Raw genomic sequence first — 230,686 nt, forward strand, 5'->3', positions numbered from 1 at the left:
CAATGAAACAGCATCCCTGGCCACAACGGTATGGGTTCCGGCAGTTACAGCAAAAGTTCCAGCAGGCAGTACAGCAAAAGCACCACCGTCTACAGCATACTCAGTCGCTGCATTATAATTGGTAATGGTAAGCGTTCCGGAAACACCGCAAGTTGGCTGGGCAATTGTCAGTGTTGGATCAGCAGGTACTGTAGTAATAGTTACCAGTGCATTTCCATTCATTGGAGCAGTACATGTTGTTGTTGCATTAGTAGCAATAACAGTATATGTTCCTGCAGCTGTTTTGTTTCCAAAACTAATTACAGAACCAGTTCCTGCAACTGCAGCGCCGTCATTAACTCCGTCCAATTGTAATTGATAATTTACGCCTGTTTCCGAGTTGCTTAATTCCACTGCAACTCCAGTTCCCCCTGCGCAATAAGCACCGCCTCCTGTTACATCGTAGGCTGTTGGGTTTGACACGGTTAATACTGCAGTAGTGGAAACAACATTAGCACATACAAAATTAGATTCAGTTACTATAACCCTGTATTGATACCCATTCATAGAACAGGTTATTCCAGTTAAGTTTAATGAAGATGAATTAGTACCTACATTATTCCAAATAGTCCCGTTTGTACTTTGCTGCCATTGAAATTGTGTGACACCAGCCCCCCCAGATGTAGTTACTGAAAAAGTGGCAGTACCATCAAAAGTGGCCGTTTGGTTCGCAGGATTGCTTACAACGCTTGGAGTCCCGAATGTTACAGCATTAGTATATGATCCGGAATAAGAAGCAGCAATTACTTGACCATTTGAGTTTACAGCTGGAACTCCAGTACCATAAACACCACCATCTCCACCATCTGCTGTGGTTGAATTATAATATTCATTGGCATCAGAACAACCATCATTGTCCGAATCTAAATCCAAATAATTTGGAATCCCATCACCATCTGTGTCACATAATTTCTGATCAATATTGATGTCGTCTATGGCTAAATCATTCCCGGTTCCTCCAGCTGCTATATTAATAAATACCACGTCAATATTTACATTTGAAGAAGGTATAAAAATTGTCGGGTTTGTAAAATTTTGCCAGGCAGTAGTACTACCTTTTTCTACCCTTGGAATATTTCCAGTTGTAAAACTGTATAAAACATTAGAAGGATTTCCAGTTTCTTGAAATTCTATTCTTATATTAGGAAAATTTCTTGCACTACTGCTAGGAATATCTATATCTAAATTCATAACCCAAAAAGAAGCATTAATAGGTGCACTGGTTACAACTCCCGTTAAGGTTCTTCTGTAAAATTCTCCTGCTGAAATACCAGCATTAAAAATAGCCATCCTACCAGCTGTAGGTGAAGTCCCTCCATTGGTATGATCCCCTATATTTTGCCAAAGCGAATTTGCCCATGTAGACGTTTCCTGGGCATTATTAAATATTGTATATCGGCCATCCTGAAGCGAAAAATTTGGAGAGGCAGGCCCATCTGCAGAATTAGTAGGGGTTGTTCCTACTGTTGCCTGATAATAATTATAATTAGTATACGGCGAAGAAATACTAAAAGTACCTGCTGTAGTGCTTTGAGTACCAAAATCCTCTACAAACAAAGGATTTATAAACGTCCCTGTCAGGCCACAAGCCGAATTTTCTACGCTATCCAATATCCCATCATTATCATCATCCAAATCAACAGGATTCGAAACATTATCATTATCACTGTCTAAAGGAGGGTCAGTAACAGACATATTCATAGTAATCTGACACCCATTATTATTGGTATAAGTAATTATAAACGATCCTGCCGAAACTCCCGTAACTATTCCTCCACTGGTTACGGTTGCAATTGCCGTGTTACTAGAAACCCAAGGATTACTACTAGCTGGAGATGCACTCCCAGTTAAAGTGATTGAAGCTCCTTGTGCTACTGAACTTGTACCAGTAATGGTTGGTAAAGGATTTACCGTTACTGTAGCAACTGCTGAATTTGTTGCAGGACATGCACCGCTTTGTACCACAGCTCTATAATAAGTAGTAGCGGTTAAGCTTCCTGTTGCTAATGATGTAGTGCTATTGATAATAGTTGTTGCTGCTGTAGCAAAATTATCTAAAGAAGATTCCCATCTTAGGATGCTTCCCGTATTCCCTGAGAGGCTTAATGTAGTTCCAGTACCCGAACAAACTGCTGTACTTCCAGAGATTGTTCCTCCAACCGAAGTTGGATCCACCGTTACTGTTACGCTTCCTGTCATAGTTTGGGAACAGGTAGTAGAATTGTTTGTAGCTATTACAGTATAATTTCCCGCAACTGTTTTATTTCCAAAATTAACTGCCGAACCTGTTGTTCCTGAAACTATAGCACCATTATTAACTCCGTCTAATTGCAATTGATAATTTACGCCTGTCTGTGAGTTGCTCAATCCAACTGGAACACCTGCTCCTCCTGAACAATAGTTTCCACCACCAGTTACATTATAGGCTGTTGGTGGTACTAACATCGTTGCATTACTAAAAGAAGCCGATGCTGTAGAATTACAAGTTCCGTTACCCGCAGTTACAGTATAAGCAGTTCCCACAATCATTCCAGAAATAAGACCAGAAGACGCTATTGTTATTCCTGATGTAGGCGGTGTAAAAGTATAGGTCAGTGCAGAATTATATCCATTTATGGTAGAAGTTCCAGTTGTTGTACAAGTTGCTGCAGATGTACTGATTGTCGGAACTGCCGGGGTAACACACAAATTAGCAACTCTGGAAGTAGGACCGCAAGCAAAATTACTTTGTTTAACTAAATCTCTATACTTATATCCATTCATTCCTGAAGTTGCACTCGTAATAGTCAAAGTTCCCGTTGTAGTTCCTGAATAAACACCTACATTGGTAATATTAGCCCAAGTACTACCATTATCTGTACTCACTTGCCATTGGTGCTGTGTGGTAGCTGAACCTGTGGTTGTAACAGTCGTCGTAAATGTTGCATTTGCACCTGCTGCTGTAGATTGATCGGCAGGTGTAGCTGGATTTAAAATACTTGCAACACCACCACCAATAGTTACGTTTGTATAAGTTCCTGCATAAGAAGCCGCAACCGGTCCGGTTACAAGACCCGATCCATTAACCGTTGGAACTCCTACACCATAAACACCTCCATCATTACCATCGGCAGTAGCTAAATGATAGTATTCGTTAGCATCTGAACAACCATCGTTATCAGAATCTAAATCGAATTTATTTGGAATTCCATCATTATCGGTATCACACTGCCCATTCAAATTGGCATTGTCAAAATTCATAGCATCATCCATCGATACAACATACGAGTAGGTACCTGCAGGCAAACTTACTGTACCTTCAATAAAAGTCCAACTAGTATTATTTGTAACTGTAATATTTCCAGTTGTAGCTCTTACAACTCCTGCTATTCCATTTCCATCTACAATTCTTATAGATCCTGTACCTGTTGATGGAGCAAGACTACCAGGAGCAGCATTTCTGGAAGAGAAAAAACCACTATAAGTTAATATAGTTGTTCCTGATCCAGTTAGCGTAAAAGATTGATAAAAATCATTTGAACCATTTGTTATATCTAAGTACCGCTGTGCAGTATTAATATTTGCAAGTCCTGGATCGGCACTGCTTTGTGGTCCCCATCCAGAAACACCTCCTCCATACACAAATGGCCCAGGTCCATCGACCAGAATCACATTTGATTGATTGAGTCCTACCAGAACCCAAGGAGTAATAATTGCACCTATGTTATTCCCTTGCGCAGGCGTGGTAACATTTTCAAAACTACCTGATAATATTAAATTAGAACACTCATCAGTATCCAAAATTCCATCATTATCATCATCTAAATCTTGGGAATTGACAATACCATCTCCGTCAAAATCATCAGAAGGACCATATTGAGCATTTGCAGAAATAACAAAACATAATAGCATGACTATTAATGTTCCTCTGGACATCAAAAATGATTTTAATCTTTCTATTAAATGAAAAGGTATTAAACCGCAATTACAAAACAGTAATATTATCCTTTTGAATAAAATGAAAAATACACTAAAAGATATTGATTTAGAAAAATTAAGTCCTTTGAAAGTAAAGTTATGCATAGACAGTTTTGGTTTTAATAACACAAATGAAAAAATTGGAAAATCCAAAAGAAAATTCCAGAGTAAAAAATGGTTTTATAAAAAAATTAAAAATGGATAATAGTCCCGAAAAGATTTTTACGAGATCTTTATAACAATAAAGTAATATGTGTCCCATAATTTTAATTAAAGACCCAAAAAAACTTCTTAGCTGATATTCAGTATATTGGGATAAGCGAAAGTATACAAACCATAAAACATTAGCTACATTTTTCGGTGAATGGCTTAATTAGACGATGAAATACGTTTTTTATACTTTGCTATTCACTATTTATAAAAAAATAACTTTATGTTAAACAAAAAGAGTAGTAAATAAAAACCATTTGGTTTGTTTATCTTTTTAGACATAATAACTATTTTTAACTTCTTACTTTTAAATATTTATCGGATTTTTCCTTTTTTTATTATATTAAATTCCTCTCCAGTTTTGGAATTTGTCATTAGTCAAATATTAAAAAGATTAGGTGGAAGTATTATTCTTTAAAACAAATTTGAAAATAATTTTTGCCCGCTTTTTTTTTCAAAACCCAAAACTATATCAGACAGATTCCTGTAAACAAAAAAATGTTACAGGAAAAAGATTTTAAGTCATGAAAGAGGGAAAAGGAGTTATAAGAACTATTTTTACTTATTAATAGTTGCTTATATTTTTAAATCAATTTAGAATTTTATGAAATTTTTCAGAATTATTCTAAAAACTTAACGTTTCTTTTTAAGCCATCAAACTTGGTTCTTTTTATGGGAGAATTTTTAAAAACAACACGAAAAGTTTCTTCTGTAATTTCAATCCAGTCTTTCTTGGAGAAAGAAAGTAAATCCGGATTGGCGTTGAATAAAGGTTCGGAATGTGATTTTGAGAATCTATTCCAGGGACAAACATCCTGACAAGTATCACAACCAAACATCCATTCATCAAATTTCCCTTTCATTTCGTAAGGGATATTTTCTTTAAGCTCGATGGTATAATATGAAATACATTTGCTTCCATCGACAACATACGGAGCCACAATTGCTTGTGTGGGACAAGCGTCAATACAGGCAGTACAGGAACCACAATGATCTGTGGTTGCGTAGTCATATTCTAAATCCAGATCCAAAATAAGTTCTGCAACGAAATAAAAAGAGCCTACCTTTTGAGTCAACAGGTTACTATTTTTTCCTATCCAGCCTAAGCCACTTTTTGCTGCCCAGGCTTTATCGAGAACAGGTGCAGAATCAACAAAGGCACGTCCTGAAACCGCTCCGATATTTTCCTGAATAGAAAAAAGAAATTCATTTAATTTTTCTTTGATCACAAAATGATAATCCTGACCATAGGCGTATTTTGAAATCTTGAAACTATCTTCGTTTTGAGTTTCTCCTGGATAATAGTTAAGTAAAAGAGAAATCACACTTTTAGCGTCATCAACCAAAAGTGTTGGATCTAAACGTTTATCAAAATGGTTTTCCATATAGGCCATTTGACCATGATAGTTTTTGTTGAGCCATTTTTCCAGCCGGGGTGCTTCTTCTTCTAAAAAACCAGCTTTAGAGATACCGCAAGAAAGAAAACCAAGTCTTTTAGCTTCCGATTTTATAAATTTCGAGTATGTCTCTTTAGAATTAATACTCATCTTTTAGAAAATAAAACTTCAACTTCAACAGGCTTTAATGTTATCAACGGATTGAATTTGATATCGTCTGTATTAGAAATGATGGTGTATTTCTTTACAATATGAGCAATAGCCAAACCCATTTCATAAATAGCAAATCCGGCTCCAATACACATTCTTGGTCCGGCTCCAAAAGGATAAAAGAATTGCATTGAAATTTTCTTTTGTTGACCCAAAAAACGCTCGGGATCAAATTTATCCGGATTTTCCCAATATTTGGGATTACGATGTAGTGCATAAAAAGAAATACCAATTAGTGTTTCTTTTTTAATATTATAACCTGCTAGTGTATCATCTTCAATATTTTGCCTGTCAGTAATCCAAGCCGGAGGATATAGACGCATTGCTTCATTTAAAACAGCGTTGGTGTAAATCATTTTTTGAAGCTGCTCGACAATATCATCTGTCTGCGATTCAATTTCCATGATTTCGTCCAGCACTTTTTGTTGAACTTCAGGATGTCTTCCTAAAAGATGCACAGCAAAAGTTAAAGCATTTGCAGTAGTTTCATGTCCTGCAATAAATAAGATTTTAATTTCGTCAATAAGTTGCGTTATTGACATTGGCTCACCTGTATCTTCATACCGTGTTTCAAGAAGCATATTGAGCAAATCATTATATTCATCATTAGAAGAATTTCTTATCTCAATTATTTCTCTTATGATCTTATTGTTTTCTAAAGCCAGCAGCTTATGCTTTTTCACCTGACCATTTAACGAAAACCACCAGGCTTTATGAGGAAGCCTTATTTCCTTGACAAGGAAGTTCTGAACTTCTTCAATAATGAATTTTATTCTGTCTAATTTTTCTTCTGAAATTGAAAATTGAAATAACGATTTAGCCACTACATTAAATGCCAGCTGGCTCATAACAGGAAAAAGAGCAACTTGTTTTTTCTCCACTAAACCATCTAGTTCTAAAACAATAGTCTGATTCATGTTTTCTACTAATTGATTCATTTTTTGCTTATGGAAAGCAGGCTGAATAAGTCTTCTTTGTTTTAACCAAAAGTCACCATCTACAGTCAAAAGTCCTTTCCCTAAATATTTTGAAAGATAGACGGATTGAAACTTCGATTTATAATAATTCTTTTGGTTCTTTAATAATATATACTCTGCAATTTCATTATCTCTTGATAATATTATATACTTTGATAATCCTATTTTGATTGAAAAAGAATCTCCAAATCTGTCAAAATACTTTTTATGATAGGGTATCGGATTTCTTCGTACTCCTTCGGCATCCAATAGAAATCTTCCTAATGAAATTTTATGAGGATAATTATATTTTCTATTCCCGGACATTGATACAATTATTAAAACAATCCGCCTTGAATATTGGTATTGATTTTCCCTAAATGCTTATATGCTTTATCGGTAACCTCACGTCCTCTGGGCGTACGCATAATGAAACCTTCCTGGATTAAAAAAGGTTCATAAACTTCTTCAATAGTTTCACTGCTTTCAGAAACGGCAGTCGCTAAAGTTGACAGTCCAACAGGGCCTCCTTTAAATTTATTAATTATGGTCAATAAAATTTTATTGTCCATCTCGTCAAGCCCGTGTGCATCAACATGTAATGCTTTTAAGGCATAACGTGCAATTTCAAGATCAATAGTTCCATTACCTTTTATTTGTGCAAAATCACGAACCCTACGTAATAAAGCATTAGCAATACGAGGTGTACCACGGCTCCTTCCCGCAATTTCAATCGCAGCATCCAATGAAATCGGCATTTTTAGTATAGAAGCGCTTCTTTCAACAATACTAGTTAAAAGTTCAGTAGTATAATATTGTAAACGGGATGATATTCCAAAACGGGCACGCATTGGAGCTGTTAATAAACCTGAACGTGTTGTAGCTCCAATTAAGGTAAAAGGATTTAAATTGATTTGAACTGTTCTGGCATTTGGTCCGGATTCGATCATAATATCAATCTTAAAATCTTCCATTGCTGAATATAAATATTCCTCAACAATTGGGCTTAAACGATGTATTTCATCAATAAACAGAACATCCCTTTCGTCTAAATTGGTAAGCAAACCTGCTAAATCTCCTGGTTTGTCGAGAACAGGGCCAGAAGTAATTTTTATCCCAACTTCAAGTTCATTAGCCAAAATATTAGCCAAAGTAGTTTTTCCTAATCCTGGAGGACCATGAAACAAAGTGTGATCAAGGGCTTCACCTCGTTGATTTGCTGCAGCAACAAAAACTTTCAAATTCTCCAAAACCTGATCTTGTCCGGCAAAATCATCAAATGACAGCGGGCGCAATCTTTTTTCGACATCAAATTCTTCCGGATTATATCCTTTGGTGGTGGGATCTAGATTTTCATTCATCTTACAAAGATAGACAAAGTAATCAGTTTGTAAAACAGTAAAAATAAGTGAGTAAAATTTTAACTAAAACAAAAAAAGACTGCCACTCAGGAACAGTCTTTTTAAATATTTTTAGTGATGTAAAACTTCTTCACCTTCTTTCATTGGAACATTTTGTGGCACAAAATCTACATCATGATTTGGGTTACTGTAGTCATATGGCCAACGGTACACATGAGGAATTTCACCTGGCCAGTTACCGTGCATATGTTCTACCGGAGTAGTCCACTCTAGAGTTGTAGATCTCCATGGATTTTGTACAGCCTTCTTTCCGTAGAAAATACTACTGAAGAAGTTATACAAGAATACCAACTGAAAAACTCCACCGATCAAAGCAAACATTGTAATTAAAACATTCACATTTTGTAAATCATCAAATAATGGAAAGTTTGTATTTGTATAATAACGTCTTGGTAAACCTGCTAATCCAATAAAGTGCATTGGGAAGAAAACTCCATAAGCACAAACTGCTGTTACCCAAAAGTGAATATAACCTAAGTTTTTATTTAACATTCGTCCGTACATCTTAGGGAACCAGTGGTAAATACCAGCAAACATTCCGTAAAGAGCAGAAATACCCATTACTAAGTGAAAGTGAGCAATTACAAAGTAAGTATCGTGAACGTTAATATCTAAAGTACTATCTCCTAAAATGATTCCTGTTAAACCACCTGTAATGAAGGTAGAAACCATTCCAATTGAGAATAACATTGCCGGATTAAACTGTAAATTACCTTTCCATAAAGTCGTAATCCAGTTAAACGCTTTTACAGCAGATGGAATTGCAATCAATAAAGTTGTAAAAGTAAACACAGACCCTAAGAAAGGGTTCATTCCAGAAAGGAACATATGGTGCCCCCAAACAATTGTTGATAAAAATGCAATTGCAAGAACTGACATAATCATCGCTCTGTATCCAAAAATTGGTTTACGGGAATTCGTAGCCATAATTTCAGAAACAAGACCCATTGCCGGCAAAATTACAATATAAACCTCAGGGTGACCTAGAAACCAAAATAAGTGTTCAAATAATACCGGAGACCCGCCTTGGTAATGTAAAACCTCTCCTGCAATATAGATATCAGATAAGAAAAATGAAGTTCCAAAACTTCTATCAAAAATCAATAATAATGCAGCAGATAATAAAACAGGGAATGAAATAACGCCAATAATAGCTGTTACAAAAAACGTCCAGATCGTAAGCGGAAGTCTGGTCATAGACATTCCTTTAGTTCTTAAATTGATTACCGTAACGATGTAATTTAGAGATCCCATTAAAGAAGACGCAATAAAGATAGCCATAGAAACTAACCATAAAGTCATACCTGTTCCAGAACCTGGAATCGCTTGTGGTAAGGCACTTAATGGAGGGTAAATTGTCCAACCTGCCGAAGCTGGTCCGGCTTCAACAAACAATGAGCATAACATTATAACAGCAGACAGGAAAAATAACCAATATGAAATCATATTCATAAATCCGGAAGCCATGTCCCGCGCACCAATTTGAAGTGGAATAAGCAAGTTACTAAAAGTACCACTTAAGCCTGCCGTTAATACAAAGAATACCATGATGGTACCATGTATTGTAACCAATGCTAAATAAATATCGTTAGCCATTACACCATCTGGTGCAAATTTATCTCCTAATAATACATTAAATATTTTAAAAGACTCTTCCGGCCATGCCAATTGCATTCTAAAAAGCAAGGACATTGCAACACCAATTACACCCATAATAATACCGGTAATTAAATATTGCTTAGCAATCATTTTGTGATCAATACTAAAAATATATTTAGTAATGAAAGTGTCTTTATGATGATGTTCGTGCTCGTGATCGTGTGCGTGATCGTGTGCTTCTGCTGACATATATGTATACTTTAAATTTTCTTAATAAATATTATTTTATAGTAACTTTTGCTACAGCTGCCTTAACAGTATCAACAACTGCATTAACTGTATCTTGTATAGTACTATCCTGACTCGTTCCTGCTCCTTCTGCTGGCTTTTCAGAAGCTGCTGCAGATTTAATATCCTGGGCAAGAGTTGTTTTATCACTTAACCAGCTTTTAAAATCCTCAGGAGAATCTACAACAACTTTCATTTGCATATTGTAGTGTGATGCTCCACAAATTTTATTACATAATAACAGATAATCAAATATGTAAGGATCTAAGCCCGTACCACCATTTGCAATAAGTTCAGCACTTTTTTTAGCTCGAAGCTTATTAATATTAGCTACTTTTTCAACCATAAAAGGTAATTCTCTGTATTCTGCTGTTGTATAGGTAGGAACAAAAGCAAATTCTGTAACCATTCCCGGAACAGTATTCATCTGAGCCCTAAAATGAGGAAAGTAAGCAGAGTGTAATACATCCTGAGAACGCATTTTAAAATGTACTTTTTTACCTTTTGGAAGGTGTAATTCAGAAACTACAATATCATCTTGTGCATAAGGATCAGACATGTCAACACCAAGAGTATTTATCCCTTCTATTAATCTTACATTAGCTTTACCCAGAACATTATCCGGACCGGCATATCTTGCAGTCCATTTAAATTGCTGGGCATATATTTCGATTTCAATTACTTCTTCATCTTTATCAACAAACATAATGTTGTTCCATGCGTACAATCCATAAAGAATTAAAACAGCTAAAACAACTGATGGAATAATACTCCAAATAGCTTCTAATTTATTACTATCTGCAAAAAACAAAGCTTTCTTATCCTTATTACCTTTATATTTAAAAGAGAACCAGTATAATAATCCTTGTGTGATGGCCTGAACTGTAAAAATCAATACCCAGGTAATATTCATTAAGCTGTCTACTAAAATACCATGCTCCGAAGCAGGAGTATGAAGTGCTAAATTACCCCATTTAAGCAAACCATAAATAGTGAATATATAAATGAAAGCTAAAAAGCCAAACATAATATAACCCTGAATATTATTATCATTATCTGATGCAATCTGAGAATCGTCCGAAGATGACCCTACCTGAGTAAGATCAAATATCTTGGTCAATTGCCATAATGCAACTGCTAATAAAACTAAAACTATAATTACCAACAAACTTGTCATCTGTTTATTTCTTTAAATATTAATAATGAAAATGTTTACTTTCTTCAATGAAAGGATTTCTTTTTGCTAATAAAGGAACTTTAGTCAATGCAGAGAAAACTACAAAAATAAATAAACCTAAGAAGAAAAGAATTGATGCAATTTCAGGAACTCCAATAAACCATCTATCTCCAACTGTACCCGGCATAATCATATTAAAGAAATCTATATAGTGACCTAACAATATAACTATTCCAGCCATTACAATTACCCAGCTAATACGTTTAAAATCTGTATTAATTAATATCAGCAATGGGAAAACAAAATTCATAACCACTGCTCCAAAAAACGGTAAATTATATAATTCTATTCTGGTAACAAAATAAGTAACCTCTTCCGGGATATTTGCATACCAGATTAACATAAACTGAGAGAACCATAAGTATGTCCAGAAAATACTAATACCAAACATAAATTTAGCCAAATCATGAATATGACTTGTATTAACAAACTCTAAATATCCTTTTGACTTTAAATAAACTGTAACTAATGCAATTGAAGTAATACCACTAACAAAGAAGGAAGCAAATACATACCATCCAAATAGTGTACTAAACCAGTGCGGGTCAAATGACATAATCCAGTCCCAAGACATAATTGACTCAGAAACAATAAAGAAAACTAAAAATCCAGCTGAAATATTAAAATTCTTTTTATAGAATAAATCATCATTTGCTTCGTCTTGTGCCAAACAATTCTTTCTAGAATAAAATTGATATAAATTCCAACCAATTAAAAATACAGCTGCTCTGATAATCCAGAAAGGAAAATTCAAATATCCTGATTTACCTGCGATAATTGCGTCATAATTTGGGCTTTTTGGATCTGTAACTCCTTCTCCTAACCATACAAAAATATGATTAAAATGCAATCCGCAAAGAACCAATATAATAAAGAAAATAACTGATCCAACTGGTAAATATGATGTAAGACCCTGCATTACCCTAAATAAAACCGGAGACCAACCTGCCTGCGCAACTTGCTGAATAGCATAAAATGCTAAAACTCCCATAGAAAGCAGTAAAAAGAAAATACAAGCGACATACAAAGCAGACCAGGGTTTGTTTTGTAATTGATGAAAAACATGTTTAGCATGTGCTTTATGCTCTTGCTCATGTGAAACTTCAGTGTGCTTTTCTGCTTTTACTTCATGATTTACAACTGCAGTATTATGTTTCTCTTCAGATTTTAGCTCGTGAGCAATTTCTTCTTTTGCGACAGTAGAGTCTTTATTTACAACAACTTCAGAATGTGCATTTGTAGCTTCTTCATGATGCACAGCCTCTGCTGTTGCCACATGATTTGTTGCCTCTGTTTTTTCATGATGTGCTGCAGCTTCACCATGTCCTCCACCGTGCTCTGATGCTTCTTTTGTAAGAAGAGTTTCTACCTCTTCGATATTTTTAGGAGCAGTTAAAAAACCATATCCAATTCCTAATATACCAACGGCCATCAGAATGAAAGAAAAAGTTTTTAATTTACTTGAAAATGTATACATATCTATTACGATCAGTTTGTTCAACAATTATAATTGGCTTTTTAGTTTTAGAACATAGTCAGCAACTAACCAACGTTCGTGGGCACTTAATTGATTTGCATGTGAACCCATCGCATTTAAACCATAAGTTTCAACATGAAAGATACTTCCTTCGGTGATTTCTCTGTCTTTATAACTAGGTACCCCAAGAAATTTTTCCCTCTCAACTAATTTTCCTTTACCGTTCCCTGATGCACCATGGCAGCTGATACAGTAAATTTCATAAAGTTCTTTTCCTTTTTCAGAGTTTCTTTCTGCAGCGTCCAAAGGTGATTTTAAATTAGCTTTAGCCAATTCATAACCAGCAGTTGAGTTCTCATATTCATAAGGTTCAAAACCTCTGTTAATAGTTCCTTTTACAGGAAGTTGTCCTTCTTTTCCATCTTTGAATACAGAAGCTTCAGAATATGTTTCATATCCTACAGATTCATACATATTAGGGAAATACTGATAGTTTGGTGCCGAATTATTGTGGCAAGATGAAACTAAAATAGTTATACCAACTAAAAGTGTTATTTTATATATCCTTTTCATAGCTACAATTAATTCTTTTCAATTACTTTAACTTCAACAGCTCCTGTACCTTCGAAAAAAGAAACTAGTTCTGCTTCGTTATTGTTTACAGCAACTTCCATTAAAAAATGGTCATCTGTTGTTCTTACATCAGGATTTTCAGCTTCTTTGAATGGCCATAATCTACTTCTCATATAAAAAGTGATTACCATTAAGTGAGCTGCAAAAAATACAGTCATCTCAAACATAATTGGTACAAAAGCTGGCATATTCTGAATGTAACTAAAACTTGGTTTTCCACCAATATCCTGAGGCCAGTCATGAATCATAATATAACTCATCATAGTTGTTGCAACAGAAATACCAACACATCCGTATAAGAAAGCACATATTGCTAATCTTGTTGGTGCTAAACCCATAGCTTTATCCAATCCGTGAACTGGGAATGGAGTAAAAACTTCTTCAATATGATGATGTGCAGCTCTTGTTTTCTTTACTGCATCCATCAAAATATCATCGTCATTATAAATGGCGTATATTACTTTATTACTACTCATGGTGTGAATCTTTATTTGCTGCTCTCTCTCTAATATAATTATCTCCTGTTCCTTTCAAAATTGTTTTTACCTCTGCCTGAGCAATTACAGGGAATGTTCTGGAATATAATAAAAACAAAACAAAGAAGAAACCAATCGTCCCGATGAAAATTCCAATATCAACAAATGTTGGTGAGAACATTGTCCAGGAAGATGGAAGATAATCTCTATGTAAAGAAGTAACAATAATTACGAATCTTTCAAACCACATTCCGATGTTTACGACAATCGAAATTACAAATGAAAACATGATACTTGTTCTTAGTTTTTTGAACCACATAAATTGCGGAGAGAAAACATTACAAGTCATCATTGCCCAATATGCCCACCAGTAAGGCCCTGTAGCTCTGTTTAAGAATGCATATTGTTCATACTCTACTCCTGAATACCAAGCGACAAATAACTCAGTAATGTAAGCCACACCAACAATAGAACCTGTAATCATAATTACAATATTCATCAATTCGATATGCTGTAATGTGATATATGCTTCAAGGTTAGAAACTTTTCTCATAACAATCAACAAGGTATTTACCATTGCAAATCCTGAAAACACCGCTCCTGCAACGAAGTACGGAGGGAAAATTGTTGTATGCCATCCCGGAATTACAGAAGTTGCAAAGTCCATAGATACAATTGTATGTACAGAAAGTACAAGTGGCGTAGCTAAACCCGCAAGTACTAAAGAAACTTCTTCAAAACGTTGCCAGTCTTTTGCCCTGCCGCTCCATCCAAAACTTAGGATAGAATAAACTCTTTTTGTAAAAGGGGTTACGGCTCTATCACGTAGCATTGCAAAATCAGGTAATAAACCAGTCCACCAGAAAACTAATGACACTGAAAGATACGTTGAGATTGCGAATACGTCCCAAAGCAATGGTGAGTTAAAGTTCACCCATAAAGATCCAAATTGATTTGGAATAGGTAAAACCCAGTAAGCTAACCATGGACGTCCCATGTGGATAATTGGAAATAAACCTGCCTGAACTACTGAGAATATAGTCATTGCTTCTGCAGAACGGTTAATAGCCATTCTCCAACGTTGACGGAAAAGTAATAATACCGCAGAAATTAATGTTCCGGCGTGACCAATACCAACCCACCAAACGAAGTTCGTGATATCCCAAGCCCAACCAACTGTTTTATTTAATCCCCATGTTCCAATACCGGTAGATACGGTGTAAATTATACAACCTAACCCCCAAAGGAAGGCTATTAATGCGATTGAAAATACAATCCACCAATGTTTATTTGCAGGACCTTCAACAGGCGCAGCTACATCTACAGTTACATCGTGATATGATTTATCACCTATAACTAAAGGTTTTCTAATGGGTGCTTCGTAGTGAGACGACATAATCCTTTATATGTTTCTTAATTAATAATTTTACTAAGTATTTCTAACTTTTACATGATAGAAAACATTTGGTTTTGTACCAACATGCTCTAATAAATGATACATTCTTTCGCTCTCTGCCAACTTAGCAACTTCGCTTTCTTTATCATTTACATCTCCAAAAACCATAGCTCCTGAAGAACAAGCAGCTGAACATGCACAAGCATTATTGAACTCATCTTTCGCTACTTCTCTTCCTTGACGTTTTGCTTCAAGAATAACAGCCTGAGTACTTTGAATACAGAATGAGCATTTTTCCATAACTCCACGAGAACGAACATTTACGTCTGGATTTAATACCATACGACCTAAATCATCATTCATGTGATAATCGAATTCACTGTTTTTGTTATATAAGAACCAGTTGAAACGACGCACTTTATATGGACAGTTGTTTGCACAATAACGAGTTCCAACACATCTGTTGTATGCCATATGGTTTTGGCCCTGACGACCGTGAGATGTTGCAGCTACCGGACAAACTGTTTCACATGGAGCGTGATTACAGTGCTGACACATTACTGGCTGAAATGCAACTTGTGGATTTTCTCCTGGATTTTCCATTTCATTAAACGTAGATAATGAACTGGATAAACCTGCAATATTTTCTTTTCTTTTGTTGTCTCCTTCAAAAGTACTTTCAGAAGAATAATATCTATCGATACGCAACCAGTGCATATCACGACTTCTTCTTACCTCTGCTTTACCCACAACAGGAACGTTGTTTTCAGCATGACAAGCAATAACACATGCCCCACATCCGGTACAAGCATTTAAATCAATCGATAAGTTAAAATGATGTCCTGTAGAACGATCAAATGATTCCCATAAATCAACAGTAGTAGCTTCTACTTCCTGATGATCCAAAGACACCATTGGCTGTTCATTCCAGTGTTTAGCATCTTCACTATTGAAAATTTCCAGAGAAGTTTCTTTAATGATATCTCCTCTACCCATCAATGTTTTCTGTCCCTGAACACAAGCAAACTCATGTTCTCCACTTGCCTTGGCAATAGAAACAGACTGAACACTATTGAAATTTTTATATAAAGCGTAAGCATTTAAACCTACTTGCATTTCTTCTTTTAAAGCCGCTTTACGACCATAACCAACAGCTAAACCAACAGTACCAACAGCTTGTCCTGGCTGAACAATTACCGGAACATTTTCTAACTTAGCTCCATCAACAGTAATTGTTGCATAATTACCATTTAATCCTCCATTTGCAACAATTGGGTTTGAAAAACCAAGTTTTTTAGCATCAGCATTAGAAACTGTTAAGTAGTTATCCCAAGAAACTCTTGTGATAGGATCCGGAAACTCCTGCAACCAGGGATTGTTTGCTTGTTGTCCGTCACCCATACCCGTTTTAGTATATAACACTAATTCAAAATCTCCAGTTGATTTTGATTTAGAAACTGCATTTGCAGCAGCGACATGATCAAAAGCACCAGCAGATAATGCAGCAGAACCAATTACAAAAACACCATCATGTAAAACTTTGTTCCAGGAAGATCCTGCAATAATAGCAGCTGAATTAACTTTAAGATAATCGTAGAAATCACCTGAAACACTATTTAATGACAATAAAACGTCCTGAAATTGTTTGGTATTAAAGATAGGACGAATAGTTGGCTGAGTCAAACTATAAGTTCCTTTTGTAATTTCAACATCCCCCCAAGATTCTAAATAATGAGGAGCAGGTGCAGCGATTGTAGTAATTGACGCTGTTTCATCTTCTTTTAAAGAAAAAGCAACTGAGGTTTTTACTTTTTTTAATCCAGACACAAAAGAAGCTGAATCAGCTAATGTATAAACCGGATTGACACCACTCATAATCAAAGTATGAACAGTTCCAGCATTCATATCTTTTAATAATTGAGCCATAACCTCATCAGATCCTTTTCTGATTTGTCTGGTCCCAACTGTACTAAAAGCTTCACTAGCCAATACCTGATTAATAGCCAAAACTAACAACTGAGCATTTTTATCTTCAATTCCAGATACTAAAACTCCTTTAGATCCGGCAGCTTTTAATTGTTGTGCAGCTTTAACAACTTCTGCTTTAAAAGCAGCATCTAAAGAAACAGCAATATTATTACCTGTAACAATATTATATATTTGAACTAAAGCTTGTTTCTGATTAGAAACAGTCATTGGGACACGCTTATCAGCAGCAGCTCCGGATAATGTCATATTTGATTCAAACTGAAAATGACGGGACATCTTTCCGTTTTGAGGAATACGTCCTCTTGCATAACCAGAATCGTATCCTCCACCTTGCCAGTCTCCTAAGAAATCAGCTCCAACAGAAACAATTAAAGATGCTTTTGAAAAATCATAATCAACCAAAGCTCTTTCACCGTAAACTGTCTCAAATGCATCCAATGCATCTGATGAAGAAACCGCATCGTAAACAACATGTTTAACATTTGGATTCTTAGCAATAAACTCACCAATTAATTTCTCAGTTGATGGGCTTGCTAAAGTATTTGTCAACAACACTACCTGACCTCCTTTAGCTTTTGAGTCAGCAAGACTTGATTTAATTTTCAAATCAACAGCAGACCAGCTACTCTTTTCTCCATCTAATTTAGGTTCTTTCAAACGCATACTGTCATATAAAGACAATATAGACGCATGAATTCTTGCATTAGCCGAAAATTTAGCTCCAGAAATAGTATTGTTCTCAATTTTAATTGGACGACCTTCACGTGTTTTCACTAAAAGATTAGCAAAATCAAAACCATCAAAAACAGTAGTTGCATAGTAATCCGCAACACCTGGAATGATTTGCTCTGGTTGCAACACATAAGGTATAGACTTGTGAACAGGACCTTCGCAAGCAGCAAGTGTAACCGCTGCAGTACTAAACCCTACGTACTTTAAAAAGTCACGACGTGAAGTTCCAGATGAAGCTAAAGCATCTGCATTTCCTAAAAATTCATCAGTAGGAATTTCTTCAACAAATTCGTTATTTCTAAGCGCCTCAACAATAGAACTATTCTCTAGTTCCTCAACACTTTTCCAGTATTTTTTGTTTGATGACATTGTATATAAATATTAAAATCTTAATAATTCGATTAATAGTGGCATTTACCGCATTCTAAACCTCCCATTTGCGCTGCAGTCAATTTCTCTACACCGTATTTTTTAGAAAGCTCAGCATGAATTTTATCATAATATGCATTTCCTTCCATCTTAACATCTGTCTTTCTATGGCAATCAACACACCATCCCATTGTTAATTTAGAGTATTGCTTCATGATTTCAAATTCCTCAACTGGTCCATGACATGTTTGACATTCAACACCAGCAACAGAAACGTGCTGAGAGTGATTGAAATACACAAAATCAGGCAAATTATGAATTCTAACCCATTTTACAGGCTGTGTTTTTCCAGTATAAACTTGCTTGGTCTTATCCCAACCAACAGCATCATACAGCTTTTGAATTTCACCATCATAAAAAGCTTTGCTATATTCAGCAGTAGCAGTAGTTTCAGCAACCTCAGAAATATTTTTATGACAGTTCATACAAACATTCAAAGACGGAATACCTGCATTTTTACTAACACGAGCAGCAGAGTGACAATATTTACAATTGATCTCATTGTCTCCAGCGTGAATTTTATGAGAGTAGTGAATAGGCTGAATAGGCTCATAATTTTGATCTACACCTACCTGCATCAAATATCCATAAACAAAATATCCACTTGCCAAAAGTAAAAATATTGAAGTAACCAGTACTAAAAATTGATTTTTAACAAAAGCTTTCCAAATTGGCGTTCTAGCTTCTCTTGGAGCCACTACAATGCCATTATTACTAGCAACTTTAGTTAAAACCTTGTTCACCATGAACAACATCACAACCAAAATAGCCATCACGAGAGCAAGAGCACCTAAAATAATATTATTAGAAATCCCACCACCATCTTGAACATCACCAGTTGGCAATGGAGAACCAGGAACAGGTTCCTTTTTTACCTCAGAAGTATAAGCTAATATATTATCAATATCACCTTCAGACAATTGAGGAAAAGAAGTCATTACAGACTTATTATTTTCTTCAAAAAGCTTCACGGCAACTGCATCACCAGACTTGATCATTTCAGAACTGTTGTGTATCCACTTATAAAGCCAGGCTTTATCGTGTTTAGCAGCAACCCCGCGTAAAGCAGGACCTGTTGACTTACCATCTAATTTGTGACATGCAGCGCAATTTGCATTAAAAAGTTCTTTCCCTTTTACCGGATCTCCATCAGCGGTCGCAGCAGGAGCAGCAGTAGCTTCAGTTGCCGCAGGAGCAACAGGATCTTGAGCAAATGATGTTAGGGAGAAAATCAATGTTAGCGATAAGCTAAATAATAATTTCCTTGAGATCGAATTATGGTTACCCACCTTTTTCATATAGTATAAAATTATCTACTAATTTTTGGTATGATTTTTTCTGTATAAAATCAGTCCAAATCAAACACCTTTTTTTAAAACTTGCACAAAAATACAATTTAAGAACTATTCTCAAAACCTTAAAATAGTCTTAAATATCAATTTATACTAATTCTAAATAATATTGATATATCACATATAAACTTTAAATACTATTTTTGCATAAAAACAATCACATTATGAGAATTTTAACCCCAAACAAAAGACTTTTCTTGTTCTTTACAATCAGTTTAGCAACACATAACATTAATGCACAAGAACAAAATATTACAGTAAAACAAGACCCTAAATTTGAACAATTACTGAATGACAAACGTAAAATTAACGCGTCGATTAGTACGAACGATACTTATAAAATTCAAATCTACAGTGGGAAAAGTGACGAGGCTAAAAAGACCCTAACATCGTTTAAAAGAGAGTTTAATAATATCGATGGAACTATAATTTTTCAAACACCAAATTACAAAGTCATCGTAGGGAATTTTAAAACAAGAATTGAAGCTGAACGAAATTTAGAAGAAATTAAAAAAAGCTACAAGAGTGTTTTTTTATTAAAACCATCTAAGTAATTCAACAAATTTAATAATTATTAAAGCCTCCTTTCAAGAGGCTTTTTTTACACTTTAAACAACAAAAATCTCAAACTTATTACTGGAACGAAACTCAAGCTGATCAAAGCTTTAATTCATTTAAACCCGTTAAATTATTCAAATAGAAACCATTGAAACAAAAAATCCCAACTTACATTGAGATTTTAAAATATAATTATTGAATTTTAAATCAATTCCCCTGATTACTTCGAAAAACTCAAATTATCATCAAAAGGAAAAATTAAATTGAAAATTTTAAACAAAAACAGTAATACAATTAGTTTACAACTTTTATTCCATCTGCCAAAAATCGTATTTCTTCTTTTGGAGCAGTAATCGCATCCATTTCTGCTTTGGACTTTTTAGCATCTTTAGCATAGTGTTTCAGCTCTTCAACAGAGGTAACTTTTTTCTCAGCTACACCTTCCAAAACAACGGTTTTCCCTTTTAAAGCAGTAGGCACAAAAAAAGCATAATCTTTCATCTTTACAAAGAAAGGAGAACCGTCTTCAGTTTTAATAGTCACCCAACATCCTTTTTTTGGGCAAACATCAGTTACCACACCTTTTACTACAATATTTTTCGCTTTTTTTGTATTCTTTAATTTGTTTCCTAATTTCTCAACCGACATAGCCTTATTTTCAGATACCCTAGAAACATCGGCACCATAAAAATCCCCTACAAAAGCATTGCCTTCTGGTGGAGAGTTTTTTATTTGCTCTCCTTCCTGCGAAAATAACAAGGTAGAAAGGCTCAAAGAAAGCAGTACTGAAAATATTAGCTTTTTCATATTTAAATAATTTTTATCAAAAATAATATTAAAATATGAAATAAGCGAAATATTATTACAACCACAAATAGAAACAACGTCACTTTAGAAAAATGTATCTATAAAAAAAAGTCCCAACTTTTGCCGGGACTTTAGAATATAATTATTTTGCATTTTATTTCAATTTCTTTTTGATTGCCACTTCATGGTAAGCCTCAATAACGTCTCTTTCTTCGATGTCGTTGTAACCTTTAATTTGAATACCACAATCGTAACCTTTAGAAACTTCTTTAACATCATCTTTGAAACGTTTCAGGGCAACAAGTTCACCTGTATGCACCACTACGCCTTCTCTAATAACTCTAATTTTAGATGATCTCATGATCTTACCATCCATAACCATACATCCTGCAATAGAGCCCACTTTAGAAATTTTGAAAATCTCACGAATTTCAGCAGTTCCTAAAATTTCTTCTTTCATTTCAGGAGCTAACATTCCTTCCATTGCATCTTTCAAATCATCAATAGCTGCATAAATAATAGAGTAGTAACGAATATCGATTTCTTCTTTATCAGCTAATTGTCTGGCATTTCCAGCAGGGCGAACGTTAAATCCGATAATGATTGCATCAGAAGCAGAAGCTAACATAACGTCAGTTTCAGTAATTGCTCCAACACCTTTATGGATAATATTAATTTGAATTTCTTCTGTAGAAAGTTTAGAGAACGAATCTGACAATGCTTCAACAGATCCATCAACGTCTCCTTTAAGAATAACGTTTAATTCTTTAAACTGACCAAGAGCAATACGACGGCCAATTTCGTCAAGCGTAATATGTCTTTGTGTACGCACAGATTGTTCACGCATTAATTGAGAACGTTTAGATGCAATTTGTTTCGCTTCTTTTTCATCTTCAAAAACATTGAATTTATCACCTGCAGTTGCAGCACCATCCAAACCTAAAACTGATACTGGAGTCGAAGGTCCCGCTTCTAAAACAATATGCCCTCTTTCGTCATGCATGGCTTTAATTTTACCATGATGTTTACCGGCCAACATATAATCCCCAACTTTTAAAGTTCCGTGTTGTACTAAAATAGTTGACACATATCCTTTTCCTTTATCCAGGAAAGCCTCAACAACTGTTCCTTGAGCTGCTTTATTTGGATTTGATTTTAAATCTAATATTTCAGCTTCTAATAATACTTTTTCCAACAATTCTTTCACACCTGTACCTACTTTTGCAGAAATATCATGTGATTGAATTTTTCCACCCCAATCTTCAACAAGTAAATTCATACCTGCCAATTTCTCTTTTATTTTTTCAACATTAGAGTTTGGCTTGTCAATTTTATTGATAGCAAAAATAATTGGCACACCAGCTGCCTGAGCATGGCTAATTGCTTCTTTTGTTTGTGGCATGATATCATCATCCGCTGCAATTACAATAATTGCAATATCGGTAACTTGAGCTCCACGTGCACGCATCGCAGTAAATGCCTCGTGACCCGGTGTATCTAAAAATGCTATTTTTTGACCATTATCTAAAGTTACTCCGTATGCTCCAATGTGTTGTGTAATTCCTCCAGACTCACCAGCGATAACATTTTCTTTACGAATATAATCCAGCAAAGATGTTTTACCGTGATCGACGTGACCCATTACAGTAACAATTGGCGCCCTGAATACTAAATCTTCTTCTTTGTCTGCAACAACTTCAATAGCTTCTTCGATATCAACCGTGATAAACTCTACTTCATAACCAAATTCATCGGCTACAATAGTTAATGTTTCAGCATCTAAACGTTGGTTCATGGTAACCATGATACCAAGTGACATACAAGTTCCGATAACTTTCGTAATCGGCACATCCATCATAATTGCAATTTCGCCAACTGTAACGAATTCTGTAACTTTAATAGTTTTGCTTCCTTCGTCAATTGCTCTTTGCTCTTCATCCGATTTCTGACGGTGTGTATCTCTTTTATCTCTTCTGTATTTGGCGGCTTTTGATTTCCCCCCTTTACCTTGAAGCTTTTCAAGAGTTTCTCTAATCTGATTTTTAACTTCCTCTTCAGTAGGCTCAACTTTAGCCACTATTGCAGGACGGTTTCCTTTTACAAAACCAGGTCTTGCACTTCTGTTAGCATTAAAACCTCCGCCTCCTGTATTTGGAGTAATCTTATTAGGATTTGGCGCACCAGGAACTCCAGGAGTTGCAGGTGGTCTTGGCGCTCCCGGTTTTGGAGCAATTCTTTTACGCTTATTTTTATTAGCGTTATTATTTGCGGCTCCCGGAGCTCCAGGCTTATTTGGAGTTATTTTCGGATCTTCTTTCTTTTTCTTAGGTTTATTAAATTGAGATAAATCAATTGTTTGACCTGTAAGAGTAGTCCCCGACAATTTTTGATATTGTGTCGTTATAGATTCTTCTGCTGTTTCGGAATCAGTCTTTACGACTGGTTCTTGCGTTACTTTAGGAGTTACAACTTTTGGTTCTTTTTTATCGGTAATAACAGGTTCTTCTGTCTTTTCTTCAGGCACCACAACTTTAGCTTTAGGCTCTATGGTTTCTTTTTGAACAGGTTTTTCTGGTTGAGCAACAGCTTTTTTAGGTTCTTCAGTTTTAACCGGTTCCTCTGAAGTATTTGAAACAACAGCAGGTTTCTTCGGGTTTAAATCAATTTTACCAACCTGAACAGGACCTGTTACAACAGCTTTCGCTTTTATAACCTCTTGTTGTTTCTGGCGTTCCTCGTCTTGTCTGCGTTTGTCTTCCACTTCTTTTTCACGTTCTACACGCAAAGCTTCTTTTTCTTTCCTCTTTTCTTCACCAACTTCCTTAGAAGCTTCTTTATTCCCCTTATCGCCCGCAAATTGGCTTTGTAGGATATTAAATTCGCTATCAGAAATTTTCGCATTTGGATTTGCATCAATAGCAATTCCCTTATCTTTTAGATAATCAACAGCTCTTTCTAACGAAATATTTAATTCCCTTAAAACCTTGTTTATTCTTATTACTCTCTCTTCAGACATATAACCTTTTTATTATTACCTTTTTCGTTGTGTTGTTAGAGCAGATAACTAGCTATCAAACTCTTCTTTTAGTATTCTCATAACATCAAGAATTGTTTCCTCTTCTAAATCTGTTCTTCTTACTAAATCTTCTACTTCTTGTTTTAAAATACTTCTAGCTGTATCTAAACCAATTTTTGCAAATTCTTCAATAACCCAGTCTTCGATTTCATCTGAAAACTCAGTTAACTCAACGTCATCATCTTCTCCGGTAGCAACATCACCTTCTCTGATAACATCCAGCTCATACCCTGTTAGCTGACCCGCCAATTTTATATTATGGCCTCCTCTGCCAATCGCCTTAGAAACTTCTTCCAACTTCAAGAAGACTTCAGCTCTTTTGTTTTCTTCATCAATTTTTATTGAGGAAACTTTTGCAGGACTTAATGCTCTTGTAATAAACAATTGAATATTACTTGTGTAATTGATAACATCAATGTTTTCGTTTCCTAATTCACGAACAATTCCATGAATACGGGAACCTTTCATACCAACACAAGCTCCAACAGGATCAATTCTATCATCATACGAATCTACTGCTACTTTTGCTTTTTCACCAGGAATGCGTACTACATTTTTAACTGTAATCAATCCGTCAAATACTTCGGGTATTTCCTGTTCAAATAATTTCTCCAAAAACTTTTCAGAAGTTCTGGACATAACAATCTGTGGTTTATTTCCTTTTAATTCAACGCTTTCAATGATTCCACGAACATTATCTCCTTTACGGAAAAAATCAGATGGAATTTGTTTTTCTTTCGGAAGTACAATTTCGTTTCCTTCATCATCAACCAAGATAACTACTCTAGGACGCACGTGATGCACTTCTGCTGTATAAATATCACCGATAATATCTTTAAATTGTTTGTAAAGATTTGTATTGTCGTGTTCGTGTATTTTAGATATTAAGTTTTGACGCAAAGCTAAAATAGCCCTTCTTCCTAAATCAATCAATTTTACCTCTTCAGAAACTTCTTCGCCAATTTCAAAATCGGCTTCAATCATTCTTGCTTCTGTTAAAGTAATTTCTTCATTTTCAAAATCAAGATCTTCGTCTGCCACAATTACCCTTCTCCTCCATATCTCCATATCTCCTTTATCAGGATTTATAATGATATCAAAGTTATCATCAGAACCGTATTTTTTCTTCAATGCATTTCTAAACACGTCCTCTAAAATTGCCATAAGCGTTACACGATCAATAAGTTTATTATCTTTAAACTCTGAGAATGAATCGATTAATGCTAAATTTTCCATGCGAATTCTTTAATTAAAATGTTACTGTAACAATTGCCTCTTTAATTTCTGTATAAGGTATTTGTTGCTTTTTTTGAACTGTTTCTTTTCCTTTTCCTACTTTTTTCGGTTCTCTTGCTTCCCAAGACAAAATTATAAAAACATCGTTAGCTTCTACTAATTCTGCTTCAATTTTTTCACTATTTGTAGTAACAATCAATGTTCTACCAATATTTTTTATGTATTGTCTTGTAAATTTCAATGGTGAACCTACTCCAACCGATGCTACTTCAAGAGAAAAATCCTGCTCTTCACGATCCAGATTATTCTCAACTGCACGACTAATGTCGATACAATCCTGAAGTGCCACTCCGTTATCTCCATCTAAACCAACACTAATCTTGAATGAATCTGAAATATTCAAATCAATCAGAAAAATTGATGGCTTTTCTAAAAGGGCCTCAGTGATTAATGTATTTACTTTTTCTTTAAATGTCATAATTTTATAAAAAGAGGGGACACTTAGTCCCCTCATTATTTAGATTTTAATAAATAACGGTGCAAATATAGTGTTTTTTTTATAAATCAAAATAATTAGATTGCTCTAATAATATTTCTTATCTTTATTACAGCATTAAAATAACGGATTATTCATTATTTAACTCAGAAATCATGAAACGAATTTTAGTCCCTACCGACTTCTCCCAACACGCAGAAGACGCTTTAAAAGTTGCGGCACAAATTGCAAAAAAAAACGATTCTGAAATCATTATTTTGCATATGCTCGAATTACCTCACCAAATGAATGATGCAATATTAGGTGGCGCAAGCATTCCTGAAACTATGCTTTTCATGAAAAAAGCAAACGAAACTCTAGACGAAATTTCTGCAAGAACCTATTTAGACGGAATTCCAATAACTGAGATTGTAAAAATGGACAAACCGATTCATGGTATATCGCAAGTAAGCAAAGACTATGAAATCGACTTGATCGTTATGGGATCACATGGCTCATCAGGAATTCAGGAATTATTAATTGGTTCCAATACAGAAAAAGTTGTCCGAAATTCAGAAATTCCTGTTTTGGTCATCAAAAAAGAGATTACAGATTTTAATGCCGCAAATATTGTTTTTGCATCCGATTTTGCTTCGGAAACAAAAAAACCATTCGAAAAATTTTTAGCTTTTACCCGTTTTTTCAAATCAAAAATACATTTAGTTACCATTTGTACACCAAACAGTTTCAAACCAACTCACGTTATCGAAAAAGCAATGAAAGAATTTGTTAGCGAATTCAACCTTACTAATTATTCTACACACATATACAACGACACTAATATTGAAAAAGGAATTATTAATTTCTCAAATAGCCTCAATGCTGATATCATAGGAATGTGCACACACGGAAGAACCGGATTTGCACATTTTTTTAACGGAAGCATTAGCGAAGGCTTAGTAAATCATGCTGTACGGCCTGTTATAACTTTTAAAATTTAAACATTATGCGATGCGTTATAAAACAAAAAAACCATCTGCAGTTGATGGTTTTTTTGTTTTATACTTTTCGGGTAGACTCTCTTTCTTTTAATTTGGTTTTGATGACTATTGTTTCATAATCCGTTGTTTCATCTTCCTTTTCTTCTAATCGTGAAATTAATCTTTTGGCAGCAACTTCTCCAATTTCGATTCCGTGCTGACTTACTGTTGTCAAACTTGGCGATAATCTTCTTGAGGCTAAAATTCCATCCGCAAAACCTATTATAGATATATCCTCCGGGACTTTATACCCCTTTTTTAAACTCACCCTTAAAGCAGCAACCGAATCATTTTCATCCAAAGCAAAAATCGCATCAATTTTATTGTCAAAAACTGCATCAATTTTAGCTTTCATATCTTCTTCAGAATCAGTACGAAGAATGATTTTTTCGTTTACCGGAATATTATTGTCTTTCAATGCTTTCAAATATCCATCTGCCCTCAATTTCCCTACACTTAAATTATCTACCGAAGAAATTAAGGCAATATTTTTACATCCTAAATTAATTAAATGCTGAGTTGAATTTAAGGCCGAATCAAAATCATCTACCACAACCTTATCACATTCTACTCCATCTGCAATTCGATCAAACATTACAATTGGAGTTCCGTCGTTTATAATTTCAGAAAAATGACTGTATTCCTGTAATTTTTGCGCTTCCTCAGAAACAGAGAGAATAAAACCGTCAATGGTTCCGTTGCTCAACATTTCAAGTGTATGAATTTCCTTCTCTAAAGATTCATTTGAAATACACGTAATTACATTATATCCTTTTTTATCAGCTACTTTTTCTATCCCACTAAAAACCTTGGCAAAAAACGAGTTTAATATATTAGGTATAATCACACCTATTGTTTTGGTTTTACGATTCTTTAAATTAAGACCAATAACATTAGGCTTATAATTTTTGAGTTTGGCATACTCCTTAATCTTCACCTTTGTTTGCTCACTAATTTCCGGACTGTCATTTAATGCCTTAGACACAGTCGACACCGAAACACCAAGTTCTTTCGCAATTTGTTTTAGAGTTGCTTTAGCTTTCATTTAAAAGTAATTTTATGTAATTAATACAAATATAGTAGAATTACCTAAAATAAAACAAAAATCACCTACCACTATTTAAAATTATAAGGACTTTTCGAAACAAACCCCAAAGAACAAATAATTTTCTGAAACCTTGAATATCTAAAATTTCATTTTACACCTGACTTACATAATATATACAACCAACTTAAAAGCATCTTGGCAATAAAATCATAGTTGTCTTTTTTATTGTTTTAAATAAAAAACTGAAAGCCTGATTTTCAGCGTATAAAAATTCTTTTCAGGTATTTGGTTTTAAAATAATTAATTGTACTTTTGCATCCCCTTTATTGGGGATGGAATGTTTAATTAAAATAATATTATGGACGCATTAAGCTACAAGACAATTTCAGCTAGCAAAGCCACTGTAACGAAAGAGTGGATCGTTGTAGACGCTGAAGGTCATAACTTAGGTCGTCTTGCTTCAAAGGTTGCAATGATCTTAAGAGGTAAGTACAAACCAAGTTACACACCGCACGTTGACTGTGGAGATAACGTAATTGTTATCAACTCAGAAAAAATTAACCTTACAGGTACAAAAATGAATGACAAAATTTACATGCGTCATACAGGTTACCCAGGAGGACAAAGAACTTTAACTGCTAAAGTATTGCAATCTAAAAACCCTGCATTATTAGTAGAGAAAGCTGTAAAAGGAATGTTACCTAAAAACAAATTAGGAGCTGAACTTTTTAGAAATCTAAATGTTGTTGTAGGATCTGAGCACAAACAAGGCGCTCAAAAACCTAGAACTGTTAACCTAAACGATCTTAAGTAATGGGAGTTATTCACAAAATCGGTAGAAGAAAAACCGCTGTTGCACGTGTATATGTTTCTGAAGGAACAGGAAAAATCACTGTAAACAAAAAAGAATTCGCAACTTACTTTCCAACTGCAACTTTACAATACAAAGTTTTACAACCAATGTCTATGACAGAAAATGTAAACAACTTTGACGTTAAAGTAAACGTTTACGGAGGTGGTTCAACTGGTCAGGCAGAAGCTGTAAGAATGGCATTGGCACGTGTTATGTGTGAAGTAAATGCTGAAAACAGAGCTATCTTAAAACCAGAAGGTTTATTAACAAGAGATCCAAGAATGGTTGAACGTAAGAAATTCGGTCAGAAGAAAGCTCGTAAGAGATTCCAATTCTCTAAACGTTAATATTACCTGTCTTGTGCATATGGTACAAGACATCATCAATTTATTGAAATTAAAAAACACAGTTGTTGTTGCTCTCCTGTCGAGGCAGGAAATAGTTTAGCATCTAAATGTATAAAGCCTGGGAAACCGCCATTTATACATTGCTAATCAACAGAACGTAAACTAGTACAAAAATGGCAAACAAAATAGAAGTAAAAGACTTACTAGAAGCAGGTGTTCACTTTGGACACATGACTAGAAAATGGGATCCAAACATGGCTCCTTACATTTATATGGAGCGTAATGGTATTCACATTATCAATCTATATAAAACTGCAGCAAAAATTGAAGAAGCTAACGAAGCTTTGAAAAAAATCGCTGCATCAGGTAGAAAAATCTTATTCGTAGCTACCAAAAAACAAGCAAAAGACATCGTTGCTGAAAAAGCAAAAGCTGCAAACATGCCTTACATCACTGAAAGATGGCCTGGTGGAATGCTAACTAACTTTGTAACTATCAGAAAGGCAGTTAAAAAAATGTCTTCTATTGATAAAATGAAGAAAGATGGTACTTTCATGACTCTATCTAAAAAAGAGCGTTTGCAAGTTGATCGTCTACGTGCTAAATTAGAGAAAAACTTAGGTTCAATCGCTGACATGTCCAGACTACCAGCTGCATTGTTCGTAGTAGATATCAAAGCTGAACACATCGCAATAAAAGAAGCTCAAAAATTAAACATTCCAGTTTTCGCAATGGTTGATACGAATTCTGACCCAAGAGAGGTTGATTACGTTATTCCTGCAAATGATGATGCTTCTAAATCAATTGACAAAATTTTATCTTTAGTTACTGCTGCTGTAATCGACGGTCTTTCTGACAGAGGCTCTGACAAGGAAGCTGACGTTTTCACAGAAGAAGCTCCAGCTACTGAAGCTGCTGCACCGGCTGTAGAAGCTGCACCGGCTGTTGAAGCTGCTGCTCCTGCAACTGAAGAATAAATAAACAATTTAAATTCCAAATTTTAAATTCCAAAATCCAAACACAAATTAAAAACGTTATGTTGATAATTTAATAAAATTGGAGTTTGGAATTTAAAAGATGGAATTTTTACTTTTAACATTAAAATTCAAAATATTATGGCAACAATTACTGCTGCAGACGTAAATAAATTAAGACAAACTACAGGTGCCGGAATGATGGACTGTAAAAAAGCTTTAGTTGAAGCTGAAGGAGATTTCGATAAAGCTATACAAAACCTTAGAGAAAAAGGACAAAAAGTTGCTGCTAACCGTTCTGACCGTGAGTCTTCTGAAGGAGCTGCTGTTTCTTTTGTTAATGCCGACAAAACTAAAGGAGCTATCATCACTTTAAACTGCGAAACAGATTTCGTAGGTAAAAATGAAGCTTTCGTAACTTTGGCTAAAGAATTAGTTGAAAAAGCGATCAACTTCTCTTCTAAAGAAGAATTTTTAGCTTCAGATTTCAACGGAATTACTGTTGCTGAAAAATTAATTGAGCAAACTGGTGTTATCGGTGAAAAAATCGAAATCGGTGGTTTTGAAATTTTAGAAGGCGCTTTCGTTGGATCTTATGTTCACGTTAACAAAATTGCTGCATTAACTGCAATTTCTGCACCAATTGCTAATGGTGACGTTTTAACTAAAGATATCTCTATGCAAGTTGCTTCTATGGGAGCTGATACATTATCTTACAAAGATTTTGACCCATCTTTCGTTGCTTCTGAACTTGCTGCTCGTATTGCTGTAATCGAAAAAGAAAATGAAGAGGCAAAACGTTTAGGAAAAACTTTAAAAAATGTTCCTAAATATATCTCTTTCTCTCAATTAACTGAAGAAGTTCTAAAACAAGCTGAAGAAGATGCTAAAGCTGAATTAAAAGCTGAAGGTAAACCAGAACAAATCTGGGATAAAATTATTCCGGGAAAAGTACAACGTTTCATCTCTGACAATACTACTTTAGACCAAGAAAAAGCTTTATTAGATCAAAACTTCATCAAGGATGATAGTAAAAAAGTTAGTGATTATGTTAAAGGATTCAATGTTGAAATTACAGGTTTCAAAAGAGTTACTTTAGGTTAATATATTATTTCAATATAAAAAGCCCGAATATTAAGTTATCCGGGCTTTTTTAATTTTAGCAAATCAATTATTTATTTCTTCTTATCTCCAATCGGAAAATTTCTGGCTCTCATCAAAGCATCAGATTTAGGAGCTCTTCCCCTGAAATTTTCATACGCTTTTTCTTGATCTACTGTGTTTCCAACACTAAAAACAGTATCATAAAGCCTTTTAGCAACTTCTTTATCATAAGGTCCTTTACCTTCTGTAAAGGCTTCATAAGCATCTGCATTAATCACATCAGCCCATAAATAACTGTAATAACCTGCTGCGTACCCATCACTCGAAAAAATGTGCCCAAATTGAGGAATACGGTGACGCATTACAATCTCAGATGGCATATGAAGCGCATCTAAAGTTTCTTTTTCAAATTTATGCGGATCGATTGTTGTCGTTGCCAAATGTAGTTTCATATCAATTAATGAGCTTGATATTGTTTCTACAGTAGCAAAACCTTCATTAAAGTTCGCCGCTTTTTCTATCCTGTCTACTAACACCTGAGATAGTGGCTGATTGGTTTTGTAATGCAAAGCAAACTTATTCAACACTTCCGGAGTAGCTAACCAATGCTCTAACAATTGCGAAGGAAACTCAACATAATCTCGTGCTACAGATGTTCCTGCTAAACTCGGATACGTTACATTTGAACATAATCCGTGAAGCGCATGTCCAAATTCATGAAACAAAGTTGATGCATCTTCCCAGGAAATCAAAACAGGCTCATTATCAGCACCTTTTATAAAATTACAGTTATTAGACACAATTGTAAGTACATTTCCTTCTAATTTTTGTTGATCGCGGTAAGCATTCATCCAAGCACCGGAACGTTTTCCTGTGCGGGCGTACGGATCAAAATACCATAAACCAACTACTTTCCCTGTTACTTTGTTGCTAACTTCCCAAACTCGTACATCAGGATGATAAACCGGAACATTTGTAATTTGCTTGAAACTTAAATTAAATAACTCACCAGCAACCCAAAACATTCCTTCACGCAAATTTTCTAATTGCAAATATTGTTTAACTTCATTTTGATCCAAATCATATTTGGCTTTTCTAACTTTTTCAGCATAAAAACGATAATCCCAAGGCTGAATTTTAAAATTACCTCCTTCTGCATCAACTATTTTTTGCATTTCAATAACATCCTGACGAACTTTTTCTATTGCCGGTTCCCAAACTGACTCCATCAATGCCAGCGTCTTCTTTGGATCTTTTGCCATTTTATTTGACAAACTCCAATCTGCAAAAGTTGGAAAACCAAGTAATTTTGCTTTTTGAGTACGTAATTCTAAAATAGAAACTAAACTTGCATTATTGTCATTAGCATTTTCATTATCCCCGCGTTTCACAAAAATATCAAAAGCTTTTTGTCTTAAATCCCTACGGGTTGAGAAAGTTAAAAATGGTTCAATAGATGAACGTGTATTAGCAATACATCCTAAAACATCCAGTTTTCTCTCTTTTGCTTCAGCAATTGCAGCATTTTTTACTTCTGTCGGCAAACCATCAAAATCACTTTCTGTTTTTAAAGCTACATATTGATTGTGCTCTTCTGCTAATAAATTTTGGCTAAAACGAGTAAAAAGCGTTGCCAGTTCCTGATTAATTTTAGCTACTTTTTCTTTATCTTTTTCATCTAATTTTGCTCCTTCACGAACCAAATTGGTGTAATAAAGCCAAATCAAACGCTGTTGCTCACTGTTTAATTTTTTGCTTTCTTTTGAGTTGTATAAAGTTTCAATTCTGGTAAAAAGCTTTTTGTTTTGGTTAATTTTATCTCTGAACTGAGAGAATTTGGGAGACATTTCCCTATCAACAACACTAAATTCCGGACTACTTATATTTGATCTGTAAATTCCGTAAACCGTAAAAATTCTGGTAATTGTTTGACCTGAACGTTCCAGGGCGGCAATTGTGTTATCAAAAGTTGGTGCTTTTGGATTATTGGCAATAGCATCAATTTCACTTAATTTTTCCTGAATAGCAAACTCAATTGCCGGTTTAAAATCTGAAACCTTATACTCATTAAAAGCAGGCACACCTCCATAAGGCCCTGTCCATTTTTTAAGCAAAGGATTATCTCCCTTGTTTTGTGCGTTTATCGCAAAAAAAGTTGTTCCCATGAGAAAAATTGATATTAATTTTTTCATATTATTATTTTGAATTAGTAATACTTCAAAAGTATCCAAATTTCACGAATTGGAAGTAAGTTTAACATTCGTAAAAAAGAACTTGTAAATTCAGCCTTTCACAAATTAAGAAATACTCATCGATTTAAGAAAATTCTCTATAATAAAACTTAGAAAAAAAATACATTCATAAATGGATTGATGTTATTCTATTCTATATTTGTTTATCAGAACCATTAAATCCAGCCCCGTTGAAAAAACTACTTTTTATTTCATTATTATTAATAACTTCATTTGTTCAGGCTCAAAACAAAAGCTTATTTTGGGAAATATCAGGCAATGGCTTAAGCAAAAATTCCTATTTATATGGTACGATGCATGTTAATGACAAAGTTTCTTTTCACTTATCTGATTTATTTTTCAAAAATCTATTAAGTTCTGATATTGTCGCTAATGAGAGTAATCCTGAGACCTGGACTGATCTGAATGACCTGATGAAAAACAATAATAATTATAATCTGTATACCAAATTTTACACAGAATTCTATTTATTTCCAACAACAAAAGAAAACATTAAGACGATTTTCAACAATGACAATGCCCGATTTTTCAAAAGCATGTTGTCTGGTGTAGAAGGTGAACAAGCCGATTTTCAAGAAAATACAGTTTTGGATATGTTTATATTTCAAACCGGAAAAAAATACAAAAAAAGAATTGTTGGTCTGGAGAACGCAAAAGAATCCATACTTTCAATTCTTCAAATAGTCGATGAGGATGCAAAACCAAAAGAAGAGAACAGACTTACTTTAACGAAAATTTTAAAAAACAGAAATCCAAATGAGGTACTAAAAGAATTTTACCGGGAAAAAGATATTGTTATGCTGGATTCCATCTATAAATTGATGTTTTCAAAAAAAGCACACGATGCACTTATTGTAAACCGTAATAAAATAATGGCCAACAGTATAGATTCTATTGCTAAAACCGGAAGTTTGTTTTCAGCTGTGGGCGCAGCACATCTTGCCGGAAATGATGGCATGATTGAACTCTTAAAACGTAAAGGCTATACCGTAAAACCCATAATAGATACTTTTACGGATAATGGAAAAAATCAAAAGAAGACAATTGAAGCTTATTTTCCCAATCCAAATTTTATCACTTCCTATACAAAAGATAAAATGGTACAGCTGCCATTATATAAAAACACCATAGAAGAAAATGAAATTTTAGGCTCTCCGGATTTTACAAATGGCGGTGCTATTACCATAAAAAGGATTCCCCTAAATTATTTCCTGAAAAAAAACAATATCCTATATAATGCCACATCATTGGATAGTTTATTTTTTGAACAAATTGCCGGAGATATTATCGAGAAAAAATATTTTGAACAAGCCTATTTTTCCGGATATGATATCAAAAACATTACCAAAACAGGCAACACACAACATTCAAAATTTTACATAACACCTTTAGAAATTATTTCTGTGTCAATGACAGGACCTGCAAACTATGTTCGTCAATACGAAAATGAAGTCTTTAATAATATAAAAATAAAGGTTCTTAAAAATGAATGGGAGAAAATAAAACCAGTGAAGGGCGGATTTGAAGTAGAAATTCCGTCTTTTAATTTTGTCTTTGGAAATAGTGTCGAAAAAGGCACCAATATTGACATTCAGGGATATGATAATCAGGAAAAAGGTTATTATTTTTTAAGAGAAAAAACTTTAAACGATACTGATTTAATTGAAAATTCCGAATACGAACAAAAACAGATTCATTATCAGTTTTATTTACAGCAGGATCAGGATTCTACAAACACGCATTATAATATAGCCGAAAATTCTTTTGTTTCTTCCTCTAAAATTGGAGAAAGAAATATCAAACTAAAAACAGTTGTACATGGAAATAAATATTATTTACTGGGAACCGTAAACGCTTCAGAAGCATATACAAACCGATTTTTCAATTCATTTTTGGTTACCCCTTTTGACTATAAATCAAAATCAAAAATGCTAATCGATTCAACAGCCAATTTTAGAATAGAAATTCCTGAGAAAGAAAATGAAAATTTGTTTTTAAAACTAAAGAAAAAACAATATGAAAATAAAAATACCTTTAGGGAAGTAAATCAATATCAGGTTTTTAATTCTGAAACTGGCAGAAAAATTAATTTAGATTATCATAAATATCACAAATACGAACGCGATTTACCTATTGACTCCATTCAGAACAAGCTTAAAAAAGTGTTTTTAAAGCAATATGCAAATGACTTTGATGAGGATTATTACTATAATGGTGAAAACGAAGGTTATGGAAATCCTACTTCATTGTTAAATATTGAATTATATGGAAAAAAAGGTTTTTCAAAATCTCTTTGGGATAAAATATTAGCTGGCAAAAAAGACAATTATGAATTGATAAATGAAAGCACCACTTTCAATAAAGAGGAGAACAGCTACACTATCAATGCAACAGTTTCTAAACCCGATGCAGTTCAGGCTATTAAATACAAAGTACTTTATAAAAACAACTCCTATTATTTACTTAGTACTCTTGTAGAAAAAAGCTATAAAAATGATGATTCCTTTATAGAAAAGGCTTTTAATTCACTTGCTTTAGTCGAAAATATAAAAACTGATGCTCCTGAGGATAAAATTAAGCTTTTCATAGAAGATGCCAAAAGTGAAAAAGATACTATCCGATATTCTGCTTTAAAATCTATCAATAATCTGGATGTTACAAAAAATGACTTTGAAAACATTACTAATTTCATAAACACTTTTAATTTTAAAGAAAATGAAACAGATGCTATTTCGGCACTTATAGAGAAATTGGGGAAAATAAATGATGACAGAGTTATTCCTTTTCTTGACAATTATTATAAAAAAGAATCTACTAAAACAGATGTGCAAATTAGTATTCTAAAGAGTATTTCACTTCAAAAATCAAAAGCAGGGTACAAAAAAATCAATAAATTATTAGAATATGATTTGCCCATTTCTGACAATCAATATGAAATAACAAGCCTCTTTGATTCGTTTCAAAATGACCCCGAAAACAGTAAGGAATTGTTTCCGGAAATTTTTCAGTATTACAGTATCAAGGAATACAATAAACCCATCATTGATTTTTGTAATTTGTTATTAGAAAAGAAATTTATCTCGGTCAATAAAATAAAAGCATTTAAGAAAATACTTCTTACCAACACAAAACTTGAATACAAAAGAGTAGCAAGCTGGAATCAAAAAAATAAGACAAATGATGATGTTGAAGATCCCGAAGAAATAACAAGCTCTTATGATGAACCTACGGAATCATTGACCGATTTAATACATTACACTAATTTAATGTATAACTATACTGATGATAAAAACGTAAAGGAGATTATAAAAAAAATAAAAAAGCTTGATATCCCTAAATTGAATATAGAATTGGCCCGTCTGGGAATTATTCACAACAAATTAACCACTTCAGAAATTGAAGCGTTTTTGAATGACCCAAAAACACAATTTGCTACTATCAATTTATTATTGAACCAAGATAAAAAGGAGCTTATACATTTTACCGATGAAGAAATTTCAAAATCTGCCGTTGTAAATTTTCAAAATATTTCCAAAAGAGATTCTATTTCTTTATCTGAAAATAAAATAATCGAGAAGAACGGTCAGGAGGTTTCATTTTATTTTTATAGAATCAAAAGAAAAAGTACAGAAATTGAATCAGCCAAAAATCAATTATTTACAGTAGCTTTTATTTCAGAAAACAAGAAAATAAATCCTCTGGCATTCAAGGCATTCAACATTATATCAGTAAATGAAGAAGATGATCAGGAAGAAAAGTATGATCTGATAATCAATGAATTCTTAAACAATAATCATCCAAGAGCAAGTTTTGAAAAAGAAAAAACGGCTAACGAATTAATTCCTGACGAAGGATATTAAATTAATTTCAGCTTAAAATAATTAACTTTGATAATCTGAATTGATATAGTAAGTTTATGTTTAAAACCAAAAGAGAGATTGTATTTGTAATTCTGGCAGGAATATTTATTACTAATGCCGTTGTAGCTGAGCTCATTGGCGGAAAACTGATTCAGATTGGTCCCTTTGTAATGAGCATAGGAATTTTGCCCTGGCCAATTGTTTTTCTTACTACTGATTTAATTAATGAATACTTTGGGGAGAAAGGAGTTAAAAAACTTTCTTTTATTACAGCCTGCCTGATAGCTTATGCTTTCCTTATATTGTTTATGGCTATAGCAATTCCGGCAGCAAAAGGCATTAGTCCGGTAAATGACGAACAGTTTCAGGCTGTTTTTGGACAAAGTATGTGGATTATAGTGGGAAGTATTATAGCTTTTATGGTTTCTCAGCTTATAGACATTAGTGTTTTTTGGTTTTTTAAAAATCGAACAGGAGACAAAAAAATATGGCTTAGAACAACTGGTTCCACAATAATTTCACAATTATTTGACTCGTTCATTGTGTTGGGAATTGCTTTTTGGTTACCCGGAAAAATTGATTTTGATACTTTCCTATCATCGGCATTGGTTGGGTATACTTTTAAACTTTCAATTGCCATTGTATTGACTCCCTTAATTTATTTAGGGCATCATTTGATTAAAAAATATTTAGAAAAAGATAAAGATTAATTTTTATCTTAAAAAAAGCATTTAAAACCTTAAATCTAAACCATTTGAGGTTCTTTTTATATTTAAAATAAAAAAATGGAACTCACAAGATGTGGCTGGTGCTCAGCAAGCGATTTATACAAAAAATACCATGACGAAGAATGGGGCGTTCCTGTATATGATGATGTCTCATTGTTTGAATTTTTAATACTCGAAACGTTTCAGGCTGGCCTGAGCTGGATTACGATTTTAAACAAAAGAGAAAATTTCAGGAATGCATTTGATCATTTTGATTATAAAAAAGTTGCCCATTATTCTGAAGCCAAAATTGAAGAATTATTACAGGACACCGGAATCATCCGCAACAAACTTAAAATAAGAGCAGCGGTATCCAATGCACAGGCCTTTATGAAAGTACAGGAAGAATTTGGCAGTTTTTCCAATTATATCTGGAAATTCACCAACGGAAAACCTATAGATAACAATCCAAAAACCTCAAAAGACGTTCCCGCTACTACTCCACTTTCGGACGAAATTAGTAAAGATTTAAAAAAAAGAGGTTTCAAATTCGTTGGTTCAACGGTCGTTTACGCACACATGCAGGCCACCGGAATGGTCAATGATCACGTTGAAAATTGCTGGACGAGAAACCAGTAAACAGTCTCAATTCTCACTCTTATTTTTCATTTTTCCAAAACTTGAAACCTGAAACTTGAAATTTATAAACAAAAAATTACTATATTTGTTTCACACTTTAGGGGTGTCTGCATCGCGCAGGCTGAGATTTTACCCTCTGAACCTGATCTAGTTCATACTAGCGTAGGGAAAAGTAAGATGACTTCTGACCGCATTTTCATGCGTAATTGCAGCCATTCCTAAGGTAGAGATTCACCGCAGTGAATCTTAAAAATCTAAAACCAAGAAGGAATGGAACTAAAAATCAACCACCAAATTAAACAATTCAGTGCCGATACGCTAAGCGTTCAATCGTTGCTTGATCTCGAAATTCCCAACAAACAGAACGGAATTGCCGTTGCCATTAACAATACTGTTGTTCCAAAAATAAATTGGAACCACCACCTTGTACACGAAACTGACGAAATTCTAATTATTTCCGCTACACAAGGAGGGTAATTTTGCTGCACAAACGAGCTATCCGTTACAAGTCCGCAGTCGTCAACCACAAAAACATAGTCATAACAAAGCTTCCGTTGGTCGCTTTTCTATTCCTTGTTTTTTTTACGGTTTTCTCCTTTTCGGGCTTTACACTTCTATCCCTGGCAGAAACTGTTTACGAAAAATTCAAATTTTTAAATCAAATAACAATAGCAACTTCAAACTAAATCAGCAATGAACAACGAAGAAAAAATATCCAGAACTCCTTTTCCGAACTCCAAAAAAATATATATCAACGGAGAAATTCATCCTATAAAAGTCGCCATGCGCGAAGTAATTCTTAGCGATACGAAACTTTCAAACGGAGGCATCGAAAAAAATCCGCCAGTCACTGTTTATGATACATCAGGAGCTTATACAGATCCCAATATTGAAATCGACATTAGAAAAGGACTCCCCCGCCTGCGCGAAAATTGGATTTTAGAACGAAGCGATGTCGAAATTTTATCTGAAATAAGTTCCGATTACGGACTGACCCGCTTAAAAGACGAAAGTTTAGATCATCTTCGTTTTGAATATTTACATCAGCCAAAAAGGGCTAAAAAAGGAGCAAACGTAACGCAATTGTATTACGCCAAACAAGGCATCATTACTCCTGAAATGGAATATATAGCGATTCGTGAAAACCAGCGTATTGAACTTTTAAACGAACAAACCCAAGCGATGCGATGCCAGCATGATGGACATAGTTTTGGGGCCAACACGCCAAAAAGCAAAATCACACCCGAATTTGTTCGAAGCGAAGTAGCCTGCGGAAGAGCCATCATCCCCAATAACATCAACCATCCTGAAAGCGAGCCGATGATTGTGGGACGAAACTTTCTAGTCAAAATAAACGCCAATATTGGCAACAGTGCCGTGACTTCCAGCATCGAAGAAGAAGTAGAAAAAGCCGTTTGGGCTTGTCGTTGGGGTGCCGACACCATTATGGATTTATCAACAGGAAAAAATATCCATGAAACCAGAGAATGGATTATTCGAAATTCTCCCGTTCCAATCGGTACTGTTCCGATTTACCAGGCATTGGAGAAAGTCAAAGGAGTTGCCGAAGATTTAACCTGGGAAGTTTTCCGTGATACTTTAATTGAGCAGGCAGAGCAAGGTGTTTCGTATTTTACGATTCATGCCGGAGTTTTATTACGCTACATTCATTTAACTGCTGACCGTGTTACCGGTATCGTTTCGAGAGGCGGATCAATTATGGCAAAATGGTGTTTATTTCATCATAAGGAAAACTTTCTATACACACATTTCGAGGAAATCTGCGAAATCATGAAACAATACGATGTTGCCTTTTCGTTAGGAGACGGCTTACGTCCGGGTTCGATTGCAGATGCTAATGATGCAGCCCAATTTGCTGAACTGGAAACATTGGGCGAACTGACAAAAATTGCATGGAAACACGATGTTCAGGTATTCATTGAAGGTCCTGGCCACGTTCCAATGCACATGATCAAAGAAAACATGGACAAACAACTGGAACATTGCCACGAAGCCCCATTTTACACTCTTGGACCATTAACGACAGATATTGCACCTGGTTACGATCATATCACATCTGCAATTGGAGCAGCTATGATTGGCTGGTACGGTTGTGCCATGTTGTGTTATGTAACTCCAAAAGAACATCTTGGGCTACCCAATAAAAAAGACGTTAAAGATGGTGTTATCACCTATAAAATTTCTGCCCATGCTGCAGATTTGGCCAAAGGTCATCCGGGTGCACAATATCGCGATAATGCTTTGAGCAAGGCCCGTTTCGAATTTCGTTGGGAAGATCAGTTTAATTTATCATTAGATCCTGATACAGCAAGAGAGTTCCACGATGAAACCCTTCCGGCAGATGGCGCAAAAGTGGCTCATTTTTGTTCGATGTGCGGACCAAAATTCTGTTCGATGAAAATATCTCAGGAAATTCGGGATGTGGCTGCTGCCGAAAAAGGCATGCAGGAAAAATCAGAAGAGTTTATTGAGCAGGGAAAAGAGATTTATATCTAAAAAGAGCATAGAAAAAAGAATAAAGAGGAAAAATATGATCGTAATTACAAATCCTTCTGCTATTGCAAATGAAATAATCCTTATTGATTCTTTATTGGAGGAAGGATTATCATTGCTTCATGTTCGGAAACCGGATTTCTCAGAAGTAGAAATAGCCAAATTTATTCATCAGATAAAACATGAATATCGGGGAAATCTGGTTCTGCATAACCATCATGAAATAGCAGCTGATTTTGGAATTAACAGAATTCATTTTTCAGAAACAGAAAGAAAAAAGAATGATTCTTCAATAATTGCAAATATGGTGTTATCAACTTCAACTCATTCAATAGAAGATTTCAATGCTTTGGAAAACATTTTTGATTATGCTTTTTTAAGCCCTGTTTTTACAAGTATTTCGAAAGAAAATTATAGCCCAAAAACTGATCTTTTTGAAGATTTAACGCAAAGAATAAATTTTAATACCAAAATGATTGCTTTAGGCGGAATTCATTCAGCCAATATCGAAAAATCACTTCAAAATGGTTTTGATGATGTCGCTCTTTTAGGTACAATCTGGAATAGTCCCAATGCAATTAAAAACTTTAAACTATGTCAAAAAATCGCCCTTTCGCTCTTAGCATAGCAGGCTTAGATCCTTCAGGAGGTGCCGGAATTCTAGCAGATACTAAAACTTTTGAACAGCATCAGGTACAAGGATTAGCCATAAGTACTGCAAATACTATTCAAACCGATTGTAAATTCTACGAAATTGAATGGACATCGCTTGATTTTGTATTACGCTCCATAAAAAAGTTATTCAAAAACTATCCTGTAAAATCGGTTAAAATTGGTATTGTTCCTTCCTTTTTTTATTTAAATGAAGTTGTTTCCTTAATTAAAAAATTAAATCCAAACACAGTTATTGTTTGGGATACCGTATTAAAATCCTCGACAGAATTTGAATTTTTAACAATTGAAAGCCAAACAGATTTACAAAAAACATTGTCAAAAATTGATTTAATAACGCCAAATTACGATGAAATACTTATGCTTTTCCCTGATTTCATATCTGATAAACTTTGGATAAAAAATGAACTTTCAACAGCTATTTTGCTAAAAGGAGGCCATAATGAAGTTGCCTTGGGCACAGATTATCTATTTCAAAGAAGCGAAATTACAGAATTCTTACCTGCCAACATCAATTTCCAGCCAAAGCATGGATCCGGTTGTGTATTATCATCCGCAATTGCAGCAAATCTGGCTTCAGGTCATGATTTAAAAACGGCTTGCCAGGAAGCTAAATTATATATCGAAAAATACTTAAGCTCTTCATCATCATTAATTGGCTATCATTATGTTTAACAAATTACAATATATTTCACAAGGTGAAACAGTCGAAAAACAACTGTACAATATCCACCAGGCTTTGGATAGTGGATGTAACTGGATACAAATGCGGTTTAAAAATCAAACTCCTGAAAAAAGATTTGTTTTAGCAGAAGCCGTAAAAACTTTATGCGAAGAATACCTGGCAATTTTCATTGTTAATGATGATGTTGTTCTTACTCAGGAAATTGCTGCAGATGGCGTCCATTTGGGTTTAACCGATATGAGTATTCCTGAAGGGCGTGTTATTTTAGGAGACAGGAAAATAATTGGAGCGACTGCAAATACTTTTGAAGATGTTCTTTTTCAGTCTAAAAACGGTTGTGATTATATTGGTTTGGGACCTTTTCAATTTACCGATACCAAGGAAAAACTAAGTCCTGTTTTAGGGATTGAAGGCTATGCATCTATTTTAAATAAAATGAAAATAGCAAATATTTCTACACCTGTTTATGCCATAGGCGGAATCACTTTGAAAAATATTGAAACCCTTATTGAAACAGGCATTCATGGTATTGCCATTTCTGGAATGATTACAAAAAGCCATCAAAAAGAAAAACTGATTCAACAACTTAACGATAAATTATATGCAAACGCCATTATTTAAAATAGGTGATAAAACCCTGACCTCACGCCTGTTTTTAGGAACGGGTAAATTTGGTTCTAACCAGCAAATGAAGGAAGCAATTTTAGCTTCAGAAAGCCAATTGGTGACGGTTGCCTTAAAACGTATTGATCTCGAAACCGATACCGATGCTATTTTATCGCATTTACAACATCCTAATATTAATTTGTTGCCCAATACATCAGGGGCAAGAAATGCAAAAGAAGCCGTTTTTGCAGCTCAATTAGCACGTGAAGCACTTGAAACCAATTGGGTAAAACTCGAAATTCATCCGGATCCAAAATATTTAATGCCGGATCCTATCGAAACTTTAAAAGCTACTGAAGAACTGGCTAAACTCGGTTTTTTTGTTTTGCCTTACATTCACGCTGATCCTGTTTTGTGCAAACATCTGGAAAATGCAGGAACAACTGCTGTTATGCCTTTAGGTTCACCTATTGGCAGTAATAAAGGGTTGAAAACGATTGATTTTTTGGAAATTATTATCGAACAAAGCAATGTTCCTGTAATTATAGATGCCGGAATTGGCGCTCCTTCAGATGCCGCTAAAGCTATGGAAATTGGTGCTGATGCTGTTTTGGTTAACACCGCCATTGCCGTAGCCGGAAATCCGAAATTAATGGCAGAAGCTTTTAAAGAAGCTGTCATTGCAGGCAGAAAAGCTTTTGAAGCTAAAATAGCTCATCAGCAAAATCATGCTGTTGCTTCTAGCCCTTTGACTGCTTTTTTATATGAATAAGTTGATTTTCTCTCGCAGATCTCGCAGATTTAGCAGATAATTATTATACTGCGAATTACTAAAACTATTTATTCATCATTTTTAATTAATTAAAAAGGCAGAATTTTCTTTACTTTGAATAAAAAAATTATGTCTGAAAATGAAATTTCATATAAAGTTAGGGGTTCAATTTTTAAAGTATATAACACTCTTGGGCCTGGTTTATTAGAATCTGTATATGAAAGTGCTCTTTATTATCAATTGAAAAAGGATGGATTAAAAGTAATTAAACAAATTGATCTGCCTGTTAAATATGATGATGTTTATTTAGACATTACATTCAGGCTAGATATTTTAGTAGAAGATAAAGTAATCATAGAATTAAAATCAGTAGATCAAATAAAGTCTATTCACTTTAAACAATTAAATACTTATTTAAAACTAACTAATAAAAAACTCGGGCTATTAGTCAATTTCAACTGTTCTAATATTCTTGAAAACATTCATCGTGTTGCGAATAAAATTTAATCTGCTCTATCTGCAAAATCTGCGGGAAACAAAATAAAAAAAATGAAAACATTCAAATCTGTTTTTGAAAATTATGATTGGGAAACCATCCAATCTAAAATATACAATACAACATCAAAAGATGTTGCATATTCTTTGTCGAAAACCAAACGCAGCCTTGATGATTTTTTAGCCTTGATTTCTCCTGCTGCTCAAAATTATTTAGAGCAAATGGCACAGGAATGTCATGAAATTACCAAAAAACGTTTTGGCAAAACCATTCAAATGTACGCACCGCTTTATTTAAGCAATGAATGCCAAAATATCTGTACCTATTGTGGCTTTAGTTTAGATAATAAAATAAAACGAAAAACACTTTTGGACTCTGAGATACAACTCGAAGTTGAGGCATTGAAAAAACTTGGTTTTGATCATGTTTTACTGGTAACAGGCGAAGCTAATTATACGGTAAACATTAATTATTTTCTAAATGCAATTAATTTAATCAAAGAGCAATTTTCAATTATTTCTGTGGAAGTTCAGCCACTTTCTACCGAGGAATACCAACGTTTGCATGAAGCTGGAGTTTATTCTGTTTTAGTGTATCAGGAAACGTATCATCAGGAAGTTTACAAAAAATATCATACAAAAGGCAAAAAGTCCAATTTTGATTTCAGGCTCGAAACTCCTGACCGAATAGGAATCGCCGGAATTCATAAAATAGGTTTGGGCGTTTTATTAGGCCTGGAAGATTGGCGAACTGATAGTTTTTTTAATGCCTTGCATCTCGATTATCTACAAAAGAAATACTGGCAGACCAAATATTCCGTTTCGTTCCCGAGATTGCGTCCGGCAGAAGGCATTATCGAACCCAATTTTATTATGGACGATAAAGACCTGACTCAATTAATTTGCGCTTATCGTTTATGGAATGAAGATTTGGAAATTTCTATTTCTACCAGGGAAAATGAAAAATTCAGAAATAATATCATCCCAATTGGTGTGACAAGCATGAGTGCAGGTTCTAAAACCAATCCCGGCGGCTATGTTGTTGATCCGCAATCTTTAGAGCAATTTGAAATTAGTGATGATCGTTCAGCAAATGAAATTGCACAAATCATAAAAAAATCCGGCTATGAACCCGTTTGGAAGGATTGGGATAAAAGTTTTAGTCTGAAAGTCGAAAGTCGAAAGTCATAGAGCCTAAAGATATCAAAACGACTATTTTCAGCCATTTTACTGTTCACATTTCATTTATTCTAAATTGACTTTCAACTTTCGACTTTCAAACTTTAAGACTTATAACAATGAGTATCATACAAGAGTTTTTACGTTACAACAGACAAACTATACTTCCGGAAATTGGCGATGAAGGTCAGGAAAAACTCAAAAAAGCAAGGGTTTTAGTCATTGGCGCCGGGGGCTTGGGCTGTCCAATTTTGCAATATATTTCGACTGCCGGTGTGGGTTTTATTGGAATAATGGATTTTGACACTATTGAAATCCACAATTTACATCGGCAGATTTTATATACTGAAAATGAAATTGGCAAGCAAAAAGCAATTGTTGCCAAAAATGTAGTTTCTAAATTAAATCCTTTGATTCAGGTTGAAGCGATTCCTGAAAAACTAACAATTGAAAATACATCCGAGATTATACACCAATATGATATTATAGTGGATGGTTCTGATAATTTTGCTACACGTTATTTGGTAAACGATACTTGTGTTCAATTTAAAAAACCTTTGGTTTACGGAAGTATTTTAAAATTTGAAGGTCAGGTGGCTGTTTTTAATCATAATGGAAGTAAAAACCTGCGTGATTTATTTCCGGAAATGCCTGATCCGAAGGAGGTACCAAATTGTAACTTAAACGGAGTTTTGGGAACATTACCCGGAATTATCGGTACTATGATGGCGCATGAAACGCTTAAATTAATTTTGGAATTACCAACCTTGAAAAATGAGTTGGTCATTTTTAATACCTTGAATTGGAGTTTTACAAAACTGAATTTCTAAAAAACAACAGTATCGCCAACACTAATCATACCTGAATTCAAACTCACAATATTAGTTCCGAATAAAACAGAATTATTGACATTTCTGTAGGCACTTAAAGTTTTCAGAGGTTCTTTTTTTACAGTTCCATTTTGCGGATCATTGTTAATCATGATACATCTTCCACATGGTTTTACATTTTTAAACTGAACCTGTCCAATTTTAAAAGTAGTAAAGTCATCCTCTTCATGAGGATTTTCGGTGCTCACAACGATATTTGGACGAAATCTTTTAATGGTGATATTTTCTTCTAACTTATCATTTAAAAAATCCAGACTTTTTGTTCCGATTAATAAATAGGGATAACCATCAGCTAAACTTACGCTGAAGGTTTCTTTCAATCTGGAACTTTCATGTTTACGATCTCCCGTTTTTAAGATTTTGACTAGTTTACATTCGAAACCTAAATGTTTTGTAAACCATTCTGAAGTTGCTTTATTCACTTCAACTACTTCACTTTTATCATCCCAGACTTTTACTTCTATTGGATTATTTAAATGTTCGTTAATTAAGAATTCATGCTTTTGATCCTGAAAAGCAACACTGATTTTCCCATCTGAAATATGAGGATAAAACTGACTCAAAACCGGATATTTTCGTTGAGTTATAAATTGGTTATCTGCATCAATTAACATCCATCGACGATCGTTTTCGAAACCCATTTCTTCTGCTAAAGCCTTCTCGCAACTAATTCCTGCCAGACTTTTTATCGGATAAATATAAATTTCTTTTATAATGTGAGTTCTGCTCATTCTACTTGCTTTTTAAAATTGATATAAATTCGTCACGATCAATTTCACGACAACCTAAGCTTTCTAAATGCGGATTATAAACCTGACAATCCAAAAGCTTATAATTTTCTTTTTTCAATTTATTTACCAAAGCTATAAAAGCCACTTTTGAAGCATTGGATACTTTGGAAAACATACTTTCACCACAAAAAATATGACCTAAATCAATCCCGTACAAACCTCCAACCAAAACCTCGTCCTGCCAAACCTCAACCGATTTTGCTATTCCCTCTCTGTTTAATTTGCAATAGGCATCGATCATTTCGTTGGAAATCCAGGTTCCGTTTTGACCATCACGTTTTACTTTTTGGCAATTCGAAATTACAGCTGCAAAGTTCTGATTAAAAGTAACTTTAAACTGATTTCGGTTCAAAATATTCCGCATACTTTTAGAAACAGTCAATTCATCCAAAAACAAAACCATTCGAGGATCTGGTGCCCACCACAAAATAGGCTCGCCTTCATTAAACCAAGGGAAAATTCCACTTTTGTATGCTAACTGCAATCTTTCTGAACTTAAATCACCGCCAATCGCCAGAATTCCTTCATCATCAGCTTCTGAAATCGGGGGAAAAAATAAATCTTCGGTTAAATAATACATTTTAATAAATTCCAATATTTTAAATTCCAATTTTCTCAATATTGTCATTTCGACGAAAGGAGAAATCACATCCAGAGAGCAACGCACTGTGTGGATGCAGCACATGTGATTTCTCCTTCGTCGAGAAATGACAAAAAAAATGAGTTGAAAAAAGAAAATTCCAAATTCCAAATACACGCAATGATTTGGAATTTGGAATTTATATCCTGAGATTTACTTTTTAGAAAGGTAAATCGTCCGGTTCGTCTTCGTTTAAATTTGTTGCCGGTGCAAAAGCTTCTGCAGCTGGCATTGGAGGAGTTTGTGCAGGCCCTTCCGGTGCTACTCTTTCGATTCTCCATCCTTGAATACTATTGAAATATCTGGTTTCTCCTTGTGGATTAACCCATTCTCTTCCTCTTAAATTGATAGAAACTTTTACTGCTTCACCTTGTTTGTAGCTACTTAATAAATCGCATTTATCTTGTGTAAATTCGACTAAAATATGTTGCGGATATTGCTCATCTGTAGTAACAACCAATTCTCTTTTTTTGAATGATGCACTAACTTGCTGCTCCGGATTGATCACTTTTACTTTTCCTATAACTTCCATCTTCTTCTATATTAATTATTATTTCTTTTCTTATTTCTTTGCTAAAAGCACTTTCCATGCTGATGTTACATCATCATTATCGAGATATTTTTTGGCTTCTAAATGTATTTTTTGCTGATCATCGGAACTTAAAACTCCTTTAACCGAAAAATTTTCTTTCACAAATATACTAACTTCTTCTGTTGTAGGCAAGGCTTCTATGTTTCCTAATTTCCCAAGATCGTTTCCGTTAAAAATGGGGCTTTCTTTGACAAAATTAGGAATTGCATCTACTCCAACCCCTAATGTTGTCAATGGCTTTTGCACTTCAAAAAGTCCTTGATTGGATCTTGAATACCAGTTATTTCCTAATCTTGAAACCAAATCTATTTTATACTGGTCAATGCTTCCGTTTTCATCCAAAACCGATTCGTGAATGTGAATTTTTACCACTTCACAGAGAATCAGATTTCCTGCCCCGCCTTCTTCTCCTAACGGAATAATCTGCGTGACTTTACACTCAAACTGTACCGGAGATTCTTTTACACGATACGGTTTTACCAAATCTGATGGAATTTGTGTTAATCCGGCTTTTATAAATTCGTTTACATCATCAGCATATTCTGTACTGGCCAGCGAAGTTTGTTGTACCAAATCATAATTAACCACATTAATAACAACTTCACGTGTAGCCTCGGCATTAATCAAGGTATGTTTAGTAGTATTATCACGTACTCTTCTTGAAGGCGAAAAAATCAAAATTGGAGGATTGGCACTAAACACATTAAAGAAACTGAAAGGCGACAAATTCGGAATTCCTTTTGTGCTTATTGTACTCGCAAAAGCAATAGGTCTTGGGCCAATAGCGCTTTGCAGGTAGCCCTGTAATTTTGCCGTTGTAATTTCCTTTGGATTAATGCTAATCATAATTTTTTCTTTTTAACCGAATCACCTTTTCAGTAACTACAAAAGTATTGAAATGGTTTATGCTAAAGAAATAGTTTTAGACTTAAAAACAAAAAAATCTTTAAATCTTTACAAAATATTAACTGTGTTTATTTCGTTATATTTATACCTCAAAAATTAATTTATGTTTTTTTCCGAAAGAAGAAATACAACCCGTTGGATTATTATTTTTATTTCCTTTTTAATCATTTCACTGATTCTTTGGAATACTTATACTTTTTTCCAGATTTTTAAAAATGAGGAACGCCTTAAAATGAACCTTTGGGCAAGCGCACAAAAAACATTGATTAATGCCGATGAAAACACAAATCTGGATCTTCCTCTTGAAATTTTAAACAACAACACTTCGGTTCCGGTAATGTTAACAATGTATGATAAAATTATTAGCTCTGTCAATGTGCCTGAAAAAATTCTTGAGGATAAGCAAAAATCGATATCTTTTTTAAACGGCCTAAAAGGCGAAAATGAACCGATCGTCATTGAATATACTCCCGGAAAATTTCAAAAGTTATATTATGGAAATTCTGAACTTATCAATAAACTCAAATATTATCCCATTGCATTACTGCTGATTATCTTTTTGTTTGGTGCTTTGATTTATAACTTCTACAAAAGTACCAAAATGGCCACTCAGAATAAACTTTGGGCTGGAATGGCGAAAGAAACGGCACATCAGATTGGAACACCGCTTTCTTCCTTAATTGGATGGGTAGAAATATTGAAAACAGAAGAAATCGATCAGTCGATTACATCAGAAATTGAGAAAGACATCGAACGTTTGCAGACTATCACAGATCGTTTTTCAAAAATAGGGTCAGTTCCTGTTTTGGAAGAATATGATATTGTTTCCGAAACCTGGAACACCTATGAATATTTGCAATCCCGTTTTTCAAAACAAGTTGCCTTTTCGTATCATGCGCCAAAAGAGCCTATTTTAGCCATGATAAACCCAACTTTACACAGCTGGACAATAGAAAATCTGGTAAAAAATGCGATTGATGCGATGAAAGGTAAAGGAATTTTAGATCTTCAGATTGAACAGGATGCGCATCATGTAAAAATAAATGTGAAAGATTCCGGCACCGGAATTTCAAAAAAGCAATTCAAAACAATCTTTGAACCCGGTTTTACGACCAAAAAACGCGGTTGGGGATTAGGGCTTTCCCTGACCAAACGAATTGTAGAGGAATACCATGGTGGAAAAATAAAAGTCCTGCATTCAGAAATAGGAAAAGGCACTACTTTTCAAATTCAGTTAAATAAAAAAGTGTAGCAAAATAATCTTTACTACACTTTAAAATATGTTTAAAAAACGAATTATAAATTTTCCTGAATTTTTTTAGCCAAAGCCTTAAATTCTTCTTTAGAAAGTGACACTTTATTTTGAAAACGCATTTCATCCATTTCGTTTAACGGAATCAAATGTACGTGTGCATGAGGAACTTCCAATCCCACAACTGCCATTCCCACCCTTTTGCAGGGAACCGTCTTTTCTAAAGCTATTGCTATCTTTTTGGAAAATTTCATCAATCCCAAATACAATTCATCGTCAAGATCAAAAATCTTATCGATTTCCTGTTTTGGAATACAAAGCGCGTGCCCTTTTGCATTTGGATTCACATCTAAAAAAGCCAGGTAGTTATCATCTTCAGCAATTTTATAGGATGGAATTTCACCGTTTACTATTTTTAAAAATATTGACATGGTTTATTCGTTTATTTGGCCAATCGTTTAACCGATTAAACTGTTAAGCTTAAAAAATTAATCTCTTGAAATTTCAAGAATTTCAAATTTCAAAACACCGTTTGGCACAGTAATTTCAGCTACTTCTCCAACTGATTTCCCCAATAAACCTTTCCCTATAGGAGAAGTCACGGATATTTTTCCTGTTTTAAGATCAGCTTCACTTTCTGCAACTAGTGTATATGTCATTTCCATTCCGTTGGTCTGGTTCTTGATTTTTACATTAGAAAGCACCAATGCTTTTGAAACATCCAATTGTGACTCATCTATTAACCTGGCATTAGAATACACTTCCTCTAGTTTAGAAATTCTCATTTCTAATAAACCCTGTGCTTCTTTTGCGGCATCATATTCTGCATTTTCAGACAAATCACCTTTATCTCTTGCTTCTGCAATATCCTGAGAAGCCTTAGGACGCATTACACTTTTCAAGTGCTCCAATTCCTCTTTTAATTTTTTTAATCCTTCAGCGGTATAATAAGATACATTACTCATAACTTCATCGTTTATATAAATACAAAAAATCCCATCGGGACGGGATTTCTTATTACAAATATACTATTATTTTTAATAGTACATAATTATATGTTAATCATATAGATTTCAAAATCAAATAAATTATTTTTGTTTCACTAATTTCCATCAAAACAATGAAAAAGATCTGGCTTTTAATTTTATTTATTTCTGCACTCTTTTCGTGTAGCGATAACGATACCAACAACAATAATCCTTATATTCCTAACTACACGGTAAATTTTACTATAGATATGAATTTGCCTGCTTATTCTAATTTAAAATATGTAAGCAACGGAGTTATTATATCTTCCTATGGTGCAAAAGGTGTTATTATTTTTAATGCGGGAAACACTTATAATGCTTTTGATGCTGCGTGTCCTAATCAGGAATTAAGTTCTTGTGTTCCTATGACAATTAGCGGTATTAATGCCGTTTGCTCCTGTGATGAAGCAGAGTACAGCTTATTTACCGGACTAGGAGGAAAAAAATATCCACTGAAACAATATCGAGTAGAAGTTAGCGGAACAATAATTCATGTATACAACTAGAGTTATAACTTATAGCTTATCGTAAACAAAATTGTTCTTGGCAAAATATATGTTGACTGTTCGGTTATCATATAATCCGAGAAAGAATAACTATTTTTCTTTTTTAAATCTAGAAGATTATTAACTGTGAGTTCAAACCCTAATGGACTATTTTTCTGTTGATAAAAGAAAGAGGTATTTAACATATGATAAAAATTAGACTGATTTGTTTTATTCGTATTTTTCAAACTTTCATATTCAATATTAAAAGTTAAAAACTTAAATAATGTGGTTTCGAATGCTGATTTTACGGCATCTGTTTGATATTTAGATTTTGTTAAACCTGAAAAATCACTAAATCCTTTTGTATAACCAATACTAAAATCTGGCCATTTTTTATAGGCTGTTTTAAAAACCAAACCTATATTTTGATTATTTCTTTGATTTGCAGTAGCAATATTATTTATGGTTTGAGTATAATTAAACCAAGACAATCTAGTATTTAACTTTAAATTAAATCGATAAATCCTTTTAGAAAAAGAACCGTTAAAACCGATGTTTGTTTCAGGATTATCAGTTAAAACTGGCGAAACAAATTGATTTATCCCATCTAACTCAACCTCATCACGAATTACTTTTACTTTTTTAGAATAATTCAGCATTCCGTTTAAATTAACTCCTCTGTATGAATTCATTTTTGAATATCGCAAATTTGCAGAATGGTATTTTTCGTTTTGCAATAACGCATTTCCTTTATAAACCGAATTATAATATTGTAATGTATATCGATTTGCTAATTGGTTCGCTTCAGGAAATTGATTTTCTAATTTATAAGTAAAACTTAAAGTTTCAGATTTATTAAATTCGTAGTCACTATTCCATTGTGGTTGAAAAAGTGTTTTTGAAACCTCATAATTTACATTGTTTTGAATTGCATTTAAATGATACCAATGCAAGTACAAACCAGATTTATTAATCCATTTTCCTATTCTAAATTTATACTCTAAACCAATATAAGTATCATTTAATTTATATTTGATATCATTACCGAATCCTGCAGAAGCAAAATCATTAATAGAACCATCTGTTAGGATTTGCTTTTCTGAAGTCTTGAAGTCTAATGACTCATAATTATTACCAACATTTGTATATAAATGATTAGAATTATTAATAATCCAGTAGTGCTTAAAAAGTGCATCGATACTATTAACCTCTGATTTTTTTATTTGTTCAATCCGGTAGCTTTTATCATTCTGCAACGGAATTAATCCTTGCAAAAAAGGCTCACTTGTAAACCATTTGTTTTTAGGTGTAATTTTGTCGTAAGCCTGATTGACCACAAAAGTTGTAGTGTGATTTTCATTATAACTTTTATGCCATTCAATATACTGCTTAACAGATGAATTATCAGCCTTATTAATAGTTTCGAAAAGATTAGAACCTAAATTTGTTACAGAGTTTAAGGTACTCATTAAATCATTTGTACTGGATTGATATTGTCCATTATAATACCATTTTTCTTTGTTCGATGGAGAATAATCCAGTTTTACATTTCCAATTCCCAATATAGATGTATTTTCCTCATTTTTGCTTTTATTTTCATAATCAACAGTATTATTACTAAGATATTCAACTTTATTTTCCACCCTTGAAGCTGTAAAAACTTTAGACAAAATACCAAATCCAGATATGGCTAATTTTGATGAAAAATCGTGACTAAAATTGAAAGCACTAAATTGTGATTTATTCTGTATTACATCGGTATTGTCATTAGAGAAAGAATATAGATTAGTTAAAGGTTTTCTGCCCGAAAGAAAACTACTTACTCCTCCACTAAAACGCATTAAATCATCAAATGTAAAGGTACTTTTGCCAACATTATTGATATCTCCAATGAAACTAATGTTTGTTTTTTCCTCATAATAGAATAAAGCAGCATGCGCTAAGTAAAAACCATTATCTGCAGCTCCCACCTCAGAACCCACCTGTATATCGCCAAAAACAAATTTCTTTTTATTCTCTTTTAGTTTCACATTCATAGCAAGATCATCACTATCTGAAACTTGCTTCATAAATCCTATTTCATTAAAATGGTCAATGACCTCAATTTTATCCAATGCATCAGCAGGAATATTTTCGACAGCCAATTTAGATCCGCCGCCAAAAAAAGATTTCCCTTCTACCAGCATTTTGGTGACTTTTTTACCCTGTACGGTAACAATTCCGTTTTTATCAACCTCAACACCTGGAAGTTTTTCGAGGATTTCTTTCATTTTACGTTCGTTACCGTTTGCAAAACTATTGACATCAAAAACTAAAGTGTCTTTTTTGACTACTATAGGTCTGAAATCGTGCTTAATAACTATTTCTTTAAGATTTTCACCTGAAGATTTCAATTTAAAATTATGATTTTCGATAGTGCTTTCGGGTTCCAAAATAAATACCTCTTCTACATACCCAATATATGAAACTGTAATTTCATATTTTACTATTTTTTCAAGCTCTAAACGGTAACGTCCTTTACTATCTGCAATTGCAAATTTAAGACTCGCTTGTTTCTGTAAAGGTTTAGCTATAACATTAGCAGATCCTAATGGCTTGCCAGCATCATCAGAAACTACCCCTACAAATGTTTTTACTTGAGAAAATGAAATACTTGTAAAAAAAAACAAAATAAAAATCTTTAACATTCTAATTAAAATAAATTACTGTTTCTTTTTAAAATTTTCAAGCATAACATTCTCAAGCTCTTTTTGTGTAATATCCTTACCTCCTTTAGGTTTCGCTATCTCTTTAATTTTTTTATAATCAAACTCTATTTTTGAGGCGTAAATAAACTTTTTTCCATTAATAGTTCCCTCTAACACTAATCCAGGTAAGCCATCTAATCCTTTAGGGCCAAAGGAAGCTGGTATATCTGGTGTAAACCAAACAATAGGAGTAAAAACAAGTTTTCGATCTTTAACGGGATTATACATATCTTCAGAAGTTGTTATTGCTTTATAACACTTATAACCATCAATATTTTTAGTTTCCGTTGTTATTTCCCAGTTGTATTGCTCAAAAGGGACAATAACATTATAAAGTTCTGGTCGTTCAGTTTGATATAATTTTATTTTTGTTTTGATATTTTTATAATATTTATTATTATCTATTATTTTATTAAAATTAGTACTTTCAGAAATATCCAATTTTTCAACTTTCTGATACAAGCTCTCACTACCATTATAAAAAAGTTCAAACTCTGTATTAGCATCATTCCTTAGCATCTCTTCTACCAACTCAACTTGTTTTGCTGACAAACCTTTCTTTTTTTCTTCTGGTAATTTTGCTATATTGATATCTCCTCCATATAAGCTATTCTTGTAAACAACTCTAGTTACTTGACTACTCAATGAATTGATAAAGATAAAACTAACAAAAGCAAAATATAATATTCTTTTTATCATCTGACTTAATCTTCTCATAATTATTACTTTATATTTTTTTTTTAAAACAAAACTAGGATAATATCTATCCTAGTTTTTTTAATATTAATTAATTTCAATAATTATGCTTCACAGCTTCCTTTAAAATATTCGTACGCTCCATTATAAGTATCGCTGTCTATACACCCATTCACTTCTTCGTATACATCCAACATAAGAGAAGCATATCTTGCACAATCTGTTATTATTTCAGCTTTATTCATGCTTTTTTTATTTTTTGCTTCGCTTATAAAACTAAATGCCAGCATAAATATAACTGTAAAAATTATTTTTTTCATTTTTTAACTTATTTCATCAAACACTAATTTTAATCTTTTCTTTTGTAATTCTATAGATAACCATGGTCACACAGTCCCTTCCACGTATCATAACCTGCATTATAGTCCCCAGATTCTTGACATCCATTTATTTCTTCACAGATATCCATCATTAAAGAAGCTACGCGTCCACAATCAGTAAATACCAAAATTTCTTTTTCTTCTTCTTTATTTTTAGAAGTATTTGCAAAAGAGACTCCACTAAATACCATTACTGCGAAAGCAGTAAATAATAATTTTTTCATAATTAAAATGTTTTAAATTTATAAAATGTTTTTTGGTTAACCGTTGCAAACATATAAAAAAATAATTTTAATTTTAAAAAAATATCTTACAAATTTAGCAATAAATAACAGTATTGAGTTTACAAACAAAAAGCCTGAAAATTTAAAACTTTCAGGCTTTTTTTATATTTAAAAATCTTTAGAATTTCAAAGTCAGTCCCACTAAAAAATTGGTTCCTGCCTGAGGATAGTATCCTGCTTCTTCGACTGTAGTAATAGCCGGAGGGTTAGAATAATCGTCATCATACGTATAAAAGAATCCGTTGCTCTCGTACTTCAAATTGAAAATATTATTTACCAATCCTGATATCATAATTGATTTGAAAATTTTATCCGTTTTAATTTCATAAGAAACATTCAGATCATTTACAAAATAACTGTCTAGTTTTGATTTATCGGAATCTATATTTCCCATAAATTGTTCCCCTACAAATTTAGAAAGCAATGATAACTGCAAACTCTTAATTGGCATAAACGTTAAACGATTACCGGCAATAATATTAGGCGAAAATGCAATATTGGTTTCACCCAGGTTTTGCAGAACACCATCTCTGGTAAAATAAAAATCTTTGTTTTTGTTTTGACTCAAAGTAATATTCGGCTGTAAAAACCATTTTTCTGAAAGCTGAAGCGTTGCATCTACCTCTATACCTGCCCTGTAACTATCACCGCTATTGGCACGCATAGGTGCTCCAACATCATTTAATTCACCTGTTAATACCAACTGGTCTTTGTAACCCATAAAATAGAAATTGGTATTCAGCTGAAAGTTATCCGAATTGAATCTCCATCCCAGCTCAAAATCATTTAGCTTTTCAGGCTTGACATTTCCTCCTTCATAATCGGTTCTGTTAGGTTCACGATTGGCTCTGGCGTATGAAAAATAGAGTATGTTTTTTTGATTGATTTCAAAATTCAAACCTGCTTTTGGATTAAAGAAATTAAACGTATCATCAACGAGTCCTGTTTCCCAGCTATTGGCTTTATAGGTTACATTTCTATATTGCAAGTCACCATAAAAACTTAATTGTTCTGTTAATTGATAATTTGCTTTTGCGAAAATATTTCCATCTGTTTTGGTTGAAAAATCATCGTAATAATGATCTCCCAATTCTGATTGCGATGCATATCTTGCCCAGATTACTTTTCCGAAATGGTCGCCTTCGTATTTATTCCAACCACCACCCAGAATCACATCTAACCTCTCATCTTTATATTTTACTGAAAAAGTAGTACCATAAAAATCATTGTCCAGCCATTTTTGGCGAATTAGGTCAGTTGTGTTTACTGCGCCAACTGGATTCAAACCATAGTCATCCATATCAGCATCTTCTTTATAATTTTCATAATAGCCTTGGCCTTTCGTATAATGAAATGCTAGATTAGTGCTCCAATTATCAGAAAAAGATTCACTCCAATGCAACTGATAATGATCTTGTTTGTAATTATCCGTTTCATTATCGTAAAAACGGGTAATTCCATTTTCATCAGTAAATTTTCCTGCAAAATTATATTTTCTGTTATCCTTTAAAGTTTCAGCATCAATACCGTTCCAGGATTGATAGGTCTTTTCGGTTCCGCCAAAAGCTAGTGCTTTAATCAAAGTCGTTTTGCCAACATACGTTCCCTGCAAAAAATAAGATTTTAAATCAGAACTTGCTCTGTCTATATAACCGTCTGATTTTATCGCCGATAAACGCCCTGCCAGTTCAAAATGATCATTTAACAAACCAGTACTGAATTTAACGGTATGTTTATGTGAATTGAAACTTCCAAAAGAGTTCGAAATTTCACCATTCGCTTTAGACGCATAATTATCTGTCAGCATATTCAAGCTGGCACCAAAAGCACCTGAGCCATTCGTTGATGTTCCAACACCACGCTGCAGTTGCAGACTTTCTACCGAAGAAGCAAAATCGGGCATATTTACCCAAAAAGTCCCCTGACTTTCAGCATCATTATACGGAATTCCGTTTATGGTAACGTTAACCCTTGTGGCATCGCTACCACGCACACGAATTCCGGTATATCCCATACCGTTTCCGGCATCAGATGTAGTGACAACAGATGGCAGATAATTCATCAAAATTGGAATATCCTGACCGAGATTTCTCGACTTAATATCTTTTTTATCTAAATTACTGAAACTCACAGGTGTTTTTTTAGTAACACGAACTGCTGAAACCAGCACATTATCCAACTGATTAACTTTAGTTGAATCCTGCTCCTGAGCATAAGAAAACAGAGTAAAGAAAACAGAAAACAGAGTAAATAAAATAGACTTGCAATTTGCCGAATTTTGGTTTTTAAAACCTTTGCAACTTTGAGACTTTGCAACTTTAAGACTTAAATAAGTTTTCATCCGTAAAAGAATTACGAATAAAAGGGGGAATTATTCTTTTGTTAAATTAATAAATGTGTTTCACGACAATACATAGTGCAACTAAAAATTGTCGTTTTTTCCCTTAGCAACATTACTCGCTCAGGTTCTTTGGGTATGATCTCAGCTCGTTATTTAGAGCACCCCTTTGAGACATTGCAAAAGTAGTATTAAAAATTGCAAAAATCAAAAGGCAATGGCAAAAATTAATATCAATTACAAAAATGAAATTTGATAATCTAAGAACAGAATTTATGATGTAAAAATGACATTGAAATTATTAGGGCAAATTAAGGAGAGTATTAACTAAGACTGACAGCGCTAATCCAAATTAGGTTTCTTTCTGGATTGCTTAATTTCAGAAATATTCTTCTTGTCTTTGATTCGTTTTTTAATAACTGACTTAGGAATTTTAGTAGCTTTTCGAACTTTCGGAACAAACAATCCTTTTTTAATCAGTTCTAAAAAACGTTTCACAACAATTTCCTTGTTTTTAAGCTGGCTTCTGTCTTCGTCACAATTTAAAATCAGTATATTTTCAGATGTTAAACGTGTAGCCAGATTGGTTTGCAATAGTAGTTTTTGTTCTTCGGATAAAGCCTGAGAAACATTCAGGTCAAAAGTAAGAACTACTTTCGACGAAACTTTGTTTACATTTTGTCCTCCAGCACCACTGCTTCTAACTGCTTTGAAACTTAACTCTGATATGATTTTTTCGACATCCATTATTGTGGCTGATGAGCTGGTTTTAGTAAATCATTTACCGTTTTTACCGGGTTGAAAGTAATTATAGGCACAGCAACAAAAACTGTTAACCAGTTTGCCATTCCGCCATTCCATAAACCTGGTAATTCGTAACTTTTTACAGTTACACCAGCATTACTTTTTTCAACAACAAAACCACTATTCTTATCTACAAATTTTGTCAGATCAAATTTTTGGTTTTTATAATTTTTTATTCCACAAACTAAATCAACAGGATTAAAATAGGTTGCCTCGGCTAAAATAGCTTTTTGTTTTTTATTGGATAAATCAATCTGGGAACTTTCTACAATCTGAAGAGAAACTATTCCTTTATCATCCATAACCCAGAATGGCCCTCCACCGGGTTCTCCTTCATTTTTCACCATTCCGCATACACGAATGGGTCTGTCCAACAGTTCTTTTATCTTGCTTATTTTATTTTCTAAAGTAAATTTATAGAAATCAGAAGACAATTCTATATTGAGATTTTGCTTTAAAAATAAAATGATTTCTTCTAAGTTTTCAGTTTTAATCTGGTTTTCAGCCATCTTCTTTAAATAACCGAAAACCTGCGCTTGCAATTCAATTAAAATCCCTGCCAGTGCTTTTTTATACAACGCAATCTTATCAATATGATTCTGAATTACGTTATCAATGTTTTTAATAAATATGATATCCGAATTTAATGCATTCAGGTTCTCAATCAATGCCCCATGCCCGCCTGGCCTAAAAATCAGTTTTCCGTTTTCATTTCTAACCGGATTATTTTTTAAATCTACAGTAATAGAATCAGTACTTTTGTTTTGATAAGAATAATTGATTTCTATTTTTATTCCGGATTCTTTTTCGATTTTTGTCTTTACCTCCGAAACACATTTTTCAAATTGACTTTGGTGTATTTCTGACACTGTAAAATGTAAATTAGATACAGAATTAGAACTGGCATAATAAACACACTCATGTAAATGTTCCTCAATAGGGTTTGCAATATGATTGTTGTACTGATGAAAAGGCAATACTGCTTTTGGTTTATTAGCAAAATCAAAATAATCTGATGACAATAGAAGTTTTATAAAATAATAGTTTTTATAATCCCTGTTTAAAGAATCAAAATCAGGATACAACTCTTTTAGTTTTTTATATAAGGCTTCAAAAAAAGGAAACTTGTCCATACCAACAATAAAAAGAGACAACTGGCTTTCTTTTTTTCGGTTGATATAGGCGTTAATACTCTCTTTTTCAATATTGAAATCATTTAAAAAAGCAGTTAAGAATTTAAACATTCTACTGGCAGCACCAGAAGCAGGAACAAATTTTTTTAATTTTAATCTGGATTTGTTCTCGTCAAAAAAGGCTGCTTTTTTTTCAAAATCAGTTTCAGGTAAACTCAAAATTCCATTTGAAAGAGTCGCAGGACTTACCAGGTTAATTTTAGCAATTCCTTTTTTTAAAATAGACAATTGTGCCTGGATTTTTTCAAAAGGGATTCCGTGTTCATATATATGAACGAAATCTTTTGAAGAAAATCCCATTTCTTTGGCAATTGTCAAATTATCCACAATTGTCTTTGCTTTTGCCAAACGATTTTCTTCGTTTCCCGAAAGGGTTATGAATGGCTTTTTAGCTTCAATTAAATTTTGCTTAAAAACAGTAAAAACAGTTTCTCTTTCGTTTGGAGTATCACGAATATCATCCTTTTCCCAGGGAACATCAATATCCGTGAGAAAAAACATATCATAGTTGTGCTCTAATGCCGCTTTGTTTAATAGTGGATCACAAAATTTATAATACATTTCAGAAAAAACTTTAGTAACCAATAAATTAGTGTCGCAAAACAAATATTTATTTGCAGTTTCTAACTTTTCATTTTCTAATGCTATCTGACCAAGGGCAATTGGCATCATATCCTCTACAGTGCAAATCTGCTGATTTTCTTCCCATTTTGCCTGCAAATAATTACGTGCAAACTCTGGAACCCATTCTGTATTATAGTATGCAGCCAGTTGTTTTGCTAATGTTGTTTTTCCTGTGCTTTCAGGTCCAAATAAAGCAATTTTTATGATATTTATTTTTTGCTGTCTAAGATTTTTTTCCATTCTAAATAGGCTGAAATAGCCAAAATTGTAAAAATTAAATACTGAAGTGACAACATCCCCAAGCCACGATAAGCGTAAAGAGGCACTACAATAATATCACCTATAATCCAAAGTGTCCAGTTTTCTATCTTTTTCCTGGCCATGTACCACATTCCTGTGAAAAATATTCCTGATGAAATCATATCAACATAATTGTCTGTCTTGATTTCATAATCGAAATATTTATAAATTCCGAAAACTACAAAAATGGTGACAAAAAACAGTAGGATTCCGATTATTTTTTCATTAAAATTTGTTCTGGTAATAGGCAGATTATCTTCTGCCGTTCCTCCTCTTGCCCAATTGTACCAGCCGTATATGCTCATAATTGAAAAATAGGCATTTAAAAGCATATCGCCCAGATAACCTGCAACATATAAAAGATATACCGAAATTACCGTAGCGATTAAGCCCGTTGGATATACCCAGATATTTTCTTTTTTAGCAAACCACACACTCAGTATTCCGAAAACAAAAACTAAAAATTCTAAGGCAATATGCCACAATGGAGCGTTTTTATAACTTTCTAAAAAAAAATCAATCATCTAATTTGGTTTGTTTTTGGTTCTTGTTTTGAATTTTTATGATTCAAAAAAATAGTTGTCATTTTCAAAAGCTGTTCCTATCACTACCAAATCGGCGCCTGCAGCATAGGCTTTTTGAATTCCTGATAAATTTACAATTCCTCCTCCAACAATTACAGGAATATCAATATTTTGACTAATTAAGTGAATCATTTCTAACGGTACCGCCTTTTTGGCTCCACTACCTGCTTCTAAATACATTAACTTATTTCCTAACATTTCTCCCGCTTGGGCTGTTGCCAAAACCAAATCAAGATTTTCACGATTTAAAGGCTTGGTCTTACTAACTCTTGCTACAGCAGTTTCATTACCGCTTTCAATTAAAATATAACCTGTCGAAATGACTTCCAGATTCGTTTTTTTAAGAATTGGTGCGGCCTGAACCTGATATTCTATTAAATAATCTGCATTTCTTCCAGACAATAATGACAGGAACAAAATAGCATCAGCCTGAGGTGAAATCTGTGACGGATCACCAGGAAAAATAACAACCGGCAGATTAGTTTTTTGTTTTAACTGCGTTATTAGATCTTCAATAATAGTACTTTCAACTATACTTCCGCCAACAAAAATATGTGTTGCCGGGGATTGGTTTATTTTACCTAATAAACCATCTAAATTTTCCCAGACAATTTTATCAGGATCAAGAAGAATGGCCAATAGTTTTTGTCCATTTTTCTTAGCATCTAAAATTTGTTGATGGATAACCCGTGTTTTTTGCTCCATAATGGCTGTAAAAGTAAAAAGTTTTTAACGTAGAAGAACTATTTTGAATGAATATATTTGTAAGGTCTCTGTTAACAACCAAAGTAAACAAATTATAATTGTTGCAGAATTATTAGAAAAATACGGTGCATTAAAAAAGGCTTTCAGCAAAAAGGAAATTATATTTTAAAAAAGGAAACCTGCCTTTACATTATCATAAAATCATTTCTGGTGAAGTAAAAATGAACAATTATAAATGATGATGGCCGCGAATTTATTCAGGGAATATTTTACAAACAACAGTCATTAAGTGTTATATTTATTATACTATGAGAAAACAAATAGAAAACAGGGCTGATATTACTTTTTTAGTTGATCAGTTCTATGCAAAAATAAGAGATGATAGAGAAATCGGCTTTTATTTTAATACAATGATAAAAGACTGGGACGCGCATCTTGAAAAACTAACTGATTTTTGGGAAACCAATTTGTTTGCCGTAAAGAAATATAAAGGCAATCCGCATATTGCTCATAATGAAGTTGACGCACAATTTAATGGTCAAATTACATCGAATGAATTCGGAATATGGCTTAACCATTGGTTTCAGACTTTAGACAAACACTTTGAAGGCGAAAATGCAGAAACACTGAAACGTCGCGCCAGAAAAATGGGAACTTTTTTGTTCATGAGTATGTTTGAGCATCGAAAGAAATTGGCAGAAGATTCAAACATTTAGTTTTTTGTCAATGCAATGAACGAAGCAATCACACTATTGAAGCACAAACTGATCTAATAAGTAAAATTGCTCCGTTTCTTGCAAAGACAAAGCCCTTGTTGCGCTTTTTTACTAAAAACTATCACTGAAAACTGCAATTTAAAAATCATTTCTCAAAAGCATAAACCAATGTAAAAGTCCCTTCAAAATTATGCGATTTGATTTCCTGATAATGCACATCAAAATCTTTTATCAAATCATCAAAATGAAGACTGGCTTCTGTTTGTTCTTTATCTAATAAGAAATCGTTAACCCGTATATGATCTTTAAAACTGATTCCTTTTTCGTTTCTGATTTTAAAAATCGCTTCTTTGGCTCCCCAGATTACAGTAAGTTTTTTAATATATTCTTCTAAAATATTTGAGCTTAAATAACCGAATTCGGTATCTACAAATTTATCGGCGATGCGGAGGATCTTTTCACGCTGGAGTTCCATGTCGATTCCAACCGTTTCATGACTAATTATAATTGCCGCAAAATGATGCGAATGTGTTATGGAAATATAATTATGACAATCAAAATAAGGCTTTCCAAATTCGTCATAATGCAAATCGTTATCTGTAAAACCTATCTCCTGAATCAGCATACGAACACTTAAAAAAGCACGCTGGTGCAGCTGTGATTTCATTCCGCCTAATCTCAACTGTGTTTTTTCTTTTAAAACGACTTTTCCTAATAGTTCTTCAAAAGATTCGGTTATTTCCCAAATTAAGATTTTGGTCGTTGGGTTGCATTGTATGGTTTGAAATAAAGGCATTCTTTTCTAATTATGAATTATGAGTTTTAAATTATGAATTATTTTCCTGATTTGAGAACTGAACTTCTAATTTAACTCCTGGTCTTTTAGCCCTGATGGAAACGGCATCCTTTTGTGTCGGTCCCAATATCGGGAGTACAAAAGATATAGCAGACAGCAGAATTAGCTTCTAAAAAACATTAATCGACTAATCTTCTAAAGATTAAGAAATTAAACATTTCACAAATCTTACAGAAATTAGTAAAAATTCTAAAGTTATTGCGTAAATTTGCAAAAATTTTACAATACAAATATACTATAAATGAGTACTACAACTACGCCTTTTGTGGCTTTCAAAGTAAAAGACATTTCTCTAGCGGCTTGGGGAAGAAAAGAAATTGAACTGGCTGAAGCTGAAATGCCAGGTTTAATGGCGCTTCGTGCTGAATATAAAGACGAACAACCTCTTAAAGGTGCTCGTATCGCAGGATGTTTACACATGACAATCCAGACTGCAGTTTTGATCGAAACTTTAATTGCTCTTGGCGCTGAGGTTACCTGGTCTTCATGTAATATTTTCTCTACTCAGGATCAGGCTGCTGCTGCTATTGCTGCTGCCGGAATTCAGGTGTATGCATGGAAAGGTCTTGACGAAGAGTCATTTGACTGGTGTATTGAGCAAACTTTATTCTTTGGTGAAGACAGAAAACCATTGAACATGATTCTAGATGATGGTGGAGATTTAACCAACATGGTTATTGACCGTTTCCCGGAATTGGTTCCCGGAATCAAAGGATTATCTGAAGAAACTACAACTGGTGTTCACAGACTTTACGAAAGAGTAAAAGCCGGAACGTTGCCAATGCCTGCAATCAACATTAACGATTCTGTTACTAAATCGAAATTTGATAACAAATACGGTTGTAAAGAATCTGCTGTAGATGCTGTACGTCGTGCAACTGACTTAATGTTAGCTGGTAAAAGAGTGATTGTTTGCGGATACGGTGATGTTGGAAAAGGAACTGCTGCTTCTTTCAGAGGTGCAGGATCTATTGTAACAGTTACTGAAATTGACCCAATTTGTGCTTTACAAGCTGCAATGGACGGTTATGAAGTTAAAAAATTAAATACTGTAATTGCTAATGCTGATATCATCATTACAACTACAGGAAATAAAGATATTGTTCTTGGAAGTCATTTCGAGCAAATGAAAGACAAAACTGTTGTTTGTAACATCGGGCACTTTGATAATGAAATTGATATGGCCTGGCTGAACAAAAACCACGGTGCATCTAAAATCGAAATCAAACCTCAGGTTGACAAATATACTATCGCTGGAAAAGATATTATCATTCTTGCTGAAGGTCGTTTGGTAAACCTTGGTTGTGCTACAGGTCACCCAAGTTTTGTAATGAGTAACTCATTTACCAACCAAACTTTAGCACAAATTGAATTATGGAAAAACAGTGCTGCTTACAACAATGATGTTTATATGTTACCAAAACATTTAGATGAAAAAGTGGCTGCTTTGCACTTAGCTAAATTAGGTGTTGAATTAGAAACTTTACGTGACGATCAGGCTGCTTATATTGGTGTTCCTGTTGAAGGTCCATTCAAACCAGAGTATTACAGATACTAGATTTAGTGAATAGTCATTAGTAAATAGTGATTAGACCGCTTTCAAAATAATTCAAAACCCTTGCAGTAATGTGAGGGTTTTTTATTTGGGGCGCCACCATTTGTAAATCAAGAACATTAATTTAATCAGATATTTATATATCCTTTTTTAAAATATAAGTTTACTTTTGAAATACAAATCCCCAATATTCAAAACCCAATCATGAGAAAACACCTTATTACAGCTGTCCTAATATTATTGCCAATTCTTGCATCAGCACAATTTAACAATCACCAAATGCAAATGCAGCAAGTTAGAACTATGCATCAGCAAATGAACGCCCAAAATCAGAAATGGGCAAATGAACGTGCAAGATCAAATCAGCAATGGCAAATGAGAACCATGATGTTGCAACAAACCAATAAAATACAAACAGCTGAATATAAATTAGCCAAAGAAGAAAAAAAACAAAAAGAAACTAGAAGATAAAGCCGAAAAACAAAATGCTGATTTAAAAACAAAACAAGAAGAATTAGCAAACCTTCAAAATAACTCAGAAAAAAGCAATGACGCTGATCTTCAAAAAGACATTGAAAGATCTAAGAAAAAAGTAGCAAAATCTGAAGAAAAATTGAGTAAATCAAAATATGATATAGACAAAAGTTCAAAAAAAATTCAGGCTTTTCAAAAACAGATAGAAACTACAAAATCGCAAAAAGAAGAACTCGCTAAAAAACACGAAGCAGAAAAAAAAGCTAAGGAAGAAGAGAAAGAAAAAGAAATGGCAGAGAAAAAAGAAGCAAAAGAATGATCAGCCATAATAAAATAATAAACATCATATAACGACCAAATCTTTGCCTAAAACTAAAATAGATTCAGCGTAACGTGAAGGTTTTTAGTCTTCAAAAAGTTTGTTATATATTTACTAGAAATACTTTTTTATGAAACAAATCACTTTCCTTTACCTATTTCTTATTATTTTAAATTGTTCTGTATTTGCACAAAATAAAGATACCTGGATTTCATTTTGGGATAAAGACACCACTCATGTTGGATTTAAAGATAAAACCGGTACTATTAAAATTGAGCCTAAGTTTATGGGTTTAACTTCTGCCAATAAATTTGATGATATTATAGCCGTGACCGAAGAAGATGGGGAAAGCTGGGAAAGTTACTACCTCACCAAAAACGGAAAAAGAGTTGGCATTGACAGTTTATATACTTTTGACAATGGTCCTGATTGTGAGAATGAAGGTCTAATCAGATTCAGAGACCCTAAAACCGACAAAATGGGAATGTTCAACGGGCAAGGCAAAATTGTAATTCCCGCAGAATATAATAATTTAACAAAAGCCAGAAACGGAATGGTTATAGTATTGCAGGGTGCTGAAAAAATAAAAGACAATCACGAAGGCTGCAATCATTTTAGCTGGACAGGCGGAAAAGAATATCTTATCGACATCAACAATAAAACTTTAGTTAAAAACTTTGCTTACAATGATGATCTGAATTTTTATTCGGTAGAAAAATCAGCAGCCCCAAGTAAGGATCCGACAAGAGAAAATTTCCTTGGAATTGACGGACAATATTACTCCTTCATCAATTTTAATAAGGAGTTTGAATTCTGGCTTCAAAATAATTTGCTTACTGATTTATCAAAAAACAATTTATTGAAATCTTCATTTGATAACTTCACTTATTGGAAAGAACCAAACGGGTGGGTCAGTGAATCAAAAACGAAATTTATCGATAAGAATTATAATTTTATAAAACTAAAACTGAAGGAACTTACTTCTGCAAAAACAGAATATTTTGTTTCATCTAATGGTTTAAATCCATTTATTTTTGATAAAAGTGAATATGAAATATATTTCAACAATTGTAACGAAGCTAAAGAATGGATGTATCCCGTTAGAAATATCATCATCTCACCGAAAAACAAATCGGACTTCGGACAAGATCATTTTGAGTTTTTAAGAACTGAAAGTGGATACAAGTTGATCAGTATTTCTGATCGAAAAAATAATTTGAAATAGGAAATACCTTTATTTTCTTTAATAAAGTAATTATGGAAAAAGAAGATTTTAAACAAAATTTACGAAAAGCACTTGACGGGCTCATAGATTTTACTCAGGAAATGGTAATCAACAAATTACTGATTTTAGTTATGTGACATTAGAATGCTGTGGAAGATATTCTGCTTTTTTAAATCACAAAGAAGGTCCTTTTCGGCCTTTAGGACCCAGTATTCCATATCGATATCTGAATCCGATTACCGAAAAACTTCTCCACAAAATTGATTTAAATAAAATTAAAAAAGTTTAAAAACTTTACGAATCTATGACTTTTCGATAAAAAACTTCGCAAGTTTCGGATTTTATGACCGCAAAATCCTGTCGATATTTGCATTATAAAATTGAGAAAAATGAACACACAGGAAAACATAAATTATAATCGCATTGCTGAAGCGATAGATTATATCAAAACTAACTTTCGGGAACAACCAAATCTTGATGAGGTTGCCGAAAAAGTACATCTAAGTCCTTTTCACTTTCAGCGTCTATTTACAGAATGGGCTGGTACAAGTCCGAAGAAATTTTTGCAATATATTAGTGTCGAACATGCCAAAAAAATTCTGAAAGAAAACAATCATGCTACTTTATTCGATGCCGCTTTTGACACCGGACTTTCAGGCACAAGTCGTCTACACGATTTATTTGTAAATATCGAAGGAATGACACCGGCAGAATACAAAAATGGCGGTAAAAACCTTTTCATTAATTATAGTTTTGTCGAAAGTCCGTTTGGGAATATCATTGTCGCTTCGACTCAAAAAGGTATTTGTTTTATGGCTTTCGCCGAAAGTGAAGAAATAGGATTTGAAGATTTAAAACGCAAATTCCCAAATGCAGAATTCTCACGAAAATTAGATTTAGTACAACAAAATGCTTTATTTATTTTTCAGAATGACTGGAGTAAATTATCCGAAATAAAATTGCATTTAAAAGGAACCGATTTCCAATTGAAAGTCTGGGAAACCTTGCTCAAAATTCCGTTGGGAAAGCTTTCTACTTATGGAAGTATTGCACATCAAATTGAAAAACCAAATGCATCAAGAGCTGTCGGAACTGCTATTGGCAGTAATCCTGTGGCATTTTTGATTCCTTGTCATCGTGTTATCCAATCTTCCGGAACCTTTGGCGGTTATATGTGGGGCAACACACGAAAAACGGCAATTATTGGCTGGGAAAGTGCGCAAATAAATTTATAATCGAGCAAGAAACAGATTTTATCTTCCTTATTTCAAAGGTAATTTTGTCTTAATAAATTATAAATAGTATAACGGATGAAGACATTTATTTTAATTCACGGTTCCTGGCATAGTGCATGGAATTGGCACAAAGTAATTCCAATTTTAGAAAGCAAAGGACATAAAGCAATTGCTATAGATTTACCGGGAATGGGAAGAGACAAAACACCTATTCAGGATGTTACATTAAAAACCGCTGTAGAAAAAATTTGCGCATTAATTGATAGTTTAGCAGAACAGGTAATACTTGTTGGGCATAGTAAAAACGGAATTATGATTTCGCAAGCTGCGGAATATCGTTCTGAAAAAATTGAAAAATTAATTTACTTAGCTGCTTATTTAATTCCAAACGGCAAAACCCAAGCTGAATATTCTGCACAAGATACTAATGGTATACTAAAACCGTATGTAACCCGATATCCCGAGTTAAATGCGCATACTCTACAAAAAGAAATATACAAAAAAGGTCTTTATCATGATTGTGATGATTCTATAACACAATTAGCAAAATTATTATTGAGCCACGAACCCGTAGCATCAGGAATTACACCTTTAGAATTATCAGAAGAAAAATTCGGTAGTGTACCTCGCTTTTATATAGAATGTATTGAAGATAAAGCCGTAACACCTTTTATTCAGAGAAAAATGTATACAGAAACTATTTGCAAAAAAATATACAGTATGCAAACCAGTCATTCTCCTTTTTTCAGTAAACCGAAAGAATTATCAGATATCTTTTGTGAAATAGCAACACTCTAAAAAATGCAAAATATACAATCAAAAATTGCTTCTCTTAATTGGGAAAGCATCACCGAATCTATGCATAAAAATGGGTTTGTTATTATTCCGAATGTGCTGAATAACGAACAATGCGAAGATTTAAAATTCGATTATGATAACCCCAATTTATACCGAAAAACGGTTGTAATGGAACGTTATCGGTTTGGTTTGGGTGAATACAAATATTTCAATTATCCTCTTCCGGATTTAATTCAAAACATTCGCACTTCCATTTATCCAAAATTGGCGCCAATTGCAAATTCCTGGATGAAAGTCCTGAATATCAATACTGTTTTCCCCCAAACACACGAGAAATTATTAGAACAATGCCATGCTAACAACCAATTAAAAGCAACGGTTTTAATTTTGAAATATGGCAAAAGTGGTTTTAATACTTTGCATCAGGATTTATATGGAGATGTTTATTTTCCTATTCAAATAGTACTTTTTCTTAACGAATCTGATGAAGATTTTACCGGAGGCGAATTTGTCCTAACGCAGCAAACGCCAAGAGCGCAATCGAAAGCAATTGTTTTGAAACCTAAAAAAGGTGATGCTTTAGTTTTTACAACAAATTTCAGACCTGTAAAAGGAACAAAAGGATATTATCGGGTAAACATGAAACACGGCGTCAGCGAAATTCATTCCGGTGAACGACATACATTGGGGATTATTTTTCATGATGCATTGTCTTGATTTAGATTCAGAGACGCAAAGCTTTTACAATCGAACCTTTGAACCTTTACACCTCAAAAAGAAATGATTTATCATAACAAAATTTCAGATTCAAATCTCCGAATTAAAATTAAAAATGCGGAAATTTGTTTTGGTGGAAACCGAAAACTAAAAATTTACGGAACACTAAAATGTTCTTCCGGTAAAAGAATGAAACGTGAGAATCGGGTCTTCTTTTATTCTGAAAATGAAGCCAAAAAAATCGGTTTCAGACCTTGCGGACATTGCATGAAAACCGAATATTTAAACTGGAAAAATGGACTTATTTAACCCCGAAATAAACGAAGCAACAAACTTACTTCCAAAAGACGGAACAGTAAATTATTACGGAAAATTATTCTCCGGAAAAGATTCAAATCATTACCTGAATACATTTTTGAACGCCATCGAATGGAAAAATGATGAAGCAGTTATCTTCGGAAAATTAATTATTACGAAGCGAAAAGTGGCTTGGTATGGCGATTCAGGTTTTGAATATACGTATTCGAACACCACCAAAAAAGCACTCCCATGGACTAGGGAATTACTCGAATTAAAAACTATTATTGAAGAAAAAACTGGCGAAACCTTTAATTCCTGTTTACTCAACTTATATCATTCCGGCGATGAAGGAATGGCATGGCACAGCGATGCAGAGAAAGATTTAAAAAAGAACGGTGCAATTGGTTCAATAAGTTTTGGCGCTGAGCGCAAGTTTGCCTTCAAACATAAAGTATCTAAAGAAACCGTTTCTTTAATTTTAGAGCACGGGAGTTTATTAGTTATGAAAGACGAAACCCAGACGCATTGGCTGCATCGTTTACCACCAACTAAAACTACTTTAAAACCTCGGGTAAATTTGACTTTCAGAACGATTGTAAAATAATTTATAAAGTCTTTTTATATAATTTTTGAATATCCAGAATTTTAAATGATTATTAAAAATAATCCAAGCTTCTTTCTAATGCCATACCGCGGGATCCTTTAATCAATATAGTGCTGTTCTGCTTAAATTTATTATTTTCAATAAATTCTGCAAAATCATCAAAAGTTTCAAAAAAATGAAGATTTTCATTAGAAATATTATTTTTAAAAAAAGATTTTCCAATCAGATAACAGGCTGATTCATTCTGATTTATCAAAGAATCTACAACGATTTTATGCTCTTGCATACTTTCTTCTCCAAGTTCAAACATGTCTCCTAATATCATAATTTTATTTTGATTTTCTAATTGCAAAAAATTAGCAATTGCTACAGCCATACTACTTGGATTGGCGTTATAAGCATCTAAAATAATTTGATATGTTCCTTTTTTTAATAATTGTGACCTGTTATTTGTCGGAATATAATTTTCGATTGCCGATTTAATATTCTCTTCATCAACCTTAAAGTAAGTGCCGATAGCCACTGCAGCATTAATATTATTGGCATTATAAAGTCCTATTAAATTAGAATTCACAACGAAGTCATTATAATTAATAACAACAAAAGGGTTGGCTTCTATTTTATAAACATTAATATCTGCCTGATTGTTAAGTAATCCAAATGTGAAAGACTTTATTTCTTTAGACTTTTCAACCTGTATAGGATCATTCAAATTAACAAAGACCGATTTGTTGTTTTCAAGCAAGTATTTATACATCTCGCTTTTTCCTTCAATGACTCCTTCAACGCCACCAAATCCTTCTAAATGTGCTTTACCAAAATTGGTGATATAACCATAATCAGGCTGTGCTATCCCACATAAAAATTTAATTTCTTTTTTATGATTAGCACCCATTTCGACAATTCCAATTTGGGTTTCATGAGTAAAAGATAGCAATGTTAACGGAACGCCAATATGATTATTCAAATTACCAACAGTAGCTTTTGTATTATACTTTTGAGATAAAACTACATTGATGAGTTCTTTGGTAGTTGTTTTTCCATTGCTTCCTGTTAACGCAATAATAGGAATTTTTAAAAATAACCGATGGAATTTTGCCAACTCCTGCAATGTCTCCAAAGTATTATTAACAAGGATCGTTCTATCATCTATTAAATAGGCCGGATTATCAATAACAACAAATAGTGCCCCTCTTTCCAAGGCATCTTTGGCAAATGTATTGGCGTCAAAATTTTCTCCTTTAATAGCAAAAAACATTGAATCCTTTTCGATTTTACGTGTATCAATTGAAAGAGATTTACATTTTAAAAAAAAATTATGAATATCCTGAATAGTCATTAGTAAAACATTTTAAAAAAATAAAAGCCCTAATTAAAGGGCTTTTATTTACAATTAAATATATTGTTAATTTCTTGGTGATTTTCTTTTCTCAGCTTTAGAACCTACTCTCGACATAGCACATCTGAATCCGATGTAATCTGTTGCCATATCCTGAGGAAAATATCTCCTTTGAGCCGGATCTAACCAATATGCTCTATCTCTCCATGAACCACCTTTGTAAACTCTGGCGTTATCATTTACTAAAGTTGTTCTTTTGCTTGAGTTATCATGCTTTCTGATCATGTTTCCTAAACTATCTGTCGTAACATTATGTTTTGGAGAATTATACATGTTGCTTTTAGCATTATCCGAAGAGTCAGAATCCCCAAAATCATAATATCTTGAAGACTGCTTATCGCCATCTCTGTAATTGATATTATCACTGGTACTAAAGTTTTGTCTCAAATATGTTTCATTTTCATCAACCGGAACCTGTGCAATTTCTCCTGGAAGATTTCTCGCTACAATTTTACCATTACTCAGCGTATCATATCTAATATTGTCTTTTGTAACAATTTCGATTTTTCCATCCTTACCGATTTTATTTTTACCATACAGATTACCTCTAAAGTAATTAAAATCATTAGCTTCATTATCAATTACAGGTCTGTAAACATCCGCAACCCATTCTGCTACGTTTCCAGCCATATCGTATAAACCAAAATCATTAGCCGGATAGCTCTTTATAGCATTGGTAATATCTGCACCATCATCTGACCAACCTGCAATTCCGCCATAATCACCATTACCTTGCTTAAAGTTAGCTAATTGATCGCCTCTGTTCTTACGTTTTGTTGAACGGGTATAATCACCTGACCAAGGATATTTCTTTTGTCCTTTATAGATATTATATTCTCTTTGTCCAACATCTGCAGCAGCTGCATACTCCCATTCTGCTTCTGTAGGAAGTCTGTATTCCGGTAATATAACTCCTGAAGAACGTTGTGCATACACATTTTTTTCTTCGGCTACCTGACCGTCTTTTCCTGCTTTTAGTCTTCTGCCGTTAGGGCTTTTCTTTAAAACTAATTCTTCGTTACCTCCGTAAGTTGTAGAAGGGGAAGCCAGGTATGCTTCAGTATTAAATAAGCTTTCTGCACTTACATCATTTGATTTAGCTCCCTTTTTAACATATCCGCTTTTTTCTAAAACAGCTTCATTTACACGGTCTGTTCTCCATTTACTAAACTCAACTGCCTGAATCCAGTTTACACCAACTACCGGATAATTTGCATATGAAGGATGTCTCAAATAATTATTAGTCATCGTCTCGTTGTATCCCAAACGATTTCTCCATACTAAAGTATCAGGAGATGCTCCGGCATAAATATTTTTATAGTTTTCTTCTGTAGGAGGAAAAACTTTTTTCAGCCATTCCAGGTACTCTAGGTACATACCATTGGTTACTTCGGTTTCATCCATATAAAATGACTGAACATGCTGTTGGGTTGGTGTGTTATTCCAATCATGCATAACATCATCTTGTACTTTACCCATAGTAAATGTACCTCCTTCAACAAAAACCAAACCAGGACCAGCCTGTTGTTTTTTTCCTGCATTTCTAGCAGCAGTTCCATTTTGACTATCGACATCCCAACCTGTTGCTCTTGAAGCATGGCCTGAACTCGATTTTTTGCTACAACTAGCCGTGCCTAACATCAATACCATTGACATCATTACTTGCAAGGCTAAAATTTTGTTTACTTTCATACTCATTCTTAGGTGATAAATTTAGGTGCTGCAATATAATAATTAACATTTAATTTGCAACATCTGTTCTAATAATTTTATTTAACTGTTTTTTACCAGAAAATAACCTATAATTCCGAACGCAAAAATATACTTTTTATTATTACTATTGCATTAAATACTATATTTTTACTCACTAAAATATTTTTAAATAAAATTCGTTTTCTTTTACCATGAAACAAACTGTAATCTTATATTTTTTTTTACTCCCAATAATCAGTTTTTCACAGACAAACGGAAGTATTTCTCTTGATTGGCATGATAAAAAAGAAATGAATTATGGAGATTTTAAAATATCAATCCCCTATTTTTCAGGCAATAGTTTCCGTTTTGACAGTACAAAGAAAACAATAGCGTTATTATTTAAAGTAGAAGAATCCAATTTTTTCAATTATAACATTGTTGAGATTACCCATGTGGTTTACGAACCTGTGTCAAAGTTTGAATTAGGTGACCTATCACTGGAAAACATTCCCCAAAAACCAAATGAAGCCCTTACAACAGCAAATTCAAGAGACAAAAAGCAGTCTTTCATCTCGTTGTCCCCTATAATATCAGATGGAAATAACTTTAAACGTATTAAATCTTTTTCCTACACTATTAGCAATTCTATTTCCAATAATAACCCATCACTGTCTTCAAAATCAAACATAATTTCAAATTCGGTACTTTCATCAGGTGACTGGTATCGTTTTTATATTGAGAAATCAGGTGTTTACAAGATTTCAAAATCATTTTTGCAAAGCCTTGGATTTGACACTAATAAAGCAAATCCCAAGAAAATCAAGATTTATGGAAATGGTGGAAAAATGCTCCCTTTAGCCAACAATATTTATTATCCAGATGATTTAACTGAGAATGCCATTCAAGTTTTTGGAGAAGATGATGGCGTTTTCAATAACGAAGATTACATTCTTTTTTATGCCGAAGGAGTCGATAACTGGAATACTGAGAGTCAAACCAACCTTAATATATATGATACCCGGTCATATTATTATATTACCACTCAGGGCGAAGATGGAAAAAGAATTACAACCCTAAATCAGCCCATAGGCAACAGTAATCTTGAATTAAATACTTTTGATGACCGTCAGTTTCACGAAAAAGACCTTACTAATATTGCTCATTTAGGCCGACAGTGGTTTGGAGAATCATTTGACATCAATCAGGAACAGGAATTCGAGTTTGAATTTCCTAATTTAGACCCTTCCATTCCTGTAAAAATTGAAACAGTAGTTGCTTCTGCTGCTTTCACTCCTACTTCATTTTTAATTTCTGCTAATGGTACAAGTATTGGAAATATTGTTTTTAGTTCCTTAACTGCAAATTCTGATACAAAATTCTATACAGGAAAATTACCTGCAAACACTTCATTTACCGGTTCCGATAAAATAAAAGTAAAATTAACCTACAACAACAACGGGGTTCCCGGATCGAAAGGATATCTGGACTACATCAATTTAATTGCCAAAAGAAAACTGATTGGAACAGGAAAGCAATTCCGATTTCAGTATGATCTTGGCGGATCCTCATCCGGAATAGTGAATTATACTATTACAAATGCTTCCGGGATTTCGCAAATATGGGATGTCACAGACATATATAATGTCGCAAAAACAGAAAACATCAATCAACCGACTTTCAGCTTCAAAGCCTCACTAGGGGAAGTACGAAAATACACAACTGTTGACGCTTCTGATTATTATACTCCCTTAAAAGACAACCAATCGAAAATAACGAATCAAAATTTAAAAGGAACACTTCTAAAAAACAATCAAAATACTTTTCAGGATCTGGATTATGTAATTGTGTCTCCAAAAAATTTACTCCCCCAAGCGGAAAAATTAGCTAATTTTCACAGGAATAATTCTAACCTTGCCGTCAAGGTTATTTCGCTGGACAATATCTATCAGGAATTCTCATCAGGAAAACAGGATATAGCGGCCATCAGAAATTGTATCAAGTATATTTATCAAAATGCATCTTCTCCGGAAAAAAGGATAAAATACGTGAATCTTTTCGGGGATGCCTCTTATGATTATAAAAACAGAATTCAAAACAACACTAATATTGTACCCGTTTATCACTCATTAATAAGTAGCACTATTGGAGAATCTTCATTTGCTTCTGATGATTTTTATGGTTTAATGGATCAAAATGAGGGAAATGTGGTTTCTTTTTTTGGAGGAATTGACATAGCTGTTGGACGAATGCTGGTTTCAGATAATGCGCAGGCAGAAGAAATGGTTAACAAAGTCCTGGAATACCACAATCTAAAGTCGTACGGGAATTGGCGAAATAATTTTGTTTTAATTAGTGACGATTCAGACAAAAGTTCAGATGCTTCGCTGCAAGTTCGCCAGAACAATTTAGCAGATGTAATTGCTGTCCAAAAACCTTTCTTAAACGTTAATAAAATTATTTTAGACTCATACTCTCAGGAAGCTTCTGCCGGAGGATCAAGATATCCAAAGGCAAAAGCAGATTTTTTTGATGCATTCGAAAAAGGTGCTTTAGTATTTAATTATCTAGGGCACGGGGGAGAAGATGGCTTAGCATCTGAAAGAATTTGGGGAAAATCAGATGGACAAAATTTAAACAATCAATATAAATACCCTCTTTTTATTACTATTACTTGTGAGTTTTCCCGTTTTGACGATCCAACAAGACCCACGGCAGGCGAATATGTTTTTTGGAATCCAAAAGGGGGAGCAATAGCCATGTTGACCACTATTCGCTCCATTGGACAATTCAATGCTGAGAATTTTAATGACAATTTAACCAAAAACCTCCTTTCATTTGGCTCTAACCAATATACAACTATAGCGGAAGCCCTTAGAATTTCGAAAAATGAAAATCCAAGCTCTTCCAGTAATGTTGTTTTTTATATTGGCGATCCTGCTATTATGTTAGCTATTCCTAAACCAAAAATTAATTTAACAAAAATAAACGATGCCTTAATTACAGGTCCAATTGAAGACCTGAAGTCTCTGGCTAAGATTAAGATTTCTGGAGAAATAACGGATGAAAACAATAATCTCTTAAGTAATTACAATGGGGAACTTTCGACTACTATTTTTGATAAATTAATCACAAATTCGACTCTTAATAACGATGGACAAAGCCCTGCAATGCAATTTAAAACACTTGGCCAGACAATTTTCAGAGGAAATGCCTCGATAACCAATGGCCAGTTTGAGTTTAGCTTTGTTGTTCCAAGGGACATTAGAATTCCTGTCGATAATGGCAGAATCAGTTTCTATTCGAAAAAAAATGATGTTTTAGAAAACCAATCGGGATACAATAGTGCGATCAAAATAGGAGGAATAAACGAAAATGCACTTCAGGACAATATTAACCCCAAAGTAAAGTTATATATGAACGATGAAACTTTTGTTTCTGGTGGAATTACAAATAATTCTCCATTTCTTTTAGCTTTTCTTGAAGACGAAAACGGAATCAATACAGCGAGTGGGATTGGTCATGATATAGTTGCAATTTTGGATGGAGATGTTAGCAATCCTATGATTTTAAATGATTATTATCAAACAGAATTAGACGATTATACTAATGGAAATTTACGTTTCCCTTTGCGTAACTTAAGTACAGGCATGCATACTATAACCTTTACGGCATGGGATGTATATAATAATCCTGTAACAAGCGAAATACAATTCGTAGTTGTTGGAGATGAATCGTTAACCCTGACACACGTTCTTAACTATCCTAATCCATTTTCAACTTATACGCAATTTTGGTTTTCCCATAACAAGCCTTATGAACCATTAGAAGTACAGGTTCAGGTTATGACTATTACAGGAAAAGTCGTTTGGACAAAAAATCAAATTATTACTACAGAAGGCTTTTTATCAAGAGAAATTACATGGGATGGAAAAGATGATTTTGGAGACAGAATCGGAAAAGGGGTTTACATTTACAAACTCACTGTAAAATCCAATTTAACAAATAAAAAAGCAGAGAAGTATGAAAAACTTGTCATTCTATAATATATATTTGCAGAATTAACACCATTAACCTATATAAATGAAAAAAATATCCTTTTTATTATTTTGTTTTACTATATCGTTTGCGAGAGCACAAGACAGACCAATTACAACCGGAGTTCCTTTTTTACAGGTAGCCGCTGATGCCAGGGCAGCAGGTCTTGGTGACCAGGGTGTAGCAACATCGGCAGATGTATTTTCCCAACAATGGAATCCCGCAAAATATGCATTTTCAATAGACAAACAAGGCTTGTCTGTAAGTTACACTCCTTATTTGACAGATTTGGTAAATGATATTTCATTAAGCCAGCTAACCTATTACAATAAAATCAACGAAAGAAGTGCATTTGCAGGAAGCATACGATACTTTAGCGTTGGAGATATTGATCTGATAAACAATCCTGGCGATGTCCCAAATACGGTTAAACCTTCAGAATACGCAATCGATGGGTCCTACTCATTAAAATTAAGCGAAATGTTCTCTATGGCCGTTGGCGCAAGATTTATTAGTTCGAATTTAGGAATTACTACCGAAGGACAAAGTTTATCTGCTGCTACTTCATTTGCCTTTGATGTTGCCGGATTCTATCAATCTGAAGAAATTGCTTATAGTGATTTTAACGGAAGATGGAGAGCCGGTTTTAATTTACAAAATCTTGGACCAAAAATAAACTATGATTTAAGCGACTCTGACAATGGATCAAACTTTCTTCCCGCTAACTTAAGATTAGGTGGGGGTTTTGATTTTATACTGGACGATTATAATAAGGTCGCAGTTAGTCTGGAATTTGCAAAGTTATTAGTTCCGACTTCACAGATTCCTGTTCCTGTTGACTTAAACAATAATGGCAATACAACTGATCCGGGTGAAGATGGTATACAAAAAGCTAATAATGATTATAATTCTATTGGATGGGTTCCCGGAATTTTCAAATCTTTCGGAGATGCTCCTGATGGATTCAGCGAAGAGCTAAAAGAAATAACTTATAGTGTTGGAGCTGAATACATGTATCAGGATTCTTTTGCGATGCGATTAGGATATTTTCATCAAAGTCCTGAAAAAGGAGCTGTGAAATTTTTCTCTTTAGGAGCAGGCTTTAAATACAATGTAGTAAAAGTAGATGTATCTTACTTATTCTCTGCATCAAAAGTTAAAAATCCGTTAGAGAATACACTACGTTTCTCATTAACGTTTAATTTTGGTGATAAATATGATGAGTATTAGTTAAAATAATACATAACAATAATATAAATCCAAATTCCTTCTTTTCAGGAATTTGGATTTTTTTTCCCATAAAAACAATGAAAGAAATAAGCATAACATCATCCTTTCTGGTATTTGACAGCTTAGAAGAATTACCAAATGACGTTCAGGATCTAATGACCCAAGCCGTAGCAATTCGTAAAAAAGCGTATGCTCCGTATTCACAATTCAGGGTAGGCGCTGCATTATTATTGGATAATGGAAAAATTATTTTAGGATCAAATCAGGAAAATGCTGCCTACCCATCAGGGTTATGTGCAGAACGTGTAGCCATTTTTCATGCTGGGAGTGTTCATCCGGAAGCTAAGATTTTAAAAATGGCCATTACTGCAGCATCTGATTTGAATCAGACCCAGGCTCCTATTCCACCATGCGGTTCCTGTCGACAATCAATAGCAGAATATGAAATTAAACAGAACACCCCTATCGAAATCTATTTTATGGGTGAAATTGGTTCAATTTATCAGTCTGCATCCCTTAAAAACCTCCTTCCTTTTATGTTTGATAAAAAGTTCTTATAAAAAAAAACAAAAAGTAGCTTTTAAATTTTAGTTCTTAAATGTAATGTCTTATTTTTGCATCCCGACCCTTCGGGCGCAAATTTGTGGGAGGAAACTATTTTGCGTTATAGGTAACAATTGATAACACAAAAAAACAACTTTAGCAAAAGAAAGAATTCAGATGAAAGAAGTTACAAAAGAGGTTTACTTAAAGTGGTATGAAGACATGCTGCTTTGGAGAAAGTTTGAAGACAAACTTGCAGCATTATACATCCAACAGAAAGTCAGAGGATTTCTTCACCTCTACAACGGTCAGGAAGCAGTATTAGCGGGAGCTTTACATGCAATGGATTTGACCAAAGACAAAATGATCACTGCTTACAGAAATCACGTACAGCCAATTGGTATGGGCGTAGATCCAAGACGCGTAATGGCAGAACTTTTAGGAAAAGTAACAGGAACTTCTAAAGGTATGGGAGGTTCTATGCATATTTTCTCTAAAGAGCACCGTTTTTACGGAGGTCACGGTATTGTTGGAGGTCAAATTCCAATTGGTGCAGGATTAGCTTTTGGAGATAAATACTTCAACACTGGAGGAGTAACAATGACTTATTTTGGTGATGGTGCTGCGAGACAAGGTTCATTACACGAAGCTTTCAATATGGCGATGTTATGGAAATTACCTGTAGTTTTTATCGTTGAAAACAACGGTTATGCAATGGGAACTTCTGTTGAAAGAACTGCCAATCATACTGATATCTGGAAACTTGGTTTAGGATACGAAATGCCTTGCGGGCCCGTTGACGGAATGAATCCTGTTAAAGTTGCAGAAGCAATGACAGAAGCTATAGACAGAGCTCGTCGTGGTGACGGACCAACTTTCCTTGAAATGAAAACGTACCGTTACAGAGGACACTCAATGTCTGACGCGCAATTATACCGTTCAAAAGAAGAGGTAGAAGAATATAGAAAAATTGACCCAATTACTCAGGTTTTAGATGTAATTATGGATCAAAAATACGCTACAGAAGAAGAAATTGAAGTAATTGACCAAAGAGTGAAAGATCTGGTTGAAGAATGTGTGAAATTCGCTGAAGAATCTCCATATCCTGAATTACAACAATTATACGATGTAGTATACGCACAAGAAGACTATCCATTTACACCTCATAAACTATAACATTATTATGGCGATAAAAGTAACAATGCCTCGTTTGAGCGATACTATGACGGAAGGAACGGTAGCGACTTGGTTAAAAAAAGTAGGCGACAAAATTAGCGAAGGAGACATCTTAGCTGAAATTGAAACAGATAAAGCAACAATGGAGTTCGAATCTTTCAATGAAGGAACTCTTTTACATATTGGAATCCAGGCTGGAGAAACTGCTCCTGTAGATTCATTATTAGCTATCATTGGTAACGAAGGAGAAGATATTTCAGCTTTATTAGCTGGTGGTGATACTCCTGCTGAAGCTCCAAAAGCGGATGCTGCTCCTGCCGAATCAAAATCCGAAGAAACTAAAACTGAAGCTCCTGCAGCGAAAGCAGCAACTGAATTACCAAAAGGCGTTGTAGTGGTAACAATGCCACGTTTAAGCGATACCATGACAGAAGGAACTGTTGCCACCTGGTTGAAAAAAGTAGGTGACGCTGTTTCAGAAGGTGATATTTTAGCAGAAATTGAAACAGACAAAGCGACTATGGAGTTTGAGTCTTTCAATGAAGGTACGTTATTATACATCGGAATTCAGGAAGGAAATACAGCTCCTGTTGACAGCTTATTAGCTATTATTGGACCTGCCGGAACTGATATTTCAGGGATTGCTGACAATTATACTGCCGGAGGAACTGCAAGTGCTCCGGCAACTGAAGAAAAAGCTGCTCCTGTTGCTGAAAAAGCTACGGAAACAACTGCTGACACTTCATCAAACGGAGGAAGAATTTTAGCTTCACCATTAGCGAAGAAAATTGCTTCTGATAAAGGAATCCAATTAACTCAGGTTAAAGGATCAGGAGAAAATGGGCGTATCGTAAAAAGCGATATTGAAAACTTTACTCCATCTGCGCAAGCACAACCAACTGCAAAAGCTGACACTAAGCAAGAAACTCCTGCTGCACCAAAAGTATTTGTTCCTGCTGGAGAGGTTTACACAGAAGAGATCAAAAACTCTCAAATGCGTAAAATTATTGCAAAACGTTTGGCTGAATCATTATTTACTGCACCTCACTATAACTTAGTGATCGAAGTAAGCATGGACGAAGCGATGGACGCAAGAGCAACAATCAACACTGTTCCGGACACAAAAGTATCTTTCAACGATATGGTGATCAAAGCCTGTGCTTTAGCCTTAAAAAAACATCCAAAAATCAACTCTCAGTGGAAAGAAGAGTCAATCATCATCAACCACCATGTAAATATTGGTGTTGCTGTAGCAGTTGAAGACGGATTGGTAGTCCCTGTATTGAAATTTACCGATGCTATGAGTTTATCTCAAATTGGCGCTTCAGTAAGAGATCTTGCCGGAAGAGCCAAAAACAAAAAACTGGGACCTGCAGAAATGGAAGGTAGTACTTTTACAGTATCTAACCTTGGAATGTTTGGTATTACTGAATTCAATTCAATTATCAACCAACCCAACTCAGCTATCCTTTCAGTAGGTGCAATTGTTGAGAAACCAGTAGTTAAAAACGGTCAGATTGTAGTTGGAAATACAATGATGTTATCATTGGCTTGCGACCACAGAACAATTGACGGTGCAACCGGAGCTCAATTTTTACAAACTTTAAAACAATACATCGAAAGCCCTGTTACTATGCTGGCATAATCGATTGTTTTTATATCTTTTAAATCCCGTTTTGAAAATTCAAAACGGGATTTTTTTGTTCAAAAATTTTACAGGGAAAATTATCCCTCACATAGCATAGCGTAGATTCTCCATGTTACAAAACCTGACATCATCGCATCTTTGTAATTTTGATTACCTCTTCAAGGCTTAAAAACCAACAAATGAAAGAAACAAAATCAGTTTCGGATTATACAGAGCTTTTCTTCAAAATTTGATTGATGCCATTGGACTTAATTTCAAAACTAAACATTCAGCAGGAAATTACACAGAAATGCTTAATGTTTCGGCATAGAATTTGGAAAAATGGAAGCTTAATTTTTGTTTTTAGCTTCAATCCATTTTGCCATATATTTGGTGCTTTTCAGGGTATGATGCTGCAGTAAACTTCCCATAAAATTATGCAGGCGATGACTTTCTGAATCATTCAAAAGTGAATTAACTGCTGCAATTAATATTTCTGAATAATTACTATTCTTGTAACATTCATTTACAATTGCAATTCCATTTTTTTGAGCTTGTTCCCAAAGATTTTTATCCTGATATAATGAAATGGCATATGTTGCAAACTCCTGAATATCATCTGTAATAAAACCGTTCCAGGATAAATTGGAGTGCATTGCTTCAGAACCAATTGTCGAGGTTATACTTGGCGTTCCGCATTGCATGGCTTCTAATAATTTTCCTTTCAAACCTGCTCCAAAACGAATTGGCGCTAAAACTACTCTCGCCTTTTTTACAACCTCATTCGCATCTGTGGCCCTTCCCATAATAAAAAAGCCGTTTTTAGGCTGATGCAGCTGCAAGACTTTTTGTGATGGATAAGCGCCATAAACTTCCAAAACAGCTTCCGGAAATTGCTTTTTAATTAAAGCCCAAATCGATTCCTTCAAATACTGAACGGTATTCCAATTGGGTTCATGCAGAAAATTTCCGATGAACACAAAATTCTTGCGATTTTCAAATGATGGTGATTTTAAAAGATCTTCCTGAGACATTTCGTCAACCAAAAAAGGCAAATAATGCAATAAACCTGAATCGATTTTAAAAACTTCCTTCAAAATATTCATTTCAAATTCAGAAATAATAAAAGACAAATCGCATCTTAAAATACTGGCAATTTCTCTTTTCGCTACTTCTTCCGATAATAAATCATTCAACTCAAAAGTTCTATTTTCTTTGAACGCTTTTTGTCTGGCAGTTCTTAAGCAATGCAAATCTTCCGTATCCAACAATCGAATCGCTTTAGGGCAATTTTCAGCAACACGCCAGCCAAATTGTTCTTCAATCATGAAACGATCAAACAAAACAACATCTGGATTTAACTCGATTATAAAATCATCGAAACTGGAATTATTCAATTCAATTGATTTTTTCTCTACTTCAAACTCAGACAATTCAACCATAAAATCACTATCTAAAGCCGGACTTGCAAATGTAATTATAAATCCATTTTCCTTAAAAACAGAAATTAATTGCATCATTCTTCCACCGGCAGCAGACGAATTTGGTTCAGGCCAGACAAAACCAATAATTAAGAGTTTTTTTATTTGATTCATTACAATTGTTTGAAGCTACAAAATAATACTTTTTTAAGCGCATTTACACCATATTTCCTGACTTTCGATGTAAAAAACACTAATTTTGCAGAATACTTTTTTCTAATAAAATTATGCTGGGATTAAAATTAGCCACAGACCCTCGCTGGGTAAATATTGTCGAATCAAATATCGAAGAAATTCTGACGGATCATGCCTGGTGCGAACAAAAAGCAGCATCAAATGCCATTAGTTTAGTTACTTACAACTCTGAATTAGAAGAATTAGTAACCGAAATGCTGGTAATTGCCAGAGAAGAACTGGAACATTTGCAGATGGTTCATGATTTAATTAAAAAAAGAGGTTTGACATTGGGGCGTGAAAGAAAGGATAATTATGTAAATGAGCTTTTTAAATTCATGAAGAAAGATGGAAGCCGGAAAGACGCCCTTTGTGATCGTCTATTATTTTCGGCCATGATTGAAGCCAGAAGTTGTGAGCGTTTTAAAGTGCTTTCAGAAAATATAAAAGACGAAGAACTGGCTAAATTTTACCGCGATTTGATGATTTCAGAAGCGGGACATTACACTACTTTTTTAGGATTTGCAAGAAAATATGCAGATAATATTGATATTGATAAGCGCTGGAAAGAATGGATTGAGTACGAAGGTTCCATTATTACCAATTATGGAAAAAACGAAACCGTACACGGATAGTTATACTTTTTGAATTTAACTACTACAATATTTAAAACTTAAAAATTTGTTATGTCAAAAAGCAAATCCAAATCGGTCTTATTCAAAATTGCAAAATACATCGGAATAACCTTTGCTGTTATTTTAGGATTATTATTTTTAACCCCTATTATTTTTGCTGACAAAATTAAGGAGCAAATAAAAAAAACAGCCAATGAAAAATTAAGTGCAGAACTGAATTATTCTGATGTCTCATTATCCTTTTTTCATCACTTCCCTTCCTTAACATTAACCTTAAATGACTTGAGCCTGAATGGCTCTGCTCCTTATAAAAATGAAAAATTCATTACGGCAAAAGAAGTTTCTTTCGGAATTAATGTAGCCAGTTTGATTTTTAGTAAAGATGTAGAAATTGACCAGATTTATTTATTGGATTCTTTTATTAATGTAAAAGTTAACCCAAAAGGGGAAGCGAACTACAATGTCTATAAATCCTCAAAACCATCAAATTCCAAAGATAGTACTGATGCCGATTCATCACTAAAACTGGAAAGAATTGAAATTATAAATAGCAAAATAATTTATGACGATCAATCGACTAAAGTTCATTTTGATGCGTTTGGATTTGATTATCAGGGAAAAGGAGATTTAAACAAAGCTGTTTTCGATTTATATTCGAAAGCTAAAATTAAAAAACTAAATATTGTTTATGACGGTGAACCCTATTTAATGAACAAAAAAATAGATGCTAATTTGATTACAAAGGTAAATGTAAACTCGTTATCATTCTTTTTTCAGCAAAACAACCTAAAGATCAATCAGCTTTTAGTCGATTTCAAAGGGAAATTTGACTTCCTGAAAGACGGTTACAATATGGATTTTGTGATAAAATCTAATAATAGCGACTTATATGATGTTTTTACGGCTTTCCCTCCAAAATATATTACCTGGCTTTCTAAAACAGAAATGAAAGGAAAAACAAATCTACTTTTTACCTTAAAAGGAAACTACATTGCTTCTCAAAAAATTGCCCCTGATTTAAATCTGGATGTTAAAATAGATAATGGTTTTATAAATTATAACAAAAGTGCTTTTCCAGTTTCGAACTTGAATTTTGAAGTTAAAACTACAGTTCCGTCTTTAAACCCCGATCTTTTAACAGTTGATGGAAAAAACTTGTCCTTAAACATAAATAAGGATTATCTAAAATCTAAATTCTATGTAAAAGGTATGAGTGTACCGGAAATCAATGCCGATTTTAAAGCTAAAATTGATCTTGAAAAATTAACTAATGCACTTGGAATCCCTGACATAGTTGTAAAAGGAAGTTTGACAGGAGACCTAAAAGCAACCGGAAAGTTTGATCAAAAAAACAAGCTTTTTCCGGTTACAAAAGGAATTATCGATTTAGAAAATGGATATTTGAAAACAAAATATTATCCTAATGCGATTACCAATATTACAATAAAATCTAAAATTACAGATCAAAAAGGAACTTTTGAAGACTTAAAAGTAACTATGAAACCCGCTCAATTTACTTTTGAAGGAAAGCCTGTTTTTGTAGCGGCAGATTTAAGCAATTTTAATGATTTAGTATACGATATTAAAGCGAAAGGGGAACTTGATGTCAACAAAATCTATAAAGTTTTTTCTCAAAAAGGACTTGATCTGGATGGCTTCATAAAAGCTGACTTAGTTTTGAAAGGTAAACAAAGCGATGCTGAAAAAGGAAATTACAGCAAATTATACAACAAAGGAACCCTCGAGCTTAGAAATATCGGAATTGCATCAGAATATCTGCCAAAGAGATTCATTATTAAAGAAGGTCTTTTTAAAATCAATCAGGATAAAATGTCGTTCAATAATTTTTTGGCTGCTTACGGTGAATCAGATTTTAAAATGAATGGATACTTGCAGAATGTTTTTAATTACGCAACTACAAATACAGGAGTATTAAAAGGCACTTTTAAAGTTACTTCGCAATATATCAATGTTGATGAATTTATGTCAAGCACACCGGCAAACACTTCTGTAACACAAACTAAAACACAAACTCCAGCCATTCCGGAAGAAAAACAAACCGGAGTTATTATAATTCCAACAAATTTAAATTTGCAATTCGTTGCTAATGCCCAAAAAGTATATTTTGACAAATTAATACTTCAAAATGCAACTGGGAATGTAAAGATGAACAAAGGCAAGCTTGCGATGCAAAACACTGGTTTCAATTTAATTGGATGCAATGTTGCCATGAACGCCAACTATCAGGCTATAACTTCTCAAAAAGCAAATTTTGATTATGCGATTAAAGCTTCTGATTTTGACATTAAAAGAGCTTATAACGAAATTGAAGTTTTTAGAAAAATGGCAAGTGCTGCTGAAAAAGCACAAGGAATTGTTTCTGTAGATTATCAATTAAAAGGTCGCCTGAATGGCAATATGGATCCGGTTTATCCATCACTTGTTGGCGGAGGCACGCTTTCTATAAAAGATGTAAAAGTAAGAGGATTAAAAATGTTTAATGCCGTGAGCAAAGAAACAAGCTCTGAAGCCATGAAAAATCCTGATTTATCGAAAGTTGAAATTAAAAGCACCATCAAAAATAATATTATGACGATAGAGCGCTTTAAATTTAAATTTGCAGGCTTTCGCCCAAGAATTGAAGGAACAACAAGTTTAGACGGGAAGCTCAATTTAAAAATGCGTTTAGGCTTACCTCCTCTTGGTATATTCGGAATTCCACTAACCGTGACTGGAACGCAGGATAATCCAAAAATTAAAGCGGGTCGGAAAACCGAAGATCTTGAAGATACTGAAGATACTGAGTAAAGAAAATTTTAAAATTCCAAATCTGGATACTTTATTAAAACAGAAGCTTTCAACGTTTAAATTTTGACAAAGGTTGTCTCTTTTTCATTTCGATGAAAAGAGGAAATCACTAGTAATTCAACAAAGATTGGCGGCTTTCAGCGCGGAGTTTCTTGTATGATTTCCTCCTTTCGTCAGAAATGACAAAAATGAATACACTTAATTCATACACTAAAAATAAGCCACAAAAAACAACAAGCTTAAATTCCCTTATATTACTTTATAGGTTTAAAACAAAAAACCCGCTCTTTTCAGAACGGGTTTTGTAATAAGTAGTCTAATGAATTATGCTTCGAATGGAAGGATAGATACATAAGATTTGTTATCTCTTTTCTTTTGGAACTTAACAACTCCATCTACTCTTGCGTGTAGTGTGTGATCTTTACTGATGTAAACGTTTTCACCTGGATTATGTTTTGAACCTCTTTGTCTAACGATGATGTTCCCAGCAATAGCAGCCTGACCTCCAAAAATCTTAACGCCTAAACGTTTTGATTCTGATTCTCTACCATTCTTCGAACTACCGACACCTTTCTTGTGAGCCATGACGTATGAGTTTAAATATTGTTATTATTCTTTAGTAGCTTCTTTTTTTGCTTTTGGAGCTGCTGCTTTTTTTACTTTTGGAGCTGCTTCAACTTCAGTAGCCGGGGCTTCTTCTGCTACAACTGCTTTTTTAGCTGCTGCTTTTTTAGTTCCACCTGCTGCAGTAATACCTTCAATTACAATTTGAGTAAGATATTGTCTGTGACCATTTCTCTTTTTGTATCCTTTTCTTCTTTTCTTTTTGAAAACGATAACTTTATCTCCTTTTAAGTGTTGTAACACTTTAGCTTCTACTGAAGCACCTTCTATAGCTGGGGCGCCTAAAGTTATGCTTCCGTTATCATCAACTAAAAGAACTTTGTCAAAAGAAACTTTTGAACCTTCTTCGTTAGTCAAACGGTTAACATAAACCTTTAAGTCTTTGCTTACTTTAAATTGTTGCCCTGCTATCTCTACGATTGCATACATACCAAATTGATTTATTGATTTTTAAGGTTGCAAATATACAATTAAAAATTTACTGTGCAATCTCTTGTTCTAAAAATATTTATTACAGTTTACAGCCTGTTTTTCAAGGCGTTTTCAACTATTCAAAAACGTTTAGACGTAAAAGACTGTTAAAATAAATCCTCAGTCTTAAATCATAACGAAAATAACTTATTTTTGATGTAACGATTTAGTGCATCCCGGTACTAATCTAAAATAATCCCAATTTATTAATCCCTTTTTATGAAAAAAACAATAATGGCATTAGGAGCAACACTTATGTTAACAGGAGTTAGTTCAGCTCAAAAGGTAGCTTTTGAAGAATACGATTTGGATAACGGCATGCACGTTATATTACATAATGATCCTTCTGCACCTGTAGTAATTACATCAGTTATGTATCATGTAGGCTCAAAGGATGAAAATCCTGACAGAACCGGATTCGCACACTTTTTTGAGCATTTGTTATTCGAAGGAACCCAAAACATCAAAAGAGGGGAATGGTTTAAAATAGTAACTTCAAACGGAGGGACCAACAACGCCAATACATCAGATGACAGAACTTATTATTTTGAAGTTTTCCCTTCCAATAATTTAGAATTGGGTTTATGGATGGAATCAGAACGTCTTATGCATCCTGTAATTAACAAAATTGGTGTTGACACTCAAAATGAAGTTGTAAAAGAAGAGAAGCGCTTACGGGTTGACAACCAGCCTTACGGAAACTTAATTGCCGAGGTAAAGAAAAACATGTTCTCGGTACATCCTTATCGCTGGACTACAATTGGGTCTATGGACCATTTGGATGCTGCTACATTAGAAGAATTCCAGGCATTTAATAAAAAATTCTATGTCCCAAACAATGCGGTTTTAGTTGTGGCAGGTCAGTTAGACATTCCCCAAACCAAAAATTGGATTAAAAAATATTTTGGAGCAATTCCAAGAGGAGCTGACATCAAAAGAAACACTTACACGGAAGAGCCAATCACACAGCCTAGAAAAGCTACATACGAAGATCCGAACATCCAAAAAGAAATGGTTGTGGCCACCTATAGAACACCATCTATGAAAACACGTGATGCAAGGGTTTTAGACATGATTTCTTCTTATTTAAGTGATGGGAAAAGTTCTAAACTATATAAGAAAATTGTTGACGATAAAAAAATGGCATTACAAATTGGCGCTTTCAATTATTCTCAGGAAGACTACGGAATGTATATTTTATACGGAATGCCACAAGGAAAATTTACGTCTGCTGATTTGATTTCAGAAATTGATGCAGAAATTGTTAAACTTCAAAGCGAATTGATATCGGAAACAGATTTGCAAAAATTAAAAAACAAATTTGAAAATAATTATGTAAACAACAATTCAACAGTTGAGGGTGTTGCAGAAAATTTAGCTTCTTATTATATGCTTTATGGTGATGTGAATCTTATTAATACAGAAATTGAACTTTTTCGTTCTGTAACAAGAGAAGAAATTAGAGACATTGCAAAAAAATATCTGAACCCAAATCAACGATTAATTCTTGATTATGTTCCTGCAAAAGACAAAGCTGAAAATAAACAATAACGGAATTATGAAAAAAATATTAATTATAGCAATAAGCTTGTTTTTAACATTGACTATGCAAGCACAAGACAGACCACAACCTAAACCAGGACCAGCTCCTTCTATAAACATCAAAAAACCAGTATCGTTTGTTTTGCCAAACGGACTCAAAGTACTCGTTGTAGAAGATCATAAATTACCCAGAGTATCTTATAATTTAACGATTGATAACGCTCCATTTGCGGAAGGAAATAAAAAAGGGGTTGACGAATTGACCAGCAGCCTGATTGGGAACGGATCATTAAAAACTCCAAAAAATACTTTTAATGAAGAAATAGATTTTTTAGGGGCTGAAATAAATTTCTATTCTTCAGGAGCCTATGCAAGCGGGTTATCAAAATACTCTAAAAGAATTTTAGAATTAATGGCCGAAGGTGCCTTAAGCCCTAATTTTACTCAGGATGAATTCGAAAAAGAAAAAGAGAAATTAATCGAAGGATTAAAAACCCAGGAAAAAAGCGTTGCCGTTGTAGCCGGAAGAGTTGAGAATGTTTTAGTCTACGGGAAAAATCATCCAAGCGGTGAATATCTTTCAGAAGAAACCATTAATAATGTTACTCTTTCAGATGTAAAAGCAAATTATTCATCTTATTTTGTTCCGGAAAAAGCCTATTTGGTAATAATTGGTGATATTAAGTTTAAAGAAATTAAAAAATCTGTTGAAAGCTTGTTTAATTCCTGGAAGAAAGCAAAAGCACCGCAATCGACTTATCCTGAACCAAAAAATGCAGATAAAACACAAATCAATTTTGTGGATATGCCAAATGCCGTACAGTCTGAAATTGCTTTGGTGAATACGGTAAATCTAAAATTATCAGACCCGGATTATTTTCCTGTTATTGTTGCTAATCAGGTATTAGGAGGCGATTTTAACAGTTATCTGAACATGAATTTACGTGAAGCACACGGATGGACATACGGGGCACGTTCTTCAGTTGGCACAAATAAATATAGTGTGAGTAAGTTTAAAGCTAATTCGCAAGTGCGAAATGCTGTTACTGATAGCGCTGTAGTAGAATTTATTAAAGAAATAAAAAGAATCAGATCTGAAAAAGTAACTGAAGAAGCACTAAGCAATGTAAAAGCAGGATATGTAGGTAAATTTGTTATGCAGGTTGAGAAACCACAAACTATTGCCCGATATGCTTTAAATATTGAAACTGAAGGTTTACCAGCTGATTTTTACGAAAACTATATCAAGAACATTCAGGCAGTAACATCTGACGATGTTTTGAGAGTAATGAAAAAATATGTTCTTGAAGACAATATGAGAATTATTGTTACAGGAAAAGGTTCTGAAGTAATTCCTGGTTTGGAAAAATTAAAAATTCCTATTTCCTATTTTGATAAATTTGGAAATCCTATTGACAAACCTATAGTAAAAAAAGAAATTCCTGCAGGAGTCACTGCAAAAAGTGTTTTCGACAATTATATTAAAACAATTGGAGGAGAAAAAGCAGTTTCAACAGTAAAAACCCTTGCGATGAATGGTTCAACTACAATTCCGCAAGCACCGTCTCCATTAACATTTACGTCTAAATTGGATTCAAAAGGAAAAATGATGGTTTCTCTTTCTATGGGAGGCATGAACCTGATGAAACAAGTCGTAAACGAAAAAGGTGCCTACATCGAGCAACAAGGGCAGAAAAAAAATCTTGAAGGTGATGATTTAATTGAGATGAAAGCCAGTGCAACACCTTTTGAGGAATTACAATTAAGAAAAAATACCAACTTAAAAATAGATGGAATAGAATCAATTAATGCAAGCGATGCTTATGTGATAAAAGATGGGAAAACAACTTATTATTATGATGTAAAATCAGGATTAAAAGTTGCTGAATCTAAAGTAAGGGAACAAGCAGGACAATCTATTACACAGATAACTAATTTTAATGACTATAAAGAGGTAAAGGGAATAAAAGTACCTTTTAACATAATACAAAACGTTGGTTTTGAATTAGATATAAAAATGTCCGATATTAAAATCAATGAAGGGGTTTCCGATTCTGATTTTCAATAAATACAAATTAGAGTTCTTAAAGTGAAGGCTGTCAATGTACGATAGCCTTTCTTTTTATAATTTCATTTAACATAATTTTATTTTTTCGCTGACAAATAAACACCAATCAAAATAACAAAAGCGCCAAAGAACTGAAGTGGTGTCAGCATTTCATTATCCAGCAATCCCCAGAAAAATGCCACTATTGGAATGATATACGTTACCGATGTAGCAAATACGGGCGAAGACATCTGTATCAATTTAAAAAATAAAACATTGGCAATTCCAGTACCTAAAACACCCAGAATTATCACAAACAAAACAGAATGCTGGGTTACTTCCAGATTTACTTTTTGAGTAAAATCAGTAAAGCTTAAAATTAGTAAAGCTGGCACAAGCAAAACGGCGAAGTTTCCGGTTGTAATACTGAGAGAATTTAAATCGGATAAATATTTCTTGATTAAATTTACATTAATAGCATAACAAAGAGTAGCAGTTACTACCAAAATAAGGTAATAATAGTTTTGTCCGGAATGATTTGAAGCACCATTAAAAACCAACAATAAACAACCAATCAGTCCAATAAAAACCCCAAATACTTGTCTCTTATGAAACTGGATTCCAAAAGCAATTATACCTAAAACCAAGGTATTGAGAGGTGTAAGGGAATTAAGAATTGCCACAATCGAACTATCTACCTTAGTTTCGGCAATAGCAAAAAAGAAAGCAGGAATAAAAGTACCAAAAACAGATGTCAAAGCAATAAATTTCCATTGATGACGGGATATTTTTTTTAAACTTGAAAATCCAATAATAAGTAAAAATAAAGCGGCAAAAATAAGTCGGAGTGAACCTACCTGAATGGCAGTTAAACCCACTAATCCTCTTTTAATCAAAATAAAAGAACTTCCCCATATTAGTGAAAGCAGCAGCAAATAAAACCACTTCAATTGTTTTACATCCATAAATACTATTTTATTGCAAATTTGTAATAATTTTATGAACTGACCTCTCGTTTTTTATTAATTTTGCAAAACAACATGCAACATAAATTTAAATATAAACATAATGAAATTCACAAAAATCATAACTTCATTAGCAATAGCGGGTTTAGTATTCGTAAGCTGTAAAAAAGAAGAAGATAAAAGTTTAGCTGTGGCTACTGCTGAGAAAAGTGCTCCTAAAGAACAAAAGGCAATTGCTCCTGAAAACGTGCAAACTGCAAGTTTTACAATCGAAGGAATGACATGTGCAGTTGGATGTGCAAAGACTATTGAACAGGAATTATCAGATCTTGAAGGAGTAGAAAAAGCTACAGTTGATTTTGACAAAAAAATAGCTACAGTTACATTTGACAAAACTGTTCAAAACCCTGAAAACTTAACTAAAGTAGTTCAGGAAACCGGAGACGGAAAAACATACAAGGTTTCAAATATAAAGTCATAATTCAGACTTTTACATTTTACAACTCATATTACTTTTTGAATACTTTATAATCGGCAAAACCAAAAATGCAAAAATCGCAAACAGGAGGTTTGATGCCAAAAAATCGGATAGAAACCTAGGGATTATTTCCCTAGGTGACTTTCCACACCACCCGGCATACGAATCCGTACCAAGGCGGTTCTTATATTTACGATACATTTTAGGTAGATGTCACTTAGGAACGTATATCCTGCTTTGCTTAGAGTTCGCGTTGACAGTGCGGTTTGTAGGATTGGACTGAGCGCAGTTCGACAATAGTCTTTTCGAATATTAGTCTATTGATAAGCTTGATTGTCTTTAACTCCAATCTTTTTTTAAGATTGGAGTATTGTGCTTATCTTCTTCCAACTTTTCCATATTATCATCCGTATTCTAAATCGAAGCCATTCGTCTATACGTTTAATCCTGCCTGACATATCGGCTAGTTTAAAATAGGATACCCAACCAACCCTGCAAGTAATATCGTAAGAGCTCCTTGGTCTTTTGATATCCCATACCATTACTGCGATTAGTAATTTCATTTAACCTGTCCTTAAGTTTACTGTAACTCTTTGAGTGTATACAGAGCCCCATTTTCCTTTACTTTTGTGATAAAAGCTATAGCCAAGGAACTTCTTTCCTCTGACATACCCAACCGGCTCTTAGATATTTATAAATCAGCGATATTACTCGTGGGTCTTTTTTGACTTTCTTTGATAGTAGCTCTATGGGCCTACTGTGACTCACAGCATCAAAGAACTTCTCTAAGTCTAAGCATCTTTGGTTGTTTGAACCATTTGTTGCGCTTTGCAACTATTGTTTAATAAAATGAATAGCAGAGCGAAAATTTTTAGTGTGTTTTTCATCTATTTAATCTCTGGGCGGACTAATTACTTTTATCCTGATTACAGTAAGATTGCCATATTTCTCAGCATCTTCTTTTGTCCATACCATTTCTTTACCATTAGGTCTTTTTTCAAACTGCCAATCTATAGGATCCTTCACATAAACGTATAGAGATACTCGATCTTCCCAACTTCCTTCGTTCGTTTTTTGTTGTTCTGGAGTTCTAAATCTAAAACTAAAAAAAAAGGGGTTATCGTTGATGGCATAAGCCGCTTTTATTTCTGGTTTTAATTCTTTAAGTAAATCTTTTAGAGGTTTGTTAATAAATTGCTGTTCGTTTGTTTTTAATTTGTGAGCGTCATTTGGAGTTTGTACCATTTGTTGTGCTTTGCAGCTATTGCTTGCTAAAAAGATAAGAATTGCAAAAATTTTTAGTGCGTTTTTCATCTATTTAATCTTTAGGTGGACTAATTACTTTTATCCTGATTACAATAAGGTTGCCATATTTTTCAGCATCTTCTTTTGTCCATACCATTTCTTTGCCATTAGGTCTTTTTTCAAGCTGCCAATCTATAGGATCCTTCACATATACATATAGAGATACTCGATCTTCCCAACTTCCTTCTTTCTTTTTCTGTTGCTCATGAGTTGTAAATCGAAAAATAAAGTAGTAGGGATTATCATTGCTTGCATAACCTGTTTTTATCTCTGGTTTTAATTCTTTAAGTAAATCATTTAGAGGTTTGTTAATAAATTGCTGTTCATTTGTTTTTAATTTATAAGCATCTTTGGTGGTTTGAACCATTTTTTGCGCTTTGCAGCTATTGTTTAATAAAATGAATAGCAAAGCGAAAAATTTTAGTGTGTTTTTCATCTATTTAATCTCTGGGCGGACTAATTACTTTTATCCTGATTACAGTAAGGTTGCCATATTTCTCAGCATCTTCTTTTGTCCATACCATTTCTTTGCCATTAGGTCTTTTTTCAAACTGCCAATCTATAGGATCCTTCACATAAACGTATAACGACACTCTGTCTTCCACACTTCCCTCATTTTTTTTTTGTTCTTCCGGAGTTCTAAATCTAAAACTAAAAAAGAAAGGATTATCGTTGATAGCATAAGCTGCTTTTATTTCTGGTTTTAATTCTTTAAGTAAGTCTTTTAGAGGCTTGTTCATAAATTGCTGTTCATTTGTTTTTAATAAAAAAACATCTTTAGTTGTTTGAACCATTTGTGCTTTACAGCCATTGTTAATTAAAATGAATAGCAGAGCGAAAATTTTTAGTGTGTTTTTCATAATTTAATATTTTAGCATTAGTTACTACAAGGTTTTGGAGTATATGTTTTGACGCCATTTTGAACGGTTTCTTCCGTTTTTAGAGGTTTAAAATCCCCTCTAACGTCTTGTTTTAGCAACATTATTCCAGCGTTATATTTGTCCAAAACAAAAGCCATAGCTGTCGTCCTAGCTTCTACACTTGAACCCATTGGAGTGACGAGTACTTGTAATTGGTCGAATATAAAGTCAGGAAATTCAGGACTATAACCAGGTAATACGTCAGCGGGATAAGCGGCCACAAAGGCTTTAGCAGCCGCTAAGTTGGTAACCACTATTGCATAGGTCGAGCCGTCTGGCAAAGCAATAAATTGAGTTGTGAAATTGGCGTGCAATGAATTCAATTTTACACTCGAATATATGTCCCCTGCAGATAGAGGATTGACTGTAGGATGATTGTGTATGGTTGCAAAAGCCCCTGGCCAACTAGTATTTACCAAGACATTAGAAGTTCCGCCATTATTCATAGGCGCTGGGGTTATTTTACCATAAGCATCTTTTCCTAATGTAATACTGTGTTCTTTACCATCAGAACTAGCTGTCTTAATTGCGCTTACTGCAGAAATGTAGCTACTGCTTTTGGAAATAGATGTGGTTGCTGCATCTGTACAGGGATCTACAATTATATAATTACGCACACTTGTTTTATATGGGACATGTATATTATCATTGGTGTATTCAGAATTACAAGGATATGAAACAGCCATTTGTTCATAAGTAACGTCAGTTCTTATATATACTGTTCCAATAAATTTAGTCAAAATTACTTCACCTGAAGCATATGTCCATACTTCATAACGATCCTCATAGATTTCATTAAGAATTTTTACATTGTATATATCATTACATTCTGGCAATTTGCCAGTCAATCCTTTCTTACTTGATTTGCTAAATAAATTGATTGCTATTTCCAGATGCTCTAAATCAATAGTATTCGAAGGGTTCTTTACCACTCCATCATTAACTAACAATTGACCTAATTGTTTACCATTCAAATCAAAAATATTGAGGGTTCCTGAATAATTATCTAAATCTTGAATAGTTCCTGTAAATAAATCATTCTTGACATTAGAAAAAGCTTCTATAAAATACGAATAAATTACGTTGTCCTTTTTGATGGCGATCAGTTCGTATTTTAAGCTTTCTTGAAATAACTTAGAAGTAATTTTAACCGCATTCTTTTCAGCAACTTCAATTTCGTAAATTTCACAACCTTCTTTTTCGATTTTATTTACATCTTGCCAATTTACGGTTAGATTCCCGGCAATGTTTTTGTTTGCGAATTGGTCTAGTTTCAAATCGTTTTTCAATTGTTGAGTGATGGTATCAGTTGGTTTAATCTCCAATTCCTCTTTGGTACAAGAAAAAAAGAAAAGAAGCGTTAAAGCAAATCCAACTTTTAGAGCACAAGAGTTCTTTGTTAATTTCATAAAAAAACATTTTAGTCACAAATAGATGACTAAAATTCATCATCCACAATACCCTTTATTAGTGATATTTTAAAAATCAATAAAAAAAAACATTCGTCGTTGGCGAATGCTTTTTTTTATGTTTTCGATATTCAAGCCACAATTTTCAAATTTCTTTTAAACACAGTCATTTTTTTAACTGAAAACGAAGACTGAAAATCCATTAAATGATATGCTTTTTCACTTCCACTTTATAGTTTCCATCAGGCGCTGCATATCATTTTTGATATAACTTGCGGCAGGCATAATAGAATCAAAATTAGGTTTTGCGTAAAAATAAACCGATCCTGTTATAAAGTGTCTGGTGCTATCTGTCACATAAAATTGTGAATTTGTGGCAGCATTTCCGTTTACCTGATAAAACATTCCATATACCTTTTTTTGCGGGTTTAAATAGGGCTGTTCCAGTATATCATCCGCTTTTATAACATGTTCGTAGGTTAGTTTCTGAGCATCCTTAAGCAATTTTTCGATATTGTTATTTACCGGTTTATAGGTCAGATAAATTGTAGCCTTCATTTTTGGATACGTGATGGCAAATCCGCATTCTTTTTCTCCTTTAATCACCGCTGCATCATTCATCTGAAAAGAAAAAGGACAATTATTCTCAAAATTTAAATATGTAGCTTCCGGATAATCCAATCTCAAAAAACCTGCAGGTTTTGGCAATATATCATCCTTACAGCTTATAAAAGTGAAGGTTAACAAAATGAGTGTTATTGAAATTATTCTTTTAAACATGATTATTCTATTGTTACTTTTATTTGTTTTACACGCTTTTTATCAACTGCTTCTATAGTAAAAATGCAGTTTTCAAAAGTTATTTTTTGGTCTTTTTTAGGAAAATTCCCCAGAACCTCTAAAATAAATCCCGCCAGCGTTTCGGCCTCGCCTTTATGAGATTCAAAAATATCTTCATCAACATCAACAATCCTGTAAAAATCTTTCATGTTGATTTTCCCTTCAAAAAGAAAGTTTTTATCATCAATCTGAGAAAAATTTAAATGTTCATCGTCAAATTCATCGCTAATATCTCCTACAATTTCTTCGATTACATCTTCTAAAGAAACTAATCCCGATGTTCCTCCATATTCATCAACCACAATTGCCATGTGACTTTTGAGGTTTTGAAAATCCTTCAATAAATTATCCAGCTTTTTATTTTCAGGAACAAAAAATGCTTCCCTGATTAAGGAAGTCCAGTCAAACTCTTTTTTATCAATATGAGGCAGTAAATCTTTCACAAACAAAACACCTTCAATCTGATCAATATGGTCGCGATAAACAGGAATTCTTGAAAAACCCTTTTCGATTATTTTTGGATATATCGTCGAAAACGATTCGGATATTTCTAATGCAAAAATATCAATCCTTGGACTCATTACCTGTTTCGTATCGGTATTTCCAAAGGAAACAATTCCTTCTAATATTTTTTGCTCTTCACTTGAAGTTCCTTCCGAATCTGTTAACTCTAAAGCTTGCGAGAGCTGATCGACAGAAAAATTATTTTTTTGTTTTCCTAATTTATCGTGCAAATATAAGGTAATCCTGCGCATAGGTAAACTAACCGGAGAAAGCAGTGTGTCTAAAAATGCAATTGGATATACTACACGTTCTACAAATTTTTTATTGTTTCGGGTGGCGTATACCTTAGGCAAGACCTCTCCAAATAATAAAATCAGAAATGTAACAAGAGTAACTTCCAAAATAAATTTGAAAGCCGGAGAACTAATATCGACAAAAATGTTTCTTCCTACAAACGAAAATAAAATCACAACACCAATGTTAGCTAAATTATTGGTTACTAATAATGTTGCGAGGAGTTTTTTGGGTTTCTCTAAAAGTCTGGAGATTATTTTTCCTTTCTGGATATTCTTCTGTAATGCATCATCTAAATCTTTTTGCGATAATGAAAAAAATGCAACCTCGGCACCGGAAACAATTGCTGCTAAAAAAAGTAAAAAAAGTATTCCGACAAAACCAATAATTAAATCAGTGTCTAATAATGCTGTATTCAAAAATAAACTGGGCTCCGGGTCCAAATCAAAAAGAATTAGTTAAACAATTAAAAAGGCAAATCATTTATAGGTAAGCCTTCATTAGTCGCGTCAAAGTTAGTGTTTTTTAATGATTCTGAATCGTGGTTTTGTTTCTGGTTTCCTGTGTCTTTTTTGGTAGTCAGGAAGGTAAATTCTGTTACCTGAATTTCGGTTGTGTATTTGGTCGTTCCATCTTCAGCCTGCCATTGACGCGACTTTATCCGGCCTTCAATATATATTTTATCTCCTTTTGATAAATATTTCTCGCAAATTTCAGCTGCTTTATTACGTACTACTAAATTATGCCATTCTGTAGAAGTTATTTTTTCATTAGTGGTTTTATTGATATAAACTTCATTAGTTGCTAACTGAAAACGACCAATACAATTTCCGCCATCAAAATAATGCATTTTTATATCATCGCCCAGATGGCCAATCAACATCACTTTATTTAATGTTCCGTTCATATTATATCATTTGTAGTTGTATCAAAGATACATTTTTCTTAACACTTTATTTCTTCCTTTTCGATAAAATTGTAGATCACAACCGGAAAAGGAAATGTTTTTAAATCCTCTTTATTTATACCGTTTTCAATTAATTCATTTATTTTAATTTTCCAAAACTGAATATGCAAATGCTGATGCGAGAGTTTATGTATCAAAGTTGCATCAGAACATTCTTCTATACTATTAATTGTATACTTAGAAAAAATTTCATTTTGAACTGTTTTTGAAACGAGATTGAAATCGGCAATTCCCGGAGCTTCCAGTAATGGAAATTCATATAAATTATGCCAAATCCCTTTTGAAGTACGTTTTTGAATCAAAGTATTCCCTAAAATATCTTCTAAAATCAAATAATTAAAGAACCTGTTTGTTACTTTTAATTTCTTTGATTTTACAGGTAACAAGTTCACTTTCTTTTTTTGCAATGCCAGACAACTGCCATTAAAAACACAAACCGGACAATCGGGATTTTTAGGAACACATTGCAAAGCACCAAATTCCATTATCGCCTGATTGAAAATAGCCGGATTATCCTTTGGTATTAAATCTTGGGCGAGTGCTGTAAATTCCTTTTTGGCAGCCGACACAGAAATATCAGATTCAATATCAAAATAACGAGATAAGACCCTAAAAACATTTCCATCTACAACGGGAACAACTTCATTATACGAAAAAGAAGCGATTGCAGCAGCAGTATATTCACCCACTCCATTCAGCAGTAACAACTCTTTATAAGTAGGCGGAAAAATTCCATTTAATTCATTTGCTACATATTGAGCAGTTTTATGCAGATTTCTGGCCCTTGAATAATATCCTAATCCCTGCCAAAGTTTTAAAACTTTCTCTTCATCGGCATTTGCCAAATCAAACACTGTAGGAAATTCCTTTGTAAATGAGTAAAAATAAGGCATTCCCTGCGCCACACGAGTCTGTTGCAACATAATTTCTGATAGCCAAATCAGGTACGGATTAGTCGTATTTCGCCATGGCAAATCACGTTTGTTTTGTAAATACCAACCTATCAATCTGTTATGAAAATTCATTGAAAAATACTTAGAATACAAAAGTAAATGTTTATGTAATTAAAATTTAACGAATTAGCTTGATTAATTATTTTTTTAATTCCTATATTTGCAAACTCAAAAAAATAGTACATCATTTATAAAATAAAAATAGGAAAGAAAATGACGAAAGCAGATATCGTAGCGAAAATTTCAGAGAAATTAGGTCTTGAAAAAGGAGATGTTCAGGCAACAGTAGAAACTTTTATGGAAGAGGTTAAAACTTCTTTGGAAACTGGAGACAATGTTTACTTAAGAGGTTTTGGAAGTTTCATCGTAAAAACCAGAGCTGAAAAAACAGGAAGAAACATCTCTAAAAATACCACAATCAAAATTCCTGCACACAATATTCCTGCTTTTAAACCTGCAAAAGTTTTTGTAGAGGGGGTAAAAACAAATAACGAAGCAAAATAATACTATTAATTAATCATAAAATCGATACGATATGCCAAGTGGTAAAAAAAGAAAGAGACATAAGGTAGCTACTCACAAAAGAAAGAAAAGAGCGAGAGCTAACCGTCACAAAAAGAAAAAGTAGTTTTAAACTACTTTTTTCTTTTTAAACGTTCATTGAAATTGAAAAAAGATGAAAGAGTGAGAAAAAAGAACAAAGACTTGAAAAGTCTGTTTTCTTTAATCTATTCTCTATTAATCTTCTTTTCCCCGGGTCCAATACCTGTTAAAATATTGTTTAATCCATCCTTGTAGAAGTTGATGGTTTTGGTTTTTGGTTTTTGGTTATTACCAACAACTATCAACAAACAACCCACAACCTATTCACGGATAAAAATTTACAAATGAATAAAGAATTAATCATTCGATCAAGTTCAGATTTCGTAGATTTTGCCTTATTAAAAGATGGAAAACTAATTGAATTACACAAAGAAGAAGAAAAAAGCAACTTTCAGGTTGGTGATATTTTTATTGCCAAGATACGAAAACCAGTTGCCGGACTTAATGCTGCTTTTGTAAACGTAGGCTTCGAAAAAGATGCCTTTTTACATTATCATGATTTAGGACCTAACTTAGCTTCCCAACTGAAATTCATAAAACTTGTAAGCGCAGGTAAAATAAAAGATTTCTCCCTAAAAACCTTTCAGTTTGAAAAAGAGATTGACAAAGATGGCACCATTACTGATATTTTAAGTGCCAATCAATCTGTTTTAGTCCAAGTTGTTAAAGAACCTATATCTACCAAAGGTCCAAGAATAAGCGCTGAGCTTTCATTGGCAGGAAGATTTATTGTTCTCGTTCCGTTTTCTGACCGCGTTTCTATTTCACAAAAAATAGAAGACAAAAAAGAAAAGGATCGTCTAAAAAAACTTGTACTATCTGTCAAACCAAAAGGATTTGGCGTTATTGTTCGCACAGTAGCCGAAGGCAAAAATACAGCCGAATTAGAAAAAGATTTGCAGAACCTGCTAAGCAGATGGACTGCAATGTGTAAAAAATTACCAACTGCTCATCATCCGTCAAAAGTATTAGGAGAGCTCAACAGGGCTTCTTCAATATTAAGAGATGTATTCAATGATACCTTTAGTGGTATCCAAATAGATGATGAAGAGTTGTACCATCAAACGAAGGATTACCTGCAGGAAATTGCACCTTCAAAACAATCAATTGTGAAGTTTTATCAATCAAACGACACTCCGATTTTTGAGAAATACAATATAGAGAGACAAATCAAAACTTCTTTTGGAAGAACGGTTTCTATGAGCAAAGGCGCTTATCTTATCATCGAACACACCGAAGCTCTTCACGTTATCGACGTAAACAGCGGAAATCGTTCGAATAAAGCGACTAATCAGGAAGATACTGCCATGGAAGTCAATATGATTGCTGCTGCTGAAATTGCCAGACAATTGCGTTTGCGAGATATGGGCGGAATAATCGTAATTGATTTTATCGATATGTCTAATCCTGAAAACAGGAAGGTTTTGTTCGACTTCTTGCGAGAAGAAATGAGCGACGATAAAGCAAAGCATAAAATCTTACCGCCTAGTAAATTTGGTTTGGTTCAAATTACCAGACAACGTGTAAGACCAGAAGTAAATATTAAAACCAGAGAAGAAGATCCAAACAATGAAAATGGCGAAATTGAAGCGCCAATTTTAATCATTGATAAAATCGCACTGGATTTAGACAGACTTTTAAAAACCCACAAAAGTGTTGTGCTTAATGTACATCCGTTTGTGGCTGCATACCTCAGCAAAGGTTTTCCATCCTTACGTTCAAAATGGTTTTTTGAACATAAGAAATGGGTGAAAATCATACCTCGTGACGCTTACACGTACTTAGAATATCATTTCTACGATAAAAAAGGAAATGTTATTTCAGAATAAATAAAAACCGCCTCTCGAAAGACTGGCGGTTTTTTTATGCGTTATTGCGAAAAAACAAATTAACAAATTAGATTTTCAGGAGCTATTTCCAGCTATCCGCTTATATCTTTTTATCCGCAAAAATAAGCAGGTAAAAAGGATACCGCTCCTATCTGGGCCAGGGATTTTGTTTTCTAAAAAACATTATATTAAAATCTGACGCTGGCCAGTGATGATAAAAGAGTTTATACTCAAATAAAAATCATGTAACCAATCACAATTACTCCCTTACAATTTCTATTTTCCTTCTGATTTCATTACCAAAAGCATCTACAACCGTGATATAATGTACTCCGGAACCTGGAGTAATAGGCAATTCATGAAACGTTTTGGTTGTTGCTTTAAAAACATTATCCACATACCAGAACAATTCTTTATCCCTTTCAGAATAGGCCACTTTCAAAATTACAGGCTGTACTTCGCTGTTAAAATTTTTCGTTAGATAAATTTTACTATTCGTTTTAGGGTAAATAAAATCCATAGTTTTAGATTGAATTCCTTCGCAGCCTTCTTTAAAAGGTGGCAAAGGCAAATATTCAATATGCTGACTTTTATAATACCACGCCATGACTGGAGGCAGAACAAACCAACTTCTGGTCACGATGTTATCCACGCTTTCACAACTGCTATTCACCTGAAATCGCTCTGTTTTATCTAAATGTACTGTTTTATGATACGGGCAAACCACCGTTGATTTTCCTTTTTTAGGAACCCATTGTTTAATTTTTGGACATTCATCTTTAGCCAGATAACCACTTAAACGGCAAACCTCAACTTCATCCAAATCCTTATATGGTGTTTGAAACCATTTTTTTCTGGGCAACAAATTAAAAACATCAAATAAAATAGGAGCTGCACTTGTAACTCCGGTCAAGGTTGGTCTTCCTTCACCTGTTGCATTTCCAACCCAAATTCCAACAACATATCTTGAATTTGTTCCTATCGCCCATGCATCACGATTTCCAAAACTTGTCCCAGTTTTCCAGGCAATTTTTAATGAACTGTCATAAAATTTCCAGGCTTCATCTCCTTCCGGCCTGTTGACTTGTTCCATCGCATTATAAACAAGCCAAATTGAACCTGCTCCTAGAATATTCTTCTGATTACTTTCATTTCCAAAATCAGCCTCGAAATCATTTTTAAAATTTAATTCTGTGAACTCTTTAGTTCTGTAGTTTCCATTGCTTTTATTAAAATAATTTACTGTCGAAGATAAATTGGCATACGTACGGCATAAATCCCATAAATTACTTTCTGCGCCACCCAAAATAAGGGATAATCCATAATGATCTGGAGCTTTATTAATGTCCTTTAATTTAAATTTTTGCAATTCTTCGTAAAATTTATTCACACCAAAATCCTGCAGCATTAAAACCGCAGGAATATTTAATGAACGCGACAAAGCCCTGTGAGCAGGAACAGCACCATCGAATGTGAGATTAAAATTCTGCGGTGTATATCCTGCAATTTGAGTTGGAGTATCAGCTATTAAAGTATTCGGTAATAATTCCCCATCATCTAACATCCCGGCATATAAAAGTGGTTTTAAAATACTTCCGGTACTTCTTGGTGCACCAATAATATCCACATCTTTTTGATGTTCATTATCCGTTGGCGCATTACCCACGTAGCTCATTACATTCCGATTCGAAACATCAATTACTAAAATGGCCAGATTATGCACTTCATTCTGCCTGTACTGGTTGTAATAATATTTTGCAATTTGATTTACCCGGTTTTGCAGCGTATATTCAACAGTTGTTTTTATACGCATTCCTTCTGCATTTTTAACAACTCGCTGTAATAAATGAGGTGCAATTTGAGGAAGATCATAAGGTTGTTTAGGTAATTGTTCTTCTATAGAAAGCTCATACGTCTGTCGGTCAATAATTCCTTCCTGATTCAATTTCAATAGAAGACGATTTCGTTTTGCTAATAATTTAATCTGATTTTTTCCCGGATAAATTAAACTTGGAGCATTAGGTAAAACAGCCAAAGTAGCATTTTCCGCCCAGGACAATTGGTTCGATTGCACACCAAAATAACGCCAGGAAGCCATTTCTAAACCAACGACATTTCCTCCAAAAGGAGCATGAGCAGCATACAACTCTAAAATTTCATTTTTAGAATAGCTCAACTCAAGCCTTGTAGACAGAATAATTTCTATAATTTTCTCAAAATACGTTCTGTCTTTTCCTTTTCTGGACAATCTGATAACCTGCTGTGTCAACGTACTTCCTCCCCTAACCACTTTTCCGGCCTTTCTATTTTGTTTAAAAGCATTTACCATTGCAACAGGATTAAAACCGGGATGTTTATAGAAATATTCATCTTCAAAATAAACAATACATTTTTTGAATTTTTCCGGCACGCTATCCTGTGCAGGAAAACGCCATTGTCCGTCTCTGGCAATTTTCGCACCAAGCAATTCTCCTTCCTTGCTTTCAATTACCGTTGAATATGGTTCCTGAAATAACGTTCGGGGGATAGAAAAATAATAAATCAGCAAGAGCAGTAATGCAATTGCTGATTTTATTTTATTCTTTTTAATCCAATTTATAATGCGTTGTGAGAACGCTATTAATTTATTTTTCAAAGTAATCGAATTATTTTTTTCATATCCTAACACAGGTTTTTTTAACCTGTTAGGATACATAATTTAAAATACTACTTCACCACCTCAACCCAGAATCCTTTTGTTCTGGCTAAGAACGTATTATCGTACATCGCTTCACATTGTAAGCCCGGAAAATAATAATTCCCTAAATAAGAAGCATTTAGCAGGATTCTGAATACTTTCGTTTCTCCTGCTTTCATTCCAAAGTAGAAATTAGTTCTGTCGTCACGAATATCAATATAATCTGCGATATTGTTTGTTGTGTCCCCATAATCGGTAAAGCGGGTATTCACAATTTCGAATCCTGAAGGCAGAATTTGGGATAATGCCACATTTTGAATACTTTCGTTTCGCTGATTTTTAACCGTAACTTCACCTATAAATTCAGTTCCCTGATTAATTTTTGAAACATTAATAATACTTCCTTTTCTGTTTTTGAAAACAATATTGGCCGAAACATTACTCTGAGTTGCATTTTCCTGACCAATTGGTAAAATTCCTGTATTCAATACACGAACATAAATAGTATTGTTTTTATTGTTTTTTAAAGTAATGCTGTTTGATCCTGCTGTAACAGCTAAATTTCTGTCTGCAATTGTTTTTTGAGTGTTTATTGTTTCGCCTTTTCCATTTTTACCAAACTGAATATTAATTCCTTTAGGACCATTATTGACTGCAAATTTAGACATCGCATATAAGCAATAAGCAGTAGTTTGCGTACTCATCCACTGATTATTTGACATTTCTTTGGCTAATTTTGTTGCCATCACAAATGCTTTTTGCTTTTGTCCTAAAAGCAACATTGTTTCTAATGACATCGCTCTGTTTCTTTCACCTGAACCATAATAGTAATAGCTGTAATTACCAGATTCTTCAATTGTACTGTGCATCAATAAATTTAATCCGGCCGATTTTTGTCCAGCTAAAGCATAAGCTGCAGCTAAACGCAATTTACTTTCATTTGAAATACCTTTTGTTTCCCGTAATCTGTTCATCGAAGATAAATCAGCATTGTTGGATAAGGCTAATGTGTATAATCGATAAGCCTGCGCTAAATCATTACCATATCTTTGTTCAAAACGCCATTGTTTTGCTTCTCTTTGCTGGTAGGAAAGCCATTTTGATTTAAAGTTAATGGGTAAAACATATCCTTTTTTCTCAGCTTCAATCAGGAAATGCCCTGCATAAGAAGTTCCCCAATCATCGGCAATTGTATTTCCCTGCCAATAAGACAATCCGCCATTTGACAATTGAAAACTTCCTAACCTCGTAATTCCGGCAGTAATATTTTTTTGAATGATTCCTTTGCGTGTTACATCTAAATCAACTACATCATTCAAAAACAATTGTGGAAAAACAGATGAAGTAGTCTGTTCAACACAACCGTGCGGATATTGAATCAGATATTGCAATCTTCCATTCAAATTGATTGTCGGCATTGATGAAACTTCCAATCTGGCCTTATTGCTTCCAGAAACCCCAAAAGTTTTCCATGAAATTGTTTTGGTGCTATTTGGAGGTAAAATCACATCGGTAAAAGTATTCGTAACCGGATTTGGATTCGTCATATCAATTTCCACATCATAAACCGATTTTTGATTACCCGAAGTTGCGATAATTTGTACTTTACCAATTCCTGTGACCGAGCCAACCACTAAATTAAAATATGCCATTTTTTCGTCAGGTTGTGCAAAAGTCAGTTTTTGAGTTGCACTCCCCACCACTTTCAATCCATTATTTGTTTTAATCTGAATCGTAACATTTTTAATATTCATTTCAGTTGCAAAAACCGTAACCGGAATGGTCACTTTTTCTGAAGGTGATATTTTTCTCGGCAATGAAGCTAATACCATCAACGGACTACGAACTGGTGTTGCTTTTTCTACACTTCCATAAGCACTTGTTGCAGCGTCACCGGCAACAACCATAGTTCTAACCGAGCCAATGTATTTTGGCAGTTTTAACTGATGCGACTTGGTTTGTCCTTTATCTAGCTTAAACGGCCCATAATACAACACGACTGGTTTAAAACGATTGGCTTTCTTGGCTTTTCCTCCACCTAAGTCCTGATCTCCCCCAATACTGAAAATCTGATTTATCTTTCCGCCGTAAGCACCAATTACATCATCATAAATATCCCATGTTTTTACACCCAAAGCTTCCCGGACGTAAAAACTATCCCAGGCATTTGGTGTTTTAAAACGGGTTAAATCCAACAAACCTTCATCAACAACAGCAATGGTATAGGTCATTTCTTTACCGGTTGTTTCACTAACCTTAACCGTAAATGGTTGTTCTGGTTTTAAAACATCCGGCATAACAAGTTTAGGTGCCAGAATAGTGTTTTTATCAACGACTTCAATCGGAACGATACCATACATACGAATTGGAGAATCATTTTTGGTTGAAGCGTGTGGCTGTAATAATGTAATATTGAAATATACATTTGGTGCCATTGCCGAAGTTATCGGAACTTCTACTTTTGTTTCTCCTTTCTGTGTTTTTGCCCAAATAGTCTGAACTACTTTTGATCCGTTTTCTATTGAAATCAAAGCGCGTCCGCCTTCACTTGAAGGGAAAGAAATTTGCGCTTTTTCGCCTACTGCATAATTTTTCTTATCTGTAGAAAACACTAACATATTTGCTGTTGAAGCATCTCTGTTACGTGTTTTTCCGGACCAAATTGGCCAATCAATATTTACCGTTAATGCCGTAGCGTGACCATCAGCATTATCTGAAACACGAATTAAATAACGTCCCCATTCTTCATCGGTTAACGAGAACTGAACACTTCCTCTTCCACCGGAATCTGTATTAATTCGATACGTTTTATAAGAAGTTGTGGCGTTCGAAGAATTATAGTTTGATAAATTATCACTCGAAGCATCCCACCACCAGCGCCAATCGACTTTATACACTTTTATTTCCAAATCTTTTACCGGCTTAGGTTTTCCGTTTTCATCAACCGTTACAATATCAAAACGGTTCATGGTTCTGGTCTCCAGCATCCCATATTTATTCGGCTCAGGTGATTTTATCCCTACATAGGTTTTAAAAGGCGAATAAGTAGTAGAAATGACATCGGTACTAAAATCACCTCCCTCTTCATATACTTTAGTAATGAATGAAGCACGAAGCATTCCCGGCGCCTGACCTTGCAATTTTGGTTCAATGTTTACTGAAGCTCTTCCGCTTTCATTTAGTTTTCCGGAGAAAACATTTATTTCTTCTGAACTAAACTGACGTACTAAATCGTCAAAATTAAATTTCTCATAGCCTTTAAAAGTAGTAGTCCGCTGTGTAAACTTTGCCTGCATTTCCACATTCAGATTTTTGGCAATTGCACCATGAAGCCAGACAACTTCAAGGTTACTCGTATTTGGATACGAAGATGAAAGTGTCTTTCTGGAAAAGTTATTTTTTATTTTTAAACGATTTGGTTTGATAGTTTCGATTTTGATACTCTTGTAAAATTTAGCACCACCAACGCTCACCATCGCTTCCCAATTTCCTGTTGGCGCATCTGCACTTGTTGGAACTGTAAAGGCATAATGATTCAATTCATTAGTTTTTACAATCGTTTGATAAGTGGTTTTACCGTTAGGATCATTTAATCTGAATTTGATTGGATGTGATTTTGGAAGTTTATTCGATGCATCATTTAAAATAAAAGACAAATACAAATTATCTCCTGGACGCCAAACGCCTCGTTCACCGTAAATAAATCCTTTTAAGCCTTTTTGCAGGGTTTCGCCCGCAACATCAAAATTACTGACAGATAAAGAAAATCCGTCATCCAGCTTCACGTAACTCGATTGATCCCCTAACGAAACAATGGCAAAATAGGCGAATTTATCCAGCTCAAATGAAGCAATCCCTTCGCTACTTGTGGTTCCTGTTGTTATTTTTTGCTGTTGATAATTATACAAATCGACTCTGGCATTCGAAACAGGTTCTGTAGTTACAATATTATTTACAGCAAATAAATACGATCTGTTCTCGCCTCTTTTTGCAATAACCCCTAAATCTGTAGCCAGTACATTAGTCGCAATTCTTGCATTGTAATAATAAGACCCTGAACACGGATCCTGGCTTTCTCTCCAGTCGTAATCATCATAATAGTAGTCATCATACGAATTTTCACTATAATTTACGTCATTCTCATCGGCCTCTTCTTCCTCATCCTGACCCTCTTCTGAAGTTTCACATTTGTATAAGGAATACTTCTTTTTATATACAAATTCTACCCTGTAAATTGCTCCGGGTTCTGTCTTGATAATTTTTGACAAATCTAATGCAAAAGTGTTCCATTTACTCGGATTTATCAATGTCTTTTCTTTTAAATCCAGCGTTGTTTTGGCAACTGGCTGTGCTACTTTCTTGAGATTTTGTGCCCCGTTTAACTCATTATACTGAAGAAACTGCAGAATATTGTTCTTGTAGATTTTATATACTTTTACATCAACCGCACTTAGGTTTACAGCTTCAAAATTCAGTTTCAGATTATTTGAACTTGGCAAAATAGTTCCGTTTTTAACAAAGCGGATACTTGGCTTAATTTGATCAAATGAAATTTTCTCGCTGTAATTTTCAGCCATTTTTTTACCATACTGACTTTCAATTCCCTGAAAAATTTCAAGCAATAATTCGCCGCTCACAGTTTGCACCGGCTCAGATTCCTCAACTTCTTCTTCCTGCTCTTCTGGTTCAGCTACAGCCATAGCAGCACTATCAACCACAACACTTGATGAGTCAACTGCAACAACTGCTGTATCAGCAACCTGGACCGTAACTTCAGTTTCATGAACAACTCTCTGAACTGACTTTTTTTCATTGTTAAAATACACTTTCAGAACATTCCCCTGTGTCGAAAATTTTAAATTATTGGTATTTTGTATAGCAACCAATCCTTTAAAATCCTGCCCTTTTTCTAAGGGTTCTGAAAAATTAATCAAAACCGACTGATTATTACCTTCCGGAATTTCTACTTTTACAACTTTAAATTCATTAATACTTGTAATCGAAAAATCCATTTGCCCTTTCTGATCAATATCAAAATCGCTTCCGTCATACACTATTTCTAAATTTGATACTTCTGAAAATCGCTGGATACTGTCAATTATAAAATTGAATTCTTTACCGGAACCTGATTTTTTTTCAAACTTAATTTTCAGGTTGTTTCCTTTTTGATTGGCTAAAACTAACTTTTTTGCCGTTTCAATATCAATATTATCGGCTGTCTTCAAAACACAATTCAGGTATTGATATTCTTTATTATACGATTGGATATCTTTAGTATCGATAACAAAATCCTGTTTGATGGTTTTAACCGTAAAATTAAATTTAGAAAGTTCTTTTTCTTTCTCTTTCGGAAGCACGATGATTTTATCTAAATTTAGAGTAACCTGATATTCTGTTCCTGCTTCCAGCTTTTTTTCAGGGATAAAAGCAACTGTATTCGTTGAAAGTGCCACCACTTTCCCGTCAACGCTTGGTGAAATATCGAACAAATCATTGTCTAAAACCTGATTAGCCTTCCACTCTTTTTTATCGAAAGCCAAAACCACCCGAATATCCGAGTCCGAAGAAACTATACCGCCGGTAAAACTGGTTATATACTCTTTAAATAATGAAAAATCAGAATTAAAATCTGCAGCGGATTTTTTGCCGCAGGATTGAAAAATAAAAAACACACAAAACACGAGAACCAATCCTTTTGTTTTCACTTTATTTAGAGTTAATGGTTAACAAATTCAAATAATAAACACAAATATTTAACTTTCACAGTTAAAAACATAATTAGCAAAATACTAATTATATTGTCGTAAAAGTATAGTATTTTTTTAAATGTTTTAAGAGGAAAATTCTCTATGGCCGTTATTTAACTTTAACCAAAAATTTCTAACGATTAACTCCTTAGAATATATTCAGCTTTAAAATTATATTTATTAGAAGCCATTCCAGCTGTCCGCTATATCTTTTCATCCGCAAAAAAAGCGAATAAAAAGGATGCCACTTTCACCTGGGCTAAGGCTGTAATTTTCAAAAGATTATTTACGTCTTTCTATAAAAAACCGTTTCATCAAATCAGCAGCTTCATCGGCCATAACTCCAGAAACCACAGTAGTTTTGGGATGCAGTTTTGTTCCCATAACCATAAATCCGCGTTGCTCATCACATGCACCAAAAACAATTTTAGAAATCTGGCTCCAATACAAAGCGCCCGCACACATCTGGCAAGGTTCTAGCGTAACGTACAAAGTACAATCTTTAAGGTATTTTCCTCCAAGAAAATTCGCCGCTGCAGTTATCGTCTGCATTTCGGCATGAGCGGTAACATCATTTAGTAATTCCGTCAAATTATGACTTCTTGCAATAACTTTATTTGCCACAACAATAACGGCACCAACAGGGATTTCGCCTTTATCAAATGCCATTTCAGCTTCCTGCAAAGCTTTTTTCATGAAGTATTCGTCGGTGAAAGGATTTATCATAGTTGCAAAAATACTGTTTTCGTATTTATTTTTTATTACATTTAATTTTTGAAATTCAAATATGGAAAGAAAATATAAGATAACGATTCCAAAACCTTGTCATGAGAACTGGGACAAAATGGCTCCTAAAGAAAATGGCCGTTTTTGCTTAAGCTGTTCTAAAACCGTTATTGATTTTACTACCATGTTACCTGAAGAAATACAGCATTTTTTTATACAAAATCAAAACGAAAGTGTCTGCGGAAGATTTAAAAACGAACAATTAAAAAGTTTAATTATTCAAATTCCAAGTCGGATTTTATTTAATCACACTCATTATCATAAAATGTTTTTGCTGGCATTTTTTATTACTATGGGAACGACTTTGTTTAGTTGTGCTGATAAAGATGGAAATAAAGAAAAAATTGATAAAATAGAAATTGTTGAAGATAGTTTAATCACAAAAAATGATTGCAAGCAAAATCCGGCAAATCCACCAAAAAAAATCATTCAAAAAGATCCTGAAATTGCCTACCCAATAATGACAACCGGAGAGATAGTTTCTGTAGATATAATAGACAATCCAGATGACACACCCATTGACTATGATGCTCTTTTTAATACAGCCTATCTTGATATTTTACCAGTTCCTGAGGGGGGAATGGATAAATTCCATTCTTTTTTGGAGGCTAATTATATTGTCCCTGACAAGACAAAAAAATATACCGGGAAAGTATACACGTCTTTTGTGATAGAAAAAGATGGTACTTTGAGTACTTTCAAAGTCATCAGAGATGCTGGGCCTGGAACAGGAGAAGAAGCAATTAGAGTTTTAAAAATGGTTCCAAAATGGATTCCCGGAAAATTAAACAATCATGCTGTTCGGACAACATATATGTTACCAATTTCATTTAGCAATAAATAATGGTAAGAAAACATAAATAACAATGACAAAACCTTGATTTTCAATTTAAACATGCAGAAATATCACCCTAACATATCTTTACTTGCTTTATTTTTTATTACGGGAATAATTTTATTTAGCTGTAGCAACAAAGATGGCAACAAAAAACAAAATAACGAAATCGAAGTTGCTTCTTCAGAAAAGAATCAAAACAACAAGTCAAAACAGATTCCTCCACCTTTACCTCCATCAAAAGGAGATAACTCGGAACGTTCTGAAAAAACCATTGAAATTAATAGTGAAGAAGTTGCTACAAAAAGAACAACTTCTAACAAAAATAATTCCGATCATTCCTCAATAGCCTCTAATAAAGATCAGGCTAAATCCATAAAGCCAGAAGAAAGTTTCAGCAACAAGGAGAAAGTCACAAACAACAACACTTCAAAAAAAGAAGTCGCCTCCAAAGGAGAAATTCCCCTTAACAAAAATGCAGAATTACCTGGGGGTATCGATCAATTCTACACCTTTTTTGAAAACGAATATAAAAGACCGGAAAATACCTCAAAACTAAACATTAAAATATCTTTTGCAGTAGAAAAAAATGGCTCTGTATCTTATCTTGCGTCTGAACCGGCTGTTGACAAAACTGTAGAAACAGAAATCATCCGGGTTTTAAGCTTATCCCCAAAATGGCAGCCCGGAGAATCTAATGGAAAAAAAATAAAAATGCAATACTCCTTGCCAATAGTATTACAATAAAAAAAACCTTAAAAATAGTCAGTAATAAAATTAAATTTAAAACCGTAAATTTGCTTTTTACTTTATAATGAAAAGCAACTTACTTTCAAATATATTCAATCCCGCCGATTTACGCTTACTTTCTGAAGAACAGCTTCCTGAAGTTGCACAGGAATTACGTCAATTTATAATTGATGTTGTTTCTGTTAAAGAAGGACATTTAGGCGCTAGCTTAGGTGTAGTTGAATTGACAATTGCCCTGCATTATGTTTTTAATACACCCGAGGATTTATTAGTTTGGGATGTTGGGCATCAGGCTTACGGACATAAAATTTTGACAGAAAGAAGAGAAAACTTTCACACCAACAGACAAATGGAAGGCATTTCTGGTTTTCCAAAGAGGAGCGAAAGTGTTTACGATACTTTTGGTGTCGGACATTCTTCAACATCAATTTCTGCCGCATTAGGAATGGCGATTGCGTCTAAATTAAAGGGTGATTTTAACAAACAACATATTGCGGTTATTGGCGACGCTTCGATCGCAAGCGGAATGGCTTTTGAAGGGTTGAATCACGCAGGCGTTACAGATGCTAATATCCTGGTTATTCTAAACGACAATGCTATTGGAATTGATCCAAGCGTTGGTGCTTTAAAAAAATACCTGACTGCGGTTAAAAACGGAAAAAATCCGAAGCAGAATAACATGATAAAATCATTAAATTTTGATTATTCGGGTCCGATTAACGGTCATGACCTTCCCGCCTTAATCACAGAGTTAAATCGTTTAAAAAAAATAAAAGGACCAAAGTTTCTCCATATTGTAACTACCAAAGGAAAAGGCCTTCAGCAAGCCGAAGAAAATCAGGTAAAATATCATGCCCCTGGTAAATTTGATGCTTCGACTGGAGAAATTCATTTAAAATCTGAAGAAAATTTACCTCCTAAATATCAGGATGTATTTGGTTTAACCATTTTAGATTTAGCTAAAAAGAATAAAAAAATCATAGGAATCACGCCTGCCATGCCGTCAGGAAGTTCCTTGAAATTTATGATGGATGAAATTCCCGAACGCGCTTTTGACGTAGGAATTGCAGAACAGCATGCGGTCACACTTGCAGCCGGAATGGCGACACAAGGTATGATTGTGTATTGCAATATCTATTCAACATTTTTACAGCGGGCTTACGATCAGGTAATTCATGATGTTGCTTTGCAAAATTTGCCTGTTATTTTTTGTTTAGACAGAGCCGGTCTGGTAGGCGAAGACGGTGCAACGCATCATGGCGTTTTTGACATAGCTTATTTACGGGCAATTCCGAATATAATTATCTGCGCTCCTGTCAATGAAGTTGCCCTTCAAAACATTTTATATACAGCTCAGTTAGGCCTAAATCATCCTATAGCAATTCGATATCCGCGTGGCCGGGGCGTTTTGCCAAATTGGGGAATAGAAAATTTCGGACATTATGAAGAAACTAAAATTGGAAAGGCAAATTGCTTAAAAACCGGAAGTCATACAGCCGTTTTATCTACAGGAACCATCGGCAATAATGTAATAGCTGCCTTACATGAATCAGGCAATCCTAAAGCTATAGCTCACTATGACTTTCCTTTTATTAAACCACTAGATACTAAATTATTGAATGAAATTTTTTCAAATTTTAATACTATATTCACGATTGAAGATGGTACAATAAATGGAGGTTTTGGAAGTGCCATTCTAGACTTTTCGGCTGCAAATAATTTTCAAAAAAAAATAAAAGTTTTAGGTATTCCTGACACCTTCATTGAACATGGCACAGTAATTGAGCAACAACATTTGTGCAAAATTGACGTTAAAAGTTTGATAAATCTTTTTTCTAATCGTTCAAAATAATTATTTTGCACAGCCAAAAAAATCAAAAGTTAAACCTAATGAAATTATTGCGCCCAACCTTTTTATTGTTTCTTTTTTTATTTTCTACAAACAATTTTGCTCAGAGGATTATCCGAACTACATTAGATCCTGGACAGCTGCCCCCACCACCATCTAATTGGAACAAAAAAAATAAACTTGGTTTTGATATTTCAGAAATTGCTTTCGTAAACTGGAGTGCCGGGGGAACAAGTTCGATTTCAGGACTCTTCAAAGGTGAATTTACAAGAACATACGCCAAAGACAATCACAAATGGGCTAATGAGCTTATTGTAAGATATGGAATGAACAAGCAGGACGGAATTGAATTGCGTAAAACCGATGATGCGATGTTGTTCAACTCTACTTATGGTTTCAGAAGAGATACAACTTCAAATTGGTTTTATTCAGCTAAATTTAATTTCAATACCCAGTTTACAAATGGATATTCTTATCCAAACAAGGATGTCGCAATTTCTAAACCATTTGCACCGGCTTATATTTTCCTTGGAGCAGGAGCGGAAAATTCTAATAAACAAAAGAACAGGACGATTTATTTCTCTCCAATTACATTAAAAACAACTTTGGTTTTGGATCAGTATCTTGCCGATCAGGGAGCATTTGGTGTTAAAAAAGCAATTTACATTACAGATCCAGCTAATCCGGACACTAAAATATTAGTTGAAGAAGGTGAAAAAGTAAAAGCCGAATTTGGTATTTTATTTACGGGTTATATGAAAACCGAAATCTTTAAAAATATCTTTTTTGAAAACCGACTTAACCTTTATACTGATTACCTCCACAAATTTGGCAACGTCGACATTGATTACGATACTCGTTTAGATCTTGTGGTGAATGCATATGTGAAAGCAAATATAGGAGTTCATCTTGTGTATGATGATGACATCAAATCTAAAAGAGATGGCATTAATCCTGTTACAGGAAATAAAATGCAGATTACTGAAGGCCCAAAAGTTCAGTTAAAACAGGTATTAGGCGTAGGTCTTGTATATGCTTTTCAATAATTAATTCTTTTTTCTACCATTGATAGTTTCAAATAATTCCAATGCATTTCCATCGGTTAAAAGAGAAACATAATGACAGATATGCAATAATCTTTCGTACAAATTAATTTTATCCAGATGATGCTTTTCCGGCAGCATTTTCAAAATCAATTTATCGTAGTTGGATGCGATTCCTTCATATTTATTATTGAATGCAGTAATGAATTTATCCAATAAGGTCTGGATTATTTCATATCCTACTATTTCTTTCTCAATTACTTCACGGCTTTGGTAGATTTTATCAACACTTAACTTTATGATATCGTCCATCTGAGCTTTGTATTTACTTTTATCAGTTAAAGCAAACGGGAATTTTCCTGCCAGGATAGCTTCCTCATTTTCTATAAAAACATCAACGGCATCATTAATTAAAGTTCCTATAGCCAAAGCACGCAAATAGCTAATCCGGTCTTCTTTGGTTTCTAACAATTTATATTTTGCAACACCAATATTATCTTTTACGAGTTTTATCAAATATTCTAAAGCAAAATCTTCAGAAACCAATCCAAGATTTATTCCGTCTTCAAAATCAATAATCGTATAGCAGATATCATCCGCGGCTTCAACCAAATAAGCGAGTGGATGTCTTTCAAAACCAATATCCTCTCCGGATTTATTGGTAATCATACCCATATCCTTGGCTACTTCCTCAAAAAATAATTTATCTGTCTGAAAGAAGCCGTATTTTTTATCGGCAATATTTGAAGTTGGTTTTTTAGGCAAACTTTCTTTAGGATATTTCATAAAAGCACCCAAAGTAGCGTATGAAATTCTAAGTCCGCCCTCAATTCCCGGACGACTTGCTGTCAATACTGAAAAGCCGTTGGCATTTCCTTCAAAATCAATTAAATCCTGCCATTGTTTAGCAGTCAGTTTATCTTTATATTTTAATCCTTTTCCGATTGAAAAATATTCTCCAATCGCTTTTTCACCCGAATGTCCAAAAGGCGGATTCCCTATATCATGCGCCAATGAAGCTGCAGCTACAATCGCACCAAAATCGTTCATATGATAACCGTGAACTTCTTTTAGATAAGGATATTTTTCGATGATTTTTTTTCCAACCAAACGTCCCAGTGAACGTCCCACAACAGAAACTTCTAAACTATGCGTTAATCTGGTATGCACGAAATCTGTTTTAGAAAGCGGAATAACCTGTGTTTTATCCTGCAACGAGCGAAAGGCAGCCGAAAATATGATTCGGTCATAATCTACCTCGAATCCTAACCGGGTATCGTCTTGTTCTACACGTAATCTTTTGCTAGTATCGCCTTGGCGTTTTAGTGATAAAAGTTGTTCCCAGTTCATTCTTTAATTTAGATTTTCAGATTGTTGATTTTAGATTTAGGATCTAAAGGTCAAAAATACATTTTATTTTAGGATAATATTGGATAAAAATAGGCTACAAATTAATTTGATTTGAAAGATTAATATTTTGTTTGCCACTAATTTCACGAATTAATTTAAGCACAATAATTTGTGTTAATTCGTGAAATTAGTGGCAAAATATTATTTATAATTCACTAAAATTCTAGTGCAGTACTGTGTTTGATTTCTCCCATCACAAAAATACTATTGGTATTACCAATATTTTCGATGGTTGACAATTTATTCATTACAAAATCCTGATAGCTGGTCATATCCTTAACTAAAATTTTCAGCATAAAATCATAATCGCCGGCGATATTATAGCATTCTATAATTTCAGGAAGCGCTACAATATCTTTAACAAAATTACTGCCCACATTTTTCGCATGTTCTTTTAATCGAACATTACAAAAAACCGTCATTCCGCGATTCATTTTTTGCTTATCCAGCAAAGCCACATATTTTGTGATATAACCGTCTCTTTCTAATCTTTTTATTCGCTCATAAACAGGTGTTACGGTCAGGAATAATTTACTAGCGAGGTCTTTTGTGTTGATATTTGAGTTTTCCTGAAGATGTTTTAGGATCAATAAATCAGTTTTATCTAAATTTTCCATAGTTTTTTTTACTGCTGAAGATTGTTTTAAAAGCATTACACAGTAATATAATCTTCAAAAAACAACTTTAAAAAGACTATTTACTTAAATAACAACCAAATATAAGTATTAAATACCAATACAATAAATTTGTACAGTAAAAAATACTGAAACAAAAATGAAAACAAATAATTTAGGTTACCCAAGGATTGGCAGCAATAGGGAATTAAAAAAAGCCTCTGAATTGTACTGGGCTGGAAAAATTTCTGTGGATGAGCTTATCGATGCCGGAAAACAAATCCGTATTGCAAACTGGAAATTACAGTCCGAAGCCAGAGTAGATTTGATTCCGTCTAACGATTTTTCCTTTTATGACCAAGTACTTGATTTGACACTGACTGTTGGAGTAATCCCGGAGCGTTATCATGAATTTGCAAAAAGTAATTCGTCTATCGATTTGTATTTTGCAATGGCGAGAGGCGCGCAAAAAAACGGACAGGATGTTGTCGCGATGGAAATGACAAAATGGTTCGATACCAACTATCACTACATTGTTCCTGAGTTCACAAAAAACCAAAAATTCGAATTGTTTTCAGAAAAAATAATCAATGAATTTAAAGAAGCCAAAGATTTAGGAATTGCAACGAAACCTGTTTTAATTGGGCCTGTTTCATATTTGCTTTTAGGAAAAGAAAAAGAAGAAGGTTTTCACCGAATTGATTTGATCGACAAATTACTTCCTGTTTATTTCGAAATTTTCGAAAAATTACAAAATGAGAAAGTAGAATACATTCAATTAGATGAACCTTTTTTAGCTCTGAATTTAACGGATAAAGAAAGAAATACTTTCACGAAGGTGTACAATGAAATCAACAAACGTTTTCCGAATATCAAAATCATCTTAGCAAATTATTTTGACTGTTTTGGAGAAAATCTTGCAACAGCATTAGCATTACCGGTTGATACTTTTCATTTAGATTTAGTTCGTTGCCCGTCTCAATTAGATGACATTTTAGAATCCGGACAATTAAATCCAAACGTAAATCTATCTTTGGGCGTTGTTGACGGAAGAAATATCTGGAAAAATGATTTCAAAAATTCCCTGAACCTAATCCAAAAAGCGACTGATGCTTTAGGAGAAACCAGAGTTTTGGTAGCGCCATCCTGTTCTTTAATTCACAGTCCGTGTGATCTGGATTTAGAAACGAATGATGCGACATTGACTCCTGAAATTAAACAATGGTTAGCATTCGCTAAACAAAAAATTGAAGAAATTGTATTGTTGAAACAATTTGCTTCGAACGAAATTGACACTAAAAATTCGATTGCATTTGAGCAAAATACAATTGCGAATGAAAACCGTAAGACTTCAAAATTAATTCATAATAATGAAGTAAAAACGCGTGTTGCACGAATTACTTCTTCTGATGATAAACGTAAAAGCAATTTTGCAACAAGAAGAAAAAGCCAGATTGATGCTTTAAATCTTCCTTTGTTTCCTACCACAACTATTGGGTCTTTCCCTCAAACAGCTGAAGTGAGAAGCTGGAGAGCGAAATTCAAAAAAGGTGAATTAACGGCTGAGCAATACAATGATTTAATCGAAAAAGAAACAGAAGCCACAATTCGTTTTCAGGAAGAAACGGGTATTGATGTTCTGGTTCACGGAGAATTTGAACGTAACGATATGGTAGAATATTTTGGAGAACAATTGTCCGGCTTTACCTTTACCAAAAACGGTTGGGTTCAAAGCTACGGAAGTCGTTGCGTAAAGCCTCCAGTGATTTATGGCGATGTTTCAAGACCAAACCCAATGACAGTAAAATGGTCGAAATATGCACAGTCTTTAACTGCAAAATGGGTAAAAGGAATGTTGACCGGACCGGTAACAATTTTGCAATGGTCGTTTGTCCGCAACGATCAGCCACGTTCTGAAACTTGTACGCAGATTGCTCTGGCGATTCGTGATGAAGTCGTGGATTTGGAGCAAGTCGGAATCAAAATCATTCAGATTGACGAACCTGCGATTCGTGAAGGTTTGCCTTTACGAAAGGAAGAATGGGCGAATTACTTGGATTGGGCTGTAAAAGCTTTCCGAATTTCTGCTTCCGGTGTAAAAGATGATACGCAAATTCACACGCATATGTGTTACAGCGAATTCAACGATATTATTCAGAATATTGCCGACATGGATGCTGATGTAATTACCATTGAATGTTCGCGTTCGCAAATGGAACTTTTAGATGCTTTTGCAGACTTTAAATATCCAAATGAAATTGGGCCCGGAGTTTACGATATCCATTCACCGCGTGTGCCTTCAAGCGCAGAAATGGTTCGTCTGCTTGAAAAAGCTTCTTCCGTTATTCCGGTAGATCAAATATGGGTAAATCCTGATTGTGGTTTGAAAACCCGCCACTGGGACGAAACCAAAAAAGCACTGATCGAAATGGTTGCTGCTGCTCAGGAGATGAGAATTACTGTAGAAAATGCCGTGAGTTTATAATTTTTGTTTAAATATTTTTGTTTTTTAATGCCAACTGGTGAAGTCGAAAATCTTGTAGTTATGATTTCGTTTCGACTTCACTTAAGTTGGTATTTTTATTTAACAACAGCCTTTTTTAAATACAAAAAAGCATCCGCTGCGGCGGATGCCTTTTCAAAATTGAAATATATTTTCAGATTAGAAATTTTTTGAAATCCCTACAGAAAACGCTTGTCCAAAAGAGAAGTTGAAGTTTTTAACGTTATCTCCGTTTCCGTTATTTCCATCAAAATTCAAAGTATTGTATCCAATACCTCCAATGTTAAAGTTTAATCCAAAGCCTTTGTTTACATTGATGAAGATTGCCGGCGTAACTCCAATATAGAATCCGTCTCCTTCATTAGTTGTAGAAAAATTTCCGGCAGAATTAGTGAATTTTTGATTTTGATAACCCACTCCTAAATCAGCATAAGCAGAAAAAGTTTGGTTTAATGGCTTAGAATAACGTAAAAACCCTCCCAGAGAAAAATTATTTACTTTACTCTCTGTATTATTTCTAAATTCTCTTTTTTCAGTACCTGCGCCTAATTCAATACCTGCAGTCCAATTTTCGTGAAATTGGTAACCAACTTTAGGCACAAAAGTAAAAGTATTGTATTTTTCTTCTGAACCAGAGTTTGAAACATTTTCAGATTCATAGTTAATACTTCCCATTACCAAAATAGATCCTTTTTTTTGAGCATTTGCAAAGCTAACTACAGCCAATGCAAGAACAACTAACATTTTTTTCATGTGTGATATTTAAAAATTTTAATAGCGTTTTAACAATAACGATGCCGTACATTAAAAAAAATTTAATTTTTTTATAGCTTCTTTGAAAGACAAATTTTAGCAATCAACAGTATTTCTGTTTACTTTTGTAGCAAATAAAAAGTCTATGTCGATAGAAGTAAACAGCATATCAAAAAGTTACGGAGAGCAAAAAGCTTTAGATGAAATTTCGTTCTCTATTCAAAAAGGAGAAATCGTTGGATTCCTTGGTCCAAATGGAGCCGGAAAATCTACTTTAATGAAAATTTTGACCACTTATTTACTTGCCGATAGTGGCTCAGCCCTTGTAAATGGCCATGATGTCATGACAAGCACAAAAGCAGTACAACTTTCTATAGGTTATTTACCAGAGCATAATCCATTGTATTTGGATTTGTATATCCGTGAGTATTTGGCTTTTAATGCCGATGTTTATAAGGTCGAAAAATCAAGAATTGAAGAAGTCATTCAACTGACAGGACTGACACCAGAAAGCCATAAAAAAATCAACCAATTATCAAAAGGATATCGCCAGCGTGTTGGGCTTGCCAATGCTTTATTGCACAATCCTGATGTTTTGATCCTGGATGAACCTACTACCGGACTGGATCCGAATCAGTTAATGGAAATTCGAAGTGTAATCAAAAATGTGGGCAAAGATAAAACTGTTTTTTTATCGACTCATATCATGCAGGAAGTAGAAGCAATTTGTGACCGTGTAATCATTATTGACAAAGGAAAAATTGTAGCCGATAAAAAACTGGACAATTTGATTTCTGCAGATAAAGAACAAGTAATCGAGGTTGAATTTGATTATAAAATTGAAGAACAGCTAATTGCTGCAATTCCACATTTAAAATCATACATAAACATTCATGATTGCTTATGGGAATTAACTTTTTTATCTGACAAAGACATGCGCCCGGCTGTTTTTGATTTTGCACACGATAATGGTTTGAAAACGTTGCAGCTTAATCAGAAAAACAAAAACCTCGAAGCGGTGTTTAGAGAGATTACTAAATAGGCAACAGTTGCAGGTTTTAGTTATCAGTCCCAATTTAAAATAAAAACAAGCTCGTTTAAAAAAATTTAAACGAGCTTGTTTTTTTGTAGCAAATCATCCTAATGAATAATTTTTAATTTATTAAAATCCAAAAAAAGGAGAGAAAATATTGTAATGACAGCAACAAAAAAAGGCTGTCCAAAATTACTTTCGGAAAGCCTCTATAATTAATATCTAGTTATAAAACTTATTTCTTCACTATTTTGACAGTCTGTGATTGATTGTTTTCAGTAGTTATTTTCATTAAATACATGCCGCTTGCATTGTTACCTAAATTTAATAAAGTTGACCCTGAATCAATTTTTTTGCTATAAATAGTTTCTCCTGATAAATTGTAAACTTCCAATTTTGCATTCGAGTCTACATTGATTGAAATCACATCGTTAAATGGATTAGGATATACTCTTAGGTTTGAGTTAAAGTCAATTTTTTTGCTTCCTAATGTAGTAATATCAAAACAAGTACTTCTTTGAGTACAGCCATTTTTAGTAACCTCTACGGAGTATGATCCTGCAGTTGTAGCTGTAAAAGACTGATTTATTTCACCGGGTAAGTTTACATAAGTTCCACCATTACAAGTCATCCATTGGTATGTTGTTGCATTAACTTCGTCGGCAGTAAGCGTGTCTGAATTACGGGTAATCGTATTAACAGTAAATGAATTCACTGTAACTATTGCTGTTCCGGTTGATACATTTCCATTCATATCTGTTGCTGTTAGAACAACTTCATTATCTCCTACCTTGTCACAGGCAAAAGTATCAGGGCTAACCGTCATACTTGCTATACCACAATTATCTGAACTCCCATTATTGATTTGGGCTGCTGTTATTGAAACAGAACCTGTAGCCTCCAGTTGAACAGTAATATCCTGGGTTAAAACCTTTGGCAATACATTATCTTTTACCATTACTCTTGCATATCCCTCAGCTGTATTTCCAGCTGCATCGGTGACAGTTAACTTCACTTTATTTCCAAAACCAGTCTCATTATAAGCATTTCCATCAGATATTTTATACCCATCAATCGTACTTGAATTTCCAGAAATCCAAATAGTCTCCCCATCAAAAGCAGTGTTATAACATGGTTGAGCAGTCCCAACTGAGCTGATATAATCTCCAGTATTGGCATCAAATGAATGAATAGCAGTAATGTTGTAAGGAACAGTTGAAATACTTGCATGATCAGAACCGGCAATATAAATTATTCCATTCGCATATACCAATCCTCCATAAGTTTCAAAGTTACCCGCCAGCGTAATGTTTTTTACAAAAACACCAGTGGTTTTATCCAATACAACAATAGTATTTGTATAGTAACTCATTGCAAATACGTATAAATCACTCGTGGTTACAGCTGAAGCTGTTGATCCTAAATCGTATGTCCAAATAACTGTATTATCACCTATTCTGTTAATTGTATTATAGCCCCAGTTAGCAGTATAATAATCGGAGCTTGATTCATCCATCCACAACTGCATAATCTCCCCAACCGGAGCATCAAAACTACCAGTAGCATTATGAAAAGCATCATATTTATAGATTGTTGACCCTGCCCAATTCGGGTACCAAAATTCATTCGTATTGGGATTATATCCTGCACCATGACTATAGGTCTCTTGAGGAACTGAGGCTATATTTGTAAATGCAATAGCCTGTGAGTGAACAACAGTACCAATATCAGCACATGAAAAAGTTGTTTTATCCAAACTCATACTTACGATACCACAATTATCTGACGAACTGTTATCGATCATCTCCGGAGTCACAACTACTTGACCATCTGCTCCCAAATTAACCGTTACATTCTGAGTCTTAATTATGGGCTTGCTATCGTCCTTTACTTCAACAATTGTACTGGATGTTGCTCCATAAGAGTCCATAACTGTGTAATTGTAGGTTCCTGGACTAACAGTAAATACCCCGGTTCCGGTATATGGAGATTGCCCTCCTGAAGCAGTTACTGTAACGGTAGTTTCGCATGAAGATGCTGAAAAGTTTGCAACAACTGCATCAATAGTCACCATGGCAATTTTAATAGCACCGTAAGAGCCTCCGCCTGTTTCTGTCACTCTAAATTCGATTGTAGAATTGGCATCAAGAACACCTTCCCAAACATCAGAATGACTATCACAGCAACCTATATGCTCCCAAACTTTCACACCATCAACCAATAAATAAGCCTCATCATCATGACCTGGAATGTCAATCGCATAATATCCCGGAGTAAATCCCTGACGTTTTGCAGCAAATGCATGATAATCATAATCAACAGCGTCTCCTATATAACCAGAAGCCTCAGATGGACTATCATTTGAGTCCCATCTTGTCTGTGTATCAAATGACAAATTACCTTCAGTATAGAATCCCTTATAATTAAATAAAGGAAATGTAGGGTCATTGTCATTATAAACATATACATTCCATACATTATCCCCAAAAACAGAGGGATTACCATTTTGTGCGTTTATTGTATTAAAAAAGCAAAAGACAAGAGTAATAAAGAGTAGTTTTAATTTCATACTTTTTAGTTTAGATTTATAATCTGTAAAACTAAATAACTATAAAACAAACGAGTAGCCCATTACGACATATCTGAATTTGATGTACGTCGGTTTATTGTAGAAATAAGTTGAAATAATAATTTTATTTATTGAGTTATACGCTTAAGTAATTTTATATTTTATTAATAATCAATAATTTATGTTTTTAAGGATTATAATTAGGGCTAATCTCTAAAAAAGTTTTGCTTTTTAAATTCATATTTAAACACTAAGCATTTGATTACCAAATAATAACTAAGTGTATAACTCAATATATTTAATTAGAGCGCAGTACTTCGGACGGAAGAATCCCAAAGCGTTTTTTGAAAGCAGCCGTAAATTTACTGGCACTTTCATAACCTGTTGCCACTGCAATACTTTTTATTGGCAAATCTGAATTTTGTATCAACTGCACAGCCAATTGTATATTTTTTTCTTTATGATATTGCAGCATTGAAGAACCAAACACGGATTTAAAAATAGATTTTAATTTTGTGGGAGACATGTTTACATTAGAAGCTATGCTTTCTACACCAACAAAAGGAGATGTTAAATGATGCAGTATAATTTTTTCTGCCTTGGCTACATTTGAATAGTCTATATTGTTTAGAGGTTTGTATTTTTGGATACGGGAATTTTCTAATGTAGATTTAAAAAATCTCGTTATCATTTGATGAACTTCAATTTTTAAATTACTTATATTAAAAGAACCCTCCTTATTGTTGTTTTGCAAAATCCTCCAAATCTCTTTTGATATTTTATCTATATCCGGAACAACATCCAGCCAAGTCAAGAACCCGGTTTCGTGATTTAAAAAATTTTGAAGTTCAGCTCCTCTGTCCAGTATCTGTGATGAAAGATTCTTTTCTGCCCACTTTTTATTAAAAACCAAGTTACAAAATTTACCTGTCGTCCCTTTGTAAAAATAAGTAGAAACCACAGTTTCTGGCTTATAAAAAGTCCAACATTTGCTTAAAAGCGTGACTTTATCAGATAAAGTATTCCCTGTACGAAATTCATATTCAAAGACAGAAAAAGTAAGAAAGTAATAATCACTAACCTCTGCCTGATCGTATAATGCTTTTGCAATTACATTTTGTTTAATATCAATATTTGTTGCCAAAATCCACAAGCCTTCTTCTATCTCGCGATAATGCATTACCCCTTTACAAAATGGATTATTGGTGTGGATAACCTGTTCTACAGATTTGTGGAGTGTTACGGGTATTTTTATTATACTATTCACCATTTCTTGAGGAGAATTCGACAAATACGGAAGTTCGAAAAAACCATCACGGTAAAAAAAAAGATATTTTTGAATAACTTCAGCCCATTCTCTTTCTTGTTTTGATATCATAAACCGTAATTAATTTGTTGCTGTCTTTTATTAATTATGACTGATTTTAAAAGAAAAACTATCTGTAGCATACAACAAATTATTAATGAATATTCTATCTTAGAATGAGGTAAAACTACACAATATATTTGACAAAACTCACCCAAGTAATTGGTAATCATTCGGTCTTTTTTGATAGTTGTTTTTTATATAAAATTGGACTATTTGTTTACTATCCGATGATGGCTCAGCACTAGTTAACAGTAAGGATGTTACTGGTATTAAAAACCGCTCACCTATCTATTGGGTGTTTACCGGAATATAATCTGGATTTTATACGTTAGCTTACGGGAGCTAACGTTTTATCTGATAAAGACGTGCTCCGGCAGTTTTTGATTTTGCTCACGATAATGGATTGAAAACATTACAACTCAACCAAAAAATAAAAATCTCGAAGCGGTGTTTAGAGAGATTACTAAATAGTTTTCAGTCTCAGTTTACAACTAATGATTTTAAATACATGGTAAACAAAAATGACAATACAATCGCCGAAAGCCGAAGTATGTTTTTTAAAAAATTATCCCTGACCCTTAGTGAAGGTAAATTCGATTTTGTTTTTAGAAAAAACGCCATAAGCCTTTTATAATCTAATGCAATCAAAAACAGAACACCAATCGTCAATATTACGGATTGCGATAAGGCACCTGCATTCATTTGATAAAAAACATTAATCATTGTGAGGTTTAAAAGCAGGGCAAATAAAATTAGCGCCCCCATAAGCATCGTTTTCCTGAACAATAATAAATAGCCTCCCAGTATCTGAATCACTGCTATAATGATTCCAAAGATATGTGAATAACCAAAATAAAACCATGTCAGCCACTCGCCTGTTTGCTGGTTCATGGGCATATTTGAAATTTCTTCGGGAACTATAAATTGAAGCCCGTAAAACTTTTTCCACCCAAAAGCGGCAATATTAAAAGCTAATGAATACCGAATGCCACTATATAAAAAACCGTAGACTTTTCTGGAATTGATTTTTTGCTTTTTCTCCCGATAATACCAGATAAAAGGAAAAATAAGAGCGATTAAAAGAATCAGCAGGACTAAAGGAAAAACAAGGCCCGGAGGCAGCCAGGGAACATTTCCGCCGTTTCCAAGCATTAATAATAAAGCGGCAAATACGAGTCCAAACATTAACGAAGTAAGTAGCTTTTTTAAAAGTGAATCTGAAATTTTCGGATTTGATTGTTCTGACATAATTTTTTATTTGAAATTAATATTCCACAAATTTGGCTATTAATCAAATGTCAGATGTCCGAATGTACCCATCCGAACGTAGTTATTCTTCTTTTTTAGTTGGTAAACGTGTTTGATTTTACAAATTCTGTTGGAGACTGCCCTGTATACTTTTTAAAAGTGGTATTAAAAGTTGTTTTCGAATTAAAACCGGACTCAAAAGCAATTCCCAAAACGTTCAATTGAGTGTATTTATCAGACAGCAATAATCTTTTTGCTTCTTCAATACGGTATTTATTTATAAAATTATAGAAATTATCCTGATACAATTCGTTTATTACAAAAGAGGTTTCATTACAGCTTGCGTGAATCCTTTGTGCTAATTTTGGTAAGCTTAAATCATTCTCTAAATATATTTTTTCCACATTTATCAGGTTACTCAATTTTGCATTTACCTCGGTCATTCGATTTTCGGAAACCCTTTTTGGACTGTCTTTTTTATAAATCTGAATGGATGACAATTCATTTAATTCACTTTTACTGAAATCGAAAATTTCTTTTTGCTGCAAAGAAAAATAGGCCAGAAAAAAGACACTCAGCAGATATATGAAAGGTGTAAATTGGATTAAGTACTCTAAATTGAAAAATACGAGATTAAACCAAACCAATATTATCAACATTAAAATCAGTAAAAAATATTTTAGCCAGAGCAGATCCGTTTTTTCAGTTGAAGAGGAAACTTGGCGAAGATTGCTTAAGTGTTTTTGCAATTTTATAAATGATAATATCCAATAGAGTAACGCTTGAAGAGGCAAAACAATTTGTAAAATAAAAAACACTATTCGACCGGTTTCATAACTAAATTCAATGTTTTTTCCGGTAATAAAAAAAGGAAGCCTGAAAATTAAAAAAATTGTGAAAGGCAAAAAATGCCATAAAATTTTATTGTCAGATTTTTTATTTATGGATGTAAAATAGAGAATACTGATATAAAGCAACGGAGCTGTGAGGAATCGGAAAAGCCCTATCATTTCAAACAAATTCGGATGTTCTAAATGAAAGTTTTTATAGAACAAAGGTATTTCTATCATCGACAATCCCAATGTAATAATAAACAATCCCAAATATGTATTTGCTATAACATTTGCTTTTCGAAGATAGGAAAGCAATAAAAATCCCAGCAAAAATGCTGCTCCTGAAATAATGCTCATTGTGATTGGAGAGTCCATCATATCTATAATTATTTGAAATTATTTCACAAAATAATTATTGTCTTCAATCCAATCTGTCAATCGTTGTGACCAGGTTTTTAAGGAGTTTGTTTTCGCTCTTTTTCCCATATTAAATGCATGCCCGCCTTTTGAATACAAATGCATTTCTACCGGAACATCTGCTTTTCGATATCCGTTAAGCAGTTCAATTATGGGAGCCGAACAACAGGAATCATCATTTGCCGCTACTAAAAATGCGGGTGGCGCATCAGATTTGATTTCTTTTGGAATAAACAATGGTCCGGGATAAACTAATATTTGAAAATTGGGCTGTGCATCCAATTTATCAATTGCATCGGTAGTGTTTTTCAAAACATTATTGGTATGATAAGCTACTAATGCAACGACTTCTCCTCCTGCCGAAAATCCCATGGCACCAATTCTGTCCGCATCGATTTTAAATTCGGCAGCCTTGCTTCTTATTAATCGTATTGCTCTTTCGGCATCCTGCTTCACATGGGTTTCTAATTTGTATGGGGAATCTTTTGTTCTTGCCAGACGGTATTTTAAAACAAAAGCGGTTACTCCGATACTATTTAAAAATTCGGCAGCATCTCTTCCTTCTGAGTTAAAAACGAGATTTTCATGACCTCCGCCCGGACAAATAAGCACTGCCATTCCGTTCGGCTTTTCTGGGAAATAAGCCGTTATCGAGGGGTTATGAATATTTCTAACCCACCAGTCCTGCGCTTGTTCCGGTTCGTTTTTACGGTTTTCAAAACCTGGAGCTCCATTTTCCCAGAGTGAGATTTTTATTTCTTTTTGCTGTGAAAAAATTATAGTAGAAAACATTAAAACGCATATATAAATATATCTTTTTACCCTTATTATCATTACTGGATAATTTAAAAATTAACGTTAAATATATGACATTAATATTAATTGAGTTTGCAAAGATATTCATCTTCAAAGTCTAAAATTTAATTTTGATTTATTGCTGGGTTAAAGATCCTTTTAGTGTGAGTCAATATTATAAAAATTATATCTAACGAAAATAAAATCAATATTATTAAAAAAACCATATAATCAAAGCTTAAAGCAATGGCTATATGGTTCTCATATAACTCTAAAAAGTTAAAATTACTGTTTTGGCGCTAATTTAGTAATAGCCGAGATATCAGTTCCGCCTCCAGTTACTTTTGCCCCGGCTGTAGCAACTCCTGTGGCAAGATTAATTCTGTATATACGTACTTCGTCTAAAGTTTTAAAAGCTTTATAAGCATTTCCATCTTCAACATACAAACTTCCAACTCCAAAATAATAATCTCCTCCATGTTCTGGTAATCCTGTTACAGGTATAATTGTTTTTGTAGGAAGATCAATAATCGCTGATTTGAATTTATACAAGTCAAAAAGGAATCCCCACGATACCGTATCTTCTGCTGTTGGAAGATAAACAATATAGGCTTTTTCTCCTCCAATAGGATAAGCTGCAAGAACTTTTCCTCCAAGAGAACTTGATTCAACATCAAAGGAATAAGAAGAATCAAATTCTGTTGCTCCTTTATTAATACGAAGAATTGTTGATTTTTTTCCTTCAACAGCAGCATCAAATCCTGCAGCTACAGAGTTTGAAGAAAAAGTATAAACATTACCTGCATCTGTACGAATGATTCCTGTACCAGTATAATACATTCCAACTACTGTTGCTCGAGTATCTTCAATTCTTTTAACAAAGTTTAATGATGGATAATCATAAACTCTTATCCATGCTTTCTCTTGAGATGTACCACCAGCTACAAGCCAATCTTTTTTTCTACTAAAAACTGATACATAGGCTTTACCATTACTTACTGTTATTGCTGTTGGGAAATCAAAATACTCTCCTTCAGTTTTAAAATTATCAAATTTACGAGCAACAATAGCTTGTTTTGACGGATCATATACAATCAGTTCATTGTCCGTAGCGGTTCCATCCCATGAAGCTCCAACCATTATTAATTTATCATCGTCAGTAACTCCATGTGCGTAAGAAGATTCGATAAAAACACGGGGGCCTGCTACTAACTCACTCACACTATTCAAATAATAAGGGGCTGATCCTTCTGCATCAGTAGAAAGGGCAAACAATGTATTAGCGACAGGAACATAAGAGCCCGCTTGTTCTATTCCTTTTCCTGTCATATCAATTGTCCCTGACATCAACTGGTCTAATGAGTCAAAACTCCACATATAATTAGCATTCCAGGTATCAGTTAGATATCCAATAGCATATTTACTGCCTTTTATTGTTTCCTGATTGGAAGAATCGTCACTACTACATGAAATGATAGCAACAGACATTAGCATAAGGGCTAATAGATTTTTAATTTTAACTGTTTTCATAATTGTTTTAATTTTAATTAATTGTATCTGCATAGATTGCAGGTTTTAAATAAGGATTATAATTTTAGTTTTTAGTTTACATAAAGAAGTATCTTAATTTTAATGTAAATGACCTGCCAGGTTTTTGCACATTGAAATAATCATATAAGTTCTCATCTGTAATATTGTTACATTCTAATACAGCGTTGTAACGTCCATTTTGCCAGGAGTATGACATAGCAGCTGAATAGTACAATTGCTCCGGAATTTCTCTTTTATTTTCTCCACCTAAGCTAGGGGGATTCAAATAATAACTATCTGAATAACTACCCGATAAATTAACTGTAAAGTTATCATCAGTATATTTGATGTTTTTGAAGTGGAAACCCAAATCGGAATTACCCCATAAAATCGGAGTATTTCCCATTTGTTTGTTATAAAAATAATTAACCTGATTTGTATTAGGCACAAGGGTATCATCCTTATTCAAAGTTTGCTGGTAAGTTACATTTGCATCAAAAGTGAACCATTTCTTATAGCCATATCGAACAACACCTTCAAAACCTGTAATTTCAACTTTTTTAAAATTTTCGTACGGCACCTTAGTAAGCCCTCTTCCAATTTGGATCCAATCTTTTGAGTTCCTGTAAATAAACCCTCCATCTATTCCAAAAGAATGCTTATCAAAAAAATTATTATAGGAGATATTTATATTTATATTATCACTAGTTTCGGGTTTAAGATTAGGATTTGGTATTATTCTAGACCCTCCATCTCCCAACAATTCAACAGCTGATGGAAGTCTGTAGGCGTGTTCATACGATGCTTTGATTTGCAGTTCTTCCGGAATAATAAAATAAGCTGCCACTGTACCATATCCCCAATCATTAAACGAAATGTTTATTTTTTCACGTTCACCATAAAAATCACCATCACCCATTACCTCACCTTTTAAATTATACATTTTAGCAAAAGCTACATAAGATAAACGCTTTTGAAGAGCTGTTAAATTATAAGAAAAACCTAGAAAATTCTTGTCTAATCGAGGTTTAATCAATTCAACATCCTCATCATACTCATCATATTGTGTACGTTTATATCCTAAATATGAATAATTGAGGCCGAAAGCATTGTTTTCGTTTAGATCGTATTTTAAATTGGCATTACTTTGAAGCGATTTTATATCTAATACTGTTAAAAGTTTATTCACATTAATTTCTCCACCACTTTCATAACTTTTAATTACGTAATTACCTGACCAATCGTAGCGTGCAGATGAAGTATCAATAACACGTTCTTGCATTATATTATAAGAAGCAGCTAAAGTTGCTGTTAAGTTTTTAACAAACAAATTTGACTTTTTATATTTCAATGAGGGCACAAAATTTTTACTATCTGTAAAAGCATCTCCCACCACATTTATCATTGTAACTCCTTGCTGTATTTCATTTCTATTTGCGCTTACTGCAGCACCAATTAATAGATAATCTGCATATTTTTTATCTCTTACTCCAACTTCTGCCATGATTGTAGCTTGCTTGTATTGATCATGAAAATGCTCTACTTCTTGTTTAGGTCCAAAAACTCCTGAAAAAGGATCAGGAATACTAGCATCAACTTTATAATTATTATCTGAATAATTAACAAAAGCATTAAGATTGGTCATTATACCATTTTTTGTAGTAAACCTAGTATTGAGAGCTGCTTTATGTGTATTAAAAGAACCAAAACTATAAGAAGCGTCAATAAATCGTCTGGCAGTTTTATTGGTTACAATATTCACAGCACCTCCTATTGCATCGCCTCCAAGTTCAATTGGTACAACGCCTTTGTAAACATCAATGCGTTCAGCCATAGTGGTAGGAATATTATTCAATGTGAATGATGAACCGTAATTATCCATCGGAATACCGTCCATATAGAATTTTACCTGATCTCCTGTAAAACCGTTTAGATAAAACTTAAATTCAGAGCCCATTCCTCCTGTTTCACGTACACGAACTCCTGTAGTCCTATTCAAAACCTGATTCAAATCTGCTGAAGAGTTATAAAGTTTTTTCAAATTAACTGCTGTAATGTTATAAGCTTGTTCCTTAACACGTTGTACTTTAGATTTACCCTTTACCTGAACTTCATCTAAAGCCGCCATATCTTCCTCAATAAATATAGTTGGAATCGTTTTATCTGATTGTCCTAAAATAATTTTGACTTGTTTTGGCTTAAAACCAACATAACTAAATAACAATATATAATTTCCCGGTTCAGCAGTAATTTCATATTCTCCCTTTTCATCGGTTAAGGCTGAATAAGTTGTTCCTTTTAATGCTACTGAAACGCCTTCTACAGGCTTACTATTATCTGATAAGACTATTCCATTTAAATTTACCTTGCTTTGTGAAAAGCCCTGAATTGAAGTTAAAAAAAACAACATCAGGGTTACCATTCTATTTATTTGCATTATATAAAATTTGGTTGAATTAAAATTTGGGACAAAATTAACTTCCACAAAGAGTATTTCCAAATTATATTTAATTATTCTAAATAAAAATAATAATTAACTTTTATAAGATGAAATCAATAATAAATAGTTTTATTTTTAAGATTAAACTAATATTAACTTTAAGATCTGATTAATTTTTATCAATTAAAAGTTAAAACTCAAATGTTAGTTATTAAAAAACTTACAAAAAAACATAAAAAATCCTGCTTAAATGTATAAGCAGGATCTAAAAAATGATTCATTGATAAAATTAAATTGCTGAAATAACAGCTTTCATTTCGCTTATGACGATTCTAATATCGTTTTCAGTTGTTCGCCAGTTTACAAAAGATGCCCTAATTCCTTTTCGGTTTTGATAAACAGTCGGAGTCATAAATACTTTTCCAGTATCGTTAAGACTTGTCAAAAACTGTGATACCTTTTCCTGATTGTGATCTCCTTTTAAAGTAAAGCAAACATTGTTCAGGCGAATTGGAGCCATCAATTCAAAATTTTCATCCTCAATCAATTCATTCCCAAAATGATATGCCATCAAAGCACTGTTTTCGACAATATCGCAAAAGCCTTCCTTTCCGTAAGCCAGTAATGAAAACCAAACCGGTAACGCTCTTAAACGTCTTGAGTTTTCAGGTAATACATTCAAATAATTAAAATTCTCTAACGGATTTCCTAAATAAGGCGCGTTCGAATTCTGAAAGGTTTCTATTTGTAAACTTGCGTGCTCTTTTTTAATTAAATAAAAAGCACTTTCATAAGGCACATTTAACCATTTGTGGCAATCGATTGTAATACTGTCTGCTCCTTCCCAACCATCGACCAAATGTTTAAACTTATCCGAAACCGCAGCAAATCCTCCAAAAGCGGCATCAATATGCCACCAGAAATTGTATATTTCTTTTAGTTTTGAAATAGCTTCAAAATCATCAAAATCGGCTATATTTACTGTTCCTGCACTCGAAATTAGGATGAAAGGCTTTCCGTTTAGACTTTCGATATTTTTCTCTAAATCAACAATATTAATTGCTTCACGATTTCCTTCAATTGTTTTAATTGTAGTGAAGTTATTGCTTCCAATCCCTAACATTGACAATGATTTTATCGAAGAAGAATGTGGAGTGGCAGAAAAGATATTTATAGCTTCTGAAATTCCGTTCTTAGCGAAATCTTTCCCAAACTGTTTTCCAAACCATTGTCTCGCTACTCCTAAACAAGTGAAATTCGACATTGTTGCTCCAGTTACAAATCCTCCTAAAAATGATTTTGGAAGATCTAATAATTGCAAAAGTAAATTGATTGTTTCAAATTCGATTAATGCCGAAGTACCACCCTGTCCTTTTACAGCTTGTGTGTTTTGATCATAAACTGAAGTTAGCCAATCGCCAACAATCGAGGCCGGTGTTGCTCCGCCAGTTACAAAGCCCCAATATCTTGGTCCGGAAGAAGCGACCATTAGCGGTGCCAATCTTTCATTAAATTCTTCTAAAGCGGCCAAAGACCCTACCCCTAATTCATTTAATTCTCTGGTATAATCAATTGAGTTTTTATTAGAAGTGGAAACATTATCAAGATTATTCAAAAAATCGATTCCTTGTTGTTTTGCTTTTTCTAAAATATTTTCGAAATCGTTTAGGTCGTGTTGTAATGCTGGATTCATTATTTTATTTTGAAATAGTTATAAATCATAATCTTACCATTTTGTCTTCTCAGAAAACCGGGAAATCATCATCGAACAAATCAAATCGCAATTGACATTTAATAAAGTAGCAATTGGGTCGACAAGAGTTCCTAAAATCATAGCTACCGGCAAAGCCTGCTCCATTGGGAAACCATAAATGGTAATAGCCAGAACTTCTCCAATATAACCTCCATTTGGAATTCCACCTTCAACAATAGAAACGATTACTGTAATTCCTAACGCTAAAAGTATTGTTGAAGGCTCTGTAAAATCTTTTCCAAACATGGCAAAAAGAACCGTTATTTTTAAAATTGAAGACATACTCGAACCATCTTTGTGTAATGGCGCCCCAAGCGGAATAACCAGATTCCGAACATGATTTGGAATATTCATTTTTTCTGCTGCTTCAAGATTTGCCGGAATTGTCGCAATACTGCTGCAGGTACCAACTGCTGTTAAAGCAGGCGTAATATTGTGGCTCCAAAACACTACAAATGCTCTTTTCCCTCCAGCAATAAAAGCATATAAACTAAAAAATACAAAGAAATAAAAGATACAGGCCCCATAATAAATGCCCAACGGCCTGGCATAAACCCCAAATAATTGTGGTCCGAAAACGCCAACCTGATATGCAAAATAAGCTCCTAAACCAATTGGTGCCATTTTCATAATTATGGTCAAAAACTGTTTCATGACTTCGTTACCTGAATCCAGAAAACTTCTGAAACTACTTCCCTTTTCTCTGGATTGTAAACTGGCATAACCTATTAAAAAAGAAAAAATAATAAGTGCCAGCATACTTTTTCGGGATAACAATTCGAAGAAATCATTTACCGTAAGCAACTGTGCAATCTGATCTCCAATACTCCCGGATTGAATATTTTCGATTGGAATTTTAGAAACTATAATATTCTGATGAATTGGAAAAAGATAAACTGCCAAAATCATTACTATAGCCGATATTAAAATTGTTGCTAAAAAAACGGCAATCATTATAATGAAAAGCTTTCCAAGTTTTTCTGTTCTTTCTAAATTAGCAATAGAAGAAGCAATCGTGAAAAAAATAAGCGGGATAATTGCGGTAAAAAGTAAATTCAGAAATATATCCCCAAGTGGTTTTATAACTTCGACATCTTTACCAAAAAACAATCCTAAAATACTGCCAAGTATAATTCCGCCCAGAAGCAAGAAAATACTACTGTAACTTTCGAGAAAATTGATTTTTTTAACCCCCATAAATCTAAAAGTGTTACAATTTAGAATGAACCATGAACAAAAAATCAATTAAATTACTCAAAAAAAGAGTTCAAAAATTACTTTTCCAAAATAATGGTTGTAAAAATCCTATCAACCAACTCACCGGTTTTACTTTTTATTTTTTCTTTCAGAGTTTCTGAATATTTTATCTTAAAAAGCGTTTTTTCAATTAAATTCTCCACTTTTTCTGTGGTGTAGAGCTCGAATTCATATTTTGTAAAAGGGAGCTGTTTCATGAAGCTTTCCTGAGCAAATGTTAAGCAGAAAATCCCTTTAGTTTTTAAGACCCTATAAATCTCCAACAGCATTTTTTCCGGATTTTGCCAGAAGTATATTGTGTTTACAGTAAAAATTTTATCGAAAAAATTTTCCTGAAACGGGATTTCATTTCCATCGTAAAGTGAAAAATGAACGTGTTTTTTAGCTATAAAATTTTTGTTGATTTGCTGTGCTTCCTGAAACATCAATTCAGAAATTTCGAGACCGTAATAGTTTAAATTAGTACCTTTTTTGAGAAGAGATTCTAAATGTCCTGCATTTCCATGACCAAGCTCAAGTATATTATTTCCACTTGTGATGTTGAGATTCTGAATAGCATTTCGGGTCATATTGATGTTTGTTTCATGCATCATATTACCCATTTCTATTCCTTTTTCTCCTTTGGGAAGTTTTAATTGTGAAGCTATTTCGATTAATTCCTCTTTTTTCATAATCGCAGTAATTTAACTAATTTGAAACTTGAATTCCTAATGCCTGGCCCTGATGGAAGCAGTATCCTTTTTTGTCTTGAAATTATTTTCTAATATAGACAAAACCTGAACAAAAAAGATACAGCGAACAGCTGGACACAAGCGACAGCGAACTGACGCAGTAAATAGTTCCTGATTTTTATTATTAAGAATTTAAGCTAAATTAAACTTTTAAATAAAATGAATCTTAATTCTTAATAACTTTATTTAAAAAACCTGACTGGCGATTTGACGAATATTTTCTGATTTACCCATAGAATAATAATGTAAAAAAGGAACTCCGGCCGCTTTTAGTTCTAATGACTGCTGAATTGCCCACTCAATTCCTACCTGTTTGATTTCTGCATTATTCTTGCATTTATCAACAGCGTGAATTAAATCTTCCGGTAGATCGATACGGAAAATCTGGGGTAAAATCTGCATGTGTTTTTGAACGGCAATTGGCTTGATTCCAGGAATAATTGGTACCGTTATGCCCATTTCCCTTGCTTTCTCAACAAAGGCAAAATATTTTGAATTGTCAAAAAACATTTGTGTAACCACATAATCAGCCCCGGCATCTACTTTTTCTTTCAATCTTCTTAAATCAGATTGTAAGGATGGCGACTCTAAATGTTTTTCAGGATAACCTGCAACCCCAATGCAAAAATCGGCTTTGTTATCGATATCCATCACTTCGTGCAAATATTTTCCGCAATTCAATGCATTGATTTGCTTTACCAGATCAATAGCAAAATTATTCCCGCCAACTTTAGGCACAAAAGATTGTTCGTCTTTCATCGCATCACCACGAAGCGCCATTACGTTATTGATTCCAAGATAATGACAATCAACCAGCATATATTCCGTTTCTTCCTGCGTAAATCCGCCACAAAGTAAGTGTGGCACGGTATCTACATTGTATTTATGTTTTATAGAAGCGCAAATTCCAAGCGTTCCCGGACGCATACGGGTTAGTTTTTTATCTAAAAGTCCGTTGCCCTTATCAATATAAATATACTCTTCACGCGAAGTAGTTACATCTATAAATGGTGGTTTAAACTCCATTAACGGATCAATATTGTCGTATAATTCCTGAATGCTTTTTCCTTTTTGAGGCGGAATAATTTCAAATGAGAATAATGTTTTTCCTTTGGCGTTTTCTATATGTTCTGTTACTTTCATTTTTTACTTTTGTTTCAAGTTTTTCAAGTTTCAGGTTTCAAGTTCGTATGTAACTTGAAACCTGAAACTTAAAACTTTTCTTTAATCTGCTATATTAGGATTTAACCATTTCATGGCGTAATCAGTTGGTACATTTCTACGTTTTGCGTAATCTACAACCTGATCTTCTTTTATTTTTCCGAGTCCGAAATATTTACTTTGCGGATTTCCGAAATAGTACCCGGAAACGGATGAAGCCGGCCACATCGCCATGCTTTCAGTCAGGGTAACCCCGATTTCTTTTTCTACATTCAGAAGTTTCCATATTGTCGGTTTTTCTAAATGGTCAGGACAAGCCGGATAACCCGGTGCCGGACGAATTCCTCTGTAATCTTCAGAAATCATTTCTTCGGTACTTAGATTCTCATCTGATGAATAACCCCAAATTTCCTTACGTACTTTTTCGTGAAGATATTCGGCGAAAGCTTCCGCAAAACGGTCCGCTAATGCTTTAACCATAATCGAATTATAGTCGTCAAGGTCTTTTTCGAATTCGGCAGCCCATTCGTCAACACCAAAACCGGTTGTTACGCAAAATGCGCCCATATAATCGATTTTACCGCTTTCTTTTGGCGCAATAAAATCGGCTAATGCGATGTTTGGAGCTCCTTTTGTTTTTTGTGACTGCTGGCGTAAAGTCAAAAATGTCTGCAATGGTTTTCCGTTTTCATCTGTCAATTCAATATCATCATCGTTGATTTGATTGGCAGGGAAAATGCCGTAAATTCCTTTGGCCTGTAATTTTTTCTCTGCTAAAATTATTTTCAGCATTTCCTGAGCATCTGCAAAAACAGAAGTCGCCTGTTCTCCAACCACCTCATCGGTTAAAATTGCCGGATATTTCCCGAACAATTCCCAGGTTCTGAAAAACGGCGTCCAGTCAATATACGGAACCAAAACATCCAAATCAACTTCGATAACCTGTTCTCCAATTATGTTTGGTTTCACCGGAGTGAAATTTTCCCAATCCAATTGTAATTTGTTTTTACGTGCCTGCTCTATCGTCAGGAAGTTTTTATCTCTTGAACGATTCAAAAACGTTTCCCTAAACGCATCATATTCTGCACGAATATCGCTTGCATATATTTTACGGTTATGATCTAATAAATTTCCTGCCACGGTAACGGCTCTCGAAGCATCATTTACATGAATTACAGTTTCTCTATATTGCGGCGCAATTTTCACGGCAGTATGCGCGCGCGAAGTAGTTGCTCCCCCAATCATAATCGGAATCTTAATATTTTGTTTGTCTAATTCTTTGGCGAGATATACCATTTCGTCAAGCGAAGGCGTGATCAGTCCGCTTAATCCGATAATGTCTACATTATGTTCAATCGCTGCCGCAATAATTTTTTCCGGAGGCACCATAACGCCAAGATCTACAATCTCGTAATTATTACACGCCAAAACCACCGAAACAATATTCTTACCAATATCATGAACGTCTCCTTTTACGGTTGCCATCAGGATTTTTCCGTTCCCCTGTTTGTCACCGGCTTGTTTGCTGGCTTCGATATAAGGCAAAAGATAAGCCACCGCTTTTTTCATTACACGTGCAGATTTTACAACCTGTGGCAGGAACATTTTTCCGCTTCCGAATAAGTCTCCAACCACGTTCATTCCCGTCATCAAATTAATTTCGATAACTTCAATTGGTTTTGTTGCAGCAAGACGAGCCTCTTCAACATCAATTTCTATAAAAGCATCGACTCCTTTTACTAGTGAATGTGTAATTCTCTCCTGAACCGTTCCTAAACGCCATTCCTGAATCGCTTTTTCATCACTTTTTACTTCACCTTTTACGTTCTCTGCAAAATCTAAAAGTCGTTCCGTTGCATCGTCACGTCTGTTTAAAATTACGTCTTCAACGTGTTCTAATAAATCCTTCGGAATATCATCATAAATCGAAAGCATTTCCGGATTCACGATTCCCATCGTCATTCCGTTCTGAATCGCGTGGTATAAAAAAACCGAGTGCATCGCTTCACGAACGTGATCATTTCCTCTGAAAGAAAACGAAACGTTACTTACACCACCGCTAATGTGTGCGTGCGGCAAGTTTTCACGAACCCATTTTGTACCTCTGAAAAAATCAATCGCATTCAACTTATGCTCATCCATTCCCGTTGCAACCGGGAATATGTTCAAATCGAAAATGATATCCTGCGGAGGGAAACCAACTTTGTTTACCAAAATATCATACGAACGCTGACAAATTTCAACTCTACGCTCAAAATTATCGGCCTGACCTACTTCGTCAAAAGCCATAATAATAGCCGCCGCTCCATAACGTTTGATTAATTTGGCGTGGTGAATAAAGGCTTCTTCACCTTCTTTCAACGAAATCGAGTTGACAACGCTTTTCCCTTGTACTACTTTAAGACCCGCTTCGATAATTTCCCATTTCGAACTGTCGATCATAATCGGCACTCTCGAAATATCCGGTTCTGATGCAATTAAATTCAGGAATTTTGTCATTGCCTGAACACCATCAAGCATTCCCTCATCCATATTAATATCGATGATTTGTGCTCCACCTTCTACTTGTTGTCTTGCAATATCAAGCGCCTCGTCATATTTCTCTTCCTTGATTAAGCGAAGGAATTTTCTTGAACCCGTAACATTCGTACGTTCCCCAACGTTTACAAAAACACTTTCGGGCGTAATAATCAACGGTTCTAATCCTGCTAATACAAGGTCTCTTCTTTTTTCTGCCATTTTCTTTTCAATTTTCAACGGTATAAATTCCGTCGCTACAATATGTTTCGTCCCTCTGGAACTGTTACTTCAACGTCTTGCTTGTCTTTGCGAGGAACGAAGCAATCTCATTCCAAATATTTCAAATCTAAAACGATATAAATCCTAACAAACTTATTCTGGGCGTGTCCCAAGGGCCGGGCTATCCACTATTAGTCCTCGCGCTTCCTTCGTCAGGCTGTGGGCTAGCCGCTTCTATCCCTCACGTGGCATTCGGTTTCATAATTGTTTTTTTCTTGAATTTCAATTTGCGTTATGTCAATTTCTTCTGTTCTATTTTCAAGAGTGATGTCATTTGTTCTATAGCCATTTTATTTAAACGTAGAGCTCTTTCATCTTGGCTCAATCCTAGTTTTATTAATTCAGCATTCATACTTTCCATATTTACCAAAACGATAAGTTGATGATATGTTGCTTGATCACGAATATTTCCTTTAATACTTAAATTTTGACTCCTCCATTGTTTTGAGGTAATGCCAAACAAGGCTATATTTAACACATCAGCTTCACTTGCGTAAACAATACCACTTAAAGCTTGGCTAATATCTTTTGGAATTAAATTATTTTTTATTGCATCTGTATGAATACGATAATTTATTTTAGACAACTCTCTACTTAAATTCCAATTCAAAGAAAGACGACTATTTTCGTCATTTTTTAACCTTTGGTAATCCTTAATAATATATAACTTAAACTCCGCTGAAACCCAAGATGCAAACTCAAAAGCAATATCTTTATGCGCAAAAGTCCCTCCATATCTCCCTGATTTTGAAACAATACCAATAGCATTTGTTGTACTTATCCACTTTTGAGGAGATAACGTAAAAGCGTTTGTTCCTGCTTCGTTTTTAAACCTATCGAATTCGATAGGTTTAAAATTAGGATTATTTAATTGTTCCCATAATCCTACAAAAAGAATTGTATCCTTACTTCTAAGCCAATTATTTACAACAATAAAAGCATCATCTGCATTTTTAAATTTAGCAATATCCGTTAATGAAAGATAATCGTTTTCATCTCCAAAATGCAAAACAGCTATTTCGGCTCCGTTTGCATTCAAGACTACTTTATGTTTTATTTTTTCCATCTTACACCAATACCGGCGCCACACGTGGCTTATAATCCTTCGCCACCTCAGCAATTAATCGAATATGATCCGGAGTTGTTCCGCAACAGCCTCCGATTATGTTGATTAAATTATCATCTAAATATTCTTTGATTAAGGCCTGAGTTTGTTCCGGTGTTTCATCATATTGTCCGAATGCGTTTGGCAAACCTGCATTGGGATGTGCCGAAACATTAAACTGAGTATGCTGTGATAATGTTTTTAAATACGGTTTCAATAAATCTGCTCCAAGAGCGCAATTGAATCCTACACTCAATAACGGAATATGTGATACTGAAATCAGGAAAGCTTCAACCGTTTGTCCGGAAAGCGTTCTTCCTGAAGCATCTGTAATTGTTCCTGAAACCATGATTGGAATATCAAGATTACGATCGTCTTTTACTTCTTCGATTGCAAAAAGTGCGGCTTTGGCATTTAAGGTATCGAAAATCGTTTCTACTAAAAGTAAATCGCAGCCACCGTCCATTAAGGCTTCGACTTGTTGTTTGTAGGCAATACGTAAATCATCAAACGTTACAGCTCTGTAACCCGGATCGTTTACATCCGGTGACATACTTGCTGTTCTGTTTGTCGGTCCGATTGAACCGGCAACGAAACGTGGTTTATTTGGATTTTTGGCGGTAAATTCATCGGCTACTTCACGGGCAATTTTAGCTGATTCGTAGTTTAATTCGTAAACGTACTCTTCCAGAAAATAATCAGCCATACCAATTGTCGTTCCTGAAAAAGTATTCGTTTCTACAATGTCTGCACCGGCTTCGTAATAAGCGGCGTGAACATCACGGATTGCTTTTGGTTGTGTTAAGGATAGTAAATCGTTGTTTCCTTTTAGCGGATGCGGAAAATCTTTGAAACGCTCTCCACGAAAATCTTCTTCGGAGAAATTGTAGCGTTGCAGCATGGTTCCCATTGCCCCATCAAGGATTAGGATTTTTTTTTTGATTGCTTCCTGAATTGTTATTGACATATTTTTCCTTTCTTGCAAAAACGCAAAGGCGTTAAAGCTTGTTTAATTCTATTATTATCTTAAGTAAACCTAACATGTTTTGAAAACCTGTTAGGTTTCGACCGTTTGATTCACATTAATTCCAAAAATTCACTACTGTAGGCTAACTAGCCCCGATTGAGCCGGTATCCTCGTAGTGAAACGGAGAGATAAAGGCGAAAGCGGGAACCCATGACTGCAAAAATGCATCAATGATTCGCTCATGATACTGAAATTGATTCAGTAAAATATATTGTATGTTATCAGGAAATGTTGGAAAATACTTAATGTATTTGTGTTATCTATCTTAATTACTGTGTGAGTATTAAGTAGAATGTAGCACCTTCTTTATGATAAAGGGTTGCTAAGGTTTCATTGGGTCTTTCCCTCCGCCTTTCGTGATAACTGACAATAAAAATAGGAACGGCGCAAAGTTATGAAATAGCCTTACCACTTGCAAGTTTTTTTTAAGTTTCTGAAGTGGTAAATTACTAAGATTTTAAGACCTGATTATGTAGTAATTTTAATATTTTGGGTTTTGCTTTGTTTCTCTAAAATTAATAATTTCGATAATTTCAGATGCTGTATTTATTCTGTATACCAAATAATTGTTTTTTATCAACAAATGCTTTATGCAAACTTTGTTTTCTTTTTGATTTTGGAAATTGTTCAGGATTAAAACTTATTTGATTTATTACCTGTTGAATTTTAGTTTCCAGATTTAAAATTTCCTTCGCTGTTCAATTTACCTCCAAGTAATCAATAACCTCATCAAAACCTTTTATCCCCTGTGATGTCCATTCAATCTTTAATGCCATTTTGAAAATCTTTTCATAACATCATCATGGCCTGTTAACCCACCCTTATCAGCCTGCTCAAATCCAATTTGAATTTCAGCTTCTTCTGAAGCTTACATTTTATCAAACCAATCACTTTGATTTGCTTTCAAAACCAATTCCAGTTTCTCTAAAACGCTCTCATCATCAACTTTAACCAACTCCTGAATAAATTGATATTTTCTAGCCTCTAAATTCATCATAATCAAATTTATATAAAAGAATACGAATAAAAAAGCTCAAACTATATTGCAAGTTTGAGCTTTACTATTTTAAATCTTAGTCACTTAGAAACTTAGCGACTTAGCATCTTCAAATTTATACAATTGCCTTAACAACAGCTTTTGGAGCTTCTTTACGAGTTCCGTCGAAACCGTCAACACCTGAAACGGTGGTATATTTTAAAACGTATTTTTTACCAGGATTAATAATTTGATAGGCCGCCTGACACATTAAAGTCGCTTCGTGGAAACCGCAAAGGATCAATTTTAGTTTTCCAGGATACGTGTTTACGTCACCAATGGCGAAGATTCCCGGAATATTGGTTTGGTAATCTAAGGCGTTATTTACTTTAATTGCGTTTTTCTCGATATCTAGTCCCCAATCTGCGATTGGTCCCAATTTTGGTGTTAATCCGAAAAGTGGAATAAAGAAATCCGTTTCGATTTTACGGTGTGCTCCGTTTTCTTCGATATCCAAAGATTCAACATGCTCAGCACCGTTAATTCCGATTACTTCTGCAGGTGTAATTAGTTTGATTTTTCCGGCAGTTTTTAATTCCTGTACTTTTTCTACAGAATCCAAAGCACCTCTAAATTCGTTTCTACGGTGAATTAAAGTTACTTCTGAAGCTACATTGGCAAGGAAAATACTCCAGTCTAAAGCTGAATCTCCTCCTCCGGCAATAACTACTCTTTTATCCCTGAATTTCTCCGGATTTTTGATGAAGTATTTTACTCCTTTATCTTCATAAAACTCGATATCTTCAATAAGAGGCTTACGTGGTTCGAAACTTCCCAAACCTCCTGCAATTGCAATTACAGGTGCGTGGAATTTCTTTCCTTTGTTTGAAGTAACAATGAAACTTCCGTCTTCTTGTTTTTCGATTGTTTCAGCACGCTCACCTAATGTATAACCCGGTTCAAACTGCTTAATTTGTTCCTGCAAGTTATCAATTAAATCTCCTGCCAATACTTCCGGAAAACCGGGAATGTCATAAATAGGCTTTTTAGGATACAATTCTGAAAGTTGTCCTCCTGCTTGTGGCAACGCATCTAAAATATGGCATTTTAATTTTAATAATCCTGCCTCGAAAACGGCAAATAAACCTGTTGGTCCAGCTCCAATTATAAGTATATCTGTTTTAATCATTATGTTGTTGTTTATAATCATTCTTAATAGCACAAAGAAAGGAATAATTTATTTTAATTTGAATGATTTTTATCATTCATTTCTTTGTAATTTTTTTTACTCTTTATTTTTTAATGAAGCGGTAATTTCGTTCATCTTTTTAACCTTGTCTTCAAAATCATCGGGTTAAAACCCGACGTTACAATATGGGTCGTTCCTACGGAACTGAATTCTATTTTCTTTGTTCTTTAATCTATATTCTCTAAACTTTACTCTTCATTTTTTAAAGAAGCGGTGATTTCATTCATTCTTTTAACTTTATCTTCAAAATCGCCCTTTAAGGTTTTTCTGTATTCATTGAGGTTTTCAACCATTTTATTGATATCCTCAGGAATTACTTCTTCAAAAAACTCCCGCAGCCTTTTGGCGGTTGTAGGTGATTTTCCGTTGGTTGAAATGGCAATTTTCACATTCCCTTTCGTTACGATTCCGCCTAAATAATAATCACATAAATCGGGCGTATCAGCAATATTGCAAATCAAATAACGCTTTCTTGATAAATCATATACTCTCTTATTGACTTTTAAATCATCAGTACAAGCAATTACCATGTGGCGTTTTTTGAGCATTTTCTTTTTGAACTTCGCTTCCGTCAGTTTTATTGAAGGATGCTTTTCTGCCAAAACCTTAATTTCTAAGTGAAAGTCAGGCGCCACCACCTCAACATTGGCATTTGGACTTGATTTCAGTAAAAAAGAAAGCTTTTCTAATCCGACATTTCCTCCTCCCACAATCAAAACATTCAGATTGTGCAGTTTTAAAAATATTGGATATAATTCATTTTGTTCCATTTTAATTTATTTTCATTGGATAAAAAATCCAATTTACATATTATTTCGTATTGAATCCGATTTATGTATCCATCAGAATTAATTCAATTCTCTGCGTACATCGGGTTGAAACCCGACACTACAATATGTAACGTTCCTACGGAACTTTTATCGAATGATTTCTTTTGATAGAAATTCCTCGTAAAACCCTTTTAATTTATGGCTTTCGCGAACCACTTCTCCTAAAACAATAATCGCCGGTGAACTTAATTTTTTCTCTTTTACAATTTCTAAAATCGAATCTACCGTTCCAACTCCAACTTTTTCTTCAGTTGTTGTTCCGTTTTGAATGATCGCTACAGGTAAATCGCCTTTATCTTCTTTTTGAAACAATTCGATAATTTGGGGCAATTTGTGCATTCCCATCAAAATCACAACTGTTGCAGATGATTGAGCCGCCAAGGCAACATCCGAAGATAATCTTCTGTCGGAAGTTGTTCCCGTGATTGCCCAAAAGCTTTCAGAAACACCTCTTTTTGTAATCGATATTCCCTGACTCGCCGGAACTGCAACTACCGATGAAACTCCGGGAATTACAAACGTTTCGATTCCGAAACTCTCCGCAAATTCTATTTCTTCACTTCCACGTCCGAAAATAAATGGATCTCCGCCTTTTAGCCGAACTACGTTTCCGTAGGTTAACGCATTATCTACAATCAACTGATTGATCTGATCCTGTGTATAAGTGTGATTTCCAATTTGCTTTCCAACAAAAATTCTGATGGAGTCCTTTGGAGCATGCGCTAATATTTCATCATTCGCCAATGCATCATACAAAACCACATTCGCTTCGGCCAGTGCTTTTGCGGCTTTTAGCGTAAGCAGATCCGGATCTCCGGGGCCAGCGCCGACTAAAGTTACTTTTGGTTTAATATTAAGCATTAGCTAATTCCTGAGCTCTGTATTTTTCAATTATATCAAAAAAGGCAATTCCTTCCTGAATATATTTTTTTGCAAATGCTTCAGAAGGTTCTGTTTTATTGATTTGATACACCAATTCTTTAAAGCTTGTTGGCAATTCAATTTTAGAAGTTGCAATGAAAACAGTATCAAACAAATCAACAATTCCTGCATGATTGTTTGTTTTTTCGTTTTCAGAAAGCAATAATGCCTTTGCACCGTTTACAAATCCTGCATATGCGTGATAAATTGCGTCAGACCATTTATTTTCATCAAATGATTCCTGAGCGAACGTCAATTTGTCTTTTGCTTCTAATAATAAAGTAGCTACCAAATCAATTACAACACCGGCACATTCTCCAACTCCAACTGCTTTTACATAGTTATCTGCATTACCCCAATCTATAAAATCAGCTTCGGTTAAATTGGTTACATCTGCAAAAGGTTTTAAAATTTCATAGAAATATTTCTCTCCTTTTTGATCGTAATAATTCAGGAATTTTTCTCCGTTTGCATTGGCATCAAAATCATTTAAAATCGTACGTAAAGCATCTGGTCCTCTTCGGCTTGGGATTTTAATTACTTTGTCAGCAAAACGTCCAACTCCATTTCCTAATCTTCCTCCACCTAATAAAACCTGCAATGCCGGAGCTACTAATTTTCCAGAATTAATTGACATTCCCTGAAAACCAATTGCCGACATATTGTGTTGTCCGCAAGCATTCATACAACCGCTGATTTTTATTTCAATTTCCTGATTGTTTAGATATTGAGGATACTCTGCATTTAAAACTTTCTCCAATTCATCTGCAATACCGGTACTACTTGCAATCCCCAAATTACAAGTATCAGTACCGGGACATGCTGTAATATCCACTGTAGAATTATAACCTAAATGAACAAAGTCCAATTTGGCTAATTCCTGATAAAAGAAAGGTAAATTTTCTTCTTTTACGTGACGAATTACAATATTCTGACGCAATGAAAAACGCAATTCATTTGCTGCATAATTTTTAATCAACTCAGCTAATAATCTCGCTTTATCGGTATAAAAATCTCCTAATAAAACTTTTATTCCGATAGCGTAATAACCTTCTTGCTTCTGTGCAATTACATTCGATTTTTTCCACGCGTCATATGCTGCCGTATCTTCGATTGTAACCTGCGGAACTTCTAATAATGGTTCCGGAATTGGTCCGTCAAAAGCGGTTGTATCAATTTCGTATGTTTCAAAAGCAATTGCTTTTTTCTCTTTTTCAACCAAATCAAGGAAAACATCTCTTCCCATTTCCTTGATTAAGAATTTCATACGGGCTTTCATTCTTTTCGCACGCTCACCGTATCGGTCAAAAATACGAATGATGCCTTCAGCTGTTGGAATGATTTGATTAACCGGGATAAATTCTGAAAGTAATTCGGCATGAGCAGGCTGTGAACCTAAACCTCCACCAAAAACTACTTTAAAACCTTTTTCACCGTTTACAATTTTCGGAATAAATCCTAAATCGTGTAAATAACTCAAAGCTGTATCTTCATCAGATGATGAGAACGAAATTTTGAATTTACGTCCCATTTCCTGACAAATTGGATTTCTCAATAAATATTGAAACATTCCGTGTGCATAAGGCGTAACATCAAATGGTTCATTTACATCTACTCCCGCCAATTCACTTCCTGTAATATTTCTTACGGTATTTCCACAAGCTTCACGCAAGGTAACATCGTCTTTTGCCAAATTTGCCCAAAGTTCCGGAGTTCTGTCTAAACTTACGTAGTGAATCTGAATATCCTGACGTGTTGTGATATGCAAACGCCCTGTAGAATATTCATCAGAAACTTTAGTAATACGTACCAATTGTTCGCTGGTCACTTTACCATAAGGCAATTTGATACGAATCATCTGAACGCCTTCCTGGCGCTGACCGTAAATTCCACGCGCTAAACGAAGACTACGAAAACGCTCATCATCAATTTCTCCTCCACGGAATAAATGAATCTTTTTTTCTAAATCGATAATCTCTTTCTGAACTATCGGATTTTCTATTTCTGTTCTAAAACTTTCCATATTCTTTTAAGCTTTGAGCCTTGGGCTATGAGCTGTGGGCTGTTATCTGTATTATAAACTTATATATTTTTAGATTTACTCTAAAATTAGGTTTTAACCATTATCCAAAAGCGCTAGGCTCAAAGCCCATAGCTGAAGCTGAAAGCTTCCTATCTAATAAATCCTACTCCTGCTGTTGTATTGGTTACAGCATCAATTAAAATAAAAGCACCGTTTGATTTATTTTCATTATAAGAATCAAAGTATAATGCTTTGCTTAATTTGATACTTACTTCTCCAATTTCATTAATTGCTAATTGTGATGCCGGCGTAGTTCCTGAATAATCAGTCGCAATTGTATTGGTAACACGCTCAATTTTAGCTAAAACCCTGTTTGTATTATGCTGTACAAAATATTTAGCTCCTGGAACTAATTTTTTGCTGTCCATCCAACATACAGTAGTCACAATATCTTTTTCAATTTTTGGAAGCTCATCAGATTTTACAATCATATCGCCTCTTGTAACATTGATATCGTTTTCTAGTTCGATTGTGATGGATGAACCTGCAACAGCTTCATCAAATTGCTTATCGAAAAAGTGAATGTTTGTAACTTTTGATTCGGTTAAAGAAGGTAAAACGGTTACAGCATCACCAACTTTAATGGAGTTCCCGTATAATTTTCCGGCATACCCTCTAAAATCATGGTATTCTTCTGTTTTTGGACGAATAACGGTCTGAACCGGGAAACGTGCTTTTCCAGCTTCAAAAACATCTGAAGAATGCAAGTCTTCTAAATGTTCCAAAATTGTCTGTCCTTCGTACCAAGGCATTCCTCCTAATTTTTCCACTACATTATCTCCTGTCAAAGCGCTTAACGGAATGTAGCTTACGTTTTGTTCCTTGAAAGTACTTTTAGCATTCAATGCCTGAAAATCGGCTTTGATTTTATTGAAAACTTCTTCAGAATAATCGACTAAATCCATTTTGTTGATTGCCACAATTACTTCTTTTACCCTCAATAAATTATTGATGAAAAAGTGACGGTAGGTTTGCTCAATAACTCCTTTTCTGGCATCAATTAAAATGATAGAAACCTGAGACGTTGAAGCTCCTGTAACCATGTTTCTGGTATATTCTACGTGACCAGGAGTATCGGCAATAATGTAACTTTTCTTTGCAGTCGAAAAATAAATGTGCGCTACATCAATCGTAATTCCTTGTTCTCTCTCTGCTACCAATCCGTCAGTAGCCAGTGAGAAATCAAGATAATCATATCCTTTTTGCTTACTGCTTTTTTCGATTGCTTCTATTTTATCAGTAGTCAATGATTTTGTATCATACAATAATCTTCCGATCAAAGTACTTTTTCCATCATCTACACTTCCTGCTGTTGCTATTTTTAAAACTTCCATTCTTATGAAATTGTATATTGTATTAATGTAAAATGTATTTTGTAAAATGTATTTTGTAAAACAAGAACTCAATCTTAGCATTTTACAATATACTTTTTACAATTTTTAAAAGTATCCTTGTTGCTTTCTTTTCTCCATTGCGGCTTCAGAACGTTTATCATCGATTCTCGCCCCTCTTTCTGAAATTGTTGAAGATCTGATTTCGCCAACTACTTCAGCAATTGTTGCTGCGTAAGAATCAACTGCTGCTGTACAACTCATATCTCCAACAGTTCTGAAACGAACAATTCTTTCTTCGATTTGCTCATCTTCTTCCTGATATACAAAAGGAGAATGTGACCAGATCATACCGTCTCTTAAAAAAACTTTTCTTTTATGTGAAAAATAGATAGATGGAATTTCGATGTGTTCTTTTTCAATATAACTCCAAACATCTAATTCTGTCCAGTTTGAAATTGGGAAAACACGAACATTTTGACCATTTTCAATTTTTCCATTCAAAATATCAAATAATTCAGGGCGTTGATTTTTTTCATCCCATTGACCAAAATCGTCACGAACAGAAAAAATACGTTCTTTTGCTCTGGCTTTCTCTTCATCACGACGCGCTCCGCCAATACAGGCATCAAACTTAAATTCTTCGATAGCATCAAGAAGCGTTGTTGTCTGCAAACTATTTCTACTGGAATATTTCCCGGTTTCCTCAACTACTTTTCCTTCATCAATAGCATCCTGAACATTACGAACGATTAACTCTAATCCTAATTCTTCAACCAATTTATCTCTGAAAGCAATTGTTTCAGGAAAATTGTGTCCCGTATCAACGTGCAATAATGGAAAAGGAATTTTTGCAGGGAAAAATGCCTTTTGTGCCAAACGCACTAATGTTATAGAATCTTTTCCTCCCGAAAAAAGCAAAACCGGTTTGTCAAACTGAGAAACTACTTCTCTAAAGATGTATATCGCTTCGCTCTCTAAAGCATTTGTTTTTAATACTGAACTCATTTTGTTTTTTGTTTTAAAAAGTTTCAAGTTTCAGGTTTCAGGTTTTTCGCCTGATCTAAAGCTTTCCGCTTGTATTTTTTTATTCTTAATTCTTTTTTATGCAATGGATTAAATCCGTTATTTCATTCTAAATCACAATCGGTTAAAACCCGACGCTACAATATAAATCGTTCCTCTGGACTTTAAATCTATATTCTCTTTCTTCTTTGCTCTTTCTTCTTTACCCTACTCTTTCTTCGCACTATGCAAACCACATTCTTTATGACTTGATTCCCACCACCATCTTCCGGCTCTAATGTCTTCACCCGGAAAAATTGCTCTTGTACAAGGCGCACATCCAATACTTACAAAACCTTTTTTGTGCAAGGCATTTTGAGGCACATTGTTTTCTGATAAATACTTCTCAACTTCCTCTAAAGTCCATTTTAATAATGGATTAAATTTGATGATTTCAAAACCTGCATCGTATTCAAACAAATTCAAATCCTGTCTGTTTTCCGATTGCTCGGCTCTTAAGCCCGTAATCCAAACTGCATTTCCTGCCAAAGCTTTTCTTAACGGAACTACTTTTCGAATAAAACAACATTCTTTTCTGTTCTCAACCGAATCATAAAAACTATTAGGTCCTTTTTGTTTCAGTAAATTCTCAACTGCGGTTGCTTCCGGGAAATATACCTCAATATGTTTTTTATATTTTTTTAATGTCTTATGAAAAACATCATATGTTTCCTGAAACAATCTTCCTGTATCTAATGTAAAAATGGTAATCTCCTGATTACTTTTTGCAATAAAATCAGTAATTACCTGATCTTCCTGACCAAAAGATGTTGAAAAAACAACCTTTCCCGGATATTGATTCGCTAAAAAAGCCAATGTTTCTTCGAGAGAAAATTCTTTTGTTATATCCAACAATACTGTTATATCTTTTGCATCCATGTTGTTCTCTTTCCTGATGATTTATTACAATAATTTAGATAATGTTTTCAAACTCAATAGTATAATTAAAATCCCTACAGCAATCATCATTGGCTTTCTTTTAATTTTATTTACTAAAAAAGCAGCCAGCGGAGCAGCCATAACACCTCCTAAAATTAAACCTATGATAACCTGCCATCCGTGAATTCCTCCAAAAAACATAAAGGTAATACCACTTGCAAATGAAACCGCAAATTCGGCTGCATTTACTGAACCTATTGTATATCTTGGATTTCTTCCTCTTCCTAATAACGTAGAAGTTACAATTGGTCCCCAGCCTCCACCTCCAACAGAATCCATAAAACCTCCAAAAGCGGCCAGAATTCCTAATTTTTTGGTTTTCTTTTTAATAATATTTTTAACCAACGCTTTTCTAATAATTATAATCGCCAAAACAATCATATAAACTGCGATAAATGGTTTAATGACATTGCCGTCAATTATATCAGACAACAAATAAGCCCCAGTAATCGAACCTAAAACCCCTGGAATTAATAGATTTTTTACGAGTTTTTTGTTGATGTTTCCAAAACGATGATGCGAAATTGCAGATGCTCCGGTTGTAAACATTTCAGCTACGTGAACCCCAGTACTACTAACTACTGGTGGCACTCCATAAGCCAATAAAAATGAAGTTGAGGTTGCTCCGTAACCCATTCCTAAAGTTCCATCAACTAGCTGGGCAAAAACTCCAATGGCAAAAAACACTAAAAACTCCTGATTGAACCCTGCAATTAATCCTTCTACAGAAAACTCAGCATAATGATTATAAATCAAAATTGACAATAAACCTACTAATAAAACCACAGGAATCGCAACCCAAAGTTTTTCTTTAATTGGTGTATCTGACTTTAAATCATCACTATTAATTTTCAGTTCTTTCTCCATATTATTGCTACGGCTCTTTTTCAAAAATCCATTACCCTATCGGCTTAGTAGATTGAAAGGCAAAATTACTATTTATTTCTAAATATCAAAACAATATTTAATTTTTTTCTCTTCTAAATATCTTTCAATCCTAACATAAGCTATTTTAGAGCAGTCAATAAATTAATTTTTATAAATTTTTAATCATATTTAACTGTATATGAAGACTGTAATCTCAAAATAATCTTGTTCATCAATTATGTTTTCCTAAAGTCTACCATATCCATAGGATAATTATAAAATTGTTTATATTTTTACGCCAAAATTTTTTATGGATTTACAGATAGGTCTAGTAATTGCAGGTTTAGTGGTAGGATTCGTGGTTGGACTAACAGGTGTGGGAGGCGGTTCTTTAATGACTCCTATTTTATTGTGGTTTGGTATTCCTCCAACAACTGCCGTTGGAACTGATCTATTGTATGCTGCTTTTACCAAAATGGGGGGCGTATTTGTACACCACAAAAAAGGAAACATCAATTGGACAATTACAGGATGGCTAACTTTAGGAAGTGTTCCCGCAGCATTATTGACTTTATGGATACTCAACAGTATTAAAACAGATATTTCGACTATAAATGCGGTAATAAAATACAGTTTAGGCTGGGCGTTACTTTTTACATCGGTTGCCATTTTATTTAAAAAAAGGTTATTAAAATATTCCCAAAAACATGCGGGTGATAAATTTCACAGTGAAAGCCATACTCAGAATATGCTGACTATTGGCATTGGCATATTGTTAGGAGCAACTGTAACACTTACTTCTATTGGCGCCGGAGCTTTGGGTACCGTTACTTTATTTTTCCTCTATCCAATTTTGCCAACGCCCCGTTTAGTTGGAACTGAAATCGCTCATGCCGTTCCGTTGACTCTTGTTGCCGGTATTGGACACGCATCAATGGGGAATTTAGATTTAGTTTTATTAGGCCAATTATTATTAGGATCGCTTCCGGGAATTTTTATCGGAAGTATGCTAAGTGGAAAAGTTCCTGATTTATTTCTAAGAAATGCAATCGCTGTTATGCTTTTTCTGGCTGGTTATAAATTGATTTTTTAGAAGATAATATTAAGAGAAAATAAAAGAGGCTGTCTAAATGAATGGACAGCCTTTTTTTGTATAAATTTTTCAGATTGAATTACAATCCAAATTCAGCTTTTACTTTATCAACAAAATCAAGTTTTTCCCAAGTAAACAATTCTACAGTAACCGTTTTTTCATTTCCTCCGGGAGCAGAAAAAGTTTTAGTTACCGTTTCCGGTTTACGTCCCATGTGCCCGTAAGCAGCAGTTTCGCTGTAAATGGGGTTTCTTAATTTCAAACGTTGCTCAATAAAGTAAGGGCGCATATCAAATAAAGCCTCTACTTTTTTAGCGATTTCGCCGTTTGTTAAGCCTACTTTAGAAGTTCCGTAAGTATCAATAAAAATACCCATTGGTTCAGCAACTCCAATGGCATAAGAAACCTGTACCAGGATTTCGGCAGCAACACCGGCAGCAACTAAGTTTTTAGCGATATGACGTGTAGCATACGCCGCACTTCTGTCTACTTTACTCGGATCCTTTCCGGAGAAAGCACCACCACCGTGAGCACCTTTTCCACCGTAAGTATCAACAATGATTTTTCTTCCTGTTAAACCAGTATCTCCGTGAGGTCCTCCAATAACGAATTTTCCAGTTGGGTTAATATGGTAGTTGATTTTATCGTTGAATAAATGAGCGTGAGCCGGATTTTTAGCAATGATCCTTGGAATCAAAATTTCGATAATATCTTTTTTGATTTTAGCCAGCATTGTAGCTTCTTCATCAAAATCATCGTGTTGAGTTGAGATTACAATCGCATCAATACGAGTTGGTTTATTGTCATCACTATATTCTAAAGTTACCTGAGATTTAGCATCAGGACGTAAATAATTGATTTCTTTGTTTTCACGTCTTAAAATGGCTAATTCCTGCAATAATTTATGAGATAAATCAAGTGCCAATGGCATGAAGTTTTCAGTTTCGTTAGTGGCATAACCAAACATCATTCCCTGGTCTCCCGCACCTTGTTCTTCTGGCTTAGCCCTGTCAACACCCTGATTAATATCAGCTGATTGCTCATGAATTGCTGAAAGAATCCCACAAGAATTAGCTTCAAACATGTACTCGCTTTTTGTATATCCTATTTTACGGATTACGTCTCGCGCAATTTGCTGAACATCAAGATAGGTATTCGATTTTACTTCTCCGGCCAAAATTACCTGACCTGTGGTAACAAGAGTTTCGCATGCTACTTTTGAGTCGGCATCAAATGCCAAAAAGTTATCAATTAATGCATCCGAAATTTGATCTGCAACTTTGTCCGGATGCCCTTCACTAACAGATTCTGACGTAAATAAATAAGCCATAATAATTTATTAAATTAAAATTAAGCGAGGAGAAATAATTGCTAAAAGGGCTAAAGGAGAGTTTCTGCTTTAGCATTTTTTACTACTGAAATCAATCTTTCAGTATTCATAATGAACCGTTTCATTATGAAGAGGTTGCAATCAGTTCAAATTTTTCCTCTGTATTCGCGTGCAAAGGTATAAAACCATTTTGATTTGCAAATCAAACTTCTGTTTTTTTTAAATTTTTAAATAGAAATTTAACATAACATAGTAACTTGATAGGGGTAATAGAAATTATTTACATTTTTATTTGGTGGTCTCAAAAAAAGTTCTCAAATTTGCCAGACAAAACAATAAGAAAAATGAATTTAGGTATTAAAAATATGTGCTGTATGATGTCGGAAACTTCCGCAGAGCACACTATTGTTTAGTATATAAATCTAAAATAACAATAAAACCTCTGCAATTCGCGGAGGTTTTTTTTTGATTTAAATTGAAAGGATAAAAAATTAAACCATATAAGTGATGTAAGAGAATATAGTTAGATTTCAAGTAGAACTAAATGAACTTATATCACATATATGGTAAAAAAATAAAAAATAAAATGAATAATTCAATAGTAAATAAAATGATGTGTTGCAAGATGTCGATGTGCATCCCCATTTGCTATTGCCGAAAGTGAAAGATAAAATCTTTGTTATAGTTTCCTGACTATAGCCCTTTTGGTAGCCATCCAAAAGGGCTTTTTTTATTCAACATTAAAACTAAAATTATGAAAATAGTATATAAAATCTTAAAAACAATTAGCCTAAAAAATATTTTTGGGGTAATTCAAAATCAAAAATCAAATTTGAACTTACAAAAAGGTAAATTATATTCTGATGAAACAAATTCATTGCTTACGCATATGTATTCTGCTGAAAATGATAACCTTTTTATTTAAAAAAGAATTTAAAATAATAAGAATAGTAATAATACTTAAAACTAAGAAATCATGAGCACACAAAAATTCGCAACAAACGCATTACACGCGGGTCACGATGTAACTAAAAATGGAGGTACAAGAGCAGTACCAATTTATCAGACATCCTCGTATGTTTTTAATAATTCAGATCATGCCGCCAATTTATTCGGTTTAGTTGAAGCCGGATTTATTTATACAAGATTAAACAATCCTACAAATGATGTTTTGGAACAACGGCTGGCTTCACTTGAAGGTGGAATTGGAGCAGTTGTTACAGCTTCTGGAGCTTCAGCCATTTCTACAACTTTATTGACTTTGCTGAAAGCAGGTGATCACATTGTAGCATCAAACAGTTTGTATGGTGGAACTTATAATTTATTAAAAGTCACTTTGCCGAGATTAGGCATAACAACCACTTTTGTAGATCCCTCAAAAGCAGAAAATTTCACTAAGGCAGCAAAAGAAAACACACGGGCATTTTTCGTAGAATCACTTGGTAACCCAAAATTGGATATATTGGATTTGAAAGCTATTTCGGCGGAAGCCAGAAACTTTAAAGTGCCTTTTATTGTTGATAATACTGTCGCCACACCTTATTTGCTAAATCCAATTGAACATGGGGCCAATATTGTAATTCATTCCCTGACTAAATATATTTCCGGTAACGGGACTTCATTAGGAGGTGTTATTATTGATGCCGGAACTTTTGACTGGTCTAATGGAAAATTCCCCGAATTTACAGAACCTTCTGCCGGATATCATGGTCTTGTATATCACGAAGCATTAGGTAATGCTGCTTTTATTGCAAAGGCAAGAATTGAAGGCTTACGTGATTTCGGTTCTGCTTTGAGTCCGTTTAATGCTTTTCAAATCATTCAGGGACTGGAAACATTACCAATCCGGATCAAGAAACATAGTGAAAATGCTTTGGCTTTAGCACAATGGTTAGAAAAGCAGGACGAAGTCGTTTGGGTAAATTATCCGGGTTTGAAATCGAGTAAATATTATGATTTAGCTCAGGAATATTTACCAGAAGGTCAAAGCGGGATTATAACATTTGGTTTACAAGGCGGTTTTGAAGCAGCTAAAAAAGTAGTTGACGAAACTAAGTTGTTTTCTCTTTTAGCCAATATAGGTGATACTAAATCACTTATTATTCATCCTGCAAGCACAACACATCAGCAATTAACTGATCAGGAACAATTGGAAACCGGAGTTTCAAAAGATTTGATTCGACTTTCTGTGGGGATTGAAGATATAGATGATTTAATTACGGATTTGCATACTGCTTTCTCAAGTGTTGCTCATTCCCAATATAGTAAAAATTAGGTTTTTTGTTTTTTGTTTGAAAATTACCTTTAGCAACGATCTCTTGCTAGAGGTAATTTTTATTTAAAGACACAATCAAAAAAGCTCTTTGATATACGATATACAGATTTGTAGAGTGAGTTTAGAATGTTTTTTGATTATAAGTAAGTAATAATTTCGGTTTATTTAAAAATAAAACTATTTGTAAGTTATTTTTTAACAAAATTTTAGCATACTTATTTGGTTAATTAAAAAAAACTTCGCATATTTGTTAAACCCAAAAACAACGGTAAAATGTTTAATTTCAATCAAATGTCTTATGTCATTTCGGAGAATACCGATGGGTTGTCTATTGCTTAAAATTACAAATAATATATAGCAAAGCCTCCCAAAATTTTGGGGGGCTTTTTAAATTTATACAAATGCAGAATTTTTTTAAAACAACAAATATAAAGATGAATAATTACTCGCAGATGAACCTGATGATTATTGTCGCTGTAATTAGCGTATATGTCTGTTGATTTCCAAAAGAAAAGTTTGAAAACTTAAACCCTTTTGGTATTTATTTCCAAAAGGGTTTTTTTATTTCATGGGATTACTAAAAAAAGCAATAATAGAAAAAATTAAATATAACGAACTAAAACTTAATATTATGAGCAGATTTAACTACTTAACAAGAGCATTTTCAACATTAAAAAGCATCAGGACAAAAAGAAACAATCCACCGCCAAAAAATGAATTGATCCATCCAAGATTCGGGATCACGGAAACGGATATGACCGTTGAAAAAAAAGAACCAAACTCTTTATTGTTTTTGATGTATTCTAAAGAAAATGAAACACTTTTTATTTAAATCGGGAAGAATTATATAATAGAGTTTCAGCTTAATTTTACTGGGCAAATTGTTCGGTAATTTTTTGCGTACATTAGTTTAGTTTGAATTATATTTAAGAAATTGAGGAATCAGTTTCGATAAAATTTGTTTGTTTAAGAAAATAGTAGTTAATTTGCACCTTTAAGTTCAGAAACGTATTGAAATGTTATAAAGAAAGGACGAGGGATTAGACCCGATGAATCCTTAGCAACCCTTCGGTAAAGCGAAGAAGGTGCTGCATTCTACCACGCCCAACGTGGAAAGATAACAACAAGAATTTTTCTAGTTACACTCTAGACTTTCTTTCTAATATTTCCATATACAAATCAATAATACAACAGATTTGAAATTGGAAAATATACCAAGCCCTATTATAATACAAAATTTCACCACTGAAAATGGTGCGTTTTACCAGTCATTACCTTTAAGCTTTGAAGTTTTTGGTTTACCATTATACAATGCTCCTATTGTTTTGGTGAATCATGCCCTGACCGGTAATGCTCAGGTAACGGGCGAAAATGGTTGGTGGAGTGATTTAATTGGAGATGGTAAAACAATCGACACGACCAAATATACAGTATTGGCATTCAATGTTCCCGGCAATGGAAATGATTCGTTTGTTCTTGAAAATTATCTGGATTTTACCACAAGGGATATTGCGAGGATTTTTTTAGAAGGAGTCAAAACTTTAAATATAGTGCAGCTTTATACTATTATTGGCGGATCTGTTGGAGGAGGAATCGCATGGGAAATGCTTGCTTTAGAACCAAATATTACTCAAAACCTGATACCGATTGCAACCGATTGGAAATCGACAGACTGGATGATTGCTAATTGTTATTTACAGGAACAAATCCTGAACAATTCATCAAAACCAATTGAAGATGCCCGAATTCATGCTATGTTGTGTTACCGTTCTCCCGAATCATTCAAAGAAAAATTTCAGCGTACGATTAATCAGGATCTTTTGATTTTTAACATAGAAAGCTGGCTGGCACATCACGGTAGTAAACTGCAGAAACGTTATCAGTTGTCTTCTTATAAATTGATGAATCAATTGCTTAAGACCATAGATATTACCAGAAATAGTGAAGATTTTGAAACTTTACTATCTAAAACAAGTGCTGCGATTCATATCATTGCAATCGATTCGGATTTGTTTTTTACACCAAAGGAAAACCTGGAAACTTATAATGAATTAAAAAAGTTTAAAGAAAATGTTTTTTACAGCGAAATAAACTCGGTTCACGGACATGACGCTTTTTTAATAGAGTACAAACAATTAGATAATTTACTTGCGGATATTTTTAAAGCCGAAACAATAGAAAAATAAAATGAAAATATTAAAATTTGGAGGTAAATCGTTATCAAACGGAGAAGGGCTAAACAAAGTTGTTTCTATCATTGCTGAAAAAGTAAATCAGGGTGAAAAAATTGCTGTAGTAGTTTCAGCAAGAGGAAACGCAACAGATGAACTGGAATATATTTTAAAAATTGCCGCTAAAAATGGTGACTATAAACGACTATTAGAAAATTTTAAAACCTACCAAATTTCAGATTATCCTCAGGTAGATTTGTCTGAAGAGTTTACTGTTTTAGATAAACTTTTTGAAGGTGTGAGTCTGATTGGGGATTATAGCAATAAAATTAAAGACCAGATTTTGTCTAAAGGCGAATTGCTTTCAGCCAAATTGTTAACTGCTATTTTAATTGAAAAAGGGATACCCGCTAATTTTGCAGATTCAAGAGAGTTACTAAAAACAGATTCTAAATTTGGTGATGCACAGCCTTTAGAACAGCTTTCTAAGAAAAATGTTATCAATTATTTTAAAGAGCATAATGGTTCGACTGTTAATGTTATAACTGGTTTTATTGGTTCAAATAATAACAATGACACCACAACTTTAGGAAGAAACGGCAGTAACTACACAGCATCGTTAATTGCTAATTATCTGAATGCCGAAGAACTTCAGAATTTTACACATGTTGACGGAATCTACACAGCAAACCCGGATTTAGTGGCAGATGCTAAAAAAATCGAATATTTATCATTTAACGAAGCAAACGAATTAGCCAATTTTGGAGCTACTATTTTACACGCCAAAACGATTATTCCTTTATTGGAAAAAAATATTCCACTTAGAATTTTAAATACGTTCAATCATGAAAATCGTGGAACTTTAATCACTTCCGATTCTTCTAAGGAAGGTATTAAAACACTTTCAGTTCTTGAAAATGTTTCCTTACTGAATCTTGAAGGTCGTGGATTACTTGGAAAAGCAGGGGTTGATGCCCGAATTTTTAAGGTAATGGGTGATCACAATATTAGCGTGAGTATTATTTCCCAAGGTTCTTCTGAAAGAGGAATTGGACTTGTTGTTGCTACTGATAAAGCTACAACGGCAATGGTTGAACTAGAGAAAGAGTTCGAAAATGATTTTTATTCAAAAGATGTAAATCAGATTACGGTAACGGATAATGTTTCGGTTATTTCGATTATTGGTCAGGATTTGAGTACTTTTCATAAACCGTATACAGCATTAATCAAAAATAAAATTGTTCCGATATTGTTTAACAACACGGTTACAGGTAAGAACGTGAGTTTGGTAGTTAAAAAATCTGAACTTAATAAAGCTTTAAATGTAATTCACGGTGAGATTTTCGGAGTTTCCAAAAAAATCAACATTGCGATTTTTGGACATGGATTAGTGGGCGGAACTTTGATCAATCAAATTTTGGAATCGGCTGCTGCTATCGAAAAGCGTAAGGATATTAAACTGAACGTTTTTGCAATTGCAAATTCTAAAAAGCTGATTTTAAATAAAAATGGTGTGACTTCTGACTGGAAAAATGAAATTCAGAGTAAAGGACTTGATTATACCATCAAGGATATTATTGAGTATGCAGATAAGTACCATTTAGAAAATTTAATTGCGATTGATAATACAGCAAGTGCTTCGTTTGTAGAAAATTATATTCCGCTTGCAGAAAGTAGTTTCGATTTAATTTCTTCAAATAAAGTAGCCAATACATTAAGCTATGGTTTTTATAAAGAATTAAGAAAAGTTTTGGCTGATAATCAGAAGAATTATTTATATGAAACCAATGTTGGTGCCGGGTTACCATTAATTGATACTATAAAACTATTGCATCTTTCGGGTGAAAATATCACCAAAATAAAAGGAGTCTTTTCAGGAACATTGAGTTATTTATTCAATAATTTTTCTGCAAAAGACGCTCCGTTTAGCGAAATTCTGCAGGAAGCAATTGATAATGGTTACACAGAACCGGATCCGCGCGAGGATTTATGCGGAAATGATGTGGGAAGAAAACTATTGATTCTGGCAAGAGAATTAGACTTGCAGAATGAATTTGAAGAAATCTCGATTCAGAATTTAATTCCGGAGCATTTACGTGAAGGAAATGTTTCAGATTTCCTAACCAAATTGAAGGAATTCGATCCAATTTATGATAAAATAAAAGCAGGACAAAAGCCAAATCACGTGTTAAGATACATTGGTGAATTGTCAGGAGATTTGCAAAATGATAAAGGAAACCTGGAAGTAAAATTAGTTTCAGTACCTTCTGATACTGCACTGGGAGGGTTAAAAGGTTCAGATTCTTTCTTCGAAATTTATACAGAATCCTACGGCGACAGACCAATCGTAATTCAGGGAGCCGGAGCCGGTTCTGCTGTAACGGCAAGAGGAGTTTTTGGAGATATTTTGAGATTATCGGATAAGGGATAATGAAATAAAGAGTAACGGTAAAAGTAACCAGTGATCAGTTTTTAGTATTCAGTTTTAAATAAAATCCGTTGAAACCGCGTTTGTAAATCCGCGTTATCAGCGTTCAAAAAAGATAACAATGAAAATAACATTAAACAGAGTAAACGAAAACTTCCATTTTCAATTAAAAAATGAACGCGGACATATAGTAAATGTTGATGCCAGACCAGAATTCGGAGGTAATGACATGGGGCCAAGCCCGATGGAATTAGTTTTGATGGGCGTAGCAGGCTGCAGTGGAATCGATATGATTTCAATCTTGAAAAAGCAACGCCAGGAAATTACTTCTTTTAAAGCTGAGGTCGAAGGTGAGCGTGTTCAGGTAGGGGAAGCCAAACCATTTAAAGATATTTATGTAGTTTTTTCTTTGGAAGGGAATATTAAAGAAGACAAAGCCGCAAAAGCCGCACAATTATCATTCGAAAAATATTGTTCGGTTTCTAAAACAGTGGAGCCAACAGCAACCATACATTATAAAGTAGTTTTGAACGGAGTAGAATTAGAAAAATAAAATAATTAGAAAATTAGTTAATTAGAGAATGGGATAATTCTCAGACTTGTTATTAAATAATAAAAATTCGCATCATATTTCTTAGTGAATCTCTGAGTTTTTTTGCGAGTCTTTGTGAAATTTTAAAAAACGACGAATTTGTGCCAATTAGTGCAATTCGTGTTAAACAAAAAACAAAATGAACGAACAAGAATTTAGTTTTGAAACAGAAGCTATCAGGACCCATTTAGAAAGAACGCAATTTCAGGAACATTCGACGCCATTGTATTTGTCATCGAGTTTTGTATTTGAAGATGCTGAAGATATGAGAGCTTCTTTTACAGAGGAAAAAGAACGTAATATTTATAGTCGTTTTAGCAACCCAAATACAACCGAATTTGTCGATAAAGTGTGTAAAATGGAGGGAGCTGAAGCAGGTTATGCTTTTGCCACAGGAATGGCAGCAATTTATTCGACTTTTGCAGCATTGTTAGGTTCAGGAGATCATATTGTTTCTGCGGGCAGTGTTTTTGGTTCAACTCATGCTTTGTTTATGACTTACTTTCCAAAATGGAATATTGAAACTACTTATTTTGATATCAATAAACCGGAAACAATAGAAAGCTGTATTAAACCAAACACTAAAATTTTATATGCTGAAACACCTACAAATCCTGGTGTTGATGTAGTTGATTTAGAATTGTTAGGTGCAATTGCTAAAAAGCATAATTTAATTTTAATAATTGATAACTGTTTTGCAACGCCATATATTCAGCAGCCTATTAAATATGGTGCGCATATTGTCGTTCATTCAGCTACCAAATTAATGGATGGGCAAGGGCGTGTTTTGGGTGGAGTTGCAGTTGGAGAAGCGGAACTAATTCGTAAAATCTACCTTTTTTCAAGAAATACAGGACCTGCAATGTCTCCGTTTAATGCGTGGGTATTATCAAAAAGTTTAGAAACTTTGGCTGTTCGTGTTGACAGACATTGTGAAAATGCGTTGAAGGTCGCCGAGTTTCTGGAAAGCCACCCTAATGTAAACAGTGTGAAATATCCTTTCTTAAAATCACATCCTAAATATGAAATTGCCAAAAAACAAATGCGTTTAGGAGGTAATATTATTGCATTTGAAATTAAAGGAGGAATTGAAGCCGGGCGACAATTTTTAGACAAGATTAAATTGTGTTCACTTTCAGCAAATATTGGGGACGTTAAAAGTATTGTGACACATCCGGCATCAACAACACACAGTAAATTATCTGCTGAAGAAAAGTTAGCAGTTGGAATTACTGAAGGTTTAGTACGTGTCTCTGTAGGTTTAGAAACTGTAAATGATGTTATTGCCGATTTAGAGCAGGCACTTTCGTAATATTCGGTAAATATTTCAAAATATTAAGCAACGATTTTTGACTGTAATTTTTATACTGTTAAAAATCGTTGCTTGTTTAATATAAGTTGAAGTAAAAAGTATATTTTTGTTGCCAACTAAACCAAAACAAATTAATTTTTATACCTGCTTAACATGAACGATTCTGTTTACATTCTGGATGAAGAATTATTAGCTTCAAATAACAAACGCTTTCTAAATTATGTTTTAGACCATATATTTTTTGTGGTTTTACTTATTCTAATTGGAGTTGTACTTGGGATTCTTATCAGTTTATTTAATTTTACATCGGTAAGCATCTGGATTGAATCTTTAGGAGATTTAGGTTGGAATTGTGTTGTGATAATTATTTCAATAAGTTATTATACACTTTTTGAGAGTCTATCTGGAAGAACTCTGGGGAAATTAATCACAGGAACTATAGTTGTAAATGAAAACGGAAAAAAACCTGATTTTGGAACTGTATTTAAAAGAAGTTTATGCCGATTAATCCCGTTTAATGCTTTTTCTTTTTTATTTAATCCGGGATTGGGATGGCACGATTCGATTTCTGATACGTATGTTGTCGATAAAAAATCATTGGAGGAGAGCTTGAAAATGTTTAATGATTTTAAATTAATTGGAGTTAAGGAAACCGAAGAATAAACATATCGCTTTAGGTTTGTTCTTTTAGTAATACTTCAATCAAAAAGTATATTTTTGTGATTGAAAAAGTTGTATCGATTGTCATTTTTAAAAATCACAAATCAGCAATCGTTATTCAACACTCTTAAATCATTTTAAAATGCTTTCAAAGAAAACAAAATACGGAATTAAAGCTTTAACCTTTTTGGCGAGACGCGACAATAAAGAGCCTGTACAAATTGCTGAAATCGCTAAAAGCGAACATATTTCGATTAAATTTCTGGAAAGTATTTTGTTACTGCTTCGGAATTCTGGTTTTCTGGGAGCAAAAAAAGGAAAAGGCGGAGGTTATTACCTGATAAAAGATCCAAAAGACATCAGTATGGCCCATGTTTACCGTATCCTTGAAGGACCAATAGCATTACTCCCATGTGCAAGTCATAATTTTTATGAAAAATGTGATGATTGTGATGATGAAACTACCTGCGCTGCAAGACGCTTAATGACAGAGGTGAGAGATAATACATTAAAAATACTCGAAAGTAACTCTTTGGCAGATATTGCATTTTAGAAAATACAGGTAAAAAACAAAATAAAAAAGAAAAGCATTTCAAACTTCTGAAATGCTTTTCTTTTTTTATGAGTAATCATAATATTTATTCCTTACCAGACCCGGATAACGTCTGTCGAAAAGAGAAATATCATCTGCAATTCCTTCTTTAGATACTAGTAAAACGACTGCTTTACCTTTAATATTAGCTTTATCAATTTGTTCTTTTGTAGCAGCACCTAAATATAATAATGGTGCATCCACTTTAATATTTGTGGTTTCTGCCACCAAAACATCTTTCCACAATTTATATTCCTTTTGTCCAATTTTAAATTTTGTGTTTGGAGTAACCTGATGTCTGTACATCTCAAAAAACTGAAAAAAAGTCCCATCATCACCTGCCGGAGCCATTCCTGCATCTCTTGCTTTATTGGCCAGCCACATCGACACTTTTAGTTCATCTAAGGTTCCAGCCTCACGACCATTGAAATGATTACCTGCCATTTCATACATATCTTTTTTAAGATCTTCAACTTTGATTGCTGAAGCTAAAGGTTTTTTGACTGTTTGTGAAAAAGCTATCCCTCCACATAAAATCAGACCTAAGATTATTTTACTTTTCATAAATTTTAATTTGATAATCAAATTTAATGATTTAAAAAGAAAAACCCTTCCAATTCCAAAGCCTTTAAGATCTGTTATACTTTCATTTGTATATGTGTTACAATTTGCTTTCCTTAGTACAAAATAACTGACCAAAAAATGAGTAAACTTCCTTCGTTACAGAAAGTGTTAAATGCTGCAAAAAAAGCCACTCTTAGATTTCCATTAGAAACTATAACTGCAATTTGCGGAACCATTTTCGCTATTTTATTCATTCAACAAGAACATTCACAACCAGAAGAATTCTATATAAAAGCTATAATGAGCTGCTCGTTATGTTTGGTTTGGTTTGTTTCTGTAAGCCTGTTTTTTGCGGCAAAACAAAAAAACAATAGTATTTTAAAATATCTTATTAGCTTAGCTGTTGGAGTTTTATTAATTGTCTTTGTGTTTAATTTTGATAAAAGAATATCCGATGTTGAAGCACAGCAATTTTTTGTACTTAATCTTGCTTTACACCTACTCGTTTCATTCGCAGGTTTTTTACCAAGGGTTTACAATCAGGAAGAGTTTTGGGAATTTAATAAACAACTTTTTTTACGAATCCTTACTGCAGGTTTATACAGCATTGTTCTTTATGGGGGTTTAGCATTAGCGATATTAGCTGTAGATCAATTGTTTAAAGTTAAATTTGATAATAAAATCTATGGCTATTTATTTTTTATCATTGCAGGAATTTTTAATACTATTTTCTTTTTAAGCGGAGTTCCTGAAACTAATAGCAAAGCATTTCCACTTCAGTTGAGTTATCCTAAAGGACTTAAAAATTTCACTCAATTTGTATTATTACCTCTTGTCAGTATCTATTTGATCATCTTAATAAGCTATGAAGCCAAAATACTTATTACACTTTCGTTACCTGTCGGCTGGGTTTCCTACCTTGTTTTAGCGTTTGCTATTACCGGAATTCTTTCTTTTTTACTGGTTCATCCTATCGCAGAGGAAAGTGGAAATCTTTGGATGCGAACTTTCAATCGCTGGTTTTATTTCTTATTGGTTCCATTACTAGCACTTTTGTTTTGGGCAATTTTATATCGCATCAATCTTTATGGCTTTACGCATGAACGTTATTATGTCTTGTTGCTATCTGTTTGGCTAACGGTTGTTGTTGCTTATTTTTTAATTCAGAAACATCCACAAATAAAATTTATTCCAATTAGCATGTGCATTGCAGGGTTGTTTTCTATTATTGGCCCTCAAAGTGCAAATTCAATTTCAAAATACAGTCAATTATTAAGGTTTGAAAATTATATTCAAAAAGTGGATGGTAAGAAACTTACTTTTGAACAAGAGCAGGAATTAAGCAGCATTGTTTATTTTTTAGATAGAAATTACGGATTTGAAGTTATGCTTCCGTATGCTAACAAGAAATTAGATATACTTTACAAAAAAGATAAAGACCCGGGTTCAACACAAATTATGAAAAGCTTAGGTTTTGAATATCGGTCTGAATATGATCGAAAAAATGATTTAAATAATTCTTTTCACTATTATTTCTATGAAAACAATGATGACAATGTAGTAAATATTCACGGTTATGATTTTATATTCACCGTGATTCAAAATAATGATTTCAAATGCGTAAACTGCTTAAAGATAGAGAATAAAACTTATTCAATAAAGACAAAATCTAAAGATTACGGCCTTGATTTACAAATTAATCAGGATATAATTCCTCTAAAAATAAATGATTTTATTAATACAAATCCAGGATTTAAAAATGACTATAATTCAAATATAAAAATTGAACAAAAAATTGAGAATTCAAAATATTCTGTCAATATAACTTATCTAAGTGCTAATGGTACAATTGAAAAGGATAAAAAAACACCTCTAAATTACCAGATCAAAATAATGGTAGGCATCAAAAAATAAAAAGTCCCCGCCAAACTTTAAAATTTGTCGGGTACTTTTTTATGAAATATGAAATTTTAATACGTACCATTTTGCATTTTTGCCAAAACTTCCTTCATATCATTTAATGTTTCCTGTTCGAAAACTGTACTCGAAAATTGTAATGCTTTTTCCTGTGTTGCAATAGCTTTCTCTTTTTGTCCATCCTTATAATACAACTGCGCCAAAGTATCCAGATAATAAGGATTATTCTTTGAAACTGTCAAACTATATTCTGACCAGATAATTGCTTTCTTTAAAAAAAGAGAATTTTGTGGTTTTAAAACAACTAACCATGCTACATTATTTGATAAATCTGAATGATATAACTTAAAAGAATTCCACCCATTGTAGGCGTAATCAGAACCCGGGTCAAGTGTTGCATATATTTCATCTAACCTTTGAATTGGGTTTCCTTTTTCTGCTACCAGATATTTATCAAAATAGACATCAAATTCCTTTATATATTCACTATCTGTACCTTTTGCTTCGGCTTCTGAATTTAAAAAGGCTAAGTAATTTTTATAAATATCAAAACCTCCTTTACCCTCTCCAATTAATTTTTTATAAACTGAATTAATTCTGTCCTGACTTAATTTACCTGAAGAAATGTCATTCTGCAAATTCGAAGAATATTGCTCTAATGCTATGGCAATTTCCGCACTTAAATCTCCAATAGCATGAGTTTCTGCTTCTTTGTTATTGAATTCTAATCGTGCCTGATCAATTGCATCATAATGCTTTATCAAATAATCAATCGACAAGAAATCAGTGCTATTCAATACTTTCTCTTCATTAAAAAATAATTTAGAAAAACCTCTATTAGTAATCTCTTTCAAAATAGCTTCAACTAAATACATATTAGGTTTTGTGTCTTTTTGATGTCCTGTAATCAATTTATTCCAGGATTCTGCAACTTCTTTTTTATTTAAATTAACTTTTTTCAGTTTAAAATCAGCTGGATTGGATTCATCATTATTAGAATCATAATCATAAGGAAGATTAACCGTTGCCGCTATATTAAAAGCCATAATCAAATCAGAATCAGATGCTTTTTTATTTTTTACAACCCCATTAAAACGTTGCAATGCATCCAGTCTTTTTAAACTTTTGTTAAAATCATCGTAGTGGTTGAGCTTTGATTTTTTATCCCATAAAGTTGATTTTGCAGTTGCCAGAATTTCACCATTACCATTCAAAACAACTATACTTGGCTCCTCGTTGATTTTATTTATTTTCAACCATTTTTTATCCTCTTCTGAAGCCAAATAATAATTAAAAAGATCATATTCTGGTTTATAACTTTCATACATACTATAACTAACATCCGTTTCCTGATCTTTTATAAAGGTATCAAACTGCGCTTTTGCAGCATTATTTTTACTGTCAGTATAAACAACAAGAAATTTACTTTTAGTTAAAGAAATAGCAGATTTTAAATTGTCTTCGATCTTAAATTTAAAACTATAATCAGGAACAGGATAACCCTGAACAATTGTGGCCGTGCTATCAACAACAATTTCTGTCCCAAAATCCTCGCTTATTAAAGGTTCTTTTCCCGGATAGGTCCAATTTAATAATTCTTTATTTTCCAACGGAAGAATAGTAGCCTTTTCATCAACAGGAGCACTCTTTTGATTATAAAAAACTAAAAGATTCTTACCCCACTTATCTGCTAATATAAGTTCGTTTGTTTTGTTGTCAATAAAACCATTTATATTCAGATCTCCTATTATGTCTGGTTGGTATTTAATTGTAATTTCTGAAACATTATTTGGAATCCTGTATTTGGAGATTGTTGATTTTCCATCATAATCTTCATAAACCAGATATAAATATTCTGATTTATTGATTTCAAAATCAAGGTTAATTTCCTCAACTTCCGAATTCATTTTTTTTTCAATATCCGAAATTCTCTGATATTGAACTGTTTCATTTTCATTTTGTGTACCAATATAAAAGGAGTAATAAAAGGCTTCTAAAAATTTAATTTTAACCTTTTTGGATTTTGAATTTTTATCAAAACCATATTTTAAATCAAATGGAACTTCTGATTTTGTCTTTTTTTCAAATAATAAACTATCCCCTTTTATTTCGTATTTTCCATAATAAAATACCAATTCATAATTTTCGTTATCCAGCAAATTCAATTTGATTTTTTGTCCTTTGTTTTTAGACAAATAAGACCCTTTTTCGATAGTTTTTGTCTGAGAAAAAGCTGTAAATATTATACAAATAAATAATACGAAACTTGACTTAAAATGGAGCATAATTTAAAAATTGGTTATTAATAGCAACGCAAATATATTTGTTTACCATTGAAAACCAATACAAAAAATAAATTTTATAAAAAAAATACTATAAATTATATTTCATAGAAAAGATAATATATCGGGGTTGAACTGTATATTGTGAAACTCTTGTAGAAAACTGCGAGAAATTATCATCATTTAAATAATTTGTGTTCAGTAAGTTAGTTGCAGCAATCTTATATTCCCATTTACTGTTCTTTTTTTGATAAATTAAACTCGCACTTAAAAAATCATATTCATTATCAACTGTTTTACTGGTGTTATAATAATGATAAAATTCATACTCAGAAACAAACGAAAAGCTATCCAGAAAATAATAATCTACTCTTGCAAAGGGTTTGTCCGTATAAAAAGTTGATCCGCTATATTTATTTATTAAGGCATTATATCCAAACTCAATATTGGGCATGTTTTTAAAATTTGTCGAAGCTTTTACGGTATAACTTTGACTAAAACTCTCTGTTGTAGCCAATTCATTATTTTGAATATTATTAAATTTAGACCAATTGAAACTGGCATTAACCGATGCTTTGTAATTCTTTAAAAACGAACGCCCGTAATTTCCCATACCTGAAAAGGTTTCATCGGCCAGATTAGAATTGTACGGAGTTGATGATTGATTTATTCCGGTAAAATCTGCAGCTGTTTTTATGGCATCCACTTTTTTCGTGTAAGTGGCATTGGCAAAGATGTTCTCAAAGTTGAACATATTGTATTTAAAATAACGTAACGAATGTACTTGTGAAGTTGCATTTTCCAAGAAACGATTCCCTCTGAACAAACTGCTGTAATCTGACAAAACATATCCTGCAGCTAACTGATTGATATCTGTAAAATCATTGGATAATGAAAAATTATATGTCAATGTTTCCGCTTTTTTAATTTGATACAAAGCAAAAAAATCAGGTAAAATCTTTATGAAATTTTGAGAATAATCCGTTCCTGATTGTGTATTTGTCATTGCATACGAATGCACACTAACTCCAGGGGTCAAAGTAAATTTTCCGGTTAAAATCTTATAGTGAAACCCTAAAAAAGTGTCATTAAAATTATAATTTACCTGATTATTGTTTTCGGGATCATTTAAATCATTTTTATCTCCATTATCTAAAATCTGGAAAATATGGGAATTAAAATTTTGATACGAAAAAGTATTCCCTAACGTGATATTGACGTTACTTTTTGGCGTTACCATATAGTAGTAATCTAATTTAGCGTCAAGTTTATTGGTCTTTACAAATCGGTTCTGATTAAGGTCATTTCTTTCTTGTTCTGAAGTATAACCCAATAAATTAAAAGGCTGTGTTTGCAGATTGGCATTGTAAAGTGGGTTTTCATCCTGATACAGATGCTGCATTTCAAAAGCAAAAATATTTTTTTTGCTTTGCGTGTAATATAAACTTACATTTTGATTTACTGATGTTGGATCTTGCTTTTTAGCAGTTAAAATAGTTTCTCCAGATGATAGATTATTTACAACAGACTCCCGAAATAACTCCGTATTTTCATCCTGCTTGGTCAGTTTGGTCAGAATATCATAATCGAACTGCAGTTTTGTATTAGGCTTATAGCTTGAACTTAATTTAAAAAGTCCGAGATTATTTTTTTGATGTGTAAGTTCGTCTCTTTTTTGCTGGTCTCCGGAATCTAAAATTGTGGTCTGTGATTTTGTTTCCAAATCGGTTTTTGAAGTTGAAAGTATTCCGAAACCGCTTATATTCCATTCTTTTGTAGGTGAATAAGCAAAATTGGTTGCTCCAAATTTCGTTTCGATTTCCTTTGCGCGATTATTCCGCAAAAGCGAAATTCCTATATCATTAGACGAAACATTAAAATTGCTACCGCCCTTTTTCATCATATTCCTAAAACCTCCCGTAAACTTAAAATAATCCTGTGCTGTAAGTGGCAACTCGCCTATATTATTAAAATTAGTAATCAGATTAATACTGTATTTAGGACTATAATAAAATAGTTTAGGGTTGATAATATAACGACTATCCAGCTGCCCTACACCAATACCGGCAGTCACATCTCCAAACCAGAAATTCTTTTTACCTTCTTTCAGTTTGATGTTCATAGCTACATTATCCTGATCGTTTTCCAATCCTTTCAGGGCGCCAATTTCATTATAATTACGTAAAACCTGAATTTTATCAATTGCATCCGCTGGAATATTTTTAACTCCGAGTTTTGTATCTCCATCAAAAAAGTCTCTTCCTTCTACCATTAATTTGGTTACTTTTTTGCCTTCAACTTCAATTTCTCCGTCAGCATTTACCTCAACACCGGGTAATTTTTTCAGGACATCTTCCAGTTTTCTTTCGGTTCCTGATTTAAAGGAGTCTGCGTTATAAACAATTGTATCTCCTTTTATAGAAACAGGCATTTCGCGGACAATCTCAACTCCTTCCAATTCTATACCGGCATCATCCATGACAATATTTTGCGTTATATTTTCGCTTTTGGTTAAAATCGTAATTTCTTTAGATTGCATTCCTAGATAGCTAATCTTAATAACATAAGATACATTGGGCTTCAAAGTCAATTGAAATTTTCCCTTATCGTTGGTAATACCATAGGAATCCATTGCTTTGGTAACATTATTTACAGCCATTACGTTGGCCATTTCCAATGGATTTTTTTGTTGATCCTGAATAAAACCATCAAACCGAATGCTTTGCGAAAAAGATACGCCAGTAATTAAAAAAGCAAGAAAAAAGAATAAGTTTTTCATTAAGAAAGTCTGAAGTGAGCCATTAAAATTAACGTCTAATTATTGTTGAACCAGTATTACCACCTCGTCCCCGGTTCATTTCTCTAAATTCATCCATTTTTTTAATTACCGTTTCATCATACTCTTTTTGAGAAATTACTTTTCCTTTTGTTGGAGCTTTTATAGTTACTTTTTCTTTTGCATTCAAAACAATTTTTGAACATAAAATTGTTGTTTTTCCATCATTTATTTCTAAAATCAAGCCAGGTAAACCCCAATAGTTTTCCGGGCCCTGATTTACCGGGATTTCCGGCGAATACCAGGCTGTTATTGTAATTTCTTTTGGCATTTCGAAATTATCTTCAAAATTAGTTTTTGTATCACCCGAAGTCTTCTTGGCGTCATCCTTTTTCTCTTCTGCCTTTTTATCTTCATTGTTTCTAGGTCTGAAATTTCTAAAGTCGGTTTTGCTCGCTTCTTTAACTGCCGTGGCTTTATAACAAGTATATCCGCCAATTTGTTTTGTTTCCGATTCTAATTTCCAATTCAGTTTTGGCAATGAATCTACTACCAGAAACTCTTTTCCCATAAACTCCTTATCAACTCTATACGATTTGTTTTTTACATCTTTATAAAAAGTTCCGCCACCTCCCATAAAAGAATTCATCATAACGCGCATTCCGCCGCCTTGCTGCCCCGGAGTTTCCAATTTTTCCTCTTCTTTATAAATAGAAGCTGATTTATCAAAATTTAAGATAAATGTTTTTTCAAGCATTTGTTTCATTCGTTCTTCCATGTTCTTTTGCATCTCAGGAGTAATATCCCTGTTTCCCCTCATGCTTTCCAATTTAGGCGTTTGTGTTTTTGATTCATAAACAGCCATTCCCTGAAAATCTTTTTGAGCCTGCGTTTGAGTAATTACAAGCATCAAAGGCATATAAAACAGTATTTTTTTCATTTGGTTTTCTTTAAATTGAGTGAATTCCCACAAAAACTTTGCATTCAAATGTATTGTTAATTTTAAACTACTGAAAATTAAATATATCAACACTTGCTTGATATAGACAAAATTCATTATTTCTTAGACTATTACAATCTAAAAAGGTTTAAGAGAAAAATGAAAAACTAAATATTAAGTCTTTGATATTATAGTTTTTTGTAATTTGGCTCTTTTGAAACCTATATCATGAGCAAAACAGTGCACAAAATTCTAATCCTTATTTTTATTGCCTGTTCTTTCTCTACTGTCGCTTCTCAAAATCTAAAGATTAAACCAATTTTTATTTCGAATTTTATTTTTGATGCTGATGAATTTTTAGGTTATGATTCTTTTGGATTTTCCTATCAGATAAAAAATAATGTCTTTAGCAAAATAAAAGCAAATGAAACCTTTGAATACAAAAATGTTTCATTAGGAAAAATTACTAAAGTCGATATACTGAACCCTCTTAAAATTGTATTATTTTACGAAGATTTTAATACCGGGATTTTGTTAGATAATCAATTAAATAAAATTACTGAAATTAATTTTTCTTTAAATGCAACTCCTATTGTTGTAAATGCCATCGGGATGTCAACCCAAAATCAGTTGTGGATTTATAATGCATTAAACCAGCAAATTGGACTTTTTGATTATCTAAAAAACGAATACAAAACTGTCTCTACTCCCTTAACTGAAAACATAAAATACTATCAAACTGATTTTAATACTTTTTACTGGATTGACAAAAATAACAGTTGGTTTTCCTGTGATATTTTTGGAAAAATCATAGATTTAGGGAAAGTCCCTGAATTTGACACAATAGAAATTTTAAGCAATCATCAATATCTTTTCAGCAAAGCTAATTTGTTGTATTTAAAAGACATTACCAATACAAATACCAGTTCAGTTTCTGAAATTGAAATTTCACAAAAAACCTTTGATAAATTCTGCTGCAAAGACCAAATTTTATCTATTTTTATACCCGGGGAAATCACAAATTATAAAATCGTAATACCGTAATGCACATAGCAATAGCAGGAAATATAGGCGCAGGAAAAACTACTTTGACTAAATTATTAGCCAAACATTTTAAATGGGAACCACATTATGAAGATGTTGTTCACAATCCATATTTAGATGATTTCTACCATCAGATGGAACGCTGGTCATTTAATTTACAAATTTATTTCCTGAACAGTCGCTTCCGTCAGGTATTGCAAATTCGTGAAAGTGGTAAAAAAATCATTCAGGACAGAACGATTTATGAAGATGCGTATATTTTTGCTCCTAATTTATATTCGATGGGATTAATGACAAGCCGTGATTTTGAAAATTACACTTCCTTATTTGAATTAATGGAGTCTTTGGTAAAAGCACCGGACTTATTGATTTATTTACGAAGTTCTATTCCAAATCTGGTAGGACAAATCCACAAACGCGGACGCGAGTACGAAAATTCAATTTCTATAGATTATTTAAGCAGGCTAAACGAAAGATATGAGGCATGGGTTCAAACTTATAATAAAGGAAAATTACTTATAATTGATGTAGACAATATCAATTTTGTAGATAACCCTGAAGATTTAGGAAATATCATTAATCGTATTGATGCTGAATTGAATGGCTTGTTTTAGAAAAAAAACATCATGACTTGGAGATTTTTATTTTAATCAGCGATAAATAATGATTTTCAACACGATAACCAAGACAAAAATATTCTTAGTAAACCTTTTATCATTCATTCCATCCGTTTGGATTGCATTTTTTATATTTGATAATCGGCCGATCCAAATGCGTTTTTGGATACCACTTCTAATTTATTTTCTCATTCAATGTTATATGCTGTATCTAAGCATTGAAACAAAAATTAAAAAAACCTGGATAACTGCAGTAATCAATTTATTTATTGCACTTTTTCTGTGTCTTTCCTTATCCTTTTTTTTGGTAATGTGTACTGCAATTGGAGCAATGAGAGGTTAATATTGCTAAAAATTTCTTCAGATAAAAAATACCTCTGAAAATTAGAGGCATTTTTGTAATTATTAAATACTCATTAAAAATCCAATAAGATTTTCTTTTTTATTTAGTCCAAGTTTTTTTCTTAATCGGTATCTGGCTAATTCCACTCCCCCGTTGGATATATTCATAATTTCTGCAATTTCTTTAGTTGACATATTCATTAACAGGTAGGTTGATAAATCTAATTCCCTGGGTGATATTGTAGGGTATTTTTCTTTTAATCTTTTAAGGAAATCAAAATGTACGTTTTTAATATGTTTTTCTAAATTTTTCCAACTTTTATCCGTGTTAACCTCTTTGACAATACTTTTATGAAGCTTGTTAAATTCAGATTTAGTTGAATCATCTAATATATTGGTATCTATTTCTTTCAGTTTACTTATTATACTATTTAAGGTTTTGTTCTTCTTAACTACTTGTAATGAATTATTTACAAGTTCTTTATCCTTTGCTAAAATTTTTATCTGAAGCTTATCACTTTTAAGCTTTTCAATCTCTTTTTCTAATTCATGTTGCTCTTGTCTGATTCTGGATTCTTTTTCCAAATACAAACGTCTTTGTTCTATTGTTTCATAATATTTATTCTTTCTGATTTTTAATTTTATTCTATTCGAAATAATATAGATACTAGCGTAAACAATTAAGAGATAGAGAATATAAGCCATAAAATGCCTGTACCATGGTGGTAAAATTGTAAATGAAATCATTGAAGGCTCAGATAGAGCTCCATAACTATTTCTAACTTTAACTTTCATTACATAATCACCTTCTCTAAGATTGGTATACTCTTTAAATGAAATTGTTGACCAGTTGCTCCATTTTTCATCAAAATTCTCTAACTGATAAGAAAATTGTACGTTTTCAAGATTTTCATAAGTTGGAGATGAAAACGTAAAGCGAACATGATTTGACGAATACGGGATTCTTAGATTTTCAATTTCATTTTGATTGTTGTTTAATGTGATTGTATCGCCTGGAAAAGAGAAACTGCGAATAAAAGCTTTTGGTTTTGTTGCAAAATCATTAAGTAGTTCAGAGTCATAATGTGCCAGACCATCTGTCAATCCGATAAAAATATTTTTTGAGTCAATTGTATTTACGGATAAATAATTGTTAACTATATTTCCTGTCAAACTGGAAAATGGTGCATCAATATTTTTGTAAGTATTTTTTTGTTTCATTAAAACACCCAAAGATTCATTATAAGTATACCATAAATTTGATTGTGAATCTTGTTTTAATTCATTTATAATTGGAATATTTTTAAATAAATTAGTGAGTTTTTTATCTTCATAAAAAATTTCCTGCTCTGTCGAATATTTATAAAAATGATTATTAGTCTGAAAATAAATTTTCCCGTCAATTTTTTGCATACTGCCTATTTTTTTTATCTGGTCAGTAAGCTGATTTATTTCCGTGATGTCTAAAAAATTCTTCAAATCATTGCTTAAAGTCATTCGATATAAAGACTCATCTTTTTTAATCCAAAAATAAGATTGGTCGAACTCAAAACTTCTGGATGATTTATCAAATCCGTTAAGTTGATTTTTAAATTGAAATCCATTAGATGTCCTTTGAAAGACAGCAAATCCGTCATAATTTGAACCAATAAAAAACCCCGGATGATTTGGTATTTTTTCAAACCCAAAATAACCTTTTGAATCGATGACCCGAATTACCTTCCCCTTTTTAATTAGTAACGCACCTCTGTTATTTGCACATATAAGTTCGTTGTCTATTACCTGTACATTCCATGATTGCGCTGTGGTCCCTTCTACAAGCTTAAAAACATCTTCTTTAAAACTATCATTCCATTCATGATAAAATACACCCTGATTTGTTGCAACATATAAATTTCCTTCGTAAATAACTGAAGCATATACCGTACTAATATTGTAGCTAAACCCAAAATAAGTAAAGGGTGAACTTTCGTTGACAAAAGCAATACCGTTATCAAGCCCAAGCCACAAATTGCTTTCGTTGTCTATAAAAGATGTCAAAATAGTATTGTTTTGAAGTCCTTTTTGACGATTTAAATGCTGAATAATTTTCCCGTTCAAATCGCAAATCACCAAACCGTTTAGGACAGAATTTAAAACAATGAATTTATTTTTTATAATTGAACCGCCAAGTGAAGTGTTTTTTTTAATAAAATTATTAGCCTCAGTATTCCATGGTTTGACTTTGCTATAATCATAAACAAAAAGACCTTCTTCTAAAGTTGCCAAAAGCAATTGGTTCTCATGAAATGGAAAAATAGCCCAAATTTCCATATCATTCAAAGAAGTTGTTCCCTTTAACGGAAATAGCTTTTTGTCTTTATATTCTAAAACACCTAAAACTTTATCCTGAAAATAAAGTTTGTTATTAACGAGAAAAGAAAATTGAAATTTTTTGGGAGCATTAAGAACCCTCAACTTGTTATTTTTATAAAAAAAAGCTTTTGTAAAAGACTGAAAAACAACTTCACCATTATAAATATGAATCTTCCAGATTAGATTTATATTCTGATTATCTTTTTTACTTACCATTTTAGAGACAGAAAAATATTTAAGCTCTCCTTTATTATTTGCTTTAAAATAACCAAACTCATTATTTCCACCTACAAATATTTTTCCAGAAGAATCTATTTTAAGACTTTTTACAGGTTCGTTATTTGGCAACAAATAAGTTCGCCAACTTGAGCCGTCAAACTGAATTAAACCACTATTGTTTGCAAAATACACATTCCCATTTTTATCCTGATCTATATTCCAGTTTTGTGTACCTCCTTTATATTCAGTTCTCTTATAATTTTTTACATTAGGCATTCCTATTTCCTTTACCTGGCAAAAAGTATTATAATGCAAGAAAAGTATTGTAATGCAAAAAAGATGGTTTATGAATTTCATATTTTTCTCTTCTATTTTTATTATTAATGCTGTTTAATTTCATTTAATTGTAATTATCACATTTATTAATTTACCAACATGTATAAGTCTACTTCAAAAACTATATGAATTGATTTTTAATAAATGTAGTGTTTTTTATATTCATTAACATTACTATAACATTGGCAATAATTATATAATCAATTAATAAACAATACTTTAAAACCATTTTGATGTGTTTTTGTTAAGTATTATTTAATACTTTGATGTGTTTTTGTAATAAAAATAAAATACAATTAATAAAAATTTAACGTTATAATTGCATCAAATTACTAATTAATTAACCAAAATTTTTAGAAAAATGAAATTAACAAAATTACTTATTTTTTGTATTTCGTCTCTACTGTTTTCAGTTATCTCGATAGCACAGGATGTTACGATAAATGGAACGATAAATGATGAAAATGGATTGCCCGTCCCTGGGGCAACAATTTTGATAAAAGGCACGAAGAAGGCAAGTGCTTCTGATTTTGATGGTAAGTATCAGATTAGTGCTCCATCGAATGGAACACTAGTTATAAGTTTCGTAGGATATAATACGATTGAAGAATCAATAAACGGGAGAACTAAGCTTGATATTAAATTAAGTACAGCTTCTCAGGGTTTAAATGAAGTTGTAGTTATTGGTTACGGAACACAAAAGAAAGGTTTAATTACAGGGGCAAGTGCTAACTTTAAAGGGGAGGCCCTTCAGGAGTTAAATACCGGATCTGCAATGGAATCTCTTCAGGGGATTGCACCTGGAATTTCTATTACAAGAAATAGTGGTGCACCCGGTGCCGGTACAAGAGTTACCATTCGTGGTTTAGGTACAATTGGAAATTCAAATCCATTATATGTAGTAGATGGAGTACAAACTGGCAACATTGATTATTTGAGCCCGGCTGATATTGAGTCTATTGATATTTTGAAAGATGCGGCTTCAGCAGCTATTTACGGTTCCAGAGCTGCTAATGGTGTTGTTTTAGTGACAACGATTAAAGGGCGTAAAGGCAGACCTGCAAAGATTAGTTATGATTACTTTTTTGGAATTCAAAACACATATAAAAACTTAGATCCTTTAAATGCTCAGGAGTATATGTATATTATGGATGAAGGTATGATTAATGACGGTAAGGCTCCAAATAATTGGAAAGCAATGCTTAGTGACAATTCATGGCTGAATACCAACTACCCTGGAGCTGGTACACAATTAGGTAATGAAATCTGGGATAACTTGCAAAACGGTTGGCAAGGAACAAATTGGATTAATGAAATGTCGAAAAAAGATGCACCTGTGGTAAGCCATGCTATTAACATTACAGGAGGAAGCGAAGATATTACGTATTCAATGGGAGTTTCTTATTTTGATCAGGATGGTATCATTGGAGGAAACCTTGTAGATGCTGGTTTTAAAAGATTAACAGCCAGATTGAATACTCAAATGGTGTTAAAAAAGAATGATCAACATAATATCATTACAGTAGGAGAAAACTTTACGTTCACAAATACTCAAAACAGAGGGGTATCAAATGGAAATATCTACGGTAACGATTTACACAATGCATTAGTTCAAAACCCTTTGCAACCTGCCTATTGGCAAACATCAAAAGATAGAAATATTAGTCCGTTAGGATTTACACCAACCTTAGATGGTATTCACAATACTCAGACCAATCCATTAGCCGTACTGTATTATAGAAGCAACTTTAACTATCCGAGAGATAATAAAATTATTGGAAATGTATTTGCTGAGGTAGAACCAGTATTGAATTTAAAATTCAGATCGACTTACGGAATTGATTCATGGTTTGGATATGGAAGATCAATGAATCCCAACTATCATTTAGGCGTACTTTATAACGATGCAATTGATGGAGCCTCACAAAATCAGTATATGGGTATTAACTCAACCTGGACCAATACTGTTTCGTATGAAAAAAGAGCCGGAAACCATAAAATTACCGGATTATTAGGTACTGAATTAATTCAATACGATCTTAATAATGAAATTAGCGCCTCCAGAAACGGATTATTATTTCCTGGTGACCCAAAATATGCTTATTTAAACAATACAAAACCTCATGCTAGTATAAATGACATCAGCGCTAGCGGTCAGGATAGAGCTGCTGGCGGCGGAGGTATCATGTCATACTTTGGCAGAGCACAATATGATTATAATGAAAAATATCTTCTTTCTGCCACAATGCGTGCTGATGGCTCATCAAATTTCGCAAAAAACAACAGATGGGGCTATTTCCCTTCTTTTTCTGCAGGTTGGGTAATTTCAAAAGAGAATTTTATGGCCAGTACTTCAAGTGTTCTTAATTTTGCCAAATTAAGAGCCAGCTGGGGGCAAAATGGAAATGAATCAGTTAGAAACTTTTATTATACATCAAATATTGCTTATGTTTTTCCAGGATACTTTTTTGGAGACACAAAACCAGTTTCTGGTGCTACAGCCTACCCTGAAACGGTTACAAATCCTAATATATCATGGGAAACATCTGAACAATTAGATTTTGGACTTGATTTAAGTCTTTTTGATTCAAGATTAGGAGTAACATTAGACTGGTACAAAAAAACAACCAAAGACTGGTTAGTTTTAGATGCTATCCCTGGAACTGCTGGCGCAGGTGCTCCTTTCATAAATGGTGGAGATATTGAAAATTCAGGAATAGAATTTTCTGTAAACTGGAAAGATAAAATTGGAGATTTTAAATATGGTATTACTGTAAGTGGGGCTAAAAACAAAAATGAAGTGACTAAAATTGCTAATAGTGATGGAATAATTCACGGATTACCTCATATATTATCTCAAGGAACTTCAGAAATCTCAAGAGCACAGGTAGGATTACCAATAGGCTATTTCTACGGATTCAAAACAGACGGAATTTTACAAAACCAACAAGAAGCTGATGCCTATGTTGGCCCTACAGGTCAGCCCTATTTTAGTGACCAACGTCCTGGAGATGTTCGTTTTGTAGATCAAAATCAAGATGGCGTAATTGATGAAAAAGATAAAGGGTATTTAGGAAATCCAAACCCGGATTTTGAATTAGGACTCCAATTGAATTTTGAATATAAAAATGTGTATATAAATACAACTATGGCCGGAAAATTTGGTATGCAGGTGATGCAATCTTACCGCTCTTTTTCTGATAGTCCAAAACAAAACTATACTTCGGATGTTTTCGATCGCTGGCATGGCGAAGGTACTTCTAACAAGATGCCTAGATTATCTTCTGTATCTAATAGAAATACCAACGAAATTTCTGATATCTACATGCACAATGCTGACTATTTAAGAATTAATAACTTAACTATAGGGTATAATTTTAATGAGATATTGGCCAACTTCAAGTTTATCTCAAACTTAAAATTCTATGTGGCAGTAAACAACTTATACACATTTACAAAATATGATGGTATGGATCCAGAGGTTCGTTTTGGAGGAGATGACACAAATCTTTCATGGGCTTCAGGAGTAGATCTAGGTTTATATCCGCAAGCCAGAACAGTAATGTTTGGTTTAAGTGCAGATTTTTAATAAAAACACATTATAACATGAAAAATATAAAATATTTAATAGCAATTTCAGCAGTTTTTTTTGCTATAAGTTGCGATGATTACCTCGATACAGATAATATTTATCAAAAAGATTTGAATAGTTTCTATAAAACGCCTACAGATATTAATGAAGCTATGGCGGGCGTTTACAACGCAATCTACACGGTAAATATTCATAGTGAAGAACAAATGGCAGCTAACTTAATGGACAACATGATGTTAGGAGGCGGGGGTGCTGATGACAAAACAGCTAAATGGGTAGACAATTTTGAAGATCCAACTGAAGACACATACCGCGATATGTGGACACAGTCATACAAAGGTATTGCGAGAGCCAATGCTATCATTGAAAAAACACCAAATGCAGATTTCTCAACTTTTTTTAGTACTCCTGCTGAAGGAGATAAATTCAAACAACAAGCAATAGGTGAAGCTTTATTCATGAGAGCTTTTTTCTACTTTAGATTGGCTAAATTCTTTGGTGGAGTTCCTTTAGTGATTACAATTGATGGAGACAAAAAAGTAGGAAGAGCATCTTATTCAGATACATTTGCACAAATTGCTGCTGATTTAAAGATGGCCATTGAAACGATGCCGGCTACACCAGTGACCAGTATTCCAACTTCCAGCTATGGGCATGCCAATAAATGGGTGGCTGAAGCGTATTTAGCACGTGTGTATTTGTTTTATACTGGATACATGACCAATATAGAAAAACAGACTACAGAAACACTCCCATTAGCTGGTGGTGGGTCTTTGAGCGCTACTGATGTAACGGGATATCTGAATGACTGTATGTCTAATAGTGGTCATGCTTTGGTTTCTGATTTTAGAAACCTTTGGCCTTACTCTTATCTAAACATAGCTTCAGGTGCAAATATATTGCCTTGGGCTACAACTGAAAATTTATCATGGGCTGGACAAGATGGCTTAACACCAACTTTTGGAACTGGTAACAAAGAGTCTATGTTTGTACAAAGATTTTCTTTTGGGGATTGGGGATGGAGCAATGGTAACATTTACACCAACAGACTTAGTTTGTTTAATTCTTTACGCGGACAATCATTGGTTCCTTTTGGCGAAGGTTGGGGATGGTGTACAGTAAATCCTAAATTATGGAGCAACTGGTCTGATACTGATCCAAGGAAAAAAGGTTCTATCCTTCAGGTTGGACAGGCTGATCAGGGAACAGCTGGCTATGCCGCAGGAAAAGGAGATCATGAAACTGGATTTTTTAATAAAAAGTATACTTCATTACAATATCCAAATCCTGCTGGAGCTACTGTAGGTATGTTTGTACAATTATATAGCTGGGCAAATACGGATATGCAATTAATGCATGCACAAGATTTTATTTTTATGCGTTATGCTGATGTCTTACTTATGCATTCAGAAATTACTAAAACTCCTGCAGGAATAAATGCTGTAAGACTAAGAGCAGGAGGTTTGCCTCCAGTTGGTTACTCTATAGAAGCTATAAAAGAAGAGCGCTTACATGAATTTGCCTTCGAAGGTTTGCATTGGTTTGACTTAATTCGATGGGGAGATGTAGATACTGCATTTAATGACCCAATTCCAGTTGTAAATTCGGGTACTCCAGTTAATTATACCGCAAAATACAGAACTGAAACTAAAGGTCTGGTGCCTATCCCTGAAACAGAAATGAGACTGATGAATGGAATTTACACTCAAAATCCAGGATGGTAAAATTAATAAACTATTAATAAACTAAAAATATGAAAATCAATAAAATAATATATCTCATCCTTGCTTCGTTTTTGCTTGTTTTCTCGGCATGCGAACCAATTGTGGATGAAGCGACTTTAAGTAACTCTACTGATGTTGCCGGAGTTGAATTGGTAGCCAAACAAAGTACACCTGGAGGTAATAAGGTTACAATTAGCATGGTTACACCTGGAATTACAGGATACTGGAATTATAATTTAGGAACAGCGCTCACTAACGAAGTAACATTTGTTTATCCAATACCCGGTAAATCGACATTTACTTATGTAGGAAGTTTAGGTTCTCAATTTTTTACTAAAACAATTGATGTACAGATTGATCAGCTAGACACACCATTAGATCAGGATTGGTATGACTTGGTAAGTAATAATACATCAGCAGGCAAAACATGGGTTTTTGATGGAGCAGCTGGCTCAGGAAAACTCTGGTGGTTCATGTCTCCTCCAGGTAGTGCAGACGGAGCAATGACCGCATGGTGGAATGCCGGTGACTGTTGTGCTCCAAGTGACGCTACAGGAAAAATGCATTTTGATTTAGACGGAGCAGCAAACTTTTACCATTACGAAACACAAACAGCAACACCAACAAAAGGAAGTTTTGTATTAGATCCTGTTAATAAAAAATTAATCATTAAAGAATCCAAAATGTTAGGTTATGCAGCAGGAAATGCGGATGGTGTTTACACAATTGTAACACTTACAGAGGACAAAATGGTGCTTTATTTAAGTAATAATGAAGCTAATGGTACTGGATGGACATTTGTTTTCAGGCCTCAATAATAATATTTGTTAGTTTCTTTTCGAAAAGGGAAGATTAAAACTTCCTTTTTCGAATTAACAATTTACAATTTACAGTATTAAAGATCAAAATTTATTACTAAAAGCAAGTTTAAGTTTGGTTGTTAGAATAGTCCATATTCTTAGTGATTATGGACTATTTTTTTAATCAATTTTTTAAAGGTGGCAAAAATCCTTCAAAGTCCTAAAAAATTAATTAAATATATTCAATGAAAAAAACAGGCTTTATTATTACTTGTTTATGTTTTTGTTTATCTGTTTTTCCACAGCAGAAAAATAAAAAACAAATACAGGAATTATCTAAAAAAAACAAAAATATCACAGTATACACTACTGCTGATAATACAAAATTAAGGTTAACCCCTACAGATAATCTATCTTTTTCAGCATTAAAACAGCCTATAGAAACTGAAATATCAGTATTTGTGGAACCTTCAAAAAAGTTTCAGATCTTTATAGGAATTGGTGGTGCCATTACAGATGCAAGTGCAGAAATTTTTGCCAAACTTTCAAAAGAAAAGCAAACTGAATTCTTAAATGCCTATTACGATCAACAAAAAGGGATAGGCTATTCTTTACTAAGAACAACGATACAAAGCTCTGATTTTAGCAGTGGGAGTTACTCTTACATCGAAGAAGGTGATAAGGATTTAAAGACTTTTTCTATTGAACATGACCGGCAATTTCGTATTCCGCTAATTAAACAGGCCATACAAACTGCTGGCGGAAAACTAACCACATATGCAGCGCCCTGGTCCCCAAATGCTTTTATGAAAAGCAATAAAAGCGTCTTGAAAGGAGGCACTTTACTTCCTGAATATTATCAGACATGGGCGAGTTTCTATGCGAAATTTATAAAAGCATATGAAAAAGAAGGAATTCCGATATGGGGTACTTCCATTCAAAATGAGCCAATGGCAGTTCAGACATGGGAATCGTGTATCTATACTGCTGAAGCAGAAAGGGACTTCATAAAAAATTTTCTGGGTCCAACATTAAAAAAAGAAAAATTAGGTAATGTAAAAATTATAGCCTGGGATCATAATCGTGATTTAATGAACCAAAGGGCAAATGTAATTTACTCTGATCCGCAAGCTTCCAAATATGTTTGGGGAATGGGTTTTCATTGGTACGAAAACTGGTCTGGAGGCTTGCAAATGTTTGAAAATGTCCAAAAAGTACATGAAGCATACCCGAATAAGGGCTTATTATTTACAGAAGGTTGTGTTGAAAGGTTTGACGCCACAAAATATCAGTTCTGGCCAAATGCAGAAAGGTACGGTACTTCTATGATCAATGATTTCAATAACGGAACTGCTGGCTGGACAGACTGGAACATCCTTTTAGATCAAAATGGAGGTCCAAACCATGTTGGTAATTTTTGTTTTGCCCCTATACATGCAGATACAACAACAGGCGGGTTAATTTATACTCCTTCTTATTATTATATTGGGCATTTCTCAAAATTTATTCACTTGGATGCTGTCCGCGTAAGTTCTGCAGTTAGCAGAAGTAACTTATTAAGCACTTCTTTTTTAAATACAGACGGAACAATGGCAACCATTGTAATGAATCAGACAGATAAAGAAATAAAATATAAACTTATTATAGCTTCTGAAGAAACGGCAGTTACGATTCCTTCTCACGCCATACAAACTTTAGTGTATTAGCAATTTTATGCCGCTAAAGAAGTCTGTTCCGGAGGAAAAAATGATATCAGAATTCTAAATTAATTCGAACAATAAAGTAATGAATTGTTCAAATCTTATTAAAATCACTAAATGAAAAATGCAATTTTGCTAGTGTTTGCTTTCACAATTAGTGGAGCAACATGGTCCCAGGGAAATAAAAAAGCGGAAATCGATTCCAAAGTTTCAGAATTACTATCTAAAATGACCCTGGAAGAAAAAGTGGGTCAAATGACGCAAATTACGGTGACCATGTTTGAAGATGTTAAAAAACCTGGCTATTTTGATGCTTCAAAATTAAAACAAGGCATTCAGGACTATCATATTGGTTCTATTCTGAACGTACCAAATCCAGGCGCTCCAACACTACAAAGATGGCAGGAAACAATGACAGCCATTACCAATGAGGCAAACAAAACAAGACTAAAAATTCCTGTTTTATATGGTATTGATGCAATTCATGGGGCAAGCTATACGGCTGGTGCTACATTATTTCCACAGCAAATAGGACTAGCTGCCACTTTTAATACTGATTTGGTAAAACGTGGTGCTGAAATTTCGGCTTACGAAACAAGAGCTTCTTCAATTCCATGGGTTTTCTCTCCAGATTTAGATTTTCCAAGAAACCCGGCCTGGTCAAGAATGTGGGAGTCGTTTGGAGAAGACGCCTATCTATCTTCGAGAATGGCAGTAGCATTAGTGGATGGTTTTGAAGGTAATAATAATGTAGGCTCCAAATACAGTGTTGCTTCATGTATGAAACATTACATTGGATACGGCAGTACAACAACAGGAAAAGACAGAACCCCGAGTATTATTCCGGAACGAATTTTAAGACAATATGATTTAACGATTTACGAAGCTGCCATTAAAGCCGGTGCTAAAAGTGTGATGGTAAGTTCTGGCGAAATTAACGGAACTCCTGTACATGCCAGTAAACATCTGTTAACTGATATTCTAAAAACCGAACTAGGTTTCACAGGAGTTGTAGTTACTGACTGGAAAGATATTATTTATCTAAATACAAGACATAAGGTTGCAGAAACCAAACGTGATGCCGTAAAAATTGCAATTATGGCCGGAATTGATATGAGTATGGTTCCTGAAGAATTTTCTTTTTATACCGATTTGGTTGATTTAGTTCAAAAAGGCGAAGTTCCAATGTCGAGAATTGATGATGCTGTGACACGCATATTAAGAATGAAATTCGAATTGAATTTATTTCAAAATTCGGTTGCCAATTTAAAGGATTATCCAAAATTCGGATCTGCCGAACACATTGAGGAAGCTTATAAAACAGCATCTGAATCTATTACTTTATTAAAAAACAAGGATGCTGTTTTACCATTAAGTAAAAACGAAAAAATTCTGGTAACAGGACCGACAGCTAACAGTATGAAATACCTTAATGGCGGCTGGTCCTATACATGGCAAGGTGAAAATTCAGATACGTACGCTGCTGATAAATTTACGATTCTGGAGGCATTTCAAAATAAAGCTGGCAAAGAAAATATATTGTACACATTGGGGGCAGATTTAGAAAATGAAGATGATAACGAAATTCAAAAAGCAGTTGGCTTAGCTAAGAATGCATCAAAAATTGTTTTATGCTTAGGAGAGAAAAATTATACGGAAACTCCCGGAGACATTAGTAATATCTATATGAGTCATCCTCAAATCAAATTAGCACTGGCTTTAGCTCAATTAAACAAACCTGTTATTTTAGTTTTAAATGAAGGAAGACCAAGATTGATCAGCGATTTTGAAAGTAAAATGAGTGCTGTTATTCAGTGTTATCTCCCAGGAAATGAAGGAGCCAGAGCTCTAGTTGACATTATTTACGGAAATGTAAATCCAAGTGGACGATTGCCATACAATTATCCCAGATATCCAAATTCTTTAGAAAAATACAACCGAAAATATACTGAAAGTATATCTGAGGGTGAGCAAAACAACGATGCCACTTACGAAAAAAGTTATTTGCCTCAATTTGAGTTTGGAACAGGATTGTCATATACAACTTTTAAATATTCAAATTTAAAAATTGACAAAACTGAAATCAATAATAATCAAGAGATAAATGTTACGGTAGAAGTTACAAATTCAGGAAAAAAAGCAGGAAAAGAATCAATCTTACTGTATCTGTCTGATAATTTTGCAAGTATTACTCCTGAGTTTAAGTCCCTGAAAAGATTTGAAAAAATTAGCTTAGAGCCTAATCAAACCAAAACAGTGAAGTTTACACTAAATCAAAAAGACCTGCAGTTTGTAAATGAAGATTTAAAATGGATTTCTGAAAAAGGAACATTCACTATTCAGATTGCTGACCTGAAAAAAGATTTTTATTTGAAATAAAATCAGAATGAAAATTCAGGATTGAAGTAAATTCAACCGGTTTTCTTCATTCATTAAATATTTTTTGCTCCGAATTTTGCTGATTTCCACAATTTTATTTGTGACTTTTTGTAAAAATTAGTGACTTTTTTCCAATTATTTTTTGCCATGCTATCGTTTCATTTAATATAGCAATTCTATTCAAGTTTTAGTACTAGTAACCTTATTTAGAAATCAAAACGAGAAAATTCATCCCAAAAAGTAATTAAGGTGTTAAAAACGCAATATTAACCGTAAGATAAAGTCAATAGTTAATTATTTTGTTACATTAGTTTTCCCCATGGAACCTCTAAAACATTGGGTTTTTCTAAATTAAAATTATTTTACATGAAAAAAATTAATGTCCTGTTCTCCGTTTTAATGCTGCTTTTTATCAGCCTTTCTTCTAGTGGTCAAAATCTAAAAATAATGACTTATAACATCCGACTGGATATTTCTTCAGATGGAGAAAATGCATGGCCAAATCGTAAAGAGTTTTTTACTTCACAAATACAATTTTATAGCCCTGATATTTTGGGTGTACAAGAAGCAACACCCAATCAGGTAACTGATATTTCTTCAGCACTCCCTAATTACAATAAATTTGGCATTGGAAGAGAGGAACAGGAAAAAGGTGAAGCATGTACTATTTACTATAATAAAAATCGCTTTTCAATACAGCTTTCTAATACCTTTTGGCTGTCTGAAACACCAAATGCCGTATCTAAAGGCTGGGATGCCGCTTGTAACAGAATTTGCACATATGGATTGTTTAAAGATTTAAAAACGAAAAAATTATTTTGGGTTTTTAACACTCATCTCGATCATATTGGCAATGAAGCAAGAATCAAAGGTGTTCAACTGATTTTGTCAAAAATAAAAGAAGTCAATACTAAAGAATACCCTGTGATTTTTATGGGCGATTTTAATTCAGAACCAAATACACCACAAATCGCCGAAGTAAAAAAAGTAATGAATGATACGAGAGATATTTCAAAAGAAAAACCATTTGGTCCTTCCGGAACTTTCAATGATTTTAATCATAACGAACCTGTTACACTTCTAATAGATTATATTTTTATTTCTAAAAACAGCAGTTTTAAAGTTCTGAAACATGCTGTTTTAAGTGACGCCATAAATTTAAAATACCCATCAGACCATCTTCCGGTTTTTATCGAAATTAACTAATGAAAAAAACAGTAACACTTATGTTGTTATCCATATCTTTTTATGGATTTTCACAACAAGAAACAATAGACCAGAAAGTAAATTCGCTATTGAAAAAAATGACCATTGAGGAAAAAATTGGCCAGCTTAATCAATATACAGGCGACAATTCAGCGACGGGACCAATTACTATAAATCCAAATAAACAAGCCGAAATCAAAGCAGGTTTAGTTGGTTCTATGCTCAATATTATAGGAACAAAATATACCAGACAATATCAGGAACTTGCTATGCAATCCCGTCTTAAAATTCCATTGTTATTTGGTCAGGATGTCATACACGGATACAAAACTACCTTCCCAATTCCGTTAGCAGAAGCTGCCAGTTGGGATTTACCTGCCATTGAGTTAGCAGCAAGAGTAGCAGCTACAGAAGCTTCGGCAAGTGGAATTCACTGGACATTTGCCCCCATGGTTGATATTGGTAGAGACCCGCGTTGGGGGCGCGTAATGGAAGGCGCAGGCGAGGATACCTATCTGGGTTCTAAAATTGGATACGCCCGGGTAAAAGGTTTTCAGGGTAAAAAACTAGGCGAATTAAATTCGGTTATGGCCTGTGTAAAACATTTTGCCGCTTATGGTGCTGCTGTTGGTGGAAGAGATTATAATTCGGTAGACATGAGTGAAAGAATGCTGTGGGAAACTTACCTCCCTCCTTTTAAAGCCGCTTTGGATGCCGGAGCAGCTACTTTTATGAACTCTTTTAACGATGTTAATGGAATCCCTGCTACCGGAAATGCGTATTTACAGCGTGATATTCTAAAAGGAAAATGGAATTTTCAGGGATTTGTAGTATCTGATTGGGGATCAATTGGAGAAATGGTCGCCCATGGTTATTCAAAAAACGGCAAAGAAGCTGCTTTGGCTGCCATTACTGCCGGAAGTGATATGGATATGGAAAGTAATGCCTATCGTTATAATCTGGCCGAATTATTGAAAGAAAACAAAATCTCTATTGATTTGATTGATGATGCTGTTAAAAGGATTCTTCGTAAAAAATTTGAATTAGGATTATTTGATGACCCTTACCGGTATTCAGATGAAAAAAGAGAAGAAAAAGAACTGAACAATCCTGAAAACAGAAAAGCTGCTCTTGAAGTCGCTAAAAAAAGTATTGTTTTATTGAAAAATGACAGGCAGACATTACCTCTTTCCAAAAATTTAAAAACCATTGCTTTTATTGGACCAATGGTAAAAGAATACAAGGCAAATATGGGATTCTGGGCTGTTGAATTACCGGATATTAATTATGATAAATGGGTAGTTTCGCAGTGGGATGGCCTACAGAATAAAGTAGGTAAAAACACCAAATTACTGTATGCCAAAGGTTGTGACGTAGACGGGGACAATAAGGATGGTTTTGCTGAAGCAGTTTCAACAGCACAAAAATCGGATGTTGTTATTTTGAGTATTGGCGAAAGGCATAATATGAGCGGAGAAGCTAAAAGTCGTAGTAACATTCATTTGCCGGGTATTCAGGAAGAATTGGTAAAAGCAATTATGGCTACAGGAAAACCTGTTATAATTTTGATCAATGCCGGAAGACCACTTATTTTTAACTGGACAGCAGACAATGCTCCTGCCATTTTATACACTTGGTGGCTGGGTACAGAAGCCGGAAATGCTATTGCCGATGTTTTGTTTGGAGATTACAATCCTTCCGGAAAACTGCCTATGACTTTCCCTAGAGAAGTAGGGCAAATTCCAATTTATTATAATCATTTCAGTACCGGAAGACCTGCTCCTAACGAAAATGCAATGGGTTACGTTTCATCCTATATTGACTTGAAAAACTCTCCTAAATTTCCTTTTGGATATGGGTTGAGTTATACTAAATTCAATTATAGTGATTTGAAATTATCCTCGGCTAAAATGAAGAAAAATGAAACCATTAAAATTTCTTTTCTATTATCAAATATTGGAAAAGTTGCCGGAGAAGAAGTTGTTCAATTGTATTTGCAGGATAAATTTGGTTCTGTAGTGAGACCTGTTTTAGAACTGAAAGATTTCCAGAAGATCAAGCTAAATGCAGGAGAATCCAAAACTATCGAATTTACAATTGACAAAGAAAAACTTTCTTTCTACAACAATAAATTGGAATGGGTTGCCGAACCAGGCGATTTTGAAGTGATGATTGGAGCTTCATCAGCCGATATTAAACTAAAATCTGGTTTTGAATTAGTAGATTAAAATAGATTTTAGATAGAAAATGCCTCTAAGAACTAGAGGCATTTTTTTTATAACAAAGATTTTATTTTGCAGCTTCAATTTTTGCTTTTACCTCAGCTTCAGTTCCTTCGTAGACTTCAGTAGTTATTTTCCCGTTTTCTGTTTTGGTTACTGTTCCAACCGTAACATCATTTGTAGTAGACAGGTTAACCTCAACACGTTTTTTATCATATTTTCTGGTATCAAAACAATCTGTTTTTTGATGAGCGTATTTTCCTTTTGCATCAAAGTGAGCTAAACATTTTGCAGTTTCTTCGGCTGTACAGCCTTTTTCTTTGCACATTTTAATACATTCTTCTTTTGTCATTCCTGACATATCTCCACATTTAGAAGCTAAACCGGAATGTAATTCTGTTTTTGAACAGCAAGAAAAATTTCCCGCTATATCAGATGGTGCTTGTCCATCTCCCAAAATTGGTGCAATAACCAAACCTATTAAGCAGGTTAGTTTGATTAAAATATTCATTGACGGACCTGAAGTATCTTTAAACGGGTCTCCAACAGTATCTCCCGTTACCGCAGCTTTGTGCGCATCAGAACCTTTATACGTCATTTCGCCATTGATCATAACACCTGCTTCGAAAGATTTTTTTGCATTGTCCCAGGCACCTCCTGCATTATTTTGAAAAACTGCCCAAAGTACTCCGGAAACTGTAACTCCCGCCATATATCCTCCTAACATTTCAGCAATTAACTGATTGTTATCTGAATAAACTAATTTTCCTAATAACACAATTGCAATCGGGAAACCAATAGTTAAAATTCCCGGCAGCATCATTTCGCGCAAAGCCGCCTTTGTAGAAATTTCCACACATTTTCCGTATTCTGGCTTTCCTGTTCCTTCCATAATTCCAGGGATCTCCTTAAACTGACGACGTACTTCATAAACCATATCCATTGCGGCTTTTCCAACAGAATTCATGGCCAATGCCGAGAAAACTACAGGAATCATTCCGCCTACAAATAACATCGCTAAAACTGGTGCTTTAAAAATATTAATTCCGTCAATTCCTGTAAAGGTTACATAAGCCGCAAATAAAGCTAATGAAGTCAACGCTGCAGATGCAATTGCAAAACCTTTTCCGGTTGCTGCAGTTGTATTTCCTACTGAATCTAAAATATCGGTTCTTGTTCGCACTTCTTTTGGAAGCTCACTCATTTCAGCGATTCCACCAGCATTGTCTGAAATTGGACCAAAAGCATCAATTGCCAACTGCATGGCTGTTGTAGCCATCATCGCTGATGCTGCCAAAGCAACACCATAAAACCCTGCTAAAGCATATGAAATCCAGATTGCTGCTGCAAATAATAATACCGTTGGAAAAGTAGAAATCATTCCGGTTGCCAAACCAGCAATAACGTTTGTCCCTGCTCCTGTAGATGATTTTTGTACAATTGCCATAACCGGTTTTGTTCCTAATCCTGTATAATATTCTGTAACTGATGAAATAGCTCCACCAACAACTAATCCAACCAATGTTGCATAGAAAACACGCATTGAGGAGATATCTTTAGAGCCTTCACCGAAAAAACTCATCTGCATGGTTTCCGGCAACATATATTGCACTAAAAAGAAACAGGCAATTGCCGTTAAAACAATCGAAACCCAGTTTCCTATATTTAATGCTTTTTGTACCTGCATTTCTTTGGCATTATCATCAGATATTTTTACCAGCATGGTTCCGATAATCGAAAATAAAATTCCGAAACCGGCAATTGCCATTGGTAATAAAATTGGTCCAATACCACCAAAAGCATCCTGAATGTTTCCACCCATATCTTTAATAACATAGTTTCCTAAAACCATTGCAGCTAAAACTGTCGCGACATATGACCCAAATAAATCAGCTCCCATACCGGCAACGTCTCCCACATTATCACCCACGTTATCTGCAATTGTTGCCGGATTACGAGGATCATCTTCAGGAATTCCAGCTTCAACCTTACCTACTAAATCAGCACCAACATCAGCAGCTTTTGTGTAAATTCCCCCTCCTACTCTTGCAAATAATGCAATTGATTCCGCACCAAGCGAAAATCCAGCTAGTGTTTCCAGAACAACTGTCATCGTTTCTGTATCCTTCCATACTCCACCGGAAAACAGGTTAAAGAAAATTATAAAAAAAGTTGTTAGTCCTAAAACAGCCAGACCTGCAACACCCAAACCCATTACGGTTCCGCCACCAAAAGAAACTTTTAAAGCTTGTGGCAAACTGGTACGGGCTGCCTGAGTGGTTCTAACGTTTGTTTTTGTTGCTATTTTCATACCCATATTTCCAGCCAAAGCCGAAAAAAATGCTCCGAAAATAAATGCAACTACTATTAATAAATGTGTTTTAACTCCGGGAATAAAAGTAATTCCTGCTAATGCAATACTTGCGATAATGACAAAGACTGTCAATAATTTGTATTCTGCTTTTAAAAAGGCGAGCGCTCCTTCGTAAATGTGATCTGAAATCTCTTTCATTTTGCCATCACCGGCATCTTGTTTTAAAACCCAAGTCCTTTTTATTCCCATGAAAAGTAATCCAATAATTGCCATAACAATTGGCAAGTAAATCATAAATGCATTCATATTTAATGGTTTTGGTTAATAGTCAACAAACTAACAAAACGAATTTAAACAAAAAAGCAATACTCCTGACGGAGTATTGCTTTTTTTATAAAATAGAAGGGTAAAATTATTTAATGCTAAATAATCCTGCGGGCTTGTTCTCTATATCATCAAAACGCTTCGTACACTCTGCAATAATTGCAAATGCTTCGTTTACGTCTCCCCAACCTTCTACATCTACTTGTTTGTTTTCAAGATCTTTGTAAACCTGGAAGAAATGCTCAATTTCTTTTAACAAGTGTGGATTGATATCAGAAAGGTTTTCCAATGAATTCCAGATTGGATCTGAAACTGGTACACAAATAATTTTTTCGTCCGGTCCCTTATCATCTGCCATGTGGAAAACACCAATTGGTTTAACTTCCATAACACACCCAGGAAAAGTTGGTTCGTTTACTAAAACCAATACATCAAGAGGATCACCGTCAAGAGCCAAAGTTTCAGGAATAAATCCATAATCTGCCGGGTACATCATTGAAGAGAACAACATTCTGTCGAAACGCATTCTTTTGATTTCAAAATCGTACTCATATTTATTTCTGCTTCCTCTTGGTATCTCGATTAATACATCGAAAGTTGTTAGTTTGTCTGCGGTCATTTTTATTTTTTATTGTTTCTATAATTCGGTTGCAAAAGTAACTAAACAATCCTTTTTTACAATAAAAAAATACATGAATATGAGCATTAACTTTTAAAAAACAGACAATTAATAAGTAATTTTTCGATTTCGCTTATTTAAGTAATAATGCCAAAGCAAATAGGTCGCATAAGATCGATACGGACTCCATTGTTCTGCATGTATTTCCATCTCTGATTTGTCATGAATATTAAGCAATTCTTTGATGGTATTGACTACTGCAATATCGCCAAGCGGAATCAAATCCGGCTCCTGCAAACAAAACATAAGATAAATATCGATAGTCCAATTGCCAATTCCTTTTAACTTTATGAGCTCTTCCCTAACTTGTTCTGCCGATTTTTCTGCCAGACTTTCAATATCCAATTCTTTGTTTAAAACAGCTTCTGCCAAGATTTTGATGTATTTTGTTTTTTGACGGCTTACTCCTAAATTTCTAAATTCTTCGTCCGGTAAAACAGACATTGTTTCGGGATTACAAATTGTATGTGCTTTGATTTTTAAAAATGTGGCTTTCGCCGAATCTATAGAAACTTGTTGTTCCAGAATTAACAATACTAATGTTTCAAAACCCTGAGGACGTTTTGGAATTGAAGGTAATCCATACTTTTGAATAATTTCCTGAAATATTGGATTTTTGGTTAATAGAAAATCGATGGCTTCTTGCATAACGTAATTTTTTTAGTCCCGATAGAAGTTGTATCCTTTTTTGGCTCCTTTAGCCAGAAAAAGATACAAACGGATAGCGGGAACAGCTCCTAAAATTAAATAAAAAATCTCGCAAAGGCGCAGAGACGCAAAGAATTTAAAAACTTAGCGACTTGGCGTCTTTGCGAGATTATTAAATAGGTTTCGACTTCGCTCAGCCTGACAAATAAGTTCTAGAAATAGAATCCGAAAGATCCTTTTACCGCAAATTTATTGGCATCAGGAGTGTTTAAATAACTGCCCCTCCAGGAAAAATCAATTCGAAAAACTTTGAATATATTTCCGATTCCGGCATTGTATTCCCAATAGATATTCTCGGGTGCGTTATACACTTGCTCCGAGGCATTTATTGCCCGGTTTTCATCAGAAATGGTTCCGTAAACTCCTTTCACACCAACAAATTCCCTCCAGTTTAATTTTCTCATAAATGGAATTCTGGCAAACAATCTTCCTCCAAAATCATGATTCCATTGCAAAGTTGTATACTGATCGGTTATGAATTCGTAGAAATTTAAGTTACTAAAAGTATTTTCAATAGTAAAATAAGTCTGATTCCCAGGAATAACGCTCATTAATCCCAACGGAATTGTACCAAAGGTTTTTCCGGTTTCAAGAATAATATTCGATCTCCCTAAAGGCCCAATAATAATAGGCTGTTTATAAAATAACTGGATTTTTTCATAAGCAAAATCACTGTCCATGACCCCTTTCAATCCATAACTAAAATTGACAAAGAAATGACTGAACGGACTATCAACAAGATCGCGTTCTACACCAAAACCAATAGTTTTTCGATTTGGCATAAATTCAAACTGAATATTTGCCTCAAATTGTTTTACCGCACTTTCGACAACGCCTGCAGGATTTGTAGTTGTTGGTAAGGTGGTGTAATAATTCAAACTAAAAGTATCTGAAGCTGATTCTAATGTCCTGTACGAAATACCGGCCTGAACAACGAAGTTTTTCATTGGCTCCATTTCAACAGAAACGTTGCTCAAATTAATATTGGTCAATTTTCCGTTACTTCCAGTGGTAAACAGCGCAGAAGAAGCAAAACTTCGTCCTAAAACATCATTTGTTGTGGTTAAACTGGCTCCAATTTGCTCAATGTCACGCCTGTTCCCTCCTGAAATAATAACCCTGTTTTTCTTATCGACCATCCATTTTCCTGAAACACCATACTTAAACTTGTTATCATCAAAACCATAGGCTGTATAAGCTTGTATTCGCCAAGGGTCATTTTGTCCAAAATAGGTCCTGCCCCCCACTCTTAGTCTCAGCCCTTCAACTTCATTATAACCAAACGTAGAAAAAATGGGACCATAATCGAAGTTTTTAAATTCAACATATCCACTCCCTAAAATAGATACCAAATTATACAATTGCCTGAATTTTTTGACAGTCTGTAAGGTATCGAGCATTTTATAAATACCTTCTTCGTCTTTATTTAGTTTTTCAAAACGATTTTCTTCCCAGAATTCATCCGGTCTATTGTAAACTTTGTTATCTATATAATTAACTTCTTCCTTATAAAATTTTTCAGGTTTCTGAATATTAAATTTATGATCTCTGTATAAGGTAGTTCGTTTTCCATAAACCCCTTTTGATTTTTCTTTTTTATTTAAAGCAAAATCTGACATCATGTAATCACGTGTTAACAGAAAAACCGAATCATTTTGGACTTCAAATTCCTGTTCGATATAAATGTCCTTTACCCAGTTAATATTGGCACTTTTGGTAACGGCCATATTTATTTTTTTGATGGCAAAAGTGGTGTCGTTTACCCAAAAATCTCCTTTAAAAGTCAGTTCGTTTTTACGTCTTGGATAAAAAACAATATTAAAACACCATTTTTTATCAATATAAGCGCTGTCTTTCAAGACATAATTATAAACATCAATTCCCGTTTTTGAAAGCGGGCTTGTAAAACTTTTATCAAAAAAGGTCAGGTGATTATCATAAATATTATAATCTGAATATAAATCCTTTACAAAAGACAAAATCTGCTGGTTATTATTAAATCCTGATGTTTTGCTTCCTTTAATATTTTCTTTTGTTTTCTTCAATTTATTATCTCCGTAAACATCATACATAGATTCGTTGATAAAAATTGGCAGATAGGTCTTTCCAGTAACGTCAGAAGTGTCAACGTGTTCAAATACAAACTCCATTCCCTTAAAGAGTTTGTTTTTCATAAAAGCACTATCAATCGTGTTCATATCAAACTCGACTTTCTCGTACTTTTGCATTTGATATTGATTGAATTGGTATAAACCGTTTTTACGTTTTCGTTCCCAAATTTTTCGCAGAATATCTAATGCAGGATTATTTTTTTTTGATGTTTTTCCTGTAAATATCACAACTTCATTCAATGCTTCAGCCTCACCTAAAACAACTTTAAAATTGTAATTTACTGTTTTCTCCAACTCAACTTCCTTATCCGAAAATCCTGCAGAACTTATTATTAATGTTGTATAAGTATTTGGCGATTCTAAATAAAAACGTCCGTCTTCATTAGAAACAATTCCAGTGTTAGAACCTTTAAAAACAACATTTGCAAAAGGAATAGGCTGATTCGATTTATCCAAAACAATTCCACTCACTTTAGTTTGTGCGAAAGCCATATTCACAGATGCAAATACAAAAAACAGGCTGAGTAAAATTATTTTTTTCATATCCGGCAAAAAAAAACTTCATCAATTAATAGGGCTGATGAAGTTTTATAAGTATTGTTTATTTGACTATTTGTACATTACTTTCTTAACTGCTTTTACTACATCAGCTGCATTTGGCAACCAGTCTTTTAGCAAAACAGGAGAGTAAGGGGCCGGTGTATCAGCTGTTGTAATACGCTGAATTGGTGCATCCAGAAAATCAAAAGCTTGTTCCTGTACGATATATGTGATTTCAGATGAAATACTGGCAAATGGCCACGCTTCTTCTAAAATTACCAAACGGTTTGTTTTTTTAACCGATTTTAAAATCGCTTCATTGTCCATTGGACGAACGGTTCTTAAATCGATAACTTCACATGAAATTCCTTCTTTAGCTAATTCATCAGCAGCGATAAAAGCTTCTTTGATAATTTTTCCGAAAGAAACAATAGTAACATCTGTACCTTCACGTTTGATATCTGCAACTCCTAACGGAATTGTATATTCACCTTCCGGCACCTCGCCTTTATCACCATACATTTGCTCAGATTCCATAAAAATTACGGGATCATTATCGCGAATAGCCGATTTTAAAAGTCCTTTTGCATCGTAAGGAGTTGAAGGAACGATAACTTTAAGACCCGGAGTATTGGCAAACCAGTTTTCTAAAGCTTGTGAGTGAGTAGCTCCTAATTGACCTGCAGAAGCAGTTGGTCCACGAAAAACGATAGGCACATTAAATTGTCCTCCCGTCATTTGACGCATTTTAGCAGCGTTGTTGATTATTTGATCAATACCAACTAAACAGAAGTTGAAAGTCATATATTCTACAATCGGGCGACACCCATTCATGGCTGATCCTACTGCAATTCCTGTAAAACCAAGCTCAGCAATTGGAGTATCAATTACTCTTTTTTCGCCAAACTCAGCAAGCATTCCTTTTGAAGCTTTGTATGCTCCGTTATATTCTGCAACTTCTTCGCCCATTAAATATATGGATTCATCGTGACGCATTTCTTCGCTCATCGCTTCGCAAATGGCCTCTCTAAATTGTATTGTTCTCATAGTTGTTAGTGTATGTTCTTTTTTCTGAAGAGCAAAAATAAATATTTTATATAACTTAAAAGCATAAATTGAATTTAAAATAACGTCAATATGATACTATAATATAGGTTTTAACTTTTTAAAGTTTATTGTGATATAACAAAATCTATATAATTATGATTATTTACCGAATAAAAAACATTTTTCATACAAAGTCAACTCTATTTGTGTAATTCTAATAATATTCATTATTTCTTCAAAAAATGAATAACTTCAAAAACATATAGTAATACGATCTAAGTTTAACACTTGTTGAACACTATACTATTGCAAAATCCTTAAGAATTAACAAAAATACCTGAGTTTTTAACTTTGAAAGACAGCAAAACACCATCTAAATTCCACAGTCTTCGAAAACGTAATAGTTTTTAAAAATATTATGCATGCATAGTATATAATTCCGATTTTAATTTCTAAATTTGTAAAAGAATATTATAAATATAAAATATATACTTATGAAAATATTAGTTTGCATCAGTCATGTGCCAGATACTACTTCAAAAATTAACTTCTCCAATGGTGACTCAGAATTCGATACCAATGGTGTACAATATGTAATTAATCCTAATGACGAGTTTGGTTTAACACGTGCTATTTGGTTTCAGGAACAACAAGGTGCAACGGTAACAGTTGTTAATGTTGGAGGACCTGATACTGAACCAACTTTGCGTAAAGCATTGGCAATTGGCGCAAACGAAGCTATTCGCGTAAACGCTAACCCAACTGATGGCTTTTTTGTTGCAAAACAATTAGCCGAAGTAATTAAAAATGGTGGTTACGATTTAGTAATTGCCGGAAAAGAATCTTTAGATTATAATGGCGGTATGGTTCCGGGAATGATTTCTGGGATTTTAGGCTTTAACTTTTTAAACTCTTGCACAAGTATTACAGTTGATGGGGACAATGTGAAAGCAGTTCGTGAAATTGATGGTGGAAAAGAAACTATCAGCACAACCTTACCTCTAATTATTGGTGGACAAAAAGGCCTTGTTGAAGAAAAAGATCTTCGCATCCCTAACATGAGAGGAATTATGACTGCAAGAACAAAAGCGCTTACAATTCTTGAACCAGTTGAGGCACCAGTAAATACAAAAGCTGTAAAATTTGAAAAACCAGCTCCTAAATCAGCAGTGAAATTAATTTCGGCTGATAATTTAGATGAGCTAATCAATTTATTACACAACGAAGCTAAGGTAATATAATTTTAAATTATGAATTTTAAATTGTGAATTAAGGTTTGCAATTTCATTAAAATTTATAATTCAACATTTAAAATAATAGAAAATATGTCAATATTAATATACGCAGAATCTACAGAAGGAAAATTTAAAAAAATAGCGTTCGAATTAGCTTCCTACGCAAAGAAAGTAGCTGAATCATTAGAAACAACAGTAACCGCTTTAACAGTTAACATTAGCGATGTAAGCGAATTATCTAAATACGGAGTTGATAAGGTATTAAAAGTAAGCAATGATAAATTAGCCGGTTTTACAGCTAAGGCTTACGCCGATGTAATTAAACAGGCTGCTCAAAAAGAAGGAACTAAATTAGTTTTACTTTCTTCTACAACAGACAGTATTTACCTTTCATCATTAGTAGCTGTAGCTTTAGAAGCTGGTTTCGCCTCAAATGTTGTTGGGCTTCCAATCAGTACTTCACCTTTTCAGGTAAAAAGAAATGCTTTTTCAAATAAAGCTTTCAATATTACAGAAATCAATACAGATGTAAAAGTTCTTGGTTTAGCAAAAAACTCTTATGGTATTTTTGAAAGTGCAGGTTCTGTAACTGAAGAAGACTTTAATCCAACAATTGGAGACAATGACTTTGGAGTAAAAGTAGAATCTGTAGAAAAAGTAAGCGGAAAAGTATCTATTGCTGATGCTGACATTGTAGTTTCTGGCGGACGCGGATTGAAAGGTCCTGAAAACTGGGGGTTAATCGAAGATTTGGCTTCGGTATTAGGGGCAGCAACTGCTTGTTCTAAACCCGTTTCTGATTTAGGATGGAGACCTCACAGTGAGCACGTTGGCCAAACAGGAAAACCAGTTGCAACTAATTTATATATTGCAGTGGGTATTTCTGGAGCAATCCAACATATTGCAGGCATCAACTCATCAAAAGTAAAAGTAGTAATCAATAGTGATCCTGAGGCCCCTTTCTTTAAAGTTGCTGATTATGGTATTGTAGGTGACGCTTTTGAAATAGTGCCAAAATTAATTGAGAAATTAAAAGCTTTTAAAGCGCAACATTCTTAATTTAGAAATTCTCTATAAAAATATAGCTGCCTAAAAATAAGATAATCGTATCTTTGCTTTAGGTGGCTTTTTTGTTCCATATTTTTTAATTAAAATTGCACCTTTATTTTTCAATCAAAAAAAGTATTAAAATGAGGCATTAATTGCCCTTTTTTACCAATATATATGAGTCTAGTAAAATTATCCATAAAAGGAATATCATACAGTCAAACTCAAAACGGCGCATATGCCTTGATTTTGAATGAAGTTGATGGTGAACGTAAATTACCTATTGTAATTGGCGCTTTTGAAGCGCAATCAATTGCTATTGCCTTAGAAAAAGAGATAAAACCTCCTCGCCCATTAACTCACGATTTATTCAAAAACTTTGCAGAAAGATTTGACATCGTAGTGAAACAGGTCATCATCCATAAATTAGTCGATGGTGTTTTTTATTCGAGTCTAATCTGTGAAAGAGACAAAATTGAAGAAATTATTGATGCCAGAACTTCTGATGCCATAGCTTTAGCTTTACGATTCAACGCTCCAATTTTTACTTATAAAAATATTTTAGATAAAGCCGGAATCTATTTAAAATCGAATGCTGCCGAAACAGATCAGGGATCTCAGGAGATAGATGATGTCCTCTCTAATCCGGAAACTTTTGGCCATGAAGAAGAAACCAATCAGTCGGGTGATTTATATGCGAAACATAGCTTACAAGAACTGAATGAATTGCTGGATCAGGCAGTTTCTCAGGAAGATTATGAAAAAGCAGCCAAAATTAGGGATGAAATCTCGAAAAGATAAACTTTAATGGTGAATCGTTAAACCGTTTATTCGTTAAGCCGATTAAACAAATTCACGATTAAATGATTAACAAATATGAAACAATACTTAGATTTAGTACAACATGTTTTAGAAAACGGTTGTCAAAAAGGAGACCGAACTGGAACCGGAACAAAAAGTGTCTTTGGTTACCAAATGCGTTTTGATTTAAGTGAAGGCTTTCCAATGGTTACGACCAAAAAACTGCATTTAAAATCTATCATATACGAATTACTTTGGTTTTTAAAGGGTGATACCAATATTCAATACCTTCAGGAAAATGGGGTAAAAATATGGGATGCCTGGGCTGATTCTAATGGAGATTTAGGCCCAGTTTATGGGCATCAATGGCGCAATTGGAACAGTGAGGAAATTGATCAGATTTCTGAATTAATTACTGAATTAAAAACAAATCCAAATAGTCGAAGAATGTTGGTTTCTGCCTGGAATCCTTCGGTTTTACCGGATACGAAAAAAACATTTGAAGAAAATGTAGCCAATAACAAAGCGGCTTTGCCTCCTTGTCATGCTTTTTTTCAGTTTTATGTAACAAGTCCTGATCCTGAAAAAGGTGAAATGAAAGGAAAATTGTCTTGTCAATTATATCAAAGAAGTGCTGATATATTTTTAGGTGTTCCTTTTAATATTGCTTCTTATGCACTTTTAACCATGATGATTGCTCAGGTTTGCAATTTAGAATACGGTGAATTTATTCACACTTTTGGAGATGCACATATCTACAATAATCATTTTGAGCAATTAGAACTGCAATTGACACGTGAACCAAAACCATTACCGAAAATGATTTTAAATCCTGATATTAAAAACATTTTCGATTTTGATTATAATGACTTTACACTTTTAGATTACGAACCACATGCTGGCATAAAAGGCAGTGTTGCTGTATAATTAACAAATCCGCTTTAAATTGAGTGGATTCTTTTATACTACAACAACACTATTTTCACTTCCCGCAAAATCATTCCATTTATAGGAATCAGCTTCTGGTTCATTAACATATTTTCCGTCAATTATGTACTTAAATTCGTAAATGGCATCTTTTACCAAATCATAAGTAGCTTTAAAAGTTCCGTTTTTCAACTTACTCAAAGTTCCTTCTTCGGAATTCCAATTATTAAAATCTCCAACTACAGCTGCAGAATTTGCATCTTTAGCTTCAACGGAAAAAGTTACTTTGCAAACCGGTTTTGTTTTTATAAATTGTTTTTTTAAAGACATAACTATTTCATTTTTAGATTACTACTCCCAAAGTTCGCGAATTCATCTGAGTAAACAATACTCAAAAAAACGTTTTGTGATAATACTAAAAACCCAGTGTATTTTTAAGCATATCAATAATTTAAGAGGGTAGAAATTTCTATATTCTAATTAACAGTGCCTTTTTAAGCAAATATTCTATAGCTACAATATTGTGTTTTCAAAATAAATTATAACTTTATAATCTTAATAAAACCTATTATGGAAAAAGAAGTGCACGAACAATACGAATATGCCCGTAAAAGAATTCGACAAAAAAAAATACTTTACTTTCATTTTGTTCTTTTTCTGTTGGGAAGCCTGTTTTTATTTGTTGCCAATAAATTTTTTGGATTAAGTATTGGCACAGAACAAAATTGGTGTGTATGGATTATTACGGTGTGGCTTTTTATTTTTATTTTACATTTTATAAAAGTTTATATCACCGATAGATTTATGAATAAAAAATGGGAAAGAGAACAAATTGACCGTTTGGTTGCACTTCAACAAAAAAGGATCAGCCAATTAGAATCTTCCATCAATGACAATCCTGAAAATAAAATTTAGCTTCGCATACCATGATTATAATAATAGCTGCAGTTGCCGAAAACAATGCTCTCGGAAAAAAAAATAAATTAGTGTGGCATCTTCCTAATGACTTTAAAAGATTCAAATCACTTACTACAAACCATCATATTATCATGGGAAGGAAAACTTTTGAAAGCTTCCCTAAACCGTTACCAAACAGAACACACATAGTAATATCCCGACAGGAAAATTACAAACCAGAAGGTTGTATTGTAGTTGACAGTCTCGAAAAAGCGATAGCTATTTGCCCTGAAAATGAAGATTCCTATATTATTGGAGGAGGAGAAATTTACACATTGGGAATGCAATATGCAGATATATTGGAAATAACCAGGGTTCATAACATTTTTGAAGCAGATGCTTTTTTTCCTGAAATACCTAAGACAGAATGGCAATTAGTAGAATCTGAAGCCAACCTTAAAGATGAAACACATCTTTATGACTACACATATGAAACCTTTATCCGTAAATAAAAACATCCTCAATTGAGGATGTTTTTTTGTTTAATTCAATGACTTAGAGAATGACCTACTCCTGAAACAATATTTGATAACATAAAATAAAAATTACAAATATTAAAAATACTCCTGAAAGAAATATAATAACATTTGATACCTTTTGAGAATACATCTCAAAAAAGCCCTTAATACCAAATACCACGAAGGTACTAAAGGCAAAGAAAATTAAAATTTCCAAAAACAAATTTAATCCTAAGAACGTATTTTGCGCTTTAAATATAACACTGTTCTCAAAAACAGTACTTTCAAAACAGCTTACAAGAACAAACGAAATGCTAAACGCAACCAGCACCCATTTGATTTGGGTCATTGTATCTCTATTTATCATTAAACTATTAACATTTTTACAAGTGCTAAATTCACAAATAAATATCTTATTCGCAATACCCACTTTTAGTGATTTTTACAAAAAATAGTTCTCAAAATATTTAAAAAACATTTTCAACCAATAAAGAAACATCTTGCAGTTAAATAGTTTATCTTATATTTGTTGCGTAAATAAAAAAAATGTCTGAAAATATAACTCCATATAAAAACTCCTCATTAGGCAAAAAAGAACAAGTTGCCCAAATGTTTGATACTATCTCCGGAAATTATGACAATTTAAATCGCGTCATTTCATTTGGAATTGATGTAAAATGGCGAAAAAAAGTATTAAAAATAGTTTCGGATACTAAACCTAAAATTATTCTGGACATAGCAACAGGAACAGGTGACCTGGCCATTTTAATGTCAAAAACTAATGCTGAAAAAATTATTGGTTTGGATATTTCTGCCGGAATGCTTGAAGTTGGGAAAAAGAAAATTGAAGAAAAAAAATTATCAAACATTATTGAGCTAGTTTTAGCAGATTCTGAAAAAATCCCTTATGAAGACAATCATTTTGATGCCATAACTGTTGGTTTTGGAGTTCGGAATTTTGAAAATTTAGAAAAAGGCTTTACTGAAATTTTACGAGTTTTAAAACCAAATGGTGTATTTGTTATTTTAGAAACTTCGGTACCAAATAAAACACCATACAAACAGGGATATAATTTTTATACCAAAAACATCCTCCCAATTATAGGAAAGCTGTTTTCAAAAGATAATTCCGCATACGGATATTTATCAGAATCAGCTGCAGCTTTTCCTTATGGAGAAGCCTTAAACAATATTTTGAGAAAAATTGGGTTTATAGATGTTGTGGCGATGCCTCAAACATTTGGAGTTGCAACCATTTATTCTGCTTCTAAAAAATAGTATGAAAAAAACAGTAATCTTAATTTTATTAATCTTTTCAGCAAAAGGGTATTCACAATTTGCTAAAAGCATGTTTAGTAAAGATCCTATTATTAATCTCGAGAACTGGCAAAAGCAACGCCTTTACTTTGGATATTATTTAGGTTTCAATAGCTTTGATTTCAAATTTGACTATAAAGAAGTTGTACAACAGGATATTCAGGTAAAAAAAACAACTGGATTTAATGTGGGGGTGGTCGCTGATTTAAGATTACAGGAATACCTTAACCTGCGTTTTGAACCAGGTTTATATTATACTAAACGAGATTTATATTATCCTAATTTCACTTCAGAAAATGATTATTTAAGAGAAGTAAGCAGTACTTACATTCATTTTCCGTTATTGCTTAAATTTTCTGCTTTGCGTACCGGAAATATTCGACCGTTTCTGGTTGGCGGATTATCAACAACCTTAAATTTGTCCAGTAACTCAAAATCAAAAGACGATAATTTTGAACAGAAATTTAGAGTAAAACAATGGTCATCTGCTTATGAGCTTGGTTTTGGAGTTGATTTTTTCTCGGAATATTTTATTTTCTCCCCTTCAATACGAGGTGTTTTTGGTATAACTGATGAATTAATTCGAGACAGCAAATCACCAAGCCCCTGGACAGACAATATTGATTCTATGAAATCAAGGGCAATTTTAATAAATTTTACATTTCATTAAAACAAAATCCTAACTATTTCGTTTAAACTCACTAAGAACGACAGCTGTTGCAGTAGCTACATTTAAACTTTCGGTTTTTTGAAGCTCTCCAAATCTGGGAATTGTGAGTCGGTTTGTAACTTTTTTTTCAATCTCTTCCGAAATACCATTGGCTTCATTACCCATAATAATGATTCCGTTTTGAGGCAAGACAGATTGATAAATATTATCCCCATTCATAAAAGTACCAAAAACAAGAAGTTCCGTTTGTGATAAAAAGGTTTCTAAATCAACATAATTTACACATACTCTGGAAATAGATCCCATTGTAGCCTGTACAACTTTAGGATTATAAATGTCTACGGTTTCTTTAGAACAAATAATCTGTTTGATTCCAAACCAATCACAAAGCCTTAAAATAGTGCCTAAGTTTCCCGGATCGCGAATATTGTCTAAAGCTAAAATTAAACCGGTTTCGATTATTTTATTCTCGGCAGGAATTTTGAATACAGCCAGACAGGAATTTGGAGTTGACAACGCACTTATTTTTTTAAGTTCCTGTTCATTAATAAGTGTAAGTTTTGAAGACTTAACTGTTTCAAAATCATTTTGTGTTGTGTATAAATGCTCTAATTCAAAATTGGATTGCAATAATTCCTGAATTACTTTTACACCTTCGGCAAAAAATAACTGATTGGCTAAACGTTGCTTTTTTTGATGCAACCCTGAGATAAGTTTTATTTGGTTTTTACTAACCATAAAATAATGTACTTTTGAATTAAATATTAAAAAACACTTGAAAAAGAATTTCACAAAAATAGCAGCATTTATTCTAATAGCAATATTTATTTGTGCCTGTAATGCAGTAAAAAGAGTTCCTGATGGAAAAAACCTGCTTACAAAAAATGATATTATTGTAAATGGTAAATCTACAAACGACGAAATAGCTTCTAATCAAATGTATCAAAAACCAAACGGTACTTTATTGGGATACCGTTTGCGTTTGAATTTGTATAATTTAGCCAATTTGAATCCTGATTCGACTTATCAGGCAAAATTTAAAAACAATCCCGGAAAATACGAAAGACAATCTAAACTTTTATCAGCAAAACAGGTAGACAGGCTTGGTCAGTCATTTCTTTATAAGGGAATCCACGAATTTTTAAAAAACACAGGAGAAGCTCCTGTTATTATTGACACCTCCAAAACTAAAAAATCTTTATTACGTTTAAAATATTACTATTTTAACAATGGTTATTTTAATGTTAAAACGGCTTATAATATTAATAGTACCGGTTACAAGAAAGCTAAAATAAATTATGACATTACAACAGGGCCCGTTTACACATTAGATTCTATCAGAAGTACGATTAGTACTCCTGCTTTAGATTCTTTATATAAAAAAATAACTGAACCTACATTTTTAAACTCAGGAAATCAATATAAAACTACTGATTTTGAAGAAGAAAAAAACAGGATTACTACTTATTATAGAAATCACGGTGCTTATTTCTTTCAGCCAACCTATGTTACTTTTGATATTGATACTATTGGAAAACAAAACCAAGCCGATGTGAATCTAATCATAAAAAACAACAGCATTCAGGAAAAAGATTCCAGCCGAACGGAACCTTTTAAATTATATACAATAAGCGATGTCAATATTTACACTGATTATTCGCCTATGAATGCCAAAAACAAAATCAGTGACAGTACAACTTACAACAATTTTAACTTATACAGTTATAAAAAACTGAAATACAAACCACGCGCTATTACCGATGCGATTTTCATTACTAAAGGCGGAACTTTTGCTGATTTCAGAACAACCTTATCAACCCGATATTTAAACAATCTAAAGATTTTTAATTATCCCTCGATTCAATATGAAGTTGACAAACGGGATTCAACTGCTCAGTCATTAATTGCAAACGTATATTTAACACCAAGAAAGAAATATAGTTTTGGTGCTACTTTTGATGTCACACATTCTAATATTCAGGATTTTGGTATTGGCGCAAGTATATCTGAAACTATTCGAAATGTATTTAACAGGGCTGAAACTCTGGAAATCTCCACTCGTTTAAATATAGGATCTTCCAAGGACATGGCCAATCCAAATAATAATTTCTTTAATGTTTCGGAGTATGGTGTAGATTTGAAGTTAAACTTTCCCAGAATTTTAATGCCTTTTGGTACTGAAAAAATAATCCCTAAAAGCATGATTCCTTCTACAGGAATTGCTGCAGGTTTTTCTAAACAAAGAAACATTGGACTGGATAAGGAAAATTTCACAGGAGGTATCTCTTATCTTTGGACGCCAAAAAGATTCAATTCCGTAAAATTTGACCTCCTAAATGCACAATATGTTCGTAACTTAAATCCTGACAATTATTTTAAGGTATATTCTTCATCTTATAATGAATTAAATAACATTGCAGGAGCTTACAACATTAATCCGGCAAATCTTGATCTGAATGGAAACTTGATTATTGAAGAAGGAACTAAAGGATTTACCAATGATGTTCTCACAGATCAAACTTCTTTAACACCTGCAGACGCTGAATATCAAAATGTAGAAAGCATCGAAGAAAGAAGAGTAAGATTGACAGAAAACGATTTTATTTTATCCTCGAGCTACACTTTTACTAAAACTACCAAAAAAGATCTCGCAGACAATAATTTTTACCAATTTAAAACAAAATTAGAAACAGCAGGGTCTTTATTATCAGTAGTTTCTGCTATTGGAAATTTACCTAAAAATACCCGAGGAAATTATGAAATATTCAATTTAGAATATTCAGAATATATAAAAGGCGAATTTGATTACATTAAGCATTGGGATTTTGGTAAAGAAAAAGTAATCGCAGTAAGAGGCTTTTTTGGAATAGCAATTCCTTTTGGAAACTCAGACTATATTCCGTTTTCAAGAAGTTATTTTTCAGGAGGTTCAAATGACAACAGAGCGTGGCAGCCTTATGCATTAGGGCCGGGAAGTACAAATGCTACAAATGACTTTAACGAGGCAAATATGAAAATCGCATTGAGTGCGGAATTTCGATTTAAAATTTTTGGAGATGTAAAGGGGGCCATTTTTGCCGATGCAGGAAATATATGGAATGTACTCGATAATGTGACAGATGAAAAGGCAAAATTCTCCAGCTTAAACGATTTCGAAGAAATTGCATTAGGTTCCGGATTTGGTTTACGATACGATTTAAGCTTTTTTGTTATTCGTTTAGATTTAGGCTTCAAGACTTACAATCCGGCATATGAACCGGGAAATCGTTGGTTCAAAGAATACAATTTTAGTCACTCTGTTTTAAATTTTGGGATAAATTATCCGTTCTAATGCTAATTAATTCTTATTTTTGCAACCTAAAAACTAAAAAAACAACTAAAAAAGAATTACAATGGCACACAACATTAAACCAGGAGTAGCTACAGGAGATCAAGTACAGGAAATCTTTAATTATGCAAAAGAAAAAGGATTTGCACTTCCGGCAGTAAACGTTACCGGATCAAGTACAATAAATGGAGTTCTTGAAACTGCAGCAAAACTTAATGCGCCGGTAATCATTCAATTTTCAAACGGAGGAGCACAATTTAACGCTGGAAAAGGATTATCTAATGCAAATGAAAAAGCTGCTATTGCAGGAGGAATCGCAGGAGCAAAACACATTCATACTTTGGCAGAAGCTTACGGGGCAACTGTAATTTTACATACTGACCACTGCGCAAAAAAATTATTACCCTGGATTGACGGTTTATTAGATGCTTCTGAAAAACATTTCGCAGAAACAGGAAAACCATTATTCAGTTCTCACATGATCGATTTGTCTGAGGAGCCGATCGAAGAAAATATTGAAATCTGCAAAGAGTATTTGGCGAGAATGAGCAAAATGGGGATGACATTAGAAATCGAGCTTGGTATTACAGGTGGTGAGGAAGATGGTGTTGACAACTCTGATGTTGACAGTTCAAAACTATACACACAACCAGAAGAAGTAGCTTACGCTTATGAAGAATTATCTAAGATAAGCCCTAAATTTACAATTGCTGCAGCTTTTGGTAACGTTCACGGAGTTTACAAACCAGGAAACGTAAAATTAACTCCAAAAATCTTAAAAAATTCTCAGGATTTCGTTCAAAAGAAATTCAACACTGGTCATAACCCGGTAGATTTCGTTTTCCACGGAGGTTCTGGTTCAACATTAGAAGAAATCAGAGAAGGAATTAGCTACGGAGTTATCAAAATGAACATCGATACTGATTTACAATTTGCTTTTACTGAGGGTATCCGTGATTATATGGTTAAAAATATTGAGTATTTAAAATCTCAAATTGGTAATCCTGAAGGTGCTGATGTTCCTAACAAAAAATATTATGACCCAAGAAAATGGGTACGTGAAAGTGAAGTAACTTTTAATGCAAGACTTGAACAAGCTTTTGCAGATTTAAATAATGTGAATACACTATAATAAAAGTGATCAGTAGACAGTTTTCAGTTAAAAATGCTGAAAATATAAAACTGTTTATCAAAAACTGAACACTGAAAATTGATTACTGAACACTGAATACTTAGAGAGATGGCTTGGTTTAAAAGACAGGAAAAAGGGATTACAACTGCTACTGAAGATAAGATGGACGTTCCGAAAGGATTGTGGTACAAATCTCCTACAGGGAAAATTATTGATGCTGACGAATTAGCCAGAAACTTATTTGTAAGTCCGGAAGATGATTTTCACGTACGAATTGGAAGCGCAATCTATTTTGATATTTTATTTGACAATAACGAATTTGTTGAGCTGGATAAAAACATGACATCAAAAGATCCTTTGCATTTTGTGGATACAAAAAAATATGCTGAGAGACTGAAAGATGTAATGGAGAAAACGCATTTAAAAGATGCAGTACGTACCGGAGTAGGAAAATCTAAAGGAAAGGAACTTGTAATTTGCTGTATGGATTTCGCCTTTATTGGAGGATCTATGGGGGCTGTTGTAGGTGAAAAAATTGCCAGAGGTATTAATCACGCTATCAAAAATAAATTACCTTTTGTAATGATTTCTAAATCTGGCGGAGCCCGCATGATGGAAGCAGCTTATTCGTTAATGCAATTAGCCAAAACATCAGTAAAATTAGCTCAACTTGCCGAAGCTGGCTTGCCATACATTTCATTATGTACAGATCCAACAACCGGAGGAACAACTGCATCATACGCCATGTTAGGAGACATTAATATCTCTGAGCCAGGTGCTTTGATTGGTTTTGCCGGTCCACGTGTGGTTCGCGATACGACAGGAAAAGATTTACCGGAAGGTTTTCAGACTGCTGAGTTTCTTTTAGAGCATGGTTTCCTGGATTTTATTACGCCTAGAAAAGATTTAAAAGATAAGATTAACCTATATATTGATTTGATTCAGAATAACAATATTAGATAGTTTTTTTTAAACTGTTTGAAATACAAAAATCCCATTCGCTTCGGCAAATGGGATTTTTTTATAAACGCAATAAATTCCGTTGCAACAAAATATGTCGTTCCTCTGGAACTTTATTATCAATGCCAAAAATTTCAAACTCAATACGAGAACCCTCTGAACCTTTGAGTCTTAGCAACTCTGAACCTCTAAAGAACCTACATTCCGGTTCGAATGGCTTCAACAGGATCTAAATTTGCAGCTGAAATCGCAGGTAAAATCCCTGAAATTAATCCGATAAGAGCAGCCAAACCTGTTCCCAAAAGTATATTTCCCATACTTAAAACAAATTCAAAATCTAAAGCTTTTGTCAAAATAAGTGCGATTCCCCAAACCATTAACAAACCTATAATTCCACCGATTACAGAAAGTATTACCGCTTCAAATAAAAACTGGAATAAAATAAAGCGGTTTTTTGCTCCTAATGATTTCTGAATTCCGATTAGATTAGTTCTTTCTTTTACCGAAACGAACATAATATTGGCAATCCCAAAACCTCCAACTAAAAGAGAAAATCCACTGATAATCCACCCAACCACATTCATCTGACCTAAAATTCCATCAATAAAATCAGTAAAACCGGAAAGCACATTAATAAAAAAATTGTTCATATCTCCTGCTTTCATTCCACGTATAGTTCTTAATTTTTGTGCAACTTCTGCTTTATAAGCATCCATATCAACACCTTTAACAGGCTTCAGGACAATTACCGGTGTCATCGAATCACTGTCTCCATACATTCGCCGCAAAAAATTGGCCGGTAAATAAACTGATGTATCATTACTATCACCAAAAAAACCTGCACCCTGTTTTACAATTACGCCTATTACAGTAAAACGTTGTCCGTATAAACGAATATTTTTTCCAACTGGATCACTGTTCCCAAAAAGTCCTTCGGCAATATCAAACCCTAAAACAATTACAGGTGTTCCTGAATTGGATTCAGATTCATTATAAAATCTTCCTTTGTCAAAACTTAATCCTTCGATATCTACGATTTCAGATGATGCCGGAATAATATTTACATCACTAACTGTTTTAGAATCATATTTTAAACTTTCCCTGTTAACAAAAAGCTGATAGCCTACCTGATCTGTATTATTAAGAGAATTTTTAAGAGCAATGTATTCATCATATTTTACATTTGGAAACTGCTCTCTTTTCCATTGGGGAATTTCTGAGGGTCCAAAGCAATATTTCATTAAATAAATCGTATTCTTATCTAAACTGCTCAAATCTTTTGAAATTTTTCTATCCAGAGAATCAACCGCGGCTAATACCGCAATAATCGAAAAAATACCAATAGTAACGCCTAGCAACGATAATAAAGTTCGTAATTTATTATTGCGTAAAGCGTTTATGGCAAAGCTCAAACTTTCTTTTAATAACCTGAGATAAACTAACATATATGATATTTTTTGCGATAAAGTAAAATTCAATAAATTTAAATCAAAAACCTAATAAAAGGTAACTAACTCATCAGTAGATTTTTTTACTATAATGTTACAAGAATTCCTTTAAATATATTATCAAAAAAACTACTTTTGCAGTCTGAAAATTATAACTACACAATGAGCACAACTAAAACAATACAATCGGCATTAATTTCTGTTTTTTCTAAAGATGGATTAGAGCCAATCGTTAGAAAATTACACGAACAAAACGTAACACTTTATTCAACCGGAGGAACTGAAGATTTCATAAAAAACCTGGGAATTCCTGTTGTTCCTGTTGAAGATATTACTTCATTTCCTGAAATCTTTGGCGGAAGAGTAAAAACATTGCACCCGAAAATTTTTGGCGGTATTTTAAACCGTCAGGATAATGAAAATGATGTGCAGCAAATGAAGGAATTTGATATTCCACAGATTGATTTGGTAATTGTAGATTTATATCCTTTTGAAAAAACAGTTTCTTCAGGTGCAAGTGAGCAAGATATTATAGAAAAAATTGACATTGGTGGAATTTCATTGATTCGTGCTGGTGCAAAAAATTTCAAGGACACTGTAATTGTGGCTTCTGTTAACGAATATAGCTTGCTTTTGGAATTGATTACAGAGCAAAACGGAGCAACAACTCTTGAAGACAGGAGATTGCTGGCAACAAAAGCATTTCACGTTTCATCTCATTACGATGGTGCTATTTTTAATTATTTCAATACTGATGAAACCATTTACAAAGAAAGCATTGCAGATGGACAAGTTTTACGATACGGAGAAAATCCACACCAAAAAGGTTTCTTTTTTGGAGATTTTGATGCAATATTCAAAAAAGTTCACGGTAAAGAATTATCATATAACAACTTACTGGATGTTGATGCAGCGGTAAACTTAATTAACGAGTTTAAAACTGACGGGCCTACATTTGCAATCTTAAAACATAATAATGCTTGCGGTTTGGCTTCAAGAAAAACAATCAGTGAAGCTTATTTAGCGGCACTTGCTTGTGATCCAACATCGGCATTTGGCGGAGTTTTGATTGCAAACACTAAAATTGATTTGGCGACTGCTCAGGAAATCAATAAATTATTCTGTGAAGTTGTAATTGCCCCAGATTATGATGACAATGCAATTGCAGTATTACAAGAAAAGAAAAACAGAATTATATTAGTTCAAAATGAAGTTGCATTACCTTCAAGACAAGTAAGAACATGTCTTAACGGTTTGTTAATTCAGGACAGAAATAATATTACAGATACTAAAGAGCATTTAAAAACCGTTACTACTACAGAGCCAACTGCACAGGAAATAGAAGATTTAATTTTTGCCTCAAAAATTTGTAAAAACACAAAATCAAATACAATTGTATTTGCAAAAAACGGAACATTAATTTCTTCAGGAACTGGTCAGACATCGAGAGTTGACGCTTTGGTACAAGCTGTAGACAAAGCTAAAGCTTTTGGATTTGATTTAACCGGAGCTTCAATGGCAAGTGATGCATTTTTCCCATTTCCGGATTGTGTTGAATTAGCCAAAAAAGCAGGAATTACGGCAGTAATTCAGCCAGGAGGATCAATAAAAGATGAATTAAGCATAAATTATTGCAACGAAAATAATCTTGCAATGGTATTTACAGGAACACGTCATTTTAAACATTAATTTGTTTAACTTTGTTGGATAAATTATTTATAACATTTTAAACCCCTAAAAAACTTATGGGATTTTTTGATTTCATGACCGAGGATATTGCGATAGACCTTGGTACCGCAAACACTTTAATCATACATAATGATAAAGTTGTTATTGATAGTCCGTCGATCGTTGCACGTGATAGAATATCAGGCAAAATCATTGCCGTTGGTAAGGAAGCCAATATGATGCAAGGTAAAACGCATGAAAACATCAAGACCATAAGGCCTTTGAAAGATGGTGTAATTGCCGATTTTGATGCTTCAGAAAAAATGATCAATATGTTCATTAAAAGTATTCCTGCATTAAAAAAAAGAATGTTTACTCCCGCTTTAAGAATGGTAGTATGTATTCCGTCTGGAATTACTGAAGTTGAAATGAGAGCAGTAAAAGAATCTTGCGAAAGGGTAAACGGAAAAGAAGTTTACCTAATTCATGAACCAATGGCAGCAGCAATTGGTATTGGTATCGATATCATGCAGCCAAAAGGAAACATGATTGTAGATATTGGTGGGGGAACTACTGAAATAGCCGTTATTGCATTAGGTGGAATTGTATGTGACAAATCTGTGAAAATTGCAGGTGACGTTTTTACAAACGATATTGTTTATTACATGCGTACACAACACAATCTTTTTGTGGGAGAAAGTACTGCTGAAAAAATAAAAATCCAAATTGGAGCTGCTATCGAAGATTTAGAAAGTGCTCCGGAAGACATGTCTGTTCAAGGTAGAGACTTACTTACGGGCAAACCAAAACAAGTTGAAGTTTCATACAGAGAAATTGCCAAAGCATTAGACAAATCAATTCAACGTATTGAAGATGCCGTAATGGAAACTTTATCTCAGACTCCTCCAGAATTAGCAGCCGATATTTACAATACCGGTATTTATTTAGCCGGTGGTGGATCGATGTTGAGAGGTCTTGACAAACGTATTTCTCAAAAAACAGATTTACCTGTTTACATTGCTGAAGATCCGTTAAGAGCAGTTGTTCGCGGAACTGGAATGGCACTTAAAAACATTGCAAAATTCAAAAGTATCTTAATCAAATAAGATTCAAATAACAATCAATATCTTTTTAATTAGAGTCAAATTGAATTATTTGACTCTAATTAAAATTTGAAACTAAAAGCATATCCTGAAACAAAATAACAGAACAAGAAATGCAGCAAATTTTTAATTTCATTATAAGAAACAGTAATCGATTGCTGTTTTTGTTGCTTTTAGGTATTTCGTTGGCACTCACAATCCAATCTCATTCTTTTCACAGAAGCAGGGTCATAAGCTCTGCCAATTTCATTAGTGGGGGTGTTTACGAAAAAATCAACAATGTAAATGAGTATTTGAATTTAAGAACCGAAAATGACGAGCTGGTACTTGAAAACGCAAGATTAAAAAGCCTACTGTTCAATATAGAAGATACCACTAAAGCACAAAAGATTGACAACCTTAAAGGAGTAAAACCAGCTGATATTATTGTTTCCAAAGTAATACACAACTCGTATAACACACACGAAAATTATATCACTTTGAACTCAGGCACAAAGGAAGGAGTAAAACAGGACATGGGTGTGATCAACAGTTTAGGTATCATTGGTATTGTTAATAACACCTCGCCTAATTACTCTACCGTAATTAGTATTTTGAATATGAAATCTCAAATTAATGCAAAATTAAAGAAATCAAATCATTTTGGTTCTCTTACCTGGGATGGAAAAAGCACAGGATTTGTACAGTTGGAAGATGTTCCCAGATTAGCCTCTATAAGAAAAGGAGATACCATTGTTACTGGTGGCCAGTCAGTAATTTTTCCGGAAGGGATTAATATTGGTACAGTTGAAAATATATATACCCAGGATAAAACAAGTTTTTATGTCATAAATGTAAAACTGTTTAATGATATGACTAATTTGGGTCATGTTTATATTATTAAAAGTAAAAACAGGGAAGAGCTTATTAATTTAGAAAAAAAAGAAAAAGATGAATAGCGCATTGTTAGTCAATATTTTTCGATTTATTATGTTCCTGGCAATTCAAATTGTTATTTTCAACAATATGAATTTATTAGGTTATATAAGCCCGTATCCTTATATTCTGTATATCATCCTATATCCGGTAAACAGTAACCGGTCCGGTCTTATAATTTCAAGTTTTTTATTAGGTCTTACAATGGATATGTTTTGTAATTCAGGTGGTATCCATGCAGCAGCGTGTGTGCTTTTAGCCTATTATCGTCCATATATTTTTAAATTTTCATTTGGATTAAGTTATGAATACCAAACGATAAAACTAAACGATTCATTAACACCTGAACGCTTTTCATTTATCTTAGTATCTGTAGTATTGCATCATATTGTGCTATTTATTCTGGAAGCATTTCAATTTAAATTTATTTGGGATATTTTGCTCCGAACTTTATTTAGCTCCATATTCTCCATAATTATTTCAATTATAATAATATATCTTATTAAGCCCAATAAACGATGAGAAAAGCCCTGCTGCCCACTTTAATCATTATTGCAGCAACTTTGCTAGTGATCAGGATATTTTATTTGCAGGTTATTGATGATTCTTTTAAATTAAAATCAGAAAATAATGCTATAAAAATAAAGTATGACTACCCTGAGCGCGGCTATATTTATGACCGATATGGTAAGTTGCTCGTAGCAAATCAGTCATCCTATGATATCATGGTTATACCCAGAGAAATTAAAAAAAACCTTGATGTTTTAGAGTTTTGTCAATTACTGAATATTACAAAACAAGATTATGATCAAAGAGTTGCAAAAGCAAAAATATACAGCCCAAGATTACCTTCTGTATTTTTACCTCAATTAAATAAAACAGAATTTGCCGCTTTTCAGGAAAAAATACGAAAATATGAAGGTTTCTATTTTCAAAAACGGTCACTTCGTGACTACGAAGTAGATTATGGCGCTAATATTTTTGGATTCATCACACAGGTAAACGAAGGACTGATTGCAAAAAACCCATATTATAATAGTGGGGATTTAATTGGAAAACAAGGAGTTGAAGAAAGCTATGAAGAAATCCTAAGGGGAATCAAAGGTGTAAAATACATTCAAAAGGACAAATACAATCGTGAAATTGGTTCCTACAAAAATGGTAAATATGATACCATTGCTGTTCAGGGTGAAGATATCAATTTAACAATTGACGCTGAGCTTCAAAAATACGGGGAGGCATTAATGATTAATAAACGTGGAGGAATTGTTGCAATTGAACCCCAAACAGGAGAGATTTTAGCACTTGTTACAGCTCCATCGTATGATCCAGCAATTTTAGTTGGAAGACAACGTTCTAAAAACTATACGCTTCTTTACCATGATTCAATTGCAAAACCTTTATATGACAGAGGTCTTTTGGCAGAATATCCACCGGGATCACCTTTTAAAATATTAACCGGGTTGGTAGCTTTACAAGAAGGTGTAATTGATCAAAACAGCTCTGTTTCCTGTCATCACGGATTTAGCTACGGAAGAGGCCGTTTTATGAGATGCCATTGCGGAGGCGGTCAATTACAATTACATCGCGGAATTTACCAGTCTTGCAATTCTTATTTTGCTACTGCCTACATGAAAACTATCAATAAATATACACAACCTGCAGTTGCAGTTGATATTTGGAGCAATCATCTTAAAAGTTTTGGGCTTGGTCAATTTATGGGCTATGATCTGCCAACTGGTAAAAAAGGAAAAATTCCAACTTCAAAAACCTACAAACAAATTTATCCTAACGGAGGCTGGAGAAGTACAACTATTGTGTCTAATGCTATTGGACAGGGTGAGGTTGTAATGACTCCTATTCAGTTAGCTAATATGATGGCAACAATTGCAAATCAGGGACATTATTACACCCCTCATATCATTAGGAAAATTGAGGGCAAAAGAATAGACCCTAAATTTACAGTTAAGCATACTACATCAATAGACAAAAAATATTTTCCCCCAATCATAAATGGTTTATTTGATGTTTATAACATGGGTACTGCAAGCAGACTAAAAGTAGAAGGAATTGATATTTGTGGCAAAACTGGAACATCAGAAAATTTCGCTAAAATTGGTGGTAAAAGAGTCCAGCTTAAAGATCACTCTATATTTGTCGCATTTGCCCCAAAAGACAATCCTAAAATTGCAATTGCAATTATGGTAGAAAATGGAGGGTTTGGTGCAACAATTGCGGGACCTATTGCCAGTTTAATGATTGAAAAATATCTTAGAAAAAAAATAACCAGAACTGATTTAGAAACGAGGGTTTTAAATATAAGTTTAAAAGGAGAATATGCAAAATTAGGTGGAATGAAAGAAGCAAATGCTATCGAATCAACTCCGAAAGACTCCATTTTAAAAGCTAAAATTATTAAACCAAAAGAAGTAATCACGAAAATAACACTAGACACAACTAAAAAAAATTAATCAGGATTATTTCAAATGAGAAATCAAAGTGTAAAAAAAAATATTGACTGGATAAGTGTAATCATCTATGCTGCCTTAGTAATATTAGGATGGCTTAATATATATTCGTCCTCATTATCCTCTACTGAAGGCACTTTTGAAAAGCAATTAATATTCATTATCTGTACCATTCCGTTAATTTTTATTGTCTTGTTTGTAGATGGCAAATTTTATGAAAAATATGCCAGTATTATTTTTGTAGTTTCCTTATTATCCCTGGCAGGTTTGTTTCTTTTTGGAAAAACAATAGCAGGACAAAGATGTTGGTACGCTATTGGAAGTTTCACTTTACAGCCCTCAGAATTTGCAAAAGCAGCAACATCATTAGCTTTAGCTAAATATTTAAGTGATACTCAAATCAGTTTAAAAGACTTAAATCGTCAAATGCAGGCTCTGGCCATTATATTATTGCCTGTTCTCTTAATTTTACCACAACCCGATCCGGGAAGCGCCCTGATTTACAGTGTTTTTCTCATTGTCTTATATAGAGAAGGATTGCCTTCATGGTATATCTGGAGCGGATTCATAGCGATTCTCTTATTTGTCCTGACCCTTATTTTAGAATCTTACGTAGTAATTTTAATAGCGGCTCTCGTATTGGCAATTATATACTTCAAAGGAAGGGCAGTTGATCGTAATATTATACTAAGTGGAATGATATTAGCCGTAATTTCAGCTTTTGTTTTATCTGTTGATTATGTATTTGACAACGTTTTCAAACAGCATCATAGAGATCGTTTTAATATTTTATTAGGCAAAAGTGTAGATTTAAAAGGTATTGGATATAACACAAACCAATCTGAAATTGCAATTGGTTCAGGAGGATGGGTCGGTAAAGGCTTTTTAGAAGGTACACAGACAAAAGGTGGTTTTGTTCCCGAACAACATACCGATTATATTTTTACAACCGTTGGTGAAGAATGGGGTTTTGCAGGCTCTTTAGTTGTTATTCTCTTATTCGCCTGTTTACTTTTAAGAGTAATCTATTTAGCCGAAAGACAAAAAACAAAATTCAGCAGGGTTTACGGATATTGTGTAGCAGGAATTTTATTCATTCATTTTTTTGTAAACATAGCAATGGTGGTTGGTATTTTTCCAACTATTGGAGTTCCGCTTCCTTTCTTTTCTTATGGAGGTTCCGGACTATGGGGATTCACAATCCTGCTTTTTATATTCTTAAAAATGGATGCCAATAAAGTAAACGAATGGTAATCAAAGATATTCCAAAAAAATCCGAAGTTTAACGTTAAACTTTGGATTTTTTTTCTACATATAGCTTAAAATTTCTTTTTTATAAGAATCATATTCTCCCTGCATAATCAAACCATTATCAAGAAGCTTTTTGTAGTTCTGGAGTTTATCAAAAAGTTCTTCTTTTGACAATTCGCTTAATTTACGGTCTCCTGTAGATGCCTGTTGTTGCAATGGCTCAAATGACTCAGTATAGGTCGTTGCAGGCATAATTTCAGCAAAACTGGTCACTTCTTCTGTTTCAATTTCTTCTATTTCATTTTCCTCTTCAAAATCAGTGTAAACATCAACAGGTTTTTCATTTTCTGTAACCGGTGCTTCAATTTTTACAGGATTTTTAAGCAAATCCAGTTGCTCCTTGGCATAAGTATATATTTTTCTGGCTTGAATTTTCGGGATATAATCTATCGAAATGGACAAATCAGTATTCGTATTAAATGAAAATTCTGAGCCTAAAATATTTTCTTTAACAAAAGTACCGGCAATATCATCCCATGTATAATCTGTAAAATCCATCGACAATCCTAAATTTTTAGGTTTACAAATGATGATTCTTTTATTGGTTAACACAATACTGTCAGGAAAAACAGTAATAGCTGGTTTTTTTTGAACGGCAATATATCCAATTTCTTCATTTTTCATCAATAAATCATTGAGTTTTGAAGTGATTTTTTCAATCGCTTTTGGATCTTGTTCTTCGTTTAGAAATTTTTTAAATTGTTCTTTCATATTTTATAAGTTGCTAAGTTACAAAGTAACCGAGTTGCTGAGTTTTTTTCTTACTTCAACAAATGTAATACCTAATTTTCTAATTCAATAATTTCATTCTGAATTTTCTTTGTCAAACTTTTAAAAACCAATTCATACGAATGATCAATCAATTCTTTTATAAAACTTGTTGGTAAATTTCCGTTTAAAGCTATTGTATTCCAGTGAACCTTACTCATATGGAATCCGGGTTTTATCTCATCATATTCAGCTCTTAACTCCTGTGCACGTTCAGGGTCGCATTTTAAATTGACTGATGCTTCATTCTTTTCCCACCTGGATAAAGAAGACAAGGCAAACATTTTTCCGCCGACTTTAAAAACTAATGTATCCTCATCAAAAGGAAAATGTTCACTGACGCCTTTTTTAGAAAGGCAATATTCATAGTACGTTTCTAGATTCATATCATTTATTGTTTTCCAATTTCTCCTAAATGTGTATACTTAAATCCTTTTTGATACTTTAATCCGTAACCAAAAATTCGATCCATAGCTGAATGTGAAAATAAAATAATTCCCACTAACTGAATAATTTCTATATTTAAATAACATCCTAAAGCACAAATCAAAAGTGCAATTCCTCTATGATGAAACAGGTTGTAGAAAAAAGCACCCGTTTTATTTCCAAAAACATACCCAAACATTGACAAATCCGGTGCTAAAATTAAAACTAAAAACCACCACCAATCAAAATTTAAACGATTGAATAAATAGATTCCAAGAATGAATAAGGCCGTTTCTTCGAGTTTAATAATTGTGTTCATTATATTATTTTTTCCATCATTTTTTCGGGATGATTTAATTTTGTAAACCCGAATTTCTCGTATAAAAAGTGTGCATCACTTGTAGCCAGTCTCCAAATTTTTACATTTTTAAGCTGTGGTTCACTCATCATATTTTCAATTAAAATGAACGAATATCCTTTTCCGCGATGTTCTTCAATAATAAAAACATCCATTAAATAAGCAAAAACAACATAATCCGTTATTACCCTTGCAAAACCAATTTGTTTGTCATCTAAGTAGATTCCAAAACAAACCGAAGCATCAATTGTAATCTGAACTTCTTCTATTGTTCTTCCTGCAGCCCAGTAAATATCCTTCAGGAAATCCTGAATAAAAGGGATATCAAGTTTGCTTTTATCAGTCGAAACAGTAATCATATTTTGTATAAAACAGGTTTTGATGGACTTGCATCATTTTCAAACGATGCAATTTGTAAATTTAATATGTAATTTCCATCTTTTACTTCATCCGAAACAAAAATCATTTCTGTAATCGTAGCTTGTAAACGAGCATCTGCATTAAGATGAACCGTATCTTTCACATTCCAAAACGCTTTATGAGCCAATAATTTTCCTTCATCATACTCCTTGTCCACACTTGGCAAATCAATCAATAAATGCTGAACTTCACTTTCTCGGATAAAAATCGCTGCATCTTCAGACAAATATGGCGGGTTAGTATTGGAATATTTCCTGGATTTTTTACCTCTTTGGTTTGGAATAGTTCTGATAATTAATGCTTCTGTCACGATTGAAGATGAAATCATCATCGCTTTTTGCACTTGATCTTTCGTAATAATAAAATCATCTCCGCTTTTTTCAGGTTCAATGGTAATCAATTTAGCAAAAAAGAAAAAATTCTTTAAACATTGATTAATACTGTAAAAATCATTCGTAATATGTCCCAGACATTCGGTATGTGTTCCGTGCCCGTGCGGATTAAAAAAAATATTATTGAAATTAGTAGATGATTTTCCTTCAGAAACTTTCCCTATCCAATCACCAGAAACAACAGGTTCAATGACCGGTTTTTCAATATACCATGCAATCGGATTTTCATCTGTATTTGTTAACGGAATTGAGATATCAATTGGTTTTGATAAGTCAATTTGAAAGTTGTTGATTTTGGCCAGCACTGTTAAATATTTTCTTATGATTTATTAATCCAAATTTAGGTAAAAGAGATCACTTGCAATTCCATCCGTTAAAAATTTTCCTTTTGAAGTAGGTTTTAAAATATTATTTTCGATAAAAACCAATTCGTCATCAAGAAATTTCTGTGCTTGTTTTTTTAAATAGTTCAAATAATCTTTACCAAATTCTTTTTCTATTCGTTCTAATGAAACGCCCCAAATAGTTCGTAACCCTGTCATTATATATTCGTTATATCGATCTGATTTCGATAAAATTTCAGTTTCTATGGGCAGAATATTTTCCTTAATTGATTTTAAATAAAGTGAATTATTGGTTACGTTCCAGCCTCTTTTTGTACCATCATAACTATGTGCAGAAGGTCCGATTCCGATATATTTTTTGCCAAGCCAATACGCCGAATTGTTTTTGGAAAAATAATTTTCTTTCCCAAAATTGGATAACTCGTAATGAATAAAACCATTTTTCTGAAGCGTTTCAACCAAAATCATAAAATGACTGGAAGCTGTTTCATCCTGAGGTTCAGCAATTTTTCCGGTATCAATCAGTTTTCTTAAAGCTGTTTTTGGTTCAACGGTCAAGGCATAACTTGAGATGTGTGGAATTTCAAAGCTAAGAGCTGTTTCGATATTTTTTTTCCACATCTCATCACTCATTCCCGGAATTCCGTAGATAAGATCGAGTGAAATATTATCAAAAAATTTAGTTGCTTCTTGTAAACATTTTATGGCTTCCACCGAATTATGAGCGCGGTTCATCATCTTCAAATCTTCTTCATAAAAAGACTGAATTCCGATGCTTAAACGGTTTATTGGACTATTTGCTAATTCCAGAATTCTTCCTGAAGACAAATCATCTGGATTGGCTTCGAGTGTTATTTCAGGATTTTCAGAAACTTTATAATTTTGATAAACTTCAGAAATTAAAAAGTTTATTTCTTCATTGCTCAAAACAGAAGGTGTTCCTCCACCAAAATATATGGTTTCTACAATTTCATTCGAAAGCTCATTTTTGCGCATGCTGATCTCTTTCGCTAAAGCCAAAACCATTTCGTCCTTCTTTTTCATTGAAGTTGAGAAATGAAAATCACAATAGTGGCATGCCTGCTTGCAGAAAGGAATATGAATGTAGATACCGCTCATTAGTATTCAGTGTTCAGTTTTTAGTTTTCAGTCTTAGTTTTCAGTCTCAGTTAAAACTGTAAACCGCTGAGACTGAAAACTATTTTTTAACTCGTTCCTCATTTTGTTTCACAAAAGCATCCCAACCAGTATAACTTGTAGTACCCACCACTTTTCCGGAATTGAAAAAATGGCAAACTGCAGCTGCCAATCCATCAGTTGAATCGAGATTTTTTGGTAATTCTTTTAATCCTAAAAGCTGTTGAAGCATTTTTGCGACCTGTTCTTTACTGGCATTTCCGTTTCCTGTAATCGCCATTTTTATCTTTTTGGGCTCGTATTCCGTAATAGGAATATCTCTCGAAAGTCCGGCAGCCATAGCAACACCTTGTGCACGTCCTAATTTCAGCATCGATTGAACATTTTTACCAAAAAAAGGAGCTTCAATCGCAATTTCGTCAGGATGATGTGTTTCGATTAATTCAATTGTACGTTCAAAAATAATTTTTAGCTTTTGGTAATGATTATCGTATTTGGAGAGTTGCAATTCATTCAATTGCAAAAATTCCATTTTTTTATTGATGACTTTTATCAATCCAAAACCCATGATGGTTGTTCCCGGGTCAATACCTAATATGATTCTTTCTTTTGTCATTTTTTATTACACCAAGGTTCTCGGAGAAACTCAAAGATTCACAAAGTTTATTTTCAATTATATAATTTATAGTCTTTGCCGAACTCTGTGAGCTTTTGTGTGACTTTGTATAATAGTTTTTCCTTTACTTTGCGACATGATTTCAATTCCTCACAAAGCTAAACAATTCCTTGTTCTTCTAACCAAACTTTTGATTGTTGGTGGCGCTTTTTATTTTATTTATAATCAGCTGGCAAACAACGACCAACTCGATTGGCAAAAGTTTATAACATTGTATCGCAAGAATCAATCGGTTTTAGGAATCAGCTTTATTTTGCTTTTGAGTGTCCTGAATCGTTATTTTGAGATTTTAAAATGGCAGAATTTAGCAGGAGTCATTCGTAAGATTTCTTTAGGAGAAGCTACAAAACAAGTCCTGGCTGCATTGACTGCCGGAATTTTCACGCCCAACGGAGTTGGAGAATATGCCGGAAAAGCTCTGTTTTATCCAAAATCAGAAACCAAAAAAGTGGTTTTCCTGAATTTGATCTGCAATGGAATACAGATGGTTTTAACTGTAATTTTTGGTGTTTTCGGATTATTATATTTTAATGCAAAACATACCATTATTACGACCAAAACTGTTGCTGTTTTATTTGGCATTTTCCTGTTACTGGCTGGTATTTTCTTTTTTTTGAAAAAAATAAAAATAAAAGGATTTTCAATAGAAAAATTATTTCATAAAATTAATGAAATCCCGAAACGTATCCATCAAAAAAATATATTATTAGGGGTTTGCAGGTATCTTGTTTTCTCCCATCAATATTACTTTCTCTTTTTGGCTTTTGATGTGGAGTTGCCATATTTTACTTTAATTGCTACGATTGCTGTAGTCTACTTTTTAGCTTCTTCCTTGCCTACTTTTCAGTTTTTAGATTTTGCGGTAAAAGGAAGTGTCGCCATTTATTTCTTTGGAATTCTAGGGGTAAATGAATGGATTGTAGTTTTTATCAGTACATCAATGTGGTTTTTGAACGTAGTTTTACCTGTAATTATTGGTGCTTATTATGTATTGAATTTCAAAACTAAAACTACAGCATGAGTTTGGTTTTCTTCATCATATTAACCATTTATGTCATTAGTATTGGTTTCCTTATTTATGGTTTTACTAAAGTAAAAAAGCATCAAAAATCTGATTTAAAACCGAAAAGCAATTTCACAATTATAGTTCCTTTTCGGAATGAAGCTGATAATTTACCTAAGCTTTTACAAAGTTTTTCAAATCTTAATTATCCAAATGATTTATTTGAAGTGATTTTGGTAGATGATAGTTCAATGCAAAAGTTTGAAGTTCCAAGTTTCAGGTATCAGGTTGCAGTAGTAGACAACATAAGAATTTCGAATTCTCCTAAAAAAGATGCTATAACAACGGCGATGAAACATGTAAAAACTGATTGGGTGATTACAACCGATGCAGATTGCGTAGTGCCTGAAAACTGGCTTTTGACATTTGACAATTATATTCAGCAAAATAAGGTTTCAATGTTATCCGGAGCAGTAACTTATGATTATGAAAATTCTTTTTTGCATTATTTTCAGCAGTTAGATTTAACTAGTTTGCAGGGGGCAACTATTGGAAGCTTCGGACTTAACAAGGCATTTATGTGCAATGGCGCCAATTTTGCCTATACAAAATCAATGTTTGAAAGACTAAGTGGTTTTG

187 protein-coding genes, 1 pseudogene and 3 riboswitches (1 of these 191 cut by a window edge) are annotated in these 230,686 nt (G+C 33.7%); of the genes and pseudogenes, 89 read left to right on the forward strand and 99 right to left on the reverse strand.

Annotated elements, in window-relative coordinates:
* Positions 1-3,954: beta strand repeat-containing protein (locus J2W48_RS00005; protein ID WP_310276167.1), on the reverse strand; the 3,954-nt coding region annotated here is incomplete at its 3' end.
* An 82-nt stretch (positions 3,955-4,036) separates the two neighbouring features.
* On the opposite strand from J2W48_RS00005, the gene J2W48_RS00010 reads away from it, so the two are divergent.
* A complete protein-coding gene (locus tag J2W48_RS00010; RefSeq protein WP_310276170.1) occupies positions 4,037-4,201 on the forward strand; it encodes a hypothetical protein in 165 nt (54 codons plus the stop codon).
* A 625-nt stretch (positions 4,202-4,826) separates the two neighbouring features.
* Here the strand turns inward: J2W48_RS00010 and queG are convergent.
* The 11 genes from queG to J2W48_RS00065 all read right to left on the reverse strand — a co-directional run bounded on the left by queG (position 4,827) and on the right by J2W48_RS00065 (position 19,744).
* Entirely contained in the window at positions 4,827-5,753 is a 927-nt protein-coding gene (gene queG / locus J2W48_RS00015; protein ID WP_310276173.1) for a tRNA epoxyqueuosine(34) reductase QueG, read from the reverse strand.
* A complete protein-coding gene (locus J2W48_RS00020) occupies positions 5,750-7,096 on the reverse strand; it encodes a cytochrome P450 (protein WP_310276176.1) in 1,347 nt (448 codons plus the stop codon). Before J2W48_RS00020 ends, queG begins: the two co-directional genes overlap by 4 nt.
* Positions 7,097-7,107: 11 nt before the next feature.
* Entirely contained in the window at positions 7,108-8,130 is a 1,023-nt protein-coding gene (gene ruvB, locus J2W48_RS00025) for a Holliday junction branch migration DNA helicase RuvB (RefSeq protein ID WP_310276178.1), read from the reverse strand.
* A gap of 111 nt (positions 8,131-8,241) precedes the next feature.
* On the reverse strand, positions 8,242-10,038 hold the full coding sequence (locus tag J2W48_RS00030) for a cytochrome c oxidase subunit I (RefSeq protein ID WP_310276181.1): 1,797 nt from the start codon (positions 10,036-10,038) through the stop codon (positions 8,242-8,244).
* A 31-nt stretch (positions 10,039-10,069) separates the two neighbouring features.
* Positions 10,070-11,254 (reverse strand): cytochrome c oxidase subunit II, encoded by a 1,185-nt coding sequence (locus J2W48_RS00035; protein ID WP_310276185.1) that lies wholly within the window; start codon positions 11,252-11,254, stop codon positions 10,070-10,072.
* A 19-nt stretch (positions 11,255-11,273) separates the two neighbouring features.
* On the reverse strand, positions 11,274-12,791 hold the full coding sequence (locus J2W48_RS00040) for a quinol:cytochrome C oxidoreductase (protein WP_310276188.1): 1,518 nt from the start codon (positions 12,789-12,791) through the stop codon (positions 11,274-11,276).
* 27 nt (positions 12,792-12,818) lie between these two features.
* The gene (locus tag J2W48_RS00045; RefSeq protein ID WP_310276191.1) at positions 12,819-13,364 is read right to left on the reverse strand and encodes a c-type cytochrome; all 546 of its coding nucleotides are present in this window, start codon (positions 13,362-13,364) and stop codon (positions 12,819-12,821) included.
* 8 nt (positions 13,365-13,372) lie between these two features.
* The gene (locus J2W48_RS00050; protein ID WP_310276195.1) at positions 13,373-13,900 is read right to left on the reverse strand and encodes a DUF3341 domain-containing protein; all 528 of its coding nucleotides are present in this window, start codon (positions 13,898-13,900) and stop codon (positions 13,373-13,375) included.
* Positions 13,893-15,296 (reverse strand): NrfD/PsrC family molybdoenzyme membrane anchor subunit, encoded by a 1,404-nt coding sequence (gene nrfD / locus J2W48_RS00055; protein ID WP_310276198.1) that lies wholly within the window; start codon positions 15,294-15,296, stop codon positions 13,893-13,895. The genes J2W48_RS00050 and nrfD overlap by 8 nt, the downstream gene beginning before the upstream one ends.
* Before the next feature lie 33 nt (positions 15,297-15,329).
* Positions 15,330-18,386 (reverse strand): TAT-variant-translocated molybdopterin oxidoreductase, encoded by a 3,057-nt coding sequence (locus J2W48_RS00060; protein WP_310276201.1) that lies wholly within the window; start codon positions 18,384-18,386, stop codon positions 15,330-15,332.
* A gap of 32 nt (positions 18,387-18,418) precedes the next feature.
* Complete coding sequence (locus J2W48_RS00065; RefSeq protein ID WP_310276203.1) at positions 18,419-19,744, reverse strand: c-type cytochrome; 1,326 nt, start codon at positions 19,742-19,744, stop codon at positions 18,419-18,421.
* A 218-nt stretch (positions 19,745-19,962) separates the two neighbouring features.
* Between J2W48_RS00065 and J2W48_RS00070 the strand changes: the two genes are divergently transcribed.
* Positions 19,963-20,352, forward strand: a complete 390-nt coding sequence (locus J2W48_RS00070) for an SPOR domain-containing protein (RefSeq protein WP_310276204.1) — start codon at positions 19,963-19,965, stop codon at positions 20,350-20,352.
* 298 nt (positions 20,353-20,650) lie between these two features.
* Here the strand turns inward: J2W48_RS00070 and J2W48_RS00075 are convergent, their stop codons facing one another.
* The 4 genes from J2W48_RS00075 to rimP form a co-directional block, all read right to left on the reverse strand.
* Positions 20,651-21,163: a DUF4920 domain-containing protein gene (locus J2W48_RS00075; RefSeq protein ID WP_310276206.1), complete on the reverse strand. Its 513-nt coding sequence runs from the start codon at positions 21,161-21,163 to the stop codon at positions 20,651-20,653.
* A 154-nt stretch (positions 21,164-21,317) separates the two neighbouring features.
* Entirely contained in the window at positions 21,318-24,179 is a 2,862-nt protein-coding gene (gene infB / locus J2W48_RS00080) for a translation initiation factor IF-2 (RefSeq protein ID WP_310276208.1), read from the reverse strand.
* Between the two features lie 48 nt (positions 24,180-24,227).
* Positions 24,228-25,475: a transcription termination factor NusA gene (gene nusA / locus J2W48_RS00085; protein WP_310276211.1), complete on the reverse strand. Its 1,248-nt coding sequence runs from the start codon at positions 25,473-25,475 to the stop codon at positions 24,228-24,230.
* Between the two features lie 13 nt (positions 25,476-25,488).
* Positions 25,489-25,953: a ribosome assembly cofactor RimP gene (rimP, locus tag J2W48_RS00090; protein ID WP_310276214.1), complete on the reverse strand. Its 465-nt coding sequence runs from the start codon at positions 25,951-25,953 to the stop codon at positions 25,489-25,491.
* Between the two features lie 173 nt (positions 25,954-26,126).
* Between rimP and J2W48_RS00095 the strand changes: the two genes are divergently transcribed.
* Positions 26,127-26,951, forward strand: coding sequence for a universal stress protein (locus J2W48_RS00095; protein WP_310276217.1), 825 nt, complete (start codon positions 26,127-26,129; stop codon positions 26,949-26,951).
* Between the two features lie 58 nt (positions 26,952-27,009).
* Here the strand turns inward: J2W48_RS00095 and J2W48_RS00100 are convergent, their stop codons facing one another.
* Positions 27,010-28,035, reverse strand: coding sequence for a LacI family DNA-binding transcriptional regulator (locus J2W48_RS00100; RefSeq protein WP_310276220.1), 1,026 nt, complete (start codon positions 28,033-28,035; stop codon positions 27,010-27,012).
* Positions 28,036-28,396: 361 nt separating this feature from the next.
* Between J2W48_RS00100 and rplM the strand changes: the two genes are divergently transcribed.
* From rplM to tsf, 4 genes are all read left to right on the forward strand, one after another.
* Positions 28,397-28,852, forward strand: a complete 456-nt coding sequence (gene rplM, locus J2W48_RS00105) for a 50S ribosomal protein L13 (RefSeq protein WP_007808911.1) — start codon at positions 28,397-28,399, stop codon at positions 28,850-28,852.
* On the forward strand, positions 28,852-29,238 hold the full coding sequence (gene rpsI, locus J2W48_RS00110) for a 30S ribosomal protein S9 (RefSeq protein ID WP_007808909.1): 387 nt from the start codon (positions 28,852-28,854) through the stop codon (positions 29,236-29,238). The genes rplM and rpsI overlap by 1 nt, the downstream gene beginning before the upstream one ends.
* 173 nt (positions 29,239-29,411) lie before the next feature.
* Positions 29,412-30,215 carry a 30S ribosomal protein S2 gene (gene rpsB / locus J2W48_RS00115; RefSeq protein ID WP_310276229.1) on the forward strand — a complete coding sequence of 268 codons (804 nt, stop codon included), beginning with the start codon at positions 29,412-29,414 and terminating at the stop codon, positions 30,213-30,215.
* Positions 30,216-30,353: 138 nt separating this feature from the next.
* A complete protein-coding gene (gene tsf, locus J2W48_RS00120) occupies positions 30,354-31,316 on the forward strand; it encodes a translation elongation factor Ts (RefSeq protein ID WP_310276235.1) in 963 nt (320 codons plus the stop codon).
* A 71-nt stretch (positions 31,317-31,387) separates the two neighbouring features.
* On the opposite strand, the gene J2W48_RS00125 is transcribed toward tsf, so the two are convergent.
* Positions 31,388-33,508 (reverse strand): M3 family metallopeptidase, encoded by a 2,121-nt coding sequence (locus J2W48_RS00125; protein ID WP_310276238.1) that lies wholly within the window; start codon positions 33,506-33,508, stop codon positions 31,388-31,390.
* A gap of 230 nt (positions 33,509-33,738) precedes the next feature.
* Between J2W48_RS00125 and J2W48_RS00130 the strand changes: the two genes are divergently transcribed.
* The 12 genes from J2W48_RS00130 to J2W48_RS00185 all read left to right on the forward strand — a co-directional run bounded on the left by J2W48_RS00130 (position 33,739) and on the right by J2W48_RS00185 (position 46,527).
* On the forward strand, positions 33,739-37,428 hold the full coding sequence (locus J2W48_RS00130) for a TraB/GumN family protein (protein ID WP_310276241.1): 3,690 nt from the start codon (positions 33,739-33,741) through the stop codon (positions 37,426-37,428).
* Between the two features lie 56 nt (positions 37,429-37,484).
* A complete protein-coding gene (locus J2W48_RS00135; protein WP_310276244.1) occupies positions 37,485-38,138 on the forward strand; it encodes a queuosine precursor transporter in 654 nt (217 codons plus the stop codon).
* A 75-nt stretch (positions 38,139-38,213) separates the two neighbouring features.
* Positions 38,214-38,774, forward strand: a complete 561-nt coding sequence (locus tag J2W48_RS00140; protein WP_310276247.1) for a DNA-3-methyladenine glycosylase I — start codon at positions 38,214-38,216, stop codon at positions 38,772-38,774.
* An 89-nt stretch (positions 38,775-38,863) separates the two neighbouring features.
* A riboswitch (TPP riboswitch) is annotated at positions 38,864-38,960 on the forward strand.
* Between the two features lie 84 nt (positions 38,961-39,044).
* Positions 39,045-39,251 carry a sulfur carrier protein ThiS gene (gene thiS / locus J2W48_RS00145; RefSeq protein ID WP_310276249.1) on the forward strand — a complete coding sequence of 69 codons (207 nt, stop codon included), beginning with the start codon at positions 39,045-39,047 and terminating at the stop codon, positions 39,249-39,251.
* Positions 39,252-39,467: 216 nt separating this feature from the next.
* The gene (thiC, locus tag J2W48_RS00150; RefSeq protein ID WP_310276252.1) at positions 39,468-41,291 is read left to right on the forward strand and encodes a phosphomethylpyrimidine synthase ThiC; all 1,824 of its coding nucleotides are present in this window, start codon (positions 39,468-39,470) and stop codon (positions 41,289-41,291) included.
* A 34-nt stretch (positions 41,292-41,325) separates the two neighbouring features.
* Positions 41,326-41,916 carry a thiamine phosphate synthase gene (locus tag J2W48_RS00155; protein WP_310276256.1) on the forward strand — a complete coding sequence of 197 codons (591 nt, stop codon included), beginning with the start codon at positions 41,326-41,328 and terminating at the stop codon, positions 41,914-41,916.
* Positions 41,883-42,635 carry a hydroxymethylpyrimidine/phosphomethylpyrimidine kinase gene (locus J2W48_RS00160; RefSeq protein WP_310276259.1) on the forward strand — a complete coding sequence of 251 codons (753 nt, stop codon included), beginning with the start codon at positions 41,883-41,885 and terminating at the stop codon, positions 42,633-42,635. The genes J2W48_RS00155 and J2W48_RS00160 overlap by 34 nt, the downstream gene beginning before the upstream one ends.
* Entirely contained in the window at positions 42,628-43,266 is a 639-nt protein-coding gene (locus J2W48_RS00165) for a thiamine phosphate synthase (RefSeq protein WP_310276262.1), read from the forward strand. The genes J2W48_RS00160 and J2W48_RS00165 overlap by 8 nt, the downstream gene beginning before the upstream one ends.
* Complete coding sequence (locus J2W48_RS00170; RefSeq protein ID WP_310276265.1) at positions 43,247-44,023, forward strand: thiazole synthase; 777 nt, start codon at positions 43,247-43,249, stop codon at positions 44,021-44,023. Before J2W48_RS00165 ends, J2W48_RS00170 begins: the two co-directional genes overlap by 20 nt.
* A 129-nt stretch (positions 44,024-44,152) precedes the next feature.
* On the forward strand, positions 44,153-44,530 hold the full coding sequence (locus J2W48_RS00175; protein WP_310276268.1) for a GxxExxY protein: 378 nt from the start codon (positions 44,153-44,155) through the stop codon (positions 44,528-44,530).
* A 42-nt stretch (positions 44,531-44,572) separates the two neighbouring features.
* A complete protein-coding gene (gene thiH / locus J2W48_RS00180) occupies positions 44,573-45,709 on the forward strand; it encodes a 2-iminoacetate synthase ThiH (protein WP_310276271.1) in 1,137 nt (378 codons plus the stop codon).
* A gap of 107 nt (positions 45,710-45,816) precedes the next feature.
* A complete protein-coding gene (locus tag J2W48_RS00185) occupies positions 45,817-46,527 on the forward strand; it encodes a HesA/MoeB/ThiF family protein (RefSeq protein ID WP_310276274.1) in 711 nt (236 codons plus the stop codon).
* Here J2W48_RS00185 and J2W48_RS00190 read toward each other — a convergent pair.
* From J2W48_RS00190 to J2W48_RS00205, 4 genes are all read right to left on the reverse strand, one after another.
* Positions 46,524-47,318 carry an MOSC domain-containing protein gene (locus J2W48_RS00190; protein WP_310276277.1) on the reverse strand — a complete coding sequence of 265 codons (795 nt, stop codon included), beginning with the start codon at positions 47,316-47,318 and terminating at the stop codon, positions 46,524-46,526. The two genes, J2W48_RS00185 and J2W48_RS00190, sit on opposite strands and share 4 nt — an antisense overlap.
* A gap of 1 nt (position 47,319) precedes the next feature.
* The gene (gene aat / locus J2W48_RS00195; protein WP_310277879.1) at positions 47,320-47,958 is read right to left on the reverse strand and encodes a leucyl/phenylalanyl-tRNA--protein transferase; all 639 of its coding nucleotides are present in this window, start codon (positions 47,956-47,958) and stop codon (positions 47,320-47,322) included.
* A 220-nt stretch (positions 47,959-48,178) separates the two neighbouring features.
* On the reverse strand, positions 48,179-48,550 hold the full coding sequence (locus J2W48_RS00200; protein WP_310276280.1) for a DUF3127 domain-containing protein: 372 nt from the start codon (positions 48,548-48,550) through the stop codon (positions 48,179-48,181).
* A gap of 30 nt (positions 48,551-48,580) precedes the next feature.
* The gene (locus J2W48_RS00205; RefSeq protein WP_310276283.1) at positions 48,581-49,456 is read right to left on the reverse strand and encodes a flavin reductase family protein; all 876 of its coding nucleotides are present in this window, start codon (positions 49,454-49,456) and stop codon (positions 48,581-48,583) included.
* A 163-nt stretch (positions 49,457-49,619) separates the two neighbouring features.
* On the opposite strand from J2W48_RS00205, the gene J2W48_RS00210 reads away from it, so the two are divergent.
* Complete coding sequence (locus J2W48_RS00210; protein WP_310276286.1) at positions 49,620-50,768, forward strand: sensor histidine kinase; 1,149 nt, start codon at positions 49,620-49,622, stop codon at positions 50,766-50,768.
* Positions 50,769-50,812: 44 nt separating this feature from the next.
* Here J2W48_RS00210 and J2W48_RS00215 read toward each other — a convergent pair whose 3' ends face one another.
* The gene (locus J2W48_RS00215) at positions 50,813-51,199 is read right to left on the reverse strand and encodes an HIT family protein (protein ID WP_310276289.1); all 387 of its coding nucleotides are present in this window, start codon (positions 51,197-51,199) and stop codon (positions 50,813-50,815) included.
* A 57-nt stretch (positions 51,200-51,256) separates the two neighbouring features.
* Positions 51,257-51,733: a transcription elongation factor GreA gene (gene greA / locus J2W48_RS00220; RefSeq protein WP_310276292.1), complete on the reverse strand. Its 477-nt coding sequence runs from the start codon at positions 51,731-51,733 to the stop codon at positions 51,257-51,259.
* Between the two features lie 155 nt (positions 51,734-51,888).
* On the opposite strand from greA, the gene J2W48_RS00225 reads away from it, so the two are divergent.
* A complete protein-coding gene (locus tag J2W48_RS00225) occupies positions 51,889-52,302 on the forward strand; it encodes a Rieske (2Fe-2S) protein (RefSeq protein ID WP_310276295.1) in 414 nt (137 codons plus the stop codon).
* A 2-nt stretch (positions 52,303-52,304) separates the two neighbouring features.
* On the opposite strand, the gene J2W48_RS00230 is transcribed toward J2W48_RS00225, so the two are convergent.
* From J2W48_RS00230 to J2W48_RS00270, 9 genes are all read right to left on the reverse strand, one after another.
* Complete coding sequence (locus tag J2W48_RS00230; protein ID WP_310276298.1) at positions 52,305-54,971, reverse strand: carboxypeptidase-like regulatory domain-containing protein; 2,667 nt, start codon at positions 54,969-54,971, stop codon at positions 52,305-52,307.
* A 15-nt stretch (positions 54,972-54,986) separates the two neighbouring features.
* Positions 54,987-55,748 carry a GLPGLI family protein gene (locus J2W48_RS00235; RefSeq protein ID WP_310276301.1) on the reverse strand — a complete coding sequence of 254 codons (762 nt, stop codon included), beginning with the start codon at positions 55,746-55,748 and terminating at the stop codon, positions 54,987-54,989.
* An 83-nt stretch (positions 55,749-55,831) separates the two neighbouring features.
* A complete protein-coding gene (locus J2W48_RS00240) occupies positions 55,832-56,047 on the reverse strand; it encodes a hypothetical protein (RefSeq protein WP_310276304.1) in 216 nt (71 codons plus the stop codon).
* Positions 56,048-56,097: 50 nt separating this feature from the next.
* Positions 56,098-56,331, reverse strand: coding sequence for a hypothetical protein (locus tag J2W48_RS00245; protein WP_310276307.1), 234 nt, complete (start codon positions 56,329-56,331; stop codon positions 56,098-56,100).
* Positions 56,332-56,509: 178 nt separating this feature from the next.
* A complete protein-coding gene (locus J2W48_RS00250) occupies positions 56,510-58,732 on the reverse strand; it encodes a TonB-dependent receptor (RefSeq protein ID WP_310276310.1) in 2,223 nt (740 codons plus the stop codon).
* A 339-nt stretch (positions 58,733-59,071) separates the two neighbouring features.
* On the reverse strand, positions 59,072-59,476 hold the full coding sequence (arfB, locus tag J2W48_RS00255) for an alternative ribosome rescue aminoacyl-tRNA hydrolase ArfB (RefSeq protein ID WP_310276313.1): 405 nt from the start codon (positions 59,474-59,476) through the stop codon (positions 59,072-59,074).
* Positions 59,476-61,590 carry a DUF4301 family protein gene (locus tag J2W48_RS00260; protein WP_310276314.1) on the reverse strand — a complete coding sequence of 705 codons (2,115 nt, stop codon included), beginning with the start codon at positions 61,588-61,590 and terminating at the stop codon, positions 59,476-59,478. Before J2W48_RS00260 ends, arfB begins: the two co-directional genes overlap by 1 nt.
* Positions 61,560-62,174, reverse strand: coding sequence for a nicotinamide riboside transporter PnuC (gene pnuC, locus J2W48_RS00265; protein ID WP_310276317.1), 615 nt, complete (start codon positions 62,172-62,174; stop codon positions 61,560-61,562). Before pnuC ends, J2W48_RS00260 begins: the two co-directional genes overlap by 31 nt.
* Positions 62,175-62,210: 36 nt before the next feature.
* The gene (locus J2W48_RS00270; protein ID WP_310276319.1) at positions 62,211-62,939 is read right to left on the reverse strand and encodes a phosphoglycerol geranylgeranyltransferase; all 729 of its coding nucleotides are present in this window, start codon (positions 62,937-62,939) and stop codon (positions 62,211-62,213) included.
* A gap of 308 nt (positions 62,940-63,247) precedes the next feature.
* Between J2W48_RS00270 and J2W48_RS00275 the strand changes: the two genes are divergently transcribed.
* Positions 63,248-63,655 carry a group III truncated hemoglobin gene (locus tag J2W48_RS00275; RefSeq protein ID WP_310276323.1) on the forward strand — a complete coding sequence of 136 codons (408 nt, stop codon included), beginning with the start codon at positions 63,248-63,250 and terminating at the stop codon, positions 63,653-63,655.
* A gap of 145 nt (positions 63,656-63,800) precedes the next feature.
* Here the strand turns inward: J2W48_RS00275 and J2W48_RS00280 are convergent, their stop codons facing one another.
* Positions 63,801-64,451, reverse strand: coding sequence for a 4'-phosphopantetheinyl transferase family protein (locus tag J2W48_RS00280; protein ID WP_310276326.1), 651 nt, complete (start codon positions 64,449-64,451; stop codon positions 63,801-63,803).
* Between the two features lie 301 nt (positions 64,452-64,752).
* Between J2W48_RS00280 and ahcY the strand changes: the two genes are divergently transcribed.
* The 9 genes from ahcY (at position 64,753) to J2W48_RS00325 (ending at position 71,738) form a co-directional block, all read left to right on the forward strand.
* On the forward strand, positions 64,753-66,069 hold the full coding sequence (ahcY, locus tag J2W48_RS00285; RefSeq protein WP_007805093.1) for an adenosylhomocysteinase: 1,317 nt from the start codon (positions 64,753-64,755) through the stop codon (positions 66,067-66,069).
* A gap of 201 nt (positions 66,070-66,270) precedes the next feature.
* Entirely contained in the window at positions 66,271-66,537 is a 267-nt protein-coding gene (locus J2W48_RS00290; RefSeq protein ID WP_310276331.1) for a hypothetical protein, read from the forward strand.
* 142 nt (positions 66,538-66,679) lie between these two features.
* Positions 66,680-66,859, forward strand: coding sequence for a hypothetical protein (locus J2W48_RS00295; RefSeq protein WP_310276334.1), 180 nt, complete (start codon positions 66,680-66,682; stop codon positions 66,857-66,859).
* A gap of 130 nt (positions 66,860-66,989) precedes the next feature.
* Positions 66,990-68,084: a WG repeat-containing protein gene (locus tag J2W48_RS00300; protein WP_310276336.1), complete on the forward strand. Its 1,095-nt coding sequence runs from the start codon at positions 66,990-66,992 to the stop codon at positions 68,082-68,084.
* A gap of 389 nt (positions 68,085-68,473) precedes the next feature.
* Positions 68,474-69,319, forward strand: coding sequence for a methylated-DNA--[protein]-cysteine S-methyltransferase (locus tag J2W48_RS00305; RefSeq protein WP_310276339.1), 846 nt, complete (start codon positions 68,474-68,476; stop codon positions 69,317-69,319).
* Between the two features lie 75 nt (positions 69,320-69,394).
* Positions 69,395-70,117: an alpha/beta fold hydrolase gene (locus J2W48_RS00310; RefSeq protein ID WP_310276342.1), complete on the forward strand. Its 723-nt coding sequence runs from the start codon at positions 69,395-69,397 to the stop codon at positions 70,115-70,117.
* A gap of 3 nt (positions 70,118-70,120) precedes the next feature.
* The gene (locus tag J2W48_RS00315) at positions 70,121-70,834 is read left to right on the forward strand and encodes a 2OG-Fe(II) oxygenase (RefSeq protein ID WP_310276345.1); all 714 of its coding nucleotides are present in this window, start codon (positions 70,121-70,123) and stop codon (positions 70,832-70,834) included.
* 63 nt (positions 70,835-70,897) lie between these two features.
* Positions 70,898-71,143, forward strand: coding sequence for an Ada metal-binding domain-containing protein (locus tag J2W48_RS00320; protein WP_310276348.1), 246 nt, complete (start codon positions 70,898-70,900; stop codon positions 71,141-71,143).
* A complete protein-coding gene (locus J2W48_RS00325) occupies positions 71,130-71,738 on the forward strand; it encodes an alpha-ketoglutarate-dependent dioxygenase AlkB family protein (RefSeq protein ID WP_310276351.1) in 609 nt (202 codons plus the stop codon). Before J2W48_RS00320 ends, J2W48_RS00325 begins: the two co-directional genes overlap by 14 nt.
* Before the next feature lie 52 nt (positions 71,739-71,790).
* Here the strand turns inward: J2W48_RS00325 and J2W48_RS00330 are convergent, their stop codons facing one another.
* The gene (locus J2W48_RS00330; protein ID WP_310276354.1) at positions 71,791-73,077 is read right to left on the reverse strand and encodes a UDP-N-acetylmuramoyl-tripeptide--D-alanyl-D-alanine ligase; all 1,287 of its coding nucleotides are present in this window, start codon (positions 73,075-73,077) and stop codon (positions 71,791-71,793) included.
* A gap of 66 nt (positions 73,078-73,143) precedes the next feature.
* Entirely contained in the window at positions 73,144-74,829 is a 1,686-nt protein-coding gene (gene gldJ / locus J2W48_RS00335; RefSeq protein ID WP_310277884.1) for a gliding motility lipoprotein GldJ, read from the reverse strand.
* Between the two features lie 212 nt (positions 74,830-75,041).
* On the opposite strand from gldJ, the gene porU reads away from it, so the two are divergent.
* The 5 genes from porU to J2W48_RS00360 all read left to right on the forward strand — a co-directional run bounded on the left by porU (position 75,042) and on the right by J2W48_RS00360 (position 83,461).
* Entirely contained in the window at positions 75,042-78,875 is a 3,834-nt protein-coding gene (gene porU / locus J2W48_RS00340) for a type IX secretion system sortase PorU (protein WP_310276357.1), read from the forward strand.
* Positions 78,876-78,912: 37 nt separating this feature from the next.
* Positions 78,913-80,097: a type IX secretion system outer membrane channel protein PorV gene (gene porV, locus J2W48_RS00345; protein WP_310276359.1), complete on the forward strand. Its 1,185-nt coding sequence runs from the start codon at positions 78,913-78,915 to the stop codon at positions 80,095-80,097.
* Positions 80,098-80,174: 77 nt separating this feature from the next.
* Positions 80,175-80,657, forward strand: a complete 483-nt coding sequence (gene cdd / locus J2W48_RS00350; protein WP_310276362.1) for a cytidine deaminase — start codon at positions 80,175-80,177, stop codon at positions 80,655-80,657.
* Between the two features lie 160 nt (positions 80,658-80,817).
* A complete protein-coding gene (gene pdhA / locus J2W48_RS00355; protein WP_310276365.1) occupies positions 80,818-81,816 on the forward strand; it encodes a pyruvate dehydrogenase (acetyl-transferring) E1 component subunit alpha in 999 nt (332 codons plus the stop codon).
* A gap of 7 nt (positions 81,817-81,823) precedes the next feature.
* Entirely contained in the window at positions 81,824-83,461 is a 1,638-nt protein-coding gene (locus J2W48_RS00360; protein ID WP_310276368.1) for a pyruvate dehydrogenase complex dihydrolipoamide acetyltransferase, read from the forward strand.
* A gap of 332 nt (positions 83,462-83,793) precedes the next feature.
* Here J2W48_RS00360 and J2W48_RS00365 read toward each other — a convergent pair whose 3' ends face one another.
* The gene (locus J2W48_RS00365; RefSeq protein ID WP_310276373.1) at positions 83,794-85,038 is read right to left on the reverse strand and encodes a glycosyltransferase; all 1,245 of its coding nucleotides are present in this window, start codon (positions 85,036-85,038) and stop codon (positions 83,794-83,796) included.
* A gap of 113 nt (positions 85,039-85,151) precedes the next feature.
* Here J2W48_RS00365 and J2W48_RS00370 point away from each other — a divergent pair, with 113 nt between their 5' ends.
* On the forward strand, positions 85,152-85,733 hold the full coding sequence (locus tag J2W48_RS00370; protein WP_310276376.1) for a MiaE family protein: 582 nt from the start codon (positions 85,152-85,154) through the stop codon (positions 85,731-85,733).
* A 51-nt stretch (positions 85,734-85,784) separates the two neighbouring features.
* Positions 85,785-88,541 (forward strand): AsmA-like C-terminal region-containing protein, encoded by a 2,757-nt coding sequence (locus J2W48_RS00375; RefSeq protein WP_310276378.1) that lies wholly within the window; start codon positions 85,785-85,787, stop codon positions 88,539-88,541.
* A 324-nt stretch (positions 88,542-88,865) separates the two neighbouring features.
* Here J2W48_RS00375 and rpmA read toward each other — a convergent pair whose 3' ends face one another.
* Positions 88,866-89,126, reverse strand: coding sequence for a 50S ribosomal protein L27 (rpmA, locus tag J2W48_RS00380; protein ID WP_007805051.1), 261 nt, complete (start codon positions 89,124-89,126; stop codon positions 88,866-88,868).
* Between the two features lie 24 nt (positions 89,127-89,150).
* Positions 89,151-89,594, reverse strand: coding sequence for a 50S ribosomal protein L21 (gene rplU, locus J2W48_RS00385; protein WP_310276382.1), 444 nt, complete (start codon positions 89,592-89,594; stop codon positions 89,151-89,153).
* Between the two features lie 261 nt (positions 89,595-89,855).
* Here rplU and J2W48_RS00390 point away from each other — a divergent pair, with 261 nt between their 5' ends.
* Entirely contained in the window at positions 89,856-91,187 is a 1,332-nt protein-coding gene (locus J2W48_RS00390; RefSeq protein ID WP_310276385.1) for a M16 family metallopeptidase, read from the forward strand.
* 7 nt (positions 91,188-91,194) lie between these two features.
* Positions 91,195-93,246 carry an insulinase family protein gene (locus J2W48_RS00395; protein WP_310276389.1) on the forward strand — a complete coding sequence of 684 codons (2,052 nt, stop codon included), beginning with the start codon at positions 91,195-91,197 and terminating at the stop codon, positions 93,244-93,246.
* A 77-nt stretch (positions 93,247-93,323) separates the two neighbouring features.
* Here the strand turns inward: J2W48_RS00395 and J2W48_RS00400 are convergent, their stop codons facing one another.
* Entirely contained in the window at positions 93,324-94,190 is an 867-nt protein-coding gene (locus tag J2W48_RS00400; RefSeq protein ID WP_310276392.1) for a DMT family transporter, read from the reverse strand.
* 103 nt (positions 94,191-94,293) lie between these two features.
* On the opposite strand from J2W48_RS00400, the gene J2W48_RS00405 reads away from it, so the two are divergent.
* Positions 94,294-94,671: a heavy-metal-associated domain-containing protein gene (locus J2W48_RS00405; RefSeq protein WP_310276394.1), complete on the forward strand. Its 378-nt coding sequence runs from the start codon at positions 94,294-94,296 to the stop codon at positions 94,669-94,671.
* A gap of 353 nt (positions 94,672-95,024) precedes the next feature.
* Here the strand turns inward: J2W48_RS00405 and J2W48_RS23020 are convergent, their stop codons facing one another.
* The 9 genes from J2W48_RS23020 to mutY all read right to left on the reverse strand — a co-directional run bounded on the left by J2W48_RS23020 (position 95,025) and on the right by mutY (position 101,932).
* Positions 95,025-95,231: a group II intron maturase-specific domain-containing protein gene (locus J2W48_RS23020; protein ID WP_409025156.1), complete on the reverse strand. Its 207-nt coding sequence runs from the start codon at positions 95,229-95,231 to the stop codon at positions 95,025-95,027.
* A 328-nt stretch (positions 95,232-95,559) separates the two neighbouring features.
* Positions 95,560-95,982 (reverse strand): hypothetical protein, encoded by a 423-nt coding sequence (locus tag J2W48_RS00410; protein WP_310276395.1) that lies wholly within the window; start codon positions 95,980-95,982, stop codon positions 95,560-95,562.
* A gap of 4 nt (positions 95,983-95,986) precedes the next feature.
* A complete protein-coding gene (locus J2W48_RS00415) occupies positions 95,987-96,409 on the reverse strand; it encodes a hypothetical protein (RefSeq protein ID WP_310276397.1) in 423 nt (140 codons plus the stop codon).
* A 4-nt stretch (positions 96,410-96,413) separates the two neighbouring features.
* Positions 96,414-96,833: a hypothetical protein gene (locus tag J2W48_RS00420; RefSeq protein ID WP_310276400.1), complete on the reverse strand. Its 420-nt coding sequence runs from the start codon at positions 96,831-96,833 to the stop codon at positions 96,414-96,416.
* A gap of 17 nt (positions 96,834-96,850) precedes the next feature.
* The gene (locus tag J2W48_RS00425) at positions 96,851-98,302 is read right to left on the reverse strand and encodes a hypothetical protein (RefSeq protein ID WP_310276403.1); all 1,452 of its coding nucleotides are present in this window, start codon (positions 98,300-98,302) and stop codon (positions 96,851-96,853) included.
* A gap of 219 nt (positions 98,303-98,521) precedes the next feature.
* On the reverse strand, positions 98,522-99,082 hold the full coding sequence (gene gldD / locus J2W48_RS00430; protein WP_310276405.1) for a gliding motility lipoprotein GldD: 561 nt from the start codon (positions 99,080-99,082) through the stop codon (positions 98,522-98,524).
* A gap of 2 nt (positions 99,083-99,084) precedes the next feature.
* Positions 99,085-100,383 carry a gliding motility-associated protein GldE gene (locus J2W48_RS00435; protein WP_310276408.1) on the reverse strand — a complete coding sequence of 433 codons (1,299 nt, stop codon included), beginning with the start codon at positions 100,381-100,383 and terminating at the stop codon, positions 99,085-99,087.
* Positions 100,384-100,406: 23 nt separating this feature from the next.
* On the reverse strand, positions 100,407-100,847 hold the full coding sequence (locus J2W48_RS00440; protein WP_310276412.1) for a single-stranded DNA-binding protein: 441 nt from the start codon (positions 100,845-100,847) through the stop codon (positions 100,407-100,409).
* A 38-nt stretch (positions 100,848-100,885) separates the two neighbouring features.
* On the reverse strand, positions 100,886-101,932 hold the full coding sequence (gene mutY / locus J2W48_RS00445; protein ID WP_310276415.1) for an A/G-specific adenine glycosylase: 1,047 nt from the start codon (positions 101,930-101,932) through the stop codon (positions 100,886-100,888).
* A 129-nt stretch (positions 101,933-102,061) separates the two neighbouring features.
* On the opposite strand from mutY, the gene J2W48_RS00450 reads away from it, so the two are divergent.
* Together J2W48_RS00450 and J2W48_RS00455 are read left to right on the forward strand one after the other, a co-directional pair.
* Positions 102,062-102,364 carry an HU family DNA-binding protein gene (locus tag J2W48_RS00450; protein WP_255347995.1) on the forward strand — a complete coding sequence of 101 codons (303 nt, stop codon included), beginning with the start codon at positions 102,062-102,064 and terminating at the stop codon, positions 102,362-102,364.
* 383 nt (positions 102,365-102,747) lie between these two features.
* Complete coding sequence (locus J2W48_RS00455) at positions 102,748-104,292, forward strand: Rne/Rng family ribonuclease (protein WP_310276418.1); 1,545 nt, start codon at positions 102,748-102,750, stop codon at positions 104,290-104,292.
* A 259-nt stretch (positions 104,293-104,551) separates the two neighbouring features.
* Here the strand turns inward: J2W48_RS00455 and pbpC are convergent, their stop codons facing one another.
* The 3 genes from pbpC to J2W48_RS00470 all read right to left on the reverse strand — a co-directional run bounded on the left by pbpC (position 104,552) and on the right by J2W48_RS00470 (position 113,442).
* Positions 104,552-106,927 carry a penicillin-binding protein 1C gene (pbpC, locus tag J2W48_RS00460; protein ID WP_310277888.1) on the reverse strand — a complete coding sequence of 792 codons (2,376 nt, stop codon included), beginning with the start codon at positions 106,925-106,927 and terminating at the stop codon, positions 104,552-104,554.
* 71 nt (positions 106,928-106,998) lie between these two features.
* A complete protein-coding gene (locus tag J2W48_RS00465) occupies positions 106,999-112,674 on the reverse strand; it encodes an alpha-2-macroglobulin family protein (protein ID WP_310276421.1) in 5,676 nt (1,891 codons plus the stop codon).
* Between the two features lie 324 nt (positions 112,675-112,998).
* Complete coding sequence (locus J2W48_RS00470; protein ID WP_310276424.1) at positions 112,999-113,442, reverse strand: nucleoside deaminase; 444 nt, start codon at positions 113,440-113,442, stop codon at positions 112,999-113,001.
* Between the two features lie 61 nt (positions 113,443-113,503).
* Here J2W48_RS00470 and J2W48_RS00475 point away from each other — a divergent pair, with 61 nt between their 5' ends.
* The 4 genes from J2W48_RS00475 to J2W48_RS00490 all read left to right on the forward strand — a co-directional run bounded on the left by J2W48_RS00475 (position 113,504) and on the right by J2W48_RS00490 (position 117,982).
* Positions 113,504-114,346, forward strand: a complete 843-nt coding sequence (locus tag J2W48_RS00475) for an energy transducer TonB (RefSeq protein WP_310276427.1) — start codon at positions 113,504-113,506, stop codon at positions 114,344-114,346.
* A gap of 51 nt (positions 114,347-114,397) precedes the next feature.
* Positions 114,398-115,084, forward strand: a complete 687-nt coding sequence (locus J2W48_RS00480) for a hypothetical protein (RefSeq protein ID WP_310276429.1) — start codon at positions 114,398-114,400, stop codon at positions 115,082-115,084.
* 67 nt (positions 115,085-115,151) lie between these two features.
* The gene (locus tag J2W48_RS00485) at positions 115,152-116,939 is read left to right on the forward strand and encodes a 1-deoxy-D-xylulose-5-phosphate synthase (RefSeq protein ID WP_310276431.1); all 1,788 of its coding nucleotides are present in this window, start codon (positions 115,152-115,154) and stop codon (positions 116,937-116,939) included.
* Between the two features lie 38 nt (positions 116,940-116,977).
* Positions 116,978-117,982, forward strand: a complete 1,005-nt coding sequence (locus J2W48_RS00490) for a DUF3078 domain-containing protein (protein ID WP_310276434.1) — start codon at positions 116,978-116,980, stop codon at positions 117,980-117,982.
* Here the strand turns inward: J2W48_RS00490 and dgt are convergent, their stop codons facing one another.
* A complete protein-coding gene (dgt, locus tag J2W48_RS00495; RefSeq protein WP_310276438.1) occupies positions 117,983-119,329 on the reverse strand; it encodes a dGTP triphosphohydrolase in 1,347 nt (448 codons plus the stop codon).
* A gap of 215 nt (positions 119,330-119,544) precedes the next feature.
* Entirely contained in the window at positions 119,545-120,006 is a 462-nt protein-coding gene (locus tag J2W48_RS00500) for an Lrp/AsnC family transcriptional regulator (RefSeq protein ID WP_310276440.1), read from the reverse strand.
* A 157-nt stretch (positions 120,007-120,163) separates the two neighbouring features.
* Here J2W48_RS00500 and metE point away from each other — a divergent pair, with 157 nt between their 5' ends.
* On the forward strand, positions 120,164-122,488 hold the full coding sequence (metE, locus tag J2W48_RS00505; protein WP_310276443.1) for a 5-methyltetrahydropteroyltriglutamate--homocysteine S-methyltransferase: 2,325 nt from the start codon (positions 120,164-120,166) through the stop codon (positions 122,486-122,488).
* Between the two features lie 177 nt (positions 122,489-122,665).
* Here metE and J2W48_RS00510 read toward each other — a convergent pair whose 3' ends face one another.
* Positions 122,666-123,259: an outer membrane beta-barrel protein gene (locus tag J2W48_RS00510; protein ID WP_310276446.1), complete on the reverse strand. Its 594-nt coding sequence runs from the start codon at positions 123,257-123,259 to the stop codon at positions 122,666-122,668.
* A gap of 145 nt (positions 123,260-123,404) precedes the next feature.
* On the opposite strand from J2W48_RS00510, the gene gldA reads away from it, so the two are divergent.
* Positions 123,405-124,301: a gliding motility-associated ABC transporter ATP-binding subunit GldA gene (gene gldA, locus J2W48_RS00515; RefSeq protein WP_310276449.1), complete on the forward strand. Its 897-nt coding sequence runs from the start codon at positions 123,405-123,407 to the stop codon at positions 124,299-124,301.
* Positions 124,302-124,527: 226 nt separating this feature from the next.
* On the opposite strand, the gene J2W48_RS00520 is transcribed toward gldA, so the two are convergent.
* Entirely contained in the window at positions 124,528-126,861 is a 2,334-nt protein-coding gene (locus J2W48_RS00520; RefSeq protein ID WP_310276452.1) for a T9SS type A sorting domain-containing protein, read from the reverse strand.
* 298 nt (positions 126,862-127,159) lie between these two features.
* Positions 127,160-128,239 (reverse strand): helix-turn-helix domain-containing protein, encoded by a 1,080-nt coding sequence (locus tag J2W48_RS00525; RefSeq protein WP_310276455.1) that lies wholly within the window; start codon positions 128,237-128,239, stop codon positions 127,160-127,162.
* A gap of 361 nt (positions 128,240-128,600) precedes the next feature.
* On the opposite strand from J2W48_RS00525, the pseudogene J2W48_RS23025 reads away from it, so the two are divergent.
* Positions 128,601-128,701: pseudogene (locus tag J2W48_RS23025) on the forward strand (gliding motility-associated ABC transporter ATP-binding subunit GldA); the annotation flags it as partial.
* A gap of 9 nt (positions 128,702-128,710) precedes the next feature.
* On the opposite strand, the gene J2W48_RS00530 reads toward J2W48_RS23025, so the two are convergent.
* The 21 genes from J2W48_RS00530 to J2W48_RS00630 all read right to left on the reverse strand — a co-directional run bounded on the left by J2W48_RS00530 (position 128,711) and on the right by J2W48_RS00630 (position 155,587).
* A complete protein-coding gene (locus J2W48_RS00530) occupies positions 128,711-129,478 on the reverse strand; it encodes a hypothetical protein (RefSeq protein WP_310276457.1) in 768 nt (255 codons plus the stop codon).
* A 95-nt stretch (positions 129,479-129,573) separates the two neighbouring features.
* The gene (locus tag J2W48_RS00535) at positions 129,574-130,689 is read right to left on the reverse strand and encodes a helix-turn-helix domain-containing protein (protein WP_310276461.1); all 1,116 of its coding nucleotides are present in this window, start codon (positions 130,687-130,689) and stop codon (positions 129,574-129,576) included.
* Between the two features lie 18 nt (positions 130,690-130,707).
* Entirely contained in the window at positions 130,708-131,520 is an 813-nt protein-coding gene (locus J2W48_RS00540; protein WP_310276464.1) for an alpha/beta hydrolase, read from the reverse strand.
* Between the two features lie 288 nt (positions 131,521-131,808).
* The gene (locus tag J2W48_RS00545) at positions 131,809-133,053 is read right to left on the reverse strand and encodes a DUF4374 domain-containing protein (protein WP_310276468.1); all 1,245 of its coding nucleotides are present in this window, start codon (positions 133,051-133,053) and stop codon (positions 131,809-131,811) included.
* Between the two features lie 76 nt (positions 133,054-133,129).
* Positions 133,130-135,490, reverse strand: a complete 2,361-nt coding sequence (locus J2W48_RS00550) for a TonB-dependent receptor (RefSeq protein ID WP_310276471.1) — start codon at positions 135,488-135,490, stop codon at positions 133,130-133,132.
* Positions 135,491-135,782: 292 nt separating this feature from the next.
* Positions 135,783-137,186 carry a pyridoxal phosphate-dependent decarboxylase family protein gene (locus J2W48_RS00555; protein ID WP_310276474.1) on the reverse strand — a complete coding sequence of 468 codons (1,404 nt, stop codon included), beginning with the start codon at positions 137,184-137,186 and terminating at the stop codon, positions 135,783-135,785.
* Positions 137,187-137,219: 33 nt separating this feature from the next.
* Positions 137,220-138,443: a dicarboxylate/amino acid:cation symporter gene (locus J2W48_RS00560; RefSeq protein WP_310276479.1), complete on the reverse strand. Its 1,224-nt coding sequence runs from the start codon at positions 138,441-138,443 to the stop codon at positions 137,220-137,222.
* A gap of 77 nt (positions 138,444-138,520) precedes the next feature.
* Complete coding sequence (locus J2W48_RS00565) at positions 138,521-139,174, reverse strand: class I SAM-dependent methyltransferase (RefSeq protein WP_310276482.1); 654 nt, start codon at positions 139,172-139,174, stop codon at positions 138,521-138,523.
* A 246-nt stretch (positions 139,175-139,420) separates the two neighbouring features.
* Entirely contained in the window at positions 139,421-140,377 is a 957-nt protein-coding gene (metF, locus tag J2W48_RS00570) for a methylenetetrahydrofolate reductase [NAD(P)H] (RefSeq protein WP_310276485.1), read from the reverse strand.
* 81 nt (positions 140,378-140,458) lie between these two features.
* Entirely contained in the window at positions 140,459-143,134 is a 2,676-nt protein-coding gene (gene metH / locus J2W48_RS00575) for a methionine synthase (RefSeq protein WP_310276488.1), read from the reverse strand.
* 292 nt (positions 143,135-143,426) lie between these two features.
* The gene (locus J2W48_RS00580; RefSeq protein ID WP_310276491.1) at positions 143,427-144,260 is read right to left on the reverse strand and encodes a KilA-N domain-containing protein; all 834 of its coding nucleotides are present in this window, start codon (positions 144,258-144,260) and stop codon (positions 143,427-143,429) included.
* Position 144,261: 1 nt separating this feature from the next.
* Positions 144,262-145,266: a homocysteine S-methyltransferase family protein gene (locus tag J2W48_RS00585; RefSeq protein WP_310276493.1), complete on the reverse strand. Its 1,005-nt coding sequence runs from the start codon at positions 145,264-145,266 to the stop codon at positions 144,262-144,264.
* 313 nt (positions 145,267-145,579) lie between these two features.
* Positions 145,580-145,692, reverse strand: a riboswitch (SAM riboswitch).
* 502 nt (positions 145,693-146,194) lie between these two features.
* Positions 146,195-146,323 (reverse strand): hypothetical protein, encoded by a 129-nt coding sequence (locus J2W48_RS00590; protein ID WP_310276496.1) that lies wholly within the window; start codon positions 146,321-146,323, stop codon positions 146,195-146,197.
* A gap of 115 nt (positions 146,324-146,438) precedes the next feature.
* Entirely contained in the window at positions 146,439-147,491 is a 1,053-nt protein-coding gene (locus tag J2W48_RS00595) for an NAD(P)/FAD-dependent oxidoreductase (protein ID WP_310276499.1), read from the reverse strand.
* A 248-nt stretch (positions 147,492-147,739) separates the two neighbouring features.
* Positions 147,740-148,321 (reverse strand): precorrin-2 dehydrogenase/sirohydrochlorin ferrochelatase family protein, encoded by a 582-nt coding sequence (locus tag J2W48_RS00600; protein ID WP_310276502.1) that lies wholly within the window; start codon positions 148,319-148,321, stop codon positions 147,740-147,742.
* A 147-nt stretch (positions 148,322-148,468) separates the two neighbouring features.
* The gene (gene cobA, locus J2W48_RS00605) at positions 148,469-149,242 is read right to left on the reverse strand and encodes a uroporphyrinogen-III C-methyltransferase (RefSeq protein ID WP_310276504.1); all 774 of its coding nucleotides are present in this window, start codon (positions 149,240-149,242) and stop codon (positions 148,469-148,471) included.
* Positions 149,235-151,325 carry a nitrite reductase gene (locus J2W48_RS00610; RefSeq protein WP_310276507.1) on the reverse strand — a complete coding sequence of 697 codons (2,091 nt, stop codon included), beginning with the start codon at positions 151,323-151,325 and terminating at the stop codon, positions 149,235-149,237. The genes cobA and J2W48_RS00610 overlap by 8 nt, the downstream gene beginning before the upstream one ends.
* Positions 151,326-151,474: 149 nt before the next feature.
* Complete coding sequence (locus tag J2W48_RS00615; RefSeq protein ID WP_310276510.1) at positions 151,475-152,719, reverse strand: sulfate adenylyltransferase subunit 1; 1,245 nt, start codon at positions 152,717-152,719, stop codon at positions 151,475-151,477.
* Between the two features lie 105 nt (positions 152,720-152,824).
* Entirely contained in the window at positions 152,825-153,724 is a 900-nt protein-coding gene (gene cysD / locus J2W48_RS00620) for a sulfate adenylyltransferase subunit CysD (protein ID WP_310276513.1), read from the reverse strand.
* Between the two features lie 225 nt (positions 153,725-153,949).
* A complete protein-coding gene (locus J2W48_RS00625; protein WP_310276516.1) occupies positions 153,950-154,660 on the reverse strand; it encodes a phosphoadenylyl-sulfate reductase in 711 nt (236 codons plus the stop codon).
* A 24-nt stretch (positions 154,661-154,684) separates the two neighbouring features.
* The gene (locus J2W48_RS00630; protein ID WP_310276519.1) at positions 154,685-155,587 is read right to left on the reverse strand and encodes a sulfite exporter TauE/SafE family protein; all 903 of its coding nucleotides are present in this window, start codon (positions 155,585-155,587) and stop codon (positions 154,685-154,687) included.
* Positions 155,588-155,897: 310 nt separating this feature from the next.
* On the opposite strand from J2W48_RS00630, the gene J2W48_RS00635 reads away from it, so the two are divergent.
* Positions 155,898-156,680, forward strand: a complete 783-nt coding sequence (locus tag J2W48_RS00635; RefSeq protein ID WP_310276522.1) for a sulfite exporter TauE/SafE family protein — start codon at positions 155,898-155,900, stop codon at positions 156,678-156,680.
* A gap of 79 nt (positions 156,681-156,759) precedes the next feature.
* On the opposite strand, the gene metK is transcribed toward J2W48_RS00635, so the two are convergent.
* Entirely contained in the window at positions 156,760-158,010 is a 1,251-nt protein-coding gene (gene metK / locus J2W48_RS00640) for a methionine adenosyltransferase (protein ID WP_310276525.1), read from the reverse strand.
* A 754-nt stretch (positions 158,011-158,764) separates the two neighbouring features.
* Here metK and J2W48_RS00645 point away from each other — a divergent pair.
* From J2W48_RS00645 to J2W48_RS00685, 9 genes are all read left to right on the forward strand, one after another.
* The gene (locus J2W48_RS00645; protein ID WP_310276528.1) at positions 158,765-158,935 is read left to right on the forward strand and encodes a hypothetical protein; all 171 of its coding nucleotides are present in this window, start codon (positions 158,765-158,767) and stop codon (positions 158,933-158,935) included.
* Between the two features lie 51 nt (positions 158,936-158,986).
* Positions 158,987-160,285 carry an O-acetylhomoserine aminocarboxypropyltransferase/cysteine synthase family protein gene (locus J2W48_RS00650; RefSeq protein WP_310276531.1) on the forward strand — a complete coding sequence of 433 codons (1,299 nt, stop codon included), beginning with the start codon at positions 158,987-158,989 and terminating at the stop codon, positions 160,283-160,285.
* Between the two features lie 631 nt (positions 160,286-160,916).
* Entirely contained in the window at positions 160,917-161,117 is a 201-nt protein-coding gene (locus tag J2W48_RS00655) for a hypothetical protein (protein WP_310276534.1), read from the forward strand.
* A 184-nt stretch (positions 161,118-161,301) separates the two neighbouring features.
* Positions 161,302-161,409, forward strand: a riboswitch (SAM riboswitch).
* A 78-nt stretch (positions 161,410-161,487) separates the two neighbouring features.
* Positions 161,488-162,471, forward strand: coding sequence for an alpha/beta fold hydrolase (locus tag J2W48_RS00660; protein WP_310276539.1), 984 nt, complete (start codon positions 161,488-161,490; stop codon positions 162,469-162,471).
* 1 nt (position 162,472) lies between these two features.
* Complete coding sequence (thrA, locus tag J2W48_RS00665) at positions 162,473-164,887, forward strand: bifunctional aspartate kinase/homoserine dehydrogenase I (RefSeq protein ID WP_310276541.1); 2,415 nt, start codon at positions 162,473-162,475, stop codon at positions 164,885-164,887.
* Between the two features lie 118 nt (positions 164,888-165,005).
* The gene (locus J2W48_RS00670) at positions 165,006-165,437 is read left to right on the forward strand and encodes an OsmC family protein (RefSeq protein WP_310276546.1); all 432 of its coding nucleotides are present in this window, start codon (positions 165,006-165,008) and stop codon (positions 165,435-165,437) included.
* Between the two features lie 178 nt (positions 165,438-165,615).
* Positions 165,616-166,788 (forward strand): trans-sulfuration enzyme family protein, encoded by a 1,173-nt coding sequence (locus tag J2W48_RS00675; RefSeq protein WP_310276548.1) that lies wholly within the window; start codon positions 165,616-165,618, stop codon positions 166,786-166,788.
* Positions 166,789-166,941: 153 nt separating this feature from the next.
* The gene (locus tag J2W48_RS00680; RefSeq protein ID WP_310276551.1) at positions 166,942-167,451 is read left to right on the forward strand and encodes an RDD family protein; all 510 of its coding nucleotides are present in this window, start codon (positions 166,942-166,944) and stop codon (positions 167,449-167,451) included.
* Between the two features lie 139 nt (positions 167,452-167,590).
* Positions 167,591-168,001 (forward strand): RrF2 family transcriptional regulator, encoded by a 411-nt coding sequence (locus J2W48_RS00685; protein WP_310276552.1) that lies wholly within the window; start codon positions 167,591-167,593, stop codon positions 167,999-168,001.
* A 66-nt stretch (positions 168,002-168,067) separates the two neighbouring features.
* On the opposite strand, the gene J2W48_RS00690 is transcribed toward J2W48_RS00685, so the two are convergent.
* Positions 168,068-168,604 carry a hypothetical protein gene (locus J2W48_RS00690; RefSeq protein ID WP_310276555.1) on the reverse strand — a complete coding sequence of 179 codons (537 nt, stop codon included), beginning with the start codon at positions 168,602-168,604 and terminating at the stop codon, positions 168,068-168,070.
* A gap of 138 nt (positions 168,605-168,742) precedes the next feature.
* Here J2W48_RS00690 and J2W48_RS00695 point away from each other — a divergent pair, with 138 nt between their 5' ends.
* Entirely contained in the window at positions 168,743-170,518 is a 1,776-nt protein-coding gene (locus tag J2W48_RS00695; protein ID WP_310276558.1) for a DUF4153 domain-containing protein, read from the forward strand.
* Between the two features lie 56 nt (positions 170,519-170,574).
* Here the strand turns inward: J2W48_RS00695 and J2W48_RS00700 are convergent, their stop codons facing one another.
* The 3 genes from J2W48_RS00700 to J2W48_RS00710 all read right to left on the reverse strand — a co-directional run bounded on the left by J2W48_RS00700 (position 170,575) and on the right by J2W48_RS00710 (position 176,519).
* Positions 170,575-172,716, reverse strand: a complete 2,142-nt coding sequence (locus J2W48_RS00700) for a hypothetical protein (protein WP_310276561.1) — start codon at positions 172,714-172,716, stop codon at positions 170,575-170,577.
* A 178-nt stretch (positions 172,717-172,894) separates the two neighbouring features.
* Positions 172,895-175,582, reverse strand: a complete 2,688-nt coding sequence (locus J2W48_RS00705) for a carboxypeptidase-like regulatory domain-containing protein (protein ID WP_310276564.1) — start codon at positions 175,580-175,582, stop codon at positions 172,895-172,897.
* A 28-nt stretch (positions 175,583-175,610) separates the two neighbouring features.
* Positions 175,611-176,519 (reverse strand): GLPGLI family protein, encoded by a 909-nt coding sequence (locus tag J2W48_RS00710; protein WP_310276567.1) that lies wholly within the window; start codon positions 176,517-176,519, stop codon positions 175,611-175,613.
* 228 nt (positions 176,520-176,747) lie between these two features.
* Between J2W48_RS00710 and J2W48_RS00715 the strand changes: the two genes are divergently transcribed.
* Positions 176,748-177,563 carry a hypothetical protein gene (locus J2W48_RS00715; RefSeq protein ID WP_310276570.1) on the forward strand — a complete coding sequence of 272 codons (816 nt, stop codon included), beginning with the start codon at positions 176,748-176,750 and terminating at the stop codon, positions 177,561-177,563.
* Complete coding sequence (locus J2W48_RS00720) at positions 177,563-178,177, forward strand: deoxynucleoside kinase (RefSeq protein ID WP_310276573.1); 615 nt, start codon at positions 177,563-177,565, stop codon at positions 178,175-178,177. Before J2W48_RS00715 ends, J2W48_RS00720 begins: the two co-directional genes overlap by 1 nt.
* A 408-nt stretch (positions 178,178-178,585) precedes the next feature.
* On the opposite strand, the gene J2W48_RS00725 is transcribed toward J2W48_RS00720, so the two are convergent.
* The gene (locus tag J2W48_RS00725) at positions 178,586-181,453 is read right to left on the reverse strand and encodes a triple tyrosine motif-containing protein (RefSeq protein WP_310276576.1); all 2,868 of its coding nucleotides are present in this window, start codon (positions 181,451-181,453) and stop codon (positions 178,586-178,588) included.
* A gap of 340 nt (positions 181,454-181,793) precedes the next feature.
* Here J2W48_RS00725 and J2W48_RS00730 point away from each other — a divergent pair, with 340 nt between their 5' ends.
* From J2W48_RS00730 to J2W48_RS00760, 7 genes are all read left to right on the forward strand, one after another.
* Complete coding sequence (locus J2W48_RS00730) at positions 181,794-185,021, forward strand: SusC/RagA family TonB-linked outer membrane protein (RefSeq protein WP_310276579.1); 3,228 nt, start codon at positions 181,794-181,796, stop codon at positions 185,019-185,021.
* A gap of 17 nt (positions 185,022-185,038) precedes the next feature.
* Positions 185,039-186,748 (forward strand): RagB/SusD family nutrient uptake outer membrane protein, encoded by a 1,710-nt coding sequence (locus J2W48_RS00735; protein ID WP_310276582.1) that lies wholly within the window; start codon positions 185,039-185,041, stop codon positions 186,746-186,748.
* A 29-nt stretch (positions 186,749-186,777) separates the two neighbouring features.
* Entirely contained in the window at positions 186,778-187,566 is a 789-nt protein-coding gene (locus J2W48_RS00740; protein WP_310276585.1) for a hypothetical protein, read from the forward strand.
* A 227-nt stretch (positions 187,567-187,793) separates the two neighbouring features.
* On the forward strand, positions 187,794-189,254 hold the full coding sequence (locus tag J2W48_RS00745) for a glycoside hydrolase family 30 protein (protein ID WP_310276588.1): 1,461 nt from the start codon (positions 187,794-187,796) through the stop codon (positions 189,252-189,254).
* Positions 189,255-189,365: 111 nt separating this feature from the next.
* Entirely contained in the window at positions 189,366-191,627 is a 2,262-nt protein-coding gene (locus J2W48_RS00750) for a glycoside hydrolase family 3 N-terminal domain-containing protein (RefSeq protein WP_310276590.1), read from the forward strand.
* Between the two features lie 366 nt (positions 191,628-191,993).
* Complete coding sequence (locus tag J2W48_RS00755; protein WP_310276593.1) at positions 191,994-192,833, forward strand: endonuclease/exonuclease/phosphatase family protein; 840 nt, start codon at positions 191,994-191,996, stop codon at positions 192,831-192,833.
* Complete coding sequence (locus J2W48_RS00760; RefSeq protein ID WP_310276596.1) at positions 192,833-195,061, forward strand: glycoside hydrolase family 3 N-terminal domain-containing protein; 2,229 nt, start codon at positions 192,833-192,835, stop codon at positions 195,059-195,061. Before J2W48_RS00755 ends, J2W48_RS00760 begins: the two co-directional genes overlap by 1 nt.
* Positions 195,062-195,122: 61 nt before the next feature.
* Here J2W48_RS00760 and J2W48_RS00765 read toward each other — a convergent pair whose 3' ends face one another.
* The 5 genes from J2W48_RS00765 to J2W48_RS00785 all read right to left on the reverse strand — a co-directional run bounded on the left by J2W48_RS00765 (position 195,123) and on the right by J2W48_RS00785 (position 202,817).
* A complete protein-coding gene (locus J2W48_RS00765; protein ID WP_310276598.1) occupies positions 195,123-197,675 on the reverse strand; it encodes a sodium-translocating pyrophosphatase in 2,553 nt (850 codons plus the stop codon).
* Positions 197,676-197,781: 106 nt separating this feature from the next.
* Entirely contained in the window at positions 197,782-198,312 is a 531-nt protein-coding gene (locus J2W48_RS00770; protein ID WP_310276600.1) for an inorganic diphosphatase, read from the reverse strand.
* Between the two features lie 108 nt (positions 198,313-198,420).
* Complete coding sequence (locus J2W48_RS00775) at positions 198,421-199,020, reverse strand: DNA-3-methyladenine glycosylase family protein (protein WP_310276603.1); 600 nt, start codon at positions 199,018-199,020, stop codon at positions 198,421-198,423.
* Between the two features lie 212 nt (positions 199,021-199,232).
* Positions 199,233-201,734, reverse strand: a complete 2,502-nt coding sequence (locus tag J2W48_RS00780) for a DUF5686 and carboxypeptidase-like regulatory domain-containing protein (RefSeq protein ID WP_310276606.1) — start codon at positions 201,732-201,734, stop codon at positions 199,233-199,235.
* A 66-nt stretch (positions 201,735-201,800) separates the two neighbouring features.
* Positions 201,801-202,817 (reverse strand): pyruvate dehydrogenase complex E1 component subunit beta, encoded by a 1,017-nt coding sequence (locus J2W48_RS00785; RefSeq protein WP_310277890.1) that lies wholly within the window; start codon positions 202,815-202,817, stop codon positions 201,801-201,803.
* A gap of 455 nt (positions 202,818-203,272) precedes the next feature.
* Between J2W48_RS00785 and J2W48_RS00790 the strand changes: the two genes are divergently transcribed.
* The 4 genes from J2W48_RS00790 (at position 203,273) to J2W48_RS00805 (ending at position 206,788) form a co-directional block, all read left to right on the forward strand.
* Positions 203,273-204,019, forward strand: coding sequence for an electron transfer flavoprotein subunit beta/FixA family protein (locus J2W48_RS00790; RefSeq protein WP_310276609.1), 747 nt, complete (start codon positions 203,273-203,275; stop codon positions 204,017-204,019).
* Between the two features lie 84 nt (positions 204,020-204,103).
* Positions 204,104-205,072 (forward strand): electron transfer flavoprotein subunit alpha/FixB family protein, encoded by a 969-nt coding sequence (locus J2W48_RS00795; protein WP_310276611.1) that lies wholly within the window; start codon positions 204,104-204,106, stop codon positions 205,070-205,072.
* A 165-nt stretch (positions 205,073-205,237) separates the two neighbouring features.
* Positions 205,238-205,861 carry a bifunctional nuclease domain-containing protein gene (locus J2W48_RS00800; RefSeq protein ID WP_310276612.1) on the forward strand — a complete coding sequence of 208 codons (624 nt, stop codon included), beginning with the start codon at positions 205,238-205,240 and terminating at the stop codon, positions 205,859-205,861.
* 75 nt (positions 205,862-205,936) lie between these two features.
* Positions 205,937-206,788: a thymidylate synthase gene (locus J2W48_RS00805; RefSeq protein ID WP_310276615.1), complete on the forward strand. Its 852-nt coding sequence runs from the start codon at positions 205,937-205,939 to the stop codon at positions 206,786-206,788.
* Positions 206,789-206,821: 33 nt separating this feature from the next.
* Here J2W48_RS00805 and J2W48_RS00810 read toward each other — a convergent pair whose 3' ends face one another.
* The gene (locus tag J2W48_RS00810) at positions 206,822-207,118 is read right to left on the reverse strand and encodes an isoamylase early set domain-containing protein (RefSeq protein ID WP_310276618.1); all 297 of its coding nucleotides are present in this window, start codon (positions 207,116-207,118) and stop codon (positions 206,822-206,824) included.
* Between the two features lie 240 nt (positions 207,119-207,358).
* On the opposite strand from J2W48_RS00810, the gene J2W48_RS00815 reads away from it, so the two are divergent.
* From J2W48_RS00815 to porT, 4 genes are all read left to right on the forward strand, one after another.
* A complete protein-coding gene (locus J2W48_RS00815) occupies positions 207,359-207,703 on the forward strand; it encodes a 2TM domain-containing protein (RefSeq protein WP_310276621.1) in 345 nt (114 codons plus the stop codon).
* Between the two features lie 11 nt (positions 207,704-207,714).
* Positions 207,715-208,197, forward strand: a complete 483-nt coding sequence (locus tag J2W48_RS00820; RefSeq protein ID WP_310276624.1) for a dihydrofolate reductase — start codon at positions 207,715-207,717, stop codon at positions 208,195-208,197.
* 552 nt (positions 208,198-208,749) lie between these two features.
* On the forward strand, positions 208,750-209,481 hold the full coding sequence (gene ubiE / locus J2W48_RS00825; protein ID WP_310276627.1) for a bifunctional demethylmenaquinone methyltransferase/2-methoxy-6-polyprenyl-1,4-benzoquinol methylase UbiE: 732 nt from the start codon (positions 208,750-208,752) through the stop codon (positions 209,479-209,481).
* Between the two features lies 1 nt (position 209,482).
* Positions 209,483-210,190 carry a type IX secretion/gliding motility protein PorT/SprT gene (porT, locus tag J2W48_RS00830; protein ID WP_310276630.1) on the forward strand — a complete coding sequence of 236 codons (708 nt, stop codon included), beginning with the start codon at positions 209,483-209,485 and terminating at the stop codon, positions 210,188-210,190.
* Between the two features lie 9 nt (positions 210,191-210,199).
* Here porT and J2W48_RS00835 read toward each other — a convergent pair whose 3' ends face one another.
* Positions 210,200-210,928, reverse strand: coding sequence for a TrmH family RNA methyltransferase (locus tag J2W48_RS00835; RefSeq protein WP_310276633.1), 729 nt, complete (start codon positions 210,926-210,928; stop codon positions 210,200-210,202).
* Between the two features lie 37 nt (positions 210,929-210,965).
* Between J2W48_RS00835 and tamL the strand changes: the two genes are divergently transcribed.
* The 3 genes from tamL to accD all read left to right on the forward strand — a co-directional run bounded on the left by tamL (position 210,966) and on the right by accD (position 215,613).
* The gene (gene tamL / locus J2W48_RS00840; protein WP_310276636.1) at positions 210,966-213,521 is read left to right on the forward strand and encodes a translocation and assembly module lipoprotein TamL; all 2,556 of its coding nucleotides are present in this window, start codon (positions 210,966-210,968) and stop codon (positions 213,519-213,521) included.
* 61 nt (positions 213,522-213,582) lie between these two features.
* Positions 213,583-214,650 (forward strand): class II fructose-bisphosphate aldolase, encoded by a 1,068-nt coding sequence (fbaA, locus tag J2W48_RS00845; RefSeq protein ID WP_310276639.1) that lies wholly within the window; start codon positions 213,583-213,585, stop codon positions 214,648-214,650.
* Between the two features lie 108 nt (positions 214,651-214,758).
* Positions 214,759-215,613, forward strand: a complete 855-nt coding sequence (accD, locus tag J2W48_RS00850) for an acetyl-CoA carboxylase, carboxyltransferase subunit beta (RefSeq protein ID WP_310276642.1) — start codon at positions 214,759-214,761, stop codon at positions 215,611-215,613.
* Between the two features lie 194 nt (positions 215,614-215,807).
* Here the strand turns inward: accD and J2W48_RS00855 are convergent, their stop codons facing one another.
* Positions 215,808-217,055, reverse strand: coding sequence for an ABC transporter permease (locus J2W48_RS00855; RefSeq protein WP_310276645.1), 1,248 nt, complete (start codon positions 217,053-217,055; stop codon positions 215,808-215,810).
* Positions 217,056-217,220: 165 nt separating this feature from the next.
* On the opposite strand from J2W48_RS00855, the gene purH reads away from it, so the two are divergent.
* The 6 genes from purH to rodA all read left to right on the forward strand — a co-directional run bounded on the left by purH (position 217,221) and on the right by rodA (position 224,466).
* Positions 217,221-218,747 carry a bifunctional phosphoribosylaminoimidazolecarboxamide formyltransferase/IMP cyclohydrolase gene (gene purH, locus J2W48_RS00860; protein WP_310276648.1) on the forward strand — a complete coding sequence of 509 codons (1,527 nt, stop codon included), beginning with the start codon at positions 217,221-217,223 and terminating at the stop codon, positions 218,745-218,747.
* Positions 218,748-218,803: 56 nt separating this feature from the next.
* Positions 218,804-219,832 (forward strand): rod shape-determining protein, encoded by a 1,029-nt coding sequence (locus J2W48_RS00865; RefSeq protein WP_310276652.1) that lies wholly within the window; start codon positions 218,804-218,806, stop codon positions 219,830-219,832.
* Between the two features lie 110 nt (positions 219,833-219,942).
* The gene (mreC, locus tag J2W48_RS00870; protein WP_310276654.1) at positions 219,943-220,767 is read left to right on the forward strand and encodes a rod shape-determining protein MreC; all 825 of its coding nucleotides are present in this window, start codon (positions 219,943-219,945) and stop codon (positions 220,765-220,767) included.
* A complete protein-coding gene (locus J2W48_RS00875; RefSeq protein ID WP_310276657.1) occupies positions 220,760-221,266 on the forward strand; it encodes a rod shape-determining protein MreD in 507 nt (168 codons plus the stop codon). Before mreC ends, J2W48_RS00875 begins: the two co-directional genes overlap by 8 nt.
* Positions 221,263-223,215 (forward strand): penicillin-binding protein 2, encoded by a 1,953-nt coding sequence (gene mrdA / locus J2W48_RS00880; RefSeq protein WP_310276660.1) that lies wholly within the window; start codon positions 221,263-221,265, stop codon positions 223,213-223,215. The genes J2W48_RS00875 and mrdA overlap by 4 nt, the downstream gene beginning before the upstream one ends.
* Before the next feature lie 15 nt (positions 223,216-223,230).
* Complete coding sequence (gene rodA, locus J2W48_RS00885) at positions 223,231-224,466, forward strand: rod shape-determining protein RodA (RefSeq protein ID WP_310276662.1); 1,236 nt, start codon at positions 223,231-223,233, stop codon at positions 224,464-224,466.
* A 54-nt stretch (positions 224,467-224,520) separates the two neighbouring features.
* Here the strand turns inward: rodA and J2W48_RS00890 are convergent, their stop codons facing one another.
* The 7 genes from J2W48_RS00890 to ruvC all read right to left on the reverse strand — a co-directional run bounded on the left by J2W48_RS00890 (position 224,521) and on the right by ruvC (position 228,984).
* Positions 224,521-225,234 carry a PH domain-containing protein gene (locus tag J2W48_RS00890; RefSeq protein WP_310276664.1) on the reverse strand — a complete coding sequence of 238 codons (714 nt, stop codon included), beginning with the start codon at positions 225,232-225,234 and terminating at the stop codon, positions 224,521-224,523.
* A gap of 71 nt (positions 225,235-225,305) precedes the next feature.
* On the reverse strand, positions 225,306-225,677 hold the full coding sequence (locus J2W48_RS00895) for an MmcQ/YjbR family DNA-binding protein (protein WP_310276667.1): 372 nt from the start codon (positions 225,675-225,677) through the stop codon (positions 225,306-225,308).
* Between the two features lie 5 nt (positions 225,678-225,682).
* Complete coding sequence (locus J2W48_RS00900) at positions 225,683-226,036, reverse strand: DUF4260 domain-containing protein (protein ID WP_310276669.1); 354 nt, start codon at positions 226,034-226,036, stop codon at positions 225,683-225,685.
* On the reverse strand, positions 226,036-226,434 hold the full coding sequence (locus J2W48_RS00905) for a GNAT family N-acetyltransferase (RefSeq protein ID WP_310276671.1): 399 nt from the start codon (positions 226,432-226,434) through the stop codon (positions 226,036-226,038). Before J2W48_RS00905 ends, J2W48_RS00900 begins: the two co-directional genes overlap by 1 nt.
* The gene (locus tag J2W48_RS00910; protein WP_310276676.1) at positions 226,431-227,192 is read right to left on the reverse strand and encodes a cyclase family protein; all 762 of its coding nucleotides are present in this window, start codon (positions 227,190-227,192) and stop codon (positions 226,431-226,433) included. The genes J2W48_RS00905 and J2W48_RS00910 overlap by 4 nt, the downstream gene beginning before the upstream one ends.
* A gap of 24 nt (positions 227,193-227,216) precedes the next feature.
* A complete protein-coding gene (gene hemW, locus J2W48_RS00915; RefSeq protein WP_310276679.1) occupies positions 227,217-228,350 on the reverse strand; it encodes a radical SAM family heme chaperone HemW in 1,134 nt (377 codons plus the stop codon).
* A 79-nt stretch (positions 228,351-228,429) separates the two neighbouring features.
* Positions 228,430-228,984, reverse strand: a complete 555-nt coding sequence (ruvC, locus tag J2W48_RS00920) for a crossover junction endodeoxyribonuclease RuvC (protein WP_310276682.1) — start codon at positions 228,982-228,984, stop codon at positions 228,430-228,432.
* A gap of 136 nt (positions 228,985-229,120) precedes the next feature.
* Between ruvC and J2W48_RS00925 the strand changes: the two genes are divergently transcribed.
* Together J2W48_RS00925 and J2W48_RS00930 are read left to right on the forward strand one after the other, a co-directional pair.
* Positions 229,121-230,065, forward strand: a complete 945-nt coding sequence (locus J2W48_RS00925; protein WP_310276684.1) for a lysylphosphatidylglycerol synthase domain-containing protein — start codon at positions 229,121-229,123, stop codon at positions 230,063-230,065.
* A protein-coding gene (locus J2W48_RS00930; RefSeq protein WP_310276688.1) for a glycosyltransferase family 2 protein crosses the window boundary here: on the forward strand, positions 230,062-230,686 show its 5' portion. Its footprint extends 479 nt past the window's final position; the window shows 625 of its 1,104 coding nt (coding positions 1-625); it begins with the start codon at positions 230,062-230,064; the stop codon falls past the right edge of the window. Before J2W48_RS00925 ends, J2W48_RS00930 begins: the two co-directional genes overlap by 4 nt.

The organism is Flavobacterium piscis (assembly GCF_031457575.1).
In the GTDB taxonomy this organism is placed as follows: Bacteria; Bacteroidota; Bacteroidia; order Flavobacteriales; family Flavobacteriaceae; genus Flavobacterium; species Flavobacterium piscis_A.

Coding starts and splice junctions, on each gene's coding strand:
- J2W48_RS00590 (WP_310276496.1), bottom strand. CDS start 146,323: ATGATGAATTTAGAGGCTAGAAAATATCAATTTATTCAGGAGTTGGTT.
- thrA (WP_310276541.1), top strand. CDS start 162,473: ATGAAAATATTAAAATTTGGAGGTAAATCGTTATCAAACGGAGAAGGG.
- J2W48_RS00250 (WP_310276310.1), bottom strand. CDS start 58,732: ATGAAAACTTATTTAAGTCTTAAAGTTGCAAAGTCTCAAAGTTGCAAA.
- nrfD (WP_310276198.1), bottom strand. CDS start 15,296: ATGTCGTCTCACTACGAAGCACCCATTAGAAAACCTTTAGTTATAGGT.
- J2W48_RS00865 (WP_310276652.1), top strand. CDS start 218,804: ATGGGATTTTTTGATTTCATGACCGAGGATATTGCGATAGACCTTGGT.
- J2W48_RS00500 (WP_310276440.1), bottom strand. CDS start 120,006: ATGGAAAATTTAGATAAAACTGATTTATTGATCCTAAAACATCTTCAG.
- J2W48_RS00170 (WP_310276265.1), top strand. CDS start 43,247: ATGCAAACGCCATTATTTAAAATAGGTGATAAAACCCTGACCTCACGC.
- thiH (WP_310276271.1), top strand. CDS start 44,573: ATGAAAACATTCAAATCTGTTTTTGAAAATTATGATTGGGAAACCATC.
- J2W48_RS00890 (WP_310276664.1), bottom strand. CDS start 225,234: ATGAAAGAACAATTTAAAAAATTTCTAAACGAAGAACAAGATCCAAAA.
- J2W48_RS00835 (WP_310276633.1), bottom strand. CDS start 210,928: ATGGTTAGTAAAAACCAAATAAAACTTATCTCAGGGTTGCATCAAAAA.
- J2W48_RS00275 (WP_310276323.1), top strand. CDS start 63,248: ATGAGAAAACAAATAGAAAACAGGGCTGATATTACTTTTTTAGTTGAT.
- accD (WP_310276642.1), top strand. CDS start 214,759: ATGGCTTGGTTTAAAAGACAGGAAAAAGGGATTACAACTGCTACTGAA.
- J2W48_RS00670 (WP_310276546.1), top strand. CDS start 165,006: ATGAAAATAACATTAAACAGAGTAAACGAAAACTTCCATTTTCAATTA.
- ruvC (WP_310276682.1), bottom strand. CDS start 228,984: ATGACAAAAGAAAGAATCATATTAGGTATTGACCCGGGAACAACCATC.
- J2W48_RS00070 (WP_310276204.1), top strand. CDS start 19,963: ATGAGAATTTTAACCCCAAACAAAAGACTTTTCTTGTTCTTTACAATC.
- J2W48_RS00425 (WP_310276403.1), bottom strand. CDS start 98,302: ATGAAATTAACAAAGAACTCTTGTGCTCTAAAAGTTGGATTTGCTTTA.
- J2W48_RS00455 (WP_310276418.1), top strand. CDS start 102,748: ATGAATAAAGAATTAATCATTCGATCAAGTTCAGATTTCGTAGATTTT.
- nusA (WP_310276211.1), bottom strand. CDS start 25,475: ATGGAAAATTTAGCATTAATCGATTCATTCTCAGAGTTTAAAGATAAT.
- metH (WP_310276488.1), bottom strand. CDS start 143,134: ATGGCAGAAAAAAGAAGAGACCTTGTATTAGCAGGATTAGAACCGTTG.
- mutY (WP_310276415.1), bottom strand. CDS start 101,932: ATGAATTTTCATAACAGATTGATAGGTTGGTATTTACAAAACAAACGT.
- J2W48_RS00820 (WP_310276624.1), top strand. CDS start 207,715: ATGATTATAATAATAGCTGCAGTTGCCGAAAACAATGCTCTCGGAAAA.
- J2W48_RS00705 (WP_310276564.1), bottom strand. CDS start 175,582: ATGAAAAACTTATTCTTTTTTCTTGCTTTTTTAATTACTGGCGTATCT.
- J2W48_RS00720 (WP_310276573.1), top strand. CDS start 177,563: ATGCACATAGCAATAGCAGGAAATATAGGCGCAGGAAAAACTACTTTG.
- J2W48_RS00750 (WP_310276590.1), top strand. CDS start 189,366: ATGAAAAATGCAATTTTGCTAGTGTTTGCTTTCACAATTAGTGGAGCA.
- J2W48_RS00060 (WP_310276201.1), bottom strand. CDS start 18,386: ATGTCATCAAACAAAAAATACTGGAAAAGTGTTGAGGAACTAGAGAAT.
- dgt (WP_310276438.1), bottom strand. CDS start 119,329: ATGAACTGGGAACAACTTTTATCACTAAAACGCCAAGGCGATACTAGC.
- J2W48_RS00020 (WP_310276176.1), bottom strand. CDS start 7,096: ATGTCCGGGAATAGAAAATATAATTATCCTCATAAAATTTCATTAGGA.
- cdd (WP_310276362.1), top strand. CDS start 80,175: ATGAAAGAAATAAGCATAACATCATCCTTTCTGGTATTTGACAGCTTA.
- infB (WP_310276208.1), bottom strand. CDS start 24,179: ATGTCTGAAGAGAGAGTAATAAGAATAAACAAGGTTTTAAGGGAATTA.
- rplM (WP_007808911.1), top strand. CDS start 28,397: ATGGACGCATTAAGCTACAAGACAATTTCAGCTAGCAAAGCCACTGTA.
- J2W48_RS00550 (WP_310276471.1), bottom strand. CDS start 135,490: ATGCAAATAAATAGAATGGTAACCCTGATGTTGTTTTTTTTAACTTCA.
- J2W48_RS00475 (WP_310276427.1), top strand. CDS start 113,504: ATGGAAAGAAAATATAAGATAACGATTCCAAAACCTTGTCATGAGAAC.
- rimP (WP_310276214.1), bottom strand. CDS start 25,953: ATGACATTTAAAGAAAAAGTAAATACATTAATCACTGAGGCCCTTTTA.
- J2W48_RS00075 (WP_310276206.1), bottom strand. CDS start 21,163: ATGAAAAAGCTAATATTTTCAGTACTGCTTTCTTTGAGCCTTTCTACC.
- J2W48_RS00155 (WP_310276256.1), top strand. CDS start 41,326: ATGATCGTAATTACAAATCCTTCTGCTATTGCAAATGAAATAATCCTT.
- J2W48_RS00205 (WP_310276283.1), bottom strand. CDS start 49,456: ATGATTAGCATTAATCCAAAGGAAATTACAACGGCAAAATTACAGGGC.
- J2W48_RS00895 (WP_310276667.1), bottom strand. CDS start 225,677: ATGAATCTAGAAACGTACTATGAATATTGCCTTTCTAAAAAAGGCGTC.
- J2W48_RS00310 (WP_310276342.1), top strand. CDS start 69,395: ATGAAGACATTTATTTTAATTCACGGTTCCTGGCATAGTGCATGGAAT.
- J2W48_RS00235 (WP_310276301.1), bottom strand. CDS start 55,748: ATGAGAAGATTAAGTCAGATGATAAAAAGAATATTATATTTTGCTTTT.
- J2W48_RS00790 (WP_310276609.1), top strand. CDS start 203,273: ATGAAAATATTAGTTTGCATCAGTCATGTGCCAGATACTACTTCAAAA.
- J2W48_RS00420 (WP_310276400.1), bottom strand. CDS start 96,833: ATGAAAAACACACTAAAAATTTTCGCTCTGCTATTCATTTTAATTAAC.
- J2W48_RS00855 (WP_310276645.1), bottom strand. CDS start 217,055: ATGTTAGTTTATCTCAGGTTATTAAAAGAAAGTTTGAGCTTTGCCATA.
- J2W48_RS00330 (WP_310276354.1), bottom strand. CDS start 73,077: ATGACTATTCAGGATATTCATAATTTTTTTTTAAAATGTAAATCTCTT.
- J2W48_RS00715 (WP_310276570.1), top strand. CDS start 176,748: ATGAGCAAAACAGTGCACAAAATTCTAATCCTTATTTTTATTGCCTGT.
- J2W48_RS00240 (WP_310276304.1), bottom strand. CDS start 56,047: ATGAAAAAAATAATTTTTACAGTTATATTTATGCTGGCATTTAGTTTT.
- thiC (WP_310276252.1), top strand. CDS start 39,468: ATGAACAACGAAGAAAAAATATCCAGAACTCCTTTTCCGAACTCCAAA.
- J2W48_RS00095 (WP_310276217.1), top strand. CDS start 26,127: ATGAAACGAATTTTAGTCCCTACCGACTTCTCCCAACACGCAGAAGAC.
- J2W48_RS00555 (WP_310276474.1), bottom strand. CDS start 137,186: ATGAATCCAGCATTACAACACGACCTAAACGATTTCGAAAATATTTTA.
- J2W48_RS00185 (WP_310276274.1), top strand. CDS start 45,817: ATGAGTATCATACAAGAGTTTTTACGTTACAACAGACAAACTATACTT.
- J2W48_RS00525 (WP_310276455.1), bottom strand. CDS start 128,239: ATGATATCAAAACAAGAAAGAGAATGGGCTGAAGTTATTCAAAAATAT.
- porV (WP_310276359.1), top strand. CDS start 78,913: ATGAAAAAAATATCCTTTTTATTATTTTGTTTTACTATATCGTTTGCG.
- J2W48_RS00625 (WP_310276516.1), bottom strand. CDS start 154,660: ATGGATGCAAAAGATATAACAGTATTGTTGGATATAACAAAAGAATTT.
- J2W48_RS00360 (WP_310276368.1), top strand. CDS start 81,824: ATGGCGATAAAAGTAACAATGCCTCGTTTGAGCGATACTATGACGGAA.
- J2W48_RS00375 (WP_310276378.1), top strand. CDS start 85,785: ATGTCAAAAAGCAAATCCAAATCGGTCTTATTCAAAATTGCAAAATAC.
- queG (WP_310276173.1), bottom strand. CDS start 5,753: ATGAGTATTAATTCTAAAGAGACATACTCGAAATTTATAAAATCGGAA.
- J2W48_RS00215 (WP_310276289.1), bottom strand. CDS start 51,199: ATGTCAATATTTTTAAAAATAGTAAACGGTGAAATTCCATCCTATAAA.
- J2W48_RS00370 (WP_310276376.1), top strand. CDS start 85,152: ATGCTGGGATTAAAATTAGCCACAGACCCTCGCTGGGTAAATATTGTC.
- J2W48_RS00510 (WP_310276446.1), bottom strand. CDS start 123,259: ATGAAAAAAATGTTAGTTGTTCTTGCATTGGCTGTAGTTAGCTTTGCA.
- J2W48_RS00690 (WP_310276555.1), bottom strand. CDS start 168,604: ATGAAAAGTAAAATAATCTTAGGTCTGATTTTATGTGGAGGGATAGCT.
- J2W48_RS00655 (WP_310276534.1), top strand. CDS start 160,917: ATGAGCAGATTTAACTACTTAACAAGAGCATTTTCAACATTAAAAAGC.
- J2W48_RS00730 (WP_310276579.1), top strand. CDS start 181,794: ATGAAATTAACAAAATTACTTATTTTTTGTATTTCGTCTCTACTGTTT.
- J2W48_RS00010 (WP_310276170.1), top strand. CDS start 4,037: ATGAAAAATACACTAAAAGATATTGATTTAGAAAAATTAAGTCCTTTG.
- J2W48_RS00165 (WP_310276262.1), top strand. CDS start 42,628: ATGTTTAACAAATTACAATATATTTCACAAGGTGAAACAGTCGAAAAA.
- J2W48_RS00795 (WP_310276611.1), top strand. CDS start 204,104: ATGTCAATATTAATATACGCAGAATCTACAGAAGGAAAATTTAAAAAA.
- metK (WP_310276525.1), bottom strand. CDS start 158,010: ATGGCTTATTTATTTACGTCAGAATCTGTTAGTGAAGGGCATCCGGAC.
- J2W48_RS00755 (WP_310276593.1), top strand. CDS start 191,994: ATGAAAAAAATTAATGTCCTGTTCTCCGTTTTAATGCTGCTTTTTATC.
- J2W48_RS00160 (WP_310276259.1), top strand. CDS start 41,883: ATGTCAAAAAATCGCCCTTTCGCTCTTAGCATAGCAGGCTTAGATCCT.
- J2W48_RS00805 (WP_310276615.1), top strand. CDS start 205,937: ATGAAACAATACTTAGATTTAGTACAACATGTTTTAGAAAACGGTTGT.
- J2W48_RS00760 (WP_310276596.1), top strand. CDS start 192,833: ATGAAAAAAACAGTAACACTTATGTTGTTATCCATATCTTTTTATGGA.
- J2W48_RS00615 (WP_310276510.1), bottom strand. CDS start 152,719: ATGGAAGTTTTAAAAATAGCAACAGCAGGAAGTGTAGATGATGGAAAA.
- J2W48_RS00780 (WP_310276606.1), bottom strand. CDS start 201,734: ATGAAAAAAATAATTTTACTCAGCCTGTTTTTTGTATTTGCATCTGTG.
- J2W48_RS00745 (WP_310276588.1), top strand. CDS start 187,794: ATGAAAAAAACAGGCTTTATTATTACTTGTTTATGTTTTTGTTTATCT.
- J2W48_RS00540 (WP_310276464.1), bottom strand. CDS start 131,520: ATGTTTTCTACTATAATTTTTTCACAGCAAAAAGAAATAAAAATCTCA.
- J2W48_RS00810 (WP_310276618.1), bottom strand. CDS start 207,118: ATGTCTTTAAAAAAACAATTTATAAAAACAAAACCGGTTTGCAAAGTA.
- J2W48_RS00270 (WP_310276319.1), bottom strand. CDS start 62,939: ATGGAGCAAAAAACACGGGTTATCCATCAACAAATTTTAGATGCTAAG.
- purH (WP_310276648.1), top strand. CDS start 217,221: ATGAGCACAACTAAAACAATACAATCGGCATTAATTTCTGTTTTTTCT.
- J2W48_RS00390 (WP_310276385.1), top strand. CDS start 89,856: ATGAAAAAAACAATAATGGCATTAGGAGCAACACTTATGTTAACAGGA.
- J2W48_RS00050 (WP_310276195.1), bottom strand. CDS start 13,900: ATGAGTAGTAATAAAGTAATATACGCCATTTATAATGACGATGATATT.
- J2W48_RS00175 (WP_310276268.1), top strand. CDS start 44,153: ATGTCTGAAAATGAAATTTCATATAAAGTTAGGGGTTCAATTTTTAAA.
- mrdA (WP_310276660.1), top strand. CDS start 221,263: ATGAGAAAAGCCCTGCTGCCCACTTTAATCATTATTGCAGCAACTTTG.
- J2W48_RS00695 (WP_310276558.1), top strand. CDS start 168,743: ATGAGTAAACTTCCTTCGTTACAGAAAGTGTTAAATGCTGCAAAAAAA.
- arfB (WP_310276313.1), bottom strand. CDS start 59,476: ATGGATGTCGAAAAAATCATATCAGAGTTAAGTTTCAAAGCAGTTAGA.
- J2W48_RS00585 (WP_310276493.1), bottom strand. CDS start 145,266: ATGTCAATAACAATTCAGGAAGCAATCAAAAAAAAAATCCTAATCCTT.
- J2W48_RS00410 (WP_310276395.1), bottom strand. CDS start 95,982: ATGAAAAACGCACTAAAAATTTTTGCAATTCTTATCTTTTTAGCAAGC.
- tsf (WP_310276235.1), top strand. CDS start 30,354: ATGGCAACAATTACTGCTGCAGACGTAAATAAATTAAGACAAACTACA.
- rpsB (WP_310276229.1), top strand. CDS start 29,412: ATGGCAAACAAAATAGAAGTAAAAGACTTACTAGAAGCAGGTGTTCAC.
- J2W48_RS00065 (WP_310276203.1), bottom strand. CDS start 19,744: ATGAAAAAGGTGGGTAACCATAATTCGATCTCAAGGAAATTATTATTT.
- rodA (WP_310276662.1), top strand. CDS start 223,231: ATGAGAAATCAAAGTGTAAAAAAAAATATTGACTGGATAAGTGTAATC.
- J2W48_RS00210 (WP_310276286.1), top strand. CDS start 49,620: ATGTTTTTTTCCGAAAGAAGAAATACAACCCGTTGGATTATTATTTTT.
- rpsI (WP_007808909.1), top strand. CDS start 28,852: ATGGGAGTTATTCACAAAATCGGTAGAAGAAAAACCGCTGTTGCACGT.
- J2W48_RS00135 (WP_310276244.1), top strand. CDS start 37,485: ATGTTTAAAACCAAAAGAGAGATTGTATTTGTAATTCTGGCAGGAATA.
- J2W48_RS00045 (WP_310276191.1), bottom strand. CDS start 13,364: ATGAAAAGGATATATAAAATAACACTTTTAGTTGGTATAACTATTTTA.
- metF (WP_310276485.1), bottom strand. CDS start 140,377: ATGAAAGTAACAGAACATATAGAAAACGCCAAAGGAAAAACATTATTC.
- J2W48_RS00635 (WP_310276522.1), top strand. CDS start 155,898: ATGGATTTACAGATAGGTCTAGTAATTGCAGGTTTAGTGGTAGGATTC.
- J2W48_RS00765 (WP_310276598.1), bottom strand. CDS start 197,675: ATGAATGCATTTATGATTTACTTGCCAATTGTTATGGCAATTATTGGA.
- J2W48_RS00325 (WP_310276351.1), top strand. CDS start 71,130: ATGGACTTATTTAACCCCGAAATAAACGAAGCAACAAACTTACTTCCA.
- aat (WP_310277879.1), bottom strand. CDS start 47,958: ATGTATTATTTAACCGAAGATTTATTTTTTCCCCCGATTTCAGAAGCT.
- J2W48_RS00675 (WP_310276548.1), top strand. CDS start 165,616: ATGAACGAACAAGAATTTAGTTTTGAAACAGAAGCTATCAGGACCCAT.
- J2W48_RS00395 (WP_310276389.1), top strand. CDS start 91,195: ATGAAAAAAATATTAATTATAGCAATAAGCTTGTTTTTAACATTGACT.
- J2W48_RS00140 (WP_310276247.1), top strand. CDS start 38,214: ATGGAACTCACAAGATGTGGCTGGTGCTCAGCAAGCGATTTATACAAA.
- J2W48_RS00650 (WP_310276531.1), top strand. CDS start 158,987: ATGAGCACACAAAAATTCGCAACAAACGCATTACACGCGGGTCACGAT.
- J2W48_RS00320 (WP_310276348.1), top strand. CDS start 70,898: ATGATTTATCATAACAAAATTTCAGATTCAAATCTCCGAATTAAAATT.
- gldJ (WP_310277884.1), bottom strand. CDS start 74,829: ATGAAAGTAAACAAAATTTTAGCCTTGCAAGTAATGATGTCAATGGTA.
- gldA (WP_310276449.1), top strand. CDS start 123,405: ATGTCGATAGAAGTAAACAGCATATCAAAAAGTTACGGAGAGCAAAAA.
- J2W48_RS00610 (WP_310276507.1), bottom strand. CDS start 151,325: ATGGAAAGTTTTAGAACAGAAATAGAAAATCCGATAGTTCAGAAAGAG.
- J2W48_RS00415 (WP_310276397.1), bottom strand. CDS start 96,409: ATGAAAAACACACTAAAATTTTTCGCTTTGCTATTCATTTTATTAAAC.
- ahcY (WP_007805093.1), top strand. CDS start 64,753: ATGAGTACTACAACTACGCCTTTTGTGGCTTTCAAAGTAAAAGACATT.
- J2W48_RS00040 (WP_310276188.1), bottom strand. CDS start 12,791: ATGTATACATTTTCAAGTAAATTAAAAACTTTTTCTTTCATTCTGATG.
- J2W48_RS00740 (WP_310276585.1), top strand. CDS start 186,778: ATGAAAATCAATAAAATAATATATCTCATCCTTGCTTCGTTTTTGCTT.
- J2W48_RS00405 (WP_310276394.1), top strand. CDS start 94,294: ATGAAATTCACAAAAATCATAACTTCATTAGCAATAGCGGGTTTAGTA.
- greA (WP_310276292.1), bottom strand. CDS start 51,733: ATGAGTAATGTATCTTATTATACCGCTGAAGGATTAAAAAAATTAAAA.
- J2W48_RS00300 (WP_310276336.1), top strand. CDS start 66,990: ATGAAACAAATCACTTTCCTTTACCTATTTCTTATTATTTTAAATTGT.
- J2W48_RS00600 (WP_310276502.1), bottom strand. CDS start 148,321: ATGGAACAAAATGAATTATATCCAATATTTTTAAAACTGCACAATCTG.
- J2W48_RS00685 (WP_310276552.1), top strand. CDS start 167,591: ATGCTTTCAAAGAAAACAAAATACGGAATTAAAGCTTTAACCTTTTTG.
- J2W48_RS00775 (WP_310276603.1), bottom strand. CDS start 199,020: ATGCAAGAAGCCATCGATTTTCTATTAACCAAAAATCCAATATTTCAG.
- J2W48_RS00725 (WP_310276576.1), bottom strand. CDS start 181,453: ATGAAATTCATAAACCATCTTTTTTGCATTACAATACTTTTCTTGCAT.
- porU (WP_310276357.1), top strand. CDS start 75,042: ATGAAACAAACTGTAATCTTATATTTTTTTTTACTCCCAATAATCAGT.
- J2W48_RS00480 (WP_310276429.1), top strand. CDS start 114,398: ATGCAGAAATATCACCCTAACATATCTTTACTTGCTTTATTTTTTATT.
- J2W48_RS00280 (WP_310276326.1), bottom strand. CDS start 64,451: ATGCCTTTATTTCAAACCATACAATGCAACCCAACGACCAAAATCTTA.
- J2W48_RS00485 (WP_310276431.1), top strand. CDS start 115,152: ATGAAAAGCAACTTACTTTCAAATATATTCAATCCCGCCGATTTACGC.
- J2W48_RS00100 (WP_310276220.1), bottom strand. CDS start 28,035: ATGAAAGCTAAAGCAACTCTAAAACAAATTGCGAAAGAACTTGGTGTT.
- J2W48_RS00225 (WP_310276295.1), top strand. CDS start 51,889: ATGAAAAAGATCTGGCTTTTAATTTTATTTATTTCTGCACTCTTTTCG.
- J2W48_RS00800 (WP_310276612.1), top strand. CDS start 205,238: ATGAGTCTAGTAAAATTATCCATAAAAGGAATATCATACAGTCAAACT.
- J2W48_RS00815 (WP_310276621.1), top strand. CDS start 207,359: ATGGAAAAAGAAGTGCACGAACAATACGAATATGCCCGTAAAAGAATT.
- J2W48_RS00565 (WP_310276482.1), bottom strand. CDS start 139,174: ATGAAAAAAGAGGAATTAATCGAAATAGCTTCACAATTAAAACTTCCC.
- J2W48_RS00875 (WP_310276657.1), top strand. CDS start 220,760: ATGAATAGCGCATTGTTAGTCAATATTTTTCGATTTATTATGTTCCTG.
- J2W48_RS00710 (WP_310276567.1), bottom strand. CDS start 176,519: ATGAAAAAAATACTGTTTTATATGCCTTTGATGCTTGTAATTACTCAA.
- J2W48_RS00245 (WP_310276307.1), bottom strand. CDS start 56,331: ATGAAAAAATTATTATTTACTGCTTTCGCAGTAATGGTATTTAGTGGA.
- J2W48_RS00545 (WP_310276468.1), bottom strand. CDS start 133,053: ATGAAAACAGTTAAAATTAAAAATCTATTAGCCCTTATGCTAATGTCT.
- rpmA (WP_007805051.1), bottom strand. CDS start 89,126: ATGGCTCACAAGAAAGGTGTCGGTAGTTCGAAGAATGGTAGAGAATCA.
- rplU (WP_310276382.1), bottom strand. CDS start 89,594: ATGTATGCAATCGTAGAGATAGCAGGGCAACAATTTAAAGTAAGCAAA.
- thiS (WP_310276249.1), top strand. CDS start 39,045: ATGGAACTAAAAATCAACCACCAAATTAAACAATTCAGTGCCGATACG.
- ruvB (WP_310276178.1), bottom strand. CDS start 8,130: ATGAATGAAAATCTAGATCCCACCACCAAAGGATATAATCCGGAAGAA.
- mreC (WP_310276654.1), top strand. CDS start 219,943: ATGCAGCAAATTTTTAATTTCATTATAAGAAACAGTAATCGATTGCTG.
- J2W48_RS00630 (WP_310276519.1), bottom strand. CDS start 155,587: ATGGAGAAAGAACTGAAAATTAATAGTGATGATTTAAAGTCAGATACA.
- J2W48_RS00490 (WP_310276434.1), top strand. CDS start 116,978: ATGAAATTATTGCGCCCAACCTTTTTATTGTTTCTTTTTTTATTTTCT.
- J2W48_RS00125 (WP_310276238.1), bottom strand. CDS start 33,508: ATGAAAAAATTAATATCAATTTTTCTCATGGGAACAACTTTTTTTGCG.
- J2W48_RS00530 (WP_310276457.1), bottom strand. CDS start 129,478: ATGTCAGAACAATCAAATCCGAAAATTTCAGATTCACTTTTAAAAAAG.
- J2W48_RS00365 (WP_310276373.1), bottom strand. CDS start 85,038: ATGAATCAAATAAAAAAACTCTTAATTATTGGTTTTGTCTGGCCTGAA.
- ubiE (WP_310276627.1), top strand. CDS start 208,750: ATGTCTGAAAATATAACTCCATATAAAAACTCCTCATTAGGCAAAAAA.
- hemW (WP_310276679.1), bottom strand. CDS start 228,350: ATGAGCGGTATCTACATTCATATTCCTTTCTGCAAGCAGGCATGCCAC.
- J2W48_RS00925 (WP_310276684.1), top strand. CDS start 229,121: ATGATTTCAATTCCTCACAAAGCTAAACAATTCCTTGTTCTTCTAACC.
- metE (WP_310276443.1), top strand. CDS start 120,164: ATGAAAACAAATAATTTAGGTTACCCAAGGATTGGCAGCAATAGGGAA.
- J2W48_RS00770 (WP_310276600.1), bottom strand. CDS start 198,312: ATGACCGCAGACAAACTAACAACTTTCGATGTATTAATCGAGATACCA.
- J2W48_RS23020 (WP_409025156.1), bottom strand. CDS start 95,231: ATGAAATTACTAATCGCAGTAATGGTATGGGATATCAAAAGACCAAGG.
- J2W48_RS00645 (WP_310276528.1), top strand. CDS start 158,765: ATGAAAATAGTATATAAAATCTTAAAAACAATTAGCCTAAAAAATATT.
- J2W48_RS00315 (WP_310276345.1), top strand. CDS start 70,121: ATGCAAAATATACAATCAAAAATTGCTTCTCTTAATTGGGAAAGCATC.
- cysD (WP_310276513.1), bottom strand. CDS start 153,724: ATGAGTTCAGTATTAAAAACAAATGCTTTAGAGAGCGAAGCGATATAC.
- J2W48_RS00580 (WP_310276491.1), bottom strand. CDS start 144,260: ATGGAAAAAATAAAACATAAAGTAGTCTTGAATGCAAACGGAGCCGAA.
- J2W48_RS00905 (WP_310276671.1), bottom strand. CDS start 226,434: ATGATTACTGTTTCGACTGATAAAAGCAAACTTGATATCCCTTTTATT.
- pdhA (WP_310276365.1), top strand. CDS start 80,818: ATGAAAGAAGTTACAAAAGAGGTTTACTTAAAGTGGTATGAAGACATG.
- J2W48_RS00400 (WP_310276392.1), bottom strand. CDS start 94,190: ATGGATGTAAAACAATTGAAGTGGTTTTATTTGCTGCTGCTTTCACTA.
- J2W48_RS00470 (WP_310276424.1), bottom strand. CDS start 113,442: ATGATAAATCCTTTCACCGACGAATACTTCATGAAAAAAGCTTTGCAG.
- cobA (WP_310276504.1), bottom strand. CDS start 149,242: ATGCTTAATATTAAACCAAAAGTAACTTTAGTCGGCGCTGGCCCCGGA.
- J2W48_RS00200 (WP_310276280.1), bottom strand. CDS start 48,550: ATGGAAGTTATAGGAAAAGTAAAAGTGATCAATCCGGAGCAGCAAGTT.
- J2W48_RS00230 (WP_310276298.1), bottom strand. CDS start 54,971: ATGTTAAAGATTTTTATTTTGTTTTTTTTTACAAGTATTTCATTTTCT.
- pnuC (WP_310276317.1), bottom strand. CDS start 62,174: ATGATTGATTTTTTTTTAGAAAGTTATAAAAACGCTCCATTGTGGCAT.
- J2W48_RS00305 (WP_310276339.1), top strand. CDS start 68,474: ATGAACACACAGGAAAACATAAATTATAATCGCATTGCTGAAGCGATA.
- J2W48_RS00035 (WP_310276185.1), bottom strand. CDS start 11,254: ATGACAAGTTTGTTGGTAATTATAGTTTTAGTTTTATTAGCAGTTGCA.
- J2W48_RS00560 (WP_310276479.1), bottom strand. CDS start 138,443: ATGGGGGTTAAAAAAATCAATTTTCTCGAAAGTTACAGTAGTATTTTC.
- J2W48_RS00190 (WP_310276277.1), bottom strand. CDS start 47,318: ATGAGCAGAACTCACATTATAAAAGAAATTTATATTTATCCGATAAAA.
- J2W48_RS00900 (WP_310276669.1), bottom strand. CDS start 226,036: ATGAACACAATTATTAAACTCGAAGAAACGGCCTTATTCATTCTTGGA.
- J2W48_RS00595 (WP_310276499.1), bottom strand. CDS start 147,491: ATGATTAAAACAGATATACTTATAATTGGAGCTGGACCAACAGGTTTA.
- J2W48_RS00735 (WP_310276582.1), top strand. CDS start 185,039: ATGAAAAATATAAAATATTTAATAGCAATTTCAGCAGTTTTTTTTGCT.
- J2W48_RS00440 (WP_310276412.1), bottom strand. CDS start 100,847: ATGAACGGAACATTAAATAAAGTGATGTTGATTGGCCATCTGGGCGAT.
- J2W48_RS00260 (WP_310276314.1), bottom strand. CDS start 61,590: ATGGAAAAAAATCTTAGACAGCAAAAAATAAATATCATAAAAATTGCT.
- J2W48_RS00520 (WP_310276452.1), bottom strand. CDS start 126,861: ATGAAATTAAAACTACTCTTTATTACTCTTGTCTTTTGCTTTTTTAAT.
- J2W48_RS00680 (WP_310276551.1), top strand. CDS start 166,942: ATGAACGATTCTGTTTACATTCTGGATGAAGAATTATTAGCTTCAAAT.
- gldD (WP_310276405.1), bottom strand. CDS start 99,082: ATGTTTAAAAGAATAATTTCAATAACACTCATTTTGTTAACCTTCACT.
- porT (WP_310276630.1), top strand. CDS start 209,483: ATGAAAAAAACAGTAATCTTAATTTTATTAATCTTTTCAGCAAAAGGG.
- J2W48_RS00535 (WP_310276461.1), bottom strand. CDS start 130,689: ATGATGGACTCTCCAATCACAATGAGCATTATTTCAGGAGCAGCATTT.
- J2W48_RS00290 (WP_310276331.1), top strand. CDS start 66,271: ATGAGAAAACACCTTATTACAGCTGTCCTAATATTATTGCCAATTCTT.
- J2W48_RS00030 (WP_310276181.1), bottom strand. CDS start 10,038: ATGTCAGCAGAAGCACACGATCACGCACACGATCACGAGCACGAACAT.
- fbaA (WP_310276639.1), top strand. CDS start 213,583: ATGGCACACAACATTAAACCAGGAGTAGCTACAGGAGATCAAGTACAG.